A 164,322-nucleotide genomic window follows, 5' to 3' on the forward strand; every position below is an offset into this window, starting at 1 on the left:
CAGGTAGGTGGAGGACATCTCGTGCCGGGCGAAGCCGTACAGGGCCTGGCCGGCCGCGCGGGCGCGGGCGAAGGCCGAGCCGAGCGCGGGGGCGAAGGAGCGGAAGACGTCGATGGAGGTCGCGGCGGGCCCCTCGGTGAAGTCCGCCGAGACCCGGTCGCCGACGAGCAGCGGCCGGGCGTCCTCGGCCGGTCCGGCGGCGCGGGCGGCGGCCTCGGCGGCCCGGACCAGCTCCTCGACGTCGGCCGGCGTGACGGCCTCGCGGGCCACCACGCCCGAGGCGGTGCCCTCGGCGCCGTCGACGGTGGCCACCACGGTGAGCCGGCGGCCGTGCGTGACGCCGTTGGTGGTCAGCGCGTTGTCGGCCCAGCGCAGGTTGGCGGTGGTGTCCTCGTCGACCAGGGCCAGGCAGCCGTCCGCCCGGGAGAGTTCCAGGGCGCGCTCGACCAGCTCGTGCGACTTGATCCCGGTCATCAGCGACCCGCCTCCTGCTGCGTGTTGAGCACGTTGACGCCCTCGAACAGGGCTGACGGGCAGCCGTGTCCGGCCGCCGCGACCTGTCCCGGCTGGGCCTTGCCGCAGTTGAACGCGCCGCCCAGCAGATAGGTCTGCGGGCCGCCGACCGCGGCCATCGAACCCCAGAAGTCGGTGGTGGTGGCCTGGTAGGCGAAGTCCTTCACCTGGCCGGCCAGTCGTCCGTTACGGATCGCGTAGGCGCGCTGGCCGGTGAACTGGAAGTTGTAGCGCTGCATGTCGATCGACCAGGACCGGTCGCCGACGATGTAGAGCCCGCGCTCGACGCCGGAGAAGAGGCCCTCGGTGTCCGGGCCGTCCGCGGCGGGCTGGAGCGACACGTTCGCCATCCGCTGCACCGGGACGTGCGCGGGGGAGTCGGCGAAGGCGCAGCCGTTGGAGCGCCCCAGGCCCTTCAACTTGGCCATCCGGCGGTCCAGTTGGTACCCGGTCAGGACGCCGTCGGTGACCAGGTCCCAGGACTGGGTGGCCACTCCCTCGTCGTCGTAGCCGATCGTGGACAGGCCGTGTTCGGCGGTGCGGTCGCCGGTGACGTGCATCAGGTCCGAGCCGTACCGCAGGGTGCCGAGCTGGTCGAAGGTGGCGAACGAGGTGCCCGCGTAGGCGGCCTCGTAGCCCAGCGCCCGGTCCAGCTCGGTGGCGTGGCCGATCGATTCGTGGATCGTCAGCCAGAGGTTGGTGGGGTCGATCACCAGGTCGTAGCGGCCGGCCTCGACGCTCGGCGCCTTGACCTTCTCGGCCAGGTACTCGGGCAGCCGGGCCAGTTCGGCCGTCCAATCCCAGCCGGTGCCGAGCAGGTACTCCCAGCCGCGTCCGGCCGGCGGCGCGACGGTACGCATCGACTCGAAGGCGCCGGTCCGCTCGTCGACCGCGGTGGCGTCCACCTCGGGGTGCACCCGGACCCGCTGCTGGGTGGTGACGGTGCCCGCGGTGTCGGCGTAGAACTTGTTCTCCTGCACCGTCAGCAGCGAGGCGTCCACGTGGCTGACGCCGTCGGCGGCCAGCAGCCGACTGCTCCAGTCGGCCAGCAGCGCGGTCTTCTCGGCGTCCGGGACGTCGAACGGGTTGATCTCGTACGCGGAGACCCAGCTGACGTCGGCGTACACCGGCTCGTCCGCCAGCTCGACGACGTCCCCGCCGCCCGCCGACCGGCTCACCTCGGCGGAGATCCGGGCGACCGCCACCGCCTGCTCGGCCACCAGCGCGGCGGCCTGCGGGGTGAGGTCCACCCCGGCCGCGAACCCCCAGGCGCCGTCCACCAACACTCGGACCGCGAAGCCCAGTTGGACCGTGTCGGAGGTGCCGGACGGACGGGCGTCGCGCAGTCGCCAGGAGGCGCTGCGGACCCGCTCGCAGCGGAAGTCGGCGTGCGTGACGCCCAGCTGCCGGGCCCGGCTCAGCGCCGCGTCGGCCAGCTGCCGCAGGGGCAGGGCGAGGAACAGCGGGTCGACGGCGCGCTGGGCCGGCGAGGCGCTGGGGGATGTCGGCGGCATCGGGCTCCCTGGGGCGAGGATCGGCGGTGCGAGGTCACGCAGCGTCGCGGCCCCGCACCGCATCATGTCCTGCGGGTCCCCGTTTCGGCCAGTGGATTGCCTCCGGCGTGCCGACGTGTCACGCCAGTCCCTCCCACCAGCCCTCCAGCTCCGGCGGGTTGGCGACGTCGACCCGCTCGCCCGGGCGCGGCACGGCGACCGCGACGCCCTGCGCCTTGGCCTCCACGAGCAGCCGCTCGACCGGTTCGGCCCACGGGTGCAGGCCCAGGTTGAAGGTGCACCAGTGCACCGGGACGAGCAGGCCGCCGCCCAGGTCCCGGTGGGCCAGCACGGCGTCCTCGGGCGTCATGTGGATGTCGGCCCAGGCTTCGTCGTAGGCGCCGATCTGGACCAGCGAGGCGTCGAACGGGCCGTGCTCGGCGCCGATCGTCGCGTAGCCCTCGAAGTAGCCTGAGTCGCCGGTGTAGAACACCTTGCGGGTCGGTCCGGCGATCACCCAGGAGCCCCAGAGCGTGGTGTTGCGGGCCAGCGCACGGCCGGAGAAGTGGTGCGCCGAGGTGAGCGTGACGGTGAGGTCGCCCAGGGTGCAGGTCTCGCTCCAGTCCAGCTCGATGATCCGGTGCTCCGGCACGCCCCAGCGGCGCAGGTGGCCGCCGATGCCCAGCGGGACGGCGAACGGCGCGGACTGGCTGCGCACCAGGCGCCGGACGGTGTCCATGTCCAGGTGGTCGTAGTGGTCGTGCGAGATCAGCACGACGTCCACCGGCGGCAGCTCCTCCAGCTCCGTCGGCACCGGGTGCAGCCGCTTGGGGCCCACGTGCGCCGAGGGGGAGCAGCGCTCGCTCCACATCGGGTCGAGCAGCACCCGGGTGCCCTCGATCTCCACCAGCGCCGAGGCGTGGCCGTACCAGGTGATCTCCACGCCCTGCGGGGCCGGCCGGTCGCGCTCGCCGACGGCCGAGGCGGTGGGCACCGGGCGCAGCGGGGTGCGGCCCTCGCGCTCGAAGAGCATCCGGCGCACGGTGGACCGGTCGACGTTCGGCCTGCCCTCCGAGGCGCGCGCCACGGTGGAGGGCGCGTTGTGGAAGGTGCCGTCGGCGTACTGCGGGGAGGTCCGGATCCGGGCGTCCCGCTCGGCGTCGGGCCGTCGTCCGAAGGCGGCGGGGACGTCCCGCAGGGCCCAGGCCGCCGCGCCGGCTCCGGTGGCCAGTGCGGCCAGGGTGAGCACCCGGCCCCGACTCCTGGTGGCCCGGGGGTTTGCCTCACTCATCGGGGATCCGCCCTTGTTCGTGGTCACGTCTGTGGGGTTGCGGGCGGGGTGTCCGCACCGAGAGGGCAACGGGTACCCCCCGCCATGTTGTTCCCGGCGGAGGGTACCCCTGATGGCCGACGTCGGGTGCAATTGTCGGAACGCCACAGAACAGCACCGGATCACCTGTGGAAGCTGGATTCGTCGCCGTACGGACGCGACCGATAGCGTCACAGTGCGTACGTTCCCACGTACGCGGACCACGACAAGGGAGAGGTGGATCGTTGAGCCGCTCGGTTCTCGTCACCGGAGGTAACCGGGGCATCGGCCTCGCCATCGCCCAGGCCTTCGCCGAGGCGGGCGACAAGGTCGCCATCACCAGCCGTTCCGGCGAGGTGCCCGCCGAACTCGCGAAGTACGACGTGCTCGCGGTCCGCTGCGACGTCAACGACTCCGCGCAGGTCGACGCGGCCTTCACCGAGATCGAGGGGAAGCACGGCGCGGTCGAGGTGCTGGTCGCCAACGCGGGCATCACCAAGGACACCCTGCTGCTGCGGATGTCCGAGCAGGACTTCACCTCGGTGCTGGACACCAACCTGACCGGGACGTTCCGGGTGGTCAAGCGCGCCTCGGCGAAGATGCTGCGGGCGCGCAAGGGCCGGATCGTGCTGATCTCCTCGGTGGTCGGTCTGGCGGGCTCGCCGGGGCAGGCGAACTACGCCGCCTCCAAGGCCGGCCTGGTCGGGTTCGCCCGCTCGCTGGCCCGTGAGCTCGGCTCGCGCAACATCACCGTCAACGTGGTCGCCCCCGGCTTCGTGGACACCGACATGACCGCGGTGCTCAGCGAGGAGCGCCGCAAGGAGATCGTCGCGGGGGTGCCGCTCGGCCGGTACGCCACGCCTTCCGAGATCGCCTCCACCACGCGTTTCCTCGCCTCGGACGAGGCGGCGTACATCACCGGAGCCGTCATTCCCGTCGACGGCGGATTGGGCATGGGTCACTGATCACATGAGCGGAATTCTTGAAGGTAAGCGGATCCTCATCACCGGCGTCCTGCTGGAGTCCTCGATCGCCTTCCACACCGCCAGGCTGGCCCAGGAGCAGGGCGCGGAGGTCATCCTGACCGGCTTCGGCCGGCTCACGCTGGTCGAGCGGATCGCCAAGCGGCTGCCGAAGCCCGTCCAGGTGCTGGAGCTCGACGTCTCCAACGCCGAGCACCTCGACACGCTGGCGGACCGGGTGCGCGAGCACCTGCCGACGCTGGACGGCGTCGTGCACTCCATCGGCTTCGCCCCGCAGGACGCGCTCGGCGGCAACTTCCTGAACACCCCGTGGGAGTCCGTCGCCACCGCCATGCACGTCTCGGCGTACTCGCTGAAGGCGCTGACGATGGCCTGCCTGCCGCTGATGCAGGACGGCGGCGCGGTGGTCGGCCTGACCTTCGACGCGCAGTTCGCCTGGCCGAAGTACGACTGGATGGGCCCGGCCAAGGCCGCACTGGAGGCCACCTCGCGCTACCTGGCCCGCGACCTGGGCGAGCGCGACATCCGCGTCAACCTGGTCTCGGCCGGCCCGATCGGCTCGATGGCCGCCAAGTCCATCCCGGGCTTCGAGGACCTGGCCGCCACCTGGGACCAGCGCTCCCCGCTGAAGTGGGACATCTCCAACCCGGAGCCGGCCGGCCGTGGCGTCGTGGCGCTGCTCTCGGACTGGTTCCCGAAGACCACCGGCGAGATCGTCCACGTCGACGGCGGTCTGCACGCGATCGGCGCCTGACCTCTCGCACTGCCCCCGCAGCCCCGGCCACCTCGGTGACCGGGGCTGCGGGCGTTGCGGGTCAGGGCTGGGTGGTGCCCAGAGCCTCGTCGGCCCGGCCGCAGGCGCCGATCACGTCGGCCGACTCCATCGAGGCCGTCGCCGCGTCGCCGGCCCGGATCGCGGCGAGGATCTGGTCGTGCCCGATGTAGCGGTCGGGGGAGAGCACCGGCCCGATGTCCTGGCGCAGGTGGGCGCGCAGCACCTCGCCGAGGTCGGCGTAGAGCACGGCGAGGACGTCGTTGTGCGCGGCGGCCACCACGCTCTGGTGGAAGGCCGCGTCGGCCTGGACGAACACCTCGGGGTCCCCGCCGAACCAGGCCTCCTCGCGCCGGGCGAGCGCCGCCTCCATCAGTTCGAGGTCGCGCTCGGTGCGGCGCGCGGCGGCCAGCGCGGCCGCCGAGGCCTCCAGCGCGGAGCGCAGCTCGGCGACCTGGGACTGCTCGGCGTCCGGGAAGCGCCGGTGCATCACCCCGGCCAGCTCGCTGGTGGCCAGCACGTAGGTGCCGGAGCCCTGCCGGATGTCCAGCAGCCCGTTGTGGGCCAGCGCCCGCACCGCCTCCCGCACGGTGTTGCGGGCCACGCCCAGCTGCTCGACCAGCGCGACCTCGGTGGGGATGCGCGAGCCGACCGGCCACTCGCCCGAGATGATCTGGGCCCGCAGCTGGGCGATCACCTGATCCGCCAGCGGGGCGCGCCGGGGCGAGGACAGGGTCATGTTTCTCCTTGGTCGTGACGGATGGAGGTGCCAGGCACCATCTTGCCCCTCTGCCGGCGTTCTTCCGTCGGTAGTTATCCATGGTGCATTAATTCATCCCATCATTCTATGATGATGCCTATGGCGACAGCGACGAGCACCGAACCCACCACTCCGGCGACGACCCCACCGACCTCACACCCCGGCGCGAGCAGCGCCCGCACCGCCGCGCAGGCCCGGGCGGACCGCCGCGCGCGGCAGCTCGGCGCGCTGCTGGCGGTCGCCGTCGCCGTGGCCGCGTTCAACCTGCGCCCGGTGGTCACCAGCCTCGGGCCGTTGCTGGAGCGGGTCCGCACCGACCTCGGGATGAGCGCCGCCGTCGCCGGGCTGCTCACCGCGGTGCCCTCGTTCTGCTTCGCGCTCTTCGGTTTCGCGGCCCCGGCGCTCTCCCGCCGGTTCGGCCCCACCGTCGTGGTCACCGCCGGGATGGGCGCGATCACCCTGGGCCTGGCGGCCCGCGCCTTCGCCGGCGGCACGGCCGTCTTCCTGCTGCTGACCGCCGTCGCGCTGGCCGGGGTGGCCGTCTCCAACGTGCTGATCCCGGTGGTCATCAAGCGCTACTTCCCCGACCGGGTCGGGCCGATGATCGGCCTCTACTCGATGGCCCTGTCGGCCGGCACCGCACTGGCGGCCGCCGTCACCGTGCCGCTGACCGGCGCGCTCGGCGGCAGCTGGCGGGTCGGCCTGGGCATCTGGGCCTCGGCCGCGGGGCTGGCGCTGGTGATCTGGCTGGTCACCCTGGTGCTGCGCCGGGACGGCCGGCAGGCGCCGGGCGAGGCCCGGGCGGTCGCCAGGCTGCCGATCCTGCGCAGCCGCACCGCATGGGCGCTGGCCGGGTTCTTCGGCCTCCAGGCCACCGGCGCCTACGCCACGATGGGCTGGCTGCCGCAGATCTACCAGGACGCCGGGCTGTCGGCCGGCACCTCCGGGCTGCTGCTGGCGGTCACCATGGCGATCGGCGTGCCGATCTCGTTCGTGCTGCCGAACTGGGCCGCCCGCCGCGGTGACCAGCGGGCCTTCGTGGTGGTGCTGGCCGCCTTCGGCATCGCCGGCTACACCGGCCTGGCCCTGGCCCCGGCCGGCGGCGCCTGGCTGTGGGCGGTGCTGGTCGGGCTCTCCAACTGCGCCTTCCCGCTCACCCTGACGATGATCGGCCTGCGCGCCCGCACCAGTGGCGGGGTGGCCCAGCTCTCCGCCTTCGCCCAGGGCCTCGGCTACCTGTTCTCCATCCCCGGGCCGATCCTGATCGGCCTGCTCTACCAGGGCACCGGCGGCTGGTACCTGCCGCTCGGCTTCCTGGCCGCGCTGCTGCTGCCGCAGTTGCTGATCGGCCTGCGCGCCGCCCGGGCCCGGCACATCGAGGACGAGGTCGGCTAGCTAGGCCGTGTCTGACAATTCGCGTCGGATGAGCCCGCGGTGTTGGGCGCCCGGCGGGAATTGTCAGACACGGCCTAGTTTCAAGGGGAGGTCAAGGGGGTCGCCCCGCGGTCCGGGGGCGTGCGCGGGGATGCGAAAATCGCTCCATGCCTGTTCTCGAACCCAATCCCCCGAACGGCCAGAAGAAGCTGCTCCAGCTCTTCGGCGTGATCCTCGGTGTCCTCGTCGTCGTCGGGATCATCGCCACCATCGCCCAGTCGATGGGCTGACCTCGGGGTCGCCGCTGACGTCCGGTCATGCCGCCACTCCTGAGGGTGGCGGCCAGCCGGAGCACCGCGCCACCGGCGGGGTTTTCTGCGAAGCTGGCGCAATGAGCGTCGACACGTCCCGCAGGATCATTGTGCTCCGGCATGCCAAGGCCGACTGGCCCGAGGTGGCCGACCACGAGCGCCCGCTCGCCGACCGCGGCCGGCACCAGGCGCCGGTCGCCGGCCGTTGGCTGGCCGACTCGGGGATCACCCCCGACTACGTGCTCTGCTCCACCTCCCTGCGCACTCGGGAGACCTGGAAGCTGGCCGCCCACGAGCTGTCCGAGCGGCCGCACCGGGTCGTCTTCGAGAAGCGGATCTACGACGCTTCGGCCGGCGAGATCATCGAGGTGCTCAAGGAGACCCCCGACGATGTCGGGGACCTGTTGCTGGTGGGCCACAACCCGGGGGTGCAGAACCTCACCGAGGTCCTCGCCGGAGACGAGAGCATGGGCGACGAGCTGGCCCGGCTGCGCCAGGGCGGCTTCCCCACGGCCGCCGTCGCGGTGCTGGCCTTCGACGGCTCCTGGAAGTCGGTCGAGCCGGGTGTGGCCAGGCTGGTCTCGTTCTACGTGACGCCGGAGGACTGACCGCGCCCCGGGGGCCGGTCCGCCGGACCGGCCCCCGGGCCCCGCCGCTACTCGGGCGGCGTGCCGTGCAGCTCGTCCGCCGCCTCGACCTCGTCGCGGGTGATCCCCAGCAGGTAGAGCACGGTGTCCAGGAAGGGCACGTTGACCGCCGTGTCGGCGGCCTCGCGGACCACCGGCTTGGCGTTGAACGCCACCCCGAGGCCCGCCGCGTTCAGCATGTCCAGGTCGTTGGCGCCGTCGCCGATCGCGACCGTCTGCTCCAACGGAACCCGGGCCTGCTCGGCGAAGCGGGCCAGCCAGCGGGCCTTGCCGGCCCGGTCTACGATCTCCCCGACGACCCGCCCGGTGAACCTGCCGTCCTCCACCTCCAGGGTGTTGGCCGCGGCGAAGTCCAGGCCCAGCAGCTCCACCAGGTAGTCGGTGACCTGGGTGAACCCGCCGGAGACGATGCCCACCTGGTAGCCCAGGCGCTGGAGCGTGCGGATCAGGGTGCGTGCCCCCGGGGTGAGCCGGACCTCGGTGCGGACCTTTTCCACCACCCCGGCGTCCAGCCCGGCCAGCAGCGCCACCCGGGCGTGCAGCGACTCGGCGAAGTCCAGCTCGCCACGCATCGCGGCGGCCGTCACCTCGGCCACCTCGGCCTCGCAGCCGGCGTGCGCGGCGAAGAGCTCGATCACCTCGTCCTGGATGAGCGTGGAGTCCACGTCCATCACCACCAGCCGCTTGGCCCGGCGCTCCAGGCCGGCCGCGACCACCGCGATGTCCACCTGCTGGACGGCCGCCTCCAGCGCCAGGGCGGCCCGCAGTCGCTCGGTGGCCACGCCGGAGACGGCCAACTCCACGGCCGTCACCGGATACTTGGCCAGGCGGAAGATCCGGTCGATGTTGCCGTCCGCCTCGGTGATCCGGGCCGCCAGCGCGGAGACCGCGGCGGCGGTCAGCGGATGCCCGAGCACGGTGACGTGCGAGCGGCCCTCGCGGCGTGGCCGGTTGTCGCCGGTACCGGAGATGATCTCGGTCTGGAGTCTGAGGCCCTCCGCCCACCGGTGCACGGTGGCGCGCAGCGCGCCCTCGGCGCCCGGAGCGCCACCGGTCGGCGGGGTCACCAGTGCGCAGAGCGTTATCCGGCCACGCGTGACGACCTGTTCGAGGTCGATCACGTCGACCTCGAACTCGGCCAGCGTGGCGAAGAGGCCGGTGGTGATACCAGGACGGTCCTTGCCGAACACCTTGACCAGCAGAGTGCGCTCGTCGTCGGCAGTCCGGGGCTGCGGGAAAGTGGTGTTCATGGTGCGGACCACGCTACCTGCCGGACGCCCGCCCGCTCGCGGCCGTCCGTCCCGTGGACGGTGAACAATCCGTGACAACGTTGCCGCCTGGTCACAGTCCACGGGGTCGACTTTCCGCCGTTAGTCCCGAGCTGGAATGATTACCCCCCGTCAGAGGCGATTTTCAGCACTCCCCGCACGGGGATCCACCGGGGGACCGAGAGAGCGGGGCAGGCGGACAGTGCCGCAACTCGTACTTGAGCTCAACGGGCAGTACCGGACGTTGGAGCCGGGACAGTCCTACACCATCGGGCGGGACCCGCAGTCGGACTTCCCGTTCGACGATGCCAGGATCTCCTGGCGGCACGCCACCCTTTCCTTCACCGGGGCAGCCTGGCAGCTCCAGGACCACGGGAGCACCAACGGCACCTTCGTGGCCGGTTCCCGTACCCTGCAGGCCCAGCTGCTCCCGGGCACCGTGGTCAACCTCGGCAACGCCGAGAACGGCCCGCGGCTCGCTTTCTCCGCTCCGACGGTGGCCCCGGCCGCCGCCGGTGCCGCACCCGCCTGGCACGAGGCGCAGACCGACCGGTCGGCGGTCGCGCCGCCCGCCCCGGCCTGGAACCAGCCCCCGCAGCACCAGCAGTGGGCCCCGCCGCCGCAGGCCAACCCGGCCTTCCCGCAGCAGCAGATGGCCGGCTCCCAGCCGGTCGCGCCCCTGCAGTTCCAGCCCGGCCCCGCGCAGCACGCCCAGCCGGGCCCCGCGCTGGGCGAGCGCAACCCGACGGTGATCCGCAACCTCACCGCGGGCATGAACATCGTCCGGATCGGCCGCGCGCTCGACAACGACGTGGTGGTCTCCGACCTCCAGGTCTCCCGCCACCACGCCGAGTTGCGCCAGCTGCCCGACGGCCGGTACGAGATCGTCGACCTCGGCTCGCACAACGGGATCTTCGTCAACGGCCAGCCGACCCGGCGCCAGTTGCTCGGTCCGCAGGACCGGCTGACGGTCGGCCACTCCTCCTTCCAGCTGGTCGGCGACCAGCTGCAGGAGTTCATCGACAACGGCACGGTCTCCTTCTCCGCCCACCACCTGACCGTCGAGGTCGACTTCAAGGGCGGCAAGAAGGTCCTGCTCAACGACGTCAGCTTCGGCGTGCCGGAGAAGTCGCTGGTCGCCGTGATCGGCCCGTCCGGCTCCGGCAAGTCGACGCTGCTGCGCGCTCTCACCGGCTACCGCCCGGCCGACCGCGGCGAGGTGCTCTACGACGGCCGCAACCTCTACAAGCAGTTCGCCGAGCTGCGCCAGCGGATCGGCCTGGTGCCGCAGTCGGAGATCCTGCACAAGGAGCTGACGGTCCGCACCGGCCTCAAGTACGCGGCCCGGCTGCGCTTCCCCGGCGACACCGAGCCGGCCGAGCGGGCCCGCCGGATCGACGAGGTGCTCTACGAGCTGCGCCTGGACAAGCGCGCCGACAACCGGATCACCGCACTCTCCGGCGGCCAGCAGAAGCGCGTCTCGGTCGCTCTGGAACTGCTCACCAAGCCCTCGCTGATCTTCCTGGACGAGCCCACCTCGGGCCTGGACCCGGGCATGGACCGCGAGGTCATGCAGATGCTGCGCGGCCTGGCCGACGACGGCCGCACGATCCTGGTCGTCACCCACTCGGTGGCCGAACTGGCGCTCTGCGACCGGCTGCTGGTGATGGCGCCGGGCGGTTCGGTGGCGTACTTCGGCCCGCCGGCCGAGGCGCTGCACTTCTTCGGGTACGAGACCTGGGCGGACGTCTTCCAGGCGTTCGAGAACTTCCCGGAGCACGACTGGGCCGGGCGCTACCGCGGCTCCGAGCACTACAAGGCCTACTCGGCCGACGTCGACGCGGTGGCCGTCCAGCAGTCCGCCGCGCCGATCGTGCAGGAGCAGATCCAGCCGGCGAAGCCGCAGAGCTGGGGCTCCCAGCTGTGGACGCTGATCCGCCGCTACATGTCGGTCCTCGCCTCGGACCGCGGCTTCCTGGCCCTGTCGGTGCTGCTGCCGGCCGTCCTCGGCGGGGTGAGCACCGTCATCCCGGACACCTTCGGTCTGGCGCCCAACCCCAATCCGCAGGGGTTCAACGGCCAGGCCGGCACGATCCTGCTGATCCTCGCCATCGGCGCCTGCTTCTCCGGGGCGGCCAACTCGGTGCGTGAGCTGATCAAGGAACGGGCGATCTACGAACGAGAACGCGCCACCGGGCTGTCCCGGTCGGCCTACCTGGTCTCGAAGATCATCGTGCTGGGCCTGTTCAGCATCCTGCAGGGCGCCATCATCGCGGTGATCGGCTTCGCCCCGCGCAAGCTGCCGACCGAGGGCCTGATCTTCGCGAGCTCCCCGGCCGTCGAGATGGGCATCGGCCTGATCCTGCTCAGCTTCACCTCGATGATGTTCGGCCTGGTGATCTCGGCCCTGGTGAAGACCGCCGAGAAGACCATGCCCCTGCTGGTGATGTTCGCGATCATCCAGGTGGTCTTCACCGGCGTGCTGTTCCAGATCTTCGGCAAGCCGGGCCTGGAGCAGTTCGCCTGGCTGATGCCGGCCCGCTGGGGTGTCGGCATCGTGGGCACCACGCTGAACCTGGGCCACCTGATGGTCCCGTTCGACCACGACCCGCTGCACCCGGCGAACGACCACCGGGACGCGATGTGGGACCACAGCGTCCTGCACTGGGTGATCAACGCCGGCGCGCTGGTGGTCATCTCGGCCGGACTCGCCTTCCTGGTCCTGCGTCTGCTGCGCCGTCACGAGCCGGAGGTCATGCAGAAGGGCTGATGTCGGCTCAGTTCGATGGGCGGTCCCCCATTCGGGGGTACCGCCCATCGGCGTATCTCATCCATGAGATATCGTCTCGCACATGGCAGATGACTATCTCGCACGCATCGGCAAGCTGATCCGCGACGCCCGCAAGCACCGCGGCTGGACGCAGGCAGAGCTGGGGACCGCCCTGGGCACCAGCCAGAGCGCCGTCAACCGGATCGAAAACGGCGGACAGAACATCAGCCTTGAGATGATCGCCCGGATCGGCGAGGCCCTGGACAGCGAGATCGTCTCGCTCGGCTACGCCGGCCCGATGCACCTGCGGGTGGTCGGCGGACGGCAGCTCTCCGGCAGCATCGACGTCAAGACCAGCAAGAACGCCTGCGTCGCGCTGCTCTGCGCCTCCCTGCTCACCACCGGCCGCACCACGCTGCGCCGGGTGGCCCGGATCGAGGAGGTCTACCGCCTCCTGGAGGTGCTGAACAGCATCGGCGTCCGGACCCGGTGGATCAACGACGGCAGCGACCTGGAGATCACCCCGCCCGCCGAGCTCGACCTGGACGCGATGGACGTCGCCGCCGCCCGCCGGACCCGCTCGATCATCATGTTCCTCGGCCCGCTGATGCACCGCGTCGACCACTTCAAGCTGCCCTACGCCGGCGGCTGCGACCTCGGCACCCGTACCGTCGAGCCGCACATGGCCGCGCTGCGCCGGTTCGGCCTGGAGGTCACCGCCACCACCGGGATCTACCACGGCTCGGTCGACCGCACGGTCAGCCCGGACCGCCCGATCGTGCTGACCGAGCGCGGCGACACGGTGACCGAGAACGCCCTGCTGGCCGCCGCCCGGCACGACGGCGTGAGCGTCATCCGCAACGCCAGCCCCAACTACATGGTCCAGGACCTCTGCTTCTTCCTGGAGCGCCTCGGCGTGCGGATCGAGGGCATCGGCACCACCACCCTCACCGTGCACGGCCTCGCCACCATCACCTGCGACGTCGACTACGCGCCCTCCGAGGACCCGGTCGAGGCGATGAGCCTGCTGGCCGCCGCCGTCGTCACCTCCTCGGAGCTGACGGTCCGCCGGGCGCCGGTGGAGTTCCTGGAGATCGAGCTCGCGGTCCTGGAGGAGATGGGCCTCGACTACGACCGCAGCCCCGAGTACCCCGCCGACAACGGCCGTACCCGGCTGGTCGACCTCACCATCAGGCCGTCCAAGCTGACCTCGCCGATCGACAAGATCCACCCGATGCCCTTCCCCGGCATCAACATCGACAACGTGCCCTTCTTCGCGGCCATCGCGGCCACCGCCCAGGGCTCCACGCTGATCCACGACTGGGTCTACGACAACCGCGCCATCTACCTCACCGAACTGACCCGGCTGGGCGCCAACGTCCAGCTGATGGACCCGCACCGGGTCCTGGTCGAGGGCCCCACCCGCTGGCGCGCCGCCGAGATGATCTGCCCCCCGGCCCTGCGCCCCGCAGTCGTGGTCCTGCTCGCGATGCTCGCCACCGAGGGCACCTCGGTGCTGCGCAACGTCTACGTGATCAACCGCGGCTACGAGGACCTCGCCGAGCGCCTCAACTCGATCGGCGCGCAGATCGAGACCTTCCGCGACATCTGACCCGCGACATCTGACCCGCGACGTCCGATCCGCGACGTCCGATCCGCGACATCCGGTCTAGGCCGCAAGGCCTACGTCCCACCCGCCGCCGGGCCGAGGCACCCCGCCCCGGCCCGGCGGTACGGTGAGGGCATGGCGACCAAGGACGAACCGCTGACCGGGCTGTGCCTGGGCGACCTGGAGGCCGTCAGCGTGGCGGTGCTGGCGATGAGCGGGCATCTGGAGGTCCGCGAGGTGCTGCGCCGGATCACCGCCTCCGCGCGCACCCTGCTCGGGGCCGAGTACGCCGCCCTCGGGGTGCCGGACGACCACGGGGGGTTCGCGCAGTTCGTGGTGGACGGGGTGACCGACGAGCAGTGGCAGGCGATCGGCCCGCTGCCGCGCCAGCACGGGGTGCTGGCCACCATGCTGCACGAGCTCGAACCGACCCGGCTCGCGGACGTCCGCAAGGCCCCCGCCTTCGGCGGCTGGCCCGACGCCCACCCGGACATGAGCGACTTCCTGGGGATGCCGATCGTCGACGAGGCGGAGATCCTCGGTGCGATCTTCCTCGCCAACAAGGACGGCGGCTTCACCGACTACGACGAGGGCCTGTTGCGGATCCTCGCCGCGCACGCCTCGATAGCGCTGCGCAACGCCCAGCTCTACGAGCGCAGTCGCGAACTCACGCTGGCCGGTGAGCGCGCCCGGATCGCCCACGACCTGCACGACGCCGTCTCGCAGAAGCTCTTCTCGCTGCGGCTGACCGCCAAGGCCGCCGCCACCCTGGTCGACCGCGACCCGGCCCGGGCCCGCGCCGAACTCGCCGAGGTGGCCCGGCTCGCCGCCGAGGCCGCCGACGAACTGCGCGCCGTGGTGGTCGAGTTGCGCCCGGCCGCGCTGGACGAGGACGGCCTGGTGGCGACCCTCGCCTCGCAGGTCCAGGTGCTGGACCGCGCGCACGCCGCCGCCGTCGCGTTCGACTCCGAGGGCGTGCGCACCCTGCCCCCGGCCCAGGAGGCGGCGGTCCTGCGGGTTGCCCAGGAGGCGCTGCACAACGCGCTGCGGCACGCCGAGGCCGGCCGGGTGCAGGTCACCCTGCGCGGCACCGCCGGTCGCGGCGCCGTGCTGCGGGTCACCGACGACGGCCACGGCTTCGACCCGGAGGGTGTGCGCCGCGAGGGCCGCCACCTCGGCCTGGTCTCGATGCGCGACCGCGCGCAGACCGTCGGCGGCCGGCTCACCCTCACCTCGGCGCCCGGCCGCGGGACCGTCATCGAACTGGAGGTGCCCGGTGCCTGACACCCGGCCACTGATCCGCGTCCTGCTGGTCGACGACCACCAGGTGGTCCGCCGCGGCCTGCGCACCTTCCTGGAGGTGCAGGACGACATCGAGGTGGTCGGCGAGGCGGCGGACGGCGCGGAGGGTGTGGCGAAGACTCAGGAACTCGCCCCCGACGTGGTCCTGATGGACCTCAAGATGCCCGGCGTGGACGGCATCGAGGCACTGCGCCGGCTCAAGGAGGAGGGCAACCCGGCCCGGGTCCTGATCGTCACCAGCTTCACCGAGCACCGCACCGTCGTCCCCGCGCTGCGGGCCGGCGCCGCCGGGTACGTCTACAAGGACGTCGACCCCGAGGCGCTGGCCGGCGCGATCCGCTCGGTGCACGCCGGGCACGTGCTGCTCCAGCCGGAGTTGGCCGGCACCCTGCTGGCCGAGGACTCCCCGCACGTCCCGCAGGGCCGCGGCGGGACCCTGACGGAACGTGAGCGCGAGGTGCTCGGCCACATCGCCGACGGCCGTTCCAACCGGGAGATCGCCCGCAGCCTCCACCTGTCAGAGAAGACCGTGAAGACGCACGTCTCCAACATCCTGATGAAGCTGGACCTCGCCGACCGCACCCAGGCCGCCCTCTGGGCCGTCCGCAACGGCGAGGCCTAGTCCCGCTTCTCGTCCACCAGCGCGTTGTACGCCGCCACCTGCGCCCGGCGGGCCGTGCGCCGCAGGGGCGCCAGCGCCGCGCTGCGGGCGGCCATCTCCGAGGCGCTGACCGCCGCGCCGTGGCTGCCCGCCGCGATCGCCAGCAGCGCCGCGATCTGCCGCGCCGACTCCAGCACCCGCACCGCGCGCGGCGGGTAGCCGGGCGCCAGCAGCTCGGTGTGACCGCGCCGGCGGAACCGGTCCAGCTCGCGCAGCGCGTCCGGTCCGGCGCCCGCCACGTCCAGGCGGGTCAGCATCGCGGTCGCCTCGTACAGCCCCTCGGCCAGCTCGCGTTCGGCCTCGTACAGCGAGGGCACGTCGGCCGGCGGCCCGTCCTGCACCTCCAGGCAGCGCCACAGCACGGTCGTCGCCTGGTCCCCGGGCGGTCCGTGCACGTCCACCTGCGGTACCAGGCCGAGCGGCAGCCCGACCGCCAGCACGGCCTCGCCCGCCGTCAGCGCCGCGAGGTTGAACGCGGCCGGACCGGTCAGCCCGAGCGGGTGCCCCTCGGCCGGCAGCGCCAGCCGCAGCCCGGTGGCGCCCAGCACCCGCAGACGTCCCAGCGCCCAGCTGAGCCCGTGCAGATCGCCCGCCGCGTCGCCGGGCAGCCCGGTCACCCGGTGCGGTTCGTCGCTCCCCACCACCTCTTCCACCAGGTGGTCCGGGGGTGAGAAACCGGCCAGCAGGGAGTTGCCCCAGGCGGTGAGTCGTCCGGAGCGAGGCTCTTGATAGGGATTGTCGGCAGGAGTCACACGCATCGGGCCAGCCTACGGACAATCGGGTCACCTGGGTGGCGTAGGTTTGCCCTGTGCTGTGCGAGAAGCCGCGCTCTCCGCCTGCCTACCCGGCCGGTGGTGCGGGCGGCCCGCCCGCACCGACTTGTCGACACGAGTGGACCGCACCCCGAGGACCCCGACGCGCCGGAGCCTCGGACGTCCGCATTCTGCATTGGGGAAGGCGTAGGCATGACTGACGTGCTGGAGCTGGTGGACGTATCCGTGGTCCGGGAAGGGCGCGCGCTGATCAGCGACATCTCCTGGTCGATCGCCGAGGGCGAGCGCTGGGTGATCCTCGGCCCCAACGGCGCCGGGAAGACCACGCTCCTGCAGGTCGCCGCCAGCTACCTCTACCCGACCACCGGCACGGTCGCCGTGCTCGGCGAGAAGCTCGGCTCGGTGGACGTGTTCGAACTGCGTCAGCGGATCGGCCTGGCCGGCGCCTCGATGCTGGACCGCGTGCCGCGCGACCAGACCGTGCTGAAGACCGTCCTCACCGCCGCCTACGGCATGACCGCCACCTGGCAGGAGACCTACGAGGCGACCGACGAGTCGCGCGCGCTGGCGCTGCTCGACCGGCTCGGCATGCGCGGCTACGAGGAGCGCACCTTCGGCACCCTCTCCGAGGGCGAGCGCAAGCGCACCCTGATCGCCCGCGGCCTGATGACCGACCCCGAACTGCTGCTGCTCGACGAGCCCGCGGCCGGCCTGGACCTCGGCGGCCGCGAGGACCTGGTCCGCCGCCTCGGCGCGCTGGCCCAGGACGAGTACGCCCCCTCGATGGCGATGGTCACCCACCACGTCGAGGAGATCGCGCCCGGCTTCACCCACGTCCTGATGATCCGTCAGGGCAAGGTGCTGGCCGCCGGCCCGATCGACACCGAGCTGACCGCCCGCAACCTCTCGCTCTGCTTCGGCCTGCCGCTGACGCTGGAGCGGCACGGCGACCGCTGGTCCGCCCAGGGCCTGCCGCTCGGCTGAGCCAGCCGCGCTCAACTCGGGCGAGTATGCCCGGTTTCCGCCCCACTGCCTGCGGGAAGCCACCACACCTGAGCATGTTTCCTCCCTAGGATGGGATCTGTGGACAGTTGGGTGTGGTGGCTGCTGGTCGCCGTGGGGCTGGGGCTGCCGCTGGCGGTGACGTCGCTCCCGGAGTTCGGGATGTTCGCGGTCGGCGCCGCCGTCGCCGCGGCGGCCGCCGGGCTCGGGGCCGACGCGGTCTGGCAGTTCGTCACCTTCATCGCGATCTCGGTCGCCATGCTGGTGCTGGTCCGGCCGATCGCCTACCGCCAGCTCCGCAAGGGCCCGCAGGTCCGGATGGGCATCGAGGCGCTCCAGGGCGCCACCGCGATCGTGCAGGAGCGCGTGGACGGGGGAGCGGAAGGCCGGATCAAGCTCAACGGTGAGATCTGGTCGGCCAGGGCGCTCCACCCGGAGCGCGTGTACGAGCCGGGCCAGCAGGTGGATGTCGTTGAAATCCAGGGCGCGACAGCCCTGGTCGTCTAGGGGAGAGACCGTGGAACCCGTCCTCATCGTGCTGGTCGTTCTGGTCGTGGTGGCCTTCATCGCACTGATCAGGACGATCCAGGTGATCCCGCAGGCCAGTGCCGCCATCGTCGAGCGCTTCGGCCGCTACACCCGCACGCTCAACGCGGGCCTGAACATCGTGGTGCCGTTCATCGACACCGTCCGCAACCGGATCGACCTGCGCGAGCAGGTGGTCCCCTTCCCGCCGCAGCCGGTGATCACCCAGGACAACCTGGTGGTGAACATCGACACGGTCATCTACTACCAGGTGACGGACGCCCGGGCCGCGACCTACGAGGTCGCCAGCTACATCCAGGCGATCGAACAGCTCACCGTCACCACGCTGCGCAACATCATCGGCTCGATGGACCTGGAGTCGACGCTGACCTCCCGCGAGGTCATCAACGCCGGCCTGCGCGGGGTGCTCGACGAGGCCACCGGCAAGTGGGGCATCCGGGTCAACCGCGTCGAGCTGAAGGCGATCGAGCCGCCGACCTCCATCCAGGACTCGATGGAGAAGCAGATGCGCGCCGACCGTGACAAGCGCGCCGCGATCCTCACCGCCGAGGGCGCCCGGCAGGCGGCGATCCTGCGGGCCGAGGGTGAGAAGCAGGCCGACGTGCTGCGCGCCGAGGGTGAGGCGCAGGCCGCGGTGCTGCGCGCCGACGGTGAGGCGGCCGCGATCCGGACGGTCTTCGAGGCCATCCACGACGGCGACGCCGACCAGAAGCTGCTCGCCTACCAGTACCTGCAGACGCTGCCCGAGCTGGCCAAGGGCGACTCCAACAAGCTGTGGATCATCCCGAGCGAGGTCGGCGACGCCCTCAAGGGCCTCGGCGGCGCCTTCGGCGGGCTCAATGGCGGCGGCCAGGTCCCGCCGCAGCCGACCGCCGCCCCGACCGTGCCCGCCGCGACGGCGGCCCCGGCCGGTGGCCCGCGTCCGCTGGACACCGACGACAAGGGCGCGGCCCGCCCCCGGGTCAACCCGATCCGCGAATACCCGACGCTCGACAAGGAGTAGCCCCGCCGCGCTGCCCGGTCCGCGCCCACATCCTGGAATCATCCGGGAATGGACTGGGCAGCCCGCCCCGCCGTCCGGCATGATCGCGAGCGCCGCTACCCCCTTGGGAGTGGACACGCGCAACGGTTGGGGCAGTTCATGAATCTCTGGGAAGGTCTCGCGGTGTTCGCCGCCGGGGCCGGTGCGGGCACCATCAACGTGATCGTCGGGTCGGGCACCCTGATCACCTTTCCGGTGCTGCTCGCGCTCGGCCTGCCGCCGGTCACCGCCAACGTCTCCAACACCCTTGGCCTGGTCCCCGGTTCGATCAGCGGAGCGATCGGCTACCGGCGCGAACTGGCCGACCAGCGCACCCGCCTGATCCGGCTCGGCAGCGCCTCGCTGACCGGCGGCCTGCTCGGCGCCTACCTGCTCACCAAGCTGCCGAGCAGCGCCTTCACGGCGATCGTGCCGGTGCTGATCCTGCTGGCGCTGGTCCTGGTCGTCCTGCAGCCACGGGTGGCGCGGGCCGTCGCCGCCCGCGGCGGAGCCCCGGCCAACCCCGACGGCAGCCCGGCGCTGATCGCCGGCGTCTTCCTCACCGGCATCTACGGCGGCTACTTCGGGGCCGCCCAGGGTGTCCTGCTGCTGGCCCTGATGGGCATCCTGCTGCGCGACGAGATGCAGCGGATGAACGCGACCAAGAACGTCCTCGCGGTGCTGGTCAACGGTGTCGCCGCGGTGTTCTTCCTGTTCACCGCGTCGATCGACTGGACGGCGGCGCTGCTCATCGCGCTGGGCTCGACGCTCGGCGGTCTGATCGGCGCCAAGGTGGGCCGTCGACTGCGCCCGGCGGCGCTGCGCGGGGTCATCGTGGTGATCGGACTGGTCGCGGTCGTCAAGCTGCTCGTCGCCTGAGCGGTCCTGCAGCCCGGCCGTAGCCGGGCTGTAGGGCGTCGCGGTGCGATGGTGGGGACCTGTCAGGCCGTATCCGACGAGACAGCTGGAGGACGTTGTGGCCCTGGAGATGCGACCGATCTGCGAACGCTGCCAGGCGAAGACCGGGTGGCGCGACGAGGCCCGGATATGCTCGTACGAATGCACCTTCTGTCCGGAATGTGCCGAGTCGATGGCCTCGATCTGCCCCAACTGCGGCGGCGGGCTGGTGGTCCGGCCACACCGGGCCGAGGCCCTCTGACCGGGTCGCACCGACCGGTCCTTCCCCGTGGGAGTCGAACGATGAGCAGCAGGCCGAGCCGCCTCACCGAGGACGAGATCACCGCCGGGCTGGCCGGCCTGCCGGGGTGGCGGCGCGAGGGTGCCGTCATCACCCGGACCGCGGACGCCGCCGACTTCCCGGCGGCGATCCGCACGGTCGTCGAGGTCGCCGAGGCGGCCGAGGCGATGGACCACCACCCCGACATCGACATCCGCTGGCGGACGCTGACCTTCGCCCTCTCCACCCACAGTGAAGGCGGCCTGACCAGCCTCGATCTCCAGCTGGCGGCCCGGATCGACGAGTTGCTCGCCCGACACATGTGAACCGTCGTCAGAGCCCCCGTTCCCGGCCGGGGGCCGGGCCGCTGCGGCCGCCGTGAGATGCTGGCGGTCGCAGCACGCAGTCGGGACGGACGGAACGTATGGCTCAGGACCCTCCCCCAGCCTTCGGCCAGGGGTACCCCCACGGCAGCGACGGGCAGGAGCCCGCCGGGTACGAGTACCAGCAGTCCTGGTATCCGCAGCAGCCGCAGGCCCAGCCGGATCCCTACGGGGACGCCCAGCACCAGCACCAGCACGAGCAGCCGTGGCAGTGGCAGGACGACCAGTCGCAGCAGCCGCAGCAGCAGCCCGAGCCGGTGTACCAGGCGGGCTACTACGCGCCCTACCCCGGCCACGCGCAACCGGAGAGCGCCGACCCGACGGCCGGCTACCAGGCCGCGCCCGGCTACGACAGCGTCCCGTCACCGCCGACCGGCGATGACCCGGCCGCGACCGTCGACCCGGCCGAGCCCTTCACCGAGCCGGCGGATCCGTCCTCGTCCGTCCCGTCCCCCCGCCGCGCGGGCCGCTCCCGCGGCGCCGCCGGTGCGGGTGACGCCGAGGGCGCCGCCGGCTCGATGCTCGACCGGGCCAAGGCGGCCGCCGGCGCGCTGGTCGCGTCCGACCGGACCCCGGCCAAGCGCGCGCTGCTGATCCGTACGGCCGCCGGCGTCGCGGCGCTCGGCGTGCTGGTGACGGCGGGTTTCGTCGCGACCAGGCCCAGCGCCCCCGCGAAGAACACCGCGGCCGCCCCCACCGACACCGGCTTCGCCGTCGCGCACAACAAGGTCTGGACCGCCCAGCCCGCCGCCGCTGCCCAACCGGGCGCGGACGACACCCTGGTGGGCAGCTGGCTGCTGGCCGACGCGGTGGTCCGCGCCGACAGCAGCGGCGTGCACGCGTACGACCTGGCGGCCGGCAAGCCGACCTGGAGCGTCGCCGCACCGGCCGCCGGCGCCGTCCCCTGCGGGCTCTCGCCCACCGTCAACGCGGCCGGTCTCGGCGGCGTGCTGTTCCGGACGGCGGCCGACCCCAACAGCCCGTGCACGCTGCTGGCGGCGGTCGACTCCAAGACCGGCAAGACCGCCTGGACCAAGACCATCTCCGGCGCCACCGGCCCCTACGCCGCGCACGTCGCGGTCACCGACGACAAGGTGATCGTGGTCGGCGACGACAAGGCGGTGGCCTGGGCCGCCGCCGACGGCAAGGACGCCTGGCTGTACGCCGGGCAGGGCAAGTTCTGCTCGCTCTCCGGCAACGCGTCCGGCGCCACCGTGGTCGTGCACAGCAGCTGCGCGGACAGCACCCCCGCCGACCAGGCCGTGGCGCTGTCGGTGGCCGAGGGCAAGGTGCTCTGGTGGCGCGGGCTCAACAACTCGCCCAGGACCGTCACCGTGCTGTCGGCGGAACCGGCCGTCGTGCTGACCACGGGGGACAAGCCCACCGACGCCCGGGTGTTCGGCTGGGGACCCACCGGTGATCCGGCCGGCGAGATCCCGGTGGCGACCGCCGGTGGGCGACTGGACGTCGCCCACGGCAGCTTCGACCCGGTGCCCGGGGTGTTCTTCCAGGGGCACACGATGACCACCACCCTGCTGCCCGACGCCCCCGGTGCGGCGGTGGTCACCTCGTACGACCTGTCCACCGGCAAGCAGCTCTGGCAGACCCCGGTGAGCGAGAAGGGCACGGTCAGTGCCGTCGGCATCGACAACGGCGCGCTCGTGCTGGCCGCCGACGAGCGCGTCGGCCAGCCCGCGCACCTGAGCCGGTTCGCCCTGACCGGCGGCCAGGAGGACGCCGGCGGCGGCTTCCCTCCGGACACCGGTTCGCTGCTCGGCTCGGGCCGGGTGCTGACCGGCGACGGCAAGGTGATCGTGGTGCCCACGCACTCCACCACCTTCGGCCTCGCCACCGCCTACCAGGCCAAGAGCTGACGCCAAGAGCCGACGCCGGGCGCCGGGCGTCGAGTGCCGCGCGTTACGCGGCCACCGGCTGCGGCAGCCAGGCCGCCAGGTCGCCGGCGTCCGCGGCGCGCAGGCCGAGCGCCAGCATCAGCGAGGCCTCCGGGGTCGGCTCGAACGGGCGCCGCAGCAGGAGCATCCCGGCCTGCTCGGGCGTCCGGTCCGCCTTGCGCTGGTTGTCCGCGGCACAGGCGGCCACGGTGTTCAGCCAGCTGTCGGCGCCGCCGCGCGACTTGGGCTGCAGGTGGTCCACGGTGGTCGCCCGCCGGCCGCAGTAGGCGCACAGGTGCTGGTCGCGCGCCAGCACGCCCCGCCGCGACCACGGGGCCCGTTGTCGGAACGGCACTCTGACGTACCGCCGCAGCCTGATCACCCGGGGTACCGGTATCGCCACCCCCGTGGCCCGCACCATGCGCAGCGGATGTGCCTGCTCGACCACGGCCTTCTCCTGGAGCACCAGCACCACCGCACGCTGCAGTGACACGGTCGACATCGGCTCGTAGCTCGCGTTCAGAACCAGCGTGTTGCGCATCCCGGCCACCTCCCAGACCACTCCCGCCCCGTGGCGGACTCGTCCACTGTGGACGCCCCACCCCGGGCGGGACAACGGGATTTCGGGCGTCCCCGACTGTCGGTGACCCCCAGTACGCTCGCTGCTGTGCTGACCTCCACCGATCCGTTGCCGCACTCCTTCTTCGACCGCCCGGCCCCGCTGGTCGCGCCCGAGATCCTCGGCCGGGTGCTGAGCTGCCGGCTCCCCGAGGGGACCGTCGAGCTGCGGATCACCGAAGTGGAGGCGTACCAGGGAGCGGACGATCCGGCCTCGCACTCCTTCCGCGGCCGCACCGCGCGCAACGCCGCGATGTTCGGCCCGCCCGGCCACGCCTACGTGTACTTCACCTACGGCATGCACTTCTGCGTGAACCTGGTCTGCGGCCCGGGCCTCACCCCGGGCGGCGTCCTGCTGCGGGCCGGCGAGATCACCTCCGGCCTGGAACTCGCCCGCAAGCGGCGCTCCACCAGCCGTACCGACAGCGACCTCGCCCAGGGCCCGGCCCGGCTGACCGTCGCGCTCGGCATCGACCGCGCGCAGGATGGCGCGGACCTGCACGGGCCGGTGCTGCGCCTGCTGCCGGGCAGCCCCCCGCCGCCCGAACTGGTCCGCAGCGGACCGCGGACCGGCGTCGCGGTGGGCGCCGACACCCCTTGGCGCTTCTGGACCTCGGGCGATCCCACGGTCAGCCCCTACCGCGCGCACGCTCCACGCCGCCGCTGAGCCGGCGCCGCGGCGGCTGAGCCGGGCAGCCGACCGCCCGGCAAAACGGCTGGCGCGAACCGCGTACTCTCGGACAGATTGGATAACAGAGCCGGGCCGCCTCCGATGTGGCCCGACCGGACCGAGGAGAACCGTGACCGTGACGGACATCGTCGACGAGCTGCGGTGGCGTGGGCTGATCGCCCTGTCCACCGACGAGGACGCATTGCGCAAGGCGTTCGCGGACGGCCCGGTCACGTTCTATTGCGGCTTCGACCCGACCGCGCCGAGCCTGCACCTGGGCAACCTCGTTCAGATCCTCACGATGCGCCGGATCCAGCAGGCGGGGAACCTCCCGCTCGGCCTGGTCGGCGGCGCCACCGGCCTGATCGGGGACCCCAAGCCCACCGCCGAGCGGGTGCTCAACGACCGCGAGACGGTCGCCGCCTGGGTGGAGCGTGTGCGTGGCCAGATCACGCGGTTCCTGGACTTCGAGGGTCCCTACGCCGCCCGGATGGTCAACAACCTCGACTGGACCTCCGAGCTCTCGGCGATCGACCTGCTGCGCGACATCGGCAAGTACTTCCGGGTCAACGGCATGATCGCCAAGGAGGCGGTGGCCCGTCGGCTGAACTCCGACGCGGGCATCAGCTTCACCGAGTTCAGCTACCAGGTGCTCCAGGGCAACGACTTCCTGGAGCTCAACCGTCGCTACGGCTGCACGCTGCAGACCGGTGGCAGCGACCAGTGGGGCAACCTCACGGCCGGCACGGACCTGATCCGCAAGGCCGAGGGCAAGTCGGCGCACGCCCTGGCCACCCCGCTGATCGTGAAGGCGGACGGCACCAAGTTCGGCAAGACCGAGTCCGGCACCATCTGGCTCGACCCCGAGCTGACCACGCCGTACGCGTTCTACCAGTTCTGGCTGAACGCGGACGACCGCGACGTCTCCAACTTCCTGCGGATCTTCAGCTTCCGCTCCAAGGAGGAGATCGAGGAGCTGGAGCGGGACAGCGCCGAGCGGCCCGCCGCCCGGATCGGCCAGCGCGCCCTGGCCGAGGAGCTGACCACGCTGGTGCACGGCGCCGACCAGTACGAGCGCGCGGTGGCCGCCTCCAAGGCGCTCTTCGGCCAGGGCGACCTGGGCGAACTGGACGCCGCAACGCTGGCCTCGGCCCTGGCCGAGGTGCCGACCGCGACGGTCGGGGAGCTGGCGCCGATCGCCGACCTGCTGGTCGCGGTGGGCCTGGCCGCCAGCCGTTCCGCAGCCCGCCGGACCCTGAAGGAGGGCGGCGCGTACCTCAACAACGCGAAGGTCGCGGACGAGGACGCGGTGCCGGCGCAGGCCGACCTGCTGCACGGCCGCTGGCTGGTCCTGCGCCGCGGAAAGCGGAACCTCGCGGCGGTCGAGTTGCGCGCGAGCTGATGTTCTCTCACGGTGGCCGACGCTGAGAACGCGTCAGGTGGCCTGAAAACACCGGCCGTTGAGCTGGGAGTACGTCTCTGAGGGGCCGGATCTGGTCAGATCCGGCCCCTCGGTGTTTGACGGAGCCGCCTACCTGGCCTAGTGTTGGACGAGTCGCCTGAACCGGTCGGACGGAAGGGGCAGCTGAGAAGCTGGCCCGAACCAACCGGAGCGACCATCACATTTACCGAATTAACTACGTCGCATCTCTGTCTTTATTTTCATTGATTCGACATGGTCCGGACCTGGTCCGGAAATACGGTAGAGTGGCGGTCGCCGCAGAAATGGCGGACCTGGTCAGCCAGGAAGTCGGAAAAGGCAGTCAGCCGGATCTGATAAGCTGAATACAGAACGAAACGCAGTAACTGAAACGAATACTCGGAGAGCTTGCGAGAGCAGCTCGAAGAAAGTGTCCGTTCCTTGAGAACTCAACAGCGTGCCAAAAGTCAACGCCAGATATGTTGACATCCCCGGCCTCGGTCTTTGATCGGGGTTGGAGATTCCTTTTGAAGTAAGACACAGCGAGGACGCAGTGCACGTAGCCACCCTATTCCGGTGGTTGTCGTGCCGCTCAACGCGGGTGTTGAGCCCGATTACGGGCAGACATTCACGGAGAGTTTGATCCTGGCTCAGGACGAACGCTGGCGGCGTGCTTAACACATGCAAGTCGAACGATGAAGCCTTCGGGTGGATTAGTGGCGAACGGGTGAGTAACACGTGGGAAATCTGCCCTGCACTCTGGGACAAGCCTTGGAAACGAGGTCTAATACCGGATATGACCTGTCCTCGCATGGGGATGGGTGGAAAGCTCCGGCGGTGCAGGATGATCCCGCGGCCTATCAGCTTGTTGGTGGGGTAATGGCCTACCAAGGCGACGACGGGTAGCCGGCCTGAGAGGGCGACCGGCCACACTGGGACTGAGACACGGCCCAGACTCCTACGGGAGGCAGCAGTGGGGAATATTGCACAATGGGCGAAAGCCTGATGCAGCGACGCCGCGTGAGGGATGAAGGCCTTCGGGTCGTAAACCTCTTTCAGCAGGGAAGAAGCGCAAGTGACGGTACCTGCAGAAGAAGCACCGGCTAACTACGTGCCAGCAGCCGCGGTAATACGTAGGGTGCGAGCGTTGTCCGGAATTATTGGGCGTAAAGAGCTCGTAGGCGGCTTGTCACGTCGGATGTGAAAGCCCGGGGCTTAACCCCGGGTCTGCATTCGATACGGGCAGGCTAGAGTGTGGTAGGGGAGATCGGAATTCCTGGTGTAGCGGTGAAATGCGCAGATATCAGGAGGAACACCGGTGGCGAAGGCGGATCTCTGGGCCATTACTGACGCTGAGGAGCGAAAGCGTGGGGAGCGAACAGGATTAGATACCCTGGTAGTCCACGCCGTAAACGGTGGGAACTAGGTGTTGGCGACATTCCACGTCGTCGGTGCCGCAGCTAACGCATTAAGTTCCCCGCCTGGGGAGTACGGCCGCAAGGCTAAAACTCAAAGGAATTGACGGGGGCCCGCACAAGCAGCGGAGCATGTGGCTTAATTCGACGCAACGCGAAGAACCTTACCAAGGCTTGACATATACCGGAAACGGCCAGAGATGGTCGCCCCCTTGTGGTCGGTATACAGGTGGTGCATGGTTGTCGTCAGCTCGTGTCGTGAGATGTTGGGTTAAGTCCCGCAACGAGCGCAACCCTTGTTCTGTGTTGCCAGCATGCCTTTCGGGGTGATGGGGACTCACAGGAGACTGCCGGGGTCAACTCGGAGGAAGGTGGGGACGACGTCAAATCATCATGCCCCTTATGTCTTGGGCTGCACACGTGCTACAATGGTCGGTACAAAGGGCTGCGATGCCGCGAGGCGGAGCGAATCCCAAAAAGCCGGCCTCAGTTCGGATTGGGGTCTGCAACTCGACCCCATGAAGTTGGAGTTGCTAGTAATCGCAGATCAGCATGCTGCGGTGAATACGTTCCCGGGCCTTGTACACACCGCCCGTCACGTCACGAAAGTCGGTAACACCCGAAGCCGGTGGCCTAACCCGTAAGGGGAGGAGCCGTCGAAGGTGGGACCAGCGATTGGGACGAAGTCGTAACAAGGTAGCCGTACCGGAAGGTGCGGCTGGATCACCTCCTTTCTAAGGAGCACATAGCCGCTTGCGAGCAAATGTCTCGCACGGTTGCTCATGGGTGGAACGTTGACTATTCGGCACACACGGTTGAAGTCGTTAGTACTGTCCTTCGGGGCGTGGAACGCGGTGGAGGTCGGGTGTGTCGGGCACGTTGTTGGGTCCTGAGGGAACGGAAGTTGCCTCAAGGATGCCGGCCCCACTGAAGGTACGTTTCTGCGTACTGGCGGTGGGTGTCTGGTCGTTGTTTGAGAACTGCACAGTGGACGCGAGCATCTGTGGCCAAGTTTTTAAGGGCGCACGGTGGATGCCTTGGCACTAGGAACCGATGAAGGACGTGGGAGGCCACGATAGTCCCCGGGGAGCCGTCAACCAGGCTTTGATCCGGGGGTTTCCGAATGGGGAAACCCGGCAGTCGTCATGGGCTGTCACCCATACCTGAACACATAGGGTATGTGGAGGGAACGAGGGGAAGTGAAACATCTCAGTACCCTCAGGAAGAGAAAACAACCGTGATTCCGGGAGTAGTGGCGAGCGAAACCGGATGAGGCTAAACCGTATTGGTGTGATACCCGGCAGGGGTTGCCAATGCGGGGTCGTGGGAAAGTTCTTCAGTCGTCTGCCGGCGGCTGGGTGAGTCAGAAACCGTATGGGTAGTCGAAGGACATGCGAAAGGTCCGGCGTAGAGGGTAAGACCCCCGTAGACGAAATCTGTACGGCTCACTTGAGCTTCTCCCAAGTAGCACGGAGCCCGAGAAATTCCGTGTGAATCTGGCGGGACCACCCGCTAAGCCTAAATATTCCCTAGTGACCGATAGCGGATAGTACCGTGAGGGAATGGTGAAAAGTACCGCGGGAGCGGAGTGAAATAGTACCTGAAACCGTGTGCCTACAAGCCGTGGGAGCGTCGGACACCAGCTTGCTGTGTGTCTCGTGACTGCGTGCCTTTTGAAGAATGAGCCTGCGAGTTTGCGGTGTGTAGCGAGGTTAACCCGTGTGGGGTAGCCGTAGCGAAAGCGAGTCCGAATAGGGCGGTTGAGTTGCATGCCCAAGACCCGAAGCGGAGTGATCTAGCCATGGGCAGGTTGAAGCGGAGGTAAGACTTCGTGGAGGACCGAACCCACCAGGGTTGAAAACCTGGGGGATGACCTGTGGTTAGGGGTGAAAGGCCAATCAAACTCCGTGATAGCTGGTTCTCCCCGAAATGCATTTAGGTGCAGCGTCACGTGTTTCTTGCCGGAGGTAGAGCACTGGATAGGCGATGGGCCTCACCGGGTTACTGACCTTAGCCAAACTCCGAATGCCGGTAAGTGAGAGCGTGGCAGTGAGACTGTGGGGGATAAGCTCCATGGTCGAGAGGGAAACAGCCCAGAACACCGACTAAGGTCCCTAAGCGTGTGCTAAGTGGGAAAGGATGTGGAGTCGCACAGACAACCAGGAGGTTGGCTTAGAAGCAGCCATCCTTGAAAGAGTGCGTAATAGCTCACTGGTCAAGTGATTCCGCGCCGACAATGTAGCGGGGCTCAAGCACACCACCGAAGTCGTGTCATTGCAGCATGAAGGGCCAACGCCTGCTGTGATGGGTAGGGGAGCGTCGTGTGCCGGGTGAAGCAGCGGAGGAATCCAGTTGTGGACGGTTCACGAGTGAGAATGCAGGCATGAGTAGCGATACAAGAGTGGGAAACTCTTGCGCCGATTGACCAAGGGTTCCTGGGTCAAGCTGATCTGCCCAGGGTAAGTCGGGACCTAAGGCGAGGCCGACAGGCGTAGTCGATGGACAACGGGTTGATATTCCCGTACCCGCTTTGAAGCGCCAACGTCGAACCTCTGAATGCTAAAGCCGCGAAGCCGGCCTGGAGTCTTCGGACGAAGGGACGTGGTGGAGCCGCTGACCCAACAGGGTAGTAGGTGAGCGATGGGGTGACGCAGGAAGGTAGTCCAGCCCGGGCGGTGGTTGTCCCGGGGTAAGGGTGTAGGCCGAGTGATAGGCAAATCCGTCACTCATTGAGGCTGAGACCTGATGCCGAGCCGATTGTGGTGAAGTGGATGATCCTATGCTGTCGAGAAAAGCCTCTAGCGAGTTTCATGGCGGCCCGTACCCCAAACCGACTCAGGTGGTCAGGTAGAGAATACCGAGGCGTTCGGGTGAACTATGGTTAAGGAACTCGGCAAAATGCCCCCGTAACTTCGGGAGAAGGGGGGCCACACCTGGTGATGGGATTTACTTCCTGAGCTGGGGGTGGCCGCAGAGACCAGCGAGAAGCGACTGTTTACTAAAAACACAGGTCCGTGCGAAGCCGTAAGGCGATGTATACGGACTGACGCCTGCCCGGTGCTGGAACGTTAAGGGGACCGGTTAGTCTAGTTTCGACTAGGCGAAGCTGAGAACTTAAGCGCCAGTAAACGGCGGTGGTAACTATAACCATCCTAAGGTAGCGAAATTCCTTGTCGGGTAAGTTCCGACCTGCACGAATGGCGTAACGACTTCTCGACTGTCTCAACCATAGGCCCGGTGAAATTGCATTACGAGTAAAGATGCTCGTTTCGCGCAGCAGGACGGAAAGACCCCGGGACCTTTACTATAGCTTGATATTGGTGTTCGGTTCGGCTTGTGTAGGATAGGTGGGAGACTGTGAAGCGGCAACGCCAGTTGTCGTGGAGTCGACGTTGAAATACCACTCTGGTCGTGCTGGATGTCTAACCTAGGTCCGTGATCCGGATCAGGGACAGTGTCTGGTGGGTAGTTTAACTGGGGCGGTTGCCTCCTAAAGAGTAACGGAGGCGCCCAAAGGTTCCCTCAGCCTGGTTGGCAATCAGGTGTTGAGTGTAAGTGCACAAGGGAGCTTGACTGTGAGACCGACGGGTCGAGCAGGTGCGAAAGCAGGGACTAGTGATCCGGCGGTGGCTTGTGGAAGCGCCGTCGCTCAACGGATAAAAGGTACCCCGGGGATAACAGGCTGATCTTCCCCAAGAGTCCATATCGACGGGATGGTTTGGCACCTCGATGTCGGCTCGTCGCATCCTGGGGCTGGAGTAGGTCCCAAGGGTTGGGCTGTTCGCCCATTAAAGCGGTACGCGAGCTGGGTTTAGAACGTCGTGAGACAGTTCGGTCCCTATCCGCTGTGCGCGTAGGAATATTGAGAAGGGCTGTCCCTAGTACGAGAGGACCGGGACGGACGAACCTCTGGTGTGCCAGTTGTCCTGCCAAGGGCATGGCTGGTTGGCTACGTTCGGGAGGGATAACCGCTGAAAGCATCTAAGCGGGAAGCCTGCTTCGAGATGAGTATTCCCACCTCCTTGAGAGGGTAAGGCTCCCAGTAGACGACTGGGTTGATAGGCCGGATGTGGAAGCCCAGTAATGGGTGGAGCTGACCGGTACTAATAGGCCGAGGGCTTGTCCTCAGACGCTCGCGTTCACTGTGTGGTTCCCGGGTAGCGAACAGCTATCGCCGGTGACGGACCGATTTTTCGGTCCAGCCACGATAAATGAAACATCACCAACTAAAAAGTGTGTTTCGCTGAATACCCGATAGGGTTTCGGTGGTCATAGCATGAGGGAAACGCCCGGTTACATTCCGAACCCGGAAGCTAAGCCTCATAGCGCCGATGGTACTGCAGGGGGGACCCTGTGGGAGAGTAGGACGCCGCCGAACAATTATTCAAGGCCGCGGCCCCAGCGATTCGCTGGGGCCGCGGCCTTTTTGTTTTGGCTTTATGCATGATCTGTCGGCTCACTCCGCCGCCTTCCAGGCGCGGGGTTGGAGCTGATGCTTGACAATGGAGACGGTGTGTGGCCAGGCGGCCGGCACCGAGCCGCCCGGGCGCAGTCGCTGTCCGGAGCTGCGGCGCAGCTGATGAAGCAGAAGGAGTCACCGCGATGTCGAACCCGCCCCAGGACCGTCCCGAGCGTCGATCGGACGAGGGCCGAGGCTACGAGCCCCGCTCGCGCGGCGGATCGTCGAACGACCGTGGGTCGAGTGACCGTGGGCCGCGTCGTGACGACCGCGCCTCGGGCGGGGACCGCGGCGGTTTCCGTCGTGACGACCGTCCGTCCGGTGGCGACCGTGGTGGCTACCGCAGCGACCGTCCGTCCGGTGGGGACCGTGGTGGGTTCCGCAGCGACCGTCCGTCCGGTGGGGACCGTGGTGGGTTCCGTAGCGACCGTCCGTCCGGTGGTGGGTTCAACCGTGACGACCGCCCCTCCGGTGGTGGCTTCCGTCGCGACGACCGCCCCTCGGGTGGGGACCGTGGTGGGTTCCGCAGCGACCGTCCGTCCGGTGGGGACCGTGGTGGGTTCCGTAGCGACCGTCCGTCCGGTGGTGGGTTCAACCGTGACGACCGCCCCTCCGGTGGTGGCTTCCGTCGCGACGACCGCCCCTCGGGTGGGGACCGTGGTGGGTTCCGCAGCGACCGTCCCTCGGGTGGGGACCGTGGTGGGTTCCGCAGCGATCGTCCGTCGGGTGGGGACCGTGGTGGGTTCCGCAGCGATCGTCCGTCGGGTGGGGACCGTGGTGGCTTCCGCAGCGACCGTCCCTCGGGTGGGGACCGTGGTGGGTTCCGTAGCGAGCGTCCGTCCGGTGGTGGGTTCAACCGTGACGACCGCCCCTCCGGTGGCGGTTTCCGTCGCGACGACCGCCCCTCGGGCGGCTTCAACCGTGACGATCGTCCGTCGGGCGGGGACCGTGGTGGTTACCGCAGCGACCGCCCGTCGGGTGGGGACCGTGGTGGGTTCCGCAGCGATCGTCCGTCGGGTGGGGACCGTGGTGGGTTCCGTAGCGAGCGTCCGTCGGGTGGTGGGTTCAACCGTGAGGACCGTCCGTCGGGTGGGGACCGTGGTGGCTTCCGTCGTGACGATCGTCCGTCCGGTGGGGACCGTGGTGGCTTCCGTCGCGATGACCGTCCGTCCGGTGGGGACCGTGGTGGGTTCCGTAGCGAGCGCCCCTCGGGTGGCGGCTTCAACCGTGACGACCGCCCCTCCGGTGGTGGCTTCCGTCGCGATGACCGTCCGTCGGGTGGGTTCAACCGCGATGACCGTCCGTCGGGTGGTTTCCGTCGGGATGAGCGTCCCAGCAGCGGTGGTGGCTTCCGTCGCGACGACCGTCCGTCGGGTGGGTTCAACCGTGACGACCGTCCGTCGGGTGGTTTCCGTCGGGATGAGCGTCCCAGCAGCGGTGGTGGCTTCCGTCGCGACGACCGTCCGTCGGGTGGGTTCAACCGTGACGACCGTCCGTCGGGTGGTTTCCGTCGGGATGAGCGTCCCAGCACGGGTGGTGGCTTCCGCCGCGAGGAGCGTCCCTCCGGTGGCGACCGTGGCGGGTTCCGTCGCGAGGAGCGCCCCAGCAGCGGTGGCGGCGGTTTCCGTCGTGACGAGCGTCCCTCCGGTGGCGACCGTGGCGGGTTCCGCCGTGACGACCGTCCGTCGGGTGGCGACCGTGGCGGCTACCGTCGCGACGACCGTTCCTCCGAGGGTGACCGCGGTGGGTACGACGACCGGCGTGGGAACTTCGAGCCGGTTCGCCGGCTGCCGATCCCCGAGGACGTCACCGGCATGGAGATCGACGGTGATGTGCGTCAGGAGCTGAAGAGCCTCCCGAAGACGCTGGCCGACGACGTCGCCCGCAACCTCGTGATGGTGGCCCGCCTGCTCGACACCGAGCCGGAGGAGGCCTACCAGTTCTCCCGGGTCGCGCTCCGCCTGGCCTCCCGCGTGCCGTCCGTCCGTGAGGCGGCCGGGTTCGCGTCGTACATGACGCAGCGCTACGCCGAGGCGCTGACCGAGTTCCGCGCCGCCCGCCGGATGACCGGCCGCGCCGACCTGTGGCCCGTGATGGCCGACTGCGAGCGCGGCCTCGGCCGCCCGGAGCGGGCGCTGGCGATGGCCGGCGAGCCCGAGGTCAAGCAGCTGGACAAGGCCGGCCAGGTCGAGATGCGTCTGGTGTCGTCGGGCGCCCGTGGCGACATGGGTCAGTTCGAGGCCGCCGTCGTGACGCTGGAGAGCCCGGAGCTGGCCTCCAACTCCGTCCAGCCGTGGACGGCCCGGCTACGCTACGCGTACGCCGAGGCGTTGATCGCGGCCGACCGTGCCGACGAGGCGCGCGACTGGTTCGCGAAGGCCGCCGAGGCCGACCCGGAGGGCACCACGAACGCTTCCGAGCGGCTCGCGGAGATCGACGGCCTGGAGTTCGTGGACGCGCTCGACCCCGAGCTGGACGTCGATGACGAGGTCGGCGCTGTCGTGGCCGATGACGTCGAGGACGACGAGGACCGCGGCGAGTTCCGCGAGGACGACCGCGAGGACGACCGTGAGGACGACCGTGACCGTGGCGACGTCCGCGACCGTGGTGACGTCCGGGATGACCGGGACGACCGCGAGGACAACCGGGTGATCTTCGAGGAGGACGAGGACGTCGAGGAGTACTACGACGACGACGACCTCGAGATCGACGAGGCCGAGACCGGTGCGGCGGAGCGCGAGCTGCGCGACCGCGAGAACCGTGACCGGGGCAACGACCGCGGCTGATCCAGCCCGCCGGTCATGACCTGACCCGATGAAGTGCCGAAGAGGCCCTGCCCGTCCCGGGCAGGGCCTCTTCGCGTTCGGTCCGGCCCGCTCAGCCCAGTTCGAGGCTGCGCAGCACCAGTCCGCTGGCCGGCTTGGGCCCGAACGAGGTGGACTTGCGGGGCATCGTGACCCCCTGCTCGGCCAGCCTGCGGACCACCCCCTCGTCGACCGGGTGGAGCAGCACGGCCGTCCCGCCGGTGCGCGCGGCCTCCCGCTCGGCGGCCGCGGCGGCGTGCAGGTAGCCGATGTCGTCGGGGCCGTCCGGCACCCGCCAGACGTGTTCCAGCAGGGTGGAGTGCAGCACGGTGGCGTCCAGGCGTCGCCACTCCTCGGGCCGGTCCTTGGGCACGGTGGCGTCGAGCATCGCGTCGTCGGGGCCGGTCAGCAGGTGGTAGACCGAGTCGCCGGCGGTCAGCAGGAAGGCGTTGCCGCCGTCCGCCTTGGCCTCGGTCAGCGCCGCCAGCGCCTGTTCCAGCGGGCCGCTCAGCTCGCGGAGCGTCCAGCCGCCGTCCTCCAGCGCGGCCAGCGCCTGTTCCAGCGGGAGCCGGTAGAGCACCCGGTGGATCGCCCGCACCCGCAGCGGGTAGCGCGCGGTGTCCACCAGCAGCACCATGCCCCGGTCCCAGGGGCTGAACGGCAGGTGCCGGTGCTCGCGCTGCAGCCGCAGGTACATCTCCCAGCGGTGGTGGCCGTCGGCGATCAGCGCCCGGCAGGTGGCCAGGTCGCGGGTCACCTCGGCCAGTTCGGCCGGGTCGGTGACGGCCCACAGGCGGTGGTGGGTGCCGTCACTGGTGGTCGTGGTGAGCAGCGGTTCGCGCTGCACCGTGCGCTCGATCACCCCGGACGCGCCGCCGCTGCCGCGGTAGGTGAGCAGCAGCGGTTCCAGGTTGGCCCGGGTGGTGCGCATCAGCCCGACCCGGTCGGCGACCGGGCGCGGCATCACGTCCTCGTGCGGCAGCACCACGCCGCCCTCGCGGCCGCTGACGGCGAGTGCACCGATCAGGCCGCGCTGCAGCAGCTCGCCGCTGGGGCCGTCGTCGCGGGCACGCTGCTCGTAGACGTACAGCGCCGGCTGCGGGTCGGGGGCGAGGACGCCCTCGCGCTGCCACTTCTTGAACAGCCGGGCGGCGTGCCGGTAGCGGGTGTCACGGTCGGAACGCCCCCCGGTGTCCTCGGGCTCGGGACGCGGCAGGATCAACCGGACCACGTTGTGCGGGTCGGCGGTCTCCAGACCGAGTCTTCGATGAGGGTCCACCACGTCATAGGGCGGTGACGTGACGGCAGCCAGCGTACCGACCCGTTCGGGGACGTACCGCAGGCCGCGGAAGGGTGACAGGGAGAGCCCTGCGGCGGCGACGCGCCCGGGATCGCCGGGGCCGCCGGGCGAAGTCTTGGCTCCGCTTTCTGCACTGGGTGCACTCATTCTGGGCATGGTAATCGGGAAGTGGTAGTTCCGAGATCTTGTTGCACGATGCCGTAGTCGGAAGGGTGTCGGTAGGGACGTCGCAGTCTGAGCGGGAGCGAGGCGAGGCATGAGCGAGGGGCAGGGACAGGGGCCGGCGGCGGGTGGCGCGGAGCAGCGTGGGCCGGTCACGGGCGGCGCCGCCGGGGAGCCGCAGGGCGATGTGTACGACTGGTTCCGGCGCGGACAGCAGTTGCTGGCCGCCGGGCACCCGGCTGCGGCGGAACAGCTGTTGGCGCGGGCGGTGGCGGCCGAGCCGGAGTCGAAGAGCATCCGGGAGGCGTTGGCCCGCGCCCAGTACGACGCGGGCTCCTATGCGGGAGCGCTGGAGAACTTCCGGGCGGTGGTGCAGGCCGATCCGTCGGACGACTACGCTCGGTTCGGCTGGGGGGTTTCCGCCGCGCGGCTGGGCGACTTCGAGGCCTCGGCCAAGCATCTGGCGCTGGCCGTGGCCATGCGGCCGGAGGCCGACCACTACCGGGCGGCGCTGCGGCAGACCAGGGCGACGCTGGCGGCCCGGGCCGGTGCGTACGGTCCGTTGCAGCCCGGTGCGCCGGGCTACCTGCCGGCGCAGGCCGAGTCCGCCGCCGACGCCGGGCCGTTGCCCGACCCGGGGACGTTGCCCGGTGCCGGTCCGCTGCCCGGTGCCGCCGACCGGCCGCCGGCCGCTCCCGACGACGAGTTGAACGACGAGGAAGATCAGGCATGACGGACACGCAGGCCCCCGCCCGGAGCGACCGCCCGCTGATGGCGGCGTATGACACGGCGCTGCTCGATCTGGACGGCGTGGTCTACGCCGGTGCGGATGCGATCGAGCACGCCGTCGACTCGCTGGCGACAGCCCGCGCGGAGGGCATGCGGCTCGCGTACGTGACCAATAACGCCTCCCGCCCGCCCCGGGTGGTCGCCGAGCACCTCACCGAGCTGGGGATCCCGGCCGAGTCGGAGGACGTGATCAACTCGGCGCAGGCGGCCGCCCGGCTGATCGCCGAGAAGGTGCCGGCCGGCGCGAAGGTGCTGGTCGTCGGCGGTGCCGGGCTGGTCGAGGCGCTGGCCGAGCACGGGCTCGTGGCGGTCCGCTCGCTGGCGGACGGGCCGGCCGCCGTGGTCCAGGGCTTCGACCAGTCGGTGGGCTGGGCGGAGCTGGCGGAGGCCTCCTACGCGGTGGCCTCGGGGCTCCCCTGGGTGGCCTCCAACACCGACCTGTCGATCCCGACGGCGCGCGGCGTCGCACCTGGCAACGGCACGCTGGTGGCCGCCGTCCGGGCCGCGACCGGTGCCGAGCCGGAGGTGGCGGGGAAGCCGCTGCCGCCGATGCACCGCGAGACGGTGCTGCGGACCGGCGCCAAGCGTCCGCTGGTGGTCGGCGACCGCCTGGACACCGATATCGAGGGCGCCTACAACGGCGGGGTGGACAGCCTGCTGGTCTTCACCGGCGTCGCCACGCCCGCCGAGTTGCTGGCCGCCCCGGCCAAGCACCGGCCCAGCTATCTGGCCGCCGACCTGCGCGGGCTGCTGGAGGCCCACCCGGCGGTCGAACGGCTGTCGGACGGGGCGTTCGGCTGCCGTGGGCAGCGCGCGGAGGTCGTGGACGGCGAGCTACGGCTGACCGGCCCGGACGGCGAGGGCGACCGCTACGACGGGTTGCGGGCGCTGTGCGCGGCCGCGTGGACGGCGCTGGACCGTGACGGTCGGCCGGTGGACGGGCGCAAGGCGCTGGCCGAGCTGGGCTTCTGAGCCCGGACGGCAGGGGCGCCCGGACGGGCAGCGCGTCAGAGCAGCGTGCGCAGCCGGAGCAGGTCGCGGAAGCCCGCCTCCAGCTTGACCCGTCCGGTGGCCCAGGCGGAGGCGAAGTTCAGGCGTCCGCCGACCAGGGCCACCAGGTCGTCGCTGGTCATCGTGAGCCGGATCTCGGCCCGCTCGGCGGGGGCGCCGGGCGCCTCGGCGAGGCCCTGGATCCGGCCCCCGCTCAGGACGCCCGTGAAGGTCAGGTCGAGGTCCGTGATCCGGCAGCTGAGCGTGCGGTCCAGGGCGGCGGCCTGCTGGACGTTGCCGTTGGCGCGGGCAAGGTTGCGGCTGAGCTGCTCCAGCGCCGTGCGGCACTCGTCGGTGTCGGCCATCGTCTCGGTACTCCCTGTCCCTGCGGTCTGCTGCCCGCCACGCTACCGGGCCCCGGGCGGCCTTGGCCCGTCCGCCCGTTGGTGCAGCGCAGGGGTCGGGGGAGGGGGTAGCGTCGTCCGCAGGCACCCGGTGTGTCCGGGGCGTCGCACGGTTGGACGGTCGCGACCGGAGGGTCGTGACCGTTCACGACGGCCATGACGGCACGGAGGAGGCACCCCGATGCGGGACACGCTGCGGGAGTACGTGGAGGTCGCGGCCGGGCTGGCGGAGCAGGCCGGCAAGCGCGTCGTGGGGACTGCGGCCGAGTTGCTGGAGCGGGCGGGGATCGATCTGGAGGCCGCCGAGCGGACGGTCACGGCGCAGCTTCCGCCCTCGGTGCAGTCGTGGCAGACGCTAGTCGGCGAACTCGCGACGGCGGGCCGCACCGGCGTCGACCTCGCGGTGGGCTTGGCCCGCGCCGAGGCGGAGAAGGCCTTCGAACGGGCGGGCCGGCTCGGCGACCAGGTGGTGAAGGTCGGCGTGGTGCTGTCCTACCTGGAGGAGAAGCTGCGCGACCTGGCGGGTGAGGAGCAGGCCGCGCCGCCGGCCGCCGCCCGGCGCAAGCCGCCGGCGGCGCGTGCGGAGGGCCTGTTCGGCGAGGACTGGCGGCCGGAGGAGGAGTCGGCCGAGGACCGCGAGCCCGAGCCGGAGCGTGAGACGGACCGGGAGGCGGCGGTCCCTCCACCCGGGCCGGCGCGGCGGGCGACCGCGAGGAAGGCCGTACCCCGACCGCCGGTGAAGAAGGCCCCGGCCCCGGCTGCGAAGGTCGCCGCACCGAAGAAGCGGCCGGCCGCGACGAAGAAGGCCGCCGCCGAGCCCAAGCCCGCACCCGAGCCCAAGCCCGCACCCGCGCCCAAGCCCGCGCCCGCGCCCGCGCCCGTGCCCAAGCCCGCGCCCGCCAAGCGCGCCACCCCCGCCAAGGCGGCCAAGTCGGCCAAGGCAGCCAAGCCCGCCCCCGCCAAGAAGGCTCCTGCGGTCCGCAAGGAGAAGGATGTCTGACCTCCCGTCCCCCGCCGGGCAGCTCGCACCCGAGCCGCTGGGGGTCCCCGTGCACGCCACCGGTCACCCGCCCGTCGACGACGCCCTCGCGCGGCTGGCCGCTCTGGACGGGGTGCCGACCACCGAGCACGCCGCCGTGTACGAAGATGTCCATCGGAGGCTGACCGACGCGCTCAGCGCGCTCGACCGGCCCGAGGACGAGCCGTAGCCACCGGAGCACGGCAGAGCGCAGAGCACAGCACGACCTAGGAGCTGAACCCCCCGTGGCAGTGGCACGACGCCGACTCGACGCAGAGCTGGTCCGCCGCAATCTGGCGCGTTCCCGCGAGCACGCCAGCGAACTGATCGCGGCCGGCCGGGTGAGCGTCGGCGGCGCCACCGCGACCAAGCCCGCGACCCAGGTGGAGACCGCGGCCGCCGTCGTCGTCGCCAAGGACGAGAACGACCCCGACTACGTCTCGCGCGGCGGCCACAAGCTGGCCGGCGCGTTCGCGGCCTTCGCCCCGCAGGGCCTGCGGCTGGAGGGCCGCCGGGCGCTCGACGCGGGCGCCTCCACCGGCGGCTTCACCGACGTGCTGCTGCGCTGCGGAGCCGCACACGTGCTGGCGGTGGACGTCGGCTACGGGCAGCTCGCCTGGTCGCTGCAGAGCGACGAGCGGGTCACCGTGATGGACCGCACCAACGTCCGTGAACTCACCCTGGAGCAGATCGGCGGGAAGCCGGTCGACCTGGTGGTCGGCGACCTCTCCTTCATCTCGCTCGGTCTGGTGCTGCCCGCGCTGGCGGGCTGCGCGGGCCCGGACGCCGATCTGGTGCTGATGGTCAAGCCGCAGTTCGAGATCGGCAAGGAGCGTCTGGGCAGCGGCGGGGTGGTCCGCAGCCCGCAGCTGCGGGCCGAGATGGTCTGTCAGGTGGCGGCCCGGGCCTGGGAGTTGGGGCTCGGAGTTCGTGCCGTAACGGCCAGCCCGCTGCCCGGTCCTTCGGGTAATGTCGAGTACTTCCTGTGGCTTCGGCGCGACGCTCCGCAGCTCGATCCGGCCGAGGCGGACCGGGCGGTCGCCGAGGGCCCCAGCTAGGCTGCCTGCCGGTGCGTCGAACACCGGCCACGCCGAGCGGTGGCCGCCACCGGGCCAAGGGCGACCCGGCAGACGTAGGGAGAGGGCATTGAGCGAGGGACGTACGGTCTTCCTGATCGCGCACACCGGTCGGGAGGCCGCGCTGCGCAGCGTCGAGCAGCTGGTCCAGGGCCTGCTGAAGGCCGGGATCAGGATCAGACTGCTGGCCGCCGAGGCCGTGGACCTCGACCTGCCCGAGGGCGTCGAGACCGTCCAGGCCGGGCACGGCGCGGCGGACGGCTGTGAACTGATCCTGGTGGCGGGCGGTGACGGCACGCTGCTGCGCGGGGCCGAGCTGTCCCGGGACACCGGGCTGCCGATGCTCGGCATCAACCTGGGCCGGGTCGGCTTCCTGGCCGAGGCCGAGCGGGACGACCTCGCCGTGGTCGTGGAGCGGGTGGTGGACGGCGCGTACGAGGTCGAGGAGCGGATGACGCTCGACGTCCTGGTGCGCACCAACGGCGACGTGGTGCACGAGGACTGGGCGCTCAACGAGGCGTCGGTCGAGAAGGCCGCCCGTGAGCGGATGCTGGAGGTGGTGACCGAGGTGGACGGCCGTCCGGTCTCCAACTTCGGCTGCGACGGCGTGGTGCTCTCCACGCCCACCGGCTCGACGGCGTACGCGTTCTCCGGCGGCGGGCCGGTGGTCTGGCCCGAGGTCGAGGCTCTGCTGATGGTGCCGATCAGCGCGCACGCGCTCTTCGCCCGCCCGCTGGTGACCTCACCGGATTCGGTGCTGGCCGTCGAGGTGCAGCCCAAGACCCCGCACGGCGTGCTCTGGTGCGACGGGCGGCGCTCCTTCGAGCTGCCGGCCGGGGCCCGGGTGGAGGTCCGCCGGGGCAAGGTGCCGGTGCGCCTGGCGCGGCTGCACCGGGCGCCGTTCACCGACCGGCTGGTGGCCAAGTTCGCGCTCCCGGTGACGGGCTGGCGCGGGCGGGCGGGCAACTGCTGAGACCGGTGGGTCAGATCGCCAGCGGGTGAGCCCCGCCGGCGGACGGCCAGCGTCCGCTGCGGGCGACGGCGGCGGCGGTGGCGAGGCGTTCCACCGCCTCGCCGGCCGCCGCGGCCGGCACCGTCAGCGGGATCCGGATGAACGCCTCGAAGGCGCCGTCCACCCCGAACCGCGACCCGGCCGCGATCCGCACCCCGGCGCGGTCGCCGGCCTCGGCCAGCGCGGTGCCGGACAGGCCGTCGGTGTCCACCCACAGGGTCAGCCCGCCGACCGGGTCGGCGAAGCGCCAGCGCGGCAGCCGCTCGCGCAGCGCCGCCGACACGGCGGCCGCGCTCGCCCGCAGCCGGGCCAGCTGGACGGCCCGGACCTCCTCCAGCCGCTCGCCGACCAGCGAGGCGACGATCAGCTGGTCGAGCACCGGGGTTCCGACGTCGCTGAACACCCGCTCGGTGGCCAGCCTGCGCACCAGGGCCGGCGTCGCCCGGAGCCAGCCGACCCGCAGCCCGCCCCAGAACAGCTTGCTCGCCGACCCGACCGTCACCACCTGGGCGGCCCGGTCCAGCCCCGCCATCGGCCGGGGCGCTTCGGCGGTGCCCCAGCCGAGTTCGGCCATCGTCTCGTCGACCAGCACCACCGTGCCCGCGTTGCGGGCGCTCGCCAGCAGCTCGCGGCGCTGCTCCTCGGCGATCAGCGCGCCGGTCGGGTTGTGGAAGTCGGGGATGACGTACGCGACGCGCGGCGCGGCCTCCTGGAGCACCCGGCGCCACTGCGGCAGGTCCCAGCAGGGCAGCCGCTCGGGGCCGCCGGGCCGGGCGTGCGGGACCGGGACCAGCCGGGCCCCGGCCAGTTGCAGGGAGCGCAGGGTGTGCCCGTAGCTGGGCGCCTCGACCGCGACCCGGTCGCCGCGTCCCACCAGCGCCCGGTGCAGCAGGTGCAGCGCCCCCATCGCGCCGGTGGTGACCAGGATCTGGTCCGGTGTGGTGGGCAGTCCGCGCTCGGTGAAGCGGCGGGCCAGTGCCTCCCGCAGGACCGGCACGCCGGTCGGGTAGTGCCCGTGCCCGGTGGCGTACGCGGGCAGCTGTTCGACTGCCCGGGCGGCGGCCTCGCCGAGGAACGGCTGGAGGGCCGGCAGCGAGGCGACGCCCAGGTCCAGCAGGCGGCCCTGCTCGTGCGGCGGGACGGGCTGCAGGGCGTCCCCGGGCGGGCTGCTGCCCTCGGGCAGCGCCGTCCAGCTGCCCGAGCCGCGCCGGCTGTGCAGGTAGCCCTGGGAGCGCAGGGTGTCGTAGGCGGCGGCGACGGTGGTGCGGCTGAGCGCGAGGGTGACCGCCAGTTCGCGTTCGGCGGGCAGCCGGCTGCCGACCGGGAGCCGGCCGTCGGCGACCAGCACCCGGATCTGCCCGGCCAGCTCGCGGTAGGCCGGGCGGTGGCCGACGGGCTCGGGCAGTCGTGCGGTGCGCAGCAGTCGGGCGAGGGCGGGCGGGGCGACGGTGCTGTGCCAGTCGGCCATGGCGATCAGTCCACCTGACGTTGATTGGACCTGGAGGTGGCTCTTTTGGACTGCCCATGATGGCAGAGCGGCCACCCCCTGGTCCGCCCGGTCCAAGGAGTCCTTCATGGCGACGCTCGTCCCTGCCCGCACCCGACCCGGACGGGCGCTCGGCCGCCGGGTCCCGCAGCTGCTGGTGGGCCTGGCGCTGTACGGCGTCGGGCTGGGCCTGATGGTGCGCGCCGCGCTCGGCCTCAGCCCGTGGGGAGTCCTGCACCAGGGCCTGGCCCGGCACTTCGGGCTGAGCATCGGCGCCTGGACGACCCTCACGGGCGCCGCCGTCCTGCTGCTCTGGCTGCCGCTGCGCGAGCGGCCGGGGGTCGGCACGGTGGCCAACGTGCTGGTCCTGGGCCTGGCCACGGACCTCACGCTCGACGTCGTCCCGGTCCAGCACGCTCTGGCGCTGCGGCTCCCGCTGCTCGCGGCCGGGATCGTGGTCAACGGTCTGGCCACCGGTCTGTACATCGGAGCCCGGCTCGGCCCGGGTCCGCGCGACGGCCTGATGACCGGTTTGCAGCGGAGAACCGGCTGGTCGGTGCGGGTGGTCAGGACCGGGCTCGAACTCACCGCGCTGGCCGGCGGCGTCCTGCTGGGCGGCGGCGCCGGGGTCGGCACGGTGCTCTACGCGCTGGCGATCGGCCCCCTTGCACAGCTCTCGTTGCGCTGGTGCACGGTTGTTTCGCCGCAGGCCCGGAACTGATGAACTTGGCCCCGCCGGGCCGCCACTCGTCGCGCGGTGGGGGTGGGGTCTCGTATGGTCGTCTCCGTGTTGGACGAGATGCGGATACGGGATCTTGGCGTCATCGACGACGCGGTGGTGGAGCTGGCACCCGGCTTCACCGTCGTGACCGGCGAGACGGGCGCGGGCAAGACCATGGTGGTGACCAGCCTCGGTCTGCTGCTCGGGGGCCGGGCCGACCCGGCGCTGGTTCGCGGGGGAGCGGACCGGGCGGTGGTCGAGGGGCGGCTCACGCTGCCCGCGGGCTCCCCGGCGGCGGTCCGCGCGCTGGAGGCCGGCGCCGAGCTGGACGACGGCGAGTTGCTGATCAGCCGGACGGTCTCCGCCGAGGGGCGCTCACGGGCGCACGTCGGCGGCCGGTCGGTGCCGGTCAGCCTGCTCGCCGAGCTCGGCGAGGAGCTGATCGCCGTGCACGGTCAGACCGACCAGCAGCGGCTGCTGCGGCCCTCGCGGCAGCGTGCCGCACTGGACCGCTACGCGGGGGAGACAGTGAGCGGGCCGCTGGCCCGCTACCGGGCCGTGCACCGGCGCCTGCGCGAGGTCTCGACCACCCTGGAGGAGCTGACCACCCGGGCCCGTGAGCGCGCCCAGGAGGCCGATCTGCTGCGCTTCGGCCTGGACGAGATCGCCGCCGCCGAGCCGGTCGCGGGCGAGGAGATCGAGCTGGCGGCCGAGGCCGAGCGGCTCGGCCACGCCGACGCGCTCTCCTCCGCCGCCGCGCTGGCGCACGGCGCGCTGGCCGGCGACCAGCTCGACCCGGACTCGCTGGACGCCGGCACGCTGCTCGGCCAGGCGCGGCGCGCGCTGGACGGTGTCCGCGGCCATGACGAGCGCCTCGCGGCGCTGGCGGACCGGCTCACCGAGGTGGGCTACCTGCTCGCCGACGTCGCCGGTGACCTCGCGCTCTACGCCGACGACCTGGACGCCGACCCGGTCCGGCTCGCCGCTGTCGAGGAGCGCCGCGCGGTGCTGGCCCAACTGCTGCGCAAATACGGCTCGCTGGAGGGCGGAACCGCCGAGGTGATCGGCTGGGCCGAGGCCTCCGCCGGCCGGCTCACCGAACTCGACGGCGACGACGAGCGGATCGACCAGCTCGGCGCCGAGGAGACGGCGCTGCGCGCCGAGTTGGCGCTGCTCGCGGCCGAGGTCTCGGCCGCCCGGCACGCCGCCGCCGGCCGCTTCGCCGCGGCCGTCTCGGCCGAACTCACCGAGCTGGCGATGCCGCACGCCCGGGTGACCTTCGAGATCACCCGTCTCGACGACCCGGCCGGCCTGGACCTGGACGGCCGCACGGTGGCCTACGGCTCGCACGGCGTCGACGAGGTGGAGGTGCTGCTCGCCCCGCACCCCGGCGCGGCGCCGCGCCCGATCGCCAAGGGCGCCTCGGGCGGTGAACTCTCCCGGGTGATGCTCGCGGTCGAGGTGGTCTTCGCGGGTGCCGACCCGGTGCCCACCTACCTGTTCGACGAGGTGGACGCCGGAGTCGGCGGCAAGGCGGCGGTCGAGATCGGCCGCCGGCTGGCGAAACTGGCGCAGAGCGCCCAGGTCGTGGTGGTCACCCACCTGCCGCAGGTGGCGGCCTTCGCCGACCGGCACCTGGTGGTGGAGAAGACCAACGACGGCACGGTCACCCGCAGCGGCGTCAAGACCCTCAACGACGAGCAGCGGGTCCGCGAACTGTCCCGGATGCTGGCCGGTCTGGAGGACTCCGAGCTGGGCCGCGCCCACGCCGAGGAACTCCTCGCCGCCGCCCGGGCGCCCCGGGAGTCATAGGGGTTGTCCTGGTGGTCCCCGTTGTGCCGACTGTCCAAGAGGCCCGGGGACCTGGCATCGTGGCGGGCGGACCCTGGATTCCGGTCCCGAGCGTCGACGGCGGGCGATCCCCGACGGCGGCGCGCGTTCAGAGACGAAGTCGGAGCGAGACGACGTGGACCATTCCACCGCCCGGAGCACGGCGGCCGGCCCGGAACCGGGCCAACTGCACGTGGTGCTGGTGCTGGCCGCCGGCAGCGGCGGGATCGGCGCGCACGTGCGCTCCCTCGCCCAGGGCCTGACCGCGCACGGCGTCAAGGTGACGGTCTGCGGGCCGGCCGACTCCGACGCGCGGTTCGGCTTCTCGCACACCGGCGCGGGCTTCCACCCGGTGGAGATCACCCCGACCGCCGGCGCCCGCAGCGACGCCACCGCGATCGGTGAGCTGCGCCGGGCCTTCACCGGTGCCGGTCTGGTGCACGCGCACGGCCTGCGGGCGGCGCTGCTGTCCGACCTCGCGCTGCGCACGGCGGGCCGGCTGCCGGGGCTGCGGCCCGAGACGCCGCTGGTGGTGACCTCCCACCACGCGCTGCTCGCCACCGGTCTGGAGCGCCGCCTGCAGCGGTTGATGGAGCGTCGGGTGGCCCGGGCGGCCGACCTGGTGCTCGGCGCCTCCTCGGACCTGGTGGCCCGGGCCCGCGAGCTGGGGGCCACCGACGCCCGGCTCGGCCCGGTGGCGGCACCGCCGTTCGCCGCCGGCGGGCTGGACCGGACGGCGGCCCGGGCGGCGCTGCTGGGCGAGGGCGCCGAAGACCGTCCGCTCGTCCTGGCGGTCGGCCGACTGGTCCCGCACAAGGGCTTCGGGCAACTGCTGGACGCCTCCCGCACGCTGGCCGAGGGCCCCGGGCCGCATCCGCTGGTCCTGATCGCGGGGGACGGGCCGCAGGGCCCGGCGCTGCGCGAGCGCGTCGCGGCCGAGAAGCTCCCGGTCCGGCTGCTCGGTCACCGCGACGACGTCTGCGACCTGCTGGCCGCCGCCGACCTGGTGGTGATCGGCAGCCGCTGGGAGGCCCGCTCGCTGGTGGCCCAGGAGGCGCTGCGGGCCGGTGTCCCGCTGGTGTCGACGGCGGTCGGCGGGATCCCCGAACTGGTCGGGGACGCCGCCATCCTGGTGCCCGGCGGCGACCCGGTCGCGCTGGGCCGCGCGGTGCGCGAGCTGCTGGCCGACCCGGCCCGCCGCGCGGCGCTGGCCGCGGCCGGCCCGGTCCAGGCCGAGACCTGGCCGGACGAGGCCGCCACTGTGGCGCAGGTGCTCAGCACCTACGACGAGTTGGTGCAGGCGCCTCGGTAGGGGGCCTGGCGCGGCGCCGGCTAGACGCTCGCGGCCTCGGCCGGCTGCGGCGAGAGGTAGGCCGCGCCGCAGGCGGTCAGCCGCAGGGCGGTGTCGATCAGCGGCACGTGGCTGAACGCCTGCGGGAAGTTGCCGACCTGGCGCTTGAGCCGGGGGTCCCACTCCTCCGCCAGCAGGCCGACGTCGTTGCGCAGCGCGAGCAGCTTCTCGAAGAGCTCGCGCGCCTCGGCGACCCGGCCGATCATCGCCAAGTCGTCCGCGAGCCAGAACGAGCAGGCCAGGAAGGCCCCTTCGTGTCCGGACAACCCGTCGACGTTGTTGCCCTGGTCGTCGTGGGTCGGGTAGCGCAGCACGAAGCCGTCCTCGGTGGACAGTTCGCGCTGGATCGCCTCGATGGTGCCGATCACCCGCTTGTCGTCCGGCGGCAGGAAACCCACCTGGGGGATCAGCAGCAGGGAGGCGTCCAGCTCGGTGCCGCCGTAGTACTGGGTGAAGGTGTTGCGCTGGGCGTCGTAGCCCTTCTCGCAGACGTCGGCGTGGATCTCGTCGCGCAGCGCGCGCCAGCGGTCCAGCGGGCCTTCGGCCGGGGTCTGCTCGATGAGCTTGATGGTGCGGTCCACCGCGACCCAGGCCATCACCTTGGAGTGCACGAAGTGCCGGCGCGGCCCGCGCACCTCCCAGATGCCCTCGTCGGGGGCCTTCCAGTGCTCCTCCAGGTAGCTGATCAGGCGCAGCTGGAGCAGGTGGGCGTGGTCGTTGCGGGAGAGCCCGGTCATCTGGGCCAGGTAGAGCGCCTCGACGACCTCGCCGTAGACGTCCAGCTGGAGCTGGCCGGCCGCGCCGTTGCCGACCCGCACCGGCGCCGAACCCTCGTAGCCGGGCAGCCAGTCCAGGGTGGACTCGGTGAGCTCGCGCTGGCCGGTGATGGAGTACATGATCTGCAGGTTCTCCGGGTCGCCGGCCACCGCCCGCAGCAGCCACTCGCGCCAGGCCCGGGCCTCCTCGCGGTAGCCGGTGCGCAGCAGTGAGGAGAGCGTGATGGCGGCGTCGCGCAGCCAGGTGTAGCGGTAGTCCCAGTTGCGCTCGCCGCCGATGTCCTCGGGCAGCGAGGTGGTGGGCGCGGCGACGATGCCGCCGGTGGGGGCGTAGGTGAGCGCCTTGAGGGTGACCAGGGAGCGGACGACGGCCTCCTGGTAGGGGCCCTGGTAGGTGCACTGGCTGACCCAGTCCTGCCAGAACTCCTCGGTGAGCGCGAGCGAGGCCTCCGGGTCGGGCGCCTCCGGCGGCGGCAGGTGGGAGGCCTGCCAGGTGAGGGCGAAGGCGATCCGCTCGCCGGCCTCGACGGTGAAGTCGGCGTAGGTGGTCAGGTCGCGGCCGTAGGTCTCGGACTCGCCGTCCAGCCAGACCGAGTCGGGCCCGGAGACCGCGACCGTGCGGTGCCCGCCGTCGGGCTGCTCGACCCGGTGCACCCAGGGGACGATCCGGCCGTAGCTGAACCGCATCCGCAGGGCGGAGCGCATCCGGACCCGGCCGTGCAGGCCCTCCACGATGCGGATCATCTGCGGCACCGGTTCCTGGTCGCCCAGGTGCCGCGGCGGCATGAAGTCGATCACCCGGACGCTGCCGCGCGGGGTGTCCCACTCCTGTTCCAGAATCAGCGTGTCGCCGCGGTAGCGGCGCCGGTCGGCCGGCACCGCCGGCGCGGAGGCACTGATCGGCGGGGTCTTCAGTTCACCCGTATCGGTGAACGGCGCCCGCGGCGCGGGGGCGACGGTGGCCGGGCCGGTGGGCGCCGCCTCGGCGGGGCCGATCCGCCAGAAGCCGTGTTCGTCGGTGCCCAGCAGGCCGGCGAAGACGGCGGGGGAGTCGAATCGGGGCAGGCAGAGCCAGTCCACGGCTCCGTCTCTGCTGACCAGGGCGGCGGTCTGCATGTCCCCGATGAGTGCGTAGTCCTCGATACGGCCGGCCACGTGCATCTCCAGTTCGCGGTAGTGCTCGGCGGTCGCACGACGGAGCGAGAGCGTGAGGCGGGGCCGGAGGTGGGGCGCGAGCCCCGACCGGCCGTCCCCCGGGCCGCTGGTGGCGGGTGGCCGGGGACGGGCGCGCGGAACCACCGTGGGCTCCTGGACTGGGCGTGGGGGTCGAGCGGTGGAGCGGGGTCCGGTCGCGCATCGGGGACGGAGAGGCGTCGTCCCGACCCCTCGTCCTCGGCTGGCTCTGCTGTCGGCGATGCGTCCGTGCAGGATACGACGAGGTGGGTGGGCGAAGCACCCGGAAACGATCTCGTACCGCCGTCTGCTCGGGCTGCGGGCCGAAAAGTAGTCAGGTCCGTCGCCCGGCCTGGTCTCTCCCGGGGTCGGGGGATGATCAGGACGGGCCATCCGGGCCTGATCACCACGGCCCCTCGGCGCGGTCCGGAACCACCCGTCCGGAGCACCCCGGGGACGTCCGAACGCGTACGGGTCAGCTCGCTGATACCCTGGTATCCCGTGGACTGGTGGGATCAACCGCCCCGGACCCGCCGACTGACGACCCCGCAACGCGGCCTTTCGTCCCGTCGGCGCGGCCGCGCCACCAGCGTCATCCTCGACACGCGACCCACGGGAGCCCCCTCTTGGCACAGCCCCATTCCGGCAAGGCGACGAACAGCCGCGCCGTGACGACCAAGCACCTCTTCGTCACCGGGGGTGTCGCCTCATCACTCGGCAAGGGCCTCACCGCCTCCAGCCTCGGTGCCCTGCTCAAGGCCCGTGGCCTGCGCGTGACGATGCAGAAGCTCGACCCGTACCTGAACGTCGACCCGGGCACCATGAACCCGTTCCAGCACGGTGAGGTCTTCGTCACCGACGACGGCGCCGAGACCGACCTGGACGTCGGCCACTACGAGCGCTTCCTGGACACCAACCTGCACGGCTCGGCGAACGTCACCACCGGCCAGGTGTACTCGACGGTCATCGCCAAGGAGCGCCGCGGCGAGTACCTGGGCGACACCGTCCAGGTCATCCCGCACATCACCAACGAGATCAAGTCCCGGATCCGCCGGATGGCGACCGACGACGTCGACGTGGTGATCACCGAGGTCGGCGGCACGGTCGGCGACATCGAGTCGCTGCCGTTCCTGGAGGCCGTCCGCCAGGTCCGCCACGAGGTCGGCCGGGACAACGTCTTCTTCGTGCACGTCTCGCTGCTGCCGTACATCGGCCCCTCGGGCGAGCTGAAGACCAAGCCCACCCAGCACTCGGTGGCCGCGCTGCGCAGCATCGGCATCCAGCCGGACGCGATCGTGCTGCGCGCCGACCGCGAGGTCCCGCAGGCCATCAAGCGCAAGATCTCGCTCATGTGCGACGTGGACGAGGAGGCCGTGGTCGCGGCGATCGACGCCAAGTCGATCTACGACATCCCCAAGGTGCTGCACGGCGAGGGCCTGGACGCCTACGTGGTGCGCCGGCTGGACCTGCCGTTCCGCGACGTGGACTGGACCACCTGGGACGACCTGCTGCGCCGGGTGCACGAGCCCCAGCACATCGTCAAGGTCGCGCTGGTCGGCAAGTACATCGACCTGCCCGACGCCTACCTCTCGGTCACCGAGGCACTGCGCGCCGGCGGCTTCGCCAACAACGCCCGGGTCGAGATCAAGTGGGTCACCTCGGACGACTGCGAGACGCCCGAGGGCGCGCAGGCGCAGCTGGGCGACGTGGACGCGATCTGCATCCCGGGCGGCTTCGGCGACCGCGGCGTGACCGGCAAGGTCGCCGCGATCACTTTCGCCCGTGAGAACAAGGTGCCGCTGCTGGGCCTGTGCCTGGGCCTGCAGTGCGTGGTCATCGAGGCGGCCCGCAACCTGGCCGGCCTGCCGGAGGCGAACTCCACCGAGTTCGAGCCGACCGCCAAGCACCCGGTGATCTCCACCATGGCCGAGCAGCTGGCGATTGTGGACGGCAAGGGCGACCTGGGCGGCACCATGCGCCTGGGCCTCTACCCGGCCAAGCTCGCCGAGGGCTCGATCGTGCGCGAGGTCTACGCCGGCGAGCAGTACGTCGAGGAGCGCCACCGCCACCGCTACGAGGTGAACAACGCCTACCGCGCGGACCTGGAGAAGACCGGCCTGCAGTTCTCCGGCCTCTCGCCCAAGGGCGATCTGGTGGAGTACGTCGAGTACCCGCGCGAGGTGCACCCGTACCTGGTGGCCACCCAGGCGCACCCGGAGCTGAAGTCGCGTCCGACCCGCCCGCACCCGCTCTTCGCGGGTCTGGTGGCGGCCGCCATCAAGATCAAGACCGGCGGCGAGTAGCCACCGGGACCAGACGGCGGCCGTGCGGATCCTCGCGCGGCCGCCGTCTGTCGTAGGTTGAGGTCGAGGTCCACGACCAAGGGGAGAGCACCATGACGGACGTCCGGCTGCAGATCAGTGACCAGGCCGAGGAATGGCGGGTGCTGTCCTCGCAGACCCCGTTCCAGGGCCGGGTGACGGGGGTGCGCAGCGACGAGGTCGAGATGCCGGACGGTTCGGTGGCGCGTCGCGACTACCAGACCCACCCGGGCTCCGTCAGCGTGCTGGCGCTGGACGGGCAGCAGCGGGTGCTGCTGGTCCGCCAGTACCGTCACCCGGTGCGCCAGCGGCTCTGGGAGCTGCCGGCCGGGCTGCTGGACGTGGCCGGCGAGAACCCGCTGCACGCCGCCCAGCGCGAGCTGTACGAGGAGGCGCACTGCAAGGCGGGTGAGTGGAGGGTGCTGGTGGACTTCTACACCTCACCCGGTGGGACGGACGAGGCGCTGCGGCTCTTCCTGGCCACCGACCTCGCCGACTCCGAGGAGGAGCGCTACGCGGCGCACGGCGAGGAGCTGGAGATCGAGGTGGCCCGGGTCCCGCTGGAGCAGCTGGTCGGCCGGGTGCTGGCCGGCGAACTGCACAACCCCACGCTGGTCACCGGCACCCTCGCGCTGCACGCCGCGCTCACCGGCCCGGGCCTGGACGCACTGCGCCCGGCCGGCTCGCCGTGGCCGGCGCGGCCGTTCACCGAGTGAGCCCGACCGGCGACCGGCACTGATCCACTGGAGTGATTTGCCGGTTGGTACTACCGCAACGTCCACTCCGCACGGCGCCTGGGGCGAACTACGCTTCGCAGACGGACCCGGTAACAGGTTCGTCCGCGAACGCTGAGCGACCTGGTCAGGAGTGGCGCACGTGGCGAGGAAGACAGCGACGATGGACGCACGGCCGGCCCCCGCCGAACCGGTGGACCGGCTGCCGCGCGGGGCGGAGCCGTTCACCGGCCGGCGGGCCGAGCTCGCCGCGCTGCGGACCCAGGCGGGGCGCCCCGCCGAGCCCGGGTGCTGCCGGCTGCTGGTGATCGCCGGCCGGCCCGGCTCCGGCCGCACCGCGCTGGCGCTGCGCTTCGCCCGTTCGCACCCGACCGGCCACGAGGTGCTGTTCGCCCGGCTCGGCGCCCCCGACGGGACGGCGCTGGAGAGCGGTGCGGTGGCCCGTCGGCTGCTCGACCGGCTCGGCGTGAGCGGCTCGGGCGCCGCACTGCCGGCGGACGGCACTGAGGACCCGGCCTGCGCGCGGCTGCGCGCCGCGCTCACCGGCCGGGACACCCTGCTGGTGCTGGACGGCGTGGTGGACGCCGAGCAGCTCGGCCCGCTGCTGCCCGAGGAGCCGCGCTGCCTGGTGGTCGCCGTTACCGCCGGACCGCTCACCGGGCTCGCGGACCGCTTCGCGGTCGACCCGGTGATCCTGCGCGGTCTGGAGGAGGCCGCCGCCGTCGAGCTGTTGACCGGTGTGGTCGGCGGGACCCGGGTCAGCTGCGACCCGGTCGGCGCGGTGGAGCTGGTCGAGGCCTGCGCGGGCCGCCCGGCGCCGTTGCGGCTGATGGCCGGCTGGCTGCGCGACCGGCCGAAGGCGGCCGTCCCGGACGCGGTGGTCGCGCTCAAGGAGGCCGGTGCCGACGGCGGCGCCGACGACCCGCTGGCGGCGGCGCTGGCCCTGCGCTACCGCGCCCTGCCGGTGGCCCAGGCCCGGATGCTGCGGATGCTGACGCTGTCCCCCGGGCAGCGCGCCGATCTGCGCACCGCCTCCGCCCTGGTCGGCTGCCCCGCCCCCGAAGCGGCCGCCGCCCTGCACGCGCTGGCCGGTTGCGAACTGCTCGACGAGGAGGCTCCCGGAGCCGACGGCACGCCGCGCTACCGGGTCCCCGGCCGGCTGCACGGCCGACTGGTGGCCCTGCGCGAGGAGCGGGACCGGCCGGCCGAGGTCCAGTTGGCCCGGGCCCGGCTGCTGGAGCGGTTGGTGCGGCTGGTGGACTCGGCTCGCGCCCTGCTGGAGCCGGGCCGCACTGCGGCGGCCGATCCGCTGCCCGGGCCGCTGCGGCTGCGCACGGCCGAGCACGCCCGGCAGTGGCTGCTGGGTGAGCGCGAGCTGTTGTTGGGGGCGGTCGAGGACGCGATCGGGCAGGCCGATCTGGACGGTTCGGCGGGCCGGCTGGTCAGCGCGCTGCTGCGGACGTTGCCGCTGACCGGCGAGGCGGCCCCGGCCGACCTGCACCAGCTGCACACCCTGGTGCTGCGGACGGCCGAGCGGCACGGCACGCCGCGCCGGGCCGCCGCCGCGCTGCTCAACCTCGCGGACCTGCAGGCCGCCGCCGGGCACTGGGAGAGCGCCGCGCTGCGCTATCGGGAGGCGCTGGACCGCTCCCGCGAGCCGCTGGACGAGCAGGCCGCCGCCCGGGCGCTGGAGGGCGCGGCCGAGTGCTACCGGTCGCTGGGCGACCCGGTCCGGGCCGCCGACTGGTTCGGGCGGGCGCTGGCGCTGCGGCAGGGCCTGGGGGAGAGCGCCGGGCAGGCCCGGGTGCTGGCCAGGACGGCCGAGGCGCACGCCGCCCAGCGCCGCTACGACGAGGCCGACCGGGAGTACCGGGCGGCGCTGGCGCTGCTGCGCAGACTGGGGGACGAGCGTGGGATCAGGGCGGTGTCAGCGGCGTTGGAGAACCTTCGGGAGTGAGATCTCCTGAGAGGCTTGCGTCCTATGGGAAGTTTGCCCGTTCTGAGGCGGTTTAGTAGGAAGATCCAGATGCAAGCCTACGAATCTGCCAATGTCTTCGGCGGATTTATTCACTTTGGAAGGCTGACGGATCGCCTGGGCTTCATTACACTCGACCTTAGTCGCGCAGTGCAGCGTGCCCCGGCCCTGCCGGAGGCCTGTCCACGCGTGCACCCGCCGGTCTTCCCCCGGTTGGGACTCCCATGGCAAGAGGGACGTGTTTAACCGTGACCAAGGTCGGCATCCCCCGCGAGGTCAAGAACCACGAGTACCGCGTGGCCATCACGCCCGCCGGCGTGCATGAGCTGGTCCGCAACGGGCACGAGGTCTACATCGAGGACAACGCCGGTCTCGGCTCCTCGATCCCCAACGAGGAGTACGTGGCCGCCGGTGCCACCATCCTCGGCACCGCCGACGAGGTCTGGGCCACCGCCGACCTGCTCCTGAAGGTCAAGGAGCCGATCGCGCAGGAGTACCACCGCCTGCGCAAGGGCCAGACGCTCTTCACCTACCTGCACCTGGCGGCCGACCGCGCCGGCACCGACGCGCTGGTCGCCTCGGGCACCACCGCGATCGCGTACGAGACCGTGCAGCTCGGCAACGGCGCCCTGCCGCTGCTGGCCCCGATGTCCGAGGTCGCGGGCCGGCTGGCCCCGCAGGTCGGTTCGTACCACCTGATGCGCCCGGCCGGCGGCCGTGGCACCCTGCCCGGCGGCGTGCCCGGCACCCACCCGGCCAAGTGCGTGGTCATCGGCGGCGGCGTCTCCGGCTGGCACGCGGCCACCATCGCGATCGGCATGGGCTACGACGTCACCCTGCTCGACCGTGACATCAACAAGCTGCGCGAGGCCGACAAGGTCTTCGGCAACAAGATCAAGGCCATCGCCTCCAACGCCTTCGAGCTGGAGAAGGCGGTGCTGGAGGCCGACCTGGTGATCGGCGCCGTGCTGATCCCGGGCGCCAAGGCCCCCAAGCTGGTCACCAACGAGCTGGTCTCGCGGATGAAGCCGGGCTCGGTGCTCGTCGACATCGCGATCGACCAGGGCGGTTGCTTCGAGGACTCGCGGGCCACCACGCACGCCGAGCCGACCTTCGAGGTCCACAACTCGGTCTTCTACTGCGTGGCGAACATGCCGGGCGCCGTCCCGAACACGTCCACCTACGCGCTGACCAACGCCACGCTGCCCTACATCGTGGAGCTGGCCAACCGCGGCTGGAAGGACGCGCTGCGCCGCGACGCCGCGCTCGCCAAGGGCCTGAACGTGCACGAGGGCCAGATCACCTACGGCGCCGTCGCCGAGGCGTTCGGCCTGCCGGCCATCTCCCTGGAGAACGTGCTGGCCTGACGCTCCGCCAGCCCTGTCGCAAGCCCCTGGACGGCCTTCGCCGCTCAGGGGCTTCGACATGCGCCGACGTGGGCGTCAATGCTCTGTAAGTCGAGTCACCCGCCGTCCCCCGGCCGCCCTCCCGGGAGGGTGACCGGCCCACGAAACGGTGCGGCTGCAACGCCGTCCAACCCTTGACAGCGGCCGGTCCGATACCCGACACATCCTGCCCACTACCGTGGATTGTGTTGCTGCGAACGCCCGGAACGGCCTAGAGTCGCAAATCGTCGGCATGGTGTCAGGCTGACGAATCGACATAATGCCCTGGATGCCCAAGGAGGTAAGACGACTTGTGAATGAGTCGACATTTGCTCCCGGGGGTGGTCAGCCAGGACTGGCAGAGCACACCACCGGACAGCCGACCGACGACACCGGGGCCGCATACACCACCGTCGGCGCGACCGAGATCGGCACGGTTGCCGTCCGGACGTTCGAAGCCCGGCAGGCCGCGGCCGCCGGCTACGACTCCGATCTGTCCGCCCACGGTCTCGCCTACGGTGAGTTCGCCTACGGCTCCCACGACGACCCGGACGCCGAGTACGAACCAGACCCGGAGTACGCCGCGACCCTGGCCCCTGACGCAGCCCGTCAGCGACGTGAACGGGTCGGCCCCACCGGCCGGCCACTGCCCTACTTCCCGATCCCGGCGCCGCTGGCCGAGCACGGCCCGGCCCGCATCGTCGCGATGTGCAACCAGAAGGGCGGCGTCGGCAAGACCACGTCGACCATCAACCTGGGTGCCGCGCTGGCCGAGTACGGCCGCCGCGTGCTGCTGGTCGACTTCGACCCGCAGGGCGCTCTCTCGGTCGGCCTCGGGGTCAACCCGATGGAGCTGGACGTCACGGTCTACAACCTGCTCATGGAGCGGGGTCTGACGGCCGACGAGGTGCTGCTGAAGACGGCCGTGCCGGGGATGGACCTGCTGCCCTCCAACATCGACCTGTCGGCCGCCGAGGTGCAGCTGGTCAGCGAGGTGGCCCGGGAGTCCGCGCTGGCGCGCGCCCTCAAGCCGCTGCTGCCCGACTACGACTTCGTGATCATCGACTGCCAGCCCTCGCTGGGCCTGCTGACGGTCAACGCCCTGACGGCGGCTCACAGCGTCATCGTGCCGCTGGAGTGCGAGTTCTTCGCACTGCGCGGGGTGGCGCTGCTCACCGAGACGATCGAGAAGGTCTGCGAGCGGCTCAACCCCGAGCTGCGCCTGGACGGCATCCTGGCCACCATGTACGACTCCCGGACGGTGCACAGCCGCGAGGTGCTCGCACGCGTGGTCGAGGCCTTCGGCGAGCACGTCTTCCACACCGTCATCGGCCGTACCGTGCGGTTCCCGGAGACCACCGTCGCCGGTGAGCCGATCACCACGTACGCGACCAACTCGGTGGGCGCCGCCGCCTACCGCCAGCTCGCCAGGGAGGTGCTCGAACGGTGCCGCCCCGTCGAGTGAGTCTCCCGGGGGCCGACGAACTGTTCCGCACCACCGGGGGGATGGCGCTGTCGCCCTCACTCGGCCGCCCTTCCGTGGAAGCGGCGGACGGTGCCAGGCAGCCTGACGCTCCCTCGGCTGACGCACCGGCAGGGCGGGTACCGGTGGACCGGGCGCAGGCCGGCCGTGCGCCGGGCGGCGCCGGGTCCGGTCCGAACGGGCCCGGCACGGCGGCCGGCGGTGGCGCGGGGGCGTCGCTCGGCCGTCCGGGACCCTCGGGACGCCCGGCGGTGACGATCGCGCCGCAGACGGCCGTACCGGGCCCCGCCGGCTCCGAGGAGCAGCAGGGTGCGACCGGCGACGGTGCCGGCCGGCGCCGCCCGCGCGGGCGTGCGCCCCGCCGTCCCAGCGGGCGGGAGCGGCACGACGAGAAGATCACCGTGTATGTCTCCGCCGAGGAGCTGATGGACCTGGAGCACGCCCGCCTGGTGCTGCGCGGCGAGCACGGGCTCGCGGTGGACCGCGGCCGGGTGGTCCGGGAGGCCATCGCGGTGGTGCTGGCCGACCTGGAGCAGCGCGGCGAGGCCAGCATCCTGGTGCGGCGCCTGCGGGGGCGCTGAGCCCCGCTCTGCGAGGATGGGCCGTCATGGCAGGCCCTCCCGAAACCGGCGAACCCACCGACGCGGCGCACGGTGGGGGCTTCCAGGTGCACCTGGAGAACTTCGAGGGCCCCTTCGACCTGCTGCTCGGTCTGATCGCCAAGCACCGGATGGACGTCACCGAGGTGGCCCTCGCCACGGTGACCGACGAGTTCATGACGTATATCCGGGCGATGGGCTCGGAGTGGGACCTGGACGCGGCCACCGAGTTCCTGGTGGTGGCGGCCACCCTGCTGGACCTCAAGGCGGCCCGGCTGCTGCCGGCGGCCGAGGTCGAGGACGAGGAGGACCTGGCCCTCCTGGAGGCCCGTGACCTGCTCTTCGCCCGGCTGCTGCAGTACCGGGCGTACAAGCGGGCGGCCGCGATCTTCGGCGACCGCTGGGCCGCCGAACTGCTGCGGACGGCGCGGACGGCCGGGCTGGAGCCGCAGCACGCGGCGCTGCTGCCGGAGGTGGTCATCCACGTCGGGCCGCAGCGGTTCGCGCAGCTCGCGGCCCGGGCGATGACGCCCAAGCCGGCGCCGGTGGTCTACGTCGACCACATCCACGCCCCGCCGGTCAGTGTGCGGGAGCAGGCGGCGCTGGTCGTCGACCTGCTGGCCGGGCTCGGTGAGGCCTCCTTCGCCACGCTGGTGGCCGATGCCGAGGACACCCTGACGGTGGTCGCGCGGTTCCTGGCGCTGCTGGAGCTGTACCGGGAGCGGGTCCTCGCCTTCGAGCAGCCGCAGGCGCTCGGGGAGCTGCTGGTGCGCTGGGTCGCGCCGGCCGACCGCGTGCTGATCGAGGTGACCGACGAGTTCGACCGCCCGCCGGGCGAGTCGGAAGGAGCAACCCCATGAGTGTCGGCGAGCCCCTGGACGGCGGCGCGCGGCCCGCGCGCCGGTCGCTGAGCGTCCCGGGCCAGCCCCGGGCCGGGGAGTGGCTGGAGCCCGCCTACGCGGCCGTCCCGGAGCATGTGGCCGCGGAGCCGGTGGCGCTGGACGGGAAGTCGGCGGAGCCGACTTTCACGGGGGGCGGCGGGGAGCGAGTCCCGGAGCCGGCGCCGGAACCGGCTCCGGTTGCGGAGTCCGTCGTGGAGTCGGATGGGTCGGAGGTCGCGCTCAAGGCCGGCCTGGAGGCCGTCCTGATGGTGGTCGACGAGCCCGCCGCGGAGGCCAGGCTGGCCGATGCGCTCGGCCGCCCGCGCGCCGAGGTGGCCGCCGCGCTGCGCGAACTGGCGGCCGAGTACACCGCCCAGGGGCGCGGATTCGAACTGCGGCTGGTGGCCGGCGGCTGGCGGTTCTACAGCCGGACCGCGTGCGCGCCGGTGGTCGAACGCTTCGTCCTGGACGGCCAGCAGGCCCGGTTGACCCAGGCCGCACTGGAGACGCTGGCGGTCGTCGCCTACCGGCAGCCGGTGTCCAGATCACGGGTCTCGGCGGTACGTGGTGTGAACTGTGACGGCGTGATGCGTACCCTGGTACAGCGAGGACTGGTGGAAGAGACCGGATCCGAGCCCGAAACAGGTGCGATCCTGTATCGGACGACGAACTACTTCCTGGAACGGATGGGGCTGCGCGGCCTGGACGAGCTGCCGGAGCTCGCGCCCTTCCTGCCCGAGGTCGACGACGTGGAAGCGGAGTCCCTCGAAGGCACGGTGATCGCGGACGCGATGGCCGCCGCGGCGAACACTCGGGAAGTGCAGTGAGGTCGGCCGGCACGACTAGCACTTCCCCGATGGAATCGACGTACGGACGTTTTGATGCGTAGCAGTGGCAGCGGTAACGGCAGGAACAGTAGTGGCGGCGGTGGCAGCGCCGGCGGCGGTGGCTACCGGGGCGGACAGCGCGGGGGCGGTTCCTTCGGCGGCGGCAGTGGCGGCAGCGGCGGTGGCCGTGGCGGCGACAGCCGTGGTGGCGAGAGCCGTGGCGGTGGTTCGTACGGCGGCGGTGGCGGCGGTCGCGGTGGCGACAGCCGTGGCGGTGGCTCGTACGGCGGCGGCAGTGGCGGCAGCCGTGGCGGTGGCTCGTACGGCGGCGGCGGTTCCTTCGGCGGCGGCAGTGGCGGCAGCGGCGGCGGTCGTGGTGGCGAGAGCCGTGGCGGTGGTTCGTACGGCGGCGGTGGCGGCGGTCGCGGTGGCGAGAGCCGTGGCGGTGGTTCGTACGGCGGCGGTGGCGGCGGTCGCGGTGGCGACAGCCGTGGCGGCGGCTCGTACGGCGGCGGCGGCGGTGGCCGTGGTGGCGACAGCCGTGGCGGGAGCTCGTACAGCGGCGACCGGCGTGACGACCGGCGTGACGACCGCAAGCAGTACCCGGACCGTCCGTTGCGCCCCGAGGAGCGTCGCTACGACCGTCCGGAGTTCGGCTCCGGCGGCTCCTACGGCGCGCGCAAGGCGCTGCCGCAGAGCCAGAGCCCTCGCACCAAGCCCCCGCGCAAGGAGGGCCAGGGCGCCCCGGGCGACCCGCGTCGTCAGCCGCAGCGCTCGCGTGAGCTGCAGGCCAAGATCGAGGACGCCGTGCTGGCCCGGCACGACAAGCCGGCCGTGAAGCTTCCCAAGACCTTCGGCGAGCCCGAGGGCGAGCGTCTGCAGAAGGTCCTCGCGCGGGCCGGTATGGGCAGCCGTCGCGCCTGCGAGGAGCTGGTGGACCAGGGCCGCGTGCAGGTCAACGGCAAGCTCGTGACCGAGCAGGGCAAGCGCGTCGACCCCGAGAAGGACGAGATCAAGGTGGACGGCCTGACCGTCGCCACCCAGTCGTACCTGTTCTTCGCGCTCAACAAGCCGGCCGGCGTCGTCTCCACCATGGAGGACCCCGACGGCCGCCAGTGCCTGGGCGACTACGTGACCAACCGGGAGACCCGGCTGTTCCACGTGGGCCGTCTCGACACCGAGACCGAGGGCATCATCCTCCTCACCAACCACGGGGAGCTGGCCCACCGGCTGACCCACCCCCGGTACGGCGTGACCAAGACGTACATGGCCGCCATCACCGGTCCGATCCCGCGAGACCTGGGCAAGACCCTGGCGGCGGGCATCGAGCTGGAGGACGGCTTCGCCCGCGCCGACAGCTTCAAGGTGCTGCAGAACGTCGGCAAGAACTACCTGGTCGAGGTCACCCTCCACGAGGGCCGCAAGCACATCGTGCGCCGGATGCTCGCCGAGGCGGGCTTCCCGGTGGAGAAGCTGGTGCGTACGCACTTCGGCCCGATCGCGCTCGGTGACCAGAAGTCGGGTTGGCTGCGTCGCCTGACCAACCCCGAGGTCGGTCAGCTGATGAACGAGGTCGGCCTGTAACACCGGGTCGCCCGCGTCACACGGGTACCTCCTGCTGCTCCGGAGGGCCGTGCACCACTATCGGTGCACGGCCCTCGGTGCTGTCCGGAAGCGGTCCACCGGCGTCCGGCCGGGCCACGGAGGGTTGTCAAGGGGATCGTCCGTGGCAGAAGATGGCCACAGGAACATCGCTCGCCGGTTGGCGAGAAACCGCCACGCGGGGGAGGGGCGCCATGTTTGACGCTTTCAATGCGCTCGGTCTCTCCGAGCACGACGGCCAGATCTACGCAGCTCTGGTGGCCGCCCCGCAGTCCACCGCAGCGGATCTCGCCGCGCGCTGCGGCCTGACGTCCCAGCAGGGCGGCAAGTCGCTCAGCCGGTTGGCACAGCAGGGTATGGCCACCCGTGCGCCGGTCGACCGCGACCGCTATCTCGCCGTCGCGCCGGACGTCGCCATCGGCACCCTGATCGGCCACCGTGAGGCCGAACTGCGCACCGCCCGTGCCGAGATGCACCGGCTGATGGACGCCTTCCGGGAGGCCTCGCGGTTCACCGACCCGGCCAGCTCGGTGGAGGTGCTCACCGGCGGCGAGGCGATCGCGCAGCGGATCGAGTACCTCCAGGACACCAGCACGCAGCAGGTCAGGGGCTTCGACTGCCCGCCGTACGTGCAGGACGTGCAGGACGCGGCCTCGTACCTGACCCGGCTGCGCCGGCGGCTCAAGGACGGCGTGCGGTTCCGCACGGTCTACGACCGGGAGGCGGTCGCCTGGCCCGGCCGGCTGGAGAACGAGATCCTGGTCGGCGCGCAGGACGGTGAGGAGGCCCGGGTCCGCACCACGCTGCCGATGAAGATGATCATCTCGGACGACCGGATGGCGATCATCCCGATCAGCATCGGCGACAGCGTGCTGGACGCCGCGTACGTGATCCACCCGTCCGCCCTGATGCAGGCGCTGGACGGGCTCTTCGAGGCGGAGTGGGACCGCGCGGTGCCGTTGCAGGTGGCGGTCGGCGCCGAGCCCGGTCTGGGCGAGCCGGACGCCGACCACCGCAAGCTGCTGGGCCTGCTCGCGGCCGGCCTGACCGACGAGTCGATCGCCCGCTCGCTCGGCTGGAGCGCCCGGACCACGCAGCGCCGGCTCCAGGCCCTGATGCGTGAACTCGGCGCCACCACCCGCTTCCAGGCCGGGATGTCGGCCCGCGAGCGGGGCTGGCTCTAGGACCTGCCAGTACCGGCCTCAGCTCCAGGGTCTGAAGCCGGCCCAGCGGCCGTCGGGGCCGCGCTCCAGCAGGAGCAGGCCCGCGACGGCGGTGCGGTTGAGCCGCCCGTAGATGTGCGGGAACAGCACGCTGGGCTCGACGCCCGGCGGGGGAGCCCCGGTCGGCGGCTCCCAGCGGACCATCGGTTCCACCGACTCCTCCTCGATCAGCAGGGCCATCAGCGGATCCGGAGCCTTGGCGAAGAAGTGGTTGGCCACGGCCAGGGTCACTTTTTCGTCCGGCGAGCAGTGCAGGAAGCCGTCCGTCAGCAGCGAGGCTGCGCTGTACGGTCGGCCCGGGTCACGAAGCCAGTCGTCCAGGGGCGCGAGGTGCAGGATCATGTTCCTGTTGTACCCGACCGCAGGCCTCCAACCAGGCCATCAGAGCCCCGCGACCTTGGCCGAAGCCGAGATCTCGTACACCAGGGTGACGGTCCGTCTGCCGCCCGGCGGCAGTGACAGCTCCCAGCGCAGCACCCCTTCGGCGTCCGCCTCGTCCGGCGCCGGGCGGCACTCCTGGGTGCGCAGCCGCACCTCGACCGCCGACACCTCGGAGACCGGGATCCGCTCGCGCAGGGTGATCCGCTGCTCCCCCTGCTCGTCGGGGGCCGAGAGCCGGGAGACGTGCACCCGGACCGTCCGGGTCAGCACGGTGCGCTGTCCCAGGCCCGCCAGGCCGGTGCTGCCGCGGACCTCCGACGTCTCGCGCAGCACCCGGTAGCCGTCCGTACTGCCGAAGGCCAGCTCGGCCGGCGCGCCCGCGGCGGTGAAGCGCAGCTCCCCGCGCCCGGTGAAGCCGCTGCCGCGCACCAGGTCCACCGGGCCGGCCAGCAGCGGGTGGTCGGCCGGATTGCGGAACGCCACCACCTCGGTGACCAGCGGCGAGAGCTCGGGGGCGGAGGCCAGCTCGGCGGCGGCGGGCACGGTGAAGGCGCTCAGCGGCACCCGGTGCCCGCGCCCGTCGCCCGGCACGGTGGCCGTGGCCGGTGCCCGCAGCACCCGGACCTCGCCGCCGTCGTCCACCCCGGGCAGGTCGGCTGTGACCGCCTGCGGGCCGTCCGGGCCGAGCGCGCTGATCTCCTCCTCGCGCAGCTCCACGTCCAGCGTCCGACGCTCGCCGCTGCTCAGCTCGCGCAGCGTCAGGACGTCCTCGTGCAGCCGCGGCGGCTCGGCGGCCAGCGCGGAACGGGCGGTGGAGAGGGTGAGCCGGACGTCCGTCCAGTCCTCGCCGGTGCGCTGCCAGACCATCGCGTCCGACTCCAGGCGCAGGCTGCCCGGGGCGTCCTGCGCGCCGCCCGCGAGCGCCGCGCCCGTGAACGCGGCGCGGTAGGCGGGGCGCCACAGGGCGCAGGGGGTCAGGTGGCTGACCGTCAGCTCGGCGGCGGTCTCGTGCGGCGCGACGACGGTCAGTTCGACGTGCGCGAGCAGCTCCGGCGGCTGCGCCTCGGCGGCACCCCGGGCGGCGACGGCCTCCTGCAGCTGCCGGTAGAGCTCGTCGCTCCTGGCCCGGGCGGCCCGCAACTGCTCGGCGTACGCGTCCTGTTCGGCCTCCACCCGGTCCAGCTCGCGGGACCAGCGGACCGGCTCGGCCTCGCCGTGACCGGTTCCCTCGCCGATCTCGGTCAGCAGCTCGGCGCAGAGCTGCGTGAGCAGGGCGAGGCGGGCCTCCAGCCGCTGGATCGGCGGTTCGGCCAGCCGCAGCTCCTTCTCCAGCTCGTCGATGCGGTGGAGGAGGGCCGAGTCGTCGGGGCCCGGCGGGCCGGGGGCGCGCGGCGTCCAGGTGCGGGTCAGCCGGGCGTCCAGCACGGTGGCGCCGGGCGGTTCGGCGCCGGACGGTTCGGTGCCGGGCGCGGTGTGCAGCTCGGCGCGCAGCGAGCGGTCCACGGCCAGGGCGGTGATCGGGCCGAACCGCAGCCGTTGCAGGCCGGGCGCGAGCCGGACGGTGGTGGTGCGCTCGACGTGGGCGCGGTCCTCCAGGCAGGTCACGGCGGTGACGGGGAGCGGGACGGCGGCGGGGTGGGTGAGTGCGGCGGCCGCGGAGATCTCGGTGGTCATGGGGTCAGTTCCTTCGGTTGCCGCCGGCCAGGGCCTTGCCCGCCGGGATCCGGATCTCGTAGCCGCCTTCGAGCTGGGCCCGGCCGCCCGCGGGCAGCTCGACCCGCCAGAGCCGGGTGCCGGCCGGGTACGCCTCGGAGGGCTCGGCCGGGGCGGTCCAGGCCGGGGAGCCGGGCCGGTCCTCGATCCGGATGTCCTTGTCGCCCAGCACCGGGATCCGCTCGCGGACCTCCACCGTGACGGCGTGGCCCAGCCGGTTGGCCAGCTCGACGTGCACCCGCTGCTCGACCACCGTGATGCCGCCGCGCAGACCGGCTGTGGACTCCTGGACCTCGGTGCGGCGGGTGGCCCGGACGCTTTCCGCGACACCCAGGCCGACCCGCCGGGTGGCGCCCGGCGCGAGCGTGCGCAGCGCGGTGCCGAGCAGGAAGTCGCCGTCCACGGTGACCTCCAGCGGGCCGGCCAGCAGCGCCTGGTCGGAGTCGTTGGCCAGCAGCAGGGTGGCGAAGACCGCCGGATCGACGGACGGTACGCAGATGTACTCGGTGCGCAGCGAGACCGGGATCTCGCAGATCGTCACGGTGTGCCACCCGCCGTCGGAGGGCAGGTCGGTGCGGGCCGGTGCGTCGTAGCGGTGGTCGAAGGAGCCCGCGGAGTACCGGGGGTGGACGGCGTTCGCGGGTAGCGGGAGTGCGTCGGCCAGCGACTCGGCGCGGTCGCGCGCCGCCTGGTCGTCGGCGCGCCCGGCGGGGGTGAGGCGGTCGGGGGCGAGTCGGGTTGGGCGCCGGGGTGCAGGCGGCCGCGCCGGGCGGGCGGCTCGGCCGGGCCGGCCAGCGTCAGGGCGGCGTAGTCCAGCAGGTCCGCCGCCGGGCCGGCGGGCGGTGCCGGGGCAGTCGGTGCCAGGTCGGCAGCCGGGGCGGCGGCCGGGGCGGGCGCGCCGGGCGGGCGCCGCCGAAGGCGCCGGCCGGGCCGCTGCTGAGCGGCGGCTCGGGCATCGCGGTCTTGGCCCGCATGGCGTGCATGGCCCGGGGGGCCGCGCGCCGCCGGTCCGCCGAGGCGACAGGCCCGGCGCCGGGCTGCGGCGCGGAGCGGGAGACGGACGGCGCGGCGGGCACGGGGCGGCGGCGCCGTAGGCGACCGGCGGGGCAGCGGCCGGTCGGCGCCCCCGCTGAGGCCGTAGTCGGCCGGGGGCTCGGCCCGGTCGTAGCCCGCGAAGAGTTCACCGAGCCCGGCGGGCGGCTCGCGCCAGCCGGACGGCGGCAGGGCGGGCTGGCTGCGGCCGATCCGGATCGAGCGCAGTCGCGGCAGGTCGCAGGAGCGGTGCAGGTCTGCGGTGGAGAAGCCGAGCCGGACGTCCGTCCAGTCCTCGCCGGTGCGCTGGGCCACCTCGGCGCGCAGCAGCAGCGTGCCGCCGCCGTCACCCCGGCGGTGGCTCAGCCGGTAGGACGGCACCCAGAGCGCGCCGGGGACCAGGTACTCCAGTTCGAGGGTCAGCTCCTGCGGGTGCGGCTGTTCGTGGGACGGATCCGGCGGCTCGGCCGCGGGGCCCCGGGTGAGGGTGACCAGGGCGACGGCGGAGGTCTCGACCGGGGTGGCGGGCTCGGCGTTCGAGCCGCGGTCCAGCTGGTCGTCGAGCAGGCTCAGCTCGTGCGTGACCTGCTCCAACTGCCCGCGCAGCTCCTCGGCCCGGGCGTGCAGGGCGGTCAGCCGTTCGTCGACGAAGTCGGCCAGCGCGAGGAAGGCGTCGGCCGGCGTCCGGCGGTGCGGGTCCTCGGGATTCCTGGGCGGCTCCACCGCGCGCAGGTCGGCCGTCTGGGTGATCCGGCGCTCCACGAGTCCCTGGAGCTCGCTCAGCGAGGCCTGCCGCTGGGCCACCTCGTCGCGGCGACGGCGCAGGTCGGGCAGCTCCTCGGTACGGCGCAGCCGGGCCGCGACCGCCGGGCGGACCTCGGTGACGCGCCAGCCCGGCGCCCCGTCGAGCACGCCCGCGCGCAGGGACCGCCCGTCCAGCACCCGGGGCAGGCCGGTGAGGCGCAGTCGCAGCTGACTGCCCGCGGCGCGGGCGTCGGCGGCGCTGGTGGCGTCGGGCGGTAGGACGCCGTGGGCGCGGCGGCGGCAGACCGCGCCGGAGGCGTGCACCACGACGGAGTCGAGCGTGCTCGGCCAGTCGATTCGCCGGTCTCCTGCTGGCTGTTCCGGTACCTGATCCGTCACCGCGTCCGCCCCTTCGCCGTGCCTGCGCTGCGCTGTCCCGCCGTTCGGTCGCTCAGTCTGCCTGCTGGCCGGGCGGCTGTCCGCAGTTTTCCGCGGCGCGGCGCGCCCGACCGACCGGAATACGGACCGGCCTACCCGCTGCGGCGAGCGGTACGGGAGGATGGTGCACCGTCCATCCATCTGACCGTCCATCCGTCCGTCCATCTTGATCGACCTGCCCCATTCAGGAGACGAACCCGCCATGCGCTCTGTCGCCGTCGTCGGCACCGGACTGATCGGCACCTCCGCCGCACTCGCCCTGAGCGGACGTGGGTTGAGCGTCTATCTGGAGGACGCGGACCCGGACGCCGCCCGTACCGCGGCCGCGCTCGGCGCCGGCACCACCGAGCTGCCGGCCGGTCCCGTCGACCTGGCGATCGTGGCGGTGCCCCCCGCCCTCGTCGGCAAGGTGCTGGCCGACTGCCAGCGGCGCGGACTGGCTCGCTGTTACACCGACGTCGCGAGCGTGAAGGCGGGTCCGCGGGCCGAGATCACCACGCTCGGCTGCGACACCGTCCACTACATCGGCAGCCACCCGATGGCGGGCCGCGAGCAGTCCGGCCCGCTGGCCGCCCGCGCCGACCTGTTCGAGGGCCGGCCCTGGGTGCTCACCCCCACCGCCGACACCGACACCGACACCCTCAACGCCGCCCTGGAGCTGGTCGCGCTCTGCGGCGGCATGCCGGTGGTGATGGACGCCGCCGCGCACGACCGCGCGGTGGCGCTGGTCTCGCACGCCCCGCAGCTCTTCTCCTCGCTGGTCGCCGCCCGCCTGGAGCACGCCGACGAGACGGCCGTCCGGCTCTCCGGCCAGGGTGTGCGCGACGTCACCCGGATCGCGGCCTCCGACCCGCGGATGTGGCTGGACATCCTCTCCGCCAACGCGGGCGTGGTCGCCGACATCCTGGAGGAGCTGGCCGTCGACCTCGGCGCCACCGTCGCCGCGCTGCGCTCGCTGGAGACGGGCGACGAGGAGCAGCGACAGGCCGGCAGCGCCGGTATCGAGGCGGTGATACGGCGCGGCAACCAGGGCCAGGCCCGGATCCCTGGCAAGCACGGCGCCCCGCCGACCAGGTACGAGACGGTGATCGTGGTCATCGGCGACCAGCCCGGCGAGCTGGGCCGGCTGTTCAGCGAGGTCGCGCAGATAGGAGTCAACATCGAGGACGTCGCCATCGAGCACTCCACCGGGCAGCGGGTCGGCCTGGCGCAGCTGTCGGTGGCGCCCTCGACGGCGAAGATGCTGGTCGCGGCGCTGCGCGGCCGGGGCTGGAACATCCGGGACTAGGACCTGGAGGTGGCTCGGGAGGCGGGTGGGACGGCCTCGGGGACGCGGTCGGGAGGAGAGGTGGCGCCCGTCGTCTAACCTTGAGGTGACTCCCCCGTGCCAAGAAGAGAGGTTCCACCGTGGACACAGCCGACCGAGCGCACGTTCCGGTCGTCGTCGCCATCGACGGACCCTCCGGTTCCGGCAAGTCGACCGTCTCCCGCGCGGTGGCGGCCCGACTGGGCCTGAGCTTCCTCGACACGGGTGCCATGTACCGGGCGATGACCTGGTGGATGCTGGCCAACGAGGTCGACGTCGAGGACGCCGACGCGGTGGCCACGGCCTGCGGCAAGCCGGTGATCGTCTCCGGCACGGACGCCGACGGCCCGACCATCACGGTCGACGGCCAGGACGTCTCCGGCCCGATCCGCGGCCCCGAGGTGACCGCCAAGGTCAGCGCGGTGTCCGCCGTCCCGCAGGTGCGGGTCCGGCTGGTCGAGCTGCAGCGCGGGTGCGCGGCGGTCGCGCTGCGCGGGATCGTCGCCGAGGGCCGGGACATGGGCACGGTGGTCTTCCCGGAGGCCACCGCCAAGGTCTTCCTGACCGCCTCCGAGGCGGCCCGCGCCGAGCGCCGGGCCGTCGAGCTGCGGGCCAAGGGCGTGGACGAGGCCACCATCGCCGAGATGGCGGCGGACCTGGTCCGCCGGGACGCCGCCGACTCCTCGCGGGTGACGGCGCCGCTGGCCCAGGCGGCGGACGCGGTGCTGGTGGACACCAGTGAGCTGACGCTCGATCAGGTCATCGACACCATCGCCGAGTTGGTGGAGGAGCGGGCCGGGCGCCTGACGGCCGCCTAGCCTGCCCGGCCGGATTCCGGGGCCCCCGGATCCGGTGTGGATTTCTGGGTTTTGGATTTACTCTCGCGCTGCCCGTTCGCCGGGCAGGTACGCACGGCACGTCCCGAGTGGGCGTGCCGGGAAATGGAACAGACGAAGATGAGCAACGAGATCACCGACGCGGCCGAGGCAACCTCGGACGCGCACGGCGGACTGGACGCGGCCGAGTACGCCGAGTTCATGGCCCTCGCCGCCGAGGAGGGGTTCGACCCCGACGACATCGACGGCGACCTGAACGAGCGGCACGTCCCGCTGCCGGTGCTGGCCGTCGTCGGCCGCCCGAACGTCGGCAAGTCGACCCTGGTCAACCGCATCATCGGCCGCCGCGAGGCGGTCGTCGAGGACAAGCCCGGCGTCACCCGCGACCGCGTGCAGTACGAGGCGACCTGGAACGGCCGCCGGTTCAAGCTGGTCGACACCGGTGGCTGGGAGATCGACGTCCTCGGGCTGGACGCCATGGTGGCCGCGCAGGCCGAGCTCGGCATCGAGACCGCGGACGCGGTGCTCTTCGTCGTCGACGCCACGGTCGGCGCCACCGACACCGACGAGGCGCTGATCAAGCTGATCCGCCGGGCCGGCAAGCCCGTGGTGCTCTGCGCCAACAAGGTGGACGGCCAGTCCACCGAGGCCGAGGCCGCCTACCTGTGGTCGCTCGGCCTCGGCGAGCCCTACCCCGTCTCGGCCCTGCACGGCCGCGGCTCCGGCGACCTGCTGGACGCCGTGATGGCCGCGCTGCCCGAGGCCCCGCCGCAGACCTTCGGCGTGGTGCAGGGCGGCCCGCGCCGCGTCGCGCTGATCGGCCGTCCGAATGTCGGCAAGTCCAGCCTGCTCAACAAGGTGGCCGGCGAGGACCGCGTGGTCGTCAACGAGCTGGCCGGCACGACCCGCGACCCGGTCGACGAGCTGATCGAACTCGGCGGCAAGACCTGGAAGTTCATCGACACCGCCGGTATCCGTCGCCGGGTGCACCTGACCGCCGGCGCCGACTTCTACGCCTCGCTGCGCACCTCCGCCGCGCTGGACAAGGCCGAGGTCGCCGTCGTCCTGGTCGACTGCAGCGAGCCGCTGGCCGAGCAGGACACCCGCATCATCTCGATGGCGGTCGAGGCCGGGCGCGCGGTCGTCATCGCGTACAACAAGTGGGACCAGATGGACGAGGAGCGCCGCTACTACCTGGAGCGCGAGATCGAGCAGGATCTCGTCCAGGTGAAGTGGGCGCCGCGCGTCAACGTCTCCGCGCTGACCGGCCGCCACATGGAGCGGCTGGTGCCGGCCATCGAGACCGCGCTGGCCGGCTGGGAGACCCGGATCTCCACGGCCAAGCTGAACGCCTTCCTGGGCGAGCTGGTCGCCGGTCACCCGCACCCGATCCGCGGCGGCAAGCAGCCGCGCATCCTGTTCGGCACCCAGGCGGGCGTCAAGCCGCCGCGCTTCGTGCTCTTCGCCTCGGGCTTCCTGGAGGCGGGCTACCGCCGGTTCGTCGAGCGCCGCCTGCGTGAGGAGTTCGGCTTCGTGGGGACGCCGATCTCGATCTCGGTGCGGGTGCGCGAGAAGCGCCGCCGCAAGTAGGCGATGCGTACGGAACGGCCCGGCCCCGATCGACTCGGGGCCGGGCCGCTCTGTTGCGTACCGCTTGCGGGTGGGGCGTGCGCTTCAGGCTTCAGGCTTCAGGAGAGGGTGGGGGTCCGCCCCGGGGGCAGCGACAGCAGACCGCTACGGTGCCGCCCGGCCACGGACGCGCCGACGGACGCGCTGGGGGCCGGTGGCGGCGGTGCGGCGGGCGCGGTGGCGGCCAGGTAGCCGGAGGCCACCCAGCCCTGGCCCGCGCTCGGCGCGCTCGGCTGGGCCGGCTGGTGGGGCTGGGTGGAGTGGCCCTGGCCCGGGTGCTGCTGGGTGTGGTGCGGGGCCTGCTGTTGCGCCGGGACGAACTGCGGTGCGCCCGGCGGGTATCCCGCGTAGGTGGGGAAGGACTGGTGCTGTGCGGGTGCGGACGGCTGCGCGTGACCGTAGCCGTGCGATCCGGGGGCGGCGGTGTTCCCGTGCGGCTGGCTCTGGCCCTGGCCGTGGTTGGCGTAGGGGGAGCGGTGCTCCTCGATCGCGTACCCGCCGGGGTACGGGCCGGTCGGCGCCCCGGTGTAGGCGCTGCTGGACGGGCGGCCGGACGCGCTGCCGGACGTGCTGCCGGACGGGCGGCGGTCGCGGACGGCGAAGCCGGTGAAGCGCAGGTCCTCCTCGCCGGCGCGATCGCCCGGCAGGGCGCGGAAGAGGCGGCGGTACTCCGAGTACAGCTCGTCGTAGATCGGGGTGGCGGAGTGCGGATGCTCCGCGTCGTACGACGGCCTCATCGCCGGGATCCCTCGGCTGGCGGTGGACTGGCGGAAGGCTGAGGTCACGTCGTAGCTGTACACGTAAGGGCCAACGAGTGAGCCGGTCAGGGGATGCGGGTTCGGCCTGCCGGGCGGGAGCGCGGGCGGGCGGGGCGGGGCGTTCGCGGCGGGCGCGCGCCGGGGCCGTTGTGGGAACGGCCCCGACGCGGGGTGGCGGGGTGGTCCGGGCCGGTTGCCGACGGGGTCCGGGCTGCTTGCCGTCGGCCGGATGCGAGGTCCCGCGCCGTACTCAGGTCCCGCGCCGTACTCAGGTCCCGGCGAGGGGGAGGGCCGCGGCGACCAGGAGGCCCTGCGCGGCCGCCCGGTCGAGCGCGGTGCGGAGCAGGTCCTCGCGCGGCTGGCGCCCGATCGTCCCGGCCGGCGCCGCGTACATGATCACCTGGGCGTGCCGGGAGGCCGCCGCGCGCCACGGGTCGGTGACCAGCAGCGGCTGGTGGGCCTGCCACCAGGCGGAGCTGGTGCCCGCCGCCGACGGCTGCAGGATCGCGTGCAGGCGTCCCATCGCCATCAGCACCGACCACCCCGCCAGCACGGCCGGGGGCTGCTCCACGTCGTGGATCGGGGCGAACCCGTGCTCCGCGAGCAGCGCGAGGAACTCGTCCGAGCCCACCAGGCTGCCGGGCCGGCCGACCGGTCCGGTCGGCTCGACCACCAGGGCGGCGTGTCCGGTGTCGCCGCACAGCACCAGGCCGCAGGTGATGCCCAGGATGGCGGGCTCGCCCGGCGCGGGTCCGGTGACCGGCGCCGGGACGGGGGCGTCGGGCTGCGCTCCGAACGGGGCTCCCGGCTCGGACATCGGCATCGAGGCCGGCATCGGGTCGACCGGGTACGCCTGGGCCGGCAGCCCGCTGCCCTGGGCCTCGCTGATGCTCCGGACCGCACCGAGGAGCTGCTCCTCCGAGAGCGTGACGACCTGGGAGGGCACGCAGCGCGCGTGCGCGAAGGCGAGGACGGCGGTCTCGTCGCCGACGAAGAGGACGGTGCTGGTCGGCTCGTGGATCGAGTCGCCCGGCGTTCGACAGGACGTGCAGTCGTACGTATCAGGGGCATGGGCCCCGCCGAGCAGGCGGTCTGCCTCGTCGTCGCCGATTTCGGCTCGGACCTCGTCGCTGACATCGAGCATGCGCGGCACGAAGGACTCCTCGGGTCGTTGCGGGGGTGGCGCGGGCGCACCCGGCCGCCATTACCAACGGACTGCTGTGGCCCGGGTCACGGGTGGGGGTGCAGAGTGACGCGATTTGCCCGGCGAATGACCACGGACGGCAGACAGGCGATCACAATCCGTCGATGCTGTGCGCAGGCTCACAGGGGCAAGAATGTGGGCGGGGTCACGCCGGATGAGTGTTTGATCTTCGCAAACCAGCTCAAAATGGACATTTGCCTGCTCTTTACTTGATCATTACCTTCGGTAACGGTCGATTGACCTGGGAAGACCGTTGCCCGATTGAACCGGGACGGCACCGCCGCCTAGCTTTCTTCCCGGTGCAACGAGCACCACCCGGGTTCACCCCCAGCGCACAGCAGGTGCCCATCAGCCGACACGTTCGAGAACACGTCGGTGGTGAGTGGCGGAGTGGCCAGGGCGACGCGGCACGTCGGACACGTGCACGGTCGCCCAGCGGACGCGGCGAGCGAACCGAATCGGACCTTCGACGGTCTGGTTCCGCCTGCCCGCCCGGGGCTGTCGAGAGGAACTCATGACCTTCCGTAGCGAGAACACCGCCACCGCCGTCGCCGACAACGCCCAGACCGGTCGCAGCCGCGGCCGCCTCCGCATGGCGATCATGGGTGGCGTCATGGTCGCCCTCCCGGTGGCCGGCCTCGTGACGGCCACCTCGGCCTCCGCCGCCTCCACCGCCACGTGGGACGCGGTCGCCCAGTGCGAGAGCACCGGCAACTGGAGCATCGCCAACGGCAACGGCTTCTACGGCGGCCTGCAGTTCACCTCCTCCACCTGGGCCGCCTTCGGTGGCACCCAGTACGCCCCGCAGGCCAACCTGGCCACCAAGGGCCAGCAGATCGCCATCGCCGAGAAGGTGCTCGCCTCCCAGGGCCCCGGCGCCTGGCCCGTCTGCTCCGTCAAGGCCGGCCTGACCGCCGGTGGGGCGCCGGCCGCGGTCGACACCTCCTCCTCGTCCGCTGCGGGCAACCAGGGTGCGGCTGCCGTCACCCCGAAGTCGAGCACCACCAAGCAGACCCCGGCGCCGGCGGCCCCCAAGCCCGCTGCCCCGGCCAAGCCGGCCGTCCCGGCGAAGCCCTCGGCCCCCGCCAAGCCGGCCAAGCCGACTGCTCCGGCCGCCCCCGCCGCCCCGGCGAAGCCGGCCACCGGTGGCACCTACACCGTCAAGAGCGGCGACACCCTGAGTGGGATCGCCGCCGCCAAGGGCCTCAACTGGCAGACCCTGTACAAGAACAACGTGCAGGTCATCGGTGGCAACGCCGACCTGATCCTGCCGGGCCAGGTGCTCGCGGTCTGACGGACCCCGTCACCGGGCACGCGCCTGTGCCGCTGACCGTCGTCCCCTGTGCGGGGGCGGCGGTCGGTCGCGTTTGGGGCGGCGGTGGCGTTGGCGGTGGGTGCGGTCGGTGTGCGGTGGCCGGACGCCCGGGTGGAGTAGTGGTGGGCGGGCCGGGTCGCGGGGGTGGGGCGCGCTCGTAGAGTCGGATGATGCCGAGCATTTGCACGATCAGATGTCGAATACTCGTTGCGCTGTGTGGGGTGGCGGTGTCCCTGGTCATGGCAGCTGCGGCTGCACCTACGGCGGTGGCGGTGGCTGCGGGTGCGGGTGCCGCCGGCTCGGCTGCCGATTCCGGGGTGCGCGGGGGAGCCCAGGAGGGGGCGCGGCCGGAACCTCCGCCACGGTCCTGGCCGTGGGCGCCGTCCTGGTCCCAGCCGTCGTCCGGGCCCGGCGGTGGGTCTACCCCGGGACCTGGGACCGGACCTGGGACGGGACCTGGGACCGACCCGGGCCCTGGGCCCCAGCCGGGTGGGGCGTCGTCCCTGGTCACCGATGCCACCTGGGACCAGCTGGCCGACTGCGAGAGCGACGGGGACTGGTCCGCCGCCACCGGAAACGGCTACTACGGCGGTCTGCAGATCTGGCCGCCGACCTGGCAGGACGCCGGTGGCCTGCGCTTCGCCTCCCGTCCGGACCACGCGACGCGACGTCAGCAGATCACCGTCGCGCAGGAGATCCTCCGCCAGCAGGGCTGGCAGGCCTGGTCCTCCTGCGCGCGGGACCTGGGACTACTGCACTGAGCCGCCGCGCAGTCGCTGCCGCCTCGCTGCCGCCTCGCTGTTCGAGGGCGTGCCGACCTGTGGGAATTCCCCGATGGGCAGCAGACTTCTCGCTAAGACCGACCGGCACGTGGTGGGCCGCGACGCGGCCCACCACGTGCCGGTCGGTCTAAACGACAGCGGTATGCCGCCGGGGGTTCCGGCGCGCCCGCCCCTGAGAGGACGCACGCCATGGGAACGCCCGTCGACCAGCTCGTCGATCTGCTCGATCTGGAGCAGATCGAGCTCAACATCTTCCGTGGACGCAGCCCCGAGGAGGCGCTGCAGCGCACCTTCGGCGGACAGGTGGCGGGACAGGCCCTGGTCGCGGCGGGGCGCACGGTCGACGGCGACCGCCCCGTGCACTCGCTGCACGCGTACTTCCTGCGCCCCGGCGTGCCCGGCGTGCCGATCGTCTACCAGGTCGACCGGATCCGGGACGGCCGGTCCTTCACCACCCGCCGGGTGCTCGGCATCCAGCAGGGCCGCAGCATCTTCGCGCTGACCGCCGACTTCCACGTTCCCGAGCCCGGCGGCATCGAGCACCAGGAGCCGATGCCCACGGTCCCGGCGCCGGAGGACCTGCCCAGCGCGCTGGACGAGGTCGGCAGCCGGCTCGGCGAGCTGCCCCCGTTCATCAGCCGCCGCCAGCCGTTCGACATCCGCTACGTCGAACGGCTGCGTTGGACGGAGGCGGAGCTGGCGAACGTCGAGCCGCGCAGCGGCGTCTGGCTGCGCACCAACGGCGCCCTGCCGGACGACCCGCTGATCCACGTCTGCGCCCTGACGTACGCCAGCGACATGACGCTGCTGGACTCCGTCCGCGCCCCCGTCGAACCGCTCTGGGGCCGGCGCAACTTCGACATGGCCTCGCTCGACCACGCGATGTGGTTCCACCGCCCCTTCCGCACCGACGACTGGCTGCTCTACCAGCAGGAGTCGCCCATCGCGCACGGCGCGCGCGGCCTCGCCCGGGGGCAGATCTTCGACCGCAGCGGGCAGCTGGTGGTGTCGGTGATGCAGGAGGGCCTGTTCCGGCCGCTCAGAGCCGACCACTGACACTGATAGTCGTAAGTAGGTCCCCGGTGGGCCGGGGCGCGGAGCGAGGGGCGACCATTGGTCGCTGTGTCGACCAATCATCCCACCTCTCCTGCCTCGCCCCCCGACTCGCCCGCCGACTCGGCTCCCGTCGCGCAGTCGGAGCCGCCGTCGCTGTCGCTGTCCCCTTCCCCCGACGCCGCTCCGGCGCCGGGGCGGGGCCGGTTCCTGCGCGGGGCCCTCGCCGACCTCACCCCGTTGCGGGAGAACGCCGACTACCGTCGGGTCTGGTTCGGCCAGTCCGTCTCCTCGATAGGCCAGCAGATGACCGCCGTCGCGGTCGCCGTCCAGGTCTACGCCCTGACCGGATCCACGTTCGCCACCGGGTTGGTCGGCCTCTGCTCGCTCGTCCCGCTGATCGTCTTCGGCCTCTACGGCGGCGCCATCGCCGACACCGTGGACCGCCGCAAGCTCGGCCTGATCGGCTCGGCCGGCCTCGCGGTCGTCTCCGCGATCCTGGCGGCCCAGGCCCTGCTGGGCCTTGGCCAGGTCGCGGTGCTGTACGCCGCCGTGGCCCTGCAGGGCGGCTTCTTCGCCCTCAGCTCGCCCGCCCGGTCGTCCATGATCCCGCGCCTGGTCCCGAGCGCGCAGCTGCCCGCCGCCAACGCGCTGAACACCATCAGCATGAACCTCGGCCTCACCGTCGGCCCGATGCTCGGCGGCGTCCTGATCGGCGCCTACGGCAGCCAGAGCGCCTACCTGGTCGACACCGTCGCCTTCGCCGGCACCATCTACGCCATGTGGCGGCTGCCCTCGATGCGCCCGGAGACCGGCACCCGCAAGGGCCGCGCCTCCGTCCTGGACGGCCTGCGTTTCCTGCGTGAGCAGCCCAACCTGCGCACCAGCTTCCTCGCCGACCTGGCCGCCATGGTGTTCGGCCTGCCCCGCGCCCTCTTCCCCGCCATCGCGGTCAGCTTCTACGGCGGCGACGCCCGTACCGTCGGCCTGCTGGTCGCCGCCCCCGCGGTGGGCGCCCTGACCGGCGCCCTCTTCTCCGGCTGGATCTCCCGCGTCCACCGCCACGGAGCCGCCGTCCTCGTCTCCGTCACCGCCTGGGGCCTCTCCATCGCCCTCTTCGGCCTCACCCACGGCCACCTCTGGCTCGGCCTCCTCCTGCTCGCGGCGGCAGGCTGCGCCGACACCGTGAGCATGATCTTCCGCAACACGATGATGCAGGTCGCCGCCCCCGACGAGATGCGCGGCCGCCTGCAGGGCATCTTCATCGTGGTCGTCGCCGGCGGCCCGCGGCTCGGCGACTTCGAGTCCGGCACCGTCGCCGCCCTCACCACCCCCACCGTCTCCGCCGTGTCCGGCGGCCTCGCCTGCGTCGCCGCCGTCCTCCTCCTGGCCGCCCGCCGCCCCGCCTTCCTCCGCTACGACGCCCGCCACCCCACCCCCTGACCCACCCCGACCCACCTCACCCCCACCACCCGCCACCCCGCCCGTGACCTGCACCAAACCTGGCAGCGAACACCCCTCGCGGTGCTGTATTGTTTTGCACGTCGCCGGGACACCGGGGACAAGGTCGAGAAGCCGGTACTGCCGGCAGCGAGACCACGGGACGTAGCGCAGCTTGGTAGCGCACCTGACTGGGGGTCAGGGGGTCGCAGGTTCAAATCCTGTCGTCCCGACTTGCTAAATCGCAGGTCGTAGGCCGTTTCCGCTTCTGGCGGGGACGGCCTTTTTGATGTCGTGTCAGCTGGTGGTCGCATGGTGGTCGCCGGGCCACCTGGGCCACGGGTGGCCTGTTCGGTGTTTCCGCGGGGTTGAGGATCACCTCCGGGATCGGAACCGGCAGGGCTGGAGGCTGCCCCGGTCGGATGGTGGTTCGTCAGCGGAATGCCGCGGACCGGAGCCGCAGGCGGTCTGCAGCTCGTGGACGCCGATCAGGCCGGCGGAGGCCGCTGGACAGAGGCAGGCCTTGGGCTGCCTCTGGACCTGCTGCGGCAGTGATGACGCGCGGTGACATTTCAAAGGTGTGGCGTTCCCTCGTCGCGTGGACTCTGCCCAGAGGGAAAGTTGAGGGTCGTGGCGGGGAAGTGGCGCTCGTACGAACCGGAGTTCCGCGCCAGGGCGGTACGTCGTCACGGAGACCGGGAAGTCGGCTGCGGAGGCCGGGCGGGACCTGGGCGTGCAGGCGGGCACGCTGCAGAGCTGGGGCCACCGATCGCTTGAGGAGATCGCGGAGCTCCGGATGGAGCGCGATGTCCTCAAGCGATCGGTGGCCCGTGGATGAAGGAGGCGAGGAGTGACGTTTGCGGGCTTCGTCGCCGACCAGAGGACCAGCGCGGTGTGCCGCCCCGATCGCCTGGCGGGCCCTGGGGGTGTCCGAGTCCTGGTTCTACAGGTGGCGCCGGCGCCCGGCTGAGCCGACCGGCCGCGAGGGGGCGACGCTGGAGCGCATCAACGGCTTCCCGGGATCCACCTGAGCAGCATGGTCCGCGAGCCACTGCTCGTTCCTGGGCGCCGGCGTCGTTGAGGCGTCGATGCGCCAGGTTCGCTCAGTCCTCGGGGCTCTGCAGCGTCTCCTTGACCTTGGCGATGGCGAAGCCCCAGCCCTGCTGCACGGTCGGCTTGGCGGGGACCGCGATCTCCTGAGGGTTGGTCAGCACGTCCAGCAGGACCGGTCCAGGGGTGGCGAAGGCGCGCCGGACGCTGTCCTGGAGCTCGGCCGGGTCGGTGACGCGGATGCCCGTGATTCCCAGGGCGGTGGCGACGGCGGCGAAGTCGGGGTTGTCCAGCTCGGTGCCGAACTCGGCCAGTCCGGCCTGCTCCTGCTCCAGTTTGACCATGCCCAGCCGCCGGTTGTCGAAGACCACCAGCTTCACGGGCAGTTGGTGGGTCTTGATGGTCATGAGGTCGCCGAGCAACATGCTCAGGCCGCCGTCGCCGCAGAACGCGACGACCTGGCGGTCCGGCGCCCACAGCTGGGCACCGAGCGCCTGCGGCATGGCGTTGGCCATCGAGCCGAGGTTGTACGACCCGAGCAGGCGCCGCTGTCCGTGCAGGGTGACGAACCGGGAGAGCCACACGGTGGCCATGCCGGTGTCGGAGGTGAAGATCGCGTCCGCGCTCGCGCAGGCGTCCACGGCGGCGGCGAGCGCCTCCGGACGGATCTCGTGGCTCCGGTTGTCCAGCGCGCTGCGCAGCCGTCCAAGGAGATGCCTGTCGTGGCCGGGGTCGGCGAGGCGCTGCTGCCCGGTGCGCCAGTCGTCGAACCGCTTGCGGGCGGACTCCAGGTGGGAGCGGTCCTCGGCGGCGTCCAGGTGCGGGAGCAGGGCCCGGAGGGTCGCGCCGACATCGCCCGCCAGGCCGGCGTCAACCGGCACCCGTCGTCCCAGATTGCGTTCCTGCAAGTCGATCTGGACGACTTTGCAGTCGCTGGGATACCAGTCCCGGTAGGGGAAGTCGGTGCCCAGCATGATCAGGGTGTCGCAGGTGTCGAGGGCGTGGGCAGCGGCCGGGTTGCCGATCAGGCCGGTCTGGCCGACCTGGTACGGATTCTCTCCTTCGAAACCCTCCTTGGCCTTGAGGGTGAGGACCATCGGCGCGGCCAGCCGTTCGGCCAGCGCCAGCACCTCGTCGCGAGCGTCACGTGCGCCGCGCCCGACGAGCAGGGTGACCTTGGCGCCCGCGTTGACGATCTCGGCCGCCTCGCGGATGCCCGGCTCATCCGGGCGGGTGACGGGACGGGTGCGGGGGAAACGTGCGGGGCGGTCGTCGGTCAGCTCCTGGTCGCCGAGGTCGCCGGGGACCGTGAGGACGGCCACGCCGCTTTCGCTGACCGCCGCGCGGACGGCGGCCTCCAGCATGCGCGGCATCTGGTCGGGGGAGGTGACGGTGTTGCGGTAGACGGCCACGTCGCGGAAGAGCAGGTCGTTGTCGACCTCCTGGAAGTAGTCGCTGCCCAGCTCCGCCAGCGGGACCTGACCGGCGATGGCCAGGACCGGCGTGCGGCTCTTGGCGGCGTCGTAGAGGCCGTTGAGCAGGTGGACCGAGCCGGGGCCGACGGTGCCCATGCACACGCCCAGGGTCCCGGAGAGCTGCGACTGCGCGCCTGCGGCGAACGCTGCCGCCTCTTCGTGCCGGCAGCCGATCCAGTCGACGCCTTCGGTGGTGCGGATGGCGTCGGTCAGCGGGTTCAGCGCGTCGCCGACCACGCCGAACACGTGCCGTACGCCCAGTTCCTGCAGGGCGTCGACGATCACGCGGGCGACGGTGCGTGCCATGGGCGGGTCCTCCGGTTCATCCAGTGCATACGGGATCGGTTCACTGTCTTCGATCGGGCGGGTCGCCCGGTCACGCGGTGAAGTCGTCGGGGTTCGCTGCGTCCCAGTCCTGCGCCCACAGCTGGGGCGCGTCGTTGACGAGCTGGCCCGGGCCGAGCTCCGGGTACAGCTCGGCGTAGGAGCGGACGGTCTGCGGGTCCAGCCTGCGGTGGAGCATGTGCGGGCGCAGCTGGGACGGTTCGTCGACGCCCATGGCGGCCATGATCTGCTGTGCGCTCTTGACGGTCGCTTCCTGGAAGCGCTGGACGCGCTGCGACTTGTCGCCGACGTCCAGGGCCCGGGCCCGGCGCGGGTCCTGGGTGGTCACCCCGGTCGGGCAGGTGTTGGTGTGGCAGCGCTGGGCCTGGATGCAGCCGACCGCGAACATCATGGCCCGGGCGGAGTTGGTGTAGTCGGCTCCCTGGAGCAGCCGTTTGACCAGGTCGCTGCCGGTGGCGACCTTGCCGCTGGCGCCGATCCGGACGCGGTCGCGCAGCCCGGTGCCGAGGAGGGAGTTGTGGACGGTCAGCAGGCCGTCGGTGAGGGGCATCCCGACGTTGTCGGCGAACTCCAGTGGCGCTGCTCCGGTGCCGCCTTCGGCGCCGTCGACAATGATGAAGTCGGGTGTCACCCCCTCGTCGAGCATGGCTTTGCAGACGGCGAGGAACTGGCGGCGGGAGCCGACGCACAGTTTGAAGCCGGTCGGCTTGCCGCCGGAGAGTTCTCGCATCCGCCCGATGAAGCGGACGAGTTCGCGCGGGGTGGAGAAGACCTGGTGGTAGGGCGGGGAGATGACGGTGCGGCCCTGAGGGACTCCACGGACCTCGGCGATCTCGGCGTTGACCTTCGCGCCGGGCAGTACTCCGCCGATGCCGGGCTTGGCGCCCTGGCTGAGTTTCAGTGACACGCACTTGACCTGCGGGTGGGCGGCCTTCTCGGCGAACTGATGCTCGTCGAAGGCGCCGTCCTTGGTCCGGCAGCCGAAGTAGCCGGTACCGATCTCCCACACCAGGTCGCCGCCGGGTCGTAGGTGGTACTCGGAGAGGCCGCCTTCGCCGGTGTCGTGGGCGAATCCGCCCAGTGCCGCTCCGGTGTTGAGGGCCAGCACGGCGTTGGCGGACAGGGACCCGAAGCTCATCGCCGAGACGTTGAGCAGCGCCATGTCGTAGGGCTGGGAGCAGTCCGGGCCGCCCACGCGCACGCGCGGCGGGTCCGCCCGGACCGCGTGCGGGGCCATCGAGGGGACGAGGAATTCGCGGCCGGTTTCGTACAGGTCGAGTTCCGTGCCGAACGGCTCCTCCGCGTCGGTGCCTTTGGCCCGCTCGTAGACGATGCTGCGGGTGTCGCGGTCGAAGGGGCGCCCGTCGACATTGCGCTCGATGAAGTACTGCTGCAGCTCCGGGCGGATTCCCTCCAGAGCGAACCGCAGATGGCCCAGCACCGGATAGTTCCGCAGGATCGAGTGCCTGCGCTGAAGCAGATCCCATCCCGCCAGCATCAGCACGGCCAGCAGCGGGCCGGCCGCCAGCCACCACCACGGCGACACCAGCGCAGCCGTCACGACCGCGACCGCGGCCACGCATGTCAACAGAGCAACCCAGAATATTCTCAGCACGGTCACCGTCTAACCCGGATCACGGCGGCCAAGCCAACTGCGGCGCCGCTGGCCCCGGAAGCGGCCCGGAAGCGGCCCGGCAGGTCAGGCGTTGTCCGTGCGCGGGAAGACGTACGCGTCGAGGACCAGGCCGAGCGCGACCGCGGCCGGCACCGCGACGAGCGCGCCGAAGAGCCCGATCGACCAGCACGCTGTGTGGAGCCTCAGGATCGGGGTAGGCGGAGCCGACCGAGAACCCACAGCCTTTGGAGGCACGATGACCGCCCAGCCCCCGATCGAGCGGAACCCGGCCGACCAGGAGAACGCCGAGAATCGCCCCTCTCTGAGCGACCAGAATCCCCACAAGGTCCCGGCGCACTGCGCGGAGCCTGACGATCAGCCGCAGCCTCCCGCTGCGGACGCCGTCGCGCCCTGACCCCGGACACCCCTGAACGTGAAGGGGACTTGCCGTCACCATCGGCTGCGGTCTTGCACCGGCAAGCCCTGCCAGCGTGAGAGATGAAACCGTGCCCGTGTGGAGGGCGTCTTACCGGCCTTCGGGAGCCGTCGTCCGGTTCCAACACGAGTAGCTTCAGAGGACGTCACGGAACCTTCGCCCGAATTTCTCCCCAGGTCTCCTTGTGGGGCTCGTCTTTGACGTGCAGCGTTTCCGGAACTGCGGCCGGCCTGTGGTCACGCGCGCCTACGCGTGTGACCACGGGCCGGATCAGCTCACACCCCTGGTACGACAGATCGCTCGGGTGCAGATCAAAGCTCGTAGACGACCTCGCGAATCCTGGCCTGGGTCGGGCCCCGTCCCGGGTCACGGTACGGCGGGGTGCTCAGGTCGGTAGACGGTCAGGCCCTTGGCGGCACTACTCAGCCGCAAGCGGTCGGGGGCCTCAACGGTCTCGCCGTCCAGCGACATATGGGTGACGTCGTGAAGACTCGTGAGGTCGAGTGCCGACAGTCGCGCCGAGCGGTAGACCCGGGAGCGGGCGAGAGTGCCGGAGAGGAAGGCCGCGAGGAGCCTGGTCCGGGCGAACGGGTGGCTGCCGTCAACCACTCGGATGTCGAGCTTCCCCACGTCCAGCGCGCTGCGGTGGCTGGGAGCGAATCCCGGCGGGTCGTAGGATCCGTTGCCCGCGAAGAGCAGCCACACCTCTCGGGGCTCTCCGGCGACCTCGATCGGGACGGGCTCGGCGGCGGCGAGGACGCGGACCAGGGCCACGGCCAGCGCTGGCCACTTGCCGACACGCTTCTCCAACCGCTCTCTCACGCGTACGAGTTCGGGGTAGACGCCCAGGCTGAAGGTATTGAGGAACAGGTGGTTGTCCCCGGCGATGGAGACCCGGCCCACGTCCACGGCGGCGCCGCTGCCGGCCTCAACCGCCTCGGCCGTCGAACGCAGACTGTGTGTCCCGAGGTCGACCGCGAAGTGGTTGAGGGTGCCCCCGGGGAACACCGCCAGCGGCAGACCTTGCTCGGATGCCACTGAGGCGGCCAGGTTGACCGTCCCGTCCCCGCCACACACGCCCAGAGCCCGGCAGCCTTCAGCGGCTTCGACCATCACCCTTGCCAGGTCATCCCCGTGGCCGCAGACCCGGATGTCGGCCGCCGGCAGCAGCTCTCGCAGCTCGGCGACAACCCCGTCGGGGGCGGCGTCGAGACCTGGCAGGAGCGAGCTACCCGACCTGCCGTTCACCACCACACTCAGTCCTTCACCGCGCGGTAGCGCCGGGACGGCGATGCCCGGCCGTGCGGCACTGGCCGGACTGTCGGCCCGACGAGGCCACCAGCGCAGCGTGAGTGCGGCTGTCGAGGCACCGAGGGCGGCCCCTGCGATCACATCGCTGGGGTAGTGCGCGCCGACGTAGACCCGGGAGGCGATCACCGCGGCCGCCATGGGTGCTGCGATCGCACCCAGCACCGGTGACTCCAGCGCGAGACCGGTGGCGAAGGCGGCGGCCGACGCCGCGTGTCCCGACGGGAAGGACGTGGTGAAGGGCTGCCGGGCGAGCCTGCGAACCCGAGGAATGTCATCGAGCGAGGGCCGCTGACGACCGGTCACGGATTTCGCCACCAGGTTGGCCGCCGCCGAGGCCAGGAGCAGCGACCCCACACCGCGCAACGCGGCCCTGCGGGCGGTGCGGTCACCACTGGCCGCCAGCAGCCCAGCCGAGGCTGTCCACAGGACGCCGTGGTTCGCGTACCGGCTCAGTCGGGGCAACCACACATCGGCGCCGCGCAGTCGTGCGCGCGCCACCCGCGTGAAAAGGCTGCTGTCTAGTGCGGTGATCCGTCCCATGGGCGCTCTGCTACCCCGCTGAGCGCCCTGCATACCCCAGCGAAAAGTAGCAACGCCACGCGCCTGCCTGACCGGAACGCAGACGGCTCAGATCGTCGTAACGAGCCGAGCCCCGCTGTCCGCCAACGTTCCTCACCCGCTGCGGTCCCGCTGCCGAAGTCGCTGTTCGCCACCGAAGGCCGAAGAAGAGCGAGCGACAGTCGGCGGCCACAGGACTGAACGTGCGCTCAGCCGGCGGGAATGTGGCGTTGCGGGGGATCCTGCCGTTCCGACGCGGCCCGCTGAAGGGCCCGCGTGACGTCGAACGGTACGAGTGTGGCCGCGACGTGGGGAAGCCGGTCGACGGCCTGAGCGTGGAGCAGGCGGCCGGAAGGGTCCGTAGGTGCGGGGTGGGATGAGCAGCGTGACGTCGGTGAGCCCGTCGGCCGTGGCGCGTGCGGCCGGCGCGGCCACCGCGTGGCGCAGTCGGCGGTCCGGACACTCGGCGATGCTTCGGTTCCGGAGCTGGACGGTGGCAGATGCCGGGGCGGCCTCCAGCGTGCTGGTCTTGGCACGGTAGCGGTGATTGGTGCGGATGAGCACCCAGACGCCGAACGGGCTCAGGGAGATGGTGTGGGGTCAGACACGGGTTGGCCGGTGACCCGGCGCACGGCCGACCGCAGAAGGCTGTCCAGTCGCACGGTGTCGGGCCACCTGATCTTGGAGGCCGCCCCAGGCGAGAATCGCTGCCAGGAGAATCGGCGCGAACAGCAGAATCAGAATCGTCATCGAGAGCCTCCTGCAGTCAGGTTGAGCAGTGTTCCTCGCCTAACCCCACCTGTGGTCGGCCAAACGGCCGGATACCCGGGCGGGTGACCGGATCTCGGTTGCACTCCGGAACCGGTGAGTGCGCTCTGCGCCGCCTTGAGTTCTCCCTGCCGTGCGCCTGGGAGCGTCTCAGGCCTGCCAGCTGCCTGTCGCGCCGAGCAGGACGAGCAGCGCACACATGCCGGCGTTGACCATCCGGTACGACAGGATGACGGCCGCGAACTCGCGGAGCATCGCGCTGGGCCAGTAGTACGCCGCTGTGGGCGCGCCGAGGACCTGACCGCGCACACCCGCCCTACGTGCCGTCAGAGCTGACCGCAGCACGTGGAAGTTGTTGGTGACGATCACGCACCGGTAGTCCGGCCGGACCCGTTCCATCAGGGACCGGCTGAACTCCAGGTTCTCTTCAGTGCTGGTCGACCGGTCCTCCTGCATGATCTGCTTGAGCGGTACTCCTCGCGCGATCAGATAGTCGGCCATCGCCTGCGACTCCGGCCGCCTCTCGTCGGATCCCTTGCCGCCGGAGACGACCATCGTCGGCGAGCTTGCGCGTGCGTTCTGCGACAGGTGGACGGCGAGTGCACGGTCAAGTCGGCTGGCCAGCAACGGCGGTACCTCGGAGCCGTTGATCAGCCCCGAGCCCAGGACGACGACGAAGTCGACCGGGCGACGCACGGTCAGCCGTCCGTAGAGGAGGGAGTAGCCCACGAAGCACAGGAGGAGGAACGACAGGTAGCCGACCGGCAGCAGCACGGCTGCCGTGGCGATGTGCAGCGGACGGCTGTGGGCGCGTACAGCAACCAGAGCCAGACCGATCAGGGTGAAGACACCCACGCCGGCCAACAACGCGAGCAGGTTGGCCGGCTGGTTGCCCTCCTTGCGGATCATCGTGATGCCGTTGGCCACCAGGATCGTCGCAGTCACCACGCCGGCCACCGTCGCGACGGCCGGAAGCGCGCTGCTTGCCATGCGCGTCAGGCCGGTCGGAACCCGGTCGAGTTCGCCCAGCAGGCCGGCGATCAGGAACGTGATCGCCAGGCCGAGGAGAACCCCATTGCCGAAGCGGCGCCGGTCGCGACGAACACGGAGACCGAAGAGCACGAGGAACAGTACAGCCAGAAGATATGCGGTCATTCAACGGTTCCTGTGAACGTTCTACCGGCTGACGGAGGAGGGCGCCGACTCGGTGGGACCGGCCTTTCCCGAGCGGCCGCAATCAGGCCGGCCCCGGGGTGGGTGCGGGAGCTTGGCGTGCTGCCCTGGGCCGAACCATCCGAACGGCGTTCGGGCGGGCCTGGGTTGCGGTTCAGCCGGTTGCCGCTGTCCGTCGGCTGCAGCTCGGGGGAACCCGTGTTGACGCGCGGTTCGCCGTCGTCAGCGCACTCGGGCCGTAGTTCCGGGGGCCGGGATTGGTGGGCATGCTGTTCTCCCGTCGGGGTTGGTGACCATCGCGGCGCCCGGCACACGGGCCGGGACGCCGGTTGGACAAGCACCTGACCGTTCTTGACGGTGCCAAACGCTCGGAGGCCTGTGCGGCGCCTTCCCGCGCACCGCGCTACTCCTGGTGCCGGGAGTGGGTCCGCTGCCGATCCTCGAGCCGCTCGCGTCGGCACGGCCGAGGGCGCGGTCGCTGGGTGCGGACGCTGGGTGCGGACTGGGTGCGATGCTGGAGCATCACCCTCGCCCGGCCGTCGACGGTAGCCGTTGCGCTGCGGGGCGCCGATGCGGCGCGTTGGCGCCCGCGGCACTAGACGCTGAGCAGGCCGATGGCGCGGCCGTCGTGGTCCACTACGGGCCACGCGTCCAGTCCGCGGGAGCGCATGGCGGCGACCGCGTCGGTGGCCGTCATGTCGGCGGTGGCGAACGGGCCGCGGTCCAGGACGATGTCGCGGACCGGGGTGCGTTCGGTGTACCAGGACCGGGCCTGGAACGGTGCGAGGTGCAGGCGGGTGAGCAGCCCGGCGCAGCGGCCGTCGTCGGTGCGGACCAGGATGTGGTCCGCACCGGAGCTGTGCAGGATGTCCATCGCGGTGTCGGCCGTGACGTCGTCGCTGATCTGCAGTTCGGGGGTTCTCATGAGGTCGCCGACGGTGGCGGTGGTCATGGGGCGTTCGAGGGTGGTGGTCACGGGCGGCTTCCTTCGCGTCTTCCGCCGGTAGTGGCGGCGATCAGGGCACTGGCGGCGGGATGGTCGGCGGCCGCCGGCTGCGGGTTCTTCGTGCGGCCGGCGCGGGAATCGGGTATCGGCCGCCGGTGCATGGCGCGGGCCCGCACCGTGTCGCTGTCCGGGCCCGCGCGCTGTCCTACGCGGCGAGGGCGACGCGCCTCGGTGCCGCGCTGCGCGAGCCGGTGGTGGTCTGCGGGTTGCGGCCGCTGTGGGCGGGCCGGCTGCGGCGGTTGCGGCTCGCGGAGGCGCTGCGGCGGGGACGTTCGACGACGGGGTCGGCGATCACGGTGGGAATGCCGGTGGGCACGCGGGCGCCGGTGATCCGGGCCAGGTCCTCGTCGCCGGAGCTGACCCTGGTGGTGACGGGGGTGATGGCGGCCGTGATCATCATCCGGGCCATCTCGCGGCGCTGGTTGGGCAGGACGAGGGTGACGACGGTGCCGGACTCGCCGGCCCGGGCGGTGCGCCCGCCGCGGTGCAGGTAGTCCTTGTGGTCGGCCGGCGGGTCCAGGTTGACGACCAGGTCGAGCCCGTCGACGTGGATGCCGCGGGCGGCGACGTTGGTGGCGATCAGCGCGGTGACCTGGCCGGTGCGGAACTGCTCCAGGGTGCGGGTGCGCTGCGGCTGGGACTTGCCGCCGTGCAGCGCGGCCGCCTTCACGCCGTTGGCGAGCAGGTCGAGGACCAGGCGGTCGGCGCCGTGCTTGGTGTCGGTGAACATGATCACGCCGCCCTCGCGGGAGGCGATGTGCGCGATCGTGGCGTCCTTGTCGAAGTTCTGCACGTGCAGCACGTGGTGCTCCATCGTGCTGACCGCTCCCGCGGACGGGTCCACCGAGTGCGTGACCGGGTCCTTCAGGAAGCGCCGCACCAGGCGGTCGACGTTGCGGTCCAGGGTGGCGGAGAAGAGCATCGTCTGGCAGCCGACGGCGACCTGCTCCAGCAGCTCGGTCACCTGCGGCAGGAACCCCATGTCGGCCATCTGGTCGGCCTCGTCCAGCACCGTGATGCCGACCCCGTCCAGCTGGCAGTCGCCGCGCTGGATCAGGTCCTTCAGCCGTCCCGGCGTGGCCACCACGACCTCCGCTCCACGGTTCAATGCCTGGGCCTGGCGGCCGATCGACATGCCACCCACCACCGTGGCCAGGCGCAGCCGCACCGAGTGGGCGTACGGGGTGAGCGCGTCGGTCACCTGCTGGGCCAGCTCGCGGGTGGGGACCAGCACCAGCGCCAGCGGACGGCGGGGCTCGGCCTTCTGGCCGGCGATGCGGGCCAGCACGGCGAGACCGAACGCGATGGTCTTGCCGGATCCCGTCCGCCCCCGGCCCAACACGTCGCGGCCGGCCAGCGAGTTCGGCAGCGTCGCGGCCTGGATCGGGAACGGCGAGGTGACACCCTGGCGCGTCAGCACCGACAGCAGCGCCGCGGGCATGTCCAGCTCGTCGAACGACTCGACGGCCGGCAGCGCCGGAGTGGTGCTCACCGGCATCGCGAACTCCCCCTGCGGGGAAGAGCCCTGACGGGCACTGCGCCCGGAGGAGTTCCGGCCGCCGGAAGGCCGGTCGCCGTAGAACGAACTGCCGCCGGAGCGCGATCCGTAGGCGGCGCCGCCGGAGCGGGAGTTGGAGCTCTGGTACGAGGAGCGACTGGAGCGGTTCATGCGGGAAACCTTCCTCAGGGCGGCACGTCACGAGGAAGGCTCCGCAGCGCAGGGGCGCCGGGCGGAGATCGCAAGGAACGGGCCAGAAGTGTGACGGGCGGGGCGTGGACGGTAGAACCGTGCGGCACGTCACCTGCGGTCGGCGCTCACCGCGAAGGGGCGGGAGCGCGAACCTCGAACCGTGAAGTCTCACGGCAGGGCGCCGATCCGGACGCGGCGCAGGGCGTCTCGCGTGCGAATGGCCGCCAGTGGCGAAGCCAGGGGGCCTGAACGGCCGGGGATGCGCGTGGTGCAATGCCGAAGGGCCCGCACCGGGCATGTACGCGGTGCGGGCCCCTCGCTGCCAGGCGGGTGGCCTCAGCAGAAAAACTACAGCGGACGAATGTTCTCGGCCTGCGGGCCCTTCTGGCCCTGCGTGACGTCGAACTCGACCTTCTGGCCCTCGAGCAGCTCACGGAAGCCGTTGGCGTTGATGTTCGAGTAGTGGGCGAACACGTCAGGACCGCCACCCTCCTGCTCGATGAAGCCGAAGCCCTTTTCCGCGTTGAACCACTTCACAGTGCCATTAGCCATAAAGAAATCTCCTTCAAGGGGCTGTCCGAAGCCCGCACTGTGCGGGCCCCGAGTGCCGCGATGATGACCCACCCGGGGAAGAGCCGGGAAACAAAAATGCGCCTGCGATACATCAGCAGGCGCACACAAAGTTCATGGGAACCACTACTGCAACTAAGGGAGACTCTAGCAGGCTCTGGCCTGCCGCAGTGGATTATTTCACCCCCGATCTCGCAGGAACCTCCCCTCAGGCCCGCCACCCCAGAGCCGCCAGCCGTATCAACACGCCCTGTCACCAGCATGGTTGGCGTCCTGGTCACGCACCCTGTCCGCGTCGAAAGCTCTACCGACCGTGCGACACGGACGAGCCGGAACGCCTACCGCATGGACACCCGCCGGGCGACCCCGGTCGCCGGTCGGTCACCACGTCAACGTCACCGGAAACAGCGGAGGCGGCGAACGGCACCATTCGGATTCCGGCCTGCCCAGATTTCTAATTTCTCCGGAACGGCCCGCTCCCGCGATTTCCGGCGCATACTGGAAGGAATGACGAAATCAGTAGCAGTCCGCCGGCACCTGCCCACCAGTCCCTTCAAGGCCCGGGTCCAGGTGCCGCTCAAGCGGTTCGCCGTGGGCGACCGAGTCACCCACGACCGCTACGGCCTCGGCCGGGCCATCGGCGTCGAAGGCGACAGCGCCATCGCCGTCCTCGTCGACTTCGGATCACGGCAGGAACGCATCACCCAGCCGTACACCGCGCTGTTCAAACTCTGACCGAGCAATGCTCAAGACCTGTGGATCGGTTCCGGGGCCGGATCGGGGCCAGTAGCCACAGGTCTGTCGCGATGTGGGTTCGTGGGCGGCGCGGTTCCGGCGCCGGGTTCACGACCGAGGAGAGACAGGCACGTCCATTCCTCGGGCGGCGACGATGCGCGCAGTGCCGTCGGACAGGCTGTAGTACAGGCCCACGACTGCGGTGCGGCCAGCAGCGACCTGTTGGGCGAGCACACGGGACCGGTCGAGCATCAGATCCACTGTGTGCTGTATGTGCGCCTCGATGAGCTCCTCGGGCCGCTCCAGCCCGGCCGCGCGAGCAGCGAGGACGCTCGGGGTGACCCGCTCCACGACATCGCGCACGTAGCCTGCCGGGGGCAGGCCGTTCTCCAGTGCTGCGCTGGCCGCTGCCACGGCGCCGCAGGAGTCGTGGCCGAGGACCACGACCAGTCGGCAGTCCAGGACGCTGACGCCGTACTCAATGCTGCCCAGCACTTCCGGCCCGATCACGTGGCCGGCGGTCCGCACGACGAACAGGTCACCCAGCCCGCGGTCGAAAATGATCTCGGCGGCCAGGCGGGAGTCGGAGCATCCGAAGAGGACCGCGAAGGGGTCCTGCACGGGGGCGAGTGCGGCACGGCGAGCGGCATCCTGGTTCGGATGCTCCGGCGTGCCCGACACGAAACGCTGATTGCCGCTGAGGAGCAGGTCAAGCGCATCGCTGGGGGTGAGCGGAACAGAGCTGGACATGGGCACAGCTTAGAACCGGGCCGCGTTCCTCGCCCGAGCGGGTTCCGGTCGATGGAAAACCGGGTGGGCGAATCACGATCACGGGCGGCAAGAGGTGCGAACTGCGGGGCGTGGTGTTGTCGGTGTCAGTACCCTGCGCGCAGGGTCGTGTCGTCGTCTCGATGAGGCCGTCGCTGAACAGGTGACGCGGTTCTCGGTTGACGAGGAGGTGGCGACTGTCGCCAGTATTGCTGCCCGGTGTGGTGGATCGGGTGTCGATCTGCCAGAACACGGATCGTCCCAAGTGCGGAAGGGCAGTCGCCGAGTGGGCCTTGGCGTGCAGCAGCCCTGTCGCGGTGTTCGTGTGGTTGTGGGACGCGCGGGGATCGCTCCCCGAGGGTGGCACCGGCGTCAGCCGGTGTCTTCTCGTTTCAACGCCTCCCGCCCAGGGCCTTTGCGGGCTAGGGGACTTACAGTGGCTCGGCGAGCGTTTTGGGTCTCCCCCCTATCGGAGGCGACCGTCATGAGCTGCCTCAGCGCCGTGTGCACGATGTTCGCCGTGTTGTTCTCGTGACGGTGTACGACGGCGCCGCACGAGAGGCAGTGGAACTTGCTGTGCGAAGAGTCAGAGCTTGGGTTTCGCTCCTTGCACTTCGAGCAGGTGCCGGCGACGGGCTCGCGGTGGTCGAGGACGACGAGCTGCGAGCCGTGCCACGCGGTCTTGTATTCCAGCTTCTTGCGCAGGCTGCCCTGTCCGGTTTCCAGGAGGTGTCGGTTGGAGTGGGACTTCCGCTTTGCTGCCTTGCCTGGCTTGTCGGGGTTCCCCTTGGCTGACGTGAGGAGAGCGGTGAGGCGGAGGTCTTCGATGGCGACGTGCGTGAAGCCGGTGGCAAGCGTCTTGGACAGGCCGTGCAGGAACGACGCGCGTCGGACGGTGATCTGCTGGTGCAGGCGGGAGACTTGGGCGGTGGCCTTCCTCCATCGCTCTGAACCCTGTTGGCAACGGGACATCGCGCGCTGAGCCTTCGCCAGTTTGGGCAGGCTGTCGGCGAGCAGGCGCGGGTGCGGGACGAGGGCCGTGGCGGGGTCGGCCGGGTGGAGGGGGCTGGACAGGGCGGCCAGGTAGGGGGAGCCGAGGTCGACGCCGACGAGGTCGCCGGCGCGCTGGCGGGCGGTGGGGCGGCCGATCTGCTCCACGCGGCCGCCGTTCTCGGCGGCCGTCTCGGCCTGGGTGCGGCTCAGGTAGGGGGTGCGGGTGCCGTCGTCGTCGACGTGCTCCCACAGCACGGGAACGTCCTGCTGCACCTTCGCCAGCACGGAGGCGTACCAGCGGTGCCCGCCGCGGGTGACGGTCACGGACTGGATGACGGCCTGCCCGCGGTCCACGAGCCGGGCCAGGCGCTTGCCGGAGTCGTGGATACGGATGCTGCCCAGGCCCGGCATCACCAGGCGCCGGTAGCCGTCCAGGCGGATGATCGGCCGCTTCACGTCGTGGAAGAGAGCGAACGATTCTGCGTGGCCCTTCTTCTTGAACCTCGGGTATCCGGTGCGCTGGCCTGCGCGGCGGCCGGCGAGCGAGTCCTGCCAGTACCGCCAGGCGACCTGCGCACGGTCGAAGCCGGAGGTGAAGCAGTACACGTTGACCTCGCTCCACCACGGGCTGCCGCCCTCCTTCCTGGGCCGGTCCCGCTCGATGCGCCACAGGGCGCTGGTGTCGGTGGAGGTCGGCGTGCGGAACCCGGCGCTGAACGCCTCGACCTTGAGCGCGTTCACCGTGGCGCGGGCCGCGGCCAGCAGCTCGCGTTCGCTGCCCGAACCGGCGGCGTCCGCCCGGACGGCGGCCAGCCGGCGGATCAGTACTCCCTGACCGGCCGGGGACTGCATCGCGGGCAGCGGCGGCTTGCCGGCGACGGTGAGCGCGAGGCTCTTGCGGTGGTGGTCCCACACCTTGATCCGGTCGGTGAGCTCGGCGCCGTCCGCCTTGATCCGCTCCTTCGCCTCGGCCTCGCTCAGCCCCGCTTCGAGGTAGGCGGTCCGACGTTCCGCCCACGCCTGGTGGGCCCGGGTCTTCTTGGCCAGCGCGTAGTTGTACGCCCACCGGCAGGCCCCGGCATAGCGGGACAGCGCGGCGCGCTGGGCATCGGAGGCGTCCAGCGCGAACCGGTACGCACGCAACACCTCCGTCCGCGGCATGAACGTTTCCCCTTCCTGCTCCGCCACTCAGCGCTCGACTTTTCACGACTGTAGAAGGTGGGAATTTGAGTGAGCCAATCGGCGATCACACGAATGGGTCTTTCTGGCATATGACGAAAAGGGGCGGCCTGTTCCAGCTCTCGGCGACGGGGTAAACGACGGCTCCGCTCATAGACCAGGCCGGTGTCGTCGAGTGGGTCGGGCACGGTGGCGGCGGGGGTGCGCAGTTCGGTGCGCAGGCGGCGGCTGCGCAGGGCGCGGGTCATCCGTCCGAGGCGGAAGGTGACGTGGACGACGAAGGCGCCGATGAAGATCCAGGCGCCGTAGAAGTGCAGCAGGATCGGCAGGGTGACCGCGCCGCCGTCCTGGCCGGCGCTGCGGCGGGTTCGGTCCGCCCCGCCAGGCGCGGCGGGGCTGTGGGGCTCGCGTTCCGTGGGCGGGGGCTGGTCCTCGCGGTGCTAATTCTCCGATAAAATTACCTGAGGTGTGCCGGGAAGCCTGGTCGGCGTGGGGGACGGACTGCAGCGATCGGCGGCAGCGAATCCCCTCTTCGTGATCGGGGCTTACGGATGCACGCTGTGGCGATCGTCCTCTTCCTGGTGGTGCTGGCGACGGCCGTGGCGACCTTCGCTCGGCGCTGGCGCATCCCCGCTCCCTCCCTCCTGGTGATCGCCGGCCTCGCCGTAGCGCTGATACCCGGGGTGCCCGCGCTCCAGATCCCGCCGCAGACCATCGCCCTGGTGGTGCTTCCGCCGCTGCTGTACGCCTCCGCCGAGGAACTGTCGTTGCGCGACCTGCGCGCGGTCTGGAAGCCGGTGACGATCCTCGCCTTCGGCCTGGTCTTCGTCTCGGCGGCGGCCGTCGGTTTTGTGGCGGTCGCGGTGACCGGACTGCCACCCGCGATGGCGTTCGTCCTCGGCGCGGTGCTGGCCTCCACCGACCCGGTGGCCGTCACCGCACTCGGCCGACGCCTGGCCCTGCCCGGCCGCGTCCAAGTCCTGGTCCAGGCCGAGAGCTTGTTCAACGACGCCACCTCGCTGGTGCTCTTCAAGGTCGCCGTCGGCATCGCCGTGGCCACCGGGGCGGCGGTCAGCCTGCCTGCGGCCGGAGGGGAGTTCCTGCTGCTCGGCGGCGGTGGCAGCGTCATCGGGGCCGCCGTCGCCGGGCTCGTGTGGCTGGTCCGCCGCCGCACCACGGACCCGGTGCTGGAGACGGTGATCGCCCTGGTCACCCCGTACGCGGCGTACGTGCTGGCGGAGTCCGCGCACACCTCCGGCATCACCTCGGTCGTCGTCGCCGGTGTTCTGCTCGGCCGCTCCGGCCGCCGCCTCACCGACGCCCACATCCGGCTCCAACTGCACGCCGTGTACGCGGTGGTGGTGTTCCTGCTGGAGAGCGTGGTGTTCAGTATCGTCGGTCTGGAGCTGCCCGCGCTGGTGCGGGACCTGCCCGCGGGCAGCGGTTGGTGGCCGTTGCAGGCGCTGGCGCTGGCTGTTGTGTTGATCGCCGTGCGCGTGCTGTCGACGCTGCCGCTGACCCGTGCGGTCAAGCCCAGTCGTGGTCGGCTGTCCTGGCGGGTGGCCGGGGTGGTGACCTGGGCCGGTACCCGGGGCGTGATGCCGCTGGCCGCCGCTCTGTCGATCCCTCTCGTGGCGGACGGTGGCAGCCCGCTGCCCGGACGGGCCCTGGTCCTGGTGCTGACCACGGCCGTTGTGGTGTTCACCCTGGTCGTTCAGGGTCTGAGTCTGGCGGCGGTGGTCAACCGCTCCGGGCTGGCTCTGGAACCCGAGCACACCGCCCGTGAGGAGGCGGGCGCCCGCGACGCGCTCAACCGTGCCGCGCTCTCTCGCGTCGACGAGCTCGCCGCCCTGGAGGCGATGCCCGAGGCCGTCATCGACCGGGTCCGGCGCGCCCTGAACGCCCGGCTCGACCACAGCGTCGAGCGCCCGGACGGCAGCACCGTGGACGGCACCTACCGTGAGCTGCGGCAGGAGGTGATCGCTGTCCAGAGTACGGAACTGCACCGGCTGTACGACGAGCACCGGATCAGCGACGCCACGCGCAGGAGCCTGCAGCACGACCTCGACCGGGAGGAAGCCGCACTCGGCAGTCGGTGACGCCAGGGTGCTCGACGGGGGCGAGCAGGACTCGTCAGGCGATCTTCGCCGGCCGCGCCTGGGAGCCGAGCGCCGCGCCGGCCTGCTCGGCCAGGGTCACCGCGACCACTCGTGCCTGCGCGGAGGGCACCGTCCCCGGGATGGGTTCGAGCAGGAACCGGCCGATGTACGTGCCGTTGCCGAACACCCGCAGCTCCACCTCGCCGGGCAGCCCGAGCCGGTCGGCGTCCCAGGCTCTGCGCCCGACGACGATCGAGCCGTCGTGCTCCAGGCGCGGCGGGTGGCCGATGAGCGTGCCGTACTCGAAGCGGCAGCCGCGCAGCGCCAGCAGGTCGATCAGCTGCGTGCACACATGCTCGACAACGGCATGCGCGGAGTTCGTCGAGCGGGCGAGGACGGCGGTGTCGTGGATCCGGGCCAGGTACCCGGCGTCAGTGATCGCGACCACCTCGAAGTGCCGGGCACGCGCCGCCAGTTGCGAGACCGCGAGGCCGACGAGCAACAGCAGCACGGCCGTGGTGATGTCGGAGGAGTTGGCGATGGTGAGGCGCTCGTAGGGTCGGGTGAAGAAGAAGTCGAACCACACCGCCGCGCTCAGCGCCGCGACAGCGCCCGCCAGCCGGTGCCCCAGCGCGGCTACCGCGACCACCGCCACGACCAGCAGCAGGGCCACGTTGGTGTTCGCCAGGCTGCCTCGCCATGGCAGCAGCAGTGCGCTGAGAGCCAGTGGCGCCCCCGCCGCCGCGAACAGTGAGACCGGACCCCTCATGACCAACCGACGCATCGGCGCACCTCCTGTGTCCGGTGTAGCAGGCACGGCCCAGGGCACAAGGGGCTTGCACGGCTGTTAACGCATCCCATGCGGGGGGGCTGGCACTTCCTCCTGGCTCACCAGCCGAGCAGGTCGAGGTACTTGAACGGTGCTTCCGGCTCGTTGGTGTGGTGGTCAGGCCGCGATGCCTAGCTCCTTGCGGGTCCGGTGGAGGAACTCGGCGACGCGCGCTTCGCGGCGCCAGGGAGTGAGAGCGGTGTTGAACTCGCGGACGTAGTCCAGCGCCCGGCTGGACTGGACGCGGGCGAGGATATCGACGGCCTCGTGGCCGAGCTGCAGGCCGTGGTCGAGGTCGCGGCCCTGGAGGTGGGCGGTCCCGACGATCGCCAGCCGCATCCCGACAGAGCGGGTGAACACGCCCGGCTGCATCGTGGCAGCCTGAGCGTTCCAGGACAGGGCGGCCTTGGGGTTCTTGAGGTCGCGGAAGATCTCGGCGGCGTCGGCGGAGAGCCGGGCGTGGTGGTAGAAGTCGATCCACGCTGGCTCGTCGCCGCCGTCGCGGGCCCGCCCGAGTAGGGTCTCGGAGGTTGCGAGCGCGGTGGAGGCGGCCTTGGCGTTGCCGTCGCGGGCGTGAGCGCGGGCCTCGATGAGCTTGGTGAAGGCCAGCACCCGGGGGGCCGCTTCGTGCTTGGCCCGCTGGAAGGCGCCCTGGGTCATGTCGATGGCCTCACTGGCGAAGCCCCGCAGCAGGGTCTGCATCGCCATTGTGGTCAGGACATAGCAGCCGAGCTGGACATCGCCGCCGGCCCTGGCCATGCGGAGGGCCTGGATGAAATGGCGCTGGGCTGCGTCGTGCTGGCCGACGTCGAAGGCGGTCCAGCCGGCCAGGCGGGACAGTTCGGCGGTCACCGAGAACAGCTCCCGGCCGACGCCGTCGCTGAAGGAGCCGTTCAGCAGTGGGATCGCCCGCTCCTGCAGGCAGGCGGTTACGGAGTTGGCCTTCCAGTTCCCGCCGCCGTACTTCGAGTCCCAGTGGCGGGCGTCGTCGGCGGCGTCCCGCAGTTCATCGAGATCGGCGGCGCCGACGCGCACGCTGCCGCCGTGGGAGGCGGTCTCGTCGGCGGGGGTGACCAGCCAGCGGGTCACCGGGGTGGCGAACGCGGCGACGGCGAAGCTGGATCCGGTGAGGAAGTCGCGGCGGTTCACGGAACTCCAGAACGAAGTGGCGACGCGCACGGCGTCGGCGGGGTCTCGCGGGAAATCCAACCCCACATCCGCGTCCGGTGTCTCAGCGTCCGCCATACCGATCTCTGCGAGTTCTACGGGCCGACCGAGCCGCTCGCCGATCGCGTGGGCCAGGAGCTTCGGCACGGGCCAGTCGGGGATCATGCCCCGGCGGCACCAGTTGGCGACCGAGGTATGCGTGTAGTTGGTGGTCAGCCCGGCTTCGTGGGCGAGCTGGTTCACGCGGTGGGCCAGCGATTTGTGGCTGGCCCCGGTGCACATCTCGATCATCCGGGCCAGGTCCGTGTTCGGTGGCCTGGTCCGGCGGGTGGTCGACGCCACAGCGTCCCCCTCAGGAGTTCCGCCGGTTCTGCGGCGGTTCGTACTCGACTGGGTACGAGAAGTCGTACGCCCGGCATCTGACGCCGGATCACCGAGGGTATTGCCTTCGCTGCTCGCAGTGAACCGCTTTCGCGAGTTGTGAGCCCCTCTGCGAGCCCTGCCCCTCGCCTGCGGCAGGCGGTTGTCTGGTGCTCCGGGTCTCCGCCGGGAGCTGGGCAAACCTCCCGGCGGAGACCTCTACCGATTCACTCTCGGGGGTGAGGCAGATGTGCGGAATCGCAGGATTGGCCGGACCGGACGCCGCAAGGCACGAGGGCACCGTCGCCGCGATGGGGCTGGCCCAGCACCACCGCGGGCCCGACGGCACCCGGCACCTTGCCTCGGCCGACGCCCGGGCGGTGCTGTCCATGAACACCCTTCTGATCGTCGACCGCACCGCCCAGCCCGGCCCCTACCGGGACCAGGCCACCGGCGTGCTGTTGACGTTCAACGGCGAGATCTACAACTATCGCCAGCAGGCCGCCGCCTGGGGTATCGAGCTGGAGCCGGGCGAGACGGACGCCCACCTCGTGCTGCGGGCCTTCGCCAAGCTCGGGCCGGCCTGCCTGGACGGGTTGGACGGCATGTTCGCCCTGGCCGCCTACGACCCGCGCGAGGGCCGGTTGTTCCTGGCCCGGGACCGGCTCGGTGAGAAGCCCCTCTACTGGCGCCTGGACGGCGGGCGGCTCGCGTTCGCCTCCGAGGTCACCACCCTGACCGGCTACGGCACCGCCCCGCTGGTCGTCCGTCCCGAGATGCTCTCCATCGAGACGCCGACCGGCGTCGAGACCCCGTTCCAGGGCATCCAACTCCTCGCCCCGGCCACCCTGCTGACTTTCGACGTCGCTACCGGATCGCTGGACCAGCGGACTTGGTGGCGTCTGGAGGACTGCGAGCCCTGGCCCGGCGACTACAACGCCGCGCTGGCGCGCTTTTCTGTCCTGCTGGCTGACCGGGTCCCACTGAGGGCTCCGGGAGGCGACTTCGCTCTCCTGCTGTCCGGCGGGCTGGACTCCTCGGTGCTGGCCTACCTGATGCGGCCGCCGGTCTGCGTGACGGTCCGCTACCCAGGCCAGGACCGCCTGGACGAGTCGAGGACCGCCGCGATCGTCGCCCGCGATATCGGCGCCGAGCTGCTGGTCATCGAGCCGACGGTCGAGGACTTCACCAGGTCGCTGCCGGAGATCATGGCCGCGCTGGACTACCCGATGGGCAACGCGTCCACCTTCTCCGAGCACATGGCCTACCGGGCCATTGCCGAGCGCGGCCTGCGGGTCGTGGTCGGCGGGCTCGGGCCGGACGAGTTCCTGATGGGCTACGTCCGCCACGCCCTCGTCCTCTTCGGCCCCGATGCGGTGCTGGCGGCGGGTCTGGAGGCCTACCGGCCGCTGGCCTCCAAGCTCCTGCACGCGGCGGGTGACCCGCTCGGGCCGGCCGAGGCGATCGTTCGACTGGTCCTGCGCGGCACCGACCTCGACGGCCGGGTTCGTGAGCTGGTCGCCGACGCACTGGTGCGGGCCGGCGGCGACCTGGCCCGGGGGCTGACGCTGGCGGACCTGGCCACGGCCTGGCGCCCGCTGGTGATGACCTCCGACAAGCTGGCCTCCGCGTTCGCGCTGGAGCGCCGCTCGCCGTTCCTGGCCCGGGAGCTGGTCGAGTTCTCCTACCGGCTGCCGGTCGAGCACAAGATCGCCGACCCGGCGGCAGGCAAGCGGATCCTGCGGGACGCCGCCAAGGCGCTGGGGCTGCCGTCGGAGGTCTGGGGCAGTCGGGACAAGCTCGGCTTCGCCTCCCCGGTCCCCAGTTGGCTCAGCGGCCCGCTGGAGGGCTGGGCGACCGCCCACATCACCACTGCGCTCGCCGAGGCGCCCAGCAGCCTGCGGCCACTGCTGGAGGGCGGCCTGCGTCCCGGCGGGCGGTTCGACCGGACCCGGATGCAGGCCCTGATGGCAGCCGCCTGGTTCTCCGACCAACGAGTGAGGGCCGCCGCATGACCGTACGTCAGGTCACTACGTTGGGCGGATGGACTCCCCAACTCTCCCAGCCGAGCCGCCCGCCGCCGAGCCGCGCGGCGCGGTCGCGATCATCGCCAACCGCAGCGGCCAGCTCCTCATGCACCTGCGTGACGACCTCGGCTGGATCTCCTGGCCCGACCACTGGAGTCTGCTCGGCGGCGGCTGCGACCCCAGCGAGCACCCGGCCGATGCGATCGTCCGCGAGCTCCACGAGGAGGCCGGCCTCACCGCCGACGGCTTGGTCGAGCTGTTCGAGATCAAAGACTCCTACGGCTCCAGGCAGATCATCACCTTCTTCGCCGGCTCCTGGGACGGCGACGAGACCGCCTTGCCGCTCTCGGAGGGCGTCAAGCTCCAGTTCTTCGACCCCGAACACCTGACTGCCCTGGACATCCCGCCGTTCATCCGCGACGGCATCCACCGCTACCTGGCCACCCGGCCCGCCTGACCCCCGGTGGGGTGAGGCGGGCCGCTTCCCCGCCCCGCCCCCATCGGAGGACCCACTGTGAAGATCAGCGTCATCGGCACCGGCTACCTCGGCGCCACCCACGCCGCCGCGATGGCCGAACTCGGCCACCAGGTGCTCGGCATGGACACCGACACCCACAAGGTCGAGGCCCTGAACAAGGGCCAGGCCCCGTTCGTCGAACGCGGCCTGGACAACCTGCTCGCCAAGCACACCACCGCCGGCACCCTGCGCTTCACCGCCTCCTACGCGGAGGCCGCCGAGTTCGCCGACGTCCATTTCCTTGGCATCGGCACCCCCCAGCAGAGTGACAGCTGCGCCTACGACCTCACCCACCTGCACGCCGCCGTCCGCCGCCTGGCCCCCCGACTCGCCGACGGCGCGGTGATCATCGGCAAATCCACCGTCCCGGTCGGCACCACCACCCAGCTGCGGCATGTCCTCAACGACCACACTCGCACCGGCCACCGCGTCCACCTCGCCTGGTCGCCGGAGTTCCTGCGTGAATCCTTCGCCGTCGAGGACACCCTTCGCCCGGACCGCATCGTGCTCGGCATCGAGGACGGCGACACCACCAGCGAGGCGGTCTTCCGGGCCGTCTACGCGGACATCCTCGGCGCAGGCTCCCCGCTGATCGTCACCGACCTGCCCACCGCCGAGCTGATCAAGGGCGCCGCCAACGCCTTCCTGGCCACCAAGATCTCCTTCATCAACGCGATGGCCGAGCTCTGCGAGCTGACCGGCGCCGACGTCCAACAGCTCGCCCTTGGCCTGGGCTATGACCAGCGGATCGGCTTCAAGGGCATGCGGCCGGGCCTGGGCTTCGGCGGCGGCTGCCTGCCCAAGGACCTGGCCGGCTTCACTCACCGCGCCGAAGAGCTCGGCGCCGACCAAGCCGTGAGTTTCCTCCGCCAGGTCGACGCGATCAACCGGCGACGCCGCGAGCGGACCGTCGAGCTGGCCCGGGAGGTGCTCGGCGGCACCGTGGTCGGCAAGCGGATCGCCGTCTGGGGCGCCGCGTTCAAGCCGGGTACCGACGACATCCGCGACTCGCCGGCCCTCGCGGTCGCCGAAGCCCTGCACCGGGCTGGGGCCGAGGTCACCGTCCACGACCCCTCCGCGATGGAGAACGCCCGCCGGTCCTACCCGGCGTTCGACTACGCCGACGACCCGGCCACCGTGGTCACCGGGGCCGGCCTGCTGCTGCACCTGACCGACTGGCCCCAGTACTGCGAGACGGACCCGGCCGACCTGCGGCAGCACATCGCCGTCCCCAAGGTCATCGATGCCCGCGGCACCCTCGACGTCGACCGGTGGCGAGACGCCGGGTGGACCTTCCGCGCCCTCGGCCGCCTCTGACCGGCGTCGGTCCACCCGCCAGACCCCCGCACCACCCGAACCACAAGCAGAAGGAGGAGCAAGACCTGGTCGCCGACGTGGCCAAGGAGAACCCCGACCGTGGCGACCTTCCGGTTCGCGGACGGTACCAGCGGCACGGCGGCCACCCCGGACCAGCAAGGCTCGAAGAGCGGATCGCTCGTAGCCAGGCAGGCAGGCAGGCGGCCGAAGGCGGATGCCGCCGCCTCGAGTTGAGTTTCGACCGCGTGGATCGAAAGCCCCGCCGGAATCCCATCGGCGGGGCTGCCTCGTCCACTCGGGAGCAGATTTGAACGCGTTCAACTTCGTACTATGCTGGGCCTCCTACCGAGGGGGAGCCTGATGAAGATCGTGATACCCGGTGGTACCGGACAGGTCGGATCGATCCTGAAGCGCGCACTGACGGCCGCCGGTCACGAGGTGGTGGTGCTCAGCCGGCGGCCCGAGCGGGCGGGGGAGATCGCCTGGGACGGTGAGCATCTGGGCCCGTGGGTCGAGGCCGTCGACGGCAGCGATGTGGTCGTGAACCTCGCAGGCCGTACCGTCAACTGCCGTTACACCGACGAGAATCTGCGGCAGATGCGAGACTCCCGGGTCCGCTCGACCGAGCTGGTCGGGCAGGCCGTCGCCAACGCCGCCCGCCCGCCGCGTCTGTGGCTGCAGATGAGCACCGCCACCGTCTACGCTCACCGCTTCGACGCGCCCAACGACGAGGCGAGTGGGCTGATCGGGGGTGCGGAGCCGGACGTGCCGGGCTACTGGTCCACCAGCGTCGACATCGCCAAGGCCTGGGAGCGCGCGCAGGAGGCGGCGGACACCCCGCACACCCGACGGATCGCGCTGCGGGCCGCCATGATCATGAGTCCCGATCGCGGCGGCGTCTTCGACGTGCTGTCGCGGATGGCCCGGCTCGGCCTGGGTGGTCCGATTGCCGGCGGGGCCCAGTACGTGTCCTGGATCCACGAGGACGACCTGGTGCGGGCGGTCGAGTTCCTGATCGCACGCGAGGACATCGCGGGCCCGGTGAACCTGGCGTCGCCCGGCCCGCTGCCGCACCGGGCGTTCATGCGCGAGCTGCGCCGCGCGTGGGGCGTCCCGGTGGGCCTGCCCGCCACCCGGTGGATGGCCGAACTGGGCGCCTTCGCGCTCCGCACGGACACCGAGTTGCTGCTGAAGAGCCGGCGTGTGGTGCCCGGCCGACTGCTGGATGCGGGCTTCGCCTTCGAGCAGGGGGAGTGGCCGCAGGCAGCTGACGACTTGGTGCACCGAGCCCGCCGGGCGTAGCAGGCAGTACTAGGATCACGGTCCGATGATCATTCCGGGGGGATTCCATCATGTCGAGTTCCGTGTCCGAGCCCGCATCCGAAGCGTTGGCGACAGGGCCCGTCCCGACCGTCGTCGTGCGGTCCGGCCGGACGCGGGCCCGGCTGACCACCTCCGGGATCGAGTGGGCGGTGCGGAAGTGCGAGCCGCGAGAGATTCCGTACGGCGCTGTCGCGGGTGTTTCGGTCACGCCGGTCCGTGGACGTGGACGCAGGGCTGTCCTGCGCGTTGAGTCCGAGGCCGCTGGTTCCGAGCAGCCGTCCGTGTTCGCGCTGCGGTGTCGTCGCAACGACGCGGTGGCGTTCGCGGCTGCCGTCAACCGTCGATTCGCCCCCGACGTGTGGGTGGACGGGATGCCCCGTCCGTACCGGAGCACCCCGGACTCGGTCGTGCTGGCGGCGTGGTCGGGCGGCGTACTGGGTGCGGTCCTGCTGGGATGTCGCAGTACGCCGATGGTGGCCTGAACACGCCTACTCGGCGGCGTTCGGGTCCATCGGTCTGTCGGGACCCGCAGACGACTCTGCGGGTCCCGCCGCCTCCGCGATCTCGTTATGGGCGGTAGTAGTCGTCGATGGGGGCGCGTGCCTCGTCGAACAGGGCCGGGCCGTCCTGCGGCACCGTCGGCCAGGCGCCGGACTGCGGGTTGAGGTCGATGAGTTGTTCGGTGGAGAGCGCGTAGACGACCCGGCCGAGACCGGAGCGGACGATGGCGCCCGCGCACATCTGGCAGGGCTGGCAGCTGGTGTACAGGGTGGTGCGCGCGGCTGTGTGCGGGTCGAGTTCGCGGGCTGCCCAGCGGGCGAGTTTCAGTTCCGGATGGGCGCTGATGTCGTTGTCGCGGCGCACCGTGTTGTGGGCTTCGACGAGGATCGTGCCGTCCGGGCCGGTCAGCAGAGAGCCGTACGGCGCGTCGCCGATGGTGGTGGCGTGGGCCGCGATGCCGATCGCGCGCCGCAGGAGATCCTCGTCGGCGGTGGTGATCACGATGGGTTCCTCCAGTGTGCGGCCACGGCGGTGAGTGCCTGCCAGGCCTCGTGGGGCCGGCGGGTTTGCTCCGGATCCCCGTGGTAGGGGTCGAACACGACGGTGTCGGCGCCGAGCCGGCGGAGTTGGTCGAGATCGTCGAGGATCTGCTCGAGGGTGCCGGTGCCGGCGAGCCGTTCGGGGTCGTCGATCGGTGTGCTGGTCAGCCGCAGGGCGATCCGGGGTGCGAAGGCCGGCAGCGCGTGGTTCGTCACGACCGTGCGCAGCTGGGAAAGGGTGCTGCGCAGCGGGTGCCAGGCGTCGCCGAACCTGATGGTGCGTCGGATCGCGGCCTCGCTGCTGCCGCCGACCCAGACCGGAATCGGGGCGGTGCGGACGTCGGCCTCCTCGCGCCAGGCAGCGCGCAGGGCGGCGAGGTGCTCGTCGGTCAGCCTGCCGCGCGCGGAGAACGGCACGCCGAGCGCGTCGAACTCCTGACGTGCCCAGCCGACGCCCACCCCGAGCACGAGCCGCCCGCCGCTGAGCTGGTGGAGGTTGGTGGCCATCCGCGCCACCAGCAGCGGGTGCCGGTAGGGCAGGACGAGCACGGTCGTGCCCAGCCGCACTCTGCTGGTGACCCCGGCCAGCCAGGAGAGCGTGGTGAACGGCTCGTAGAACGGCGCCGGGTACCGCGCGGCCAGGTCCGGGGTGGCGGCCACGTGGTCCGACACCATGAGGAGATCGAAGCCGAGCCCCTCCACGAGCTGCGCCCACGCGCGCAGCATGCCGGGATCGGTCCCGGGCCCGAAGTTCGGTACGTTGACGCCAAGTTGCATGACCGGAGGCTATCCCGGTGATCAAGGCGCAGGGAACGGTATTCTCCTGGTGGAAGCCGCCTCCTGCCGTGGTTCTGACGGTATAATCGCGATATGGCCGTGAATCTTGACGACGTCGACTGGGCGATCATCGACGAGCTGCAGCGCGAGGCCCGGATCTCCCTCAGCGAGCTGGGGCGGCGGGTGAGCCTCAGCCCGTCGGCCACCACGGAACGGGTGCGGCAGCTGGAGGCGACGGGCGTCATCTCCGGTTACCACGCCGTGGTCGACCTGACCAGGCTCGGCTACCCCGTGCTGGCCGTCGTCCGGTTGAAGTACCCGGGCAACCACCACCAACCGTTGCGCCGGCTGCTCGCCGACCGGCGGGAGATCCTGGAGTGCCTGCGCACCACCGGCGACGACTGCTACACCCTGAAGGTGGCCGCGACCTCCATGGGGCATCTGGAGACACTCATGGACGAGCTGGCCGGCTTCGGCAGCACGACCACCAGCGTCGTCTACAGCCAGACGCTGCCGTACCGGGGACCCAGCCGGCCTTGACCGTGGTGGTGCAGGGCTCAAGCCTGGCGGCTGAGGAGGATCTTGACAGCGCCGGCGACGTTGTCGGCCTCGTGGTCGGGCCGTGTCTCGGTCTGAGGCCAGGACCGAGCGCGACGGATCCAGATGGTCCGTAGTCCTGCCGTGCGGCCCCCGGCGATGTCGGCGATGACGCTGTCACCGATCATCCATCCGCCCTGTTCGGACGGCATGCCGCACAGTTGGGCAGCCAGCCTGAAGATGCCTGGATCGGGCTTGCGGAGGCCGACCTCGTCCGAGATGCACCATGCATCGACCAGTTCGGAAAGGCCACTGCGGCGGATCTTGGCCTGCTGGTTGTCCGTCATGCCATTGGTCACGATGGCCGTCTTCCATCCCGAAGCACGGAGTTCGCCGAGGGCCGCGAGGTCGTCCGGCCGGCCCTCGACCAGCTCGGGCATCCGCCGACGGTACTGGGCCCAGAGATCGTCCGCCGGCGTGCCGAACGCGAACTCCTCACGAACCCGGTGGAAGAAGCCGTCCATCGGGCCGATGTGGAGGGCGTCCGCGTGAATCAGCCAGGCCCGCGCCGTGCCGCTGAGCCCGTGGTCGGTGACGAACTCGTCGACCCAGGCGCCGAAGGCGGCATCGCGGTCGAGAAGCGTGCCGTCAAGGTCGAAGAACGCCAGCCGCTGCATCAGAACACCCTACCGACGGCCAGTGCGTCACCTGCGTCACCGGGGTGCTGCGTGAATCGGAAGGGTCAGCAGGTCAGCCGGGCGGCGGTCGCCGCGCAGGGGCGGGGGTCGGTGTCAGGGGGCACTGAGGGCTTGCGCCTCGTTGGTGTAGAGCTCGGCGGGGTCGAAGCCCATGCCGGTGAAGTGTCCGGCGAGTTCGAGTGAGAGGACGCCGTGCAGGCGGGTCCAGAAGGCGAGGGCTCGGCGGAGTGCCGATGGCGGGGCGGGGTGCTCGCCGGCCCAGGCGCGGTGCTCGGCGAGGTGGTTGTCGAGCTGGCTGTCGAGTGGATGTGGCGTGGCGGGCGGCTGCTCGGCGGCGCAGGCGTCGAGGAGGTGCGCCATGATCTCGGTGGTGATGCGCGTGGTGTCCTCGGGCGCTTCGTAGCCGGGCACGGGGGTGCCGTAGAGGAGGAAGTACCGCTGGGGGTCCTCCAGGGCCCACCGGCGTAGCGCGTGGGCCAGGCCGTCGAGGTCGGTGCCGGCCTCTGCTCGGGCGGCGAAGGTGTCGGCGAGGCTGCGGTAGGCGTCCTTGATGAGTTCGGTGATCAGCTCGTCGCGGTTGGCGAAGTACCGGTAGAGGGCCGGTCCGCTCATGCCCATCTGCCGGGCGATGGCGTTGAGGGAGAGCGCGGAGGCCCCGGCGGTGGCGATCTGCCCCCAGGCGTGCTGCTTGATCTCCTCCTGTACCTGCGCGCGGTAGCGCTCTCTCGGTGTCCTCGTGCCCGGTTCGCTCATGATCCGTCTCCCTCCCTCTCCCTCGCTCCGACTGGAGCATCAGTTAGAGGCTATCACTGTCCCTCTTGACTATCACGGACGAGCAGCGTTATAACTTCTAACGAACGCGAAAGCATCTACAGAAGGAGAGCCGGTCATGAGCACCGAACGTCGCATCGAGGTCGTCCTGCCGGGCATCGTGGGGCCGGAAGGCCTTCAGATCCGCGAGAGCGCCGTACCGCAGGCGGGCCGGGGGCAGATCGTCGTCGCCATGGAGGCCACCGGCGTCTCGTTCGCCGAGCAGCAGATGCGCCGCGGGCGGTACTACGACCAGCCGCCGTTCCCGTTCGTCCCCGGCTACGACCTGGTGGGCCGGGTGCTGGCCACCGGCCAGGGCGTCGACCCGGACCTGGCCGGCCGACGGGTGGCCGCGCTGGTGAAGGTCGGCGGCTGGGCCAGCCACGTGGTGCTCGACGCCGCCGACGCCGTCCAGGTCCCGGAAGGCCTCACGCCGGCGCAGGCCGAGACGGTCGTGGTCAACGGCATCACGGCCTGGCAGATGTTGCACCGCAAGGCCCGGGTGCGCGCCGGACAGACCGTCCTGGTGCACGGCGCCAGCGGCGGCGTCGGCTCGGTCCTGGTGCAGCTCGCCCGCGCGGCGGGCGCGAAGGTGATCGGTACGGCCTCCGTCCGGAACCACGACGCCCTGCGGGAACTGGGCGTGCTCCCGGTCGACTACCGCGGCGGCGACGTGCCCGCCCAGGTCCGCGCACTGGCACCCGGCGGGGTGGACGCCGTCTTCGACCACGTCGGCGGCCGCAGCGTCGTCGACTCCTGGCACCTGCTCGCCCCCGGCGGCACCCTCATCTCCTACGGCAGCGCCTCCACCCGCGACGACACCGGCTCCAAGCAGTGGCCCGTCCTGAAGATCCTCGCCCGCACCTGGCTCTGGAACACCCTGCCCAACGGGCGCCGCGCCCACTTCTACAACATCTGGGCCGGCCGCCCGCTGAACAAGGACCGCTTCCGGGACCGCCTGCGCACCGACCTCACCGAGGTCTTCGCCGCCGTCCGCCGCGGCGAGGTCACCGCCCGCGTCGCCGCCCAACTGCCGCTCGCCGAGGCCGCCGAGGCCCTGCGCCTGGCCGAGTCCGGCACCGTCTCCGGCAAGGTCGTCCTGATCCCCTGATCCCCTGATCCCGCTGCTCCCACCCCCGCTCACCGTCACCCGAAGGAGTCCCACCGTGAAGTCCACCCCCCGCCGTGCCCTGCCCGTGCTGATCGCTACGACGGCCGTCTGCGCCATGCTCGGCACCAGCGCCGCCGCCGCACAGCCCGCGACACAGCCCGCGGCACGGCCCGCCGCGCAGTACCTGCCGAAGGTCGTCACCGCCTGGGCCGCCGCCTGGAACGGCAGCGACCCCCAGGCGCTCGGCGCCCTGTTCACCGCCGACAGCGCCTACACCGACCAGGGCGTGGGCGTCACCTTCCACGGCCGCCAGGAGATCGCCGGCTGGAAGGCCCGCACCGACAGCCTCATCGACGACGTCCACGTCACCGTGAAGGCCGCCCACCGCGACGGTGACCACATCACCGTCGAGGCCGTCTACGCCGGCCATCTCAAGGGCGCGCCCACGCCGTTCGCCGTGCCGATGGCCACCCTTCTCGACCTCGGCGAGCACCACCTGATCGCCTCCGACCAGGACTACTACAGCCTCAACTCCGTCCTCTCCCAGTCAGGCCTGCCCGCCAACTGGACCCCGCCCAGCCATTGAGCATTGCCGTGGATGAGCCAGCACTTCGCCGCGCGCCGTGCAAGGCTCGAACCATGAACGAGCGAGCACCGAGCACGATCGTCCACATGTCCATCTCCGGAGCCCCACCGGCAGCGCAGGCGGTCGCCGACACGGTAGGGCGGTCGTTCCGGCTGACCGACGTGCCCGGCCGGGTCGCCGCCGGGGACTATGCGGCACCGTCCGGTGAACGGACCCGCTGGCAGATCGACACGTCGGCACCGGTCACCGAGGCCGCCACACCGCCGGCCACCCGCGCGGATGCCCGTGCAGACGCCTACGCCGGTTCGGTGCGGGTCGAGCTCGGCGGGCAGCCCGAAGCCGTGGTCAAAGTCGCGGCGCTGATCCGTGAGCGTTTCCGGGCGGGGCCGCCGACGGGCTTCTCCCGCGCGTTCGAAGTCTGGCCGGCGGATCAGCCGGATGCCGGCAACGGAGCGTAGCGCCTCCGCCTGGGACGTCCGGAGGCCGCGGGCCGTCACAGTGGCCGGGAGGCGGGCACCGCCCTTTCGGGCTGCGGGGTGCCGGTGAAGATCCAGGCGCGGAAGAGCAGGAAGCGCAGCACGGTGGCGGCCAGGTTGGCCACGACCAGGACCGCGAGCTCCGCCGGGCGTGAGGCTGCCGTGCCGAGGGTGTGCAGCGCGGCGAGCGCGCCGGCGCTCAGGGTCCAGCCGACGGCGAAGACCAGCAGGCCCTGGGCCTGGTGGCGCAGTGCGCGGGCGCGGCCGCGGACGCCGAAGGTCAGCCGCCGGTTGGCCGCGGTGTTGACCAGGGTGGCGATCAACAGGGCTCCCGCATTGGCGAGTTGCGGGCCGGTGGCCAAGCGCAGCAGCAGGTAGAGGGCAAGGAAGAGCGCGGTGCTGGCCGCCCCGATGGCGGTGAAGCCGAGCAGCTGGCGGGCCAGGCCCACCGGGACCCGGTCCAGCTCGCCGTCACGCGGGTCGTCGCCGAAGGGGCGGCGCAGCCGGTCCAGCGGGAGCCGGCCGGTGGCCAGCGCCCGGCCGATGCGCCAGACGCCCTTGAGGTCGTCGGTGGCGGTGCGCACCAGGTCGACGCTGGAGTTCGGGTCGTCGACCCAGTCCACCGGAACCTCGTGGATCCGCAGACCGGCGCGCTCGGCGAGTACCAGCAGCTCGGTGTCGAAGAACCACGCGGTGTCCTCCACCAGCGGCAGCAGGCGCTGGGCGACGTCGGCCCGGATGGCCTTGAAACCGCACTGGGCGTCGGAGAACCGCGCTGCCAGGCTGCCGCGCAGGATCAGGTTGTAGGCGCGGGAGACCAGTTCGCGCTTGGGCCCGCGCACCACCCGTGAGGAGCGGGTCAGCCGGGAGCCGATCGCCAGGTCGGAGTGGCCCGAGATCAGCGGTGCGACCAGCGGCAGCAGCGCGTTGAGCGCGGTGGACAGGTCGACGTCCATGTAGACCAGCACCGGCGCGTCGGAGGCGAGCCAGATGGCGCTGAGCGCCCGTCCCCGCCCCTTGCGTTCGAGCCGGACGGCGATGACCTCGTCGAACTCCTCCTCCAGCGCCTGCGCCACGTTCGCCGTGCGGTCGGTGCTGGCGTTGTCCGCGATGGTGATCCGGAACGTGTACGGGAAGGCGGCGGTCAGGTGCGCGTGCAGGCGGCGGACGGACGGGGCCAGGTCGTCCTCCTCGTTGTGCACCGGGATCACCACGTCGACCACCGGGTCGTCGCCGTCGATGCGCAGGAACTCCCGGGCGGGCAGGGACGTCGACGGGGACGGGTGGGGCGAGGTCGTCAGGGTTCGCATGGAGCCACCGTGGTCGCCGAGGCTGTCGGCACCTTGTGGTCGACTTATGACTCCGCTATGAACCTTCGTCCGCGCGGGAGTTCGCGCGGGACTTCGGCTGGGCGGGCGACGCCGGCAGCGGCAGGCTGACGGTGAACGCCGTGCGCCCGGGGGTGCTGCGCACCGCGATCTCGCCCTCGTGCGCGCTGACCACGGCGTGCACGATCGCCAGGCCGAGACCCGTGCTGCCGGCGTGCCGGGACCGCGAGGCGTCGCCTCGCGCGAACCGGTCGAAGATGTGCGGCAGCAGCTCCGGCGGCACACCGGGGCCGTCGTCCACCACCTCCAGCAGCACCCGGGCCCCCTGCCGCTCCGCGCGCGCGGTCACGGTGGTGCCCGGCGGGGTGTGGTGGCGGGCGTTGCCCAGCAGGTTGACCAGCACCTGGCGCAACCGCGCCTGGTCGCCGTCCACCAGGGCCGGTTCGTCGGGCAGTTCCAGCCGCCAGTGGTGGGTGTCGCCGGCCGCCCGGGCATCGCTGACGCAGTCCACCACCAGCGGTGACAGGTCCAGCGGCGCCCGGGAGAGCGGGCGGCCGGCGTCCAGCCGGGCCAGGAGCAGCAGGTCTTCGACCAGCGCGGTCATCCGCGCGGCCTCCGACTCGATCCGGCCCAGCGCGTGCCGGGTCTGCGGACCGGTCTCCTCGCCCGAGCGCCGGGTCAGTTCGGCGTAGCCGCGGATCGACGCCAGCGGGGTGCGCAGCTCGTGGCTGGCGTCGGCGACGAAGTGCCGTACCCGCGACTCGCTCTCGTGCCGGGCCTCCAGGGCCGATCCGACGTGGCCCAGCAGCCGGTTGAGCGCCGCGCCGACCTGGCCGACCTCGGTGCGCGGGTCGGTGTCCGCCTCGGGCACCCGCTCGTGGAGGTCCACCTCGCCCTGGTGCAGCCGCAGTTCGGCGACGCGGGTGGCGAGGGCGGCCACCCGGCGCAGCGGGCGCAGGGCGGAGTCGGTGGCGACGAAGCCGACCAGGCCGACGGCGAGCAGGGCGCCCGCGCTGACGCAGAGTTCGGCGGTGACCAGCCGGACCATGGTGTCCTGCTGGTTGGAGGCGGGCAGGCCGACCATGAGGTGGTCGCCGTTGCGGTTGTCGTGCGCCAACTCCACCTGGTAGGGCCCGAGTCCGGGGACGTCCACCGAGTGCGCGACGCCCTCGCGGCTGGTCGCGAGCGGGGTGAGCACGGCGAGTTGGGCCGCGGTGAGCGCGGCGGCGTCGGGGTTCAGCGTGCCGGAGCTGGTGCGGCCCCAGATCACCTGGCCGTCGTTGACCACCGCGCCCAGCGTGGCCAGCGGCTGTCCGGGTCCCAGGACGAACCCGAGGTCCGCGTCCGGCGAGCCCGGTGACCCCGACAACCCCGGTGCCCCCGATGACCCGAGTGCGCCGAGCGAGCTGGGCACCCCCGGCGGGCCGGCCGCGCGGTGCGCGACGTCGTCCAGCTGGCGGTTCAGCTGGCCGTAGAGGTCCTGGTGCAGCACCACCGCCGTCACCACCGCGACCACCGCGCACGCGACGGCGAGCAGCGAGAGCAGCGCGGCCAGCAGCCGGGCGCGCAACGACCAGCGGCCAGGGCGGATCAGGCGACCGGGACGGGAGGCGCGGCCCGGACGGTCCGGACGGTCCGGGCGGCGGCCGAGCGGACGGGTCCGCAGGCGTGGCACGGCGCTCACCCCTGGTCGGCGGGGCGGATCGAGTACCCGGCGCCCCGGCGGGTGCGGATCATCGGCTCCCGGCCGGCGTCGATCTTGCGGCGCAGGTAGGAGATGTACAGCTCGACGATGTTGGTCTGGCCGCCGAAGTCGTAGGACCAGACCCGGTCCAGGATCTGCGCCTTGCTCAGCACCCGGCGGGGGTTGCGCATCAGGTAGCGCAGCAGCTCGAACTCGGTCGCGGTCAGCTCGATCTCCTCACCGGCCCGGCTGACCTCGTGGGTGTCCTCGTCCAGCACCAGGTCACCGACCACGATCCGGGCCCCGTCCCGGGCCGCGGCCGCCCCCGAGCGGCGCAGCAGGCCGCGCAGCCGGGCCACCACCTCCTCCAGGCTGAACGGCTTGGTGACGTAGTCGTCGCCGCCCGCGGTGAGGCCGGCGATGCGGTCCTCGACCGCGTCCTTGGCGGTCAGGAAGAGCACCGGGATCTCCGCCAGGTCGCGGCGCAGCCCGGACAGCACCTGCAGCCCGTCGATGTCCGGGAGCATCACGTCCAGGACGACCGCGTCGGGCTTGAACTCGCGGGCGAGGCGCAGCGCCGACCCGCCGGCGTGGGCCGTGCGCACCTCCCAGCCCTCGTAGCGCAGCGCCATCGACAACAGCTCGGTGAGCGCCTGCTCGTCGTCGACGACCAGCAGGCGCAGCGGCGTGCCGTCGGCCCGTCGGATGTCCGGGGTACCCGCGGATGAGGCGGAGGGGAGAGCGACCATGGCCGCCATCCTGGGCGGCGCTGTTGAGTTGTTCCTGTGCCGAACCTGTGGAACGCCTAAGAACGACCATGCCCCGCGCGGTCCGCAGGGGCATGGTCGTCGGCTGTCGGCCGGGGGTCAGCCGGTCGGGGCCGTCAGGTCGTAGAGCGTGGCGCCGCCGACGGTCCGGGCGGTGAAGTGCGCCGTGACCCAGGCGGTGATCTGCTCGGAGTCGGACGAGCCGCCGGTCCGGTCACCGCCCATCCCGCCGCCCATGCCGCCGCCGCTGATGAAGTAGTGCACCTTGCCCTCGCGCACGTCCTGTTGGAATCCGGCCAGGCTCAACGAGGGGTCCGTGCCGTTGAATCCGCCCAGCGCCATCACCGGGCTGCCGACCGCGAGTTGGTAGCTGGCCTGGTTCTGCGAGCCGACCGTGGCGGCGACCCAGGTGTAGCCGTGGGCGCCCTGCTTGAGCAACGCGGTCACCTGCGCGCCGACCTGGGTACCGCCCAGCAGGCCGCCCATTCCGCCGCCCCCGCCACCGCCGCCCGGCCCGCCCGGCGCGCCGCCCGGTCCGCTCGGCGCGCTGCCCGCAGCCCCGCCCGTGCCGCCGCCGAAGCCACTGGTAGCGCCGCCGCCGAAGCCGTGCGCGCCACCGGCGCCGGGCCCCGCACCGCCCGGCATTCCGCCCGGCATGCCGCCCCGCATGCCGCCGGGCATGCCGCCGGGCATCCCGCCGGGCATCCCGCCCGGGCCGTTCGAGCCCCGCACGTTCGGTCCGGCCGTCACGATCGAGCCGGTGTGCCCCGTCGAGACGGTGTCCAGCGCGTACGCGGCCGGTCCGCCGAGGCCCACGGCCAGCGCGGCCACCCCGGTCACGGCCGCCAGCCGGCGACCCGCCCGACCGCGCAGCCGACCGCCGGCCACCAGCGCCACGGCCACCGACAACCCGCCGACCAGCACCGCCCAACGCAGCCACGGCACGAAACCCTCGCTGCGCCCGAGCAGGACGAACGCCCACCAGCCGGTGCCGGCCACCACCGCGCCGAGCAGTAGCGCGTACGACAGCCGCCGCCGGGCCCGCCACAGGCCGTCCACGCCCATCCCGACCAGCGCGGCGACCGCCGGGGCCAGCGCGACCGTGTAGTACTGGTGGAAGATGCCGCCCATGTAGCTGAACGTCAGCCCGGTGCTGAGCAGGAACCCGCCCCAGACCAGGAAGGCGGCCCGCGCCGAGTCGGTGCGCGCGTAGCGCCGGGTGGCCCAGAGGCCGAACAGCAGCAGCACCAGGGCCGCCGGCAGCAGCCAGGCGATCTGGCCGCCGATGTCCGTCCCGAACAGCCGGCCCAGTCCGGTGGAGCCCCACATGCCGCCCCCACCGCCGCCCGGCCCGTGCCCGCCGGCGCCGCCGGCCAGGGCGCTACCGCCACCCGCACCGCCCGTGCCACCGCCGCCCGGCGCGCCGCCGCCTCCCACGCTGCCGGTCTCGTCGCCGGTCAGGCGTCCGAAGCCGTTGTAGCCGAAGGTCAGCGACAGGAAGCTGTCGTTCTGCGACCCGCCGACATAGGGGCGATCGGCGGCCGGCACCATCTGCACGACCGCCACCCACCAGCCCGCGGCCACCACCAGCGCCACCCCGGCCGCCAGCAGTTGCCCGATCCGCCGCCACAGACCCGTCGGTGCGACCACCAGATAGATCAGCGCGAACGCCGGCAGGACCAAGAACGCCTGCAGGGTCTTGGTCAGGAACCCGAAGCCGAACAGCATCCCGGTCAGCAGCACCCAGCGCAGGCCCGCCGTCTCGACGGCCCGCAGCAGCGTGTACGCGGCCAGCGCCATCAGCAGCACCAGCAGGGCGTCCGGGTTGTTGAAGCGGAACATCAGCACGGCGACCGGTGTCAGCGCCATCACCCCGCCCGCGACCAGCCCGCCGAGCGCGGAGAACCGCCGCCGCACTGCCGCGTAGACCGTCCCGACCGTGGCCACCCCCATCAGCGCCTGCGGCAGCAGCAGACTCCAGGAGCTGAGCCCGAAGATCCGCGCCGACAGCTCCATCGGCCACAGCGACATCGGGGGTTTGTCGACCGTGATGAAGCTCGCGGCGTCCGAGGAGCCGTAGAAGAACGCCTTCCAGCTCTGGGTGCCGGCCTGCACGGCCGCCGAGTAGAACGAGTTGGCCCAGCCCGATGCGCTCAGCTCCCAGCAGTACAGCAGCGTGGTGGCCGCGAGCAGGGCCAGCAGGGCCGGACGCACCCAGGCCGCGTCCTCCGCCCGCCCCCGCCAGCAGCGCCGCATCCGGTCGCCCGGCCGCCACCGGCCGCCCGACGCCTGCCCCGCAGCGGCGGCGCCGGGTGGTTCCCTGGGGGGAAAGAGCAGCGCACGGGGCGGGTGCGCGCCCTGCCGGTCCACGGCGGGCGAGGACGCGGGGGCGGGGGTGTCCGAGGGGACGGTGCTGGTTCTGGTCATGGCGGCCACGCTGCCGCCCCAAGCTGTGAATGCCCTTTGCGACCGCTCTCACCGTCCTGTGACCCGCTACCACGTCACCCTGCCGTCCCAGGAACGGTCTTCCCGGGACGGCAGAGTGCGGGGTCAGAGCTGCTGAGCCTGCTTCACCAGCGCGTTGGCCTGGGCGGTCAGCCTGTCGGCCTGGTCGCCGTCGAGCTTCTTGTCGCCGAAGGCGGCCTTGTCCAGGAGACCGGCGATCTTCGCGGTCAGCGTGTCACGCTGGGCGCCGAGCGCGGTCAGCTTCGCGGTGCTCGCCAGGTACTGCGCGTCGCCCGGAGTGGCGGAGGCGATGCCCCTGGTCGAGGCCTTCAGCGTGGCGGTGGCGAACTCGCCGACACCGGCGTTCAGTTGCTTGTAGGCAGCGGCCAACTCCTCGTAGTCGTACCCGTGCTGGCCGACCAGGGCACGCGGGCGCGCCCAGTTCTCGATGTACTCGGTGAGCACACGGCCGTCACTGACGTACGGGTCGTGCAGGCCGAGCAGCGCCAGCATGGTGGGCCGGATGTCGGTGTGGTCGGACCACACGTCGTTCGTCTCACCGAGGTTGCGGATGCCCGGACCCACCAGGCCCAGCCAGGTGGTGTTGATGTCGGGTGAGAAGTCGCCGTGGTTCCAGGCGTAGGCCGGGCCCAGCGCCACGCAGGTCGGCGTGCAGGTGCTGCCGCCCGAGTAGACGAAGTAGTCCGGGTTGGCGAAGGAGGTGAAGGTCGGCGTGCGCAGCGGGTCACCCGTCTGCATGTGCAGGATCTTCTGTTCCGCCGGGTCGGCCAGGAAGCTGGAGATGACGTCGGTGGCGCCGGTGATCGGGTTGACCGCCGTCACCTTCGACCAAGCCTGCTCGAACGCACGGGTCTTGGGGTCGTTCGGGCCGGGCTGCCCGTTGAGGTAGAAGTTCGGCGCCGAGTCGGCGTGCACCGCGAAGGGGGTGGTGATGCCCTGCTGAGTGGCCAGCAGGCCCTTGGCGTTGGCGTTGACCTCACCGATCTGGCTGTATGTGCAGGGCACATTGACGCCGTCGCAGTTGGCCGGGGTCGGCTTGCCGCCCACGAAGTGGTCGTTCTCGTCCGAGGTCACCACGAACAGGGTGTTGTCCGCGTTGAGACCGTCCTTGCGGATCCGGTCGAAGAACGTGGCGAACGCGTTGTCGTAGGACTTCAGCTGTGCGGTGTAGTTGGCCTCGCCCGGTCCCATCGCACCGGAGTTGGCACCGTGCTGGTCGTGCGCGTCGGAGATGTAGGCGTAGGTGACCGGGACGCCGGACTCCTGCATCTGGGCGACGTAGCCGAGCGAGTTGTCGGCGGTCATCGCGTCGAAGCCCGGGAAGCCCGGGTTGCCCGTCGGGTCGGCGATCGGGGTGCCGGCCGTGCTGCGGACCACGCCGTCCTTGCTGATGGCCGGATCAACGCTCTTGGCGCCGAACAGCGCCTGGTAGTTGGCGTAACCACCGGGCTCGTCGGGCAGCAGGTCCGGGCTGGTCGTGCCCTTGGCGCAGACCGTCGACTTCTGTGCGCAGTGCACGCCGATGCCCACGAAGTCCGCCTGTGCCCTGGCGGGGTCGGCCTTGGCCTCGGCGGCCTGCGCGGAGTTCGGGCCGAAGACCTTGTTGATGTCGACGGTGGTGTTCTCCAGGATGGTGTTCGCCGTGGAGACCGCACCGAAGTCGCAGCCGGCCTTGGTGTAGGCGGCCCACGGCGCGGGGGCCATCTTGCCGTCCTGGCCCACCATGGTCGGCGTGGAGTCAGCCGGGGCCGGCACCGAGCTGTCGGCCACGCCGTCGGTCCAGTAGGCGAAGCTGCTGGCCGAGTTGGTGGTGCCGTCCGGCTTGTAGTAGCGGTACGAGTTGGAGACCGCCTGGCCGTGCTTGTCCCCGTACAGGCCGGTGATCGAGGTCAGGATGTCGTTGCCGGTGTGCGCGATCAACGGGGTGTGGTGGTTGGTGGACAGCGTCCCGTTGCTCTCCAGGAAGTCCTGGAGGTGCGGCATCTGCTCCAGGTCGCTGGGCACGTTGGGGTTGTCCCGGGTGAAGTGCACGTTGTCGAACTGAAGATAGATCACATGCTTCACATCCCGGCCGTCAGCCGAGATCTGGCAGCCGGTCGGCTGCGTCCGGTGATGGTCGGACTGGGCACTCGCCGCACCGGCGGAGACCATCCCGAACCCCAGCCCGGCCGCGAGCGACAGGGCCAGCATCTTGCTCTTGCGCATCCTGCTCCCTCTGTTGGGCGCCTGCGGGCGCGTACACGCGCCCGCGACGGACGCGCGTAGCACGACAGGAGCGAGCACCGCGGCGCCCCCCGGTCGTGCGTGCCACAGGGTGCCATGGGCGACCTGAACGCAACAGGAGGCATGCGCGGTCCAACGGTGAAGGCAAGGTGAATTGGGGTCGGCTGACGGTATGTCAGATCTGCAATAGGACTCCGGGCTCAGCCGATCCTGACGGTGACGGTGGTGAAGCCCAGGGCCTTGAGCAGGTCCTGGAGGGCGGTGGTGGTGTTCTGTTCGGCGCGGGCCGTCAGTCCGGCGGCCTGGGCGGCGTTCTGGATCCGCTGGGCCGCGACCACCTGGACCTTCTGCTGGTCGCCGGGATCGCTGGAGAAGAAGTCGCCGATCCGGTCGAACAGGCCGCGCTGCTCGGTGTAGACGTAGGAGCCCTTGGGGTCCAGTGCCGCCTGTGCCAGCTGGGCGTGCGGCAGGACGAGCGTGGCGCTGCGCCGGTCGGCCGAGACCGTGACGCCCGAACTCGCCACCTTGCCGAGGTCCACGTACGACTCCACCGTTCCGGAGGCGACGTAGAGCGTGCGGTGGCCGAGCAGGGCCGAGGGCAGGAAGGTCGCCTCCTGGTCGAGGTCGACGACGATCTGGGAGTTGCCGGTCGCCGCGTTGTAACGGCTCATGTCCTGGATCGACTTGAGGACGGCCGGGCCGCTGCGGTCGACGGTCTTCTCGCCGAACGGGTCGGGCAGGTTCGGGAACAGGTGGAGTCCGGCGGCGGCCAGGAACACGGCGGCGATGGCGGCCAGCGTGATCGGCAGACTGATGTACCACGGAACGCGCCTGCGCTCCCGGGGTTCGCGCCGCTGGCTGGGTGAGGGTCCTTCCGGCCTGCGAAGACGGAACACGGCGGTGTACTCCTCTGCTCAGGGGGTGGTCAACATCCCTCTCGGACAAGGTGGTTGCTCACCAGTTCGGATTCCCCGCCGGGACGGTTTCACCGCCTCCTGCGGGAACCGGTCGGCCGACGGCCCGGGTCCGGCGGAGGTTTGGGATCGGGGCGAGCGGCTAGGCGCTGTCCAGCTGGAGACCGCTCCGGCGCTGTCCGCAGCCTGGGAGGGACTGGTTATGTCCACAGTGATCGTTCTCGTCATCCTCGCGGTGGTGATCGTGGCCGCCGCGGCCGGCGCACTGCCCCGCCTGACGACCCAGCGGCTCCGGCGCCGGTTCGGGCCGGAGTACGACAGCACCGTCAGCGCCCACGGCGGGCGGACGAAGGAGGCGGAGAAGGAGCTGTCGGAACGGCTTCGCCTGGTCCGCGCCCTGGAGCTGAAGCCGCTCTCCCGGAGCAGGACCGAGAGTGTCGTCGACCGGTTGGCGGAGCTGCAGGAGATGTTCGTCGACGACCCCGCGCGCGCGGTCGCCGAGGCCGACCGGCTGTTGGACACGGTGCTCGGCGAGGTGGGGTTCCCCGTCAAGGGGCGGATCGCCGCCGTCTCGGTCGACCACGGTGACCGGGTGCCCGCCTACCGGACCGCCGCGCAGACGCTGGCGCGCGGCAGGACGGCCGAGGGCGGCACTGTCGGGGCTGCCGGTGCTGACGGCGACGGCCCGGTTGGTACCGAGGAGTTTCGGACCGCCCTGCTGGCGATCCGGGACCTCTGCCTGGACGTGCTGCGGGCCGAGCGTCCGGCTCGCGGCGGAGGGTCCGGCAACGGTTCCACGCCCCGTCCTGCCGTCACCCCGCGAACCAACTGACGGCCCCCCGCAGCGAAACGCCGAAGCTCAAGGAGAAGGAGAGAACGCCATGCCGCAGAACAGCCCGGCGAACAGCCCCGCAGAGGACTCCGCCCGTCCGCCGCTGCCCGGCCGCTTCGCCCGCCCGCAGGACGTCGAACGCCCCGGCCCCGGCCGACGCGAGCCCGGCGCCGAGGGCCGCGTACCCGAGCAGGCCCCGCCGGAGACGTCCGGTCAGGCCGCTGCCGCCCGGCACGTCCGGGCCGTCCCGCCGGCGCCTGCCGTGCCGCAGCGGGACGGCAGGCGCAGCGCGGAGGACCCCGCCGGCTGGCTGGACCCCGAGCAGGTGGATCGGTTCAGGGCCCAGTGGCACAGCATCCAGGCCGGTTTCGTCGACGATCCCCGCCAGGCGGTCGAGCAGGCGGACGCCCTGGTGGCCAAGTCCGCCGAGCTGGTCGCCGAGGCGGTGGCGGAGCGCCGCCGCCGGCTGGGCGGTGGGGACGGCGTTGACGGCGGGGCGGCCGTCGACGAGTCCGGCGCCCGCACCGAGCACCTGCGGCTCGCGCTGCGGCAGTACCGGACGCTGCTGGAGCGCCTGCTCGCCGCCTGAACCGCAGCTGCCCCCTCCACCCAGCCGGGTGGAGGGGGCAGCTGCGATTCAGCCGCCTGCCGCCGCCCGGGCCGCCCGGGCGGCGGCCGTGGCGGCCACGGCGCCCGCGATCGCGGCCCAGGCACCCGCCAGGGCGGCGACGGCTCCGGCCGTGGCGGCCACCCGGAAAGCCCATCGCAGGTAGGCGTCGTCCTCGGTGGGCCGCAGCGGGCCGGCGGCGAGGCGCACTCAGCTCGAGCCGAGCTTCCGCAGGCCGGACCCGACCTCGTCGAAGGTCATCACGGGGACGAAGGACAGCTTGGCACCGAGCTCCTGGAAGAACGGTTCGGCGATGGACGGGATGTCGGACGGCTCCTTGAGGTCGAAGACCACGTACCCCGTGCGCATGCCGTCCTTCGCACCGAAGTAGGCCGCCTCCGGCTTGATCCGGTCGAACACCGCCTTCATGGTGTGCTCCAGCGTCTTCCCCGCGATCGCCTTGTTCGCCTTCTCGGTCTCCATCTGGACTGTCAGCAGCACCCGCATGGTCGTTCCACCTCTGGTTGGCGTGACGGCACTACCCGTGCCTCCTGTCGATGGTGGTCGCGGTCGGGGGTGTGTGCAGCTGGAGCACGGCATCGGAGTGCAGCCGGTCAGACGCCCGGCAGGCGCCCGGGGGAGGGGCGCAGGTAGACGGCCCAGGTCAGCAGCAGGCAGCAGGCGTAGTAGGCGAGGAACGCGAGGTAGGCGTCGTCGCCGCTGTGGGCGTTCAGGAAGGCCTGCCGGAAGGCGACGTTGACCAGGACGCCGCCGAAGGCGCCGATCGCGCCGGCCAGGCCGATGACCGCGGTGGCGCGGCGCCGGGAGGCGCGGTCGGCGTGCTCGGGGTCGGCGCCCGCGGCGACGGCGGCTGCCGCCCTGGCGCGGAAGATCGCCGGGATCATCGTGTAGGTCGAGCCGTTGCCGATCCCGCTGAGGACGAACAGGGCGACGAAGCCGGTCAGGAAGAGCGGCAGCGAGTGCTGCCGGGAGGCTTCCAGGACCAGGGCGGCGCCGGCCGCCATCGCCGCGAAGGTCCAGCAGGTCACCCGCGCGCCGCCGAGCCGGTCGGCCAGCAGGCCGCCGAGCGGGCGCAGCAGCGAGCCGAGCAGCGGGCCGAGGAAGGTCAGGTAGGCGGCCTTCACCGCGGTGTCGAACTGCGCGTGGAACTGCACCTGGAGGACCTGGCCGAAGGCGAAGCCGAAGCCGATGAACGATCCGAAGGTGCCGACGTAGAGGGCGGAGACCACCCAGGTGTGCGGCTCGCGCGCCACCTCGCGGACGGCTCCGCGGTCGTTGCGCTGCGCTGCCAGGTTGTCCATCCGCAGTGCCGCGCCGAGCACCGCCAGGACGATCAGCGGCAGGTAGACGAGCGGCAGCAGCCGGGGGTGCGCGGCCCCGGCGGTGGCCAGCACCAGCAGGCCGAGCAGCTGCACCGCCGGGACGCCGAGGTTGCCGCCGCCGGCGTTGATGCCCAGCGCGCGGCCCTTGAGCCGCTGCGGGTAGAAGGCGTTGATGTTGGCCATCGAGGAGGCGAAGTTGCCGCCGCCGACCCCGGCCACCGAGGCCACCAGCAGCAGCGTGCCGTAGGAGACGCCGGGGGTGAGCACGATCCCGGCCAGCACCGTCGGCACCAGCAGCAGTGCCGCGCTGAACATCGTCCAGTTGCGCCCGCCGAACCGGGCCACCGCGAAGGTGTACGGGATCCGCAGCACCGCGCCGAGTGCGGTGGGCAGCGCGGTGAGCGTGAACTTGCCGGCCGGGTCGATGTGGTAGCTCGGGCCGAGGAAGAGCACCAGGACCGACCACAGGCTCCACACCGAGAAGCCGATGTGCTCGGAGAACACCGAGAGGACCAGGTTGCGGCGGGCGACGCGGGCCCCGCCCTGCCGCCAGAAGGCGGCGTCCTCGGGACGCCAGTCGTCGAGGGTGTGTCTGCGTCCGCCGGTGGCCGGCGGGGACTGGACGGCTGTGCTCATCGTGACTCTCCTGCGGTCGTGGCCTCGGTGAGGCGTACCGGCCAGCGTCGCAGGACGGCGGGGGAGCCGTCCGGGGCGAAGTCCTCGTCCAGGCAGACGCCGGTGCGCAGGTCGAAGGAGTGCCGGTACATCGGCGAGAGCAGCACCGGCACGTCGCCGCGGCTGCCGAGCAGCCCGCGGGCCAGCACGTGGGCGCCGCTGAACGGGTCGCGGTTCTCCACCGCGTACGGCTCGCCGTCCGGGCCGAGGTAGAGCGCCACCTGGTCCGTCCCGAGCAGCACGGCGACGCCGCGGCCGGGGACCAGGTCGGCGCGGTCGCAGACGCGGATCCAGCGGGAGCCGTCGTGGATCTCCACCGCGGCGGTCGTGAGCAGGGCGGTCGTCATCGGGTACGCACCTCCAGTTCGGGGCCGGCGATCAGGGCCGGCTGCGGGGACGGCCCGTCCTCGCCGGGCAGGGCGGGGCGGATCTGGTCGCGCTCGGGAACGAAGCGCACCGTCGGGTCGGGCACGCCGGGGGCGTTGGCGAACGAGACGAAGCGGCGCAGCCGCTCGGGCTGGGCGAGGGTGGCCGCCCATTCGTCCTCGTAGGTGCTCACGTGGCGGGACATCAGCTCGTCCAGGTCGGCGCAGATGCCCAGCGAGTCGTCCATGATCACCGCGCGCAGGTGCTCGATGCCGCCGTCCAGGCGCTCCAGCCAGGGGGCGGTGCGCTCCAGGCGGTCGGCGGTGCGGATGTAGAACATCAGGAACCGGTCGATGGTGCGGATCAGGGTCTCGCGGTCCAGGTCGGCGGCGAAGAGGTCGGCGTGCCGGGGTGTCATGCCGCCGTTCCCGCCGAGGTAGAGGTTCCAGCCCTCGGAGGTGGCGATCACGCCGAAGTCCTTGCTCTGCGCCTCCGCGCACTCCCGGGCGCAGCCGGAGACCGCCGACTTCAGCTTGTGCGGGGCGCGCAACCCCCGGTAGCGCAGCTCCAGTTCGATGGCCAGGGCGACCGAGTCCTGGACGCCGTAGCGGCACCAGGTCTGCCCGACGCAGGACTTCACCGTGCGCAGCGCCTTGCCGTAGGCGTGCCCGGACTCGAAGCCGGCGTCCACCAGGCGCTTCCAGACGGTGGGCAGCTGGTCGACGGTGGCGCCGAAGAGGTCGATCCGCTGGCCTCCGGTGATCTTGGTGTAGAGCCCGAAGTCACGGGCGATCTCGCCGATGACGATCAGCTTCTCGGGGGTGATCTCGCCGCCGGGGATGCGCGGCACGACCGAGTAGGAGCCGTTGCGCTGCAGGTTGGCCAGGAAGTGGTCGTTGGTGTCCTGCAGCGCGCCCTGCTCGCCGTCCAGGATGTGCCCGTTGCCCAGGCTGGCCAGGATGGAGGCGACAGCGGGCTTGCAGACGTCGCAGCCGGTGCCCCCGGCGCCGTGCTCCTCGATGAGCCGGGAGAACGAGGCGATGCCCTTGACCCGGACGATCTCGTACAACTCGGCGCGGGTGTGGGCGAAGTGCTCGCACATCCCGCGGCTGCGCTCGACGCCGCCGGCGGCGAGTTCCTCGTCCACGATGGTGCCCAGCAGCTTGACGCAACTGCCGCAGCCGGTACCGGCCTTGGTGCACTTCTTCACCGCGGCGACGCTCTCGCAGCCCTGGTCGCGCACCGCCGCCCGGACGGCTCCCCGGTTGACGTTGTGGCAGGAGCAGACCACCGCCTCGTCGGGCAGCACCACCGGCCCGGCCGCCGCGCCGAACGAGGCGGGCAGCACGAGCTGTTCGGGCGGGACCGACAGCGGCGTACCGCTGAGGGCGAGCGGGCGCAGCATGCCGTAGGCCTCCGCGTCGCCGACCAGGACGCCGCCCAGCAGCGCTCCGTCCCGGCCGATCACCAGCTTCTTGTACACGCTGGAGCGGCTGTTGGCGTAGAGCACCTCCAGGGCGCCGTCGGTGGTGCCGTGCGCGTCGCCGAAGCTGGCCACGTCCACCCCCAGCAGCTTGAGCTTGGTGGACAGGTCGGCGCCGGTGAACGAGCCCTCGTCGCCGGTGAGTTCACGCGCGACGGCCTCGGCCATCGCGTAGCCGGGGGCGACCAGGCCGTAGACCCGCCCGTCCACCGCCTGGGCGCACTCGCCGATCGCCCAGACATGCGGGTCGGCGGTGCGGCAGCGCTCGTCGACGACGATGCCGCCGCGCGCGCCGACCGGCAGGCCGCAGTCCCGGGCGAGTTGGTCGCGGGGGCGCACCCCGGCCGAGAAGACCACCAGGTCCACCGCCAGCTCGGTACCGTCGGAGAGCGCCATGCCGCGCACCCGGCCGTCCTCGCCGGTGGTGATCTGCTGGGTGCCCGCGCCGGTGTGCACCAGCACGCCCAGCTCCTCGATCTTGCGGCGCAGCACCTCGCCGCCGCCCTCGTCCACCTGGAGGGCCATCAGCCGCGGGGCGAACTCGACGACGTGCGTCCGCAGGCCCATCGCCGTCAGCGCGCCGGCCGCCTCCAGGCCCAGCAGTCCGCCGCCGACCACCGCGCCGACCTGTGCGTCGGCGGCGCCCGCCCGGATCGCCCGGAGGTCCTCGATGGTGCGGTAGACGTGGCATCCCTCGGCGTCGTGCCCGGGCACCGGCGGCACGAACGGGTACGAGCCGGTGGCCAGCACCAGTGCGTCGTACCGCAGTTGCCGGCCGGCGCTGGTGACGACGGTGCGGGCCTCGCGGTCGATCCGCGCGGCGGGTTCGCCGAGCCGCAGGTCGATGCCGTGCTCGGCGATGAACTCCGGCGGACAGAGCGACAGTTCGTCCGCCGTGGTGCCGGAGAACCACGAGGTCAGGTGGACCCGGTCGTAGGCCGGGCGCGGCTCCTCGGCGAGCACCGTGACCCGCCAGGCGTCCGCCCCCGGCCGGTCGAAGAGGGCTTCGAGGAAGCGTTGGCCGACCATGCCGTGGCCGACCAGGACCAGCTCCTTGCGCAGCATCAGAACGCTCCTAGGGTGGTGAGCAGGTGAAGGGGTTCCCGGGGCAGCGGGTCGTCGCGCTCGTACGCCCGGGTGAAGGCGCCGACCGTGGCCAGATCGCCCAGCAGGATGCCGCCGACGAGCCGGTCGCCGCGCAGCACGAGCTTCTTGTACGAGCCCCGGGTGGCGTCCGTCAGTCGGAGCACGTCCAGGCCGGGGCCCTCGTCGGCGACCTCGCCGAAGGCGGCGTACTCCAGCGGGCCGGCGCTGAGCCGGGCGAGCGGGCGCGAACCGGTGAACACCGCGTCCGGATCCGCGCCGGAGAGCCGGGCGGCCAGTACGTCGGCCTGCTCCCAGGCGGGCCCGGCCAGGCCGTGCACGACGCCGCGGTGCTCGGCGCAGTCGCCGATCGCGTACGTGTCGGCGGCGGAGGCCGCGAGCCGGTCGTCGACCAGGACGCCGGTGCGGACCAGCAGCCCGGCGCTGTGGGCCAGCCCGGTGCGTGGCCGCACCCCGCAGGCGAGGACCACGAGGTCCGTCTCCAGCAGGTAGCCACCGGCGAGTTCCACGCCGGTCACCCGCTCCGCGCCCCGCACCGCCCGGGCCCGGTTGCCGCAGTAGGTGACCACGCCGAGTCTCGCCAGGCCGCCCTGGAGGGCGCGGCCGGCCTGCTCGTCGAGCTGGCGCTCGATCAGCTGCGGCCCCTGGTGGACGATCTCCACCGGGAGGCCGAGCGCCGCGAGCGCGCGGGCGGCGCTCACGCCCAGCACCCCGCCGCCGACGACGACCGCGCGCCTGGCCCGTGCGGCGTGCTCGGCCAGCTGCCGGCAGTCGGAGACCGTGCGCAGCGCGTGCACGCCGGCCTTCAGCCCGCCCGGCTCCCGGCGCAGGCCCCGGATCGGCGGCAGCACCGGGTTGGCGCCGGTGGCCAGCACCAGCTGGTCGTAGGACTGTTGTTCGCCGCCGACGAGCCGCAGGGTGCGGGCGGCCGTGTCCAGCGAACCCACCTCGGCACCCACCCGCAGCGCCGCGTCGCCCGAGGGCAGCGTGATCGCCTCGGCGTCGTAGCGCCCGGTCAGCACGTCGGCCAGCAGCACCCGGTTGTAGGGGGCGCGTGGCTCCGCGCCGTACAGCGTCACCTCCGCCTCCCCGCCCAGCGCGTGGAACCGCTCGGCGAAGCGGGCCGCGGCCATGCCCGCGCCGACCACCGCGATCCGCCGGCTCATCCCGTCACCTCCGCAGGTCGCACGCCCGCGCGCTCGACCCGGACCGCGCACACCTTGAACTCGGGCATCTTGGACGTCGGGTCCAGGGCCGGGTTGGTGAGCGAGTTGGCCCGCCCGGCGCCGCCCCAGTGGAAGGGCATGAAGACGGTGTCGGGCCGGATGGTGTCGGTCACCCGCGCCGGGGCCACCGCCCGGCCGCGCCGGCTGGTCACCGCGAGCAGATCGCCCTCGGCCACCTCCAGCCGCCGCGCGAGCTGCGGGTGGAGCTCCACGAACGGTCCGGGCGCCGCCCGGTTGAGCTCGGGGACCCGGCGGGTCTGCGCGCCGCTCTGGTACTGCGCGACCACCCGGCCGGTGGTCAGGTACCAGGGGTACTCGGCGTCCGGCTCCTCCGCCGCCGGGCGGTGCGCGACCGCCGCGAACCGGGCCCGGCCGTCCGGCGTCGCGAAGCGGTCCAGGAACAGCCGGGGCGTGCCGGGGTGGTCCACCGCCGGGCACGGCCAGAAGACGCCGTCCTCGGCCTCGATCCGGGCGTAGCTGATCCCCGCGTAGTCCGCGGGGCCGCCGGCCGAGGCCCGTCGCAGCTCCTCGAAGACCTCCTCCGGGTCCGCCGGGAACCCGCGTCGCACACCGAGGCGCGCGGCCAGCTCGCGCAGGACGTACAGGTCCTCCCGCACGCCGGGCGGCGGGTCGACGGCCTTGCGGCGCAGGATCACCCGGCCCTCCAGGTTGGTCGTGGTGCCGCTCTCCTCCGCCCACTGCGCGGCGGGCAGCACCACATCGGCCAGCTGCGCGGTCTCCGAGAGGACCAGGTCGCTCACCACCAGGAAGTCCAGCGCGCCCAGCCGTTCGGTCACGTGCCCCGCGCGCGGAGCCGACACCACCGGGTTGGAGCCCATCAGCAGCAGCGCCCGCACCCCGCCGTCCTCGCCCAGGGTGTCCAGCAGCTCGTACGCGGAGCGGCCCGAGCGCGGCAGCTCGTCCGCCGGGACGGCCCAGACGCGGGCGATGTGCGCGCGGGCCGCCGGGTCCTCGATCGAGCGGTAGCCGGGCAGTTGGTCGGCCTTCTGGCCGTGCTCCCGGCCGCCCTGCCCGTTGCCCTGGCCGGTCAGGCAGCCGTAGCCGGAGCCGATCCGGCCCGCATTGCCCGTCGCCAGGCAGAGGTTGATCCAGGCGCTGACCGTGTCGGTGCCCTTGCTGTGCTGCTCGGGTCCGCGCGCGGTGAGCACCATGCCGGTCCCGGCGCCCGTGAACATCGCGACGGCGGCCCGGAGTTGCTCCGTCGGCACGCCGGTGATCCGCTCGACCCGCTCCGGCCAGTGCGCCATCGCCGCGGCCCTGGCCGCCGCGAAACCGGAGGTGCGCCGCGCGATGAAGTCCTCGTCCAGGTGCCCGTCCGCGATCACCAGGTGCAGCAGGCCCAGCGCGAGGGCCAGGTCGGTGCCGGGCACCGGTTGCAGGTGCAGATCGGCGGGCTCGGCGGTGGCGGTGCGGCGCGGGTCGACGACGATCAGGCGCCCGCCGTTCTCCTGCAGTTCGCGCAGGTAGCGGACGGCCGGCGGCATGGTCGCGGCCGGGTTGGCGCCGACCAGGATCACACAGCCGCTGCGGGGGATGTCCGCCAGCGGGAAGGGCAGCCCGCGGTCGATGCCGAACGCCTGCCGGTGCGCGGCCGCCGCCGACGACATGCAGAACCGGCCGTTGTAGTCGATGCTCGCGCTGCGCAGCGCCACCCGGGCGAACTTGCCGAGCAGGTAGGCCTTCTCGTTGGTCAGCCCGCCGCCGCCGAAGACCCCGGCCGCGTCCCGGCCGTGGCGCTGCTGGGCGGCGCGCAGGCCGGTCGCGGCGCGCTCCAGCGCCTCCTCCCAGGACGCCTCGCGCAACGCGCCGTCGCGGCCGTCGCGCACCAGCGGTGCGGTCAGCCGGGCGGCGGGGGAGAGCACGGCCGCGGCGCTGCGGCCCTTGCCGCACAGCGCACCGAGGTTGACCGGGAAGTCCGGGCGTTCCAGGACCTCCACCGCCTCCGGGCGGCCGGCCTGCGGTGCGCGCAGCCGCATGCCGCACTGCAGCGAGCAGTACGGGCAGTGGGTGTCGGTCGTCGTCATGCCAAGGAGCGTGACGCCGGCCCGTTACGCCGTCGGGTCCCCCGTGTTGCGGCGCGGGTACGCCTCCCTCACAGCCCGGCCCGGACAAGGTCGGACGAACGACATCTTCCGTAACACCCGACGGCCTTCGCCTAATCCGCACGTGACGGCGGTGAAACGCGGACGAAACCGGACTGCCCCAGCCTCGCAGCATGGCAACTCCACGCACGGACCAGGGCGAGCCGCCGGGCAGAGAACCGGCCGGCCCGCTGACCGGTTTCACCATCGGCGTCACCGCCGCCCGCCGCCGCGAGGAGCTCACCGCGCTGCTGCGCCGCCGCGGCGCGCGCGTGATCGAGGCGCCCACCCTGCGCATCCTCCCGCTCGCGGACGACGGCGACCTGCGCCGCGCCACCGACCGCTGCCTGGCAGGCCCGCTCGACTACGTGATCGCCACCACCGGCGTCGGCTGGCGCGGCTGGATGAGCACCGCCGACGGCTGGGGCCAGGGCGCCCGCCTCGCCCAGGCGTGCCGGCAGGCCGTGGTGCTCACCCGCGGTCCCAAGGCCACCGGTGCGGTGCGGGCCAGCGGCCTGAACGAGACGTACTCCCCCCGCTCGGAGGCCTGCGACGAGCTCCTGACCTGGCTGCTCGCCCGCGAGCTGACGGGCCGCCGGATCGCCGTCCAGGAGCACGGCGCGCCGCTGGACGGCTTCGCCGCCGCGCTGCGCGAGCGGGGCGCCGAGGTGATCGAGGTCCCGGTGTACCGCTGGGCCCCGCCGCAGGACCCGGATGCCGTACGGCGCCTGGTCGAGCAGACGGCGCGCCGCGAGGTGCACGCGCTGGCCTTCACCAGCGCACCCGCCATCACCGCCTTCCTCGACACCGCCGACGCGGCCGGGTTGCGCGCCGAGGTGCTGGCCGCGCTGCGCGACGACGTCCTGTCGGCCTGCGTGGGCCCGCTCTGCGCCCGGCCGTTGGAGGACGTCGGCGTCTCCACGGTCTCGCCCGAGCGCGGTCGCCTCGGCTCGCTGGTGCGCACCATCGCCGAGGCGCTGCCCGCCCGCAACCGCCGCGAACTGCAGGCCGGCGGCCGGAGCATCGTCCTGCAGGGCAGCGCCGTCCTGGTCGACGGCACCGCCTTCTGGCTGCCACCCGTCCCGGCGGCCGTGCTGCGCGCCCTCGCCGAGCAGCCCGGCTGGGTGCTCAGCCGCGCCGACCTGCTGCGCCGGGTCTGGCCCGGCAGCGGAGCGGACGAGCACGCGGTGGAGGCCGCCGTCGCCCGGCTGCGCGGCGCGCTCGGCCCGCACGGCGCGCTGGTGCGCACCGTCCCCAAGCGCGGGTACCGGCTGGCGGTGGGCGGGTGACGGACCTTCCGACGCTCCTCGTCGTGGCGCACGGCACCCGCGACCTCGCGGGGGTGGCGACCGTCGAGGCGCTGCCGGCGCGGATCCGGGCGCTGCGTCCGGACCTGCGTGTCGAGCTGGCCTACCTCGACCTCGTCCGCCCCTCGCTCGCCGAGGCCCTGGCCGAGCACGCCGCACGCGACGCGCCCGTCGTCCTCGTGCCGCTGCTGCTCAGCGCCGGCTACCACGTGCGCGTCGACATCCCGGCCGTGATCGCCGCCGTACCCCGGGTGCGGGCGCGGGTGGCCGCCGCGCTCGGCCCGGACCCGCTGCTGGCGACCGCCCTGCGCGACCGGCTGGCCGAGGCGGGCCGGCCCGGGGACGCCGGGCCGGTGGTACTCGCCGCCGCCGGCTCCTCGGATCCCGCGGCCAACGCCGACACCGTGCGGACGGCAGGCCTGCTGGCCGGGCTGCTGGGTGCGCCGGTCATCCCCTCCTACCTGTGCGCGGCGTCCCCCACGCCCGCCGAGGCCGTCGCCGCCCTGCGCGCCCGGGGGCACGACCAGGTCGCCGTCGCCGGCTACCTGCTGGCCCCGGGCCACTTCGCCCGGCGCGCCGCGCAGGCCGGCGCCCGGCACACCTCCGCCCCGCTCGGCACGCACGGTGCGGTGGCCGAACTGGTGCTGCGCCGCTACCTGGCCGCCCTGGAGGACACCCGCCTCCCGGTGGCCCGCGCGTCCGGCGCCGCCTGCCGGTGATGCGCGCGGCTGCCTGCTGAACTGGACGGGACCGACACCCGTCCACCGCGGAAGGCCCTCTCTCATGCCGGACAGCGCGACCCCGAACAGCTCGTACAGCTCGAACACCTCCTACGCCGACCTGCGCGCCCTGATCGTCAACTGCACGCTGAAGCGCTCACCGGAGCGCAGCCACACCGAGGGCCTGATCGACGTCAGCCGGGGCATCATGGAGCGTCAGGGGGTCGCGGTCGACGTCATTCGCGCCGTCGACCACGACATCGCCACCGGCGTCTGGCCGGACATGACCGAGCACGGCTGGGAGAGCGACGACTGGCCGGTCCTCTACAGCCAGGTGATGGCCGCCGACATCCTCGTGCTGGCCGGCCCGATCTGGCTCGGTGACAACTCCTCGGTGATGAAGCGGGTGATCGAGCGGCTCTACTCCTGCTCGTCGCTGCAGAACGAGGCCGGGCAGTACGCCTACTACGGGCGGACCGGCGGCTGCCTGATCACCGGCAACGAGGACGGCATCAAGCACTGCGCGATGAACGTCCTCTACAGCCTCCAGCACATCGGCTACACGATCCCGCCGCAGGCCGACGCCGGCTGGATCGGCGAGGCCGGTCCCGGTCCGTCCTATCTCGACCGGGGCTCCGGCGGCCCGGAGAACGAGTTCACCAACCGCAACACCACGTTCATGACCTGGAACCTCCTGCACTTCGCCCGGATGCTCAAGGACGCCGGCGGCATCCCGGCCCACGGCAACCAGCGCTCCGAGTGGGACGCGGGCTGCCGCTTCGACTTCGAGAACCCCGAACACCGCTGACGTCCGAACACCGCTGACGTTTCCCCGGCGGGTTTGCGTTATCCGCGTTCTCGCTGTGGCTCTCCCAGGTGTCGGCAGTCTTCCCCTCGCCTGCCGACCGGGAGAGAGACATGACTGGTAAGCGAGCGGCGCACGGGCGTCGCAAGGGCCGTCGGATGCCGCTGATAGCGGCCACCGCGGTGGCCGCCGGCCTCATAGCCGGTGTGCTCGGGATCAACGCGGCGCAGGGCGGTCAGGAGGCCAGGCCCAGCGCGGCGGCCCAGCCCGCGCAGTCGGCCGGGGCGCAGTCGGCCCTCGGGCAGGCCGCCTCCGGCCGGAAGGCCGCACCGACGCCCGCGGCCTCGCCGCAGCACCACGACACGCCCGCCCCGCCGACCTCGGTGCCCAAGGCCGACCCCTCGCGCGGCATGGTCTACACCGGGCTCGCGATCGCCGCCACGAGCGACCCCTGCGCGGGCGAGTTCCGGACCTCGGCGGCGGGCCTGTGCACCCACGGGCCGGACGCGGCCCCGCAGGGCGTCGACGTCCACGCGACCGTCCCGGTGGCCGTGGCCGCGACCGTCACGGCTCCCACCCTGCTCGGTTCCGGCCAGGCACCCGCCGCCGGCGACCTGCTCAAGGGCGGCGATCCCGTCCTGGACGCCGGGTCGGCGGCCGGCTCGGCCGCCGACTCCGCTGCCGCCGCCGGGACGACGGGCGGCTCGGCGCCCGCCGACGGCGGGTCCACCGTGGTCTGCGACGGCGACGGCACCAGCGGCAACCGGGTGCAGGTGCTGTACGTGCACGGCTCCGGCCAGGACCGCTTCGCCCAGTACCAGGCGTCGTTCAAGAAGTGGGCGGCCGACGTCGACGTCATCTACGACGCGAGCGCGCAGGAGACCGGCGGCGACCGGCACGTGCGCTACGTGACCGCCCCGGACTGCACGGCCGACGTGCTGGACGTCCAGCTGCCGGACTCCGCGCTGGCCGACTTCGGCGCCACCAACGACGCTCTGGCGCAGCGCGGTTACAACCGGCACGACCGCAAGTACATGATGTTCGCGGACGCGAACGTCTACTGCGGGATCGGCACCTTCGCGGGTGACGAGCGGCCGGACCAGGCCAACCTGAGCAACTTCGGCCCCTCGTACGGCCGCAGTGACTCGGGCTGCTGGAGCGGCCACGTCGCCGCGCACGAACTCGGGCACAACCTCGGCGCGGTGAACAACAGCGCGCCGTACTCCAGCAAGGCCGGCCACTGCACGGTCGACTGGGACCTGATGTGCTACTCGGACGCCCCCTACTACCCGAAGATGCAGACCCTCTGCCCCGACCAGGCGCAGCAGGACCGGCTGGACTGCACCAAGGACGACTACTTCAACACCAGTCCCAAGGCGGGCAGTTACCTGTCGACGCACTGGAACGTGGCGAACAACCAGTTCCTGATCGCGGGCGCCGGCGGCAACGGCGGCGGCACCGGGCCCAACCCCTCGCCCACGCCCAGCCCGTCGCCCACGCAGAGCAGCGGCCCGAGTCCGACGCCGACGCCCACCCCGAGTCCCACGCCGACCGGCGGGTCCAGCGCCGGACCTGACATGACGATCAGTCAGGTGACGCAGAACTCGGCGCTGTTGAGCTGGTCCGCAGTCCCCGACGCCGCCGCCTACCAGATCCTCGTGAGCGGCCGGGCCATCGGCAGCGTCACGTCGACCGCGGTGCGGGTGGTCTCGATGCGGCCGGACACCGACTACACCTTCGCCGTCGCGGTCCGCGACCGCAGTGGTCGCCTCTCGCAGCCCGGGGCGTCGGCCTCGTTGCACACCCTGGCCGCGCAGGGCGGCACCACGCCGGGCAAGCCGTACACCATGACCAACAGCCTCACCGGCCAGGTGGCGGACATGTGGGGCGGCTCCAGCAACGACGGCGACGTGCTGATCGCCTACCAGAGCACCGGCTATCGCAACCAGCAGTGGGACTTCCAGGACGCGGGCAACGGCCTGGTGCGGATCAAGAACGTGCAGTCCGGCAAGTGCCTTCAGGTCGGCGGCGCGCTGGTGGCGGGCGAGTTCGTCTTCCAGCAGCCGTGCGCGAACTCCGACGCGCAGGCCTGGCAGGTGAGCGACAGCGGGAGCGGCCACACCCTGACCGCCAAGGGGTCGAGCCTGGTGCTGGGCGCCAGCAACCGCTGGTACTACGGCGGTTGGCTGCTGGAGCTGCAGCAGCCGAACGGCCAGTCCTACCAGAACTGGACCCTCCAGCCGGCCTCCTGACCAACGCCGGTGCTTCTCAGGGGTGGGGCGGGCGTCATGCCGTCCCACCCCCTTCGTCCGCTACCTGGGGTTCCCATGATCAGAGCAGCAGTACCGTCCACCGTCGCCGCCCTGGCCCTGGCGGCCTGCGCCGTGCTGACGGTCCCGACGCCGGCCGCCGCACACGGCGGCAACATCCACTTCGCGATCACCGCCCGCAGCGACGGCCACACCCGGGCCACGGCCAGCTACGACGACGGCGACCCGGTGGACGAACCGCTCGGCGCCACGCTCAGCGCGCTCTCCTCGGACGGGCGCAGCGTCGGCCCGTGGCCGCTGCTCGCCGTCTCCGGTGCGCAGGCCACCTACACCACCCGCGAGAGCCTGCCCCCGGGCAGCTGGAAGGTCAGCGTCGACGCCGCCTTCCCCGAACTCGGCCACGGCGAGAGCGAGGTCGCGGTCACGGCCGTCCCGGACACCCAGTCACCCCCGAGCCAGGCAGCCCCTGTCCCAGCCTCCAGCCCCACCGCGCCGCCGGCGCCCGACGTCGCGGCGCCCGCCCGCCAGGACTCCGCCGGAGCGCTCTCGCTCGTCCTCGTGCTCGCGACCGTGGCGCTCGGGGTACTCGGCGTGGCCGCAGCCGCAGTCATGGCCCGGCGCCGCCGCCCCCGCCCGTCCTGATCACCGACGGCGGCTCCGCTGCTTGTCCCGAAACGGGCGATGGCACGACGCGTTCCCGCGCCGTGCCATCGCCCGTTTCGTAGCGTCATCGGCCGTGAGTGACTTCGAGCTGGCGACCTCGGGGGGTCGCGGCCAGGATCGAGGTCATCAGTCCGGGGAAGTGTTCCTCCAGCTCGGCCAGGCGCAGCCGGCTGAGGCGGGTGTTGCCCACCAGGCGGGTGGCGACCACGCCGCTCTCCCGGAGCGTGCGCAGGTGGTGGGAGACCGTCGAACGCTTGACCGGCACGTCGAGGCTGGTGCACGAGCCCTCGCCCGCGGCCGCCAGCAGGCGGACGATCTGCAGCCGCACCGGGTCCGCCAGGGCTTGCAGGACTTGGCCGATGTCGATCTCGTCGAGAGCGGGCTGCGGGAGCCAGGTGTCCTGTGAGTCGCGCATCATCTCTCCACGTCTCCACGGCGGTCGTCTCTGTCGATACCCATTGACCTTACCTGCCGTCCCGAGAGTCGATTCTGGTCGTCTCTTACGATGGGCATCGAATCTGTCATACGATGCTCATCGTACATGACGCTCTCCATCGGAACAGGAGTCCCTGATGAGCGACACCACGAGGACCGACCCGGGCGAGCGCTGGCGCCCGCAGGTCATGGTCCTGGCCTTCGGCACCTTCGCGGTGGGGACGGACGCGTTCGTCATCGCGGGCCTGCTCCCCGACATCAGCCGCTCACTGCACATCGACGTCGCCGCGGCGGGCCAGCTGGTGACCGTCTTCTCGATCGCGTACGCGGCGCTGTCGCCGGTGTTGGCGGCGCTGACCGGCCGGTGGTCGCGACGCCAGGTGCTGGTGACGGCGCTGATCGTGTTCGCGCTGGGCAACGTCGGCACGGCGCTGGCGCCCGACTACGCGCTGGTGCTGGCCTCCCGGGTGGTCGCGGCGGCGGGCGCGGCGATGTTCACGCCCAACGCCGGGGCCACGGCCGCCGCGATCGCGGGCCCCGAGCGGCGCGGGCGGGCGATCGCCATCGTGACGGTGGGCCTGACGTCCTCGCTCGCCCTGGGGGCGCCGTTGGGTACGGCGATCGGCAACGCGCTGGGCTGGAAGGCGACCATGTGGTTCGTCACCGCGCTCGCGGTGCTGGTCACCCCGGTGATCGTGCTGCGGCTGCCCGACGTCCGGCTGCCCGCCGCGCCCAGCCTGCGCCAGCGGCTCGCCCCGCTGACCGACCGCCGGGTGGCCGGGGTGCTGACGATCACGCTGCTGGCCTTCATCGGCATCTACCTGCCCTACACCTACATCAGCTCGGTCTTCGCGACCGCCACCGGCGGCGACGGCGGCCGGGTGGCGCTGCTGCTCCTGGTGTTCGGCGTGGCCGGCACCGTCGGCAACCTGACGGCCGGGCGGCTGGCCGACCGGCACGGTCCCCGGCGGGTGGTGATCGGTGCGACCTTCGCCCTGGCGGTGGTGTTCCTGGCCATGCTGCCGAGCCGGGGTTCGTTCCCGGCGGCGCTGGTGGTCGTCGCCCTCAGCGGTGTCGCCTCGTGGTCGGTGACGGCCCCGCAGCAGCACCGCATCATGGCGCTGGCGCCGGCCGGCTCCGAGCCGCTGGTGGTCTCGCTCAACGCGGCCGTGATGTACCTGGCGATCTCGCTGTCCAGCACGGTGGGCGCGATCGCGCTGACCTCGTTCCACTCGTCCGCGGTGCTGCTCCCGATCGCCGCCGCCTTCGTCCTCGCGGCGGCCCTGCTGGCCTGGATCTCCCGGCCGGCGGTGCGCCGGAGCGACGAGCAGCAGCCCGGCGTCGCGGCGAGTCCGGCGGTGAGGTGAGGTGAGCTGGGACGGGACGGCCCCACTCCGGCCCTCACCGCAGGCAGACGGTGGCGGCCGGCTGTTCGCGCGGGGCGGCGGCGTACGCGTCGGCGACCTGGACCAGGAACGCCGTCTCGTCGACGAGATCGTGCCCGCCCAGCGAGGACAGCGCCGCCGAGCCGGCCAGCGGCCCCTGGCCGTGGCGCTTGGCCCGGCAGGCGGCCCTCAGCAGGCGGGCCATCTCACGCGCCCGGGCCACCGACTCCTCGCCCTCGGCCGCCCGGCCGCTCCGGGCGCACGGCTGTTCGGGTGTCGCGTAGTCGCGCAGCACCAGGATGGCGTCCCGGATCTCGATCACCTGGCGGTACACCAGCAGCCGCCAGGGACCGCGTGGCAGCAGCAGTTCCAGCAGCAGCGGCCTGGGCGGCGCGAGGGCGACCGAGGGAACCGCGTAGACCAGGTCGCGCCACAGCCGCCACAGCCGCCGGAAGTCCGTGATGTCGCGCAGCACCCGACGGCCGGCCGACAGCAGGGGGACGGCGAGCACCGTGGTCCTGGAGAGGCAGAACAGGCCCATCACGAACGGCACGACCGGTGTCACCCAGGAGGCGCCGGAGCCGAGTTGGATCAGCAGCGCGACCCAGGACAGCGCGGCGAAGCAGCTGCCCAGACCGAACAGCCGCATGCCGGTCCGCAAGGCGCTTGTGCCGTGCCGCTGTTGGCGACGGCAGACGACCGCGATGCAGACGCCGTTGCTGACCAGGTGGACGCCGATCACGCTCAGCCAGAACGCGTAGCCGGCGGCCGACGTGCTCGGGAAGACCTGGTGCACGTACATGGTCGGAGCCGCCCGCAGGCCCAGCACGACCAGCCAGACGAAGGCGAGTCCCGAGCCGACGTGCAGCCACTCCCGGCGCGGCCGGTCCATCGTGATCATGACGAAGTCCACCACGACCACCGCCGACAGCACCCCGCACAGGTGGGTGGCCAGGGTGTAGAGCCGCAGGTTCTGGACATCGTGCGCGGCGAGTGCGACGAAGAAGGAGAGCTTCAGCGTCATGGTGACGGCGGCGGCCGCGACCGCGATCCACAGTCCGCGCTGCTGCGGTGAGCGGATCGCGGACGGCGCCCGGACGAGCAGCCCGAGCCACATGGCGGCGATCCCCGCCGTCTCGAACCGCACGCCGAGTGCGGTGAGGTCACCGAACACCGGACAGCCCCAGCGCCGCTTCCCACTCGCCGGAGGATGCGCCGGAGGACTCGCCGCGCGAGCTCGTGGCGCCCGGGCGCTGCGGCCGGGCGGCGACGGTCCGGATCAGGCTCGCGAGCATCTCCGCCTCCTGCTCCTGGCGGGTGGTGTAGTCGGTGCGGGCCAGCAGGCGCCGGGCCAGCTCCGGGCTGTCGGACCGGTCGGGCGCGAGCAGGCCGTCGAACAACTCCAGGCTCGGGTGGTCGAACAGCATGTGCCCGATCTCGTGCAGGACGATGTGCTCCTGGTGCGGCCGGCTGGTCTGCTGCTCGAAGAAGATGTAGTCCGCCGTCCCGGTGGCCAGCCACAGTCCGCAGGCACCGGCCGCGGCGGCTCCGTCCGGCAGCGGGAGCAGGTGGAGCGGGCGTCCGCGCAGCGCGGACAGCCGGGCGCAGACGGTCTCCACCGAGAAGGAGGGGATCGGTCCGAAGGTCTGGAGCACGGCCTCGCAGCGACGGCGTAATCTCCGATAGGGAACTCGCATGGCCACCCCGTTCGTCAGGACTCGTCAGTCGGCGGCAGCGGTTCGACGCGGGTCCGTCGGGGGCCGTCGTCAACCGCTGTCGGTGTTCTCCTCCAGCGGAAGGCCTTCCAGCGCGCGCAGCTGGTTGAGGATCTGAACCGCCGCCAGCAGCCCTTTGGGGGACAGGCCGTTGGCCCGGGCGGCGATCCTGGTGACGCCCGAGTCGCGCAGCGCCTCCCACTCCTCCAGTCGCAGGCCCGCCTCGCGCAGCGACACCATCCGCACCAGCATCGAGTCGACCTCCTCGGCGACCTCGTCGTCGAAGAAGTACGCGGGCTTCACCCCGAAGAAGGCCGCCAGCGCCTCCAGGTGATGCATCGTCGGGTTGCTGCGCTTGCCGTTGCGCAGGTAGGCGATGTACGCCTTCGAGATATCCCCTCCCCGCTCCCGGATCGCCCGGGCGACCTCGTCGTTGCTGTACGGACCACGATCTCCCGGATGCACCGCCGCGAACAAGTGGTTGAGGCGACTGGCGAGCTTGTCCGTACAGGATCGACCGTTTTCAGCCATTGGCACTTCGCTCCTTGGCCGGAGGTTTGGTTTCTGTCAACTGCCCACCGGCCGACTCTGGTTGACAGGTCATCGGCGAGAGCTAAGCTGAGTCTTCGGCAACTGAGGTGGCCGTCGGGGTCGCCGGGTCCCCCAATGCTAGGGGTGCCAGTTGCCGGAGACAATCCGGCGGGACGCCCGAGCGGCGTGATCTCCGCCGTATACCCGATACCCGGGTTCGCTGTGTCCGCGAGCAACGCCGGCGGTCCTGCCGATCTCGTTGCCGTGCTGTGACCGGATGAGGTGGAACGACTCGATGGGAGAGCAAACAGTGCAGGCCTCCGAGGACTGGATCCAGAGCCTCCGACCAGCTCCGCAGGCCCGCGTGCGCCTGGTCTGCTGCCCGCATGCCGGTGCCTCGGCGAGCGCGTACGGGCCGCTGTCCAGAGCCCTGCCGGGCTGGATCGAGGCCCTGTCGGTGCAGTATCCCGGACGGCAGGCCGGTTCCGCCGGATTCACGGACATCGGCGAACTCGCCGGGCAGATAGCCGAACGGCTGGCTCCCCAGGCGGACTTGCCGTTCGCGGTGCTCGGCCACAGCATGGGATCGGTGGTCGCCTTCGAGCTGACCCGCAGGCTGGAGGCGGCCGGAACGCCTGCCGTGCGGCTGTTCGTCTCCGGCCGTCGATCGCCCTCCGACGGGCTCGGGGTCAACGTGCCGCGCGACGACGAGGAGATCGTCGAGGAGCTGCGGGCGCTGGGCGGCGTCCCGGTCCGGCTCCTGGAGCGGCCGAAGTACCGCGAGGCGGTGCTCAGCGTGATCCGCAACGACTACCGCGCCAACTCCCGCTACCTGGCGTCGCCGCAGACCCTGGTGAACTGCCCGGTGACCTTCCTGCTGGCGGCCGACGACCCGTACGTCGACCGGGACGCGGCCGTCGACTGGCAGCGCCACACCAGCCGTGACTTCAAGCTGCTGCCCTTCCCCGGTGGGCATTTCTTCCTCAACGAACAGCTGGAGCAGGTCGTCGGGGCCGTCGGCGCGGATCTCCAGGACCACTCGGCCCGACAGGCTCTCGGAGGCCACCGGTGAACAACCTCCTCAACCTCCTGGACACCCCCGGGGGCAGCCTGGTCCGGCCGCTCGGCCCCGGAGTGGACGAACTGGCGGTCCGCGTCTACGAGTACACGCTCGGGAACGGGCCGGTCAGCACGCTGGAGGCGGCGAGCGCGCTGCGCGTGCCGGCCGCCGACGCGGAACGGGCCATGGACACCCTGCGCGATCTGCGACTGGTCAGCTGCGCGGGCTCCGCGGCGGGCTACCGCGCGGTCAGTCCGGACGCCGCGCAGATCGAACTGGTCATGCCGCTGGAGCAGGCCATCCATGACAAGCGTCGCGAACTAGCCGGAATCCACGAGCAGTTGCGCTCCTTCGTGGACACCTTCAGCACGCTGAGCCGGTCCCGGCCGCGGCAGGAGGAGGTGGTCAGGCACCAGGACCCGAGGCAGGTGCAGCTTCGGATGGCCGCCGCGCTGCGCGGCTGTGGCACGGAGGTTCTGGCGATGCGCTCGCTCGGCAACGGTCTGGCCCCGGAGGGTGAGCCGTTCGACCTGCCGGTGGGGGTGCGCGGCATCCCCGTGCGGCTGCTGTACCCGCACCCCGCCCGGACCTGCGCGACCGTCCGGGCCGGCCTGCGCCGGGCGGCCCAGCACGGCGCCCGGATCCGCACCTCGAACCACGTGTTCGAGGACCTGGTGCTGATCGGCGACGACGTGGCGTTCCTGCCCGACCAGGCCTTCGGCCAGGACGTCCCCACCGTCACCGTGGTCTACGAGCCGGCGATCGTCGCGCTGCTCCGGCGCTTCTACGACTACGCCTGGCAGGCGGGCGCGGACTTCGAGGCCGAGGACGTCTCCTACGGGGACACCCTCGGTGACGTCAGGGCGACCATCCTGGACCTGCTGGCATCCGGGCTGAAGGACGACGTCGTCGCCCGCCGGATCGGGATGTCCTCGCGCACCTTCCGCCGCCACATCTCCAGCATCATGGACGAGTTGGGCGCCGACAGCCGGTTCCAGGCGGGAGTGGCCGCGGCCCGGGCCGGACTCGTCGGCACCGAGGAGTCCGATCCGGGGCTGCGCCGGGCGGGCTGACGAGCGGGCTGACGGGCCGTCAGCGGCGTGGTGGTGCCCGGGTCCGGCAGGCCGGCCCGGTGGACGCCACCGGGTCGCGGCGGCCCGCAGTCCCAGGAGTAGCACACTCCAGCGTGCGGTCACGCGACCCCCAGGACTGATTCGGTACCGATCGTTTCCGTATCGGGAAAGACGGTACCGACCGTTTCCGTCTGGGGTCAAGGCGGGATATCCTGGCCGGCATGCCAACGCAGGCCGGCGAACGCCTCCTCCAGGCCGCTGACGACCTCTTCTACGCCGAGGGCATCCGTGCCGTCGGCGTGGAGCGGCTGCTCGCCGAGTCGGGCGTCGGGCGGGCCTCCTTCTACCGGCACTTCGCGGGCAAGGACGAGCTGGTGCTGGCGGTGCTGCGCCGCCGCGACCAGCGCTGGCGGGCCTGGCTGGAGGAGACCGTCCGCGAGCGTGGCAACCATCCGCTCGCGGTGTTCGACGCGCTGGCCCAGGGGGCCGAATCGCGGGACTACCGCGGCTGCGCCTTCAACAACGCGATCGTGGAGATCACCGAGGGCGACAGCGAGGTGCACCGACTCGCCGCCGAACACAAGCGCCTGGTCCGCGAGTTCGTCGAACGCCTGCTGATCGCCGCCGGACACGTCGAGCGCTCCGGCGAACTGGCCCGGCAGTTCACCCTGCTGATGGACGGCGCCATCATGACCGCGCTGCGCGAGCGCACCGGCGCGGCGGCCCGCTGCGCCCGGGACATCGCGGCCGCCCTGCTCGCCTGATCCGCCGGCTGCGGTCGCCGTGGCCTGTTCGGGCCCGTACGGTGGCGGCGCTGGCCAGGAGCGGCCAAGCCGCTTTCGGTCGTTGCGGTTTCCGGCCGGGAGTCCCTAAGGTCATTTCCAGGGCCGCCGGAACGCGACGGGATCGCGGTAACGGCCCTCCCGCCAAGCCGACATGAGTGGGAGATGACTTCGCGTATGGTCAGTAAGCTGATCGATCAGGACGACCGATTCCTCGGAATCCTGGATCGCCTCACCACCAAGTCGATCGACGACTACTACAACCCGTACAAGCTCTTCGAGTGGCCGCAGTCCCTGCCCGCCGCCATGTGGTGGATGAGCCCCGAACTGACCACCACCCACGGCACGGAGGCGGCGGAGCGGCTCACCCAGGAGCAGCTGTACGCCCTCTCGCGCCACGAGAGCATCAATTTCTACAGCCTCAACGTGCACGGTATCCGCGAACTCCTCATCGAGGTGACGAAGCGGATACACACCACCGGGTTCGAGACGCCGTCGGAGTTCTTCCACCACTTCATCGGTGAGGAGAACGAGCACATGTGGTTCTTCGCCGAGTTCTGCCTGCGCTACGGCCGGAAGATCTACCGGCAGCCGGTCGGCGCGAGTGTCGAGATTCCGCGGTCGCACGTGGAGAGCCTGCTGGTCTTCGCCCGGATCCTGATATTCGAGGAGCTGGTCGACCATTTCAACTCCCGGATGGCGCTGGACGAGCGGCTGGACGAGACCATCCGTGCCATCAACCGGATCCACCACCAGGACGAGTCCCGGCACATCGCCTTCGGGCGGGAGCTGGTCACGGTGCTCTTCGAGGACGTGAAGCGGACCTCCTCCGACGAGGAGCTGAAGGAGATCGCCGACTACCTGCGGCGCTACCTGACCTTCAGCTTCGAGTCGCTCTACAACCCGCAGGTCTACCGCGACGCCGGCATCGAGAACCCGCTCGACCTGCGCCGCGAACTCCTGGAGTCCCCGGCCCGGGTGGAGTTCGAGCGGAGCGTCTTCCGCAAGACCTCGAAGTTCCTCGAGAAGACGGGACTGATCTGATGGCCGACACCGGCATCGACACCGGCATCGACACCGCGATGGCGACCGTCGACCTGTCGCAGGCCCTGGTGATCCTCGACCCGGACCGCACCGACCTGCTCAGGGAGCTCGACCGGACGTTCGCCGGCTGGGGGAGCGCGGCAGGGGCGCGGGAGATCCTGCCGCCCCCGCTCTACCCGGTCTCGGACCTGGAGAAGTTCGACGTCTACACCAACTTCCCGCACCTCGCGCTGGTCGCGTCCCCACTCCAGGTGGAGGGCGGCGCCGCCAAGCCCGTCGGCGGATCCTTCGCCGCCGCCGACCTGCAACCGGCGCGGCTGGGACTGCCGCACGCCACCTGCTACGGCGCCTACCTGTTCCACGAGAACCGCCGGGTGGCCGACACGACCCTGATCACCCTGGTCAACCGCTGCTTCCGCAACGAGGAGTACTACGGCGGGCTGCGCCGCCTGCTCAGCTTCCAGATGCGCGAGGTCGTGGCGCTGGGCTCCTACGAGCACAGCCAGCAGGTGCTGACCGCGTTCGCCGAGCGCATCACCGCCTTCGGCCGGGCGCTCGGTCTCGCGCTCGACAAGGTGGCGGCCTCCGACCCCTTCTTCGAGAACGACGGCGCGCGCGCCCTGCTCGCCAAGCTCAGCCCGGTGAAGTTCGAGTTCCAGGTCGCGGGCCTGGCGATCTCCTCGGTCAACACCCACCGCAACTTCTTCGGTGAACGCTGCAACATCCAGCGGCTCGACAACGACGAGTACGCGTACACCAGTTGCGTGGCCTTCGGGCTGGAGCGCTGGCTCTCCGTGCTGCTCGACCTGCACGACGGGGACGCCCGGCAGGCCCTGGAGAACGTCAGGTCCGCCGCCGCGCAGGTCTCCTGAGATGCCGGCCGGCCGGGTCGGCGTCGATCTCGTCCCGTTCGCCCGGGTCCGCCGGCTCACCGTGGACGGCGACGCAGGCGCGACGGTGTTGCGGCGGATGCTCTCCGAGGCCGAGATCGCCCTCTGCCACCCGGGTGCCGGCTGGGACGTCGCCGGTATCGCGGGACGGCTGGCCGCCAAGGAGGCGGTGTTCAAGACCCTGCGCGCGCGAGGGCAGACCCTGCCCTGGCTCGGCATCGAGATCCTCAAGGACGACGCCGGCGCACCGGTCGTCCGATTCAGCGGCCGCGCCGCGGAGTTGGTCCAGGACGCCGGGATCGAACAGATCGACGTCAGCATCACGCATGACGAACCCTTCGCCGTGGCGGTCGCCTTCGGCGTCGGCAGCAGTGACAACAGCTGAGTCCTTAAACAGAGTTGAGGAGTGAACATGGCTTCGGCAGGCATCGACGACGTGCGGGCGTGGATTCTCGGCCGCCACCCGGACCGGACGACCATCGCGCCCGACGAGAACCTGATCGAGAGCCGACTGGTGGACTCGCTCTCCTTCGTGGAGCTGGTGTACGCCATCGAGGGCGCGAGCGGTGTCGAGGTCGACTTCGACACCATCGACATCCAGGACTTCCAGACCCTCTCGTCGATCGAGAAGGCATTTTTCGCGACGACCCGAATCGCCTAGGAGGCGCCCGATGGAAGCCGTTTCCTACACGGCGCAGTGGACCGCCGCCGCGCGAGCGGTGGAGTCCGAGCGCCCCGACGACGCGCTCTTCGCCGATCCGTTCGCCCGCGAGCTGGCGGCTCCGCGAGGCTTCGAACTGCTGGACAAGTACGGCGGCGGCGGCCTGCTGCCCTTCATCGCGATCCGCACCCGGTACCTGGACGACAGCATCCAGGCCGTCCTGCGGGACACCGGGATCCGGCAGATCGTCCTGATCGCCGCGGGCATGGACACCCGGGCCTTCCGGCTGGAGTGGCCCTCCGGGGTGACGGTGTACGAGGTCGACCACAGTGCCCTGGTGGCGGAGAAGCGCAGGCGGCTCGGCGTGCTGAACGCCGAGCCCAGGGTGGAGCGCCGGGAGGTCGCGGCGGACCTGGCCGGGGAGTGGCTGCCCAGCCTCCACGCGGCGGGGTTCGACCCGGACCTGCCCACCCTGTGGGTGGCTGAGGGGCTGATGTTCTTCCTCACCCAGGAGCAGGCCGCCGGGCTGCTCACCACGCTGGGCTCCGCCTCGGCCCCCGGCAGCTGGCTGGCGGTCGACTTCGTCAGCAAGGCGCTGCTGCGCAGCCCGTTCTCCCGGCCGTTCCTGCAGGGGCTCCAGGAGGACGGCACGCCCTGGCTCTTCGGCACCGACGAGCCGGAGAAGTTCCTGGCCGCCACCGGGTGGCAGGTGCGCGACCTGCGGGAACCCGGTGAGCCGGGAGCCGGGCAGGGACGCTGGCCCTACGAGGTGCAGCCCCGGGAGCGCCGGGGTGCGTCGCGCAGCTGGCTGGTCCGCGCCGAGTTCGTCGGCCGCTAGGCGGGGGGCCGGATGAACGGCACCACGACCCTGGAGAGCATTCAGTCGTTCCTGCCCGAGCGCAGCGTGCGGATCGAGGACCTGGCCGGCAGCCTCGGGCTGCGCAGGGCCGAGGTGGGCGTCTTCCGGAAGATCTACGGCCTGGACCGGCTGCGGTTCGACCCGGAGCTCGGCCTGTTCGACCTCGTCCTCCCGGCCGCGCGGCAGGCACTGAAGTCGCTGCCGCAGGGGCGCCGGATCGCGTACGTGATCTACGCGCACACCCTGCAGACGCTCACCCCGCCGCACCTCGACGCCGCCCAGGTGATCCGCGACGACCTCGGGCTGCCCGACGCCGAGGCGTTCGCGCTCACCCAGCAGGCCTGCGTGAGCAGCCTGGGCGCCGTCGACCTGGCCGGCGAGCTGCTGCGGGCCGAGGCGCCCCGGGGGGCCTACGCCCTGATGGTGACCGGCGAGCGCGCCTACTCGCCCAAGGTGCAGCTGGTCCCCAACAGCGCCATCATGGCCGACGCCGCGGCCGCCTGCCTGCTCACGCTGGACGGGCCGGGCGACCGGGTGCGCTCCCATGTGACGCGCACGCTGGGCGAGTTCGCCGCGGGCCTGGACATGACCAAGGAGCAGGTCCAGCGCTTCGGCCAGGTCTACGGCCCGGTGCTCGGCGAGGTCATCCAGCAGGCCGTCGGGGAGGCGGGGCTGCGCTTCGAGGAGATCGACCTGGTGATCCCGCACAACGTGAACCTGGTCTCCTGGCGGCAGACGATCAAGGACATGGGCGCCGACCCGGCCCGGTTCTTCCTGGACAACGTCCCGCTCTACAGCCACACCTACGCCTCGGACGTCTTCGTCAACTACACCACGCTGCGCGAGAGCGACCGGCTCGTCGACGGAGGCCACTACGTCCTGGTCTCCGTCGGTCTCGGCGCCACCTTCGGCGCCATGGTGATCACCCACCGGAGGCGATCGGCATGACGAACGGCACCGCCTACACGGCGGATCTCAAGGAAGCGCTCACCGGCGACCGGGAGAGCCGGTTGGTCTGGCTCTGCAACTTCGAGGTCGAGAACCAGTGGGCGCGCGACTACCCCGGGCTGCCGGCGGCCCGGGTGTCGACCACCGCGGCGACCGTCCAGCGGATGGAGGAACTCGGCGCCCTGCTGGCCGAGCCGTCCGACTACCTGCTGCTGGACCGGCCGCTCGACCCCGGCTACCGCCGGTACGTCGAGCGGCTCGGCCTGGGAGCCCCCACCGAACTGGTCACCCGTGCCCCGGCGGGGGCCGGCGGAACCAGTGCGGCGGTCCTGGACTCGCCCGAACTGCTCGAACATCTCAGGCAGTTGGCGCGAAAGGGCGCGCGCCTGATGCCGATGGGCAACTCCCTCTTGGAGGAGCGGATCTCGCGGCTGACGGGCCTGGCCGCCGCGGTGCCCGACGCGGCTGTGTTCGAGCGGGTCAACAGCAAGATCTACAGCCGCCGGCTGGCGGGCGAGCTGGGACTGCGCGAGGTGCCCGGGTCCTCCTGCACCACGGTGGCCGAACTGCGCGCCGCCGTGGAACAGGGGCTGGCCGACGGCGGTCCACTGATCGTCAAGGACGCCTACGGGGTCTCCGGCAAGGGCCTGGTGGTGCTGGACAGCGCCGTCAAGGCCCAGCGGCTGCTGCGGATGGTCGACCGCCGGGCCCGGAAGAGTGGCGACGACGCGATCCACGTCGTGGTGGAGCGGTTCCTGCCCAAGCGGTTCGACCTCAACTACCAGTTCACCATCGACCGTTACGGCAAGGTCCGGCTCGACTTCGTCAAGGAGGCGATCACGGCCGGCGGCGTCCACCTCGGCCATGTCATGCCGCCCGACCTGTCCGCGGCCCAACTGGACGAGCTGGAACGGGCCGTGGAGCTGCTGGGCGCACGCCTCCAGCAGGACGGGTTCTTCGGCGTGGTGGGCGTGGACGCGCTGCTGGGTGCCGACGACCTGCTCTACCCGGTGCTGGAGATCAACGCCCGGCTGAACATGTCCAGTTACCAGGGCCGGGTGACCGAACGCTTCCTGCGGCCCGGCGGTGTCGCACTGGCCAGGCACTATCCGCTGCGGCTGGCCGAACCGCTCTCGTTCGAGCAGGTCGCGGGCGCCCTGGGCGAGTTGGCCGAGCCGCCGGCCGAGGGCGGCGGTCTGGTCGTCACCTGCTTCGGCACGGTCAACGCGCAGAGCGCCGCCGCCGGCCCGTTCGACGGCCGGCTCTACACCGTCCTGTTCGCCGACGACCGCGAGCGGCTCGGCCGGCTCGACGACCGGGTCGCCCACGAGCTCGCCCGCCTCAACACTCCGGAAGGGACGCCATGAGCAGCGCGGAACTCCACGTCCAGGGCCTGCCGGTCTCCCGCATCGCGGCGCAGTTCGGCACCCCGCTGTTCCTCTACGACGGCGACGTGCTGCACTCGGTCTACCAGTCGCTGCGCGAGCGGCTGCACCCCGCGGTGGACGTCTTCTTCTCCCTGAAGGCCAACCCCAACGTCAGCATCAGCTCGTATCTCGGCTCGCTCGGCGCGGGCGCGGAGATCTCCTCCCTGGTCGAGCTGCTGACCGTGCGGCGGGCCGGCATCGCACCCGAGAACGTCATCTTCCTGGGCCCGGGCAAGACCCGGGTCGAGCTGGAGGCGTGCGTGGAGGCGGGACTGCACGCGATCGTCTGCGAGTCGCTGGACGAGGTCAGCGCGTTGGAGCAGATCGCGGCGGCGGCCGGCCGGGACGAGGTACCGGTCCTGCTGCGGATCAACCCGGACTTCCACACCAAGGGTTCGGGCCTGGCGATGGGCGGCAAGCCGCGCCAGTTCGGCATCGACGCGGATGTGCTGCGCCGGTCCCGTCCCTTCCTGGACGGGCTGCGCAGGGTGCGCGTCCAGGGCTTCCACGCCTACATGGGCACCCGCTTCCTCAACGCGGACGACCTGGTGCACAACACCCGCCAGATCCTGGCGCTGGCCGAGGAGTTGTCGCAGGAACTCGGGATCCCGCTGCGCACCGTGGACTTCGGCGGCGGGTTCGGGGTCGCCTACTTCGACAACGAGAAGGACCTCGACCTGGCGGCCGCGGTCGACGGGATCAACGCGGTGGTCGAGCCGTTCGTCGCCGCGCACCCGGACTGCCGCCTGATCAACGAACTCGGCCGCTACCTGACCGCGTTGTGCGGCACTTACGTGACGCGCGCGCTCTACGTCAAGGAGTCGATGGGCGAGCGCTTCGTCGTCGCGGACGGCGGAACCAACCACCACATGGCCGCGGTCGGCGTCGGCAGCTTCGTCAAGCGGAACTTCCCGATCAGGTCGCTGACCAGCTACCAGGCCGAACCGACCGGGACCTACACGGTCACCGGGCCGCTCTGCACGCCGGGCGACGTCATCGGCAAGAAGGTCGCGCTGCCCGAGGTACTGCCCGGCGACCTGCTCGGGATCGAGCGCTCGGGCGCGTACGGACCCTCCGCCTCGCCCGGCTTGTTCCTCAGCCACGGCTTCCCGGCCGAGGTCCTGGTCCACCGGGGGACCGCTCACCTCGTCCGCGAGCGGGACCGCACGCAGGAGCTGCTCGACAAGCAGCGCCTCGTCGACTTCAACGACTTCAACTGACGGAGGAGCGAACAGGTATGGAACGCGGAAGTGTGATCTCGGCGATCGAGCTGGCCCTCGGCGAGGTCCTGGAGCGGCCCGTCAGCGGCCTTGCCGAGGACGTCCGGCTCTTCGAGGACCTGCACCTGGACTCCACCTCGATCCTGGAGCTCCTGATGGCACTGGAGGACGCCATCGACATGTCGGTGGACCCCGAGGACCTCGACATGGAGGACTTCCGGTCCGTCGGGACCCTGACCGACTACGTCCTGTCCCAGCAGGCCGCCACCAGCGGGCGGTGAGGCGGCCGCCATGCCCAGTCTGCGCGCCGCCGGCGCCGTGCTCGCCCCACCCGGCAAGCCCCACGACCCCGACCCCGCCACCCTCTCCTACTACCGCGACCTGGTCGAGCCGTTCGGCCTGGAGGTGGCGCAGGACCTGCTGAGCGCCGCGCCCCACGTCGACCACCGCGACCTGCTGGACCGGCTGGTGGCGGCCGACGGCGTCGCCGACAGCACCCCGGACCTGGTGATCGTGGCCCAGGCCCTGCCCGACGTCACCCCGTTCACCGCGATCGCCCCCTACCTGGACCGGCTACTCGGCGGCCGGGCCACCAACTTCGGCATCCACCAGCAGGGCCTGGCCGCGCCGTTCACCGCACTGCGGGTGATCGCCGCCTTCGAACGCGCAGGGCGCACCAGGACATCGGTCCTCGCCGTCCTGGAACAGACCACGCTGCCCACCCGCTTCCCCCTGGTCCACGACAACGAGCTGGTCGACTCCGGCGTCATCCTGGTCTTCGGCCGGGACGGCGGCCCCCGGGTGACCGCCGTCGAGGCCGTCCGGGCCGGCCGGCCGCTGCGCCCCCGGATCGCCGAGCTGGTGGGCGAAGACCCGGACGGCACGCTGGTGGTGACCGGGCCGTGGTGCGACGCCGTGCAGCTCCCCGCCGTCCCGCACCACCAGCGGACGAGCCCGGGCACGTACTGCACCAGCGTCTGGCTGGCACTGGCCGAGCACTGGCAGGCCTGGCAGCGGGAGTACCGCACGGTGCTGCTCTGCGACACCGACCCGCGCTCCGGCGACCGGCACCTGGCCGTGCTCCAGGTCGGCGACCGGGGCCCGGACAAGGCGGGCGGTCCCCGATGAGCGCCCCGGAGGGCAGCCTGCTGGACCCGGACGTCCTGGCCGCCGCGCTGGACGACTGCCACGAGCAGGCGGCTCCCGGCGGCGGCCTGGTCTGCGCCGGTAGCGGCTGGGCCGTCGCCTCCCGGCACCGGGCGGGCGGCGGAGCGCCGGTGCCCGGCGGCCCACCGGGCCTGGTGGCGGTGCGGCGTGGCAGCCCGGCGGGGGAGCGGGAACGCGACGTCTTCGCCGAGCGGCTGCTCCGGCTGCAGCACCGCGTGGTGCGCGCCGTCCTGGACAGTGCGGTCGCCCGCCTCGACCAGCGCCTCTCGGAGGGCGCCACCCTGCTCAACCGGCAGCTGGTCCGGGGCGTGGTCGCCGACACCGCCCTGGCGCTGGCGGAGTCGGCCGACCTGCTCGACCTCCCCGGCGCCACCGCGCAGCGGCGGCTGCGGATCCACCGGGACCTGCGATCCGCGGGCCGGGACGCGATCAAGCTGCACGGCGCCGGCGGATTCGAGGCGGCGGGGCTCGGCCGACTGCTCTTCCTGACCGAACTGCTCGGCAACACCTATCTGCATCCGGGACCGGACGCATCGGAGGCTCGGGATGGATGAGGTCATCACCCCACGCATCGAGGCGTTGCGCGCCCATGTCCGCGAGGCCGCCGCCGACCTGCGCGCGATCGGCCTGGAGATCGACCGCGACCCGACGGCCATCGACCGCTGGCTGCACCTGCCCGCGGTGGACATCATGCGCGCCTGCACCGTCCCGGAGCAGTACCTGACGAATCCGCTGCGCATCGGCAGGGACACCTACGATATCCGCAGCTGCCTGGAACACGCCGTCACCATCGAGGAGTTGAGCTACGGCGACGCGGGCTTCATGCTGTCCTGCCCGGGGCCGCTGATGTCGGGGGCGGCGGTCGACGCGCTGGGCGACGAGAAGCAGCGCGACGCCTACTACCGGCGGATCGCCGGCCCCGAGCCCACCTGGACCTTCTTCGGCCTGACCGAGCCGGCCAAGGGCTCGGCCGCCACCGAACTGGAGACGGCCCTCGTCCCGGACGGCGACGGCTTCCGGCTGACCGGTCGCAAGCGCTACGTGGGCAACGCCGCGTTCGCCCAGCTCGGCGTGGTCTTCTGCCGCAGGGCGCCCGGGCCGCTGGGCATCGAAGCGGTCCTGCTCGACACGGACAGTCCCGGCTTCCACGCCGAGCTGATCGAGACCGTGGGCCTGCGCGGGGCGCGGATCTCCGCGATCAGCTTCGAGGAGGTGCGGGTCGAGCGGAGCCAGATCCTCGGTTACGAGACCCTCAAGCCCACCCGGCGCGGGCTGGTGGGGGCGATCCGCACCCTGCAACGGTTCCGCCCGGTGCTGGCCGGCACCGCCCTCGGGCTGTCGCGCGCCGTGCTGGACCACATCGGGAGCCGGCGCCCCGGCCTGGCCGGCACCGCCCGGCTGCGACTGGAGGAGGCACGGGACCGCCTCGCCGCCACCCGCGCACGCAACTACCGCGTCGCCGAGGCCATCGACGCGGGCCAGGTGCGGCTGGACCGCATCGCCGGGGTGAAGACCCGCGCCGCCGAACTGGCCGAACACTGCACGCTGCTCGCCGCCGACCTGCTCGGCCCCGCCGCACTGCTGGACGACCCGCTGCTGAACAAGCTCTACCGGGACGCGCGGGCCTTCGAGTTCATGGAGGGCACCGGTCACATCCAGCGGCTGGCCGTGTTCCAGGGCGTCCTGAAGGGCACCTTCCTCGACTAGTGCCGCGTCAGGCAGGCCCTCGGACGGGAGCACGGCATGTGGATCGGTATCGACGTCCTGCACGAGGACGAACTCGACGTCCTGCTCGAACGCCCGTGGTTCCGCGACTACACCTACGCCCCGGAGGAACTCGCCACCGCCGAGTCCTTCGGGGCACGGCGTGCTCGCGAGTTCCTCGCCGGGCGCTTCGCCGCCAAGGAGGCCGCGCTGAAGGTGCTCGGCACCGGGGTGGGCGCCGGGGTGACGCCCCGGCAGGTCGCCATCCTGCGGTCGGACGGCGGAAGCCCCGTGGTGCGCCTGTCGGGCGCGGCCGCCCGCCACGCCGAGGCGCGCGGGATCGCGGCCATCAGCGTGTCCATCACACACAAGCGCGGCCTGGTCGTCGCCGCCGCCATCGGCGTGCCCGCGCCCTGCTGCGCCCCCGCCGCACCGTCGGGCGAGCCCGCCGCCGGCTGAGCGCCCGCTGTCCTCCCCACGCCGGACGCGTCCCCTCCCGTCCCGCCCCGGCCCGGCCGATCGAGCCGGCGCCGGGACTTCCTGACGGCCCGCCACAGCGCGGGCGACTCGTCCGTGCCGGAAGCGGGAGCGGCCGACGCCCTCGGTCCGTGTGCGAATCCCGCGTCGTCGGCCGGAAGAGGGCTTGACGTGACCTGGGCGCGGAGCGAAGGTGATCAGCGAGATCTGACATGTTACGTGTGCTATGGCACAGGCGGGCGGCGACGACACCTTCCGACGCCACCGTCCGACGCCACCGGCAGGCCGGGGGCCGCCGGGCAAGGGAGGGGCCCATGGAGTTGGAGCTTCGGCACCTGCGGGTGCTGTGCACGATCGCCGACAGCGGGAGCGTGGGGCGGGCCGCCGCGGTGCTCGGGGCCTCGCAACCCGCGACCAGCACCCAACTGCGGCGGATCGAGGACCTGCTGGGTTCACCGCTGTTCGAGCGCACGGCCTCGGGCGTCGCACCGACCTGTTTCGGCGTCGAGGTGCTGGCCGCCGCGCGTGAGGTGCTGGCCCGGATCGACGGTCTCGGCCGCGGGTCGGGCGAGGAGGCCGTCCCCGCGCATCAGGAGGTGCGGCTGACGGCGGCCGGAACGTTCCTGCTGCCCGGGCTGCTCGGCCGGGCCCGCCGGCAGCGGCCGGACCTGTCGTTCAGCGTGAGCACCGTCCGCCGCAGCTCCGACATCGTCGAGCTGCTGGAACTGGAGCAGGTGGACGCCGCCATCGCCGTCGACTACCCGGGCGCGGAGCTGCGGCACTCGCAGGCCGTGGCGCACCGCGGCATCGTCACCGAGCCGGCCTTCGTGGCGCTGCCGGCCGGCCACAGCCTCGCGCACCGCAGTGAGATCGCGCTGTCGGAGCTGGCCGAGGAGGCCTGGCTGCTCGCGCCCGACGACGGGGTCGGCTGGCCCGAGGTCTTCGACCGCGCCTGCGCGGCGGCCGGTTTCACCGCGGCGGCGGTGCGGGAGTACCGCGGCGGCCGGCTGGAGTTGCAGGACCTGGTCGCCGCCGGGCTCGGGATCTCCCTCGTCCAGGCGACCACCCGGCCGTCGCGCGCGGTGGTCGTCAGACCGTTGACCGGCACGCCGATCTGGGTCCGCCACCTGTTGCTCTGGCGCACCGCAGCGGTGGGCGCCGAGGTCGTGGAGGCGCTGTTCGGCGCCGCGAGCGCCGCCTACCGGGACCTGGTCGCCGACGCGCCGCACCTCCAGTCCTGGAGCGGCAGGCCGCACGGCACCCTCCGCTCGTAGGCCGTCTCGGGCAACTCCCGCCGGGCCGGCACCCCCCAGCCTTCGGCCGCAGTGTTATGGCCGAACCAGACATGACATATGACCTGTGACATTGTTCTGACGCTCATTCGATGACAGGCTGCACGCCAATTCCCCACACCGCAGCTGAGACCCAGTGAGATCCCCCCACAGGAGAAGGACACAGCCGTGCGCCTGCGCATACCGCTACCCACCCTCATGGCCGTCGCCGCCACCGCCGCAACGGCAGCCGCGCTGTTGCCGGTCCCCGCGTTCGCCGCGCCCGGCACGGCCACCGCCGCCAGGCCGGCCGGCCCCGCAGCGGCGGCGGCCGCGGCATCCTCCGCCCTGCCGAAGCCGTTCGGCCCGGTGGTCGCCGCCAGTTCCGACACCGTCGTCCCCACCGCGGCCCCGCTGCCGCCTGCCCTGCTCTCGCAGAGCGTGTTGGGCCAGCCCGCCGGAACGGCCGTGCAGACCACGCCGCGTCCGTTCACCCAGCAGCCGGCCCCGGCCAAGCCGGCCGCGGGCTCAGCCGCCGGCCGGTCCGCGGCCGCCGACGCGCAGACCTGTACCCCCGCCGACTTCGGCAGCCGCAGCGGTGCCGCCCTGGTCGCGTTCATCGAGAGCTCGACCACCGACTGCGTCAACACGCTGTTCAACGTCACCGGCACCGACGCGGGCAACATCTTCAAGCAGCAGCAGATGCTGACCGTCGCCCAGGCCTTCCAGAACCTCGCGAGCACCTACACCGGCGACGACTCCACCGGCATCTGGCAGCTGGTGCTCTTCCTGCGGGCCGGCTACTACGTGCAGTCCTACAACGCGGGCGCGGTCGGCACCTACGACGCCACCCTCGCCACCGCCACCCAGGCCGCCCTGGACACCTTCTTCGCGGGCCACCACTGGACCGACGTCACCGACGCCAACGGCAGCGTGCTCTACGACGTGCTGGTCCTCACGGACAGCGCCAACCTGCAGAGCAAGTACCTGAACATCTACAAGCAGGTGCTGAACGGCTACAACAGCTCCTACAACGCGTCCGCGAAGATGACGAACGCGGTCAACGCCGTGCTCTTCGCGCCGCTGTGGCGGGGCAACTACAACCCGGACTTCGTCAGCGCGGTCAGCGCGGACCCGGGCATCGTCAGCACCCTGAGCAGCTTCGCGCTCAACCACAAGGACCTGCTCAGCGGCCCGAACGCCCAGCTCGACTCCAATGCGGGCAACGACCTGGCCCGGATGGCCGGTGACAACGCCACCATCGAGGCCGTGGCCAAGCCGCTGGTGAAGGCGGTCCTGGACGCCGCCCCGATCCTCGGCCCCACCGGCGCGCTGTACGTGCACACCGCGTACCAGGCGGACGCCTACGACGCTGCCCAGTGCTCGTACTACAACACCTGCAACCTGCCGGCGAAGCTCAGCGCGACGGTCCTGTCGCACACGCTCACCTGCGACTACCGCACCATCGCGACCGAGTCCCTGTCGCCGGCCGACCTGGCCGCCGTCTGCGCGAGCCTGCGCGGCGAGGACGTCTTCTTCCACAACATGGTCAAGGACAACGGTCCGGTCCCCGGCCAGTACGACAAGAACGTCACGATGGCGGTCTTCTCCAACAACGCCGACTACCTGACGTACTCCTGGGCGATCTACGGCAACTCCACCAACAACGGTGGCGAGACCCTGATGGACGCGACGGACCCGAGCAACCAGGCCGTGTCGGTGATGTACCAGAAGTCGTGGAACGACGGGTTCACCGCCAACGTGTGGAACCTCAACCACGAGTACACGCACTACATGGACGGCATCTACGACATGAAGGGCAACTTCGGCACCCAGATCTCCGTCCCGGACATCTGGTGGATCGAAGGGGTCGCCGAGTACGAGTCCTACGCCTACCGCGGCACCACCGACACCCAGGCGATGACGGAGGCGGCCAAGCACACGTACAAGCTCAGCACGGTCTTCCAGAACACGTACGACAACTCGGACTCGACCCGGACCTACCCGTGGGGCTACCTCGCCGTCCGGTACATGTTCGAGAAGCACCCGGCCGACATCACCAACATGCTCGGCCACTTCCGCACCGGTGACTTCGCGGGCGCCTACGCGGTCTACAACAGCATCGGCACCGGCTACGACGCCGACTTCGACAACTGGCTCAACACCTGCGCCGCCGGCGCCTGCTACGCGGCCGGCCCGACGTCGCTCTTCAACCAGACGGTGAACGGCGCCACGGTCAGCCTGACCGACACGTCCGTCGAGACCGCCAGCTCCGCCAAGATCACCTCGTGGAACTGGACCTTCGGCGACGGCACCTCCTCCACCCAGCAGAACCCGAGCCACACCTACGCGGCCGCCGGCACCTACACCGTCGTCCTGACCGTGACCGACAGCAGCGGCAAGTCCGCCAGCACCCCGACCTCGGTCACCGTGACCAGCGGTGGCGTGGTCACCCTGCCGACCTGCACCGACGTGCGCACCGACGCGATGGGCCAGAACTGCTCCCGCGCCAACCGTGCCGAGACCGCCGGTAACACGGACTACATGTACGTCTACCTGCCGGCCGGCACCAGCACGCTGAAGGTCACCACCTCCGGCGGCACCGGTACCGAGTCCCTCTACTACAACCCGACCACCTGGGCGTCGCCGAGCGCCTTCACGGCCTCCTCCACCAACACCGGCACGGCCCAGAGCCTCACCGTCACCAACACCACGGCCGGCTACCGGTACATCAGCCTCTACGCCAACACCGCCTTCAGCGGTGTCACGGTCAGCACCCAGTTCTGAGTTCCGATCCTGTCCCACCCCGGGTAGCCACGGGCACGGCGGTACGCCGTCGCCCCGTGGCTGCCCGGGGCCGTTCTGCTGGGGATTTGCCCGTGACACCGAGCGGGAGTAGTGTTCCCTAGTCGCCCGACAGGGAGCACCGGACACGCATCGCGCGGACGGTCCCGGGGTGGCCAATCCTCTGAACCACCACCTCTCTTCTCCGCCGGGTCGCGTCTGCGCGCCTCTGCTCGAATTGTTGTGCGCGTTTATCGGGTTGCGGTCGGATTCGCTTTGCGAAGCGCGGTTCGACTAGAGTTTCGAAACGTCGGACAGGTCATCGCACCTGAATTCGACAAGCCTCCTGAAAGCCGGGAAGCGGGCCGGAAGCACCGGGGAGACCTGGTAGAGTCTGGATCGCCGAAAGGCCGAAGGAATAGCGGATCAGGTAAGCGAAACTCCGGAAAACGGAGCAGAGAACATCTGATACGCTGGAAACACGAAGTGCCGAACGAAACACTCGGAGAGCTTGCGAGAGCGGCTTGAAGACAGTGTCCGTTCCTTGAGAACTCAACAGCGTGCCAAAAGTCAACGCCAGATATGTTGACATCCCCGGCCTCGGTCTCTGATCGGGGTTGGAGATTCCTTTTGAAGTAAGACACAGCGAGGACGCAGTGCACGTGACCGCCCTATTCCGGTGGTTGTCGTGCCGCTCAACGCGGGTGTTCGGCCCGATTACGGGCAGACATTCACGGAGAGTTTGATCCTGGCTCAGGACGAACGCTGGCGGCGTGCTTAACACATGCAAGTCGAACGATGAAGCCTTCGGGTGGATTAGTGGCGAACGGGTGAGTAACACGTGGGAAATCTGCCCTGCACTCTGGGACAAGCCTTGGAAACGAGGTCTAATACCGGATATGACCTGTCCTCGCATGGGGGTGGGTGGAAAGCTCCGGCGGTGCAGGATGATCCCGCGGCCTATCAGCTTGTTGGTGGGGTAATGGCCTACCAAGGCGACGACGGGTAGCCGGCCTGAGAGGGCGACCGGCCACACTGGGACTGAGACACGGCCCAGACTCCTACGGGAGGCAGCAGTGGGGAATATTGCACAATGGGCGAAAGCCTGATGCAGCGACGCCGCGTGAGGGATGAAGGCCTTCGGGTCGTAAACCTCTTTCAGCAGGGAAGAAGCGCAAGTGACGGTACCTGCAGAAGAAGCACCGGCTAACTACGTGCCAGCAGCCGCGGTAATACGTAGGGTGCGAGCGTTGTCCGGAATTATTGGGCGTAAAGAGCTCGTAGGCGGCTTGTCACGTCGGATGTGAAAGCCCGGGGCTTAACCCCGGGTCTGCATTCGATACGGGCAGGCTAGAGTGTGGTAGGGGAGATCGGAATTCCTGGTGTAGCGGTGAAATGCGCAGATATCAGGAGGAACACCGGTGGCGAAGGCGGATCTCTGGGCCATTACTGACGCTGAGGAGCGAAAGCGTGGGGAGCGAACAGGATTAGATACCCTGGTAGTCCACGCCGTAAACGGTGGGAACTAGGTGTTGGCGACATTCCACGTCGTCGGTGCCGCAGCTAACGCATTAAGTTCCCCGCCTGGGGAGTACGGCCGCAAGGCTAAAACTCAAAGGAATTGACGGGGGCCCGCACAAGCAGCGGAGCATGTGGCTTAATTCGACGCAACGCGAAGAACCTTACCAAGGCTTGACATATACCGGAAACGGCCAGAGATGGTCGCCCCCTTGTGGTCGGTATACAGGTGGTGCATGGTTGTCGTCAGCTCGTGTCGTGAGATGTTGGGTTAAGTCCCGCAACGAGCGCAACCCTTGTTCTGTGTTGCCAGCATGCCTTTCGGGGTGATGGGGACTCACAGGAGACTGCCGGGGTCAACTCGGAGGAAGGTGGGGACGACGTCAAATCATCATGCCCCTTATGTCTTGGGCTGCACACGTGCTACAATGGTCGGTACAAAGGGCTGCGATGCCGCGAGGCGGAGCGAATCCCAAAAAGCCGGCCTCAGTTCGGATTGGGGTCTGCAACTCGACCCCATGAAGTTGGAGTTGCTAGTAATCGCAGATCAGCATGCTGCGGTGAATACGTTCCCGGGCCTTGTACACACCGCCCGTCACGTCACGAAAGTCGGTAACACCCGAAGCCGGTGGCCTAACCCGTAAGGGGAGGAGCCGTCGAAGGTGGGACCAGCGATTGGGACGAAGTCGTAACAAGGTAGCCGTACCGGAAGGTGCGGCTGGATCACCTCCTTTCTAAGGAGCACATAGCCAGACCTGGAGCGAATGTCCCGGGTTGGTTGCTCATGGGTGGAACGTTGACTATTCGGCACACACGGTTGGTTGTTACCAGTACTGCACTTCGGTGCGTGGAACGTTTCAGCGGGTCGGGTGTGTCGGGCACGTTGTTGGGTCCTGAGGGAACGGCCGTATGGCTGGTACCTCTGGAGCCGGTCCCACGGACATTGCCTTATTCTTGGGGTTGTGTAGGTGGGTGTCTGGTCGTTGTTTGAGAACTGCACAGTGGACGCGAGCATCTGTGGCCAAGTTTTTAAGGGCGCACGGTGGATGCCTTGGCACTAGGAACCGATGAAGGACGTGGGAGGCCACGATAGTCCCCGGGGAGCCGTCAACCAGGCTTTGATCCGGGGGTTTCCGAATGGGGAAACCCGGCAGTCGTCATGGGCTGTCACCCATACCTGAACACATAGGGTATGTGGAGGGAACGAGGGGAAGTGAAACATCTCAGTACCCTCAGGAAGAGAAAACAACCGTGATTCCGGGAGTAGTGGCGAGCGAAACCGGATGAGGCTAAACCGTATTGGTGTGATACCCGGCAGGGGTTGCCAATGCGGGGTCGTGGGAAAGTTCTTCAGTCGTCTGCCGGCGGCTGGGTGAGTCAGAAACCGTATGGGTAGTCGAAGGACATGCGAAAGGTCCGGCGTAGAGGGTAAGACCCCCGTAGACGAAATCTGTACGGCTCACTTGAGCTTCTCCCAAGTAGCACGGAGCCCGAGAAATTCCGTGTGAATCTGGCGGGACCACCCGCTAAGCCTAAATATTCCCTAGTGACCGATAGCGGATAGTACCGTGAGGGAATGGTGAAAAGTACCGCGGGAGCGGAGTGAAATAGTACCTGAAACCGTGTGCCTACAAGCCGTGGGAGCGTCGGACACCAGCTTGCTGTGTGTCTCGTGACTGCGTGCCTTTTGAAGAATGAGCCTGCGAGTTTGCGGTGTGTAGCGAGGTTAACCCGTGTGGGGTAGCCGTAGCGAAAGCGAGTCCGAATAGGGCGGTTGAGTTGCATGCCCAAGACCCGAAGCGGAGTGATCTAGCCATGGGCAGGTTGAAGCGGAGGTAAGACTTCGTGGAGGACCGAACCCACCAGGGTTGAAAACCTGGGGGATGACCTGTGGTTAGGGGTGAAAGGCCAATCAAACTCCGTGATAGCTGGTTCTCCCCGAAATGCATTTAGGTGCAGCGTCACGTGTTTCTTGCCGGAGGTAGAGCACTGGATAGGCGATGGGCCTCACCGGGTTACTGACCTTAGCCAAACTCCGAATGCCGGTAAGTGAGAGCGTGGCAGTGAGACTGTGGGGGATAAGCTCCATGGTCGAGAGGGAAACAGCCCAGAACACCGACTAAGGTCCCTAAGCGTGTGCTAAGTGGGAAAGGATGTGGAGTCGCACAGACAACCAGGAGGTTGGCTTAGAAGCAGCCATCCTTGAAAGAGTGCGTAATAGCTCACTGGTCAAGTGATTCCGCGCCGACAATGTAGCGGGGCTCAAGCACACCACCGAAGTCGTGTCATTGCAGCATGAAGGGCCAACGCCTGCTGTGATGGGTAGGGGAGCGTCGTGTGCCGGGTGAAGCAGCGGAGGAATCCAGTTGTGGACGGTTCACGAGTGAGAATGCAGGCATGAGTAGCGATACAAGAGTGGGAAACTCTTGCGCCGATTGACCAAGGGTTCCTGGGTCAAGCTGATCTGCCCAGGGTAAGTCGGGACCTAAGGCGAGGCCGACAGGCGTAGTCGATGGACAACGGGTTGATATTCCCGTACCCGCTTTGAAGCGCCAACGTCGAACCTCTGAATGCTAAAGCCGCGAAGCCGGCCTGGAGTCTTCGGACGAAGGGACGTGGTGGAGCCGCTGACCCAACAGGGTAGTAGGTGAGCGATGGGGTGACGCAGGAAGGTAGTCCAGCCGGGCGGTGGTTGTCCCGGGGTAAGGGTGTAGGCCGAGTGATAGGCAAATCCGTCACTCATTGAGGCTGAGACCTGATGCCGAGCCGATTGTGGTGAAGTGGATGATCCTATGCTGTCGAGAAAAGCCTCTAGCGAGTTTCATGGCGGCCCGTACCCCAAACCGACTCAGGTGGTCAGGTAGAGAATACCGAGGCGTTCGGGTGAACTATGGTTAAGGAACTCGGCAAAATGCCCCCGTAACTTCGGGAGAAGGGGGGCCACACCTGGTGATGGAATTTACTTCCTGAGCTGGGGGTGGCCGCAGAGACCAGCGAGAAGCGACTGTTTACTAAAAACACAGGTCCGTGCGAAGCCGTAAGGCGATGTATACGGACTGACGCCTGCCCGGTGCTGGAACGTTAAGGGGACCGGTTAGTCATAGTTTCGACTAGGCGAAGCTGAGAACTTAAGCGCCAGTAAACGGCGGTGGTAACTATAACCATCCTAAGGTAGCGAAATTCCTTGTCGGGTAAGTTCCGACCTGCACGAATGGCGTAACGACTTCTCGACTGTCTCAACCATAGGCCCGGTGAAATTGCATTACGAGTAAAGATGCTCGTTTCGCGCAGCAGGACGGAAAGACCCCGGGACCTTTACTATAGCTTGATATTGGTGTTCGGTTCGGCTTGTGTAGGATAGGTGGGAGACTGTGAAGCGGCAACGCCAGTTGTCGTGGAGTCGACGTTGAAATACCACTCTGGTCGTGCTGGATGTCTAACCTAGGTCCGTGATCCGGATCAGGGACAGTGTCTGGTGGGTAGTTTAACTGGGGCGGTTGCCTCCTAAAGAGTAACGGAGGCGCCCAAAGGTTCCCTCAGCCTGGTTGGCAATCAGGTGTTGAGTGTAAGTGCACAAGGGAGCTTGACTGTGAGACCGACGGGTCGAGCAGGTGCGAAAGCAGGGACTAGTGATCCGGCGGTGGCTTGTGGAAGCGCCGTCGCTCAACGGATAAAAGGTACCCCGGGGATAACAGGCTGATCTTCCCCAAGAGTCCATATCGACGGGATGGTTTGGCACCTCGATGTCGGCTCGTCGCATCCTGGGGCTGGAGTAGGTCCCAAGGGTTGGGCTGTTCGCCCATTAAAGCGGTACGCGAGCTGGGTTTAGAACGTCGTGAGACAGTTCGGTCCCTATCCGCTGTGCGCGTAGGAATATTGAGAAGGGCTGTCCCTAGTACGAGAGGACCGGGACGGACGAACCTCTGGTGTGCCAGTTGTCCTGCCAAGGGCATGGCTGGTTGGCTACGTTCGGGAGGGATAACCGCTGAAAGCATCTAAGCGGGAAGCCTGCTTCGAGATGAGTATTCCCACCTCCTTGAGAGGGTAAGGCTCCCAGTAGACGACTGGGTTGATAGGCCGGATGTGGAAGCCCAGTAATGGGTGGAGCTGACCGGTACTAATAGGCCGAGGGCTTGTCCTCAGTTGCTCGCGTCCACTGTGTTGTTCTGAAACAACGACCCCATCCCGTGGCCATGGGGTGGTGCGGTTGACAGTTTCATAGTGTTTCGGTGGTCATAGCGTGAGGGAAACGCCCGGTTACATTCCGAACCCGGAAGCTAAGCCTCACAGCGCCGATGGTACTGCAGGGGGGACCCTGTGGGAGAGTAGGACGCCGCCGAACAATCATTCCAGATAACCCCCATCCGAGAAATCGGATGGGGGTTATCTGCGTTTCCGGGCCATCCGGAGCACCTTTCCCGGGCACCCGAACCCGTCCCGTCCGTGCTGCTGGGGGACCTCAGCGGTCGGCCTGCCGTAAGTCCTGAACGTCTGTCCGAGTAGGATCCCCGTGGTTCGAGATGGCGGACGGCACCGCCGTCCGGCAGATCCGGACCGCGGCGGCTCCGTCAGCCAACGGTCGCGCCCGCCGGCAGCTGAGATCCAGGGGTTGATCAACGAATGGCACGTCCATCCCTTACCCGCGTCCACCGGGTCCTGCTCGGCCTGGTGGCGGCCGGAGCCAGCCTGATCTCCGGGATCGGCTTCGCGGGTTCGTACTCGGCGGTGCGTGAGCTCGCACTGCACAAGGGGTTCGGGAACTTCTCGTACGCCTTCCCCATCGGTGTGGACGCGGGCATCGTCGTGCTGCTCGCGCTGGACCTGGTGCTGACCTGGCTTCGCATACCCTTCCCGTTGCTCCGGCAGACTGCGTGGCTGCTGACGGTGGCCACGATCGCCTTCAACGCCGCGGCGTCCTGGGGCGACCCGTTGGGTATGGGGATGCACGCGGTCATCCCGGTGCTGTTCGTCGTGGTGGTCGAGGCCTCACGGCATGCCGTCGGCCGGATCGCGGCGATCACCGCCGATCGGCACATGGAATCCGTCCGGTTGATGCGGTGGTCCTCTCGCCCGTCCCGACCTTCCGGCTCTGGCGGCGGATGAAGCTCTGGGAGCTGCGTTCCTACGACGAGGTCGTCCGGCTGGAGCAGAACCGGCTGGTGTATCGGGCGCAGCTGCGCTTCCGCTACGGGCGGGGCTGGCGGCGGACGGCACCGATCCAGGCGCTGCTGCCGCTCAAGCTGGCCAAGTACGGGGTTCCGCTGGACATCACCGTGCTCGACCGACTCGACGGGCCTGCCGTCCCGGAGACTCCGGCTGCGGGCGCCCTGACTGCTGCGGTTCCAACTGCGGCGCAGGCCGTGGCTCCGGCGGCGCCGGCGCGACGACCTCCGAGGTGCCCGCGGTGTCCCCGGCGGTCGCCGGTCCGTTGCTCACCAAGCTGGCTGCCGCTCGCTGGCGCGACGTGCCCCAGAACGGAGGCGGGGAACCGACGCTGAACACCGGTCAGGCGGCGGGGGCAGGTCCGTGAGCCGCAGTCGGCCCGGGTCCAGCCGGCTCGCGTCCAGCAGGGACGTCTGGCGAGGCCGGACGGCCGCGCCGCGTGCCGCCGCACCCGCCGCCGCACCCCCGCGCAGGCGGGCCCGGTGGTCAACGTCGCGCACCCGGCCGGTCAGGGGTCCCCTGGTTCAGGACACCGAGGGTCGCGCGTCCGCACCCGCCGCACCGCAGGCCGTGCGTCCGCAGCCGGAGCAGCCGCCGAGCAGAACGAGCCGCTGACCGACGACCACATCCGTCAGCCGGCGCGGTCCGAGGCCGAACCGAGTGTCTTCGACCCGCGTGCCTCGGTGCCCAGGGCGACGGGCGAATCGCAGCGGCAGAGTGCTGCAACTGCGCCCGCGGGTAACGGTGTTGCCGGCGCCGTCGCGGTCGCTGTCGAGGAGGACGAGCTGTTCGCCGCCCAGGGCCCGGAGTTGACGGTCGACCTGTGCGTCGAGGCGCTGATCGCCTACCAGGACGCCCACGGTCACGACCCCGACCAGGAGGCGCTGGCCCGCTACCTCTTCACCCAGTACGGCGTTTCGGGCCGTGACCCGGAGAGCCCGATCGGCGCGACCAGATGCGCAGGCTCTGGCCGGAGCTGCACGCCCGCTACAGCAGCCTCGGCCGCGAGTAGCCGTCCCGGCCGCGAGTGGCGGCCACCCCACGACGTCCCCGCAGCTCGGGGTCGGACCAGCCTGTGGATCACCGTGGCCTCGCCCACCGGTCCGCAGGCTGGTCTGCCATTGACGCCCGGTGGCGCCCGGAGCTACCTTCACATCAACAAATTGTTGAATGCCGTCAGTGTGGAGGAACCCGGATGTCCCAGGTCGAGGTGGACGGCGGCGCTGCCGCAGCGGAGGGCCTGACGTTCTCAGTGCCGCACGGGCGGGCGTCGACGCGCTGCTCGGCCCGGTCGACGCCGAGCTGGCCCGCCGCTACCCGGGTGACTCGGGCAGCCGGCAGCCGGTCCACACGGTGTACGTCCCGGCCGACGCCTTCGCCGCCGACACCGTGGACACCTGGGGCCGGCAGGCCCTGGAGGCGCTGGACACCACGCCGGCACGCCCACCGAGCTGGCCGAGGCCCTGGGCGTCCCCGCCGACGACCTGATCACCGAGGTGCACGCCCGGGTCCGGGCCAAGCTGGTGCGCGAGCCGATCGAGGACCTGCGGATCGACTTCGAGGACGGCTACGGCCCGCGCCCCGACGCCGAGGAGGACGCCGAGGCGGTCCGTACCGCGCGTCTGGTGGCGGCGGCCGTCGCCGACGGCAGCGCGCCGCCGTACATCGGTATCCGGATCAAGTGCATGGAGGCGGCGGTCCGCGACCGCGGCATCCGCACGCTGGAGCTCTTCCTCGCCACCCTCCTCGAAGGCGGCCGCGCGCTGCCCGAGGGTTTTGGTGCTGACTCTCCCGAAGGTCACCTACCCGAGCAGGTCACCGCCCTGGTCCGGCTCCTGGAGGACTTCGAGCAGCGCGCCGGCCTCCCCGCGAAGCGGATCGGCTTCGAGATCCAGATCGAGACCACCCAGGCCATCCTGGGCGCCGACGGCCGGGCCACCGTCGCGCTCATGATCGACGCCGCCGAGGGCCGGGCCACCGGCCTGCACTACGGGACCTTCGACTACAGCGCCTCCTGCGGTGAGCGCGGCCTACCAGAGCATGGAACACCCGGTCGCCGACCACGCCAAGGCCGTGATGCAGGTGGCCGCGGCCGGGACCGGCGTGCGGCTGTCCGACGGCTCGACCAACGTGATCCCGACCGGCCGACCGAGCAGTCTTCGCCGCCTGGAACCTGCACCACGCTTGGTGCGACGCTCGCTCGCCCGCGCCTACTACCAGGGCTGGGACATGCACCCTGCCCATCTGCCCACCCGGTACGCGGCGGTCTACGCGTTCTACCGCGAGGGGCTGGCCGCCGCGTCGGCCCGGCTGGCGGCGTACGTGGCCAAGGCCGGCGGCGACGTGATGGACGAGCCGGCCACCGCCAAGGCGCTCTCCGGCTACCTCCTGCGCGGCCTGGACTGCGGCGCGGTGGACCTCGCCGAGGTCACCGCTCTCACCGGCCTCGACCGCCGACAGCTGGACGCGCTCTCCGGTCGCTGATCCCGGCGGCTCCCAGCTGATCCCGGCGGCTCCCACCCGATCCGGCCGGGCGATCGCGGGAGACCCCGGGTGGATAGGCTGGCGGAACGCCCTCCGCCCCTCCCACCCGGGAGACCCGCCCGCCCATGTCGCAGCCAGCCCGAAGCCCTACCTGACCATCCGGGGGGGACGGCAGCCACGAGATCGAGGTGAAGCGATCGCGCTTCATCTGCCATCTCGCGCGGGTCGGCGACGAGGAGCAGGCGCAGGAGTTCATCGCCGGCGTCCGCAAGCGCTACTGGGACGCCCGGCACAACTGCACCGCCTTCGTCGTCGGTGAGGACCACCGCCGCGAGCGGTCCAGCGACGACGGCGAACCCGGCGGAACCGCCGGTGTCCCGATGCTGGAGGTCCTGCGCCGGCGCGGGCTCACCGACACCGTGGCCGTGGTCACCCGCTATTTCGGCGGCGTCCTGCTCGGCGCGGGCGGTCTGGTGCGCGCGTACGGCGGCGCCGTCTCGGCGGCGGTCGACGCGGTGGGCACGGTCGAGCGGCGCCCGGTCGCGCTCCTGGTGGTCGCCGCCGACCACACCAGGGCGGGGAGGCTGGAGAACGACCTGCGGGCGGCCGGCCACGCGGTGCGTGACTGCGGTACGAGGCCGCGGGCGTCCGGATCGAGGTGGGAATCCCGGAGACCGGTCTGGCGGCCTTCCACACCTGGCTCGCCGAGGCCAGCGGAGGCTCCGCGGTGGCGGTCCCGTCCGGCTACACGTTCCTTGAAGTCCCGCTGACCGGCTGATCGGAAGGCGTTTCGTCCGGTTACCGGGGCGGATTGCCGAGTCCGTGGGAATGGCCGCGCGAAAGGCGTACGAAAGGCGTACGGAAGTCATCGGACAGGGGTTGCTGCCGGAGTGAACAAATCGGATGCGCTTTCGGCCAAAGCGTGTGGATTCGGTTTCGGTGGGCACAGGTCGTCAGTAACCTGAAACGATCGTCGAGTTCAGGAGCAGATCCCCAGATGGCCGTGATTCGTACCGTCACGATCGAGCCGGGCGAGAACATCCGGCTGGCACTATCACCCGGCCCGGGTGCAGGCGGTGGTCCTTTCCGGGACGCTGACCCGAATACTGGCGGACGGCGCCGTGGAGATCACCAGGCCGGGCCAGGCGCTGATCGAGCTGCCGGGGCGGAGCACGTGCACATCGGCTACAACCACGGGGCTGACCGGGTGGTGATCCTTGCCAACTACCAGGCCTCCGAGGGCTGTCTGCTCGCCGTGCCGGCCATGCCCCCGGCCAGGGTGCCCCCGACCAGGGTCGGACGGCCCGATGACGTGGATCTGGTGGGACCGACCGGGAAGGTCTAGCGGTTCTGCGCAGTGAGAAGCAGTGAGAAGCAGTGAGAAGCAGGTGAGAAGACGTCCCTGTGACGTTCGAACGAATTGACGGTGCCCGGAGCTGGAACTTCAGCTCCGGGCACACGCGTTCTTCAGCACAGGACCCAGGTCGGCAGCCGCCGACCGGGAGCCGGACACCACCCGTCGATGGAGGACCGTCAGACCCCACCAGCGCACCACGGAGGTACCGCCCATGACCACCGACCGCTTCGCGCCACCCATCTCCCATCCGGCCGCCGCCCCCGATCCCGGACGGGCCGCGGCCCCGGCCACGCCACGCCGTACCGGATGACGGTCACGACCCGTCAGTCCCCTGCGGATGTGGTCGCCCTGGCCGACCAGTGCCTGTCCCCTGGTTGAAGCACGAGGGCTACGACGAGCCACCACCCGCCCCGACCCCACCGCCGGACCGTCCCGA

At 71.3% G+C, this 164,322-nt stretch carries 132 protein-coding genes, 1 tRNA gene, 6 rRNA genes and 6 pseudogenes (1 of these 145 cut by a window edge); 93 read left to right on the forward strand and 52 right to left on the reverse strand.

The window, feature by feature from the left end:
- The 3 genes from BS80_RS07200 to BS80_RS07210 form a co-directional block, all read right to left on the reverse strand.
- A protein-coding gene (locus BS80_RS07200; RefSeq protein WP_035794384.1) for a metallopeptidase TldD-related protein crosses the window boundary here: on the reverse strand, window positions 1-474 show its 5' end (the start). 918 nt of this gene lie to the left of the window's left edge; the window shows 474 of its 1,392 coding nt (coding positions 1-474); the start codon lies at window positions 472-474; the stop codon falls past the left edge of the window.
- Window positions 474-2,027: a TldD/PmbA family protein gene (locus BS80_RS07205; RefSeq protein WP_051966256.1), complete on the reverse strand. Its 1,554-nt coding sequence runs from the start codon at window positions 2,025-2,027 to the stop codon at window positions 474-476. Before BS80_RS07205 ends, BS80_RS07200 begins: the two co-directional genes overlap by 1 nt.
- 118 nt (window positions 2,028-2,145) lie before the next feature.
- Window positions 2,146-3,297, reverse strand: a complete 1,152-nt coding sequence (locus tag BS80_RS07210; RefSeq protein WP_035794386.1) for an MBL fold metallo-hydrolase — start codon at window positions 3,295-3,297, stop codon at window positions 2,146-2,148.
- 263 nt (window positions 3,298-3,560) lie between these two features.
- Here BS80_RS07210 and fabG point away from each other — a divergent pair, with 263 nt between their 5' ends.
- The gene (gene fabG, locus BS80_RS07215) at window positions 3,561-4,280 is read left to right on the forward strand and encodes a 3-oxoacyl-[acyl-carrier-protein] reductase (protein WP_035794389.1); all 720 of its coding nucleotides are present in this window, start codon (window positions 3,561-3,563) and stop codon (window positions 4,278-4,280) included.
- A 4-nt stretch (window positions 4,281-4,284) separates the two neighbouring features.
- Window positions 4,285-5,052 (forward strand): enoyl-ACP reductase FabI, encoded by a 768-nt coding sequence (gene fabI / locus BS80_RS07220; protein ID WP_035794391.1) that lies wholly within the window; start codon window positions 4,285-4,287, stop codon window positions 5,050-5,052.
- 61 nt (window positions 5,053-5,113) lie between these two features.
- Here the strand turns inward: fabI and BS80_RS07225 are convergent, their stop codons facing one another.
- Entirely contained in the window at window positions 5,114-5,809 is a 696-nt protein-coding gene (locus BS80_RS07225) for a FadR/GntR family transcriptional regulator (protein WP_035794393.1), read from the reverse strand.
- Window positions 5,810-5,929: 120 nt separating this feature from the next.
- Here BS80_RS07225 and BS80_RS07230 point away from each other — a divergent pair, with 120 nt between their 5' ends.
- The 3 genes from BS80_RS07230 to BS80_RS07235 all read left to right on the forward strand — a co-directional run bounded on the left by BS80_RS07230 (window position 5,930) and on the right by BS80_RS07235 (window position 8,123).
- The gene (locus BS80_RS07230) at window positions 5,930-7,225 is read left to right on the forward strand and encodes a CynX/NimT family MFS transporter (RefSeq protein WP_035794394.1); all 1,296 of its coding nucleotides are present in this window, start codon (window positions 5,930-5,932) and stop codon (window positions 7,223-7,225) included.
- A gap of 146 nt (window positions 7,226-7,371) precedes the next feature.
- A complete protein-coding gene (locus BS80_RS43450) occupies window positions 7,372-7,494 on the forward strand; it encodes an SGM_5486 family transporter-associated protein (RefSeq protein ID WP_269676093.1) in 123 nt (40 codons plus the stop codon).
- Between the two features lie 101 nt (window positions 7,495-7,595).
- The gene (locus BS80_RS07235; protein ID WP_035794395.1) at window positions 7,596-8,123 is read left to right on the forward strand and encodes a SixA phosphatase family protein; all 528 of its coding nucleotides are present in this window, start codon (window positions 7,596-7,598) and stop codon (window positions 8,121-8,123) included.
- Window positions 8,124-8,170: 47 nt separating this feature from the next.
- On the opposite strand, the gene serB is transcribed toward BS80_RS07235, so the two are convergent.
- Window positions 8,171-9,412, reverse strand: coding sequence for a phosphoserine phosphatase SerB (gene serB, locus BS80_RS07240; protein WP_035794868.1), 1,242 nt, complete (start codon window positions 9,410-9,412; stop codon window positions 8,171-8,173).
- 220 nt (window positions 9,413-9,632) lie between these two features.
- Between serB and BS80_RS07245 the strand changes: the two genes are divergently transcribed.
- The 4 genes from BS80_RS07245 (at window position 9,633) to BS80_RS07260 (ending at window position 15,733) form a co-directional block, all read left to right on the forward strand.
- Window positions 9,633-12,200 carry an FHA domain-containing protein gene (locus BS80_RS07245; protein WP_035794397.1) on the forward strand — a complete coding sequence of 856 codons (2,568 nt, stop codon included), beginning with the start codon at window positions 9,633-9,635 and terminating at the stop codon, window positions 12,198-12,200.
- An 82-nt stretch (window positions 12,201-12,282) separates the two neighbouring features.
- Window positions 12,283-13,812 (forward strand): helix-turn-helix domain-containing protein, encoded by a 1,530-nt coding sequence (locus tag BS80_RS07250; protein ID WP_035794398.1) that lies wholly within the window; start codon window positions 12,283-12,285, stop codon window positions 13,810-13,812.
- Between the two features lie 132 nt (window positions 13,813-13,944).
- On the forward strand, window positions 13,945-15,093 hold the full coding sequence (locus tag BS80_RS07255; RefSeq protein WP_051966258.1) for a GAF domain-containing sensor histidine kinase: 1,149 nt from the start codon (window positions 13,945-13,947) through the stop codon (window positions 15,091-15,093).
- The gene (locus tag BS80_RS07260) at window positions 15,086-15,733 is read left to right on the forward strand and encodes a response regulator (RefSeq protein ID WP_035794400.1); all 648 of its coding nucleotides are present in this window, start codon (window positions 15,086-15,088) and stop codon (window positions 15,731-15,733) included. Before BS80_RS07255 ends, BS80_RS07260 begins: the two co-directional genes overlap by 8 nt.
- On the opposite strand, the gene BS80_RS07265 is transcribed toward BS80_RS07260, so the two are convergent.
- A complete protein-coding gene (locus BS80_RS07265) occupies window positions 15,730-16,530 on the reverse strand; it encodes a hypothetical protein (protein WP_035794403.1) in 801 nt (266 codons plus the stop codon). The two genes, BS80_RS07260 and BS80_RS07265, sit on opposite strands and share 4 nt — an antisense overlap.
- A 207-nt stretch (window positions 16,531-16,737) precedes the next feature.
- On the opposite strand from BS80_RS07265, the gene BS80_RS07270 reads away from it, so the two are divergent.
- The 7 genes from BS80_RS07270 (at window position 16,738) to BS80_RS07300 (ending at window position 22,548) form a co-directional block, all read left to right on the forward strand.
- Window positions 16,738-17,529, forward strand: a complete 792-nt coding sequence (locus tag BS80_RS07270; protein WP_035794406.1) for an ABC transporter ATP-binding protein — start codon at window positions 16,738-16,740, stop codon at window positions 17,527-17,529.
- A gap of 90 nt (window positions 17,530-17,619) precedes the next feature.
- Window positions 17,620-18,054 carry an NfeD family protein gene (locus BS80_RS07275; RefSeq protein ID WP_035794418.1) on the forward strand — a complete coding sequence of 145 codons (435 nt, stop codon included), beginning with the start codon at window positions 17,620-17,622 and terminating at the stop codon, window positions 18,052-18,054.
- A gap of 10 nt (window positions 18,055-18,064) precedes the next feature.
- Entirely contained in the window at window positions 18,065-19,096 is a 1,032-nt protein-coding gene (locus BS80_RS07280; RefSeq protein ID WP_035794421.1) for an SPFH domain-containing protein, read from the forward strand.
- Window positions 19,097-19,234: 138 nt separating this feature from the next.
- Window positions 19,235-19,993 (forward strand): sulfite exporter TauE/SafE family protein, encoded by a 759-nt coding sequence (locus tag BS80_RS07285; RefSeq protein WP_035794871.1) that lies wholly within the window; start codon window positions 19,235-19,237, stop codon window positions 19,991-19,993.
- Between the two features lie 109 nt (window positions 19,994-20,102).
- Window positions 20,103-20,273: a DUF1272 domain-containing protein gene (locus tag BS80_RS07290; protein ID WP_051966336.1), complete on the forward strand. Its 171-nt coding sequence runs from the start codon at window positions 20,103-20,105 to the stop codon at window positions 20,271-20,273.
- Between the two features lie 41 nt (window positions 20,274-20,314).
- A complete protein-coding gene (locus BS80_RS07295) occupies window positions 20,315-20,617 on the forward strand; it encodes a 4a-hydroxytetrahydrobiopterin dehydratase (protein WP_035794427.1) in 303 nt (100 codons plus the stop codon).
- A gap of 98 nt (window positions 20,618-20,715) precedes the next feature.
- Window positions 20,716-22,548, forward strand: coding sequence for an outer membrane protein assembly factor BamB family protein (locus BS80_RS07300; RefSeq protein WP_035794428.1), 1,833 nt, complete (start codon window positions 20,716-20,718; stop codon window positions 22,546-22,548).
- A 43-nt stretch (window positions 22,549-22,591) separates the two neighbouring features.
- Here the strand turns inward: BS80_RS07300 and BS80_RS07305 are convergent, their stop codons facing one another.
- Entirely contained in the window at window positions 22,592-23,107 is a 516-nt protein-coding gene (locus BS80_RS07305; protein ID WP_035794875.1) for an HNH endonuclease, read from the reverse strand.
- A 126-nt stretch (window positions 23,108-23,233) separates the two neighbouring features.
- Between BS80_RS07305 and BS80_RS07310 the strand changes: the two genes are divergently transcribed.
- From BS80_RS07310 to BS80_RS07335, 7 genes and pseudogenes are all read left to right on the forward strand, one after another.
- Entirely contained in the window at window positions 23,234-23,851 is a 618-nt protein-coding gene (locus tag BS80_RS07310; RefSeq protein ID WP_035794429.1) for a DNA-3-methyladenine glycosylase, read from the forward strand.
- Window positions 23,852-23,990: 139 nt separating this feature from the next.
- Window positions 23,991-25,256 (forward strand): tyrosine--tRNA ligase, encoded by a 1,266-nt coding sequence (tyrS, locus tag BS80_RS07315; RefSeq protein WP_035794877.1) that lies wholly within the window; start codon window positions 23,991-23,993, stop codon window positions 25,254-25,256.
- Window positions 25,257-25,901: 645 nt separating this feature from the next.
- A 16S ribosomal RNA gene (locus BS80_RS07320) occupies window positions 25,902-27,423 on the forward strand.
- Between the two features lie 271 nt (window positions 27,424-27,694).
- Window positions 27,695-30,816, forward strand: a 23S ribosomal RNA gene (locus tag BS80_RS07325).
- Window positions 30,817-30,950: 134 nt separating this feature from the next.
- Window positions 30,951-31,067: ribosomal RNA gene (gene rrf, locus BS80_RS07330) — 5S ribosomal RNA — on the forward strand.
- Together the 16S, 23S and 5S rRNA genes form the textbook arrangement of a ribosomal RNA operon.
- A gap of 734 nt (window positions 31,068-31,801) precedes the next feature.
- Window positions 31,802-32,413 (forward strand): annotated as a pseudogene (locus BS80_RS44250) (DEAD/DEAH box helicase); the annotation flags it as partial.
- A 522-nt stretch (window positions 32,414-32,935) separates the two neighbouring features.
- A pseudogene (locus BS80_RS07335) lies at window positions 32,936-33,727 on the forward strand (hypothetical protein); the annotation flags it as partial.
- Between the two features lie 298 nt (window positions 33,728-34,025).
- Here the strand turns inward: BS80_RS07335 and BS80_RS07340 are convergent.
- Window positions 34,026-35,399, reverse strand: coding sequence for a DUF1015 family protein (locus BS80_RS07340; RefSeq protein ID WP_083974348.1), 1,374 nt, complete (start codon window positions 35,397-35,399; stop codon window positions 34,026-34,028).
- Between the two features lie 109 nt (window positions 35,400-35,508).
- On the opposite strand from BS80_RS07340, the gene BS80_RS07345 reads away from it, so the two are divergent.
- Together BS80_RS07345 and BS80_RS07350 are read left to right on the forward strand one after the other, a co-directional pair.
- Window positions 35,509-36,147: a tetratricopeptide repeat protein gene (locus BS80_RS07345; protein WP_083974349.1), complete on the forward strand. Its 639-nt coding sequence runs from the start codon at window positions 35,509-35,511 to the stop codon at window positions 36,145-36,147.
- A complete protein-coding gene (locus BS80_RS07350) occupies window positions 36,144-37,175 on the forward strand; it encodes an HAD-IIA family hydrolase (RefSeq protein WP_035794431.1) in 1,032 nt (343 codons plus the stop codon). Before BS80_RS07345 ends, BS80_RS07350 begins: the two co-directional genes overlap by 4 nt.
- Before the next feature lie 35 nt (window positions 37,176-37,210).
- Here the strand turns inward: BS80_RS07350 and BS80_RS07355 are convergent, their stop codons facing one another.
- A complete protein-coding gene (locus tag BS80_RS07355) occupies window positions 37,211-37,558 on the reverse strand; it encodes an SCP2 sterol-binding domain-containing protein (RefSeq protein ID WP_035794434.1) in 348 nt (115 codons plus the stop codon).
- 220 nt (window positions 37,559-37,778) lie between these two features.
- On the opposite strand from BS80_RS07355, the gene BS80_RS42500 reads away from it, so the two are divergent.
- From BS80_RS42500 to BS80_RS07375, 4 genes are all read left to right on the forward strand, one after another.
- On the forward strand, window positions 37,779-38,597 hold the full coding sequence (locus BS80_RS42500; RefSeq protein WP_051966261.1) for a hypothetical protein: 819 nt from the start codon (window positions 37,779-37,781) through the stop codon (window positions 38,595-38,597).
- On the forward strand, window positions 38,590-38,805 hold the full coding sequence (locus BS80_RS40410) for a hypothetical protein (RefSeq protein WP_035794436.1): 216 nt from the start codon (window positions 38,590-38,592) through the stop codon (window positions 38,803-38,805). The genes BS80_RS42500 and BS80_RS40410 overlap by 8 nt, the downstream gene beginning before the upstream one ends.
- Window positions 38,806-38,866: 61 nt before the next feature.
- A complete protein-coding gene (locus tag BS80_RS07370) occupies window positions 38,867-39,673 on the forward strand; it encodes a TlyA family RNA methyltransferase (RefSeq protein WP_035794441.1) in 807 nt (268 codons plus the stop codon).
- An 88-nt stretch (window positions 39,674-39,761) separates the two neighbouring features.
- Window positions 39,762-40,664 (forward strand): NAD kinase, encoded by a 903-nt coding sequence (locus tag BS80_RS07375; RefSeq protein WP_035794442.1) that lies wholly within the window; start codon window positions 39,762-39,764, stop codon window positions 40,662-40,664.
- Window positions 40,665-40,674: 10 nt separating this feature from the next.
- Here the strand turns inward: BS80_RS07375 and yczR are convergent, their stop codons facing one another.
- Window positions 40,675-42,171, reverse strand: coding sequence for a MocR-like transcription factor YczR (gene yczR, locus BS80_RS07380; protein ID WP_035794444.1), 1,497 nt, complete (start codon window positions 42,169-42,171; stop codon window positions 40,675-40,677).
- A 106-nt stretch (window positions 42,172-42,277) separates the two neighbouring features.
- On the opposite strand from yczR, the gene yczE reads away from it, so the two are divergent.
- The 3 genes from yczE (at window position 42,278) to BS80_RS07395 (ending at window position 46,052) form a co-directional block, all read left to right on the forward strand.
- Entirely contained in the window at window positions 42,278-42,910 is a 633-nt protein-coding gene (gene yczE, locus BS80_RS07385; RefSeq protein ID WP_035794447.1) for a membrane protein YczE, read from the forward strand.
- A 54-nt stretch (window positions 42,911-42,964) separates the two neighbouring features.
- The gene (gene recN, locus BS80_RS07390) at window positions 42,965-44,722 is read left to right on the forward strand and encodes a DNA repair protein RecN (protein ID WP_035794449.1); all 1,758 of its coding nucleotides are present in this window, start codon (window positions 42,965-42,967) and stop codon (window positions 44,720-44,722) included.
- A 154-nt stretch (window positions 44,723-44,876) separates the two neighbouring features.
- Window positions 44,877-46,052, forward strand: coding sequence for a glycosyltransferase family 4 protein (locus BS80_RS07395; protein WP_051966263.1), 1,176 nt, complete (start codon window positions 44,877-44,879; stop codon window positions 46,050-46,052).
- A gap of 20 nt (window positions 46,053-46,072) precedes the next feature.
- On the opposite strand, the gene BS80_RS07400 is transcribed toward BS80_RS07395, so the two are convergent.
- A complete protein-coding gene (locus BS80_RS07400) occupies window positions 46,073-48,022 on the reverse strand; it encodes a glycoside hydrolase family 15 protein (protein WP_035794889.1) in 1,950 nt (649 codons plus the stop codon).
- Window positions 48,023-48,666: 644 nt separating this feature from the next.
- On the opposite strand from BS80_RS07400, the gene BS80_RS07405 reads away from it, so the two are divergent.
- The 10 genes from BS80_RS07405 to BS80_RS07450 all read left to right on the forward strand — a co-directional run bounded on the left by BS80_RS07405 (window position 48,667) and on the right by BS80_RS07450 (window position 61,031).
- Window positions 48,667-50,343 carry a CTP synthase gene (locus tag BS80_RS07405; RefSeq protein WP_269676094.1) on the forward strand — a complete coding sequence of 559 codons (1,677 nt, stop codon included), beginning with the start codon at window positions 48,667-48,669 and terminating at the stop codon, window positions 50,341-50,343.
- A 92-nt stretch (window positions 50,344-50,435) separates the two neighbouring features.
- On the forward strand, window positions 50,436-51,077 hold the full coding sequence (locus BS80_RS07410; RefSeq protein WP_035794459.1) for an NUDIX domain-containing protein: 642 nt from the start codon (window positions 50,436-50,438) through the stop codon (window positions 51,075-51,077).
- A 160-nt stretch (window positions 51,078-51,237) separates the two neighbouring features.
- The gene (locus BS80_RS07415) at window positions 51,238-53,052 is read left to right on the forward strand and encodes an AAA family ATPase (protein ID WP_157536000.1); all 1,815 of its coding nucleotides are present in this window, start codon (window positions 51,238-51,240) and stop codon (window positions 53,050-53,052) included.
- Between the two features lie 266 nt (window positions 53,053-53,318).
- On the forward strand, window positions 53,319-54,437 hold the full coding sequence (gene ald, locus BS80_RS07420) for an alanine dehydrogenase (protein ID WP_408607351.1): 1,119 nt from the start codon (window positions 53,319-53,321) through the stop codon (window positions 54,435-54,437).
- Between the two features lie 445 nt (window positions 54,438-54,882).
- Window positions 54,883-55,920, forward strand: coding sequence for a ParA family protein (locus BS80_RS07425; RefSeq protein ID WP_370221963.1), 1,038 nt, complete (start codon window positions 54,883-54,885; stop codon window positions 55,918-55,920).
- A 41-nt stretch (window positions 55,921-55,961) separates the two neighbouring features.
- Complete coding sequence (locus tag BS80_RS07430; protein WP_198045467.1) at window positions 55,962-56,519, forward strand: hypothetical protein; 558 nt, start codon at window positions 55,962-55,964, stop codon at window positions 56,517-56,519.
- A gap of 26 nt (window positions 56,520-56,545) precedes the next feature.
- Complete coding sequence (locus BS80_RS07435) at window positions 56,546-57,397, forward strand: segregation and condensation protein A (RefSeq protein ID WP_051966268.1); 852 nt, start codon at window positions 56,546-56,548, stop codon at window positions 57,395-57,397.
- Window positions 57,398-57,684: 287 nt separating this feature from the next.
- Window positions 57,685-58,245, forward strand: coding sequence for an SMC-Scp complex subunit ScpB (gene scpB, locus BS80_RS07440; RefSeq protein WP_232246400.1), 561 nt, complete (start codon window positions 57,685-57,687; stop codon window positions 58,243-58,245).
- A gap of 54 nt (window positions 58,246-58,299) precedes the next feature.
- The gene (locus BS80_RS07445; protein WP_083974351.1) at window positions 58,300-59,829 is read left to right on the forward strand and encodes a pseudouridine synthase; all 1,530 of its coding nucleotides are present in this window, start codon (window positions 58,300-58,302) and stop codon (window positions 59,827-59,829) included.
- Between the two features lie 212 nt (window positions 59,830-60,041).
- The gene (locus BS80_RS07450) at window positions 60,042-61,031 is read left to right on the forward strand and encodes a helix-turn-helix domain-containing protein (RefSeq protein ID WP_051966270.1); all 990 of its coding nucleotides are present in this window, start codon (window positions 60,042-60,044) and stop codon (window positions 61,029-61,031) included.
- Between the two features lie 18 nt (window positions 61,032-61,049).
- On the opposite strand, the gene BS80_RS07455 is transcribed toward BS80_RS07450, so the two are convergent.
- The 4 genes and pseudogenes from BS80_RS07455 to BS80_RS41670 all read right to left on the reverse strand — a co-directional run.
- Window positions 61,050-61,412 carry a DUF952 domain-containing protein gene (locus tag BS80_RS07455; protein ID WP_035794899.1) on the reverse strand — a complete coding sequence of 121 codons (363 nt, stop codon included), beginning with the start codon at window positions 61,410-61,412 and terminating at the stop codon, window positions 61,050-61,052.
- A 39-nt stretch (window positions 61,413-61,451) separates the two neighbouring features.
- The gene (locus BS80_RS07460) at window positions 61,452-63,125 is read right to left on the reverse strand and encodes a mucoidy inhibitor MuiA family protein (RefSeq protein ID WP_051966272.1); all 1,674 of its coding nucleotides are present in this window, start codon (window positions 63,123-63,125) and stop codon (window positions 61,452-61,454) included.
- 4 nt (window positions 63,126-63,129) lie between these two features.
- Entirely contained in the window at window positions 63,130-64,188 is a 1,059-nt protein-coding gene (locus tag BS80_RS41660) for a DUF4139 domain-containing protein (protein ID WP_332262160.1), read from the reverse strand.
- A 266-nt stretch (window positions 64,189-64,454) separates the two neighbouring features.
- Window positions 64,455-65,582, reverse strand: a pseudogene (locus BS80_RS41670) (DUF4139 domain-containing protein); the annotation flags it as partial.
- Between BS80_RS41670 and BS80_RS07470 the strand changes: the two are divergent.
- The 3 genes from BS80_RS07470 (at window position 65,581) to der (ending at window position 69,110) form a co-directional block, all read left to right on the forward strand.
- Window positions 65,581-66,666: a prephenate dehydrogenase gene (locus tag BS80_RS07470; RefSeq protein WP_035794476.1), complete on the forward strand. Its 1,086-nt coding sequence runs from the start codon at window positions 65,581-65,583 to the stop codon at window positions 66,664-66,666. The pseudogene BS80_RS41670 and the gene BS80_RS07470 overlap by 2 nt on opposite strands.
- A 119-nt stretch (window positions 66,667-66,785) precedes the next feature.
- Window positions 66,786-67,502, forward strand: coding sequence for a (d)CMP kinase (gene cmk, locus BS80_RS07475; RefSeq protein WP_035794479.1), 717 nt, complete (start codon window positions 66,786-66,788; stop codon window positions 67,500-67,502).
- A 138-nt stretch (window positions 67,503-67,640) separates the two neighbouring features.
- Window positions 67,641-69,110: a ribosome biogenesis GTPase Der gene (der, locus tag BS80_RS07480; RefSeq protein ID WP_051966342.1), complete on the forward strand. Its 1,470-nt coding sequence runs from the start codon at window positions 67,641-67,643 to the stop codon at window positions 69,108-69,110.
- Window positions 69,111-69,208: 98 nt separating this feature from the next.
- Here the strand turns inward: der and BS80_RS37505 are convergent, their stop codons facing one another.
- Together BS80_RS37505 and BS80_RS07490 are read right to left on the reverse strand one after the other, a co-directional pair.
- A complete protein-coding gene (locus BS80_RS37505; protein ID WP_157536002.1) occupies window positions 69,209-69,886 on the reverse strand; it encodes a hypothetical protein in 678 nt (225 codons plus the stop codon).
- 289 nt (window positions 69,887-70,175) lie between these two features.
- Window positions 70,176-71,060: a hypothetical protein gene (locus tag BS80_RS07490; protein WP_035794482.1), complete on the reverse strand. Its 885-nt coding sequence runs from the start codon at window positions 71,058-71,060 to the stop codon at window positions 70,176-70,178.
- 565 nt (window positions 71,061-71,625) lie between these two features.
- Between BS80_RS07490 and BS80_RS43455 the strand changes: the two genes are divergently transcribed.
- The 5 genes from BS80_RS43455 to BS80_RS07510 all read left to right on the forward strand — a co-directional run bounded on the left by BS80_RS43455 (window position 71,626) and on the right by BS80_RS07510 (window position 75,934).
- Window positions 71,626-72,405, forward strand: coding sequence for a LysM peptidoglycan-binding domain-containing protein (locus BS80_RS43455; protein ID WP_083974356.1), 780 nt, complete (start codon window positions 71,626-71,628; stop codon window positions 72,403-72,405).
- A gap of 260 nt (window positions 72,406-72,665) precedes the next feature.
- Window positions 72,666-73,187, forward strand: coding sequence for a transglycosylase family protein (locus BS80_RS42515; RefSeq protein WP_083974395.1), 522 nt, complete (start codon window positions 72,666-72,668; stop codon window positions 73,185-73,187).
- 210 nt (window positions 73,188-73,397) lie between these two features.
- The gene (locus BS80_RS07500; protein WP_035794485.1) at window positions 73,398-74,264 is read left to right on the forward strand and encodes an acyl-CoA thioesterase; all 867 of its coding nucleotides are present in this window, start codon (window positions 73,398-73,400) and stop codon (window positions 74,262-74,264) included.
- 153 nt (window positions 74,265-74,417) lie between these two features.
- Window positions 74,418-75,704, forward strand: a complete 1,287-nt coding sequence (locus BS80_RS07505) for an MFS transporter (RefSeq protein ID WP_035794909.1) — start codon at window positions 74,418-74,420, stop codon at window positions 75,702-75,704.
- 156 nt (window positions 75,705-75,860) lie between these two features.
- Window positions 75,861-75,934: transfer RNA gene (locus BS80_RS07510), tRNA-Pro, on the forward strand.
- A gap of 870 nt (window positions 75,935-76,804) precedes the next feature.
- On the opposite strand, the gene BS80_RS07515 is transcribed toward BS80_RS07510, so the two are convergent.
- The 8 genes from BS80_RS07515 to BS80_RS07550 form a co-directional block, all read right to left on the reverse strand.
- Complete coding sequence (locus BS80_RS07515; protein ID WP_035794492.1) at window positions 76,805-78,532, reverse strand: thiamine pyrophosphate-dependent enzyme; 1,728 nt, start codon at window positions 78,530-78,532, stop codon at window positions 76,805-76,807.
- 70 nt (window positions 78,533-78,602) lie between these two features.
- Window positions 78,603-80,186 (reverse strand): FMN-binding glutamate synthase family protein, encoded by a 1,584-nt coding sequence (locus BS80_RS07520; protein ID WP_035794911.1) that lies wholly within the window; start codon window positions 80,184-80,186, stop codon window positions 78,603-78,605.
- Window positions 80,187-80,270: 84 nt separating this feature from the next.
- Complete coding sequence (locus BS80_RS40420; protein ID WP_157536007.1) at window positions 80,271-80,426, reverse strand: hypothetical protein; 156 nt, start codon at window positions 80,424-80,426, stop codon at window positions 80,271-80,273.
- 562 nt (window positions 80,427-80,988) lie between these two features.
- A complete protein-coding gene (locus tag BS80_RS07530; protein ID WP_232246403.1) occupies window positions 80,989-82,401 on the reverse strand; it encodes a bifunctional phosphatase PAP2/diacylglycerol kinase family protein in 1,413 nt (470 codons plus the stop codon).
- Window positions 82,402-83,409: 1,008 nt separating this feature from the next.
- A complete protein-coding gene (locus BS80_RS07535; RefSeq protein ID WP_035794506.1) occupies window positions 83,410-84,414 on the reverse strand; it encodes a YdcF family protein in 1,005 nt (334 codons plus the stop codon).
- A 613-nt stretch (window positions 84,415-85,027) separates the two neighbouring features.
- The gene (locus BS80_RS07540; protein ID WP_051966278.1) at window positions 85,028-85,408 is read right to left on the reverse strand and encodes a CBS domain-containing protein; all 381 of its coding nucleotides are present in this window, start codon (window positions 85,406-85,408) and stop codon (window positions 85,028-85,030) included.
- A gap of 175 nt (window positions 85,409-85,583) precedes the next feature.
- Window positions 85,584-87,107 carry a DEAD/DEAH box helicase gene (locus tag BS80_RS07545; protein WP_035794508.1) on the reverse strand — a complete coding sequence of 508 codons (1,524 nt, stop codon included), beginning with the start codon at window positions 87,105-87,107 and terminating at the stop codon, window positions 85,584-85,586.
- Between the two features lie 369 nt (window positions 87,108-87,476).
- Window positions 87,477-87,680 carry a cold-shock protein gene (locus tag BS80_RS07550; RefSeq protein ID WP_030918248.1) on the reverse strand — a complete coding sequence of 68 codons (204 nt, stop codon included), beginning with the start codon at window positions 87,678-87,680 and terminating at the stop codon, window positions 87,477-87,479.
- A gap of 525 nt (window positions 87,681-88,205) precedes the next feature.
- On the opposite strand from BS80_RS07550, the gene BS80_RS07555 reads away from it, so the two are divergent.
- Complete coding sequence (locus BS80_RS07555) at window positions 88,206-88,433, forward strand: hypothetical protein (protein WP_035794511.1); 228 nt, start codon at window positions 88,206-88,208, stop codon at window positions 88,431-88,433.
- 108 nt (window positions 88,434-88,541) lie between these two features.
- Here BS80_RS07555 and BS80_RS07560 read toward each other — a convergent pair whose 3' ends face one another.
- Window positions 88,542-89,183: a carbonic anhydrase gene (locus BS80_RS07560; protein WP_035794514.1), complete on the reverse strand. Its 642-nt coding sequence runs from the start codon at window positions 89,181-89,183 to the stop codon at window positions 88,542-88,544.
- Window positions 89,184-89,573: 390 nt separating this feature from the next.
- Window positions 89,574-91,355, reverse strand: coding sequence for an RNA-guided endonuclease TnpB family protein (locus tag BS80_RS07565; RefSeq protein WP_051966279.1), 1,782 nt, complete (start codon window positions 91,353-91,355; stop codon window positions 89,574-89,576).
- Window positions 91,356-91,924: 569 nt separating this feature from the next.
- Between BS80_RS07565 and BS80_RS07575 the strand changes: the two genes are divergently transcribed.
- Window positions 91,925-93,472, forward strand: coding sequence for a Na+/H+ antiporter (locus tag BS80_RS07575; protein ID WP_035794520.1), 1,548 nt, complete (start codon window positions 91,925-91,927; stop codon window positions 93,470-93,472).
- Window positions 93,473-93,506: 34 nt separating this feature from the next.
- Here the strand turns inward: BS80_RS07575 and BS80_RS07580 are convergent, their stop codons facing one another.
- Complete coding sequence (locus BS80_RS07580) at window positions 93,507-94,256, reverse strand: DUF4118 domain-containing protein (RefSeq protein ID WP_035794523.1); 750 nt, start codon at window positions 94,254-94,256, stop codon at window positions 93,507-93,509.
- A 162-nt stretch (window positions 94,257-94,418) separates the two neighbouring features.
- Complete coding sequence (locus BS80_RS07585) at window positions 94,419-95,810, reverse strand: hypothetical protein (protein ID WP_035794526.1); 1,392 nt, start codon at window positions 95,808-95,810, stop codon at window positions 94,419-94,421.
- Between the two features lie 266 nt (window positions 95,811-96,076).
- Between BS80_RS07585 and BS80_RS07590 the strand changes: the two genes are divergently transcribed.
- The 5 genes from BS80_RS07590 to BS80_RS40425 all read left to right on the forward strand — a co-directional run bounded on the left by BS80_RS07590 (window position 96,077) and on the right by BS80_RS40425 (window position 101,494).
- Window positions 96,077-97,843: an asparagine synthetase B family protein gene (locus tag BS80_RS07590; protein WP_083974359.1), complete on the forward strand. Its 1,767-nt coding sequence runs from the start codon at window positions 96,077-96,079 to the stop codon at window positions 97,841-97,843.
- Between the two features lie 28 nt (window positions 97,844-97,871).
- Window positions 97,872-98,312 carry an NUDIX domain-containing protein gene (locus BS80_RS07595; RefSeq protein WP_035794532.1) on the forward strand — a complete coding sequence of 147 codons (441 nt, stop codon included), beginning with the start codon at window positions 97,872-97,874 and terminating at the stop codon, window positions 98,310-98,312.
- 57 nt (window positions 98,313-98,369) lie between these two features.
- The gene (locus BS80_RS07600) at window positions 98,370-99,689 is read left to right on the forward strand and encodes a UDP-glucose dehydrogenase family protein (protein WP_035794536.1); all 1,320 of its coding nucleotides are present in this window, start codon (window positions 98,370-98,372) and stop codon (window positions 99,687-99,689) included.
- A 360-nt stretch (window positions 99,690-100,049) separates the two neighbouring features.
- Window positions 100,050-100,991, forward strand: coding sequence for an epimerase (locus BS80_RS07605; protein WP_035794539.1), 942 nt, complete (start codon window positions 100,050-100,052; stop codon window positions 100,989-100,991).
- 302 nt (window positions 100,992-101,293) lie between these two features.
- Window positions 101,294-101,494, forward strand: a complete 201-nt coding sequence (locus BS80_RS40425; RefSeq protein ID WP_157536009.1) for a hypothetical protein — start codon at window positions 101,294-101,296, stop codon at window positions 101,492-101,494.
- Between the two features lie 85 nt (window positions 101,495-101,579).
- Here the strand turns inward: BS80_RS40425 and BS80_RS07615 are convergent, their stop codons facing one another.
- Together BS80_RS07615 and BS80_RS07620 are read right to left on the reverse strand one after the other, a co-directional pair.
- Window positions 101,580-102,014, reverse strand: coding sequence for a nucleoside deaminase (locus BS80_RS07615; protein WP_035794545.1), 435 nt, complete (start codon window positions 102,012-102,014; stop codon window positions 101,580-101,582).
- On the reverse strand, window positions 102,011-102,829 hold the full coding sequence (locus tag BS80_RS07620; RefSeq protein ID WP_035794548.1) for an LLM class flavin-dependent oxidoreductase: 819 nt from the start codon (window positions 102,827-102,829) through the stop codon (window positions 102,011-102,013). The genes BS80_RS07615 and BS80_RS07620 overlap by 4 nt, the downstream gene beginning before the upstream one ends.
- A gap of 93 nt (window positions 102,830-102,922) precedes the next feature.
- Here BS80_RS07620 and BS80_RS07625 point away from each other — a divergent pair, with 93 nt between their 5' ends.
- Entirely contained in the window at window positions 102,923-103,369 is a 447-nt protein-coding gene (locus tag BS80_RS07625) for an Lrp/AsnC family transcriptional regulator (protein WP_035794551.1), read from the forward strand.
- Between the two features lie 17 nt (window positions 103,370-103,386).
- Here the strand turns inward: BS80_RS07625 and BS80_RS07630 are convergent, their stop codons facing one another.
- Together BS80_RS07630 and BS80_RS07635 are read right to left on the reverse strand one after the other, a co-directional pair.
- Window positions 103,387-104,043, reverse strand: a complete 657-nt coding sequence (locus BS80_RS07630; RefSeq protein ID WP_035794554.1) for an HAD family hydrolase — start codon at window positions 104,041-104,043, stop codon at window positions 103,387-103,389.
- Between the two features lie 114 nt (window positions 104,044-104,157).
- Window positions 104,158-104,817 (reverse strand): TetR/AcrR family transcriptional regulator, encoded by a 660-nt coding sequence (locus BS80_RS07635; protein WP_035794557.1) that lies wholly within the window; start codon window positions 104,815-104,817, stop codon window positions 104,158-104,160.
- 136 nt (window positions 104,818-104,953) lie between these two features.
- Between BS80_RS07635 and BS80_RS07640 the strand changes: the two genes are divergently transcribed.
- The 3 genes from BS80_RS07640 to BS80_RS07650 are packed head-to-tail and all read left to right on the forward strand — an operon-like array spanning window position 104,954 to window position 107,029.
- Window positions 104,954-105,985: a medium chain dehydrogenase/reductase family protein gene (locus BS80_RS07640; RefSeq protein WP_035794561.1), complete on the forward strand. Its 1,032-nt coding sequence runs from the start codon at window positions 104,954-104,956 to the stop codon at window positions 105,983-105,985.
- 55 nt (window positions 105,986-106,040) lie between these two features.
- The gene (locus tag BS80_RS07645) at window positions 106,041-106,571 is read left to right on the forward strand and encodes a nuclear transport factor 2 family protein (RefSeq protein ID WP_083974361.1); all 531 of its coding nucleotides are present in this window, start codon (window positions 106,041-106,043) and stop codon (window positions 106,569-106,571) included.
- An 8-nt stretch (window positions 106,572-106,579) separates the two neighbouring features.
- Window positions 106,580-107,029: a hypothetical protein gene (locus tag BS80_RS07650; protein ID WP_157536012.1), complete on the forward strand. Its 450-nt coding sequence runs from the start codon at window positions 106,580-106,582 to the stop codon at window positions 107,027-107,029.
- A 35-nt stretch (window positions 107,030-107,064) separates the two neighbouring features.
- Here the strand turns inward: BS80_RS07650 and BS80_RS07655 are convergent, their stop codons facing one another.
- The 6 genes from BS80_RS07655 to BS80_RS07680 form a co-directional block, all read right to left on the reverse strand.
- Window positions 107,065-108,357 (reverse strand): bifunctional glycosyltransferase family 2/GtrA family protein, encoded by a 1,293-nt coding sequence (locus BS80_RS07655; RefSeq protein WP_035794567.1) that lies wholly within the window; start codon window positions 108,355-108,357, stop codon window positions 107,065-107,067.
- 55 nt (window positions 108,358-108,412) lie between these two features.
- Window positions 108,413-109,966 carry a sensor histidine kinase gene (locus BS80_RS07660; protein WP_408607353.1) on the reverse strand — a complete coding sequence of 518 codons (1,554 nt, stop codon included), beginning with the start codon at window positions 109,964-109,966 and terminating at the stop codon, window positions 108,413-108,415.
- A gap of 89 nt (window positions 109,967-110,055) precedes the next feature.
- Window positions 110,056-110,808 carry a response regulator transcription factor gene (locus tag BS80_RS07665; RefSeq protein WP_035794921.1) on the reverse strand — a complete coding sequence of 251 codons (753 nt, stop codon included), beginning with the start codon at window positions 110,806-110,808 and terminating at the stop codon, window positions 110,056-110,058.
- Window positions 110,809-110,925: 117 nt separating this feature from the next.
- Window positions 110,926-113,253, reverse strand: coding sequence for a glycosyltransferase family 39 protein (locus tag BS80_RS07670; protein WP_083974364.1), 2,328 nt, complete (start codon window positions 113,251-113,253; stop codon window positions 110,926-110,928).
- 123 nt (window positions 113,254-113,376) lie between these two features.
- The gene (locus BS80_RS07675; protein ID WP_083974366.1) at window positions 113,377-115,497 is read right to left on the reverse strand and encodes an alkaline phosphatase family protein; all 2,121 of its coding nucleotides are present in this window, start codon (window positions 115,495-115,497) and stop codon (window positions 113,377-113,379) included.
- 218 nt (window positions 115,498-115,715) lie between these two features.
- Window positions 115,716-116,411 carry a DUF4230 domain-containing protein gene (locus BS80_RS07680; RefSeq protein ID WP_232246389.1) on the reverse strand — a complete coding sequence of 232 codons (696 nt, stop codon included), beginning with the start codon at window positions 116,409-116,411 and terminating at the stop codon, window positions 115,716-115,718.
- A 220-nt stretch (window positions 116,412-116,631) separates the two neighbouring features.
- On the opposite strand from BS80_RS07680, the gene BS80_RS07685 reads away from it, so the two are divergent.
- Window positions 116,632-117,261, forward strand: coding sequence for a hypothetical protein (locus tag BS80_RS07685; RefSeq protein WP_051966284.1), 630 nt, complete (start codon window positions 116,632-116,634; stop codon window positions 117,259-117,261).
- A 49-nt stretch (window positions 117,262-117,310) separates the two neighbouring features.
- A complete protein-coding gene (locus BS80_RS37510; RefSeq protein ID WP_051966287.1) occupies window positions 117,311-117,850 on the forward strand; it encodes a hypothetical protein in 540 nt (179 codons plus the stop codon).
- 48 nt (window positions 117,851-117,898) lie between these two features.
- Here BS80_RS37510 and BS80_RS07695 read toward each other — a convergent pair whose 3' ends face one another.
- From BS80_RS07695 to BS80_RS07725, 7 genes are all read right to left on the reverse strand, one after another.
- On the reverse strand, window positions 117,899-118,078 hold the full coding sequence (locus BS80_RS07695; RefSeq protein ID WP_035794573.1) for a hypothetical protein: 180 nt from the start codon (window positions 118,076-118,078) through the stop codon (window positions 117,899-117,901).
- A complete protein-coding gene (locus tag BS80_RS07700; RefSeq protein WP_035794576.1) occupies window positions 118,079-118,375 on the reverse strand; it encodes a DUF3303 family protein in 297 nt (98 codons plus the stop codon).
- Between the two features lie 107 nt (window positions 118,376-118,482).
- Window positions 118,483-119,847 carry a nitrate/nitrite transporter gene (locus BS80_RS07705; RefSeq protein ID WP_035794579.1) on the reverse strand — a complete coding sequence of 455 codons (1,365 nt, stop codon included), beginning with the start codon at window positions 119,845-119,847 and terminating at the stop codon, window positions 118,483-118,485.
- On the reverse strand, window positions 119,844-120,233 hold the full coding sequence (locus BS80_RS07710; protein WP_035794581.1) for a nitrite reductase (NAD(P)H) small subunit: 390 nt from the start codon (window positions 120,231-120,233) through the stop codon (window positions 119,844-119,846). Before BS80_RS07710 ends, BS80_RS07705 begins: the two co-directional genes overlap by 4 nt.
- The gene (gene nirB, locus BS80_RS07715; RefSeq protein WP_035794583.1) at window positions 120,230-122,800 is read right to left on the reverse strand and encodes a nitrite reductase large subunit NirB; all 2,571 of its coding nucleotides are present in this window, start codon (window positions 122,798-122,800) and stop codon (window positions 120,230-120,232) included. Before nirB ends, BS80_RS07710 begins: the two co-directional genes overlap by 4 nt.
- A complete protein-coding gene (locus BS80_RS07720) occupies window positions 122,800-124,005 on the reverse strand; it encodes an NAD(P)/FAD-dependent oxidoreductase (protein WP_198045459.1) in 1,206 nt (401 codons plus the stop codon). Before BS80_RS07720 ends, nirB begins: the two co-directional genes overlap by 1 nt.
- Entirely contained in the window at window positions 124,002-126,110 is a 2,109-nt protein-coding gene (locus BS80_RS07725; RefSeq protein WP_035794585.1) for a molybdopterin oxidoreductase family protein, read from the reverse strand. The genes BS80_RS07720 and BS80_RS07725 overlap by 4 nt, the downstream gene beginning before the upstream one ends.
- A gap of 191 nt (window positions 126,111-126,301) precedes the next feature.
- On the opposite strand from BS80_RS07725, the gene BS80_RS07730 reads away from it, so the two are divergent.
- The 5 genes from BS80_RS07730 (at window position 126,302) to BS80_RS37515 (ending at window position 131,910) form a co-directional block, all read left to right on the forward strand.
- Window positions 126,302-127,456: a uroporphyrinogen-III synthase gene (locus tag BS80_RS07730; protein WP_051966293.1), complete on the forward strand. Its 1,155-nt coding sequence runs from the start codon at window positions 126,302-126,304 to the stop codon at window positions 127,454-127,456.
- Window positions 127,453-128,193: a sirohydrochlorin chelatase gene (locus BS80_RS07735; protein WP_051966294.1), complete on the forward strand. Its 741-nt coding sequence runs from the start codon at window positions 127,453-127,455 to the stop codon at window positions 128,191-128,193. The genes BS80_RS07730 and BS80_RS07735 overlap by 4 nt, the downstream gene beginning before the upstream one ends.
- A gap of 64 nt (window positions 128,194-128,257) precedes the next feature.
- A complete protein-coding gene (locus BS80_RS07740; RefSeq protein ID WP_035794587.1) occupies window positions 128,258-129,001 on the forward strand; it encodes a flavodoxin family protein in 744 nt (247 codons plus the stop codon).
- A 110-nt stretch (window positions 129,002-129,111) separates the two neighbouring features.
- Window positions 129,112-131,250 (forward strand): RICIN domain-containing protein, encoded by a 2,139-nt coding sequence (locus tag BS80_RS07745; RefSeq protein ID WP_232246390.1) that lies wholly within the window; start codon window positions 129,112-129,114, stop codon window positions 131,248-131,250.
- Between the two features lie 75 nt (window positions 131,251-131,325).
- Window positions 131,326-131,910, forward strand: coding sequence for a hypothetical protein (locus BS80_RS37515; protein ID WP_051966295.1), 585 nt, complete (start codon window positions 131,326-131,328; stop codon window positions 131,908-131,910).
- Between the two features lie 85 nt (window positions 131,911-131,995).
- Here the strand turns inward: BS80_RS37515 and BS80_RS07755 are convergent, their stop codons facing one another.
- Window positions 131,996-132,349 (reverse strand): ArsR/SmtB family transcription factor, encoded by a 354-nt coding sequence (locus BS80_RS07755; RefSeq protein WP_408607352.1) that lies wholly within the window; start codon window positions 132,347-132,349, stop codon window positions 131,996-131,998.
- A gap of 154 nt (window positions 132,350-132,503) precedes the next feature.
- On the opposite strand from BS80_RS07755, the gene BS80_RS07760 reads away from it, so the two are divergent.
- The gene (locus BS80_RS07760; RefSeq protein ID WP_051966296.1) at window positions 132,504-133,733 is read left to right on the forward strand and encodes an MFS transporter; all 1,230 of its coding nucleotides are present in this window, start codon (window positions 132,504-132,506) and stop codon (window positions 133,731-133,733) included.
- Window positions 133,734-133,767: 34 nt separating this feature from the next.
- Here BS80_RS07760 and BS80_RS07765 read toward each other — a convergent pair whose 3' ends face one another.
- From BS80_RS07765 to BS80_RS07775, 3 genes are all read right to left on the reverse strand, one after another.
- Window positions 133,768-134,925, reverse strand: coding sequence for an MAB_1171c family putative transporter (locus BS80_RS07765; protein WP_051966298.1), 1,158 nt, complete (start codon window positions 134,923-134,925; stop codon window positions 133,768-133,770).
- Window positions 134,915-135,406, reverse strand: coding sequence for a hypothetical protein (locus BS80_RS07770; RefSeq protein ID WP_157536017.1), 492 nt, complete (start codon window positions 135,404-135,406; stop codon window positions 134,915-134,917). The genes BS80_RS07765 and BS80_RS07770 overlap by 11 nt, the downstream gene beginning before the upstream one ends.
- Before the next feature lie 111 nt (window positions 135,407-135,517).
- Window positions 135,518-135,997, reverse strand: a complete 480-nt coding sequence (locus tag BS80_RS07775; protein WP_035794591.1) for a helix-turn-helix domain-containing protein — start codon at window positions 135,995-135,997, stop codon at window positions 135,518-135,520.
- Window positions 135,998-136,292: 295 nt separating this feature from the next.
- On the opposite strand from BS80_RS07775, the gene BS80_RS07780 reads away from it, so the two are divergent.
- The 22 genes and pseudogenes from BS80_RS07780 to BS80_RS07885 all read left to right on the forward strand — a co-directional run.
- Window positions 136,293-137,069, forward strand: coding sequence for a thioesterase II family protein (locus BS80_RS07780; protein WP_035794593.1), 777 nt, complete (start codon window positions 136,293-136,295; stop codon window positions 137,067-137,069).
- Window positions 137,066-138,130 (forward strand): helix-turn-helix transcriptional regulator, encoded by a 1,065-nt coding sequence (locus BS80_RS07785; protein ID WP_051966300.1) that lies wholly within the window; start codon window positions 137,066-137,068, stop codon window positions 138,128-138,130. The genes BS80_RS07780 and BS80_RS07785 overlap by 4 nt, the downstream gene beginning before the upstream one ends.
- A gap of 221 nt (window positions 138,131-138,351) precedes the next feature.
- Entirely contained in the window at window positions 138,352-138,894 is a 543-nt protein-coding gene (locus BS80_RS07790; protein ID WP_035794595.1) for a TetR/AcrR family transcriptional regulator, read from the forward strand.
- A gap of 195 nt (window positions 138,895-139,089) precedes the next feature.
- On the forward strand, window positions 139,090-139,956 hold the full coding sequence (locus BS80_RS07795) for a diiron oxygenase (protein WP_035794597.1): 867 nt from the start codon (window positions 139,090-139,092) through the stop codon (window positions 139,954-139,956).
- Window positions 139,956-140,828: a class-II aminoacyl-tRNA synthetase family protein gene (locus BS80_RS07800; RefSeq protein ID WP_232246391.1), complete on the forward strand. Its 873-nt coding sequence runs from the start codon at window positions 139,956-139,958 to the stop codon at window positions 140,826-140,828. Before BS80_RS07795 ends, BS80_RS07800 begins: the two co-directional genes overlap by 1 nt.
- Window position 140,829: 1 nt before the next feature.
- Complete coding sequence (gene acpS, locus BS80_RS07805) at window positions 140,830-141,231, forward strand: holo-ACP synthase (RefSeq protein ID WP_035794599.1); 402 nt, start codon at window positions 140,830-140,832, stop codon at window positions 141,229-141,231.
- 27 nt (window positions 141,232-141,258) lie between these two features.
- Window positions 141,259-141,507, forward strand: a complete 249-nt coding sequence (locus tag BS80_RS07810; protein ID WP_035794601.1) for a phosphopantetheine-binding protein — start codon at window positions 141,259-141,261, stop codon at window positions 141,505-141,507.
- A 10-nt stretch (window positions 141,508-141,517) separates the two neighbouring features.
- The gene (locus BS80_RS07815; protein WP_035794603.1) at window positions 141,518-142,345 is read left to right on the forward strand and encodes a class I SAM-dependent methyltransferase; all 828 of its coding nucleotides are present in this window, start codon (window positions 141,518-141,520) and stop codon (window positions 142,343-142,345) included.
- Between the two features lie 12 nt (window positions 142,346-142,357).
- On the forward strand, window positions 142,358-143,314 hold the full coding sequence (locus tag BS80_RS07820; RefSeq protein ID WP_035794605.1) for a 3-oxoacyl-[acyl-carrier-protein] synthase III C-terminal domain-containing protein: 957 nt from the start codon (window positions 142,358-142,360) through the stop codon (window positions 143,312-143,314).
- Window positions 143,311-144,681 carry a preATP grasp domain-containing protein gene (locus BS80_RS07825; protein ID WP_035794607.1) on the forward strand — a complete coding sequence of 457 codons (1,371 nt, stop codon included), beginning with the start codon at window positions 143,311-143,313 and terminating at the stop codon, window positions 144,679-144,681. Before BS80_RS07820 ends, BS80_RS07825 begins: the two co-directional genes overlap by 4 nt.
- On the forward strand, window positions 144,678-145,961 hold the full coding sequence (locus BS80_RS07830; RefSeq protein ID WP_035794609.1) for a type III PLP-dependent enzyme: 1,284 nt from the start codon (window positions 144,678-144,680) through the stop codon (window positions 145,959-145,961). The genes BS80_RS07825 and BS80_RS07830 overlap by 4 nt, the downstream gene beginning before the upstream one ends.
- A 17-nt stretch (window positions 145,962-145,978) precedes the next feature.
- Complete coding sequence (locus tag BS80_RS07835) at window positions 145,979-146,242, forward strand: acyl carrier protein (RefSeq protein WP_035794611.1); 264 nt, start codon at window positions 145,979-145,981, stop codon at window positions 146,240-146,242.
- A gap of 10 nt (window positions 146,243-146,252) precedes the next feature.
- On the forward strand, window positions 146,253-147,089 hold the full coding sequence (locus BS80_RS07840; RefSeq protein WP_035794613.1) for a hypothetical protein: 837 nt from the start codon (window positions 146,253-146,255) through the stop codon (window positions 147,087-147,089).
- Window positions 147,086-147,682, forward strand: a complete 597-nt coding sequence (locus BS80_RS07845) for a hypothetical protein (protein WP_035794615.1) — start codon at window positions 147,086-147,088, stop codon at window positions 147,680-147,682. The genes BS80_RS07840 and BS80_RS07845 overlap by 4 nt, the downstream gene beginning before the upstream one ends.
- A complete protein-coding gene (locus tag BS80_RS07850) occupies window positions 147,675-148,835 on the forward strand; it encodes an acyl-CoA dehydrogenase family protein (RefSeq protein WP_035794617.1) in 1,161 nt (386 codons plus the stop codon). Before BS80_RS07845 ends, BS80_RS07850 begins: the two co-directional genes overlap by 8 nt.
- Before the next feature lie 36 nt (window positions 148,836-148,871).
- Window positions 148,872-149,291 (forward strand): holo-ACP synthase, encoded by a 420-nt coding sequence (locus tag BS80_RS07855; RefSeq protein WP_051966302.1) that lies wholly within the window; start codon window positions 148,872-148,874, stop codon window positions 149,289-149,291.
- A gap of 332 nt (window positions 149,292-149,623) precedes the next feature.
- A complete protein-coding gene (locus tag BS80_RS07860; RefSeq protein ID WP_035794619.1) occupies window positions 149,624-150,583 on the forward strand; it encodes a LysR family transcriptional regulator in 960 nt (319 codons plus the stop codon).
- A 186-nt stretch (window positions 150,584-150,769) separates the two neighbouring features.
- Window positions 150,770-153,367, forward strand: coding sequence for a collagenase (locus BS80_RS07865; protein ID WP_035794621.1), 2,598 nt, complete (start codon window positions 150,770-150,772; stop codon window positions 153,365-153,367).
- A 727-nt stretch (window positions 153,368-154,094) separates the two neighbouring features.
- Window positions 154,095-155,616 (forward strand): 16S ribosomal RNA (locus BS80_RS07870).
- 285 nt (window positions 155,617-155,901) lie between these two features.
- A 23S ribosomal RNA gene (locus tag BS80_RS07875) occupies window positions 155,902-159,023 on the forward strand.
- An 84-nt stretch (window positions 159,024-159,107) separates the two neighbouring features.
- Window positions 159,108-159,224 (forward strand): 5S ribosomal RNA (rrf, locus tag BS80_RS07880).
- A gap of 278 nt (window positions 159,225-159,502) precedes the next feature.
- A pseudogene (locus BS80_RS07885) lies at window positions 159,503-160,320 on the forward strand (DUF2637 domain-containing protein); the annotation flags it as partial.
- Window positions 160,321-160,569: 249 nt separating this feature from the next.
- On the opposite strand, the gene BS80_RS40430 reads toward BS80_RS07885, so the two are convergent.
- A complete protein-coding gene (locus BS80_RS40430) occupies window positions 160,570-160,911 on the reverse strand; it encodes a hypothetical protein (protein WP_157536023.1) in 342 nt (113 codons plus the stop codon).
- Between the two features lie 304 nt (window positions 160,912-161,215).
- On the opposite strand from BS80_RS40430, the pseudogene BS80_RS07895 reads away from it, so the two are divergent.
- Both BS80_RS07895 and BS80_RS07900 read left to right on the forward strand, forming a co-directional pair.
- Window positions 161,216-162,529: pseudogene (locus tag BS80_RS07895) on the forward strand (DUF6986 family protein).
- Window positions 162,530-162,711: 182 nt separating this feature from the next.
- A pseudogene (locus BS80_RS07900) lies at window positions 162,712-163,307 on the forward strand (YigZ family protein).
- Between the two features lie 276 nt (window positions 163,308-163,583).
- Here the strand turns inward: BS80_RS07900 and BS80_RS41675 are convergent.
- A complete protein-coding gene (locus tag BS80_RS41675; protein ID WP_198045460.1) occupies window positions 163,584-163,724 on the reverse strand; it encodes a hypothetical protein in 141 nt (46 codons plus the stop codon).
- Between the last annotated feature and the right edge of the window lie 598 nt (window positions 163,725-164,322).

Source organism: Kitasatospora mediocidica KCTC 9733, from assembly GCF_000744225.1.
GTDB lineage: Bacteria > Actinomycetota > Actinomycetes > Streptomycetales > Streptomycetaceae > Kitasatospora > Kitasatospora mediocidica.

Coding starts and splice junctions, on each gene's coding strand:
- BS80_RS07560 (WP_035794514.1), bottom strand. CDS start 89,183: ATGTCCAGCTCTGTTCCGCTCACCCCCAGCGATGCGCTTGACCTGCTC.
- BS80_RS07640 (WP_035794561.1), top strand. CDS start 104,954: ATGAGCACCGAACGTCGCATCGAGGTCGTCCTGCCGGGCATCGTGGGG.
- BS80_RS07575 (WP_035794520.1), top strand. CDS start 91,925: ATGCACGCTGTGGCGATCGTCCTCTTCCTGGTGGTGCTGGCGACGGCC.
- BS80_RS07820 (WP_035794605.1), top strand. CDS start 142,358: ATGAACGGCACCACGACCCTGGAGAGCATTCAGTCGTTCCTGCCCGAG.
- BS80_RS42500 (WP_051966261.1), top strand. CDS start 37,779: ATGCGGGACACGCTGCGGGAGTACGTGGAGGTCGCGGCCGGGCTGGCG.
- BS80_RS07790 (WP_035794595.1), top strand. CDS start 138,352: ATGCCAACGCAGGCCGGCGAACGCCTCCTCCAGGCCGCTGACGACCTC.
- BS80_RS07760 (WP_051966296.1), top strand. CDS start 132,504: ATGAGCGACACCACGAGGACCGACCCGGGCGAGCGCTGGCGCCCGCAG.
- BS80_RS07470 (WP_035794476.1), top strand. CDS start 65,581: ATGCGCTCTGTCGCCGTCGTCGGCACCGGACTGATCGGCACCTCCGCC.
- BS80_RS07340 (WP_083974348.1), bottom strand. CDS start 35,399: ATGAGTGCACCCAGTGCAGAAAGCGGAGCCAAGACTTCGCCCGGCGGC.
- BS80_RS07705 (WP_035794579.1), bottom strand. CDS start 119,847: ATGAGCACAGCCGTCCAGTCCCCGCCGGCCACCGGCGGACGCAGACAC.
- BS80_RS07450 (WP_051966270.1), top strand. CDS start 60,042: ATGTTTGACGCTTTCAATGCGCTCGGTCTCTCCGAGCACGACGGCCAG.
- BS80_RS07270 (WP_035794406.1), top strand. CDS start 16,738: ATGACTGACGTGCTGGAGCTGGTGGACGTATCCGTGGTCCGGGAAGGG.
- BS80_RS07265 (WP_035794403.1), bottom strand. CDS start 16,530: ATGCGTGTGACTCCTGCCGACAATCCCTATCAAGAGCCTCGCTCCGGA.
- BS80_RS07685 (WP_051966284.1), top strand. CDS start 116,632: ATGTCCACAGTGATCGTTCTCGTCATCCTCGCGGTGGTGATCGTGGCC.
- BS80_RS07755 (WP_408607352.1), bottom strand. CDS start 132,349: ATGATGCGCGACTCACAGGACACCTGGCTCCCGCAGCCCGCTCTCGAC.
- BS80_RS07430 (WP_198045467.1), top strand. CDS start 55,962: ATGGCGCTGTCGCCCTCACTCGGCCGCCCTTCCGTGGAAGCGGCGGAC.
- BS80_RS07350 (WP_035794431.1), top strand. CDS start 36,144: ATGACGGACACGCAGGCCCCCGCCCGGAGCGACCGCCCGCTGATGGCG.
- BS80_RS07580 (WP_035794523.1), bottom strand. CDS start 94,256: ATGCGTCGGTTGGTCATGAGGGGTCCGGTCTCACTGTTCGCGGCGGCG.
- yczR (WP_035794444.1), bottom strand. CDS start 42,171: ATGGCCGACTGGCACAGCACCGTCGCCCCGCCCGCCCTCGCCCGACTG.
- BS80_RS07855 (WP_051966302.1), top strand. CDS start 148,872: ATGTGGATCGGTATCGACGTCCTGCACGAGGACGAACTCGACGTCCTG.
- BS80_RS07835 (WP_035794611.1), top strand. CDS start 145,979: ATGGAACGCGGAAGTGTGATCTCGGCGATCGAGCTGGCCCTCGGCGAG.
- BS80_RS07795 (WP_035794597.1), top strand. CDS start 139,090: ATGGTCAGTAAGCTGATCGATCAGGACGACCGATTCCTCGGAATCCTG.
- BS80_RS07595 (WP_035794532.1), top strand. CDS start 97,872: ATGGACTCCCCAACTCTCCCAGCCGAGCCGCCCGCCGCCGAGCCGCGC.
- BS80_RS07235 (WP_035794395.1), top strand. CDS start 7,596: ATGAGCGTCGACACGTCCCGCAGGATCATTGTGCTCCGGCATGCCAAG.
- BS80_RS42515 (WP_083974395.1), top strand. CDS start 72,666: ATGGCAGCTGCGGCTGCACCTACGGCGGTGGCGGTGGCTGCGGGTGCG.
- recN (WP_035794449.1), top strand. CDS start 42,965: ATGGTCGTCTCCGTGTTGGACGAGATGCGGATACGGGATCTTGGCGTC.
- BS80_RS07445 (WP_083974351.1), top strand. CDS start 58,300: ATGCGTAGCAGTGGCAGCGGTAACGGCAGGAACAGTAGTGGCGGCGGT.
- BS80_RS07620 (WP_035794548.1), bottom strand. CDS start 102,829: ATGCAACTTGGCGTCAACGTACCGAACTTCGGGCCCGGGACCGATCCC.
- BS80_RS07740 (WP_035794587.1), top strand. CDS start 128,258: ATGCCGGACAGCGCGACCCCGAACAGCTCGTACAGCTCGAACACCTCC.
- BS80_RS07810 (WP_035794601.1), top strand. CDS start 141,259: ATGGCTTCGGCAGGCATCGACGACGTGCGGGCGTGGATTCTCGGCCGC.
- BS80_RS07500 (WP_035794485.1), top strand. CDS start 73,398: ATGGGAACGCCCGTCGACCAGCTCGTCGATCTGCTCGATCTGGAGCAG.
- scpB (WP_232246400.1), top strand. CDS start 57,685: ATGGTGGTCGACGAGCCCGCCGCGGAGGCCAGGCTGGCCGATGCGCTC.
- BS80_RS07730 (WP_051966293.1), top strand. CDS start 126,302: ATGGCAACTCCACGCACGGACCAGGGCGAGCCGCCGGGCAGAGAACCG.
- BS80_RS07300 (WP_035794428.1), top strand. CDS start 20,716: ATGGCTCAGGACCCTCCCCCAGCCTTCGGCCAGGGGTACCCCCACGGC.
- BS80_RS07555 (WP_035794511.1), top strand. CDS start 88,206: ATGACGAAATCAGTAGCAGTCCGCCGGCACCTGCCCACCAGTCCCTTC.
- BS80_RS07745 (WP_232246390.1), top strand. CDS start 129,112: ATGACTGGTAAGCGAGCGGCGCACGGGCGTCGCAAGGGCCGTCGGATG.
- BS80_RS07345 (WP_083974349.1), top strand. CDS start 35,509: ATGAGCGAGGGGCAGGGACAGGGGCCGGCGGCGGGTGGCGCGGAGCAG.
- BS80_RS07800 (WP_232246391.1), top strand. CDS start 139,956: ATGGCCGACACCGGCATCGACACCGGCATCGACACCGCGATGGCGACC.
- BS80_RS07710 (WP_035794581.1), bottom strand. CDS start 120,233: ATGACGACCGCCCTGCTCACGACCGCCGCGGTGGAGATCCACGACGGC.
- BS80_RS07410 (WP_035794459.1), top strand. CDS start 50,436: ATGACGGACGTCCGGCTGCAGATCAGTGACCAGGCCGAGGAATGGCGG.
- BS80_RS07305 (WP_035794875.1), bottom strand. CDS start 23,107: ATGCGCAACACGCTGGTTCTGAACGCGAGCTACGAGCCGATGTCGACC.
- BS80_RS07290 (WP_051966336.1), top strand. CDS start 20,103: ATGCGACCGATCTGCGAACGCTGCCAGGCGAAGACCGGGTGGCGCGAC.
- BS80_RS07840 (WP_035794613.1), top strand. CDS start 146,253: ATGCCCAGTCTGCGCGCCGCCGGCGCCGTGCTCGCCCCACCCGGCAAG.
- BS80_RS07565 (WP_051966279.1), bottom strand. CDS start 91,355: ATGCCGCGGACGGAGGTGTTGCGTGCGTACCGGTTCGCGCTGGACGCC.
- BS80_RS07830 (WP_035794609.1), top strand. CDS start 144,678: ATGAGCAGCGCGGAACTCCACGTCCAGGGCCTGCCGGTCTCCCGCATC.
- BS80_RS07205 (WP_051966256.1), bottom strand. CDS start 2,027: ATGCCGCCGACATCCCCCAGCGCCTCGCCGGCCCAGCGCGCCGTCGAC.
- BS80_RS07720 (WP_198045459.1), bottom strand. CDS start 124,005: ATGAGCCGGCGGATCGCGGTGGTCGGCGCGGGCATGGCCGCGGCCCGC.
- BS80_RS07355 (WP_035794434.1), bottom strand. CDS start 37,558: ATGGCCGACACCGACGAGTGCCGCACGGCGCTGGAGCAGCTCAGCCGC.
- BS80_RS07435 (WP_051966268.1), top strand. CDS start 56,546: ATGGCAGGCCCTCCCGAAACCGGCGAACCCACCGACGCGGCGCACGGT.
- BS80_RS07605 (WP_035794539.1), top strand. CDS start 100,050: ATGAAGATCGTGATACCCGGTGGTACCGGACAGGTCGGATCGATCCTG.
- BS80_RS07860 (WP_035794619.1), top strand. CDS start 149,624: ATGGAGTTGGAGCTTCGGCACCTGCGGGTGCTGTGCACGATCGCCGAC.
- BS80_RS37515 (WP_051966295.1), top strand. CDS start 131,326: ATGATCAGAGCAGCAGTACCGTCCACCGTCGCCGCCCTGGCCCTGGCG.
- nirB (WP_035794583.1), bottom strand. CDS start 122,800: ATGCTGCGCAAGGAGCTGGTCCTGGTCGGCCACGGCATGGTCGGCCAA.
- BS80_RS07225 (WP_035794393.1), bottom strand. CDS start 5,809: ATGACCCTGTCCTCGCCCCGGCGCGCCCCGCTGGCGGATCAGGTGATC.
- BS80_RS07590 (WP_083974359.1), top strand. CDS start 96,077: ATGTGCGGAATCGCAGGATTGGCCGGACCGGACGCCGCAAGGCACGAG.
- BS80_RS37510 (WP_051966287.1), top strand. CDS start 117,311: ATGCCGCAGAACAGCCCGGCGAACAGCCCCGCAGAGGACTCCGCCCGT.
- BS80_RS07455 (WP_035794899.1), bottom strand. CDS start 61,412: ATGATCCTGCACCTCGCGCCCCTGGACGACTGGCTTCGTGACCCGGGC.
- BS80_RS07210 (WP_035794386.1), bottom strand. CDS start 3,297: ATGAGTGAGGCAAACCCCCGGGCCACCAGGAGTCGGGGCCGGGTGCTC.
- BS80_RS07655 (WP_035794567.1), bottom strand. CDS start 108,357: ATGCGAACCCTGACGACCTCGCCCCACCCGTCCCCGTCGACGTCCCTG.
- BS80_RS07230 (WP_035794394.1), top strand. CDS start 5,930: ATGGCGACAGCGACGAGCACCGAACCCACCACTCCGGCGACGACCCCA.
- fabI (WP_035794391.1), top strand. CDS start 4,285: ATGAGCGGAATTCTTGAAGGTAAGCGGATCCTCATCACCGGCGTCCTG.
- BS80_RS07725 (WP_035794585.1), bottom strand. CDS start 126,110: ATGACGACGACCGACACCCACTGCCCGTACTGCTCGCTGCAGTGCGGC.
- BS80_RS07275 (WP_035794418.1), top strand. CDS start 17,620: ATGGGATCTGTGGACAGTTGGGTGTGGTGGCTGCTGGTCGCCGTGGGG.
- BS80_RS07845 (WP_035794615.1), top strand. CDS start 147,086: ATGAGCGCCCCGGAGGGCAGCCTGCTGGACCCGGACGTCCTGGCCGCC.
- serB (WP_035794868.1), bottom strand. CDS start 9,412: ATGAACACCACTTTCCCGCAGCCCCGGACTGCCGACGACGAGCGCACT.
- BS80_RS07535 (WP_035794506.1), bottom strand. CDS start 84,414: ATGACCGCATATCTTCTGGCTGTACTGTTCCTCGTGCTCTTCGGTCTC.
- der (WP_051966342.1), top strand. CDS start 67,641: ATGAGCAACGAGATCACCGACGCGGCCGAGGCAACCTCGGACGCGCAC.
- BS80_RS07700 (WP_035794576.1), bottom strand. CDS start 118,375: ATGCGGGTGCTGCTGACAGTCCAGATGGAGACCGAGAAGGCGAACAAG.
- BS80_RS40410 (WP_035794436.1), top strand. CDS start 38,590: ATGTCTGACCTCCCGTCCCCCGCCGGGCAGCTCGCACCCGAGCCGCTG.
- BS80_RS07255 (WP_051966258.1), top strand. CDS start 13,945: ATGGCGACCAAGGACGAACCGCTGACCGGGCTGTGCCTGGGCGACCTG.
- BS80_RS07630 (WP_035794554.1), bottom strand. CDS start 104,043: ATGCAGCGGCTGGCGTTCTTCGACCTTGACGGCACGCTTCTCGACCGC.
- BS80_RS43450 (WP_269676093.1), top strand. CDS start 7,372: ATGCCTGTTCTCGAACCCAATCCCCCGAACGGCCAGAAGAAGCTGCTC.
- BS80_RS07775 (WP_035794591.1), bottom strand. CDS start 135,997: ATGGCTGAAAACGGTCGATCCTGTACGGACAAGCTCGCCAGTCGCCTC.
- BS80_RS07460 (WP_051966272.1), bottom strand. CDS start 63,125: ATGACCACCGAGATCTCCGCGGCCGCCGCACTCACCCACCCCGCCGCC.
- BS80_RS07670 (WP_083974364.1), bottom strand. CDS start 113,253: ATGACCAGAACCAGCACCGTCCCCTCGGACACCCCCGCCCCCGCGTCC.
- BS80_RS37505 (WP_157536002.1), bottom strand. CDS start 69,886: ATGAGGCCGTCGTACGACGCGGAGCATCCGCACTCCGCCACCCCGATC.
- BS80_RS07665 (WP_035794921.1), bottom strand. CDS start 110,808: ATGGTCGCTCTCCCCTCCGCCTCATCCGCGGGTACCCCGGACATCCGA.
- BS80_RS07550 (WP_030918248.1), bottom strand. CDS start 87,680: ATGGCTAATGGCACTGTGAAGTGGTTCAACGCGGAAAAGGGCTTCGGC.
- BS80_RS07850 (WP_035794617.1), top strand. CDS start 147,675: ATGGATGAGGTCATCACCCCACGCATCGAGGCGTTGCGCGCCCATGTC.
- BS80_RS07250 (WP_035794398.1), top strand. CDS start 12,283: ATGGCAGATGACTATCTCGCACGCATCGGCAAGCTGATCCGCGACGCC.
- BS80_RS07545 (WP_035794508.1), bottom strand. CDS start 87,107: ATGAACCGCTCCAGTCGCTCCTCGTACCAGAGCTCCAACTCCCGCTCC.
- yczE (WP_035794447.1), top strand. CDS start 42,278: ATGGCGACGCTCGTCCCTGCCCGCACCCGACCCGGACGGGCGCTCGGC.
- BS80_RS07815 (WP_035794603.1), top strand. CDS start 141,518: ATGGAAGCCGTTTCCTACACGGCGCAGTGGACCGCCGCCGCGCGAGCG.
- BS80_RS07825 (WP_035794607.1), top strand. CDS start 143,311: ATGACGAACGGCACCGCCTACACGGCGGATCTCAAGGAAGCGCTCACC.
- BS80_RS07515 (WP_035794492.1), bottom strand. CDS start 78,532: ATGGCACGCACCGTCGCCCGCGTGATCGTCGACGCCCTGCAGGAACTG.
- BS80_RS07780 (WP_035794593.1), top strand. CDS start 136,293: ATGGGAGAGCAAACAGTGCAGGCCTCCGAGGACTGGATCCAGAGCCTC.
- BS80_RS07625 (WP_035794551.1), top strand. CDS start 102,923: ATGGCCGTGAATCTTGACGACGTCGACTGGGCGATCATCGACGAGCTG.
- BS80_RS07635 (WP_035794557.1), bottom strand. CDS start 104,817: ATGAGCGAACCGGGCACGAGGACACCGAGAGAGCGCTACCGCGCGCAG.
- BS80_RS07295 (WP_035794427.1), top strand. CDS start 20,315: ATGAGCAGCAGGCCGAGCCGCCTCACCGAGGACGAGATCACCGCCGGG.
- acpS (WP_035794599.1), top strand. CDS start 140,830: ATGCCGGCCGGCCGGGTCGGCGTCGATCTCGTCCCGTTCGCCCGGGTC.
- BS80_RS07285 (WP_035794871.1), top strand. CDS start 19,235: ATGAATCTCTGGGAAGGTCTCGCGGTGTTCGCCGCCGGGGCCGGTGCG.
- BS80_RS43455 (WP_083974356.1), top strand. CDS start 71,626: ATGACCTTCCGTAGCGAGAACACCGCCACCGCCGTCGCCGACAACGCC.
- BS80_RS07675 (WP_083974366.1), bottom strand. CDS start 115,497: ATGCGCAAGAGCAAGATGCTGGCCCTGTCGCTCGCGGCCGGGCTGGGG.